The sequence below is a fragment of the Acinetobacter pragensis genome (assembly GCF_001605895.1).
In the GTDB taxonomy this organism is placed as follows: Bacteria; Pseudomonadota; Gammaproteobacteria; order Pseudomonadales; family Moraxellaceae; genus Acinetobacter; species Acinetobacter pragensis.
In genome coordinates this window covers 1-163,760 of sequence record NZ_LUAW01000023.1, presented here as the reverse complement: position 1 = coordinate 163,760, position 163,760 = coordinate 1, and the positions used below count along the sequence as shown (strand labels likewise).

At 45.8% G+C, this 163,760-nt stretch carries 144 protein-coding genes, 1 tRNA gene, 1 rRNA gene and 1 pseudogene; 48 read left to right on the top strand and 99 right to left on the bottom strand.

The window, feature by feature from the left end; translation table 11 throughout:
* A partial coding sequence (locus AZH43_RS11160; RefSeq protein WP_227509812.1) for a 4Fe-4S dicluster domain-containing protein occupies positions 1-557 on the top strand: 557 nt, incomplete at its 5' end.
* A gap of 139 nt (positions 558-696) precedes the next feature.
* On the opposite strand, the gene tusA is transcribed toward AZH43_RS11160, so the two are convergent.
* Positions 697-954: a sulfurtransferase TusA gene (gene tusA, locus AZH43_RS11155; RefSeq protein WP_067669680.1), complete on the bottom strand. Its 258-nt coding sequence runs from the start codon at positions 952-954 to the stop codon at positions 697-699.
* Positions 955-1,211: 257 nt separating this feature from the next.
* On the opposite strand from tusA, the gene AZH43_RS11150 reads away from it, so the two are divergent.
* Entirely contained in the window at positions 1,212-2,051 is an 840-nt protein-coding gene (locus tag AZH43_RS11150; protein WP_067669655.1) for an HlyC/CorC family transporter, read from the top strand.
* Positions 2,048-3,607, top strand: coding sequence for an apolipoprotein N-acyltransferase (gene lnt, locus AZH43_RS11145; RefSeq protein ID WP_067669654.1), 1,560 nt, complete (start codon positions 2,048-2,050; stop codon positions 3,605-3,607). Before AZH43_RS11150 ends, lnt begins: the two co-directional genes overlap by 4 nt.
* Before the next feature lie 85 nt (positions 3,608-3,692).
* Here lnt and AZH43_RS11140 read toward each other — a convergent pair whose 3' ends face one another.
* The 4 genes from AZH43_RS11140 to gspF all read right to left on the bottom strand — a co-directional run bounded on the left by AZH43_RS11140 (position 3,693) and on the right by gspF (position 6,679).
* Positions 3,693-4,031, bottom strand: coding sequence for a tRNA-binding protein (locus AZH43_RS11140; RefSeq protein ID WP_067669653.1), 339 nt, complete (start codon positions 4,029-4,031; stop codon positions 3,693-3,695).
* 238 nt (positions 4,032-4,269) lie between these two features.
* Positions 4,270-4,605 carry a hypothetical protein gene (locus AZH43_RS11135; protein WP_067669650.1) on the bottom strand — a complete coding sequence of 112 codons (336 nt, stop codon included), beginning with the start codon at positions 4,603-4,605 and terminating at the stop codon, positions 4,270-4,272.
* A gap of 283 nt (positions 4,606-4,888) precedes the next feature.
* A complete protein-coding gene (gene gspG / locus AZH43_RS11130; RefSeq protein ID WP_067669649.1) occupies positions 4,889-5,392 on the bottom strand; it encodes a type II secretion system major pseudopilin GspG in 504 nt (167 codons plus the stop codon).
* A gap of 81 nt (positions 5,393-5,473) precedes the next feature.
* A complete protein-coding gene (gene gspF / locus AZH43_RS11125; protein WP_067669648.1) occupies positions 5,474-6,679 on the bottom strand; it encodes a type II secretion system inner membrane protein GspF in 1,206 nt (401 codons plus the stop codon).
* 151 nt (positions 6,680-6,830) lie between these two features.
* On the opposite strand from gspF, the gene AZH43_RS11120 reads away from it, so the two are divergent.
* From AZH43_RS11120 to AZH43_RS11080, 8 genes are all read left to right on the top strand, one after another.
* Positions 6,831-9,053, top strand: a complete 2,223-nt coding sequence (locus AZH43_RS11120; RefSeq protein ID WP_067669647.1) for a primosomal protein N' — start codon at positions 6,831-6,833, stop codon at positions 9,051-9,053.
* Positions 9,054-9,117: 64 nt separating this feature from the next.
* Positions 9,118-10,962, top strand: a complete 1,845-nt coding sequence (locus AZH43_RS11115) for a monovalent cation:proton antiporter-2 (CPA2) family protein (RefSeq protein ID WP_067669646.1) — start codon at positions 9,118-9,120, stop codon at positions 10,960-10,962.
* A 50-nt stretch (positions 10,963-11,012) separates the two neighbouring features.
* The gene (hslO, locus tag AZH43_RS11110; protein WP_067669645.1) at positions 11,013-11,888 is read left to right on the top strand and encodes an Hsp33 family molecular chaperone HslO; all 876 of its coding nucleotides are present in this window, start codon (positions 11,013-11,015) and stop codon (positions 11,886-11,888) included.
* A gap of 571 nt (positions 11,889-12,459) precedes the next feature.
* Positions 12,460-12,909, top strand: coding sequence for a DUF2147 domain-containing protein (locus AZH43_RS11100; RefSeq protein WP_067669643.1), 450 nt, complete (start codon positions 12,460-12,462; stop codon positions 12,907-12,909).
* Between the two features lie 175 nt (positions 12,910-13,084).
* Positions 13,085-13,549, top strand: a complete 465-nt coding sequence (locus tag AZH43_RS11095; protein ID WP_067669642.1) for a DUF2147 domain-containing protein — start codon at positions 13,085-13,087, stop codon at positions 13,547-13,549.
* 153 nt (positions 13,550-13,702) lie between these two features.
* Positions 13,703-14,671, top strand: coding sequence for a DnaJ C-terminal domain-containing protein (locus AZH43_RS11090; protein ID WP_067669637.1), 969 nt, complete (start codon positions 13,703-13,705; stop codon positions 14,669-14,671).
* Positions 14,672-14,682: 11 nt separating this feature from the next.
* Positions 14,683-15,021 (top strand): chaperone modulator CbpM, encoded by a 339-nt coding sequence (locus AZH43_RS11085; RefSeq protein ID WP_067669635.1) that lies wholly within the window; start codon positions 14,683-14,685, stop codon positions 15,019-15,021.
* Positions 15,022-15,109: 88 nt separating this feature from the next.
* The gene (locus AZH43_RS11080) at positions 15,110-15,355 is read left to right on the top strand and encodes a YdcH family protein (protein ID WP_067669633.1); all 246 of its coding nucleotides are present in this window, start codon (positions 15,110-15,112) and stop codon (positions 15,353-15,355) included.
* A 438-nt stretch (positions 15,356-15,793) separates the two neighbouring features.
* Here AZH43_RS11080 and AZH43_RS11075 read toward each other — a convergent pair whose 3' ends face one another.
* The 6 genes from AZH43_RS11075 to AZH43_RS11045 all read right to left on the bottom strand — a co-directional run bounded on the left by AZH43_RS11075 (position 15,794) and on the right by AZH43_RS11045 (position 30,369).
* Positions 15,794-17,032, bottom strand: a complete 1,239-nt coding sequence (locus AZH43_RS11075) for a magnesium transporter CorA family protein (protein ID WP_067669631.1) — start codon at positions 17,030-17,032, stop codon at positions 15,794-15,796.
* Between the two features lie 98 nt (positions 17,033-17,130).
* The gene (gene pnp / locus AZH43_RS11070) at positions 17,131-19,218 is read right to left on the bottom strand and encodes a polyribonucleotide nucleotidyltransferase (RefSeq protein WP_171254461.1); all 2,088 of its coding nucleotides are present in this window, start codon (positions 19,216-19,218) and stop codon (positions 17,131-17,133) included.
* A 258-nt stretch (positions 19,219-19,476) separates the two neighbouring features.
* Positions 19,477-19,746, bottom strand: coding sequence for a 30S ribosomal protein S15 (gene rpsO / locus AZH43_RS11065; RefSeq protein ID WP_067669627.1), 270 nt, complete (start codon positions 19,744-19,746; stop codon positions 19,477-19,479).
* Positions 19,747-20,601: 855 nt separating this feature from the next.
* Positions 20,602-22,341, bottom strand: a complete 1,740-nt coding sequence (recD, locus tag AZH43_RS11055; protein WP_067669678.1) for an exodeoxyribonuclease V subunit alpha — start codon at positions 22,339-22,341, stop codon at positions 20,602-20,604.
* 89 nt (positions 22,342-22,430) lie between these two features.
* Positions 22,431-26,552, bottom strand: coding sequence for a UvrD-helicase domain-containing protein (locus AZH43_RS11050; protein ID WP_067669623.1), 4,122 nt, complete (start codon positions 26,550-26,552; stop codon positions 22,431-22,433).
* Entirely contained in the window at positions 26,542-30,369 is a 3,828-nt protein-coding gene (locus AZH43_RS11045) for an exodeoxyribonuclease V subunit gamma (RefSeq protein ID WP_067669621.1), read from the bottom strand. Before AZH43_RS11045 ends, AZH43_RS11050 begins: the two co-directional genes overlap by 11 nt.
* A 172-nt stretch (positions 30,370-30,541) precedes the next feature.
* Between AZH43_RS11045 and AZH43_RS11040 the strand changes: the two genes are divergently transcribed.
* On the top strand, positions 30,542-31,060 hold the full coding sequence (locus AZH43_RS11040; RefSeq protein ID WP_067669619.1) for a hypothetical protein: 519 nt from the start codon (positions 30,542-30,544) through the stop codon (positions 31,058-31,060).
* A gap of 111 nt (positions 31,061-31,171) precedes the next feature.
* Here AZH43_RS11040 and pap read toward each other — a convergent pair whose 3' ends face one another.
* Entirely contained in the window at positions 31,172-32,590 is a 1,419-nt protein-coding gene (gene pap / locus AZH43_RS11035) for a polyphosphate:AMP phosphotransferase (protein ID WP_067669614.1), read from the bottom strand.
* 210 nt (positions 32,591-32,800) lie between these two features.
* Here pap and AZH43_RS11030 point away from each other — a divergent pair, with 210 nt between their 5' ends.
* The 6 genes from AZH43_RS11030 to AZH43_RS11005 all read left to right on the top strand — a co-directional run bounded on the left by AZH43_RS11030 (position 32,801) and on the right by AZH43_RS11005 (position 38,683).
* On the top strand, positions 32,801-33,505 hold the full coding sequence (locus AZH43_RS11030; protein ID WP_067669612.1) for an FFLEELY motif protein: 705 nt from the start codon (positions 32,801-32,803) through the stop codon (positions 33,503-33,505).
* A gap of 168 nt (positions 33,506-33,673) precedes the next feature.
* On the top strand, positions 33,674-34,618 hold the full coding sequence (gene ubiE / locus AZH43_RS11025; protein WP_067669610.1) for a bifunctional demethylmenaquinone methyltransferase/2-methoxy-6-polyprenyl-1,4-benzoquinol methylase UbiE: 945 nt from the start codon (positions 33,674-33,676) through the stop codon (positions 34,616-34,618).
* A gap of 18 nt (positions 34,619-34,636) precedes the next feature.
* Entirely contained in the window at positions 34,637-35,314 is a 678-nt protein-coding gene (locus AZH43_RS11020) for a ubiquinone biosynthesis accessory factor UbiJ (protein WP_067669609.1), read from the top strand.
* 12 nt (positions 35,315-35,326) lie between these two features.
* A complete protein-coding gene (locus tag AZH43_RS11015) occupies positions 35,327-36,946 on the top strand; it encodes an ABC1 kinase family protein (protein WP_067669607.1) in 1,620 nt (539 codons plus the stop codon).
* A 272-nt stretch (positions 36,947-37,218) separates the two neighbouring features.
* Complete coding sequence (locus AZH43_RS11010) at positions 37,219-38,301, top strand: patatin-like phospholipase domain-containing protein (RefSeq protein WP_067669606.1); 1,083 nt, start codon at positions 37,219-37,221, stop codon at positions 38,299-38,301.
* A gap of 64 nt (positions 38,302-38,365) precedes the next feature.
* On the top strand, positions 38,366-38,683 hold the full coding sequence (locus AZH43_RS11005) for a hypothetical protein (protein ID WP_067669605.1): 318 nt from the start codon (positions 38,366-38,368) through the stop codon (positions 38,681-38,683).
* 67 nt (positions 38,684-38,750) lie between these two features.
* On the opposite strand, the gene AZH43_RS11000 is transcribed toward AZH43_RS11005, so the two are convergent.
* Positions 38,751-41,114, bottom strand: coding sequence for a Tex family protein (locus tag AZH43_RS11000; protein WP_067669598.1), 2,364 nt, complete (start codon positions 41,112-41,114; stop codon positions 38,751-38,753).
* Between the two features lie 332 nt (positions 41,115-41,446).
* Between AZH43_RS11000 and ompR the strand changes: the two genes are divergently transcribed.
* The 4 genes from ompR to AZH43_RS10980 all read left to right on the top strand — a co-directional run bounded on the left by ompR (position 41,447) and on the right by AZH43_RS10980 (position 46,892).
* Positions 41,447-42,211: an osmolarity response regulator transcription factor OmpR gene (ompR, locus tag AZH43_RS10995; RefSeq protein ID WP_067669597.1), complete on the top strand. Its 765-nt coding sequence runs from the start codon at positions 41,447-41,449 to the stop codon at positions 42,209-42,211.
* A 252-nt stretch (positions 42,212-42,463) separates the two neighbouring features.
* Positions 42,464-43,924: an ATP-binding protein gene (locus tag AZH43_RS10990; RefSeq protein WP_067669596.1), complete on the top strand. Its 1,461-nt coding sequence runs from the start codon at positions 42,464-42,466 to the stop codon at positions 43,922-43,924.
* A gap of 205 nt (positions 43,925-44,129) precedes the next feature.
* Positions 44,130-45,647, top strand: coding sequence for an acetyl-CoA hydrolase/transferase family protein (locus AZH43_RS10985; RefSeq protein WP_067669595.1), 1,518 nt, complete (start codon positions 44,130-44,132; stop codon positions 45,645-45,647).
* Between the two features lie 558 nt (positions 45,648-46,205).
* Positions 46,206-46,892: a DsbA family oxidoreductase gene (locus AZH43_RS10980; protein WP_067669594.1), complete on the top strand. Its 687-nt coding sequence runs from the start codon at positions 46,206-46,208 to the stop codon at positions 46,890-46,892.
* A 67-nt stretch (positions 46,893-46,959) separates the two neighbouring features.
* Here AZH43_RS10980 and AZH43_RS10975 read toward each other — a convergent pair whose 3' ends face one another.
* Positions 46,960-47,160, bottom strand: a complete 201-nt coding sequence (locus tag AZH43_RS10975) for a dodecin family protein (RefSeq protein WP_067669593.1) — start codon at positions 47,158-47,160, stop codon at positions 46,960-46,962.
* Positions 47,161-47,387: 227 nt separating this feature from the next.
* Here AZH43_RS10975 and AZH43_RS10970 point away from each other — a divergent pair, with 227 nt between their 5' ends.
* The 5 genes and pseudogenes from AZH43_RS10970 to AZH43_RS10950 form a co-directional block, all read left to right on the top strand.
* Positions 47,388-47,627 (top strand): hypothetical protein, encoded by a 240-nt coding sequence (locus AZH43_RS10970; RefSeq protein ID WP_067669591.1) that lies wholly within the window; start codon positions 47,388-47,390, stop codon positions 47,625-47,627.
* A gap of 230 nt (positions 47,628-47,857) precedes the next feature.
* Positions 47,858-48,049, top strand: coding sequence for a hypothetical protein (locus AZH43_RS10965; RefSeq protein WP_067669589.1), 192 nt, complete (start codon positions 47,858-47,860; stop codon positions 48,047-48,049).
* Between the two features lie 333 nt (positions 48,050-48,382).
* The gene (locus AZH43_RS10960) at positions 48,383-48,562 is read left to right on the top strand and encodes a hypothetical protein (protein WP_067669583.1); all 180 of its coding nucleotides are present in this window, start codon (positions 48,383-48,385) and stop codon (positions 48,560-48,562) included.
* A 13-nt stretch (positions 48,563-48,575) separates the two neighbouring features.
* Positions 48,576-50,174: a hypothetical protein gene (locus tag AZH43_RS10955; RefSeq protein ID WP_067669582.1), complete on the top strand. Its 1,599-nt coding sequence runs from the start codon at positions 48,576-48,578 to the stop codon at positions 50,172-50,174.
* A 288-nt stretch (positions 50,175-50,462) separates the two neighbouring features.
* Positions 50,463-51,440 (top strand): annotated as a pseudogene (locus tag AZH43_RS10950) (hypothetical protein); the annotation flags it as partial.
* A gap of 95 nt (positions 51,441-51,535) precedes the next feature.
* Here the strand turns inward: AZH43_RS10950 and htpG are convergent.
* The 5 genes from htpG to AZH43_RS10925 form a co-directional block, all read right to left on the bottom strand.
* Entirely contained in the window at positions 51,536-53,455 is a 1,920-nt protein-coding gene (htpG, locus tag AZH43_RS10945) for a molecular chaperone HtpG (RefSeq protein WP_067669580.1), read from the bottom strand.
* A 103-nt stretch (positions 53,456-53,558) separates the two neighbouring features.
* Positions 53,559-53,903 (bottom strand): lysozyme inhibitor LprI family protein, encoded by a 345-nt coding sequence (locus tag AZH43_RS10940; protein WP_067669579.1) that lies wholly within the window; start codon positions 53,901-53,903, stop codon positions 53,559-53,561.
* Between the two features lie 192 nt (positions 53,904-54,095).
* Positions 54,096-54,716: an OmpW/AlkL family protein gene (locus AZH43_RS10935; RefSeq protein ID WP_067669578.1), complete on the bottom strand. Its 621-nt coding sequence runs from the start codon at positions 54,714-54,716 to the stop codon at positions 54,096-54,098.
* Between the two features lie 309 nt (positions 54,717-55,025).
* Complete coding sequence (locus AZH43_RS10930; RefSeq protein WP_067669577.1) at positions 55,026-56,393, bottom strand: Na+/H+ antiporter family protein; 1,368 nt, start codon at positions 56,391-56,393, stop codon at positions 55,026-55,028.
* A 103-nt stretch (positions 56,394-56,496) separates the two neighbouring features.
* On the bottom strand, positions 56,497-57,366 hold the full coding sequence (locus tag AZH43_RS10925) for an alpha/beta fold hydrolase (protein ID WP_067669575.1): 870 nt from the start codon (positions 57,364-57,366) through the stop codon (positions 56,497-56,499).
* Positions 57,367-57,480: 114 nt separating this feature from the next.
* On the opposite strand from AZH43_RS10925, the gene AZH43_RS10920 reads away from it, so the two are divergent.
* A complete protein-coding gene (locus AZH43_RS10920; protein WP_067669571.1) occupies positions 57,481-57,963 on the top strand; it encodes a DUF4442 domain-containing protein in 483 nt (160 codons plus the stop codon).
* 55 nt (positions 57,964-58,018) lie between these two features.
* On the opposite strand, the gene AZH43_RS10915 is transcribed toward AZH43_RS10920, so the two are convergent.
* The 17 genes from AZH43_RS10915 to AZH43_RS10835 form a co-directional block, all read right to left on the bottom strand.
* Positions 58,019-58,375, bottom strand: coding sequence for a DNA transfer protein p32 (locus tag AZH43_RS10915; RefSeq protein WP_067669569.1), 357 nt, complete (start codon positions 58,373-58,375; stop codon positions 58,019-58,021).
* 144 nt (positions 58,376-58,519) lie between these two features.
* Positions 58,520-59,068, bottom strand: a complete 549-nt coding sequence (locus AZH43_RS10910) for a hypothetical protein (protein WP_067669567.1) — start codon at positions 59,066-59,068, stop codon at positions 58,520-58,522.
* 88 nt (positions 59,069-59,156) lie between these two features.
* Complete coding sequence (locus tag AZH43_RS10905) at positions 59,157-60,002, bottom strand: alpha/beta hydrolase (RefSeq protein WP_106386934.1); 846 nt, start codon at positions 60,000-60,002, stop codon at positions 59,157-59,159.
* A 174-nt stretch (positions 60,003-60,176) separates the two neighbouring features.
* Positions 60,177-64,376, bottom strand: a complete 4,200-nt coding sequence (gene rpoC, locus AZH43_RS10900; RefSeq protein WP_067669563.1) for a DNA-directed RNA polymerase subunit beta' — start codon at positions 64,374-64,376, stop codon at positions 60,177-60,179.
* 144 nt (positions 64,377-64,520) lie between these two features.
* Positions 64,521-68,609, bottom strand: a complete 4,089-nt coding sequence (rpoB, locus tag AZH43_RS10895; protein WP_067669561.1) for a DNA-directed RNA polymerase subunit beta — start codon at positions 68,607-68,609, stop codon at positions 64,521-64,523.
* A gap of 302 nt (positions 68,610-68,911) precedes the next feature.
* A complete protein-coding gene (rplL, locus tag AZH43_RS10890; protein WP_067669559.1) occupies positions 68,912-69,277 on the bottom strand; it encodes a 50S ribosomal protein L7/L12 in 366 nt (121 codons plus the stop codon).
* A 48-nt stretch (positions 69,278-69,325) separates the two neighbouring features.
* Positions 69,326-69,832, bottom strand: coding sequence for a 50S ribosomal protein L10 (gene rplJ / locus AZH43_RS10885; RefSeq protein WP_067669557.1), 507 nt, complete (start codon positions 69,830-69,832; stop codon positions 69,326-69,328).
* Between the two features lie 302 nt (positions 69,833-70,134).
* Positions 70,135-70,830, bottom strand: coding sequence for a 50S ribosomal protein L1 (gene rplA / locus AZH43_RS10880; RefSeq protein WP_067669555.1), 696 nt, complete (start codon positions 70,828-70,830; stop codon positions 70,135-70,137).
* A 3-nt stretch (positions 70,831-70,833) separates the two neighbouring features.
* Entirely contained in the window at positions 70,834-71,262 is a 429-nt protein-coding gene (gene rplK / locus AZH43_RS10875; protein WP_004868049.1) for a 50S ribosomal protein L11, read from the bottom strand.
* A gap of 119 nt (positions 71,263-71,381) precedes the next feature.
* Positions 71,382-71,915: a transcription termination/antitermination protein NusG gene (gene nusG / locus AZH43_RS10870; protein WP_067669552.1), complete on the bottom strand. Its 534-nt coding sequence runs from the start codon at positions 71,913-71,915 to the stop codon at positions 71,382-71,384.
* 7 nt (positions 71,916-71,922) lie between these two features.
* Positions 71,923-72,363 (bottom strand): preprotein translocase subunit SecE, encoded by a 441-nt coding sequence (gene secE / locus AZH43_RS10865; protein ID WP_067669550.1) that lies wholly within the window; start codon positions 72,361-72,363, stop codon positions 71,923-71,925.
* Between the two features lie 75 nt (positions 72,364-72,438).
* A tRNA-Trp gene (locus tag AZH43_RS10860) sits at positions 72,439-72,514 on the bottom strand.
* A gap of 49 nt (positions 72,515-72,563) precedes the next feature.
* Positions 72,564-73,754 carry an elongation factor Tu gene (tuf, locus tag AZH43_RS10855; RefSeq protein WP_005006977.1) on the bottom strand — a complete coding sequence of 397 codons (1,191 nt, stop codon included), beginning with the start codon at positions 73,752-73,754 and terminating at the stop codon, positions 72,564-72,566.
* 96 nt (positions 73,755-73,850) lie between these two features.
* Entirely contained in the window at positions 73,851-75,989 is a 2,139-nt protein-coding gene (gene fusA, locus AZH43_RS10850) for an elongation factor G (RefSeq protein ID WP_067669548.1), read from the bottom strand.
* Between the two features lie 129 nt (positions 75,990-76,118).
* Positions 76,119-76,589, bottom strand: a complete 471-nt coding sequence (rpsG, locus tag AZH43_RS10845) for a 30S ribosomal protein S7 (protein WP_054581181.1) — start codon at positions 76,587-76,589, stop codon at positions 76,119-76,121.
* Between the two features lie 179 nt (positions 76,590-76,768).
* Positions 76,769-77,143: a 30S ribosomal protein S12 gene (gene rpsL / locus AZH43_RS10840; protein WP_004648013.1), complete on the bottom strand. Its 375-nt coding sequence runs from the start codon at positions 77,141-77,143 to the stop codon at positions 76,769-76,771.
* A gap of 155 nt (positions 77,144-77,298) precedes the next feature.
* A complete protein-coding gene (locus tag AZH43_RS10835; protein WP_067669546.1) occupies positions 77,299-78,780 on the bottom strand; it encodes an EcsC family protein in 1,482 nt (493 codons plus the stop codon).
* 270 nt (positions 78,781-79,050) lie between these two features.
* Here AZH43_RS10835 and AZH43_RS10830 point away from each other — a divergent pair, with 270 nt between their 5' ends.
* A complete protein-coding gene (locus AZH43_RS10830; RefSeq protein WP_067669544.1) occupies positions 79,051-80,280 on the top strand; it encodes a beta-ketoacyl synthase N-terminal-like domain-containing protein in 1,230 nt (409 codons plus the stop codon).
* 67 nt (positions 80,281-80,347) lie between these two features.
* A complete protein-coding gene (gene hemJ, locus AZH43_RS10825; RefSeq protein WP_067669542.1) occupies positions 80,348-80,800 on the top strand; it encodes a protoporphyrinogen oxidase HemJ in 453 nt (150 codons plus the stop codon).
* Positions 80,801-80,865: 65 nt separating this feature from the next.
* Here the strand turns inward: hemJ and AZH43_RS10820 are convergent, their stop codons facing one another.
* From AZH43_RS10820 to AZH43_RS10800, 5 genes are all read right to left on the bottom strand, one after another.
* Entirely contained in the window at positions 80,866-81,972 is a 1,107-nt protein-coding gene (locus AZH43_RS10820; protein WP_067669676.1) for an acyltransferase family protein, read from the bottom strand.
* Between the two features lie 209 nt (positions 81,973-82,181).
* The gene (locus AZH43_RS10815) at positions 82,182-83,609 is read right to left on the bottom strand and encodes an amino acid permease (RefSeq protein ID WP_067669539.1); all 1,428 of its coding nucleotides are present in this window, start codon (positions 83,607-83,609) and stop codon (positions 82,182-82,184) included.
* 132 nt (positions 83,610-83,741) lie between these two features.
* A complete protein-coding gene (locus AZH43_RS10810; protein ID WP_067669537.1) occupies positions 83,742-84,098 on the bottom strand; it encodes a RidA family protein in 357 nt (118 codons plus the stop codon).
* Positions 84,099-84,161: 63 nt separating this feature from the next.
* Complete coding sequence (gene alr / locus AZH43_RS10805) at positions 84,162-85,328, bottom strand: alanine racemase (protein ID WP_067669535.1); 1,167 nt, start codon at positions 85,326-85,328, stop codon at positions 84,162-84,164.
* 65 nt (positions 85,329-85,393) lie between these two features.
* Positions 85,394-86,659 (bottom strand): D-amino acid dehydrogenase, encoded by a 1,266-nt coding sequence (locus tag AZH43_RS10800; RefSeq protein ID WP_067669533.1) that lies wholly within the window; start codon positions 86,657-86,659, stop codon positions 85,394-85,396.
* Between the two features lie 140 nt (positions 86,660-86,799).
* Here AZH43_RS10800 and AZH43_RS10795 point away from each other — a divergent pair, with 140 nt between their 5' ends.
* Complete coding sequence (locus AZH43_RS10795) at positions 86,800-87,267, top strand: Lrp/AsnC ligand binding domain-containing protein (RefSeq protein WP_067669531.1); 468 nt, start codon at positions 86,800-86,802, stop codon at positions 87,265-87,267.
* Positions 87,268-87,337: 70 nt separating this feature from the next.
* Here AZH43_RS10795 and lysM read toward each other — a convergent pair whose 3' ends face one another.
* The 6 genes from lysM to AZH43_RS10765 form a co-directional block, all read right to left on the bottom strand.
* Positions 87,338-87,811, bottom strand: a complete 474-nt coding sequence (gene lysM / locus AZH43_RS10790; protein WP_067669529.1) for a peptidoglycan-binding protein LysM — start codon at positions 87,809-87,811, stop codon at positions 87,338-87,340.
* A gap of 211 nt (positions 87,812-88,022) precedes the next feature.
* Positions 88,023-88,259 (bottom strand): acyl carrier protein, encoded by a 237-nt coding sequence (gene acpP, locus AZH43_RS10785; RefSeq protein ID WP_067669528.1) that lies wholly within the window; start codon positions 88,257-88,259, stop codon positions 88,023-88,025.
* 83 nt (positions 88,260-88,342) lie between these two features.
* Entirely contained in the window at positions 88,343-89,077 is a 735-nt protein-coding gene (fabG, locus tag AZH43_RS10780) for a 3-oxoacyl-ACP reductase FabG (protein WP_067669525.1), read from the bottom strand.
* The gene (gene fabD, locus AZH43_RS10775; protein ID WP_067669523.1) at positions 89,074-90,060 is read right to left on the bottom strand and encodes an ACP S-malonyltransferase; all 987 of its coding nucleotides are present in this window, start codon (positions 90,058-90,060) and stop codon (positions 89,074-89,076) included. The genes fabG and fabD overlap by 4 nt, the downstream gene beginning before the upstream one ends.
* Before the next feature lie 205 nt (positions 90,061-90,265).
* Positions 90,266-90,448, bottom strand: a complete 183-nt coding sequence (gene rpmF / locus AZH43_RS10770; RefSeq protein WP_005011848.1) for a 50S ribosomal protein L32 — start codon at positions 90,446-90,448, stop codon at positions 90,266-90,268.
* 77 nt (positions 90,449-90,525) lie between these two features.
* Complete coding sequence (locus AZH43_RS10765) at positions 90,526-91,083, bottom strand: YceD family protein (protein ID WP_067669521.1); 558 nt, start codon at positions 91,081-91,083, stop codon at positions 90,526-90,528.
* 97 nt (positions 91,084-91,180) lie between these two features.
* On the opposite strand from AZH43_RS10765, the gene AZH43_RS10760 reads away from it, so the two are divergent.
* From AZH43_RS10760 to AZH43_RS10750, 3 genes are all read left to right on the top strand, one after another.
* A complete protein-coding gene (locus AZH43_RS10760; RefSeq protein WP_067669519.1) occupies positions 91,181-91,843 on the top strand; it encodes an elongation factor P hydroxylase in 663 nt (220 codons plus the stop codon).
* A 120-nt stretch (positions 91,844-91,963) separates the two neighbouring features.
* Positions 91,964-92,581: an L-threonylcarbamoyladenylate synthase gene (locus AZH43_RS10755; protein ID WP_067669517.1), complete on the top strand. Its 618-nt coding sequence runs from the start codon at positions 91,964-91,966 to the stop codon at positions 92,579-92,581.
* A gap of 47 nt (positions 92,582-92,628) precedes the next feature.
* On the top strand, positions 92,629-92,898 hold the full coding sequence (locus tag AZH43_RS10750; protein ID WP_067669515.1) for a hypothetical protein: 270 nt from the start codon (positions 92,629-92,631) through the stop codon (positions 92,896-92,898).
* A 39-nt stretch (positions 92,899-92,937) separates the two neighbouring features.
* Here the strand turns inward: AZH43_RS10750 and AZH43_RS10745 are convergent, their stop codons facing one another.
* Positions 92,938-93,690, bottom strand: a complete 753-nt coding sequence (locus tag AZH43_RS10745; protein WP_406564619.1) for a GNAT family N-acetyltransferase — start codon at positions 93,688-93,690, stop codon at positions 92,938-92,940.
* A gap of 317 nt (positions 93,691-94,007) precedes the next feature.
* Between AZH43_RS10745 and AZH43_RS10740 the strand changes: the two genes are divergently transcribed.
* The 3 genes from AZH43_RS10740 to rluB are packed head-to-tail and all read left to right on the top strand — an operon-like array spanning position 94,008 to position 96,594.
* Positions 94,008-94,802, top strand: coding sequence for a segregation and condensation protein A (locus tag AZH43_RS10740; protein WP_067669513.1), 795 nt, complete (start codon positions 94,008-94,010; stop codon positions 94,800-94,802).
* Between the two features lie 8 nt (positions 94,803-94,810).
* Positions 94,811-95,404 carry an SMC-Scp complex subunit ScpB gene (scpB, locus tag AZH43_RS10735; RefSeq protein WP_171254459.1) on the top strand — a complete coding sequence of 198 codons (594 nt, stop codon included), beginning with the start codon at positions 94,811-94,813 and terminating at the stop codon, positions 95,402-95,404.
* Between the two features lie 41 nt (positions 95,405-95,445).
* Positions 95,446-96,594 carry a 23S rRNA pseudouridine(2605) synthase RluB gene (gene rluB / locus AZH43_RS10730; RefSeq protein WP_081406810.1) on the top strand — a complete coding sequence of 383 codons (1,149 nt, stop codon included), beginning with the start codon at positions 95,446-95,448 and terminating at the stop codon, positions 96,592-96,594.
* Positions 96,595-96,748: 154 nt separating this feature from the next.
* On the opposite strand, the gene AZH43_RS10725 is transcribed toward rluB, so the two are convergent.
* The 6 genes from AZH43_RS10725 to AZH43_RS10700 all read right to left on the bottom strand — a co-directional run bounded on the left by AZH43_RS10725 (position 96,749) and on the right by AZH43_RS10700 (position 101,913).
* Positions 96,749-97,156: a nucleoside deaminase gene (locus AZH43_RS10725; RefSeq protein WP_067669509.1), complete on the bottom strand. Its 408-nt coding sequence runs from the start codon at positions 97,154-97,156 to the stop codon at positions 96,749-96,751.
* A gap of 46 nt (positions 97,157-97,202) precedes the next feature.
* A complete protein-coding gene (gene bioD / locus AZH43_RS10720; RefSeq protein WP_067669507.1) occupies positions 97,203-97,847 on the bottom strand; it encodes a dethiobiotin synthase in 645 nt (214 codons plus the stop codon).
* On the bottom strand, positions 97,844-98,635 hold the full coding sequence (gene bioC, locus AZH43_RS10715; protein WP_067669505.1) for a malonyl-ACP O-methyltransferase BioC: 792 nt from the start codon (positions 98,633-98,635) through the stop codon (positions 97,844-97,846). The genes bioD and bioC overlap by 4 nt, the downstream gene beginning before the upstream one ends.
* Before the next feature lie 7 nt (positions 98,636-98,642).
* Positions 98,643-99,800 (bottom strand): 8-amino-7-oxononanoate synthase, encoded by a 1,158-nt coding sequence (locus AZH43_RS10710; RefSeq protein WP_067669672.1) that lies wholly within the window; start codon positions 99,798-99,800, stop codon positions 98,643-98,645.
* Between the two features lie 2 nt (positions 99,801-99,802).
* On the bottom strand, positions 99,803-101,095 hold the full coding sequence (gene bioA, locus AZH43_RS10705; RefSeq protein WP_162492938.1) for an adenosylmethionine--8-amino-7-oxononanoate transaminase: 1,293 nt from the start codon (positions 101,093-101,095) through the stop codon (positions 99,803-99,805).
* Positions 101,096-101,181: 86 nt separating this feature from the next.
* On the bottom strand, positions 101,182-101,913 hold the full coding sequence (locus tag AZH43_RS10700) for a lipase family protein (protein WP_067669500.1): 732 nt from the start codon (positions 101,911-101,913) through the stop codon (positions 101,182-101,184).
* Positions 101,914-102,275: 362 nt separating this feature from the next.
* Between AZH43_RS10700 and AZH43_RS10695 the strand changes: the two genes are divergently transcribed.
* Entirely contained in the window at positions 102,276-102,848 is a 573-nt protein-coding gene (locus AZH43_RS10695; protein WP_067669498.1) for a peroxiredoxin, read from the top strand.
* Between the two features lie 103 nt (positions 102,849-102,951).
* On the opposite strand, the gene ftn is transcribed toward AZH43_RS10695, so the two are convergent.
* Entirely contained in the window at positions 102,952-103,416 is a 465-nt protein-coding gene (gene ftn / locus AZH43_RS10690) for a heteropolymeric bacterioferritin subunit Ftn (protein ID WP_067669496.1), read from the bottom strand.
* A 375-nt stretch (positions 103,417-103,791) separates the two neighbouring features.
* Complete coding sequence (gene rlmF, locus AZH43_RS10685; protein WP_067669494.1) at positions 103,792-104,766, bottom strand: 23S rRNA (adenine(1618)-N(6))-methyltransferase RlmF; 975 nt, start codon at positions 104,764-104,766, stop codon at positions 103,792-103,794.
* A 440-nt stretch (positions 104,767-105,206) separates the two neighbouring features.
* On the opposite strand from rlmF, the gene AZH43_RS10680 reads away from it, so the two are divergent.
* Together AZH43_RS10680 and AZH43_RS10675 are read left to right on the top strand one after the other, a co-directional pair.
* Positions 105,207-106,532: an ISNCY family transposase gene (locus AZH43_RS10680; protein ID WP_081406811.1), complete on the top strand. Its 1,326-nt coding sequence runs from the start codon at positions 105,207-105,209 to the stop codon at positions 106,530-106,532.
* Positions 106,533-106,861: 329 nt separating this feature from the next.
* On the top strand, positions 106,862-107,947 hold the full coding sequence (locus AZH43_RS10675; RefSeq protein WP_081406809.1) for an SDR family oxidoreductase: 1,086 nt from the start codon (positions 106,862-106,864) through the stop codon (positions 107,945-107,947).
* 185 nt (positions 107,948-108,132) lie between these two features.
* Here AZH43_RS10675 and ligA read toward each other — a convergent pair whose 3' ends face one another.
* The 5 genes from ligA to AZH43_RS10650 all read right to left on the bottom strand — a co-directional run bounded on the left by ligA (position 108,133) and on the right by AZH43_RS10650 (position 116,371).
* Positions 108,133-110,157 (bottom strand): NAD-dependent DNA ligase LigA, encoded by a 2,025-nt coding sequence (ligA, locus tag AZH43_RS10670; RefSeq protein WP_067669490.1) that lies wholly within the window; start codon positions 110,155-110,157, stop codon positions 108,133-108,135.
* A 107-nt stretch (positions 110,158-110,264) separates the two neighbouring features.
* The gene (locus AZH43_RS10665) at positions 110,265-111,257 is read right to left on the bottom strand and encodes a cell division protein ZipA C-terminal FtsZ-binding domain-containing protein (protein WP_067669488.1); all 993 of its coding nucleotides are present in this window, start codon (positions 111,255-111,257) and stop codon (positions 110,265-110,267) included.
* Between the two features lies 1 nt (position 111,258).
* Positions 111,259-114,711, bottom strand: coding sequence for a chromosome segregation protein SMC (gene smc / locus AZH43_RS10660; RefSeq protein ID WP_067669486.1), 3,453 nt, complete (start codon positions 114,709-114,711; stop codon positions 111,259-111,261).
* Positions 114,712-114,721: 10 nt separating this feature from the next.
* Positions 114,722-115,417 carry a GntR family transcriptional regulator gene (locus AZH43_RS10655; RefSeq protein WP_067669484.1) on the bottom strand — a complete coding sequence of 232 codons (696 nt, stop codon included), beginning with the start codon at positions 115,415-115,417 and terminating at the stop codon, positions 114,722-114,724.
* 144 nt (positions 115,418-115,561) lie between these two features.
* Entirely contained in the window at positions 115,562-116,371 is an 810-nt protein-coding gene (locus AZH43_RS10650) for a sulfite exporter TauE/SafE family protein (RefSeq protein ID WP_067669482.1), read from the bottom strand.
* 27 nt (positions 116,372-116,398) lie between these two features.
* On the opposite strand from AZH43_RS10650, the gene AZH43_RS10645 reads away from it, so the two are divergent.
* Positions 116,399-117,160 (top strand): biotin--[acetyl-CoA-carboxylase] ligase, encoded by a 762-nt coding sequence (locus AZH43_RS10645; protein WP_067669480.1) that lies wholly within the window; start codon positions 116,399-116,401, stop codon positions 117,158-117,160.
* Between the two features lie 14 nt (positions 117,161-117,174).
* On the top strand, positions 117,175-117,918 hold the full coding sequence (locus tag AZH43_RS10640; RefSeq protein ID WP_067669478.1) for a type III pantothenate kinase: 744 nt from the start codon (positions 117,175-117,177) through the stop codon (positions 117,916-117,918).
* Positions 117,919-118,255: 337 nt separating this feature from the next.
* Here the strand turns inward: AZH43_RS10640 and ffh are convergent, their stop codons facing one another.
* Complete coding sequence (ffh, locus tag AZH43_RS10635; protein WP_067669476.1) at positions 118,256-119,662, bottom strand: signal recognition particle protein; 1,407 nt, start codon at positions 119,660-119,662, stop codon at positions 118,256-118,258.
* 137 nt (positions 119,663-119,799) lie between these two features.
* Between ffh and AZH43_RS10630 the strand changes: the two genes are divergently transcribed.
* Positions 119,800-120,609 (top strand): cytochrome C assembly family protein, encoded by an 810-nt coding sequence (locus AZH43_RS10630; protein ID WP_067669474.1) that lies wholly within the window; start codon positions 119,800-119,802, stop codon positions 120,607-120,609.
* A 16-nt stretch (positions 120,610-120,625) separates the two neighbouring features.
* Positions 120,626-121,042, top strand: coding sequence for an NUDIX domain-containing protein (locus AZH43_RS10625; protein ID WP_067669472.1), 417 nt, complete (start codon positions 120,626-120,628; stop codon positions 121,040-121,042).
* Between the two features lie 109 nt (positions 121,043-121,151).
* On the opposite strand, the gene AZH43_RS10620 is transcribed toward AZH43_RS10625, so the two are convergent.
* The 5 genes from AZH43_RS10620 to AZH43_RS10600 all read right to left on the bottom strand — a co-directional run bounded on the left by AZH43_RS10620 (position 121,152) and on the right by AZH43_RS10600 (position 126,681).
* On the bottom strand, positions 121,152-122,240 hold the full coding sequence (locus tag AZH43_RS10620; protein ID WP_067669470.1) for a fimbrial protein: 1,089 nt from the start codon (positions 122,238-122,240) through the stop codon (positions 121,152-121,154).
* Between the two features lies 1 nt (position 122,241).
* A complete protein-coding gene (locus AZH43_RS10615) occupies positions 122,242-124,791 on the bottom strand; it encodes a fimbria/pilus outer membrane usher protein (RefSeq protein ID WP_067669668.1) in 2,550 nt (849 codons plus the stop codon).
* A 24-nt stretch (positions 124,792-124,815) separates the two neighbouring features.
* Complete coding sequence (locus tag AZH43_RS10610) at positions 124,816-125,514, bottom strand: fimbrial biogenesis chaperone (protein ID WP_067669468.1); 699 nt, start codon at positions 125,512-125,514, stop codon at positions 124,816-124,818.
* Positions 125,515-125,537: 23 nt separating this feature from the next.
* The gene (locus AZH43_RS10605; RefSeq protein ID WP_067669466.1) at positions 125,538-126,077 is read right to left on the bottom strand and encodes a fimbrial protein; all 540 of its coding nucleotides are present in this window, start codon (positions 126,075-126,077) and stop codon (positions 125,538-125,540) included.
* Between the two features lie 349 nt (positions 126,078-126,426).
* Complete coding sequence (locus tag AZH43_RS10600; RefSeq protein WP_131796934.1) at positions 126,427-126,681, bottom strand: hypothetical protein; 255 nt, start codon at positions 126,679-126,681, stop codon at positions 126,427-126,429.
* 717 nt (positions 126,682-127,398) lie between these two features.
* Between AZH43_RS10600 and AZH43_RS10595 the strand changes: the two genes are divergently transcribed.
* On the top strand, positions 127,399-128,331 hold the full coding sequence (locus AZH43_RS10595) for a tRNA dihydrouridine synthase (protein WP_193786453.1): 933 nt from the start codon (positions 127,399-127,401) through the stop codon (positions 128,329-128,331).
* A 285-nt stretch (positions 128,332-128,616) separates the two neighbouring features.
* Here the strand turns inward: AZH43_RS10595 and AZH43_RS10590 are convergent, their stop codons facing one another.
* The 9 genes from AZH43_RS10590 to rpe all read right to left on the bottom strand — a co-directional run bounded on the left by AZH43_RS10590 (position 128,617) and on the right by rpe (position 135,696).
* On the bottom strand, positions 128,617-129,288 hold the full coding sequence (locus AZH43_RS10590) for a nuclease-related domain-containing protein (RefSeq protein WP_067669462.1): 672 nt from the start codon (positions 129,286-129,288) through the stop codon (positions 128,617-128,619).
* 66 nt (positions 129,289-129,354) lie between these two features.
* A complete protein-coding gene (locus AZH43_RS10585; protein WP_067669460.1) occupies positions 129,355-129,834 on the bottom strand; it encodes a methylated-DNA--[protein]-cysteine S-methyltransferase in 480 nt (159 codons plus the stop codon).
* A gap of 41 nt (positions 129,835-129,875) precedes the next feature.
* Positions 129,876-130,193 (bottom strand): quaternary ammonium compound efflux SMR transporter SugE, encoded by a 318-nt coding sequence (gene sugE / locus AZH43_RS10580; RefSeq protein WP_067669659.1) that lies wholly within the window; start codon positions 130,191-130,193, stop codon positions 129,876-129,878.
* 112 nt (positions 130,194-130,305) lie between these two features.
* Positions 130,306-130,623 carry a quaternary ammonium compound efflux SMR transporter SugE gene (gene sugE / locus AZH43_RS10575; protein WP_067669458.1) on the bottom strand — a complete coding sequence of 106 codons (318 nt, stop codon included), beginning with the start codon at positions 130,621-130,623 and terminating at the stop codon, positions 130,306-130,308.
* A 339-nt stretch (positions 130,624-130,962) separates the two neighbouring features.
* The gene (locus AZH43_RS10570; RefSeq protein WP_067669456.1) at positions 130,963-131,901 is read right to left on the bottom strand and encodes a copper resistance protein B; all 939 of its coding nucleotides are present in this window, start codon (positions 131,899-131,901) and stop codon (positions 130,963-130,965) included.
* On the bottom strand, positions 131,888-132,163 hold the full coding sequence (locus AZH43_RS10565; protein ID WP_081406807.1) for a hypothetical protein: 276 nt from the start codon (positions 132,161-132,163) through the stop codon (positions 131,888-131,890). The genes AZH43_RS10570 and AZH43_RS10565 overlap by 14 nt, the downstream gene beginning before the upstream one ends.
* Complete coding sequence (locus AZH43_RS10560; protein ID WP_067669453.1) at positions 132,150-133,961, bottom strand: copper resistance system multicopper oxidase; 1,812 nt, start codon at positions 133,959-133,961, stop codon at positions 132,150-132,152. Before AZH43_RS10560 ends, AZH43_RS10565 begins: the two co-directional genes overlap by 14 nt.
* A 55-nt stretch (positions 133,962-134,016) precedes the next feature.
* Positions 134,017-134,550, bottom strand: coding sequence for a hypothetical protein (locus tag AZH43_RS10555; protein WP_227509811.1), 534 nt, complete (start codon positions 134,548-134,550; stop codon positions 134,017-134,019).
* Positions 134,551-135,009: 459 nt separating this feature from the next.
* The gene (gene rpe, locus AZH43_RS10545; RefSeq protein ID WP_067669449.1) at positions 135,010-135,696 is read right to left on the bottom strand and encodes a ribulose-phosphate 3-epimerase; all 687 of its coding nucleotides are present in this window, start codon (positions 135,694-135,696) and stop codon (positions 135,010-135,012) included.
* Positions 135,697-135,900: 204 nt separating this feature from the next.
* Between rpe and AZH43_RS10540 the strand changes: the two genes are divergently transcribed.
* Entirely contained in the window at positions 135,901-136,191 is a 291-nt protein-coding gene (locus AZH43_RS10540; protein WP_067669446.1) for a DUF2218 domain-containing protein, read from the top strand.
* 89 nt (positions 136,192-136,280) lie between these two features.
* On the opposite strand, the gene AZH43_RS10535 is transcribed toward AZH43_RS10540, so the two are convergent.
* From AZH43_RS10535 to AZH43_RS10490, 9 genes are all read right to left on the bottom strand, one after another.
* Positions 136,281-137,303 carry a M48 family metallopeptidase gene (locus AZH43_RS10535; RefSeq protein WP_067669444.1) on the bottom strand — a complete coding sequence of 341 codons (1,023 nt, stop codon included), beginning with the start codon at positions 137,301-137,303 and terminating at the stop codon, positions 136,281-136,283.
* Between the two features lie 15 nt (positions 137,304-137,318).
* Positions 137,319-138,428 (bottom strand): YjgN family protein, encoded by a 1,110-nt coding sequence (locus AZH43_RS10530; RefSeq protein ID WP_067669442.1) that lies wholly within the window; start codon positions 138,426-138,428, stop codon positions 137,319-137,321.
* 545 nt (positions 138,429-138,973) lie between these two features.
* A complete protein-coding gene (gene fghA, locus AZH43_RS10520; RefSeq protein WP_067669438.1) occupies positions 138,974-139,801 on the bottom strand; it encodes an S-formylglutathione hydrolase in 828 nt (275 codons plus the stop codon).
* A gap of 293 nt (positions 139,802-140,094) precedes the next feature.
* Entirely contained in the window at positions 140,095-141,492 is a 1,398-nt protein-coding gene (locus AZH43_RS10515) for a C13 family peptidase (RefSeq protein ID WP_067669436.1), read from the bottom strand.
* A 124-nt stretch (positions 141,493-141,616) separates the two neighbouring features.
* A complete protein-coding gene (locus AZH43_RS10510; protein WP_067669434.1) occupies positions 141,617-142,435 on the bottom strand; it encodes a class I SAM-dependent methyltransferase in 819 nt (272 codons plus the stop codon).
* Entirely contained in the window at positions 142,429-143,253 is an 825-nt protein-coding gene (locus tag AZH43_RS10505) for an undecaprenyl-diphosphate phosphatase (protein WP_067669432.1), read from the bottom strand. Before AZH43_RS10505 ends, AZH43_RS10510 begins: the two co-directional genes overlap by 7 nt.
* 12 nt (positions 143,254-143,265) lie before the next feature.
* Entirely contained in the window at positions 143,266-143,931 is a 666-nt protein-coding gene (gene tsaB / locus AZH43_RS10500) for a tRNA (adenosine(37)-N6)-threonylcarbamoyltransferase complex dimerization subunit type 1 TsaB (protein ID WP_067669430.1), read from the bottom strand.
* A 132-nt stretch (positions 143,932-144,063) separates the two neighbouring features.
* The gene (locus AZH43_RS10495; RefSeq protein WP_067669428.1) at positions 144,064-144,597 is read right to left on the bottom strand and encodes a gamma carbonic anhydrase family protein; all 534 of its coding nucleotides are present in this window, start codon (positions 144,595-144,597) and stop codon (positions 144,064-144,066) included.
* A gap of 45 nt (positions 144,598-144,642) precedes the next feature.
* A complete protein-coding gene (locus AZH43_RS10490) occupies positions 144,643-145,242 on the bottom strand; it encodes an NUDIX hydrolase (protein ID WP_067669426.1) in 600 nt (199 codons plus the stop codon).
* A 126-nt stretch (positions 145,243-145,368) separates the two neighbouring features.
* Between AZH43_RS10490 and AZH43_RS10485 the strand changes: the two genes are divergently transcribed.
* On the top strand, positions 145,369-145,917 hold the full coding sequence (locus tag AZH43_RS10485) for an NUDIX hydrolase (RefSeq protein WP_067669424.1): 549 nt from the start codon (positions 145,369-145,371) through the stop codon (positions 145,915-145,917).
* Positions 145,918-146,013: 96 nt separating this feature from the next.
* On the opposite strand, the gene filF is transcribed toward AZH43_RS10485, so the two are convergent.
* The 6 genes from filF to filA form a co-directional block, all read right to left on the bottom strand.
* Positions 146,014-148,041 (bottom strand): putative pilus system protein FilF, encoded by a 2,028-nt coding sequence (gene filF / locus AZH43_RS10480; RefSeq protein ID WP_067669422.1) that lies wholly within the window; start codon positions 148,039-148,041, stop codon positions 146,014-146,016.
* A gap of 21 nt (positions 148,042-148,062) precedes the next feature.
* Positions 148,063-149,451 (bottom strand): putative pilus assembly protein FilE, encoded by a 1,389-nt coding sequence (gene filE, locus AZH43_RS10475; RefSeq protein WP_264753352.1) that lies wholly within the window; start codon positions 149,449-149,451, stop codon positions 148,063-148,065.
* Positions 149,452-149,482: 31 nt separating this feature from the next.
* On the bottom strand, positions 149,483-151,147 hold the full coding sequence (gene filD, locus AZH43_RS10470; protein ID WP_067669417.1) for a putative pilus system OmpP1/FadL family transporter FilD: 1,665 nt from the start codon (positions 151,145-151,147) through the stop codon (positions 149,483-149,485).
* 12 nt (positions 151,148-151,159) lie between these two features.
* Positions 151,160-152,362, bottom strand: coding sequence for a putative pilus system protein FilC (filC, locus tag AZH43_RS10465; protein ID WP_067669415.1), 1,203 nt, complete (start codon positions 152,360-152,362; stop codon positions 151,160-151,162).
* Positions 152,363-152,426: 64 nt separating this feature from the next.
* A complete protein-coding gene (gene filB / locus AZH43_RS10460; RefSeq protein ID WP_067669413.1) occupies positions 152,427-153,260 on the bottom strand; it encodes a putative pilus system C39 family peptidase FilB in 834 nt (277 codons plus the stop codon).
* A gap of 199 nt (positions 153,261-153,459) precedes the next feature.
* Positions 153,460-154,404 (bottom strand): putative pilus system protein FilA, encoded by a 945-nt coding sequence (gene filA / locus AZH43_RS10455; RefSeq protein WP_067669411.1) that lies wholly within the window; start codon positions 154,402-154,404, stop codon positions 153,460-153,462.
* 254 nt (positions 154,405-154,658) lie between these two features.
* On the opposite strand from filA, the gene AZH43_RS10450 reads away from it, so the two are divergent.
* Positions 154,659-155,999 carry an anthranilate synthase component I family protein gene (locus AZH43_RS10450; RefSeq protein ID WP_067669409.1) on the top strand — a complete coding sequence of 447 codons (1,341 nt, stop codon included), beginning with the start codon at positions 154,659-154,661 and terminating at the stop codon, positions 155,997-155,999.
* Between the two features lie 62 nt (positions 156,000-156,061).
* Here the strand turns inward: AZH43_RS10450 and hisC are convergent, their stop codons facing one another.
* The 8 genes from hisC to rrf all read right to left on the bottom strand — a co-directional run bounded on the left by hisC (position 156,062) and on the right by rrf (position 163,655).
* On the bottom strand, positions 156,062-157,159 hold the full coding sequence (gene hisC, locus AZH43_RS10445) for a histidinol-phosphate transaminase (protein WP_067669407.1): 1,098 nt from the start codon (positions 157,157-157,159) through the stop codon (positions 156,062-156,064).
* Between the two features lie 122 nt (positions 157,160-157,281).
* Positions 157,282-158,583 (bottom strand): histidinol dehydrogenase, encoded by a 1,302-nt coding sequence (hisD, locus tag AZH43_RS10440; protein WP_067669405.1) that lies wholly within the window; start codon positions 158,581-158,583, stop codon positions 157,282-157,284.
* A 329-nt stretch (positions 158,584-158,912) separates the two neighbouring features.
* Entirely contained in the window at positions 158,913-159,614 is a 702-nt protein-coding gene (hisG, locus tag AZH43_RS10435; protein WP_067669403.1) for an ATP phosphoribosyltransferase, read from the bottom strand.
* Positions 159,614-160,870: a UDP-N-acetylglucosamine 1-carboxyvinyltransferase gene (murA, locus tag AZH43_RS10430; RefSeq protein ID WP_067669400.1), complete on the bottom strand. Its 1,257-nt coding sequence runs from the start codon at positions 160,868-160,870 to the stop codon at positions 159,614-159,616. The genes hisG and murA overlap by 1 nt, the downstream gene beginning before the upstream one ends.
* 7 nt (positions 160,871-160,877) lie before the next feature.
* Positions 160,878-161,129 (bottom strand): BolA family iron metabolism protein IbaG, encoded by a 252-nt coding sequence (gene ibaG, locus AZH43_RS10425; protein ID WP_067669398.1) that lies wholly within the window; start codon positions 161,127-161,129, stop codon positions 160,878-160,880.
* A gap of 136 nt (positions 161,130-161,265) precedes the next feature.
* On the bottom strand, positions 161,266-161,598 hold the full coding sequence (hpf, locus tag AZH43_RS10420; protein ID WP_067669396.1) for a ribosome hibernation-promoting factor, HPF/YfiA family: 333 nt from the start codon (positions 161,596-161,598) through the stop codon (positions 161,266-161,268).
* Between the two features lie 173 nt (positions 161,599-161,771).
* Entirely contained in the window at positions 161,772-163,226 is a 1,455-nt protein-coding gene (locus tag AZH43_RS10415; RefSeq protein WP_067669394.1) for an RNA polymerase factor sigma-54, read from the bottom strand.
* 314 nt (positions 163,227-163,540) lie between these two features.
* Positions 163,541-163,655 (bottom strand): 5S ribosomal RNA (gene rrf / locus AZH43_RS10410).
* Positions 163,656-163,760: the final 105 nt, after the last annotated feature.

Genomic DNA, 163,760 nt, shown 5'->3' with positions numbered 1-163,760 from the left:
ACCGTATGCTGGATCATCTGGCGTTTTCTCTTTATCGGGGCCAAATCATTAAATTGAATCGCTTAAAATGGGGCGGCCCTGCAATGCACAAATTCGGGCAATGGATGGGCGGCGCGTTCAACTTCATCGACCAGAATGTCTTTAAAGTTCCATTCACGCTGCATGACTTGCAGCAGGATTTCAGCGCTCTGAAAACAGTTGATGCAGCGAACTTCAAGCCAAACTATCCAAAACCGGATGGCAAGCTGACTTTTGACCGTTTGTCTTCAGTTTTTGTTTCAAATACCGTGCATGAAGAAAACCAACCGGCGCATTTGAAACTGACCGATGCTTCTATTCCAGTCAATATCAACTTGCCGAAATGGGATGAGCCTGCTCAGCGCTACTGCCCGGCCGGTGTGTATGAAATTATGGAAGAGAACGACGGTTCAAAGCGCTTCCAAATTAACGCGGCCAACTGCGTGCACTGCAAAACTTGCGATATCAAAGATCCGTCTCAGAACATCACATGGGTAACACCGGAAGGCGGCGGCGGCCCTAATTACCCGAATATGTAATTGGTATCCAAATATGTGATTTGGATAGCCCTTGCAGAGCTGGCCGCAAACTGCATCGCCAGCCCTGCTGATAAATTATATTTCTCCAATAAAAAAATCCCTGCGTTAGTGCAGGGATTTTTTTATTGGAGAAATAGGTTTAACCCTTCTGTACCAAATAATGAAATTCCTTATTGCCTTTTTCATCCAAACGCTCTTCCTGCAGCAAAAGTTCATGCCCTAAATGCATGCAGAATTTTGGGATATCCCAAGATGTTGAATTATCGGTTGCAAAGACTTCGACCACATCCCCAGACTTTGACTTACGGATCGCCTGATGCAGCATCATCACTGGCTCGGGGCAGCGCAGGCCGCGAGTGTTTAACTGAATGCTCGGGGTAATTGCAGGTTCGGACATCATGCAGCTCGGAAGAAGAAAATCCGCCTAGTTTAACATAGCCTGCGCTAAATTCAGCAGCAGGGACGCGGCGTGGAGCGCGCAATAAACTGGCATCTTGATTGTTCATTTTTTTGATCTGCCGGCTGCCATCCGCCGCTTATGCCATTTTGATCTGAACATTCAGAATTCCCTTTGGAATAGGCATAGACAACTGTATTTTCTACGGTATGATAAAATCACATTTTTTTAGATATTAAGCGTCTTCAGGAAAGATCATGAACGAGGAATCAGGCCCATCGTGGGGCATGCGCGGCTTACGTAAATGGCTAGGCACTGCGCCGGAAACCCGCGATGAACTGTTAAAATTAGTACAAGATTCACGTCGTTTTTTAGAACCCGATACTGTTGCAATGCTTGAAGGCGTGCTTGACCTTCCTGCAACAAAAATCCGTGAGGTCATGACCCCGCGCACAGCCATGATCAGCCTTCAGGAAGATGATGAACTGCTGGATATTCTGCATGTGCTGATTGAATCGGCGCATTCACGCTTTCCGGTATTTTCATCAGATCAGCCCGATAATGTCGTGGGCATTCTACTGGCTAAAGACTTGCTGCCGTTCTTAACGGACCGCAGTTCTAAAGTCGATGTCCGCGCGCTGATGCGCCAGCCGCTGTTTGTCCCTGAAAGCGCCCGCTCAGATCAAGTCTTGCGTATGCTGAAAAATACCCAGACTCATATTGCCGTGGTCATCGATGAGTACGGTACAACTTCAGGCTTAGTCACGCTTGAAGACATTTTAGAAGAAATTGTCGGTGAAATTGAAGATGAGCACGACAACATCGATGAAGAAGCTGAATTCATTATTCCTGACGCAGACCCGAAAACAGCAGATACCTGGCTGGTTCAGGCGCTTACACCAATTGAACACTTCAACAATGTTTTAGATGCAGATTTTTCTGACGATGAAGTAGAAACTGTCGGCGGTCTTTTGCTTCAGGAAATTGGTCTAGTGAGCGATTTGCAAGGTCAGGTCATTGAACTTGAAAATTGGGAATTTACAATTCTGGAGGCAGATGCGCGCACTATTCATCTGATTCGAGCTGTCCGTAAATGAGAACCTATTTTAACAAACTGTTAAATCCTGCAGAACAACAAAAACAGCTCCCTTTAATTTACCCTTTGCTGATTGCGCTGTTTTCCGGCGCAGTTTTCAGTTTTGCGCTGGCGCCTTATTATTACTGGTGGCTGGCGATTCTATCCCCTGCGCTGCTGTACGCCTGCCTGCGTAAGCGCACAGCAAAGCAAGCTTTCGCCATTGGCTGGTCATATGGCATCGGTCTGTGGTTTGTCGGCGCATTCTGGCTGTATACTTCCATTCATGTCTACGGCGACACCAATTCATTTTTAAGTGTCTTGATGATTGCCGTCATGGCGCTAGTCATGGGGCTATTCACCGCCGTGCAAACTTGGCTTTACCGGCGTTTTTTCCCAGAAACGCCGCTCACCTTTGCCCCGCTGTGGGTATTGTTTGAATGGGCCAAAACTTGGGTTTTTACCGGTTTTCCTTGGCTATTTGCCGGTTATGCTTTTACAGAGCGCTATTTAGACAGCTATGCTCCATTATTTGGCGTATTCGGGGTTTCTTTCGCCGTCATTATTTTGGCCTGCGCACTGGTTGAAATTCTGAATAGAAAAGTGTTTTGGATTGTGCCTGCGGCTGTTTTGCTCCTCGGCGCCTGGGGAGCTTCCCAGCTGACCTTTGTTGAGCAGAAAGCCGAAAAGCCATTAACGGTTTCACTGATTCAAGGCAATATTCCGCAGGACTTAAAATGGCTGACCGAATATCAGACCAAAACGCTAATGATCTATGCGCAGCTGAGCCGGACTGAATGGGGCCGTGACCTCATCGTTTGGCCGGAATCGTCAATTCCGCTGTTCCAAACCGACATTGAACCATTTTTAGATGCCATGAATGCACAGGCAAAGAAAACCGGTACCGCTTGGGTCACCGGCATTCCTTACTGGGATTTGCCTGAGTCGGAACATGCGGGCCAGCCGATGTATTACAACAGTATTATGGCAACAGGCGACCAATCTCAAGGCTTATACAAGAAGCAGCGCTTAGTGCCGTTCGGTGAATATATTCCTTTGTCTGGCTTGCTCAGCTGGGTGCTTCCGGCTTTGCAGAACGACCCTTCAATGAGCGGTTTTTCCCGCGGTGCAAGTGACCAGAAGCCTTTGTCTGTGAAGCATCATGATTTAGGCGCGGCGATTTGTTACGAAGTGGCTTATCCGAATCTGACACGGCGCAATGCGCAGCAAAGCGACTTCTTAGTGACAGTATCGAACGATGCATGGTTTACCGGCACTGCCGGCCCTTGGCAGCATCTGCAAATGGTGCAAATGCGCGCCAAAGAGAATGGCCGCTGGTTTATCCGCGCCACCAATACAGGCGTCACTGCATTTATTGACCATCATGGACATATTGTCAAACAGGCGCCTATCGATCAAGAAGCTGTACTGCGGGGCAATCTGCCGGCAATGCAAGGGGAAACCCTGTATATGCGCCTCAGCGACTGGCCAATTTTAGCGTTCTCGCTCTTGCTGCTGATTATTGGCTGGATTTACCGCCCGCGCAAAGTCGACGTATCGTTTAAATCCCGCAGATAATTGGCTGCCAGCCTAAAACGGCATGAAATCCAAAGAATTAAAAAACCGAGCATCTGCTCGGTTTTTTATTTTACAGCGCTGGGCTTCAAAGCAGTTTAGTTCCCAACGGTACTTCTGCATCCGGCACGCACAGCGCTACGTGGCCATCTGCATTATGAAACCCCGTGACTAAGCATTCAGACTGAATTGGGCCAATTTGTTTTTTCGGAAAATTCACCACAGCAGCGACCAATTTCCCCACCAATTGTTCCGGCTGATACAGCTGCGTGATTTGCGCGCTGGATTTTTTAATCCCCAGCTCTTGGCCAAAATCCACATGTAAAATATAGGCGGGCTTGCGCGCCTGCTCAAAGACTTCCGCCTGAATAATTCTTCCAGCGCGGATTTCCACTTTCACAAAATCATTCCATTCAATTTGCTGCATTCTTTTCATTGCTCCTGCATGGGTTTTTATTCATGCTCAGTATAAGCAAAGACGGCGCTGTCTCTGTGCGCAAAAACAGACAAGGCATCCTGCAATCTGGACAATTTCAGCACAATTAAAAGCAACTGATTTAAAAATGGATTCCGGTAATTTTCTCCATAAAAAACTGGAGTCATTGCTCCAGTTTTTTAGATTCTCTTTCACATTTCTTGCAAAGTATAGCCAGCAGCCCCTTTGCTTAAAGCCGCGCCACAATATAAGAAATCATCGCAGCCAAGGACAGCATAGGAAGGTAACGATAGATCTGCACGGCTGTACGTTCAAGCGCAGATTCCTGCTCTTGCCTTAATTGCGCAACTGTCGCTTTTAACGCCGACCAAAAACTCAAAACCAGCCAGCTGCTCATTACGCTGATCGCAAAAAAACCCACCATGATTTGGCTGCTGCCTTCAGTGCTTTGCCATAAATGCAAGATGCCTTGACTGACAGGAAGAATGCTGAGAACTAAAAGAACAGATTTCAGCATTGCCCAATGAAATTGGTTGATTTCATCTTCTAAAATTAATGCTTTCATTCTATCCTCCCATGGCTGAAAAAGTGCCATAACTGATATTATGCAAGGTTTTATTCAAATTAAAAGCTTATATTTCTCCATATTTTACGATTATTGTAATCAATAATTTTGGGAATAATTCTTATTATAAATATCAAATAGAATTATTATTAAATAGTTTTATTTTTCAATATTTTATATTATAAATATTAATCAAGATTGATTATCACTTCACTCAACATTGAAACAACCTATTAAGTGAAGTGTTTTATTCCATTAAAACTGAATAAATAATTATTCTCAATTAATGCTTATAAAAAATATCTGCATCATTGCCCTCTCCGCCAGACTGCCCATCTGCACCGAATGAATAGAGGTCATACGGGCGGCCTTCCGCGCCTGGAATCACATACTGAACATCATTTTCCCAGCTGTCTTTCGGATATCCGCCCTTCACATATCCGCCCGGCAGCCAATTTTTGGCAGATTCTGGCTTATTCACCAACGCGCCTAAACCGCCATCCTGCATTGATGGAAACTTGCCGTTATCCATTTTGTACTGATCCAAAGCGCCAGCTACGCTTTTTAAGGTTATTTCAGTGGTATCCACTTTGGCTTTTTCACCGCGGCCCATGACGTTCGGCACAATCAACGCCGCCAAAACACCAAGAATCACAATCACGACCATCACTTCAATTAAGGTAAAGCCTGAAGCGCGATTCACTCGAGTGCTGCCCATACGTGCCGCAAGTCCGAAAGCTGTGCTTGTGGTGCGGATTTCATTCACGGCAAGTTCCGTCCTTTTCATTCCATGTCTCTCATTGGTATGTTGCATTTAGCAGAAAGCCGATCTGGCTTTCCATTATTGGAAATTTTACGCAAAGTTTATTTAAATCATATTATTCATGTTCACAATTGGCAGCATGACCGCAATCACAATAACCAAAACGATGCTTGCCATCAGCACCAGCATCAGCGGTTCCAATAGCGCCAGCAAGGTTGAAATCAGCGTCGTGACTTCCCGATCCTGCATGTCTGATGCGCGTTCCAGCATGCGGTCCAGCTCCCCAGAAGCCTCGCCGCTTCGGATCATTTGTACCATCATTGGCGGGAAATAACCACTGCGCTCCAGCTGTGTCGCCAAGTTGCCGCCTTCAGTGACTTTTTCAGCGGCTAAATTGACGGAATCGCGGATCACCCAGTTATTGCTGACTGCGGCGCCAATTTTCAATGCATCGACCAGCGGCACACCGGACTTGGTTAAAATTGACAGTGTACTGGCAAAACGCGCTGCATTAATGCCTTTAGACAGTTTGCTGAATAAAGGCAGCCTCAGCGTTAAACGGTCAAATGCATAATGTCCTGCAGCCGTCCGCAGAAAGCGCGCCAATAAGAAAAAACCGAGCGCTGCACCAGCCAGCAGGAATGGCCACGCCACGCGGATAAAATCACTGGCATTCATTAATGCGACAGTAATCCATGGCAATGCGCCTTTGTCCTGATCAAAAGTTTTGACAATATCCGGCACTACATATGTCATCAGCCCCATGACAATTGCGAATGACATCAGCATCAGAATGACCGGATAAATCATCGCGCCCTGCACTTTCTTCTGCATGGCAAAACGGTTTTCAGTGTAATCCGCCAGCTGATCCAGAATCAGATCAAGATGGCCTGAACGCTCGCCGGCGGCAATCGTCGCAATATATAATTCGGGAAACCGCCCGGCTTGGCTGAGCGCATTCGCTAAAGAATGCCCTTCCAGCACTTTTGAGCGGACCGACATTAATAAATTCTGCACATGGGCTTTTTCATTTTGCTTGCCCACCGCGCGGATCGCTTCTTCCAGCGGAATTGAAGCAGCCACCAGCACAGAAAGCTGGCGGGTCATTAAAGCTAAATCATAAGATGTAATGCTTTTTTGAAACCAGCGGTTTTGCGCATGCTTATCTTTTTGCTCTACAGGATCGACCGCTACGGGAATCAGCGCTTTATCGCGCAGCTGCTGACGGATTTGGCGTGCTGAATCACCTTCTAGCACACCCTTCTGCTGCTTCCCTGAAGCATCTATGGCGGTAAACTGATATGCTGGCATTGCAATGCTCTAATTTTCCAAAAATTTGGGCTGCACAGTTGCGCCCAACCCTCAAAATCATTCATATTCTTAGATATAAATTATTTGCTCACTCTAGCATAACTCACCTTCGATCACGACGAAATTTAAAACAGGATGACATCAGCTTTTTATGCAAGTTTCAGCCTCTGCCCCAAGCCCCGTTTACCGGGTTCGCGTTGCCGTTCCAGTCTACCTGTATGACTGCTTTGACTACAGCCTGAGCATTGAGCAGTATCAGCAGGCGCAAATTGGCGCACGGGTGGCTGTATCGTTTGGCCGGCAGAATTTAATCGGGGTGATCACAGATAAACTGGCGCCGGATGCGCCGCTGGATCCCTCAATAAAACTCAAAGCCATTACTGAATTACTCGATGATCAGGCCATTTTAGACAGCAAAGTTTTAAGTTTGCTGACATGGGCTTCTCAATATTATCAATTCCCCATTGGCGAAGTCATTCAAAGCGCTTTGCCTGCACTGCTGCGCCAAGGCAAGCCTTATAATTTATTGGCGCGTACATGGAAACTGCTGGATGCTGATGCCGAGAGCAAAATTAAGCGCTCTGAACGTCAGCAGGAAGCCTATAAAGTGTTAAAGCTGCACCCTTCAGGCACGGCAGAAAATTTGCTGAATTTAGCGGGGGTCGAGACAGCAACATTAAAAGCGCTGGAAAAAAAAGGCATTTGCGAATGTGTGCTGGACGCGCAGGATTTCAGCCCCATGCCGGTCAGCATGGCGCAAATGCCCCTGACCGCAAATCCAGACCAGAAAAAAGCCATTGAGGCCATACTGAAAGCGCGTAAAAAATATCAAGCCTTTCTGCTGGATGGCCTGACTGGCAGCGGAAAAACAGAAGTTTATCTGCAAGTCATGCAAGAAGTGCTGAAACAAGGCAAACAGGTGCTGGTCTTGGTGCCGGAAATTGGCCTAACGCCGCAAACCATCAGCCGTTTTCAGTCCCGCTTTCACTGCAATATCGCCCTGCTGCATTCCGGCCTGAATGATTCCAAGCGGCTGCAGGCCTGGCAAGCGGCGCAAACCGGCAAAGCCTCCATTATTTTAGGCACCCGCTCTGCCATTTTTACCCCGCTGCCGAATTTAGGCCTGATAGTGCTGGATGAGGAGCATGACCTGTCCTTTAAGCAGCAGGAAGGCTTCCGCTATCATGCACGGGATATTGCGCTGTACCGCGGCCATCTGGAACAGTGCCCCGTGGTGCTGGGTTCCGCTACCCCCAGCATCGACAGCTATGCGCTGGTGCAGAATGGCAAAATGAGCTGTTTGGAGCTGAATCAGCGCGCGGGCTCCGCACTGATGCCGAAAATTCATATTCTGGATTTGAAAATCGCGCAGAAGCAGCACGGTATCAGCCAAATGCTGCTGGATGAAATGAAAAAGCGTCTGGACAAAAAAGAGCAGGTTCTGGTGTTTTTAAACCGGCGCGGCTATGCGCCGGTGCTGATCTGCGAGAGCTGCGCCTGGCAGGCCAAATGCCCGCACTGCGATGCCAATTTTACCGTGCACCGCACCCCCTATCAGCATCTGCATTGCCATCATTGCGGTACAATTCACCGCATGCCTGACCATTGTCCGCAATGCAATCACAGCGAACTGAAACCGATTGGCATGGGAACCGCCAAAGTCGAAGACAGTCTGAATGAACTGTTTCCTGCCTATGACGTGATTCGGGTTGACCGAGATTCAACCAGCCGTGTCGGTAGCTGGCAGAAGATTTACGATAAAATCCAAAAGAGCGAGCCGGCTATTTTACTGGGCACGCAAATGCTGGCCAAAGGCCATCATTTTCCTTATGTAACTTTGGTGGCTATTTTAGACATTGATTCCGGACTGCTGAGCGTTGACTTCCGCGCCACCGAACGCACCGCGCAGCTGGTGGTGCAAGTCTCTGGACGCGCGGGGCGCGGTGAACGCAAAGGTGATGTATATTTACAGACCTTGCGTCCAGAACACCCGCTGCTGAACACTTTAGTGCAGGAGGACTACCGGCAGTTTGCCAAGCAGACACTGAAAGAGCGCCAAGCTGCATTGATGCCGCCTTTCCGCTATGCCGCGCTGATCCGCTGTGAATCGAAAGACCAAACGCTGAATAAAGATTTTTTACAGCAGCAGGCCCAGCTTTTAAGGCAGAATTCTGAAAATATGGTAGATATCTGGGGTCCTATTCCTGCGCCAATGGAGCGAAAGGCGGGCCGCTATCAGTCGCATATGGTGCTGCTGTCTGCAGACCGCGCCAGACTGCATTTTTATATCCGCCATTGGTGGCTGAACATGCTGCATCAAAAGCCATCCAGTATGAAATTAACCTTAGACATTGACCCGCAGGAGCTCAGCTGAAGCGGTTTACCCTTCAGCACTGCTGTTCACGCTGCATAGAAAGAAACAGAACTAGGACGGACGCATGTCACTACTGCTGCAAATCACCATTTTTTTAGGCGCCTCATTGCTGCTGGTGCCTTTGCTGAAGCGTTTTGGCATCGCGACAGTATTGGGTTATTTATTTACCGGCATGCTGCTCGGGCCGAATGTGCTGAATATTGCCAGCGATGCAGTGGCGATTCAGGAACTGGCCGATTTCGGCGTAATTCTGCTGATGTTTATTATCGGGCTGGAATTGCGTCCGCAGCGCCTGTGGGAAATGCGCCATTCCATCTTTGTAATGGGCAGCCTGCAAGTCGGCATTTCAGGCATTCTGCTGGCGGTCATCAGTTTCTTTGCCCTGCAGCAGGGCATAGCCGCGAGCACTGTCATCGGTTTTGCTTTGGCGCTGTCTTCCACCGCCTTTATTCTGCAGCTGCTGAGTGAAAAGCAGCAGCTGAACACCACCTTCGGCCAGCAGTCTTTTTCTATCCTGCTGTTTCAAGATATGGCGGCGATTCCGCTGATTGCCTTGATTCCCCTGCTCGCCGGCACAGAATCCACCCATCACGGCATTGCCTATTTTGCCGCCATTGTGGCCACATTTACAGGGCTGTTTTTATTCAGCCGTTACCTGATGCGCCCATTTTTCCGCTTTGTCGCCAAAAGCGGTGCGCATGAACTGATCACTGCCGTTGGATTATTTATTGTTTTAGGCGTTGTCGGGTTAATGGATATTCTCGGAATCAGCACCACTTTAGGCGCCTTCCTTACTGGTGTGTTGCTGGCTGATTCTGAGTTCCGCCATGAGCTGGAAGCCAGTATTGCGCCCTTCAAGGGATTGCTGCTGGGCCTGTTCTTTATGACCGTCGGCATGACCACCAAGCTGTCGCTGTTTATTGATATGCCGATGCTGATTATTGGCGGCGCGGTTGTGCTGATGCTGGTCAAAATGCTGTCCTTGGCCGCTATTGCGCGCTATTTCCAGCAATCATGGCGCAACAGCCTGATGCTGGCTGCCTGTCTGGCGCAAGGCGGTGAATTTGCATTTGTAGTGCTGAGCGTAGCCGTCAGTGAAAAAGTTTTAACGCAAGCCATGATGGAGCCGCTGACCTTAATTGTGACCTTATCCATGGTGCTGACGCCGGTGATCTATTGGCTGATGAATTCAGTGATTTCACCGCGCCTGCAAAAAAGCGATGCAGCGCCGCAGTATGACGATATCCCAGATCATCATCCGCCGATTATCATTGCCGGCTTTGGCCGCTTTGGCCAAATTATTGCCCGTGTCGCGCATATTCAGCACCAGCCCTTTACCGCCATTGACAGCAATTTAGATAAAGTCGATTTCGTGCGCACTTACGGCGGCAAGCTCTACTATGGCGATGCCGCTCAGCCGGATATCCTGCGTGCTGCCGGCATTGAGCATGCCAAAGTCTTTGTCTTGGCGATTGACGACATTGAAGATTCGATGAATGTTGCGCGCCATATCCGCTTGAATTATCCCGCTTTAAAATTGCTGGTCCGTGCCCGCGACCGCCATCATGTTCATCTTCTTCGCGATATCGGGGTCGAGCACATTTGGCGAGAAACTTACCTGTCTTCTTTGGGCATGGCCTATCATCTGCTGCGCGATGTCGGCGTCAGTGAAGATGATGCGTATAAAAGCATTGAACTGTTCCGCGACTTTGATGAAGCCCTGCTTTCCCAGCAGCAGCACATTTACACCGATGAACAGAAAGTTTACGAAACACATCGTAACGCTTTAGCTGAACTGGAACATTTATTCGAAAGCGATACGCAAATCCGCCAGCCCCATACCGGTGTGGATTTACAGCGAGAACTCAAGCGTGACCGCATCGATGTTACAAGAGATGATCTTGAATGACTTGTGTTTTACAATAGTGTCACCATTAAGGCAGGGTTATGGAGAATTTTATGTCTGATTTACGCCAACGCTTTTTTATTGAAGATAGCCCTGTACGCGGTGAAGTTGTTCACCTTGAGGAAGCCCTGCAAACCATTTTGGCGCAGCGCAGCTATGCCCCTGCCGTACAAATTTTATTGGGTGAAATGCTGAGCGCGACCGCGCTGCTGGCCAGCACATTAAAAATTAAAGGCCGAATCAGCTTGCAAATTCAGGCATCGGGCACATTCAAGTGGGGCATGGCGGAATGCAATCATTTGGGCGAAGTGCGCGCTTTGGCCGATTATGAAGAAGATCCGCATTTCCTTCAGGCAGAAAACAGCAGCACTGTGCTGAAAACACTGCAAAATCCAGTGCTTTTCATCAATATCGAACCTGAACACGGTGAACGCTATCAAGGTATAGTGCCGCTGGATCAGCCAAATCTGGCGGGCTGCTTAATGCAATACTATGATCTGTCTGCACAGATTCCGACCCGCATTGTGCTGGCAAGCACAGCTGAGCGCTCTGGCGGATTGCTGATTCAGCTGCTGCCGCGCAACAGTGAAGAAGAGCAGCGCCGGGTTGATGAAGACCTGTGGCCACGCTTAACCATGCTGACCGAAACATTAAAAGCCGAAGAGTTAACCGAACTGGACACCAGTGAAATTCTCTACCGCTTATACAATGAAGAAGAAGTCCGCCTGCCGGAAGCCGAAATTTTAAACTTTGGCTGCACCTGCTCTAAAGAGCGCTGTGCAAACGCTTTAGTGCAAATTGGCGCAGCGGCGGTTCGGGAAACGCTGGAACATCAAAATCCAATCAGCATGGACTGCCAATTCTGCAATGCGCACTACAGTTTTAGCGCTGAAGAAGCATTAGGCTTATTTGGCGAACATCTCAGCTGAAGCATTAATACTTCGTTTAAAAAAAGCATCCTAAACAGGGTGCTTTTTTATGCTTTATTCAATTAAATTTCCTGCATTCTACTCACAGCCAGCACATCTATCTGAAAGCGCTTTTAAATAGATCTATAACCGTACGTCCTACTGATGATCCCGTAAAATTTTCGCCAAAACAACGTCATCACAACGATATTTTTTATTTTTAAAGCATAAAAAACTTAAAACCATTCAACTCTAAATTGCATTAGCAGCTCATCTTGAGCTTCTCCGCCTTTTGGCCATCAGCCTGCGTCAAGCGCATGCCGGCAATATATTGACCCTGCATAGCAAGCGGGATAGGAACTGGCTGATTGCGCAGAAATGTTTCCAGCTCCGTATTGAATTGTGCAAATCTTCAAATAAAAATCAGGCTTACAGCTTTTTTTCAGCAAAGATACAGGCGATTACAATTATTTGAAATAATTCATATTTAAACTAAAAAGAACTAGAACTGATATGGCTTTTCACTATATATTAAACCCATATTTTTTTTATGCCTTTATTTTAACAGTTCATTATTTTTGAGTGCCTCTACATGCATTTTCGCTTAATTCCGTTGGTTTTTCTTGCTCTTAACTTACCGGCCTGGGCCGCCGCAGACCCCTTACTCGGAACATGGAAAACAATTGACGATAAAACCGGCTACTCTCTAGCCGATGTGATCATCAGCAAAGATAAAGACAATCAATATTCCGCTAAAATTGTCAGCACCCGGGCAATTCCTGGGACTGCCGCTCAAGACATTTGCATAAAATGCACAGGTGTTCAAAAAGATATGCCTATGGTTGGCATGACCATGCTGACGGGCTTAAGCGCCGACCCAGCGCATCAGCACGAATACATTGGCGGCAAAATGCTGGATCCTAATTCCGGCCTGCGCTATACCGCCCGCGCCCGCCTGATGAACAGCGGCAAACACTTACTGATACACAGCCGGGCGGATGGCGCTGCAGTAGGCCGAAATTTAACTTGGGTTAAATACTGAAGCATATGAAATTGCCCAGATTTTTAGATAAAAGTCTGGGCAATTGAGAAAAACATCACAAAAAAATCAAAACCGTGATGAAATTATCAATTTATCTATTTGATTTTAAAAAGCTTTAACTATAGATTAGTGCACCTACTCTAAAATCAATTATAAATTTGCTATGGGGAAAAGCATGAAGGGCATTTCTAAGGGTCTATTGGCCGGATTATTATTGTCTTCAATTTCTGTATTCAGCGCTGCTGCAGTGAATGATCCATTGGTCGGCAAATGGAAAACCATTGATGACCGCACTGGATATTCACGGGCTGATGTCGAAATCCGAAAAAAATCAGATGGCACCTATGAAGGAATTATTGTCGAAACCCGCAATATCCCGGGTTCAGAAAAGCAGATTATTTGCTCCCATTGCCCGGGCGCGTTAAAAGACAAGCCTTTTCTTGGCCTGCCTTTTATTTGGGGCTTTCAAGCCAGTGCCAGCAACCCAAATGAATTTGTGAATGGAAAAGTGCTGGATCCAATCGGCGGTAAAATTTATAAGGGCAAGGCAAAACTGAATGCAACAGGAAAACGCCTGACCTTGCGCGGCTATATTGGCGTTTCGGTTATCGGCCGCAGCGTAACATGGGTAAAATATTGATTTAAAGCGCTGCATTCAAAGGCCTCAATGTGAGGCCTTTTTTATTGTCATAATTTGAAACAATATGCATCAAATAAACACTGTTTCATTTCGGTGAAGGCCCATATATTGATTAAAACATAATCAATATTAAGCAGAGTTCCGATAACGAATATGGCAAAAAATTATTATGAAATACTTGGCGTATCGCGTGATGCGACACAAGATCAACTGAAAAAAGCCTATCGAAAATTGGCGCGGAAATACCATCCGGATGTCAGCAAAGAACCCGATGCCGAAGCCCGCATGCAAGATCTGAATGTTGCGTATGACACCCTCAGCAATCAAGAAAAGAAACAAGAATACGATTTTCAGCTCGATCATCCGGAAGGTTTCGGCCAGTTTGGCGGGCAATCTGGACACAGCGGCTTTGATGATGCCAAATTTTACCGCTATGGCTCTGACCGCGGCGCTCAGGAAGCGGATTTCAGCGGATTTGAAGACCTTTTTGGCCGCTTCGGTTCAGGTTTTGGCGGCGCGCACTATCAATATCAGCAAGACCGCCGCACCAAGCAGCCGTATAAAGGCGAAGACCAGCATGCCAGTATTGAGGTCGATTTAGAAATTGCCTACACGGGCGCATCTCAGAATATTACCTTGCAGATTCCGACTCTGAATGCTTATGGCGAACCCGAAGTGCAGCGCAAGACCCTGCAGGTCAAAATTCCAAAAGGATTGAAAGATGGCCAGCAAATCCGCTTAAGCGGTCAAGGTCAGGCAGGCATCAATGGAGGCGCGCATGGCGATCTGTATATTGAAGTTCACTACAGAAGCAATGAACGGCTGCGCTCTGATGGCGCAGATGTGTATATGACTGTCGATGTCGCGCCATGGGAAGCTGCGCTGGGCCAAAGCATTCAAGTCCGCACTTTAGATGGCGGCACGGTTCAGGTCAGTTTGCCGAAGAATGCAAAAACAGGCCAGCAGCTCCGCTTAAAAGACAAAGGGATACCAAATAAAACCCCCGGGCATTTGTATTTGGTATTAAATATAGTTAACCCTCCTGCTCACAATGCAGAAGAGCAGCAGGCATATCAAGCTTTTGCTGAAGCATTTCAGCAATTTAAGCCTAGACAGCCTTAAGGAGTCCCCTCATGACCACAATTTATTACCGTGAAATTGTATCTAGCGGCTGCGAACAGACTGAAATTGTCGATGAACAGCGCAGTTTTGACTTGCAGCATTTTGCCCAAGCCTGCGGACAAAGTCCTGAATGGGTGCTTCAGTTGCTGGAATATGACATTTTGCCGAATCGGCCTGACAGCAGGGTCCATCAATTTTTTGGCGATGATATTTCCCGCGCCCGGCGCGCATACCGTTTACAGCGGGACTTTGATGCCAGCTTTACGGCGGTGGCCATGATGCTGGATTTAATCGATGAAGTGCAAAACTTGCGGCGCCAAGTAAAACACCAGCAATTCCAAACTCACTGATTTCTGCTTATCTCTTCCCTGCAGTCCTGCTGCCGGGGAAGCTGGATATTTTTTTCATTTTATCTATCTGAGAGAACTGTTCACGCGTATGAAAACCAAAGAATGCAATAAAAAAGTGAAAAACATGTTTCCCGAATTCCGTGAGCTCATACATCGGCTGCGTGAGGAAAACCCGCGCTTTGCCCATCTTTTTGAGCGGCATGAAGAGTTAGATCGAGAAATCTGCCAGCTTGAATTAAACCCCGTGAATCAAATTAATACGGACATAGAAACCCTGAAGCGGCAAAAACTTAAACTCAAGGATGAGATCTACTATTTACTCAAGCAAAATTAATCGCATCTGCTTGCGTTCTACTTGATTTCTTTAAATACAATGCAGCTGAGCAACAGATTTCATGTGAATACAGCCCGTCTTCATTGCCTTTTATCCAAGATGGCATAGAGATTATATTCAAGCTGCCGCAGCATATACCGCGCTAAGTATTAGGCTTGTTACATATCCGAAATTCTCCTGATCATGGCAAATGCCGGATTGGAAAATACATACCCTTGATGACCGAAACGACTACTTTCGGCCCAATATCATCTTGCCCAAAATAATAACTGTGCTTATTTGAGAAAAATTTTAATAAGGCCTCTGCCCTATAAATTTCTTATTCAAACCTGCAGTACATGCAAAGGATCACCGGCTATACCGGCATTTCAGCCTTAGGCAGCAGGACAGCATGCATTCGCGCCGAATAGATATTGCATAAAACGTACGGCTCATGGCTTATTTAAATTTGGTCAGCTTTTCGACTTCTTTTAATGTGCCTTTAACCGTTTGCTTCAAGGGTTCATAATCTAAAAACCAGAATAGGCTCATCTGCTGGTCCTCATGCTGCTGCGCCAGCATATCAATAACGCTTTTTTCACCTCGGCCCACCATATGGCGGCGGTAAAAATAATAGATCAGCAGGATGGTTGTCATCAGCATAATGCCCAGCATGATCCAAAAACCTTGCTCAGATTTCAAGCCCGGAATGAACTCAAAATTCATGCCATAGACCCCAGTCAACAAAGTCAGCGGCGCAAATACGGCTGTAATAATCGCAAGAATCCGCATATTTTCATTGGTCTGATTCGCAATCGCTGAAAAATGCAAATCAATGGCTGACTGCACTGCACCCCGCAGGCGAATGGTATGTTTTTGAATCCGTTCGATATGGCTGCTTAAATCATCCATCCGCACCAGCATAATATCCTGCCGTTCTGTTTTCTTTTTACCTTTTAAATGCGGGTAATTATCGACAATTTCATCACGCAGCTCCTGCAGGCACTCAATTTGCTCTTCGCACAAATTTTCAACTTGCTGGAATGCCATGTTTTCCTGCAGCAGCTGCTGCCATTTGCTGAACCGGCGATGGCCCTGCAGCAGTTCCTGCTGCCAGTATTCTACACGGCGGGTTAATGGCATGCGCAAATCCAAATAGCCATCCACCATGCTGTTTAGCAGCCGCAGTGTAAGATCAAGGGTGGTCAGCGGCAGCTTTTTAGTTTTATTCTGCTCATCGGCATTGCGGGCTAAAATGGCATTTATTCGCTGCAGATAATTTTCTACCGCCTTGTTGCCTTTTTCCCGAACGGTAATCAGCGCTTGCGGTGTAATAATAAAGCTGATGGGCGTTGTGGCCAGCCCAAAAACACGCTCATGCTGCTCCAACGCTTTTTCGCCAATTTTAATTTCATCATCAGGGGTAATCAGTTTCCTGAAAACCAGCAGATCATAATCATCCATGGTGTCAAAAGCGCAAGGGTGCTCTAAATTTAAAATATCTTTAAGGTGATATTCATTCAGCCATACTGAAGTTTGTTCAGCAATTTCCCGCTGCCACGCTTCCGCACGGTTTACCACATCTTCACGGGTGCAGTCTATCCAGATAAATTCAGGTTCTGCGGATGCATCTAAACAGCCTTTCTGCACATAGATATGTTTGTCCGCCGGCTGCTGGAAAAATGAATAAATTTGCATGGGCCCATTATTATTTGTATTTCCTTCCCTGCATCATGCCATAAAAAAAGCCTGCATCAAGCAGGCTTTTTTTATTACAAATTCAAAACATCAGGCAATTAAGCTTGTTCAATGTCTTTCATTGTCAATTTAATACGGCCGCGGTTGTCTACATCCGCAACTTGTACTTTAACTTCTTGACCTTCTTTCAATACATCTGAAACGTTCGCAATGCGTTCGTTAGAGATTTGAGAAATGTGAAGCAGGCCGTCAGTACCCGGAAGGATGTTTACAAATGCGCCGAATTCAACGATACGGATCACTTTACCAACGTACAGTGTACCTGGTTCAATTTCAGCAGTCAGCGCTTGGATTTTCGCTACAGCAGCAGAAGCCGCCGCTTTAGTTTCACCAAATACGCGAACTGTACCGTTGTCTTCAATATCAATCGCCGCTTTAGTTTCTTCAGTAATCGCGCGGATTGTTGCACCGCCTTTACCGATCACGTCACGGATCTTGTCAGGGTTGATGTTGATGACTTGGAAAGTCGGCGCATGCATAGAAATTTCAGGGCGGGCGCGTGAAATCACTTGGTTCATTGCATTCAGGATATGCATACGGCCTGCATACGCTTGGTTCAATGCAACTTCCATGATCTCTTCAGTGATGCCTTCGATCTTGATGTCCATTTGAAGCGCAGTAATACCATTGGCAGAACCTGCTACTTTAAAGTCCATGTCGCCAAGGTGATCTTCATCACCCAAGATGTCAGAAAGAACTGCGAAACGCTCGCCTTCTTTTACTAGACCCATTGCGATACCGGCAACTGGCGCTTTAAGCGGAACACCTGCATCCATAAGCGATAGTGAAGCGCCGCATACAGAAGCCATTGAAGATGAACCGTTAGATTCAGTGATGTCAGATACGATACGGATCACGTACGGGAAGCGGTCAGCTGCAGGAAGAACTGCTTGAACACCGCGGCGCGCTAGACGGCCATGACCGATTTCACGGCGCTTAGGACCAGATTCACGGCCAGTTTCGCCTACAGAGTATGCAGGGAAGTTGTAATGCAGCATGAAGTTGTCAGTTTTAGTACCGGCAAGGGTATCCACCATCAACGCATCGCGTGTATTGCCAAGTGTAGTTGTAACCAACGCTTGAGTTTCACCGCGTGTGAACAATGCAGAACCGTGAGCACGGTTCAATACGCCCACTTGTACGTCTAGGCCACGGACAGTTTTTGTATCACGGCCGTCAATACGCGGTTTACCTGACAAAATGTTGTCACGAACTGTGCGGTATTTTAAGTCTTCGAATAATTCGTTTACTTCGTCAGCAATACCTGATTCGTCATTTTCTGGCACGAATTGAGCAACTGCTTCTGCATAAAGCGCATCAAGCGCTGCATAACGGTCTTGCTTAACCGCAATCGTATACGCTTCAGAAATTTTCGCTTCAAATGCATCTTTTAATTGACCAAGAAGCGCTTCGTTTTTAACCGGAGCAACCCAAGTTGACTCAACTGCGCCTGCAGCTGCAGCGAATTCTTTAATTGCTTGAATCGCAATCTGCATTTCGTCATGGCCGAAAAGCACAGCGCCCAGCATTTGGTCTTCAGAAAGTTCTTTCGCTTCAGACTCAACCATCAGAACTGCAGACTCTGTACCTGCAACCACAAGGTCAAGGTCAGATTCTTTTAATTGTTCATGATTCGGGTTCAGAATGTATTCGCCGTTGATCAAGCCAACGCGCGCGCCGCCGATCGGACCGCGGAACGGCGTGCCGGCAATTGACATAGCGGCAGATGTACCCAACATTGCAGCAATGTCAGCATCCATCGTTTTGTCAGAAGAAATAACTGTCGCAGTGACTTGAATTTCGTTGAAGTAGCCTTCTGGGAACAACGGGCGGATTGGACGGTCAATCAGACGCGAAATTAAAGTTTCAGCTTCAGACGCACGGCCTTCACGCTTACCGTAACCGCCAGGGATACGGCCAGCTGCATATTGTTTTTCTTGGTAGTTAACAGTCAATGGGAAGAAGTCTTGACCTGCTTTTGCTTTTGGCTGAGCGACAATTGCAACCAGTACAGTTACACCGCCCATCGTAATCACAACAGTGTTCGCTTGACGTGCAACACGGCCTGTTTCTAAAACAACTTGGTGCTGACCGTACTGAAATTCTTTACGAATAATATTAAACATCGACATGTTTTATTTTTTCCTAGTTCTTGTGAACAATTATTCTAGTGGAGACCCCTAAGGTTTGGCATTCACAACAAAGTTTTAAATGACAAAGCTTAGAAGCCGACCTCACCAGAGTATAAAAAAATGATTTTAAGACGCAAAGAAGGAGCGAATCATCGCCCCTTCTCAATTATCCAGCCAAGGCCGGATAGACTTTAGTTTTCAGCAATACAGCATTCAGCATGCAATAATCCGAAAATAAAAGTTTAAATCGAATTAACGACGTAAACCTAAAGCAGCGATCAATGCGCTGTAACGAGTAGCATCTTTACCTTTAAGGTAATCAAGAAGCTTACGACGCTGGTTAACCATACGGATTAGACCGCGACGGCTATGGTGGTCGTGTTTATGTTCTTTAAAGTGACCTTGCAAATCATTGATTTGACCAGTTAAAAGAGCTACTTGAACTTCTGGTGAACCAGTGTCGTTTTCAGCGCGGGCAAATTTAGCGATGATCTCTGCGCGATCTGCGTTTGTTAAAGCCATTCGATTTCTCCGAGATGCTTAATTAAGTTACATTTGATACAAATCAAATTGATTCTTCAAAACCAATTTGACTGCCGTGCATCACTACAGCAAGTGCATTATATTAAGGGAAAAACAGCCTGATTGCAAAAATAGATAGCCGTTTTTTGAATAAAGCCCGATGATCAACAACTGTACAATCCTGAATCATCAACGGGTTGCCTGCTAAACCCAGCCTTGCAAAATATTTATTTAAAACAATTTCAATCATCTGTGCATAAGGCGCGGCTAAAATAAAACGGTCGCAGAAATGCGGCTGGAATTTCTGAAAGACACTTGAACCAATGATATTTTTTGCCAATATTCAAGTGTCGTTATGATGCAAGATAGAAAAAGCCCGAGCAGAGCTCGGGCTTTTTTGCGCTGTAGTTTCTTCTTTTTTAATTATAGTTTTATTATTTATTGTGTTTTTTAGCGCTTTCCGCGTCTTTTAGCTAAACATTCCATGTTTTAACTAAGCATTTCCTTATGTGGTAGATTTTGCCACAAAGGCCATGTAAAAAAAGTCGCCTTTTTCGCATCTATTTGTAAGCTTTTTCTTACAAAAAAAAATGCCATTCATAATTTTCCATGCATCTGAACTATTTTACAGGCATAAAAAAGCCCTGCAGTCTCTCCCAAAACTGCAAGGCTTAGCGGCTGTAAGTTTCCTCTTTACTTACTTCACTGTAAGTTCGCTGTCTTTTGACGTTATTATTATATTTTTGCGATTGTACTCAACATTCCATATTGAGTGTTTTATTGTGTGAAGCCATCTTCTCAGAAACTGAAACAAAGCTCTATGCGCAAATTTCTCGAAATGATGTAAGAAATTACTTACATGAATGTTTCACGCTCTTGGCATAATGTGCCAATTTTATGCGTAATCTGTCGGGATAAGCCGCTTCTTCTGGCCGTTTTCACCGTCATGGCCGCAGCCAGTGAAGAAGGCGCCGCCAAAATGCTGACGGCTTTTTTTGCACGGGTGATCGCGGTATAAATCAATTCTTTACTCAGCAATTGCATCGCGCCGGTATCCAATACCACAGCCGTATGGCGAAATTCGGACCCTTGCGACTTATGAATGGTCATGGCAAAAGCGGTCTCGATATTTTTCGGCAAGCGCGCAGCGGCCACCCATTTCTGCAGGCTGGGAAAATATACAGAAAACTGCATTTTTCCATTCCGCCGTTGTCCAAAACATATGCCGATATCGCCATTGGACAAACCCAGCTGGTAATCGTTATATGTCATCATCACTGGACGGCCGGTATACCATTCGCCGGCTTTCACCTGCATGGTCTGCTTTAATATGCGCTCTTCAATCTGCTCATTCAGGGCTGCCAGGCCTAAATATCCATGACGTACAGCAGCCAGAATCCGGTAATCATCAAAGTGCTTAATCACGGCTTCAATCGGCGGTTCATCACGCTCAAAGGCTAAATATGTCACCAAAGCATTGACATAGGCTTCAAATCCCAGCATCAGCTGATCGTAATAGGCAGGCCAGCTTTGCTGCTGCGCCTGTATCGTTTCCGGCAAATACTGGAGCTGAACAACATCCTGCATATCTTGAATCAATTCAACGGCCTGCAGCAGGCCTGCCGGCGCAATCCGCTGTTCAAAGCGCGCCAGCACATCCTGCTCTTCGGCATTCTGCTGAATAAAATCCGCCATGCGGCCAATCAGCTTTTCCCCATCAAAACGGTGGCTGGTGACTAAGTTGACCCTGTTCTTTGCAAGTTCCTGCACCTGCTGTAAATCCGCCAGCACCGAACCGACATCAACAGATGCCAGCTGATTGGCGTCACCTAAAAGAATCAAGCGGGTCTGCGGCGCTGTGGCGGCGAACAGCATCTGCGCTAAATTCAGATCCAGCATCGAGGCTTCATCCACCACAATCACATCAAACGGCAGTGGGCGTTTGGCATGAAACCGCGGGCGCTGATCTTCTCCTAAACCCAGCAAGCGGTGAATCGTGATGGGGGTTAAGCGGGTTAAATGTTCAGTCACCAAACTCTGCAGCTTGGCATCATTAAAAGAATTCTGCAGCGCTTCCTTCATGCGCTGCGCAGCTTTGCCTGTCGGGGCCGCCATGGCAATGCGGATTTCAGGATTGTCCTGGTGCAGCACAGCAATAATCCGCGCCAAAGTATAGGTTTTTCCGGTTCCTGGGCCTCCGGTAATAATACTCAGCCCCTGCGTCGCGACCATCTGCAAAGCCCGCTGCTGCTGCACATCGGTTAACAGCGCCATATGCTGTTCAGTCAAACTGACAGCGGGAATTTTCTGCTGTTTAAATAGTGACACGGACTGCGCCAGCTGATGTTCCAAAGCCCAATAGCGGTACAAATACAAATGCGGCTCCTCAAAGACAAAAGGCGCGATTGCTTGCGCTGATGCATTGCCTGAATGAGCGCTCAAACCCTGCAGCTGCTGCGCCTGATGCACGGTACACTCAATACAGCTGTCGCCCTGCTCGATCGCCTGAAAAACCGCCTCAATCAGCTCAGCCGCAGGCGCTTGTGCATCCGCTGAAATATGCAGCTGAACCAAGCTTTTAGTCCAAGCCTGCATATTCAAGCGTTTAGGTGATTTTTCCACACGGTTATCCTCAAATATATCCACAGGGTAATTGCTTGTTTATTTGTCTTTTTTTGAATATTTCATGCGCTTTCACTGAATTTATCCGCATGCAGGCAGCCTAAAATTTCATCCAGCTGCAGTATAAAATCCGCACTCGGCTGCCAATGGCAAATACCATAATCCGGCTGGGCGCACATCCCCCTTAAATATAAATAGCTGGCGCCGCCAAGATGCTGACGGATATCATAGCCTTGCAAATTAACGCTGAGATAGCGGTGCAGCGCGGCCAAATACAATGAAGCCTGCAGCCAGTAACTCGACTGGTTCATGCTGCTGCGCACTTCATTCAAGGCATAGTGCTGTTCGGTCTTGCCCAAAAAGTTACTTTTATAATCAGCAATGTGATAGCGCTCGCCATCAAAATAAACCAAATCCACGGCGCCAACCAAATAGCGGGCAGAATTCGCTTCATTTAAAGCTTCAATTTGAATGCCCTGTTCTTTAAACAGGCGCTGAATTTTACGGATCTGCACGGGCTGGTCAGCCAGCGCCAAATGGAAGGGAAACTCCGGTAAATGACTGCTGGCCGGCAATTGGCTTAACGTAAAACCCGCATGCAGCGGTGTCTGCACCACTTCAAGCATCCATTCTGTCATCAGCACATACAGAATTTCATTCTGCATGCTTTCGACCAAAGCGCCAAAGCCCATATCAGTATAAGCCTCTATGGATTTTTCATCCTGCACAGACGCGGCGGACGGCTGCGCTTTTAAACCGGCAACTCCTTGCTGAAAATGCGCCAGCGCGTCCTGCATATCCGCCAAAGGAAAATCTGCCGCCAATTCGCGCAGCAGGGCCAGCAGCCGTTCCGGATGATAATGCTCGGAACTTTGAAATACCGCGGCCCACTGCGCGCTGACCGCATCATTCAAGACCATGCGCTGCATCAGCAGATGGTTGTATTCCATATACAAGCCGCGCACCAGCTTATGCTGTTCATGCGCAGTAATTTTGCGGCCAAACTGCTGCAGCGCCTGCTGATAAAGCGGCTGCGTGACACTGATGTAGCTCGACTTCCATGCCTGCGCAAAAGTTTTCCAGACTGCAAAGCTTTCCTGCATTTTCAGGCGCAGCTCAATCAGCAGCTGCGGGCCGTCATTTTTAAAGCGGCGCAGCACTTCCAATTTCCAGCCGGCAGAATCTTGAAAATCAATTTGCTCATAAATGCTGTGCAGAAAAGTTCCTGCGACGGTGCCTTTGGGAAAATGCTGCTTGATCCAAGCAATCTCTTTCGCGGGCAGTTCGGCATCAATACTTTGATCGGTTTCATCGTCGGCGCTGTCTTCCAAAACCATCTGAACCGCCAGCTGGTCCTGCGGCTGCTGACGGTAAGCCAAATGCTGCGACAGCCCGGTAAAGCTGGTATTGGTCCGCGGATAAAAACGCGCCTGCGGCAGCGGCAAAGCCTGCAGCGTACGGGATTCCTGTTTTGAACTGTCGAAAACTGCAGGACATTGCGCAATCAGCGCCTCGACGGCGCAGTGCGGATGCTGGAAACTGAATTCGCCCTGTCCTGCCCAAAATGGCAAGCTGTACAGCGATTTGTGATCCTGCGTACGCAACACGGCGTAAATACGGTGGCTGGCGCGGGTTAAAGCCACGTACCACAAGCGGTGCTGCTCGGCATAGCGGCGTTCATCATGCTGCTGTTTTTTAAGTTCATCAGATGTTCCGCCAATATCAATCACTCGGCGCTTTTCAGCAGACCCCGCCCCCGCTTGCGCAACACTTTCATAAGAAAAAATCAGCGAATTGTCCACTTTGGGGCTGCCGTCTGCGTTCAGTAAAAAGACGATTTTAAATTCCAGCCCTTTAGACTGGTGAATGGTCATCAGCTTGACGCCTTCGGCATTGGTCAAAGGCCTTTCCAGCTCCCACTCATAGCCTTTAGGTGACTGCAGCTGTTTTAAATACCAATGGAATAGATGCTGCGCCCCTTGCAGCTGCTCGCTTTGATCACTCAGTATCTCTGTCAGATGGCGCAAATTAACCACATCGCGCTCATTCTCACGGCTGTGCAGCGCGACAATGCGCTCCCAAATTTTGAAATAATTCAGGCAGTAGTGCCAGGCCGGCAGAAATCCCTGATTCAGCCACAGTTCACGGATATGATCAAATTGCGCAATATAATGGCTTAGGTCTAAACTTTGCGAATCTGTCTGCCATAAATCGCTCAGCTTCATGCCCAGCAGGCGCCCCAGCAAAGCGCGCTTGACTTTAGACTCCTGATACGGCGACAGCACCGCAGCCAGCACTGCGCCTACATCCTGCGCAATGGCGCTGCTGAACACACTGCGTTTGGCAGACCGGTTCACGCGGATGCCTAAAGACAGCAGCGCCTGCTGCACGGCATTTAAAGAACTGTGGCTGGTGGCCAGCACGGCAATATCATTATCGCTTAGCGGCTGTTTTTCGGCGCCGCTGGCGGCATTCGGTTCAGTCAAATACAGCTGTTCTTGCACAGACTGCTGCAGCAGATGCTGAATTTTCCATGCCACCTGCTCGGCTTCCTGATCGGGGCTCTCCAGCTGCAGCCAGCGCAGCGGTGCTGGGTTGATATTTTCCTGATCATGCAAATCATCATGCACGGCGCCTGCGGTGATCGGCACATACCGTACATCTTCGCCGAAATCCATCTGCTGCTGAAACAGGGCATCCACCGCGTCCACCAAAGGCGCAATCGAGCGGAAGTTTTTCTTGAGCTGATAAAAACTGCCTTGCTTGCGGTAAACATCGTCGCGCGCTTTTAAAAAAGTCAGCATGTCGCCGCCGCGGAAGCCGTAAATCGCCTGCTTGCGGTCACCGACCATAATCATGCAGCCCTGCTTGATCCGTGAAGGATGCCGCCAGATTTCCGCCAGCATGGTATCCTGATCAAGATTTGTATCCTGAAACTCATCAACCAAAATCAGCGGATAGCGCGCATGCACAAATGCGGCGAACTGATTGCCCTGCTCGCCTTGCAGCGCTTCTGACAACGTCCGGATCTGCTGGGAAAAAGTCGTTTCGCCTTTGCTTTGCAGCACTTGCGGCAGGCGGTTTTTCACTTCTGTGGCAATATGATATTTCAGGTAAATATCCAAGCCATCCAAATCTGCTAAGACCTGCTGCATAGCCTGCGATACCGCCTGTACAGCCATGAATACAGGATGCTGATGCAGCGCCTGCACTTCGGCATCGTCAATTTTCTTTTTGCCGTTGGCGCTGCGCGGTTCGGGCTTTTTTAAAAATTTCTGCAGCTGGGTAAACGCTTCGGGCGCGTGCCCATTTACAAGAACCAGCGCACCCTGCTGCTGTATTTTTTCCAGCGCTGCTGGCAATGCCCTCAGGGCCTCAACAATTGAAAATTTGGACCAAGGCTGATTCAGCAGCTTGGCGTACTGCCCCTCTGGCGTGAAATTTTCAAAGGCGGACAAATCGTCCAAAGATTGCTGGGCTAAATGATCCAGCGCCTGCTGCACAGCCGCCAAAGAAAATTCCGGCGCAGCGACAGGATTGAGTTTTGCAGAGCTGAAATTCAGGCTTTTTTCCATCAATTCAGCATAGCCCGCAACAGATTTCAGCTGCTTGCGCTGCAGCAGGCACGTCACTGCGGCCTGCGGCTGAGTCTGCACCCATTCACGCAAGATATCGTGCACCAGCTGCTGCACATACAGCGGGTCATCATTGGTAATGTCTGCACGCTCAATTTTGCCGCTTTCAAAGGCGAATTCACGCAGTAAAGTCTGGCTAAAGCTGTCCAGTGTGCCGACAAACAGCTCATCCAGCTGATCCAGCACCAGCTGCAGGCGCTCGCAGGCATAGCCAATTTGATTGGCATTGCGCTCCAGCACCACCTGCACCAATTCGTCTTTTTCCAGTTTGGCGCGGGCTTCAATATTGACAGGCAATTCACTGCGCAAGCTTTCCAACAACTGTAAAATGCCATACAGGCGCTGGCGAATGCGGCTCTTCAATTCAGCCGCCGCCTTGCGGGTAAAGGTTGTCGCAATCACTTGGCGCGGCAGATATTTTTCCAGCAGAATGCGCACCATCAGGCTGGACAAGGTAAAGGTTTTTCCGGTACCCGCAGAGGCTTCAATCCAATGCAGTCCATGAAAATTCATGCTGCCGATCGGATTTTCAATTTCCTTAATCTGCATGCGCTTTCTCCGCAGTTTGATGGCTGTAAATCGGCTGATACAGCGCATAGGCAAACTGTTCACAGCATTGCGTCAGCAGCTGCAGGCTATTCTGATCCCGCAAAATAAAGGCCCAGTCCGCATGCGCCTGATTGGCTTCATCCTGCCGGACATCAAACGCCGCATAGTCGCCGGGATCGGTCCATTTCGCAGCTAACTTATCGAACTGCTGCAGCACCTGCTGACCCTGTTCATTTTCCTGCCATTTCACGTCCAGCTCTTCACCTTTCTTGCCTTCCTGCACAATCAAAGCGCTGTTTTTATCCGTTGCCAGCATGAGCGCGGCTGGCAGCACCAGCGGCTGCTGCTGACCATAGCGCCACGCCTGCATCCAGCGCGCCAAATGCATGCGCGCATCTTCGGGCGAGATGCCTGCACAGCAGATGGTCACATCATTGCAGACTTCAACACGCTGATAGTTCAGCAGCGGAGCATCCGCCGGCAAAGAAGCCAGCCATAGCAGATATTCCAGCCAGATTTGCGCACGGCGCCGGCCGCGGGCGCTGGATGCCGTCATGCTCACCCACTGCTGTACAGGCGTTTCAGGTACGGTAATTTGCATCAAGGTCTGATCATCAATTTTCAGCTGGCGCTGGGTCACTGCAGTCAGTTCGGGCGGATCCGGATGCATCACCTCGCTTACCCGCTCCCACAGCTGTTCATGCTGCAGCTGGCTGACTGCCCACGCAGCATCTTTGAATTTGCCGACAGGCAGCTGATCCTGCAGCAGCTCCGGCTGAGCCGCTGCATTCGGCGCCTGCTGGAGAGACTGATCCTGCATAAAGTGCCGCACTGCATACTGTTCCAAGCCATCCAGCAGCAGCGGTTCATCCGTCGCCAAACCCTCTGCATATTTCAGATTGCTGATGCCCAAAGTTTTTAAATACAGTTCGGCAGGGAACGCCACTTGCTTGATCCACTGCGCGCTGTCCAGCAAGATTTCCTCAGCCGCCTGCGGCGCAAGCGCTTGAGCCGCCCATGGCTTCCGCGCGCCGTTAGCCTGCTGCAGCTGCTGCGCTACATAATACCAGTGGTCCTGATAGCGGATTTTCCGGCTGGAACGTTCTGCATCAAAGCCCTGCAATTCAAAGGGCTGCAATTCGTGCACACTGTATAAGGACTGCAGATTTGCTGGCACGTCCACATCACCGTCAATTTTCGCCAGCGCGGGCAAATTCGGATTGCCGCTGCTGCCTTCAACAATCAGCGCCAAATGCCGGATCAGCTCCTGCACCACACTGGAAGGTTCACGGATTTCACCGTCATTCAGATCAAAACCGTTATAGAACAGCCACAAATTCTCCTGCGCCAGCAATAAAGCATCTAAAAATGCGCCTTGATCATCTTCCAGACGTGAACGGTCACCCAAATGCGGCTTCAGAATATCCATTAAATCAAAAGGCAAATGCGACTGTCGGCTCGGAAATTGCCCGCTGTCTAAATTCAGCATCACCACCAGCCTGTACGGCACAGGGCGGATTTGCCCAATTTGGCTGAATGTAATCTGTCCTGAAGGCACAGCTTGATCCATCTGGCTGTCCAGAGCGCCTTGAATTTCCTGCAGCACATACGGCAATGGCAGCTGCATATCTTTGAGCAAATGCGCCTGCTCTTCAGACAGCGCATCTTCATCTTGATAATAAGACAGCGTCAGCATGGTAATCTGCTTGCGGATGACCTCCCGAATCGGCTTCAAGACGGTCACGCCCTGCTTTTGGTAGCGTTCCAAATCGCGCAAAAGCAAGTGCAGCCATTCCTCGACATTGCGCAGCTGGCCCATTTCATGCTCGACCATCCAATGCCGGCGCTCGGCAAAGTCCTGATAGATTTCAATCAGAATATTGATCAGTTCAAAGTCATCACGGCGCACAAAAGCAAAACTCAAAGTGTCTTGCCACAGCGCATGTTCAGGCACCGCCACCCCCAGCATCAGCCGGTCTAAGGCAAATTTAAAACTGTAGCGGCAGTCTGTATCATTCGGCGCCAATGTACGGCGTAAATGCGCCTCATCCAGCCCGCGCTTGAATTTGGCTTCACTCAGCAGCTCAATCATGCGCGCCGTCTGCTCTGCATTCATGCCATAGCGGGTCTGCACAGCGCTTAAATTCAGCCAGTCAGCAAAATCTTCTAAGGTAAAACGCCCTTGCGGCAGCTGAATCGGCCCCAGAACCGCCTGCCAGGCATTTTGCACATCCAGAGGGGTGACGCCTGCAATTTTGACCGGCAGATAGACACTGTCCTTGCGTACCGCCTCGGCCTGATCATCCAAAAACAAATCACGCGGCGGCGGTGCAAAAACACTGCGGATCAGCGGTTCCAAATTTTTCAGATCCGGGCTGAGCACTAAAATATCATTCGGTGAACGCGGCTGATCTGCACTGGCCTGTGACAGCCAATAGGTGAGCTGATCTTTCAAAACCTCCAGCTGGCGCAGGGAAGAATGACAGACATGCAGGCGGATTGAGTCATCCCGTTCATTTAAGGCAAAGCTGTCTGCTTCAGGTTCGGCCAAATTCAAAATGTCATATTGCACTTTGCCCAGCAAATTCGACTGATAATCCAAAGGAAACTGATCTTCCCACTCTTCACCGTTTTCTCCCGCCGCCAAATTCACCAGCAAGGAAAAATGATCCCGCGCCTGCTTGCCGAAGCGGGTCAACAGCGGATGGCGGGATTCTTTCAGCTGGCCATATTCCAGCGTATATTTCTCGAAAAAAGCCTCAATTTCCGGATCGCTGGCCTGCGGATGCTTATCCTTGAAACGCTGTTTCAGTTTGACATCGTACTGTTTCTTCCAATTGGCATCGACAGTATCCGCCCAATATTCCTGTGACGGGTTGAAGTGCAGAATCAGCACATCAATGTACTGGCCCAAGCGGCGCAAGAACGCCAGCTGGCTGGGCGGCAAATCCAGCACCGTAAACAGCGTCACCTGCTTCGGCAGATGAGTTAATGCGCTTTGGCGTGTTTCAGGATGATCCATGATCTCCCAGAAATCCTGATCAATGCTTTGCATGAGTGCAAAATCGGCATGGAATTCACCGTGCCACAGCCAGCGCTGCCACTGTTCCAGCTTTTCGGCCTGATCTTTGGCAAAGTCCGACACCTCACGCCGCTGCGCCAGCTGTTCTTTCGAATCCAGTCCAGGAAAAGCGGTTTGCGCGCTGAAAAACTGCTGATCTAAATCCAAAGGCTGGTTCTTGCCCCAGTCTTTCAGCCAATTGCTGCTGCAGTCGCAGGCTTGCCCCGTCCCATGCTGCTTAAAGCAGTGGCCGCGGTATTCCATATAGTTGCTGAATAAACGCGAGACCTGCTCAGAAACCCAATACAGCATGCCCTGCTTTTTCAGCTGCTGTTCCGTGCTGTTGCTTAATCTGGAAGCGCTGTCATAAATGCGCTGCACAATACTGTACAGCGGATGATCCAGCGCCAATGGATTGTGTGCAGTTTCAATATACGGCTTTAACACCTGATAAGTGCGCCATTTAATAATCATGCGCGGAATATTGGCTTTACGGACTTTTTCTTTATTGTTCAACACCGCCTGATAGGCAAACCATTGAAAGGCGCGGATGCGCTGATGAAATAGGCAGTTGGCGCTGATGCCCTGATGTTCCGACAGCTTGACCGTCAGCCAAGCCTGCACGGCTGGCGACGGCACAATAAAATGCTGTGTTTTCAGCGCCTCGAAAGGATTTGCAGATGGCTGATGTCCAGCGCGCAGCATTTCTTGCAGCAATACATCAATGCGCTGACTTTGAATCACATGAATGGCCATCTTTGGGTTATTTCCTTCCGCTCTAACTACAAAACCATAAAGATTATTGACTATACTTCTGCAGCTGTCTATGCGAATTTGACAGTCAAACTCTATTCAAAAAATACTTTGAAACAAGTATCTTAATGATCCTTTCTGAAAAAAATCAGCACAAAACTGAAGGTGTTTGCAGATGAAAATAGACAATATTCCAGATTCTATTGACCCGAACCTAAATCTAGAAGCCATCCGTGAAGAATGTCTGGAACTGGCCAAAAAGCGTGCCTATTTCTCTGCGGGCGCAGCTGTGGTGCCTGTGCCATTTTTTGATGTCGTCATCGATGTCGGTATTTTATCCCAGCTGATTCCAGAAATTAATGCCCGCTTTGGCTTATCGCCTGAACAGATCAGTGTTTACGACCCAGCAACCAAGCAGATTCACTGGAATGAACTGCGCAAACGCGGTGTCGAATTTTCCGGTCTGGTTGTGGCCCGCACCGCAATTAAAAAATCCATCAACAACGCGGCGGCCAAATACATTACCAAGCAAGTCACCAAGTTTATTCCTTTAGGCGGTCAAGCCATCGCAGCCAGCTTAGGCTACTTTGTGATGAAAAAAGTGGCTGATGCCCATATTGATGAAACCTACAAACTGGCCAAAAGCATTCAGCAAAAGCAGTCGGCGAAAACAGTAGCAGCGCAGCAGCCTTAGCTTAAAACAGTGCTCATGCATGAGGCTGAATCAGCAAGTCAGAATGGCTTAATTCCAAATTAAGCCATTCTTCACTCTCCGCAGCACTTGTCCACCGCAAAGCAAGGCCGTTTAATCCGCCTTGAGCTGTTTTAAAATGGCGCGCAGCACTTCCAGCCGTGCAGTATTTTTATCATTGGTGGAAATTACATGCCACGGCGCATAGGCGGTGTCTGTGCGTTCCAGCATATCCGCTGTCGAATCCAAGTAGTCCTCCCAGCGCTCGCGGTTGCGCCAGTCTTCCTGCGTAATTTTAAAACGCTTGTGCGGCGTTTCTTCCCGCGCCTTAAAGCGGGCTTCCTGTTCATCTTTGCTGATGGCCAGCCAAAACTTCACCACAATGGTCTGGCTGCCGTATAAGTCTTTTTCAAAACGGTTGATTTCTTCATATGCCCGCTGCCATTGCCTTTCGCTGGCAAAGCCTTCAATCCGCTCAACCAGCACCCGGCCATACCACGTGCGGTCAAAAATCGTGATTTTTTCTTCAGGCTGAATCTTATTCCAAAAGCGCCATAAATAAGGGCGGCTCAGCTCATAGTTTTCAGGTGCAGAAATTGTATAAATTTCATATTCACGAGGATCCAGTTTTTTCACAATCCGCTTAATGGCGCCGCCTTTACCGGCGGCATCCATGCCTTCAAAAGCCAGCACCACATTGCGTGAATCAAAGCGCAGCGCTTCCGCAACCTTTTTGCTCAGCTGCTTCAGCTCATCTTTATCCGCCTCTTTTTCTAATGGCGCTTCTGCAGGCGTCAGCAGGCTGTCCGGCACTTTGGCCTGCTTCCAGCGCCCTTTTGCTTTGCTCTGATGTTCCGGACAATGCTTTAAAGTCTGCAGAATATATTGCGCAAACTGCTGGTCACGCTCCGCTTCATTTTCACAGTCAATAATTTCCCAATCATCGGTAAAGCGCTGGCGCAGTTTCTGCAGGCTGTCGTACTGTTTTTTGCTGCGCCAATCCAAGCCATGCAGCTTATGCCAGCGCACTTCGCCGGGGTCCATATCATCCAAGCGTTTCTGCAGCGATTTCCACGACAGATCAAACCAGACTTTAATCACATCCACATTGTTGTTTTTCAGATCCTGCTCGTATGCGCGCATGCGCTCGACATAATCATCAAACATGGTTTCATCAATCGGCTTGGACACATGCATGGACGTGGTCAGCAAATCGCTGTACCAATTGCCGAACATCACCATGATTTGCCCTTCTGCAGGCATAAAGCGCGCATAGGGCTGCCAAAAAGTCTGCTTATGATTGAAGGTTTGCGGCGCATCCGCTTTCACCCGCAAATAACGCGGATCGACCCACTCGCGCAGCTGTTTCACCGCTTCGCCTTTACCCGCCAGCTCAATGCCGCTGACCAAAATCAGCACGCTCTTGGCGTTGCTTTTGCCTTTGGTATCTTTCAGCGCATACTGCGCCTCGATCAGCTCTACAGAAAGCTGTTCCGGATTCATCAGCTGAATTCCATTGTCCTGCGCCGCCATATTCTTCTCTATATTGTTCTGTTATTGACTTTCAGTATAACCAAGCCTGTACCTCCGCTGAATTGCCAATTCATATATTTATGCAGCATTTTCCGCGCAAAAAAACTGCAGACTGACCATGTGAATTGCAACTTTTTGTCATTTTGTCATAGCAGGCGGCATCAAGTGCAGCTAAGATTTGCAGAACCCTGAACATATTGAGACACCCCAATGTCCAAGCTTGCAGTTTTAGATGATCTTTTAGATCTGTATTACCAGCTGAATTACCATAAAAATCCAGAAATTTTTCAGCGCCTGCAAGATGTTCAAGCATGGCAAAAACAGCGCATGCAGCGCACGCATGCTCAGCCTTTTGCAGAAAAGCACAGTGTGCTGATGGCCGAATACTTTCTCAACCGGCTGTATGGCGGGCCGGATTTTGATGCTTTGGCGCAGCAGATTGCGCGTTTGGCCAAATATGCGCATAAGGCGGAAAAGCTGATTCCCGACAATGCCATAAAAACAGGAACATCCGGCGTCGCGCTGGCTATTTTAGCTGTGCAGCTGGATGAGCAAGTGGCGATGCAATTGCTGCAGGATTATCATCCACATGAAAAACTGACAGATGAGATGATGCGCCTCACATACATCAAGCTGGATCAAGGCCCAGACCGCATGAAGCAGCTGGATTTGCTGGATCAGCTGGGCAAAAGCCTAGACAAATACATGCGTTCGTTTATGGTCCATGCGGCCTTTAAAATGTGCAAGGGCGCCGCCGCCAAATATAATTTCAATGTCATGTATGAATTTATGCAGGATGGCTTTTTAGCCATGAAGCCGCTGAAGTCTGCCGAGAAGTTCGTCAAAGATTTTACTGCCGTCGAGCGTCAAATTATTGCCAAAGTGCATGCAGGCGATCCATTGCCATTCGCCTAAGCGCTGACTGTGGCCCAGAACGCAATCCGGCTTTAAATCCATGCAAATCTAAAAGATTTCTGTATATTATTCATAACAATTGCCTGCTGATTGCTGTATAACTTCAAAGAATCTGTCATCATGCATGCAATGCAGTATCCACCCTATTTTTCCGTTAGGAGCGACTCTATGTCTAATGAAAATCAAACGCCGGCCTCTGTTGCAGAGCCAGCTCAAAACAAAGACACAGCGAGTCCTTTCTTAACTGAACCGCTTCCGCAAGGCGCACCGCAAGGTCAGCAGCAGTCTTTAGAACAGCGCTTGACCGATACGCCTGTGACAGGTTCGGTACCCAAATACAATTTGCCGCGCGGCGCGAATACCGGCAATGTCGGCGCGACCACCCACTTCGGCTATCAAACGGTCAGCAGTGAAGATAAGGCGCAAAAAGTCGCTGAAGTTTTTCATTCAGTGGCCAGCAAATACGACATCATGAATGACCTGATGTCTTTCGGCATTCACCGCCTCTGGAAACGCTTTGCAATTAATATGTCAGGCGTGCGCCGCGGCCAGCATGTGCTGGATATTGCCGGCGGTACTGGCGACTTAGCCAAAGTGTTCAGCCGCGAAGTTGGCCCGACCGGCCATGTGGTGCTTTCCGACATTAATGAATCTATGCTGAATGTGGGCCGTGACCGCCTAATTGACGCCGGCTGCACCAATGTGGACTTTGTTTTAGCCAATGCAGAAACATTAGAACCTTTTGCAGACAACAGCTTTGACTTATTAACCATCAGTTTTGGCCTGCGCAATGTTACAGACAAAGATGCAGCGCTTGCAGCCATGTACCGCGTCCTGAAACCGGGCGGCCGCCTGCTCATTTTAGAGTTTTCAAAACCTGTGTTTGAACCGTTCTCCAAGCTCTACGACATGTATTCATTTACAGCGTTGCCGATTATGGGCAAAATTATTGCCAATGACTCGGAAAGCTATAAATACTTGGCCGAGTCGATCCGCATGCATCCGGACCAGCGCACCCTGAAAGGCATGATGGAAAATGCCGGCTTCCAAAATTGTGACTACCACAACTTAACTGGCGGGATCGTTGCCGTGCACCGCGGCTTTAAACTCTAAGCAATTAAGGTCAATTTTATGTGGTCGATTCTTGCACTGGGTGCAGCTGAACGATTAATTCATCATGTGATTGATTTGGATGCCATCACCCGTATTCAGCTCAATCAGCTTCAAGGCAAAATGCTGCGGGTTGTGATTGACTCGCCTCAAATGTCTGTCGATATGTTCTTTGATGACGCCAAAGTCCGCCTAGAACCCACCGTTACAGGCCAGAGTGAAAAAGCCTCAATCTTTGAACAGCGCCCTTTTGACCAAGCTGCCGCTTCCGCGGCGCAAGCCACAGCAACCCTGCACGTCAAAAATACGGTTGAACTGCTGAAACTGCTGCTGTCGGACGATATCGGCAATATTCCAGTACAAGGCGATTATCACCTGCTGCAGGATATACAGCGCATTATTGCGCAGGCTGAACCTGATTTAGCTGCGCATTTATCCCCGTGGATTGGCCCGGCATTGGCGCATGAAATTGGCAAAATCCAGCGGGCGCCGAAACATCTCAAACGCAGTCTGCAAAGCCACTTATTTTTTGCCGAAGATGCGCTGAAAGAAGATGCGGGACTGCTGGCGCCGCGCTGGAAAATGGATGATTTAAATCAGGACACCCGCCTGCTTAATCAAAATTTAGATCGTGCAGAAGCCAAAATCCGCCAGCTTCAAGCTAAAATAGACGCTTTACACGATACAACTCAAAACTAGGTATTTGCTCATATGATTCCGCACCTTACACGTTTACTCGACCTTTGGCGCATTGCCGCGCACTATAGACTCGACACGTTGTTCCCTGCGGAAGAGCTGCCTGAAAAAGCGCGCCACGTGCTGAGCTTTATCCGCATGCATCCGGCTGCATGGTCCAGCCGTGAACGTAAAAATCCGCTGAAATTAAAGCAGGCACTGGAAGACATGGGGCCGCTGGCGATTAAGCTGGGGCAGCTGCTGTCTACCCGCCGCGACCTTATTCCGCCAGAAATATTGCAGCAATTGGTGCTGCTGCAGGACCGTGTAAAACCGTTTGGCAATGACGTCGCCAAAATGCGCATTCAAGAGTCATTAAAAGCAGATATCAATACTTTATTTGCCCGCTTTGATGAGCAGCCGCTGGCCGCGGCCTCAATTGCCCAAGTGCATACAGCAGCCCTGCACGATGGCCGTGAAGTGGTGGTGAAAGTCACCCGTCCGGACATCCGCAATCAGATTTTGCAGGATTTTGAAATTTTAGAATGGCTGGGCAATTTCTTAGAAAAGCGTTTGGAAGCTGCCCGCGCGCTGCACCTGTCTGAAATTATTCAGGACTACCGTCAAATTATTCTGAAAGAATTGGATTTGACGCTGGAAGCCGACAACACCCGCCGCATGCGCCATTATTTTACCGGCTCCCGCATGATGTATGTGCCTGAAGTCTATATGGACAGCAAAGATGTGATGGTGGAAGAACGCATCACAGGTGTGCCGATTTCAGACATTGCGACTTTTGAAAAATTAGGCATGAACCGCAAGGACTTGGCTGAAAAAGGTTTAACCATTTTCTTTACCCAAGTTTTCCGCGACAACTTTTTCCATGCTGACATGCATCCCGGCAACGTCTTTGTTGAAACCATCAATCCGGCCAACCCGCGCTTTATTGCGCTGGACTGCGCGATTATGGGCGAGCTGTCCAAACATGATCAGATGACGGTCGCGCGCATGCTGCTGTCTGTCATGAACAGCGACTTTATGCAGCTGATTCAAATCGTGCATCAGGCCGGCTGGATTCCGCCCGGCACCGACCAAGATGCGCTGGCGCGTGAAATGCGCCGCACCGTTGGGCCTATGGTCTCTAAACCCATGCATGAGCTGGACTTTGCCGGCATCTTAATTGAAGTCATGGACATTGCCCGCCGTTTCCATTTGGAAATTCCGCCGCAGCTGATGCTGCTGCTGAAAACCTTGGTGCATGTCGAAGGCCTCGGCACAGACCTGTATCCTGAACTGGACATTTGGAGCCTTGCGAAACCAATCCTGACCGATTGGATTAAAGCGCAAATGAATCCGCAGAAAAACCTGAAAGAGTTAGGACAAAAAATCCCTGATTTACTGCTCGGCGCGCAGGACTTTCCAACCTTGCTGATTGACAGCCTGAATGGTTTGAAAAACCAGTCTGCGTGGCATGCAAAACAGCTGAATGAACTGCAAAGCATGCGCCTGCAGATGGAACACCAGCAGAAACGCAGCTGGATTTTCGGCAGCATTATGGCGATTTTACTGTCCGTTGCCATTATTGCGCCTTGGTATGTGTCTATTGTGCTGATTGTACTGTCCAGCCTGCTGGCGGTCTGGCGTGTCTTTAAATAAGGCCACCGTCTGATTTAAATATATTGAGCAGGTTTTTACTACAGAACCTGCCCGGCGCTTAAAATTAAAAACAATGCAAAAGCAATCTAAAACTTCATACCTGCAATACAGCCTTAGGCCGTAAAAGCAAGAATCAGAACCGCCATCTGCAGTTCAACACCATTCGGCCTGCACCGAAATGACTGCAAAGTCATGATTGGGCATTTCTCGCCATTGGGTCATAGCGCTATTTACCTAAAATAAATGCACATCTGTATATTTCAGGCAATGCTATGACCTACATTCTGCAAAATCGGCCTCCGGCCCTGACCATTCGCGCAGGCGCCGCCGCACAGCAGCTGATTGCGCAAGAAGGTTTGCAGGCCAGCCAAGTCGATATTATTCCAGGCGCTGCAGGCGGCCCTAAAGGCATTGGACTCACTGGTCTGGATTCAGCCATTTTTGGAGAGTTTCTCCCTCAATCCCGACAAAGACGCTTCCTAATCGGTTCATCTGTAGGCGCTTGGCGTTTTGCAGGTATTGTCGCGCAAGGTGAAAAAACAGGGCCTGAGCAATTAGCCAATTTATACATCAATTTGCCTTTTCATAAAAAAATGAAGATTGCGGAAATTGAAAAAATTTCCAGAGAGATGCTCTCAGGCATTTTGGGCAATCAAACACAGAAATTGGTTGAACATCCCGATTACCATCTCACCATTATTGCCGCAAAAGCCGAGCATCTGTTCCAAAGCGACCAGCGCTTAGCCCTTTACAGCTCGCTTTTAGGAATTATCGGCAGCAATGCATTGTCTCGAAATCATCTGAATAAATTTATGCAGCGGGTGATTTGTCAGCCTAAAGATTTTCCGCAATTTAAAATGCAGCAGGATGCATTTAAAACCCATTATTTAAATTTCAATCAGGCTAATGTTGCCGATTGGCTGATGGCTTCCGGATCAATTCCCGGCGTGACGCCTGCTGTTAAAAATATCGTGGATGCCCCGCAAGGCGCGTACCGTGACGGCGGCTTAATCGACTACCATATTGATCTGCCCTTTGAAAGCCAAGGAATTGTTTTATACCCGCATTTCACTGACAGCATCATTCCCGGCTGGTTTGATAAAATGTTTAAATCACGGACGGCCAATCCGGAAAACCAAGCACGGACGGTGCTGATCTCTCCCTCTCCAGATTATCTGCAATCATTGCCCTTAGGACGCTTGCCTGACCGTAAAGACTTTGTTCTCAAAGGTCTGAATCCGAAACAGCGGATTCAAATGTGGAAGCAATCTGTCGCGGAAAGCCAGCGTCTGGGCGATGAGTTTTTAGAGATGGTGGAAAAGCAGAATTTTCCGCAGTTTATACAGCCTTTGTAAGGATTAATGCAGCAGGCGCAATTGGCTTGTATAATCAGGCCACTTTTGAATTATTAAGATGCTTATGCGGATTTTTCTCCTTGTCTTGCAGTTTGCCTGTGTCGCTTTTGCGCTGTTCCTTTGCTATCAAATTGCTATTGCACTGACCTCTCCTTCTTATGATTTAATGGAAGTGGTTGCAGATGCCGGCACCATTTTAATCTGTATTGATTTAGCCGCTTTTTTATTCAGCAGCAAAAAACTGGACGGCATCAGTTTTGAAGATTACGCAAAACAGCTTGAACAGCCGCCGACTAAACTGGTGTATGTGACCCGTAAATTAGGCCATTTGGGCATCATGCTGATCTTGGTCAGCTGGATTGTGCCGATCATCCATTCTTAATGATTCCTGACCTAGATGTTGAAATAAAAAAACCTCCCAATCGGGAGGTTTTTTTAACAGTTAAAGATTACTTTGAACCTTTAATCCCTGCTTGAAGCAGCAATGCACCTAAACCGCCAATTTTATTTTCTTGCGGTTTAGCAGCCTGCGGCTTCTTATGGTTATTTTGCGGACGATCACCTTGAGGGCGCGCATTTTGAGGGCGTTTACCTTGAGGTTTACGTTCACCGCGCTGCTCATTGCTGTGCTCACGGCGCGGCTGACGCGGCGCTTTTGCAGACGCTTCAGAACCTTCAGGACGCATCGACAAGTTCACGCGGTTGCGCTCAGCATCCACAGTCAGTACACGCACTTGCACAATTTGACCCGGCTTCACCACTTTATGCGGATCAGAAACAAACTCATTGGCCAGTTCAGAAATATGCACTAAGCCATCCTGATGCACGCCTACATCCACAAATGCGCCGAAGTTGGTTACATTGGTAATCACGCCTTCCAGCTGCAAGCCTTCAGTCAGCTGTGACACTTGAGTAATATCCTCACGGAACTTCGCTGTGCGGAATTCTGGACGCGGGTCACGGCCCGGTTTTTCCAATTCAGACAAAACGTCTTGAATCGTCGGCAAACCAAATTGATCATCTGCAAATACAGCAGCATCCACTTGGCGGATAATTTCGCTGTTGCCGATAATATCTTTTACTGTGGTTGCTTTCGCTTCAACAATCTTATTCACTAAACCATAAGATTCAGGGTGAACTGCAGATGCATCCAATGGCTCTGAACCGTCCTGAATACGCAGGAAGCCCGCAGCCTGTTCAAACGTACGTTCGCCTAAGCGCGGTACATTTTTCAACGCTTGACGGTTGTCAAAGCGGCCGTTTTCTTTACGGAAATCGACAATCTGCTGCGCGATGGATTTATTCAAACCCGCAATGTAGCCCAGAATCGCAGCAGAAGCCGTGTTGACATCCACACCCACAGAGTTCACACAGTCTTCAACCACAGCTTCAAGGGTTTGCGTCAAGCCGGTTTGATTCACATCATGCTGATACTGGCCCACACCAATCGATTTCGGATCGATTTTCACCAATTCCGCCAATGGATCCTGCAAACGGCGCGCAATCGACACAGCGCCGCGGATTGAAACATCCAGATCAGGCAGTTCATTTGATGCCAATTCAGATGCTGAATACACCGATGCGCCTGCTTCAGAAACAGAAACGCGGGTCAATTTCAGGTCGGGATTGGTAGTCATCATTTCTGCAACAACAGCTTCCGTTTCACGGCTCGCGGTGCCATTGCCAATCGCAATTAAATCAATATTGAATTCACGGCATAGACGCGCAAGTTCTGCCATTGAGCCTGCTTTGTCTTCTTTCGGCGCAAACGGATAAATTGTGCTGTGCGCAACCACGTCGCCCGACTGGTTCACGACAGCCAGCTTCACGCCTGTACGAATGCCAGGGTCTACGCCCAATGTGCAGCGCGCGCCTGCAGGTGCAGACAGCAGCAAGTGGCGCAAGTTTTCAGCAAATACATTCATCGCTTCACTTTCTGCGGCCAAACGCTTTTCAGTCAATAATGAATGTTCGATTTGCGGGCGGACTTTGCCTAGCCAAAACAGTTTTGCAGTTTGCTTTAAATAGTCCTGACGGCTTTGCGGCTGCACTGCATCCAAGTCATATTCTGTTTCAATACGTGCCAATGGCGCAGTGTCTTCACCTTCAACCTTCAAGCCTAAAACATTCTCTTGACGGCCGCGCAGCATCGCCAGCAAACGGTGTGACGGCACTTTGTTCAGATTTTCTGAAAAATCAAAGTAGTCGCGGAACTTTTTGCCAACTTCTTTTTTCTCATCAGAAGCCACTGTGCTTTTCAGCGCAGCTGTTTTAGCAAATGTATCTTTCAGCTCTGCGGTTAAGGCAATATTCTGCGCCCAGTCATCAATCAAAATGTACTGAATGGCATCCAGCTGGCTTTCAGTATCCGGATAATCTTCATGGCTAAAACCTGCCAAAGCTTTTGCTGGATCGACCGCGTCTGCAAAGATTTTTTCAGCAATCGGGCCTAATCCAGCCTCTTTTGCCTTGAATGATTTGCTAGTGCGTTTTGGACGGTAAGGCGCGTAGATTTCTTCTAATGCATTCTTAGTTTCTGCGCCATTTACGCGCGCAAGTAAATCATCTGATAATTTATTCTGTTCTTTCAGTGATTCAATGACTTTTTCACGGCGTTCATATAAATCGCGCAGGTACGATAAGCGTGTGTCGAGCTGGCGTAACTGCGTATCGTCTAAGCCTTGCGTTACTTCTTTACGGTAACGCGCGATAAATGGAACGCTGGCACCTTCATCTATGAGCTTGATGGCAGCTTCAACTTGATTTGGACGTACGGCAATTTCTGTTGCCAACTGCTGAACTAAGTCAGTCATCGTATGTGATCCCACAAGGATAAGTACTAAATGGCATGATTATAAAGACCAAGCCCATAAAATCCACAATTGTTTTTATTAATTTATGCACGGTTTTTATTGCCAATTCACTGCAATTTCATATTTTTGGCTTAAATTTTTAACGAAACATGAATTTAGCAGAAAATATATAAGCAAATTATCCGCCAAACCCTGTATATATTTGGTATCTATGTCTTGATTTTAACTGCAATATTTGTTGCTTTAGAACATAGTCAACACATACAAATGAGTCGTATACTCAAGTTATGCCAACTTTTGTTACGAAGACAATAAAGAATAAGGAGCACATCATGAGTTTAGTGGTACCTGCCGAAAAGACTGATGCCGTACAAACTGAAACTGACCGCGTAGAACGCATTCTGGTGGTGGATGATGATGTGCGTTTACGCACCCTTTTACAGCGCTTTCTGGAAGATAAAGGCTTTGTCGTTAAAACTGCGCACGATGCCACTCAAATGGACCGTCTTTTGCAACGTGAGCTGTTCTCGCTGATCGTGCTTGATTTTATGCTGCCGGTCGAAGACGGTTTAAGCATTTGCCGCCGCTTGCGCCAATCCAATATTGATACGCCAATTATTATGCTGACCGCCCGCGGCAGTGACTCAGACCGCATTGCGGGACTGGAAGCCGGCGCTGATGATTATTTGCCTAAGCCTTTCAACCCGAATGAACTGTTAGCGCGCATCCGCGCAGTGCTGCGCCGCCAGGTCCGTGAAGTGCCGGGCGCGCCTAGCCAGCAGATGGAAGTGGTCAGCTTTGGCCCTTGGTCATTGGACTTGTCGACCCGCACTCTGACCCGCGAAGGCCAAGTGGTCACTTTAACTACTGGTGAATTTGCCGTATTGAAAGCCTTGGTACAGCATCCCCGCGAGCCATTAACCCGTGACAAGCTGATGAATTTAGCGCGCGGCCGTGAATGGGGCGCTATGGAACGCTCAATCGATGTTCAGGTGTCACGCCTGCGCCGCTTGGTCGAAGAAAACCCTGCCCGCGCACGCTACATTCAGACCGTTTGGGGCGTCGGTTATGTGTTTGTTCCAGATGGCGCTGAGTAATGACCATCTAAACGGATTTTGAGATGATTCACATCATCTCATGCCTGGACATGCCATTCGCTACTGTTTGAGCAAGGCGCAATTGAATTAATAAATACAATTGCGCGAGTTCAGCGAATGGCAAAAGTTTGGGTTACTTTTTAAAAAAGCAACATGACGAACTCTTTCCCATGAACGTTCAAGCAGTAAGATTCCATCACAAAGAATAAGAAACTGCATTTCAGAAAAATTTGGTTTTTAAAGGATTTCTGCGTGAAACTTGAACCGATCAACCCGCAAGAATTTACCGACTACGCCGCCTACCAAGAAAAGCACCGCACACCTTGGGAACGCTTCTTAGACAAAATCAAACCGCGCTCCGCGGCTATGCGCACCACGGTTCTTGTGCTTTTTATTGTGTTTTTCAGCTTGTTCATGTCGCTCTGGTTCTTTTGGCGCACACTGTATTTGCCTGAAATTCAGCAGCATTCTAAATATTTAGCGGTAGAACTGGAAATTATCAACAATCCGGATCTGCGCATTTTTCATAACAATGCCGAGGTCGATGTCGACACGTGGATGAAAAACAGGGTCGGCATTGAATATATTACCGATCCTAAAGAGTTCCCCAACGTCAAAGACAAAGTCATTGCCGAGTTCTTTACCAATCAAATTGAAAAGAAACTCGCCAAAGAAATGCGCATTGACAATGCAACGGTGTACTTTCAGTTTAAGCCCGACCCGCGCATTTGGATTCAAACGCCTGAAATGAATGGCAACTGGGTGCGGGAACCCTTAAAAACCTATGCCAATTACAGCCCTGAGCTGATTTTCGGCTGGTTGCTGGGTATTCCGCTGATTGCCGCCGTGATTATTTTAACACTGGTCCGTCAGCTGAACCGTCCTTTAGCCCGGCTCCAGCATGCCGCCAACAGCTACAGTAAAACCGGCACAGCGCCTTATTTAGAAACCAATCACGGGCCGCAGGAAATCCGCGAGGTCAACCAAGCATTTAATCATATGATTTACACGCTGGATCAAACTGAACGTGACCGGCGCATCATGCTGGCGGGCATCTCGCACGATTTGCGCACACCGCTCACCCGCATCCGCCTAAGCGCAGAAATGATGCCGGATGATGACTTCTTAAAAGAAGGCCTCATCTATGATGTTGAAGATATGGACGCTATTCTGAACCAGTTCATTTCATATATGCGCGACGGCTCGGATGAAGTGCCGCAAGATACCGATATCAATATGCTGCTGCAGGAACTGATCATTCAGTTCAAACCCTTGGATATCCGCTTTGAAGCGCAGGAGCTGCCCATCATTCAAGCGCGCAGCCTGTCCCTAAAGCGGCTGATTGGCAACCTGATCAATAATTCAAAACGCTATGGCGCAGAACCGATTGAACTGTCTGCGCATGCGGACGCTGATCAGCTGCTGATCAGCGTCGCCGACAACGGTGAAGGCATTCCCGACGATCAGATTGCAGACCTGATGCAGCCCTTTGTGCGCGGCGATGATGCCCGAACCGTGCAAGGCAGCGGCTTAGGCCTTGCCATTGTCAAACGCATTGTCGATATCCATGAAGGCCAGCTGTTAATTCATAACCGCCCGCAAGGCGGTTTAGAAGCGATCATTTCACTACCGCTAAAAAAACCGGAAGTTGCTGAAGTTTTAAACAGCAGCCCGTTGGAGAAAATCAAACAAACTTTCAGTGAACGCTTCTAGCAAGCGTTCAAATACTGAACAAACAGTTTTGTTTAATCCTTAATCACCCTTAGTTTTTGTTTTTTAAAACAATATCTTAAAAATCATAAAAAAATCTTATACCCGCATTTTTTCAAAAAATTAGACCTTAGCCTAACAGGTATGCAAAATAGCTTTTTGATCGGTACAATCCGTATCAGTTTTAAGATTTCCCAGAGAGTAAAACATGTCTTTAGATCGCATTCGTTTAGCATCACTTCACGATAAAGTTATCAGCGCTGAACAAGCTGCAACATTTATTAAAGATGGCATGACGGTAGGTATGAGCGGATTCACGCGCGCAGGTGAAGCGAAAGCTGTGCCGCTAGCGTTGGTGAAGCAAGCAAAAGTAAACCCGCTGAAAATCACATTGATTACCGGTGCGTCTTTAGGCAATGACCTCGACAAGCAATTAACTGAAGCTGGCGTTCTTGCGCGCCGCTTGCCTTTCCAAGTTGACAATACTTTACGTAAAGCCATCAACAAAGGCGAAGTGATGTTCATTGATCAGCATTTGTCTGAAACAGTTGAACAAATGCGCAACCTGCAATTGAAAAAGCCGGATGTTGCGATTATTGAAGCTGTGGCGATCACTGAAGATGGCGGCATTATCCCGACAACATCTGTAGGCAACTCTGCAAGTTTTGCAATTTTTGCCAAAGAAGTGATTGTAGAAATCAATACCAACTTAAGCCCTGCTTTTGAAGGCCTGCACGACATCTACATTCCGTCTTACCGCCCAACCCGTCAGCCAATTCCATTGACGCAAGTGGATGAGCGCATCGGCACACAGGCGATCAATATCGATCCTTCAAAAATTGTCGGTATTGTCATCAACAGCGAATACCATGACTCTCCATCTACAGTGACTGAACCTGATGATGAGACTCAAGGCATTGCAAACCACCTGATTTCATTCTTTGAAAAAGAAGTGGCTGAAGGCCGTCTGCCGAAAGACCTTGGCCCGCTTCAAGCCGGTATCGGCTCAATTGCCAATGCAGTATTGACTGGCTTAAAAGAATCTAATTTTGAAGACCTTGTGATGTATTCAGAAGTACTGCAAGACTGTACTTTCGAATTGATTGATGCAGGTAAAATGAAATTTGCTTCAGGTTCTTCAATTACACTTTCTGCGAAGTACGGCGAAAAAGTATTTAACAACCTTGAGCACTACAAAGACAAATTGGTTCTGCGTCCGCAAGAGATTTCGAACCACCCTGAAATCGTGCGCCGTCTTGGCATTATCGGCATCAACACTGCATTAGAGTTCGATATCTACGGCAACGTAAACTCAACTCATGTGTGCGGCACAAAAATGATGAACGGTATCGGCGGTTCAGGTGACTTCGCGCGTAATGCTCACTTGGCGATCTTCGTGACTAAATCAATTGCGAAAGGCGGCGACATCTCATCTGTTGTTCCATTTGCATCGCATATTGACCACGCAGAGCATGACGTTGACATTCTGGTTACTGAACAGGGCTTAGCTGACCTGCGCGGCCTGGCGCCACGTGAACGCGCTCGCGCTGTTATCGACAATTGCGCTCACCCAATGTACCGCGATGCATTGAATGACTACTTTGACCGCGCATGTGAAAAAGGCGGTCAAACTCCGCACCTTCTTCGTGAAGCACTGTCTTGGCATGTTAGCTTTGAAGAAACCGGCCATATGCTGACTGCTCAAAAAGAAGCAAAATCAGCATAAGCTTCCTTATAAAAAAGCGCCCTTCGGGGCGTTTTTTTATGGCTTAGATTCAGCTTTATTTTGATCTATCTGATATCCGCCTGAGCCTGCCTTTCAGCTACTTTATTCGTGGTTGAAATTGCCTGTACCACTGAATCTACTTTGCATACCATTGATGTTCATTCCACGAAAAACCGATTGAACGCGGCCAGATCAGATGCACAGCCGTCACTTCAAAAGCCTTGCGCGGCTAAACTGCAACATTACTCTTCAAATAAAATATCTGCGATACAGCCCAATCTGAGGATATCCAAAATATCAGATAGACTGTGCATTAAGCCTGGAAGTGTTTTCAGGCCTAAATCCTGTTTTCTGCTGCTGACTATGCCGGCATAGCGTGATTTTCACCTGCAATCCGCCAACGGCAAATCACTGCGCTGAGGTGCAGCAATTCCATAAAACTGAATGTTTGACCGATGTCTTTGAAGCCTTTTGAAATTTAAATTTTTTCAAGATTTGGCGCTTTAAATTTCCCATCCAATCCCCATCTATCCTAAAAGTAAGAAATAGAGACAGTACATGCGCGTAGATATTTGGTCTGATGTAGTTTGCCCATTTTGCTATATTGGAAAAAAACGCTTGGAATCCGCTGCGGAAGAGGCTGGCGTAGAATTGGAAATCCATTGGCATAGTTTTCAGCTCGACCCTGATGCGCCGGCGCGCCTAGAAATTTCAAATTCTGAGCGTTTAGCGCAAAAATACGGCCGCAGTATTGAAGACGTTGAAGAAATGCAGCGCAATATCGCGGAAATGGCCAAAGCTGAAGGGATTGAATTCAATTGGCAAATTGCCAACTCAGGCAATACGTTCAATGCGCACCGCATTATCCATTTGGCGCAAAGCAAAGGCTTAGGTTCTGAAGCGGAAGAAGCCTTTTTCTTCAGCTATATGACGCAAGGCCTGCCGATCGGCGAACGCGAAACCTTAGAAGATGTCGCGTCACGCATCGGCTTAAACCCAGTAGAAGTCGATGATTTGCTCGATTCAGACGAATATGCCGACTTCGTTAAATTTGATCAGGAAGTCGCGCGTGAGCAGCTGAAAGTCACGGGCGTACCCTTCTTCGTATTTGATCAGCGCGTCGCGCTCGCTGGAGCCCAGCCGAAAGAGGTCTTCCTGCAAGTGCTGGAAAAAGCGCAAGACACTCCTGCAGCTGAGCAAGCGCCTGCCTGCTCAGATGATTCTTGTGAATCACCTAAAAAATAAACCCTCCGGTTAAAATTAAAAAATCCCCTGCTAGGGGATTTTTTTTATGCAGCTATTCATCAATTGATTAGTCTACCAAGAAACTGATTTTTAAATTGACGCGATATTCCGCAATTTTATTGTCTTTAATAATGACTTTTTGCTCATTCACCCAAGCGCCTTGAACGTTTTTTACAGTTTCTGTCACCTTTGCAATACCCGTTTGAATTGCATCTTCAAAACTTTTTGTACTGCTGGAATTCACTTCGACTATTTTAGCTATTGCCATTGCCGTATATCCTCAATTTTTATTCTTGAACAGTCATAATAGATTAAAAAACAATCAAAAATAAAAGCATTCATACTTCAGCATCAAAACCTTACATAAAAATACAGTTAAGATTTTCTATAGAGCCAGCTTACAAATCATTTCCCCTTATTACATGCTCAAAACACAGCAAAAGAGAAAAGTCCGATATTGTAAAAGCTTAGTTTTATCAGCTCTCGAGGGAAAAAATGACCACAGATCATCTATCATCCGCTTTAGAAGATACAATTCAGCCTGACGCTGCAGACACCTCCGCTCAGCATGCGGCAAGGCCCAAAAAAGCATCTAAATTTTCACCTACGGTAAAAGGAGTCCTCATCGGTGCTGTCGCCGGCAGTGTTCTTCCTGTATTCGGCACGTTCAGCGGTGCGCTCATTGGCGGAATTGCTGGAAAAATTTATCAAAAAAAATGCATTAAAGCATTATAGTCCTTTCAATCAAATTTCCTAAAAAAGGTGGTCAGCCGTCAAGCAGGCCACCTAGAACAATTACTCTAAATACATGTTTTATAAAATAATAATTTAAATATTTTATCGATTGTTGCCGGATTAATCATTTTCTATTCTGTTCATTTTGATATCATTATTGATGAAATTTAAAGCATTAATTGCTTCTCCCATCCAGCCTTGCTGGACTTTCTTTTGGAAAGGATATGATCATGAACGCACTTAAATCTGTAATCGCTGTCGCTGTAATGGCTGTTTCTGCAACTGTATCTGCACAAATTGTATATGTGCCAGATTTTCCTGCTAAAAAGGCAGCACCAGCTCAAGTGGCCAAAGCTGCAACCCAAGCGCCTGCGTCTGAAGCAGCAGCGCAAGATCAGGTGAAATCAGAAAAAGCGGCTTAAATAAAAGCGTTTTTAGATCTTCAAAAAAGCAGGCCCGTCTTTGACGGGCCTGCTTTTTTTCGTCTATTTTTAAATTCTGCTTAACATCGGTGATTATCCCAAACCAAAAAATGATTGATGGTGCATGTCCATCATGCCGCCTTCAGCCCCCCATAAAGCCGCGGTGCGCAGATGCCGCTGGTAAAAATCGCTTATTTTTTCATTAAAATGCTCTTTTTTTGTCAATTTTGCAGACTATTCGTCAAAAGTTGACGTTTTTTCTCATGCATTTTTTATAAGAATCCATATAATCAATTCAACAGTATTATTTTTATTACATATATAGATCTGACTATGCAAAATCTTCAGGCGCTTATTCAGGGAAAAATTTCTCCTCAAGCCATCAATATTGATGAGTTGATTGAAATGGCAGAAAAATATCAGCAGCCGAATTCTGCAGAATACAAATTAATAGAATTGGCGGCAAATATTGTATTGGCTAAATATTTAGAAAAAGCTCAACAATTTCTCTAGGGGAATCCATTGAATGAATGCGTTAGAAAAAGCGCTTCTCATTAAAGAACTGCATCAATTAACAGGCCTGCTGCAGCGTCAGGCTTCATCTTTTTATGAAATTGCAAAAACAAAAAAACGCCTTAAAGAAATTTTCGAACTCTGCGATGAACCGATTTTTCAAAAGCAGATTCTTCCCTATAAAGCACTGGTACAGCCGGAAACTGCAGCGCGCGGTTTTGCTGACGCAACCCCATTTTCACAAAGCTTCCGCGGCTATTTTACAGATGAACTGGATCTGGAGGATGTGCTGTATTCAAGCCCTGAATCCGGCTGGGCCTATTTGCATGCACCGAATAAAAGCTGGCAAATCTGGCTTATTCCAGCCTCTGGGCGTACCGCGCTCATCAGTGACTGGGACAGTTTAGATCATACCTATGCATGGCTGCTCGAAATGCAGCAGCATTACGCTTGCCTGCTGACTGATGCAGAAATTGAAGCCGCAGGCAGCCTGCAAACCGCGCCAGCTGAAAGCGCCTTACAGCATCATCTCCACTTAAACGGCATTCACTCAGAAGAGCTTCCGCAAAATGCTGACCCTCTAGTTCAACCTATTGATATTGATATTGATATTGATATTGATATTGATATTGATATTGATATTGATATTGATATTGATATTGATATTGATATTGATATTGATATTGATGAGCGTACTTCAGCCTCCGAGCTGAAACATAACCTAAACACAAACTCCATGTTTGCCGAAGCCGAAGCCGAAGCCGAAGCCGAAGCCGAAGCCGAAGCCGAAGCCGAAGCCGAAGCCGAAGCCGAAGCCGAAGCCGAAGCCGAAGCCGAAGCCGAAGCCGAAGCCGAAGCCGAAGCCGAAGCTTCCGTACCGGCAGCGACCGCGTCAAGCCATAGTCCTGAATCCATGCAATTCAGCAATATGCAGGCGCTCTTGCATAAACTTCCTTTGCCAGACCTTCAGCACTCAGCGCTTTATGCAGTCCGGTTACCGGATGCCCCTGAGATTACCCAGCAAACCGATATTGTTCTGCACGGCGCGGGCTTCAGCACATGGCAAAACCATCCCGTCTATATTGCAGAGCAAATCAATGCTTCCGGCCAGTTTATTAAACATCTGATGCTGCTTGGCGCGTCCACTTCACTGCAGGCAGTAGAGCTGAGCCAGCTGCTATGCGCTCAGTACGGACATCAGCTTGCATCCGTGAAAGAAATCAGCTTGCACGCGTTAGGACAGGCTTGGCGGCAGCCAGACAGCCTGTTTAAATGCAGCAATGAACAGGCTAAAACCGTGTGGACAAATGAACATTACCATCCTTTTATTTCGTCACAGGCCATTCACACCCAGAAATTCATTCAGTTCGATGAACAGGAAGCTGATTTCACCACACCAATACTGCTGCTGGAAGAGCGGCAAAAAATCCGCGTGATTCACGGAGAAAAACGTTTAGCATTATCTAAAACAGAGCAGGCCTATCCTTATTTAATTCTGTACCGCAGGCATGGTTTAAATTGGCAAATGATTCAATCGGTTATTTCTGCGCTGCCGCAGCCGATTCATGCTGCCGCGCTGTATGCCGCTATCCAGCAGCATCTGCCGAGCTAAGCCCATCTGCACCTTGCCTAAATGGTATTATTATTGCAGCTTATCATTGCTTTTTAGTTAAATATCCAACAAAACTATCTCTAAGCAATAGATATATAAGAGCTTTAGAATATGACAAAAAACAATTTTTGCTTTGCCAAAAACATTTTTATTTCTGCCGCTCTTGGGGTCACATGCTGTACTGTTTCTGCCAATGAATCTCAGACTGTCAGTGAAACAAACTATACTGCTGCTGAACCGGCCGCACCGACTGCGCCAATAGATCCCGCAGATACAGATCATTCAGGGCTGTTATTTCAAATTCCGCGCATGATTGATGCTGTGCCCACCTTTCTGCCTGAACAGTCAGATTTAAGCAGCGTTCCGCCAACAGCAGAAACGGAAGACAGCACGTGGACCGACCGAAAACAAAAAAGCATCCGCAACTGGGCGGATAAAACCGCCAATAAAATTAACAACTGGTTTGGAGAACCCGATCCGAATCAGCCGGCCTCTGCAACGCTGCGGGTCATTATCGACAACAGCTGGAATAAACACGATGGCTATGAAGTCAAACCGCGTATCCGCGGCCGGATCAAACTGCCAACTTTAGAGCGCAAAGTCAGCCTGGTTTTCGGTGATGACTCGCTGGATAACGAATTGGAAAACAATCAGGCGATTACCAATGAAAATCCGCAAAGCACGACTGATAAAAGATTTGATAAAGAACGCGCGCGTGAAGACAACAGTTCTTTTGCGTTTCGCTGGTCTGACTTTTCCAAACGCCTGCCCTTTGACACCGATTTAGATTTAGGTATCCGCTCCGGCGATGATATTTATCTGCGTTTAAAAGCGAAAAAAGATTGGGACTTGGAAAATAATTTTAAATTTCATGCCGAACAGATCTACCGCTATGGCATCGACAGCGAAAATTATCTGCGTACCAATTTAGAGTTAGCCCAGTACAGTCCTAATCGGGCTATTTTAGCCAATCAGTTCAATCTAACCTATGCCGATGCGCAAGATGACGATTTAACCTGGAATAACTTTATATTCCGCCAGCATAAATTTTTCCATGAGCATACCTTCAGCTATGGCCTTTACAGCGGCGGTTTCTTAAACAACAAAGATCTGCGGCTAAACAGCTGGGGTCCGTATGTGTCATGGCGTCAGCCATTTTTAAGAGAGTGGTTCTATATTCAGGGGGATTTAAACTACCTGAATGACCACCGCGAAGACCGCAGTCATTTCATTGGCGCACTGGTGCGGCTGGAAGCCCTGTTTTAAATTCAACAGTCCATCAAAAAGCCTCCTGACGGAGGCTTTTTTATTTCACAGGACTTTTTTCATTACTTTCAGAATATGAAAGTGCCGGTTGAAAATTATTTCAGCAGCAGGCTGTTGATGCGTTTCAAGTAAGCGGCAGGGTCTTCCGGCAAACCGCCTTCTGCAATCAAAGCCTGATCAAAAATCACATTGGCCAAGTCATCAAACTGTTCAGAACCATCCAATTTTTTTACCAGCGGGTGCTCTGGGTTGATTTCCAAAATCGGCTTGCTTTCCGGCACAGGCTGGCCCGCCTGCTTCAGCATGCGGATCAGCTGCGGCGAAAGTTCCCCATCACTTGTGACCAAACACGCAGGAGAATCCACTAAGCGTGTGGTGACACGAACTTCTTTGGTTTTATTTTTCAACGAGTCCGACAGCTTTTCAACAACCGGCTTGAAATGCTCGGCAGCCTCTTCCAAGGCTTTTTTCTCTTGTGCATCCTGCAAATCGCCCAAATCAACTGCGCCTTTTGCTACATTCTGCATCGGCACGCCATCGAACTCATTGATGAATTCCATCGCCCATTCATCAACACGCTCCGACATCAGCAGCACTTCAATGCCTTTTTTCTTGAACAGTTCCAATTGGGGTGAGTTTTTAGCCGCGTTCAGGCTGTCTGCTGTCACATAATAAATGGCTTTCTGGCCTTCTTTCATGCGCGCTTTATAGTCCGCCAGTGACGTCACAACAGCATCATTGGCAGAGCTGGCAAAGCGCAGCAGCTTTAGAATACGCTCACGGTTGCCAAAATCTTCACCCAAGCCTTCTTTGAGCACCGAACCGAATTCAGCATAGAATGTTTTGAATTTTTCCTGATCCTGCACATCTTCAGATTTGGCTAAACCGTCCAGCACATTCAGAATACGGCGCGCATTGCCTTCCCGAATAGTTTTGACGTCACGGCTTTCCTGCAGCAATTCACGGCTGACATTCAGCGGTAAATCCGCACTGTCCACAACTCCTTGTACAAACCGCAGGTAATTCGGAATCAGATTGTCAGCATCATCCATAATAAATACGCGTTTTACATACAGCTTAATGCCGGCTTTGGCTTCGCGGGTAAAAATATTGCTTGGCGCTTTGCTTGGAATATACAGCAGCTGGGTGTATTCCGTGCTGCCTTCTACGCGGTTATGCGCCCACGCCAATGGCGCTTCAAAATCATGTGTGGAGTTTTTATAAAATTCGATGTACTGCTCATCACTGACTTCGCTTTTATTGCGCGTCCACAACGCGCTGGCCGAGTTAATCGCTTCCCATTCATCAGTTGTGACATAATGGCCGGGCTGCTTTTCTTCACCCTCAGCCGCCTCTTCTTCTTGCCAAACTTCTTTCTGCATTTCAATCGGCAGGCTGATGTGGTCAGAATATTTATTGATAATCTGCTTAACTTTATACGCGTCTAAATAATCCAATGCATCATCACGCAGGTGCAGGATAATATCCGTTCCACGTGAAGCCTTGCTGATCTGCTCCACTTCAAATTCACCAGTACCGCCGCTGATCCAGCGTACGCCTTCCGCTTCATCTAAACCTGCGCGGCGTGATTCAACGGTAATTTTATCGGCAACAATAAAGCCGGAATAAAACCCGACGCCGAACTGGCCAATCAGCTGTGCATCGGACTTTTGGTCACCGGTCAGCTTGGATACAAAGTCTTTAGTCCCTGATTTCGCAATAGTCCCTAAATTATCAATGGCTTCCTGCTGGCTAAGGCCAATTCCGTTATCCGAAATAGTTAAAGTGTTATGCGTTTTATCTAAAATTACACGTACATGCAGATTGGGATCATTTTCATAAAATTCAGGGTGATTAATGCCCTCAAAGCGCAATTTGTCGCAAGCATCCGATGCATTTGAAATCAGCTCACGCAGGAAAATTTCTGGATTGGAATACAGCGAATGGGTTACTAAATGCAGCAGCTGCGCCACTTCTGCCTGAAAGCTGTGTTTTTTCGCGTGTTGTTCGCTCATCAGTTGCTCCTTGAAAATTTATAGAACAGTCTTTGTTATTTACTGCTATATGAATGGAGCAACTTCTGAAATTTTCAATCCTAATCCGAATTAAATTTAACCATTAAAATGGCCCCTGCTGATAAACCCGATTCATATACAAATCGAGCTTTTGCTGGCGCATTTTGTAAACATCCGTCAAACAGCTCGCATTATCCTGACATTGATCACGCATTTTCAGCCACTTCACCTGCTGATCCTGAATCGCACCGCGCGTCCCCATGGGCACCAGACGTTTAATAATATTGTACGTGGTGGCCATTTTTACATCGGCATCATTTAAATCCCGATGATCGCAGACCGCATGTTCAGTCACCGTTTTAGCTTTATGGCAGTCAAAACTGGCCGCATTGGCCGATACGCCTGTACAGCCCAAACAAATTAAAATGAGGCAATGCTGGATTTTCATTAGAGCCGTCCGTTATCTCGTCAACATGTTTATAAAAATTATTCAGCTTTTCAATATGCGCTGCATTTACCATAGGCGCTATTGCCTAGGCGCTCAAGCAGCAAATCTTTAAATATATTCGTTTTTTGTATATTGCGGTATAAAAAAAGCCCCATCAACTGATGGGGCTCTGCGCTGATTTAATTATTTTTATTAGAACTTGTAGCTATAGCCGATTGTGTAAACAAGCGGGTCAATGTCCAAATCGAATTTTGCTACACGGGTACCGTCTGCAGCTTTAATATCAACTTCTGGACTGATTTGCGCATAGCGCGCATCAAAGAAAACACCCCAGTTTTTTGCATCAGCCGGCTGGTAGTTAAAACCGACCTGACCTGCAAAACCAAAATCTTCCTTAACGCTGACATCTGTGCCGGCCAACGGACCGCGTTCACTTTCATCCCAAGCGATAAATGCGGTACCGCCGACACCAATGTATGGCGTAAAACCAGTTGAGTTCTTAAAGTTATATTTAACTGTCAATGTTGGCGGCAAATGCTTAATTTTTACAGCATCAACACCAGCCGCCGTTACAGTGTGATTAATAGGTGCAGCCAGCAATAACTCAGTTGAAATATTGTCATTAAAGAAGTATTCGACAGATGGCGTAAACGCCAATTCATTTTTTGCTTCTACTTCGAGACCGCCTAGATCCGATACCGCTGTTGATTCAGTTGGAGCAACTGCTGAAGCGCCGACTTTCACCTGCCATTGACCCGCCATTGCAGAAGCAGAAAGACCCAACAATGAAATAAGAGCAACTTGCTTTAACATATTCAAACAACCTCTGGGAAAATTAATACAACAAATTTAAACATTAATTAATCATATCCTCTATTATAAAATTTAAGCAATAGCATTATTCAATAACAATTGATAATATTTTACAATATGCTGTTTATATTAATAATTTATTTTAAACATAGCTTTATGCTTGGTTTTAATATATTTAATTTTTATTATAAAAACCCCGTTATAAACCAACCTCAACCATCGGAATTAAATAAAAATACTTATTTTAATCAGAATTAAATATTAAAAAAAGGCGATTTTAAAATCGCCTTTTTAAATTCATTTAACCCGTTAAAGCACCATAGCTGCAATCCAGCCAAAGATCATTAATGGAATATTAAAATGGATAAATGTTGGAATCACACTGTCTTTCATATGGTCATGCTGACCGTCCATATTCAAGCCTGAAGTGGGTCCCAAAGTCGAATCAGAGGCGGGCGAACCGGCATCGCCTAATGCCGCTGCCGTGCCAATAATTGCAATTGTGGCAGCAGGGCTGAAACCGAACTGAAGGCACAGCGGGACATAAATAATCGCCAGAATAGGCACAGTAGAAAAAGAGGAACCAATGCCCAAAGTAATCAGCAAGCCAATCAGCAGCATCAAAAAGGCAGCCAACGCTTTGCTGTTGCCAATCCATTCCACCGATGCTTCAACCAGTGCAGGCACCTGATTGGTCGCTTCAATCACTGAAGCAAAGCCCTGCGCGGAAATCATGATAAAACCGACCAGCGCCATCATGCGCATGCCGGTAATAATCACATCATCGGCTTCTTTCCATTTGAAAATGCCTGCGCAGCTTAAAATCGCTACACCGACCAGACCTGCCAGAATCATTGAATCTGAATAAAGCTGCACACACAATGTCATAACCACAGCGGCTGCGGCCATGAAAAGCGTGAAGTTCGCAATCTCAGGTTTAGCCTGCCCATGACTGTCCATGTCCCCTGAAATAGTATGCTTCGGCGCTTCAAGCTGCACATCCCGGTATTCACGCGGCTTACGGTAACTGAAAAATACAGCAACCAGCAGGCCGACAAACATGCCGAAAACAGGAATCGCCATGGCAGCGGGAATTTGCTCGTAGCTGATTTGAAAACCGTAGGGCTTGCCGAAAGTATTAATATTCTGACCCAGAATATCATTCAGAAAGATCGCGCCAAAGCCCACAGGCAGCAGCATATAGGTACCGACCAAACCAAAAGTCAGCAGGCAGGTAATAAGCCGGCGGTCCAGCTTTAAGTGATTGAATACATTCAATAACGGCGGAATCAAAACCGGAATAAATGCAATATGTACAGGAATGACGTTTTGTGAAAAAACCGCGGCTAGCGACACTGTAAAAAAAATCAGATATTTAACACGGTTCTGCGCTTTTTGATTACTGCTGCCTTTAAGCACGGTAATCAACTTATAGGCCAATAAATCCGGCAATCCGGAACGCGCCAGCGCCAAAGCAAAAGCGCCTAGAATACCGTAGGCTAAAGCGATTTTTGCACCGCCGCCCAAACCGTTATTAAATGCGTCTAATGTGCCTTGAAGCCCTAAACCAGCCAATAAGCCGCCAGTCATTGCCCCTATTACCAAGGCAAAGACCACAGGAACACGAACCAAAGACAAGCCAAACATGACTGCAATGGCAGCAATAATTGCAAACATAGGGAAATAGGTAACTTTGGAAAAAATGCATTTTATCAGAGTTTCCGAATAAATTTACCCCAGTTGTCCGCTGCCTTGCGGTCATGACTTCCTTATTCTTAGATTAACCCTGACGCCGAATAAAATCCGTGATGTGCTCGGCTATTTTCTCCGGTGCGCTCAGTACCGCCCAATGATTGGCATCCAAATCCACGCGGGAAAAATCCTCAGCCCATTTCGGTACCTCATCTATTAGCGCTGGACTGACAAAATTATCCTGCTTTAACACAATTGCCTGAACTGCACAGACTGCAAAACGTTCCCGCGGTTTCAGTAAACGCGGGATAAAATTGGCGCGGTACAGCCCAACACCATATTTGCCATCTTTTACAATATTGGCATTCAGCGGCAGCTGTGGCTGTCCTTCCAATTTGGAGACTACAGCGCCCCAGCGTTCAGGACTGAAAAAATTCCAAGCCGCGGGCGCCAAAAAAGGCAGCTGAAAAGCGGCAATGTACCAGGACTTGCTCAGCTGTTTAAAAAATTTAGGTTTCTCATGCTGAAACTGCTGACGCATCCAATACGCGGCATGGTCAAGGCATGGCCCGGATATCGTGGTATAGGATAAAATCCGGCCGCGGAACTTCGGTTCAGTGACCGACTCCCAAGACTGTATAGAACCCCAATCATGTGCAGCCAGATGAAAAGGACGATCCCCCAATACAGCACGGACAACGCTGTCTAAATCCTGCGACAGCTGCTCTAGGCGGAAATCTTTAATGCGCTTTGGAATACTGGATTCACCCGCGCCGCGCACATCGTAAGTCACAATATAATATTCAGAAATCAGCTGCTCAATAACCGGTTTCCAGACGTCTTGATTATCCGGATAGCCATGCACCAGAACCAAAGCCGGATTCTGCGCATTCCCCCATGCTTTCGCGAAGAGCCGCTGCTGATCTGAGGTACTTACCCACTGAGTACGTGCATCCATGTTAGGGTCCTTTGTGATTGGCGTTTTATAATCATGTGCCGGCAATCTGATCAATGCCAGCGTTTATATTCTGTTCTAGTATGGTGATCTGACAATTAAAAGAAATTGACCGCTATGGGCCTAATGCAAAAAATAATGACAATTCCAATTGTCTCGAAATTCTTACTCAATCATTATGCCCCCTACAAAGGCGCAGGGATTGAAATCGATCAAATAGATCTGCCCAATTATCATATTCGGGTAAAAATGCCGCTGACGCACAAAAACCGCAATATTGTAGGCGTGCATTTTGGCGGCAGCTTATATTCTATGGTCGATCCTTTCTACATGCTGCTGCTCATGCATCATTTAGGCTCTAAGTATATTGTTTGGGATAAATCCTCCAATATCCAGTTTCTTTCGCCGGGCCGCGGCACTGTTTATGCAGATATCCGCTTAGACTTTCAGGAAGTGGAACATATCAAGGCCTTGGCTGATAATTACGCGCCTGTCATCCGCAATTATTCTCTCAATATTTTTGATGAAGCGGGGCTGCGTATTGCAGAAGTTCAAAAGACCCTGTATATCCGGCGGAAACAGTCTAAGCCGCGCAAATAAAAAAGCGCTTGAATCATCAAGCGCTTTTTTCAATATGTGAATTTCTGCTTTTATTTTAGCGCTGCTGCTCAATTGCGGCACCAGCGCCGCCGCCAATTGCACCGCCGATTGCTGCGCCAGCATTGCCGCCGAAGACGCTTTTACCGACCGCTGAGCCAATCGCGCCGCCAACACCGCTGTAAGTCGCATTACGGTTTGAACCATTCTGTGTCTTACTGCCGACTGCTGCGCCAGCGCCGCCACCGACAGCTGCCCCTGCAGTACCGCCAATATGGCTGCCTGCGCCGCCGCCAATCGCGCCGCCTAAGGCAGCCGCGCCAATCCGCTGTTCATTTGGAGACATGCTTTCACAGCCCGCTAAAAGCACAGTAGACATGGCGGTCATGGCCATCACACTGAGTAATTTTTTCATATCCTTCCCCTTACAGCTTTATTTGATTACAGCATAGATCTATATTATGGGATCAATTTCAACTGAATGTTAAGTCTCAGGCATAATTTGAAGTAATTTGTAAAACAGCAGCCGAACTCAGAAATCATCTCGTGTGTTAAAAAATTATTCTTCCGCCTCGCTCAATACCGTTACATCTTTACTCACAGCGCCATTTTCTGTCAGCACCGCATGTGAAACTTTGACATTGCGGTCCGGAATGCGCTTCTGATCCAGCTGCAATGTCCGCTTAACAGGTTCTTGCCCTTTTTTAAACTCCATGCCTTCTGCATCAACCTTCTTGGTCTGAGCGATCACTTGACCGTCCTGCTTCAGCGTCTTATTCAATTCAATTTTAGAGGTCGGTACAATCACGCTGCCTTTTTTAACAACAGGAATAGACAGCTGCTTGTCTGAAAATTGATCTTGGCTGTCCTGCAGTTCAATTTCACGCGCTACAATATCTTTGCCTTGATTGGTCATCTCTAAAACCGTCGCCGTTACCTGGCGCACTGGCTCCTGCCCCGCTGCCCGGCGGATAACTTCGGTTTTCAATACCGGCACAACCGCCTTATCCTCAACCACTATGGTGTTCGGCATAGGCGCCGCGAAAGCCAAGCTTGGCAATGCAATAACTAAATATACAGCTGATACGATACACGAACGTGAAAACATAGAATTGCCCCTTAGAATTATTAATTTTCATGTTATTTTTGCAATAACATCATTTTACTATAAGCAGATTTTCATGTTCAGCCAAGCGCTAATTCCATAACTTCTGCTCAAATGCTTCGCGCATCGCTGGGATAAAAACTTCACCATGCGTTAATTGCGGATAAATAATCAATTTGGTCTGAACCTTCTGCTGACTGAGCATCAAAGCAGCTTTTCGCAGTTGATCAATCCCGTTAGATGAGGCGTTCGGGCTTCGCAATGCCTGCCCCTGTTGCTCTGAATCACCTTCAATCAGCCAAAGTTTTTTGTGTTCAGCATTGCTGATTTTTGCATGCATGAGTTGATTAAACATCCGGTGATCAGCCCAGCCTAAAGACGGGCTCGCTGCAAAATAATGCGTAAAATAATTGCTGTTCAGCATGCTATCCAGCACAAACAAGCCGCCATATGAATGCCCCCAAAGGCCGATCCGCTGAGGATCAAGCTTGGTTTGACTGTGCACCCAAGCAGCCACCGGCCCGGTCAGCAAATCACGGAAGGCTTGACTGCCGCCGCTCATTCTATCGGGTGAGCGCGGATCCGGCTCAATCTTGCCATCTCCATTGCCCGGCGTGTAATCTACAGACCGCGCCTCTGATAAAAATGGCAGTTGAGTGTCATAACCGACAGCCACCAAAACCGGCGCATCATAAGCCGCTAATTCTTTCAGCATCGGCTCTTTCAGCCGATCCATCACAGCATTGCCATCCAGCATATAAATTACAGCTTGGGCTTTTTTTGCATGGCCTTTTGGTACAGCCAGCCAGACTTTATAGCTGCGCAAATGGTCTGCTGACTGGAACTGCTTTATTTTAAAATCATAATACGCCGATTTTTGATCGGCGATATTTTCCCCCAAAGGCTTCAGATTAGGCTTAGCGCTCGCACTATGCATGCATGCGCCTAAAATCAAAAAGCAAATTCCCCTGCAAATTTTCAGCATAATTTTTTCACAAATCAAACATTCACAATATAATAAATGATTCTTATTCTCTTTTTGTATTTTTGTATTTTTGACAAAAAAAAAAAGCGCCCGAAGGCGCTTTTCAATTCAGTCTTTATGGACTAATTAAAGGCCATTAAACTCATCGCTGAATGCCTGGCTTAAAGCCTGATCAACATCAGAGAAATCATTGTGAAGCTCAAGTTCAGCAGCTTCTGATTCTTGACGGCGGCGCTCTAAGTGATATGCCAAACCCGTACCTGCAGGAATCAAGCGGCCTACAACCACGTTCTCTTTCAGACCGCGCAAGTCATCTTCTTTACCTGTTACAGCCGCTTCAGTCAACACACGAGTGGTTTCCTGGAACGATGCAGCAGAAATGAACGAGTCAGTAGAAAGCGATGCTTTGGTGATACCCATCAATTGACGTTCAAATTTCGCAGGGAACTTGTTTTGCGCCAGAACAGCTTGGTTCTCGCCCATTACACGAATGTAATCCACTTGTTCGCCTTTGATGAAGCTTGTATCGCCGCCATCAGTGATGTCAACTTTACGCAGCATTTGACGTACGATCACTTCAATGTGCTTATCGTTGATTTTTACACCTTGCAGACGGTAAACGTCCTGAACTTCGTTCACGATGTAGTTCGTCAACGCCACTTCACCCTTCAGACGCAAGATGTCATGCGGGTTTTGCGGGCCATCAGAAATGGTTTCACCACGGTTCACATGTTCGCCTTCGAACACGTTAATGGTACGCCATTTCGGAATCAGCTCTTCATAAATTTCAGAGCCGTCATCCGGAGTGATCACTAAGCGGTTTTTGCCTTTAGTTTCTTTACCGAAGCTTACAACACCTGAAATTTCAGCAAGAATTGCGTGCTCTTTCGGTTTACGCGCTTCGAACAAGTCAGCTACACGCGGCAGACCACCGGTAATATCACGGGTACGTGAAGATTCTTGCGGTACACGGCCGATAACATCACCGACACCAATTGTTTCGCCATTACGGACAGAAAGAATCGTGTTTTGCGGCAAGAAGTAGAACTGTTCGCCGCCATCAACTGTGTCCAATACCACTGCAGGACGCAAATCTTTACCTGACGCAGGACGTGAAGTCACTGGCAGGATTTCAATTGTGGTCATACCAGTTGCATCATCAGTTTTCGATGTCACAGTCACGCCATCAGCGATTTGGCTGAAACGCACTTTACCGGCAACTTCTGTAACCAATGGATGTGTATGCGGATCCCAAGTTGCTACAATACCGCCAGCTGCGACTTCTTCACCATCTTTCAGGATGATTGAAGCACCGTATGGGATTTTGTAGCGTTCGCGTTCACGGCCTAAGTCATCCGCAATACCGATTTCACCCGAACGTGAAGTTGATACCAAGTGGCCTTTCGCATGCTGTACAGTTTTCACATTGTGGAAACGCACAGTACCTTTGTTACGCACTTGAATGCTGTTTGCAGCAGATGTTCGGCTTGCAGCACCGCCCACGTGGAACGTACGCATGGTTAACTGTGTACCCGGCTCACCAATAGATTGAGCAGCCATTACACCAACAGACTCACCAGGGTTCACCTGATGACCGCGTGCAAGGTCACGGCCGTAACATTTCGCACAAACACCAAAGGTAGACGCACAGTTAACCACTGAACGTACTTTAATTTCATCAATACCTGCATTTTCAATAAACGCAGCTAATTTTTCATCAATTAAAGTATTGCGTTCAAGCAGAACTTCTTCAGTGCCGACTTTCTTCACATCTTCAGCAACAACACGGCCAAGAACTCGTGCACCCAAGTTCTCGATGACATCACCGCCTTGAATGAATGGAGTCATAACCAGACCGTCCATCGTGCCGCAATCCGGTTCTGTAATAACCAAATCCTGCGCAACGTCGACCAAACGGCGAGTCAAGTAACCTGAGTTCGCTGTTTTCAGTGCTGTATCGGCCAAACCTTTACGCGCACCGTGTGTCGAGATGAAGTACTGAAGTACTGTCAAACCTTCACGGAAGTTCGCTTTAATCGGTGTTTCGATAATCGAGCCATCCGGTTTCGCCATCAGACCACGCATACCTGCAAGCTGACGGATCTGAGCTGCCGAACCACGGGCACCTGAGTCAGACATCATGTAGATTGAGTTGAATGATTTTTGCTTCTCGTCTTCACCCTGTTTGTTTTTAACAGTCGTGAATGACAAGTTGTCCATCATTGCTTTCGCTACTTGGTCGTTGGTACGCGCCCAAATATCGACAACTTTGTTATAACGTTCGCCGGCAGTTACGAAACCTTGCTCAAACTGCTGTTCGATTTCACGAACTTCAGTTTCCGCTTTATCGATAATCGCCTGCTTAGTTGGCGGAATCAGCATGTCTTCCATACCCACAGATACACCTGAACGCGTCGCTTGACGGAAGCCCAAATACATCAATTGGTCAGCAAAGATCACTGTATCTTTCAGACCCAATTTACGGTAGCAAGAGTTAATGATTTTAGAGATGTTCTTTTTAGTCATCTCAAGGTTGATTTGCTGGAAATCCATGCCTTCAGGAACAACTTCCCAAAGCAAGCAGCGGCCAGGCGTTGTATCAACAACAATGGTTTGATGCTCACGCTCACCATTTTCATTGATGACAGTTTGATGCACACGCGCTTTAACACGGGCATGCAAGTCAACTTGACCTGTTGCCAATGCACGGTTTACTTCATCAGTATCCGCAAACACCATGCCTTCGCCTTTGGCATTGATCGCATCACGCGTGATGTAATACAAGCCCAAGACAACGTCCTGAGAAGGTACGATAATCGGCTCACCGTTCGCAGGTGATAAGATGTTGTTGGTAGACATCATCAACGCACGAGCTTCTAATTGAGCTTCAAGTGTTAATGGGACATGTACCGCCATTTGGTCACCGTCGAAGTCGGCGTTAAATGCCGCACATACGAGTGGGTGAAGACGGATCGCTTTACCTTCAATCAAGGTCGGTTCAAATGCTTGAAGACCCAAACGGTGAAGTGTCGGCGCACGGTTCAGCATGATTGGATGCTGACGGATCACATGAGCAAGAACGTCCCAAACTTCTGGAGTTTCGCGCTCAACCATTTTCTTCGCAGCTTTAATGGTTGTTGCCTGGCCAGACGCTTGCAGTTTCGCAAAAATAAATGGTTTGAATAATTCAAGCGCCATTTTCTTTGGAAGACCGCATTGGTGCAAACGTAGTGACGGACCAACAGTAATTACTGAACGGCCTGAATAGTCAACACGTTTACCCAGCAAGTTTTGACGGAAACGGCCTTGCTTACCTTTGATCATATCAGCTAAAGATTTAAGCGGACGCTTGTTCGAACCGGTAATCGCACGGCCGCGGCGGCCGTTATCCAATAACGCATCCACAGATTCCTGCAGCATACGTTTTTCGTTACGTACGATGATGTCAGGCGCAGACAAGTCAAGAAGACGTTTTAAACGGTTATTACGGTTGATCACGCGGCGGTAAAGATCGTTCAAGTCAGACGTCGCGAAACGGCCGCCTTCAAGCGGAACCAACGGGCGAAGGTCTGGCGGAAGAACTGGAAGTACAGTCAGCACCATCCATTCCGGCTTATTGTTCGACTCTTTGAACGCTTCCATCAACTTCAGGCGTTTCGACGCTTTTTTCAGCTTCGTTTCTGAAGTTGTGTTTGGAATTTCTTCACGCAGGCGAGAAATTTCAGCTTCAAGATCAATATCTTTCAATAGGTCCTGAACAGCTTCCGCACCCATTTTCGCTGTGAATTCATCACCGTGCTCTTCTAATGCATTGAAGTATTCTTCATCATTCAGAAGCTGGTATTTCTCAAACGGAGTCATACCCGGGTCAGTAACAACATAAGATTCGAAATACAATACGCGTTCGATATCACGCAATGTCATATCTAATAAAAGGCCGATACGGCTCGGCAATGATTTCAAGAACCAAATGTGCGCAACCGGAGAAGCCAGTTCAATGTGACCCATGCGTTCGCGGCGAACTTTTGCAGTCGTTACTTCAACGCCACATTTTTCACAAATGACGCCTTTGTACTTCATGCGCTTGTATTTACCGCACAAGCATTCGTAATCTTTTACTGGACCAAAGATTTTGGCGCAGAATAAACCGTCGCGTTCTGGCTTGAACGTACGGTAGTTAATTGTCTCTGGCTTTTTAACTTCACCGTGAGACCATGACTTAATCATTTCTGGTGACGCAAGACCAATACGGATGCGGTCAAACTCAACTGGAGCATGACCGTCTGAATCCGTCTTTTTGCGCATGATATCGAGCAAGTCTTTCAATTTTTTTCTCCGTGTGTTGTGGAGATTTTCACTTCACAACTGGGTCACAAATATTGTTTTTTAACTGAGAAATAGCAATCTCCCCTTCCCCTCTTTAAAGAAAGAGGGGAACTCCCCCTTTTTCAAAGGGGTCAGGGGGATTTCTTAGTCACCATTTTTCAGTTCAATGTTGATACCTAAAGAACGGATCTCTTTGGTCAATACGTTGAACGATTCAGGCATGCCTGGATCCATATAATGGTTGCCATCTACGATGTTCTTGTAGATGCGGGTACGGCCTTCAACGTCATCCGATTTCACAGTTAGCATTTCTTGAAGCGTGTACGCTGCGCCATATGCTTCCAGAGCCCAGACCTCCATCTCACCGAAACGCTGACCACCGAACTGCGCTTTACCGCCCAAAGGCTGCTGTGTAACAAGTGAATAAGAACCCGTAGAACGCGCATGCATTTTGTCGTCTACCAAGTGGTTCAGTTTCAGCATGTACATGTAGCCTACAGTTACAGGACGGTCGAAACGTTCACCTGTACGTCCATCATACAATACTGTTTGACCAGTACGTGAGATGTCTGCAAGTTCAAGCAATTCTTTGATCTGGCCTTCTTCAGCGCCGTCAAATACAGGGGTCGCAATTGGAACGCCCTTACGCAAGTTGCCTGAAAGCACCAAGATTTCATCATCAGTCAGGGTATCAAGCTCTTCTTGCTCACCGCCGACTTTGTTGTAAATCTTGTCAAGGAATTCACGAAGCTCAAGCACAGTGCGCTGCTGCTTCATCATCTTGTCGATTTGATCGCCAAGGCCTTTCGCCGCCATACCCAAGTGAGTTTCAAGAATCTGACCGACGTTCATACGTGACGGTACGCCCAATGGGTTAAGCACCACGTCTACAGGAACACCGTTTGCATCATGCGGCATGTCTTCTACAGGCAGGATGTTTGATACAACACCTTTGTTACCGTGACGGCCCGCCATTTTATCACCCGGCTGGATGCGGCGTTTAACGGCTAGGTAAACTTTAACAACTTTCAATACGCCAGTTGTCAGTTCATCACCTGTAGAAAGTTTGCGTTTTTTCTCTGCAAATTTCTCATCAATCTCGAAGCCTTTCTCTTTCAAGAACACTTGAATTTGAGTTAAGCGTTCAGCAATCGCTTCATCGGCAGGCTGAATTTCAAGAAGGTCAGCAAGCTCTAGGCCTGACAGCAGCTCTTCAGTGATTTTATCACCGCGTTTAGTCGTGCCGCCGCCATTTGACTCTTGGCCTTTCAGCAAGCGGATAATACGTTCACGCGCCGCTTCTTCGAAGATTTTGTACTCTTCTTTTAAGTCTTTGCGGTATGAATCCAATTGCGCTTTTTCAATTGCTTGCGCGCGTTCGTCTTTTTCCAGACCGTCGCGTGTAAACACTTGAACATCAATAACTGTACCTTTCACGCCTGAAGACACGCGTAAAGAAGAGTCTTTCACATCCGCTGCTTTTTCACCGAAGATTGCGCGAAGCAATTTTTCTTCCGGTGTTAACTGCGTTTCACCTTTAGGCGTTACTTTACCTACAAGGATATCGCCGGCAGTCACTTCAGCACCGATATACACGATACCTGATTCATCCAGCTTAGACAGCGCAGCCTCACCGACGTTAGGAATATCGGCAGTAATTTCTTCTGCGCCCAACTTCGTATCACGCGCTACGCATGACAATTCCTGAATATGAATCGACGTTAAACGATCTTCCTGAAGAACGCGCTCTGATAACAAGATCGAGTCTTCATAGTTGTAGCCATTCCACGTCATGAACGCAACGCGCATGTTTTGACCAAGCGCCAGCTCACCGCCATCAGTTGATGGACCATCAGCCAATACGTCGCCGCGGCCAACTTTATCGCCCAGTTTCACCAGAACTTTCTGGTTAATACAGGTGTTTTGGTTCGAACGTGTATATTTAATCAGGTTGTAGATATCTACGCCTGCTTCACCGGCAACCATCTCATCTTCGTTGACGCGGATCACGACACGTGATGCATCAACAAATTCGATGCGGCCGCCACGGCCTGCAATCACACACACACCAGAGTCATGCGCTACGTTTGCTTCCATGCCTGTACCTACAAGCGGCTTATCAGCAATTAACGTTGGCACAGCCTGACGCTGCATGTTTGAACCCATTAATGCACGGTTGGCATCATCGTGTTCAAGGAACGGAATCAGCGACGCAGCAACAGAAACAACCTGCTGTGCCGATACGTCCATATGCGTTACTTTCTCAGGAGGCATGCGTACGAAGTCACCTTGGTGACGGACAGATACGAACTCTTCCAATAAGTTGCCGTCTTTATCGACGCTAGAATCGGCCTGTGCAATCACAGTGCCCACTTCTTCAATCGCAGATAAATATTCAACATCGTCAGTTACACGGCCATCAACAACTTTACGGTATGGAGTTTCCAAGAAACCGAAGTTGTTGCATTTCGCATAAACAGAAAGTGAGTTGATCAAACCAATGTTTGGACCTTCAGGAGTCTCAATCGGGCACACACGGCCATAGTGAGTTTGATGTACGTCACGTACTTCAAAGCCTGCGCGCTCACGCGTCAAGCCGCCGGGTCCAAGTGCTGAAACGCGGCGTTTATGCGTAATTTCAGACAATGGGTTGTTTTGGTCCATGAACTGTGACAATTGGCTTGAACCAAAGAATTCTTTGATTGCAGCAGCCACTGGCTTCGCATTGATTAAATCCTGCGGAGACAAGTTATCAGTTTCAGCTTGGCTTAAACGCTCTTTAACAGCACGCTCAACACGTACAAGACCCACACGGAATTGATTCTCTGTCATTTCACCGACAGAACGAACACGACGGTTACCCAAGTGATCGATATCGTCAACTTCGCCTTTACCGTTACGGATTTCGACAAGAGTCTTCAGAACGTCAGTGATGTCTTCGTTCGATAAAATGCCTTCAACTTCACGAGACTTCTGATCTGTACCGACTTCGTAAGGGCGGCCCAAACGGCGGTTGAACTTCATACGGCCGACCGGAGACAAGTCGTAACGCTCAGAAGAGAAGAATAAGTTGTTGAACAGGTTCTCTGCCGCTTCTTTTGTCGGCGGCTCGCCTGGGCGCATCACTTTGTAGATTTCTACCAGCGCCTGCTCACGGTTTTCAGTTGTGTCAGCACGTAAAGAATCTGCAATGAATGAACCGCGGTCAATATCGTTGGTGAACAGGATGTTGAATTGCTTCACACCACCTTCAGCCAATTTCACCATGATTTCATGGCTCAATACGGTATTGGCAGCAATCACATCGCCATCACGCAATGCAACATCTTCTGCAATAATCCGTTCGTACAGGTACTCATCCGGAACAGAAAGCTTCTCAAGCCCTGCTGCTTCCATTTGACGCACATGACGCGCGTTGATACGCTTGCCTTGCTCTACAATTGCTTTGCCGTCTTGATCAGCAATATCGAACTGAGCCATTTCACCGCGCAGGCGTTCAGGCACAAGGTCGATTTGGTAGCTGCCAGTATCCAGATATACAGGCACTTTTTCGTAGAACAAATCAAGGATTTGAGAATTGCCGTAACCTAATGCGCGCAGCACCACTGTTGCAAGCAATTTGCGGCGGCGGTCGATACGCACGAACACAAGATCTTTCGCATCAAACTCAAAGTCCAGCCATGAACCGCGGTAAGGAATAATACGCGCAGAATACAGCACTTTGCCGCTTGAATGTGTTTTACCCTTATCGTGGTCAAAGAACACACCCGGTGAACGGTGCAATTGAGAGACAATTACACGTTCAGTACCGTTAATAACGAAAGTACCGTTATCTGTCATGAGCGGCATTTCGCCCATGTAGACTTCTTGCTCACGAACGTCTTTGATAGATTTTGTTTCGCGATCTTTTAAGATCAGGCGAATTTTTACACGCATTGGCGCCGCATAAGTTGAGCCGCGAAGAATACACTCACGAACATCAAACTCAGGTTTACCAAGACTATACTCAACAAATTCTAAAGCAGCATTGCCAGAATAACTTTCTATAGGAAAAACTGAACGAAATGCGGCTTGGAGACCGATATCTTCGCGGTTTTTTGGAGTTTTGCCATCTTGCAAGAAAGTTCTGTACGAGTCGACTTGAATCGCGAGCAAGTACGGAACATCCATTACCTTGGGCAATTTACCAAAATTCTTACGGATCCGTTTCTTTTCGGTATATGAGTATGCCATCTGGAGTCCTCGGAAAGTAAACTAAATCCGCCTGCAGAACGGATTTAGAAGGAATTACGCAGGCCGATATGGCCACCACTTTGACAAATGCTGCAATTTATAGTGGTATTAAAACGCTTAACAATATTTTTTAAACGGAAAAATATTGGTAAGCATTTGATATTTTTCTTTATTTTCAATTTGTATGATTTTTATGTCATTCAAACAAAAATCGAGCCGATTATTGTAACGCAAAAAGGCTGATGACCCAAGAGCCATCAGCCAATTTTTGGGGTCAAATTAATATTTGCCCCCTGGCAAAATTACTTAACAGTAATAGTAGCACCAGTTTCTTCAAGTTTTTTCTTAAGTTCTTCAGCTTCTTCTTTAGAAACAGCTTCTTTAAGAACTGAAGGAGCGCCTTCAACTAGATCTTTAGCTTCTTTCAAGCCAAGGCCAGTAACTTCACGAACTGCTTTAATCACAGCTACTTTGTTCGCGCCGAAAGAAGTCAATTCAACATTGAATTCCGATTGTTCTTCAGCAGCAGCAGCAGCAGGACCTGCAGCTACAGCTACAGCAGCAGCAGATACGTTGAATTTTTCTTCGAAAGCAGAAATAAGTTCAACAAGTTCAAGAACAGTTTTTTCAGCAACTGCGTTTAAGATTTCTTCGTTTGTTAAAGCCATGAGAGTAACTCCAAATGGGTATTGAATGGTGTGTGAATAGATTTAAGCTTATGCAGCTTCTGACTCGTTTTTCTCTTGAAGCGCTGTAAGCAAGCGGCCCAATTTCGAAATAGGAGCTTGAAGTACGCTTGCAAGAAGAGTAAGCGCTTTCTCTTGGTTTGGAAGGTTCGCGATAACGCTAACTTCAGCACCTTGATAAACTTTACCGTCAAATGCAGCAGCTTTAAGTTCAAATGCTTTATTAGTTTTAGCAAATTCTTCGAACAAACGAGCAGCAGCGCCCATGTCGTCTTCAGAAGTTGAGAAAGCTAAGATTGTTGGGCCAACAAGGTTGTCGTTCAAGATATTGAATTGAGTATCTTGAAGAGCGCGTTTAGCCAAAGTATTACGTACAACGCGTGTAGCAACACCTAGTTTACGAGCTTCAACACGTAGAGCAGTTAATTGCTCAACTGTTAAACCTTGATAGTCAGCAACAACAGCAGCAAATGCAGTAGAAGCAACTTCAGTCACTTCAGCTACGATCTGTTTTTTGCCTTCGATAAGAAGAGCCATTGTAAAACCTCCTAACGGTGATTTATGCGCCTCAAAAGGCGCACTCCCAATTCGTAAATTCATCGCTGAATTTACACGCGGAGGATGAACAAATCACACCACCGCGTCTACTCGGGCTGGACGATTAAGAAGAGAGCATAAAACTCCCCTCGCCCGAGGTCTTTGACGCTGACAAATTTACATTTATCAATTCAAAGTTTGCCTAAGCTTGCAAGAAAGCCGGAACCGGTTTTCTTGCTCAATATTTGAAGCAGCGCTTCAAATACCACTCAGGGCTTTAAAATTCTGTAATAAGCCGGAACTTATTTAGAAACGTTAGCCACATCAACAACAAGACCAGGACCCATAGTTGAGCTCAAAGTGATCTTTTGGATGTAGATACCTTTAGAAGTAGCAGGTTTTGCTTTCTTAAGGTCAGCAACAAGTGCTTCAACGTTTTGACGAACAGCTTCAGCAGTGAAACCTACTTGACCGATCGCAGCGTGGATGATACCCGCTTTGTCTACACGGTAACGCGCTTGACCAGCTTTAGCGTTTTTAACAGCGCCAGCTACGTCAGGAGTTACAGTACCCACTTTAGGGTTCGGCATTAAGCCGCGTGGACCAAGGATCGTACCTAATTTACCCACAACACGCATTGCATCAGGAGCAGCAATCACTACGTCAAAGTCAAGGTTACCCGCTTGGATGCTTTCTGCAAGGTCATCAAAACCAACGATGTCTGCGCCTTCAGCTTTAGCAGCTTCAGCCGCCGCACCTTGAGCAAACACAGCAACACGTACAGTTTTACCAGTACCTGCAGGAAGTGTAGTCGCGCCACGAACAACTTGGTCAGATTTACGAGGGTCAACACCAAGGTTTACTGATACATCCAAAGATTCTTTGAATTTAACAGCAGGGATAGTGTTAAGAACTTGCACCGCTTCTTCCAAAGTGTAAACTTTGTTCGCTTCAACAGCAGCAGCAATGGCTTTTTGACGTTTAGTTAATTTAGCCATGTCTTATAGCTCCACTTCCAAGCCCATAGAACGCGCAGAACCAGCAATGGTACGTACACGTGCGTCTAAATCAGCACCAGTTAAATCCGGTTCTTTAGTAGTCGCAATTTCTTCTAATTGAGCGCGAGTCAACTTACCAACTTTAGTTTTGTTAGGTACAGCTGAACCCTTTTGGATACCGGCAGCTTTCTTAAGAAGAATCGCAGCAGGCGGAGTTTTCATGATGAATGTGAACGACTTGTCGTTGTACACAGTGATCACTACAGGAATTGGAAGACCAGCTTCAACTTTTTGTGTAGCAGCATTGAATTCTTTACAGAATGCCATGATGTTTACACCGCGTTGACCTAGTGCAGGACCAATCGGTGGAGATGGATTTGCTTTACCAGCTGGAACTTGCAGCTTGATATAGCCGTCAATCTTCTTAGCCATTTTCAATTACCTCTGGGTACAAACGCCGGTGAAGGCTCCCCAATGATTTCAAGTAACGATACCGTTACAACAACAATGCCCGACTCATAACAAATCGGGCGTTTGCCAGCCAGCGCAAATTAAACTGATTTTTCGACTTGGCGAAATTCCAATTCAACTTGCGTTGGGCGGTTAAATACGTTAATCGTCAGCGTTAAGCGCGATTTTTCGTAAAGGACTTCTTCCACCACACCTTTAAAGTCTGTGAATGGACCGTCAACCACGAGTAATTCTTCGCCTGGCTCAAACATCGTCTTAGGACGAGGCGCTTCACCAGTATTGCGTACACGAGCAAGAATCGCATCAGCTTCTTTTTGCGTAATCGGCGCAGGCTTTTCTGCCGTACCGCCAATAAAGCCTAATACTTTCGGACATTCTTTAACGATATGCCAAGTATCATCATTCATTTCCATTTCGACTAACACATAGCCAGGAAAGAATTTACGCTCTGATTTACGTTTCTTGCCATCCTTCATTTCCACGACTTCTTCAGTCGGAACAAGGACTTCACCAAAGCTATCGGCTACAGCGCTACGCTGGATTCGATCATTAAGTGAGCGTAACACCTGTTTTTCATAGCCTGAATAGGCATGAATAATGTACCAACGTTTCATAGCTCTCTTACCCGATAATAAACTTCATTAACCAGCCTAAAATGTAGTCAAAACACCACAATACAATGGATGCCACTAAAACTACCGCAAGAACTTGCCAAGATGTGGTCACAGTCTCTTGCTTTGTAGGCCAAGTCACACGACGCAGCTCAATCCGGGCGTCTTTCAACAAACGGATAAAGCCTTTGCCCTGATGGGTGGCGTATAATAAACCTAAAGCCACGATGATACAAGCCAAAATTACCCCAACGCGCACCCAAACATCGTTTGCAGGTGCCCAATACGCTGGAAGATGCTGATTCGCCAGCATTGCTCCGACCAATAGAATCAGAGCAACTACCCATAGAACTATATCTAGAGGAGAACCAGAATTTACCACTTCAGCTGAATTATTTCTTTGAGGAATTGGCGCGTCGCTTAATGCGTCACGCGATTTATCATTCGACATTTTTGTACTCGTCGTAGGATTCGCGACTTATTATATGACCAGTTTAGCCAGCATCAAGCTTCTTTTTAAAAAAATTGGCAGGCCAGGAGGGACTCGAACCCCCAACATTCGGTTTTGGAGACCGACGCTCTACCAATTGAACTACTGACCTGCAGAGCAAATCGAGAGCCTAAGCCCCCGATTTGTTTTTACAATTTGTATTATGCAGTAACTTTAGCAACTACACCAGCACCAACTGTACGGCCGCCTTCACGGATCGCAAAGCGTAAGCCAGCGTCCATAGCGATCGGGTGGATAAGCTCTACTGACATTTCTACGTTGTCACCAGGCATAACCATTTCAACGCCTTCTTTCAATTGAATAGCGCCAGTTACGTCAGTTGTACGGAAGTAGAACTGTGGACGGTAACCATTAAGGAATGGAGTATGACGGCCGCCTTCTTCTTTAGAAAGCACGTATACTTCTGCGTCAAATTTAGTATGCGGCTTGATCGCGCCTGGCTTAGCCAATACTTGACCACGCTGAACGTCTTCACGCTTAGTACCACGCAAAAGAACACCACAGTTCTCGCCCGCACGGCCTTCGTCAAGAAGTTTACGGAACATTTCTACGCCAGTTACAGTTGTTTTAACTGTATCTTTGATACCAACGATTTCAACTTCTTCGCCTACTTTCACGATACCAGCTTCAACACGGCCAGTTACTACTGTACCGCGGCCAGAAATTGAGAATACATCTTCAATCGGCATCAAGAATGGCTTGTCGATAGCACGTTCTGGTTCTGGGATGTAAGTATCAAGCGCTTCTACAAGAGCAACTACAGCTTCTTCGCCGTATTGACCAGCATCACCGTTCAACGCAAGAAGAGCTGAACCGCGGATTACTGGAGTGTCGTCGCCTGGGAAGTCATAAGTAGAAAGAAGTTCACGAACTTCCATTTCTACCAATTCAAGCAATTCTTCGTCATCTACAAGGTCGCATTTGTTYAAGAATACAACGATGTATGGAACGCCAACCTGACGAGAAAGCAGGATGTGTTCACGAGTTTGCGGCATAGGGCCGTCAGTCGCAGCACATACAAGGATCGCGCCGTCCATTTGAGCAGCACCAGTAATCATGTTTTTAACATAATCGGCGTGGCCCGGGCAGTCTACGTGAGCGTAGTGACGGATTGGAGAATCGTATTCTACGTGAGAAGTATTAATTGTAATACCGCGCGCTTTTTCTTCTGGTGCAGAGTCGATTGCAGCGTAATCTTTCGCTTCACCGCCGAATTTCTTCGCGCATACAGTTGCAATTGCAGCTGTTAAAGTTGTTTTACCATGGTCGACGTGACCAATTGTGCCCACGTTAACGTGTGGCTTATTACGTTCGAACTTAGCCTTAGCCATGAGATCTTCCTTTTTAAACTGCTTATGGAGGGAAAACTCCATAAGCGATTTGGTTTTTAACTATGAATTAGTTTGGCGCTTATAGTAATCGAAAGATTACTCGTCGTCACCTTTTTTACCGCCAGACTGGAACTTAGAAATGATGCCTTCAGCCACGTTACGTGGTGTTTCAGCATATTTAGCAAATTCCATAGAATAAGTCGCACGACCTTGAGACATAGAACGCATAGAAGTTGCGTAACCGAACATCTCTGCTAGTGGAACTTCAGCTTTAATAGCTTTAGTACCGCCAGGTAAATCGTCCATACCTTGAACCATACCGCGGCGACGGTTTAAGTCACCCATGATATCGCCCATGTAGTCTTCTGGAGTTTCTACTTCAACTTTCATGATTGGTTCAAGAAGGATAGGATCCGCTTTCATGAAACCATCACGGAAGGCATAAGAACCCGCCATTTTGAACGATAATTCGTCAGAATCGACATCATGGTAAGAACCGTCAAATAGTGTCGCTTTAATACCCACAACAGGGTAACCAGCCAATACACCATTCTTCATACGTTCTTGAATACCTTTGTCAACAGCACCAAAGAATTCTTTAGGTACAGTACCGCCAACAACTTCTTCAGCGAATAGGTATTCTTTACCAGCTTCTTCAACATCCATAGGTTCTAAACGAACGTATACATGACCGAATTTACCTTTACCACCAGTTTGACGTACGAATTTACCTTCTTGCTCAACAGTCTTTTTGATTGTTTCGCGGTAAGCAACCATTGGTTTACCAATGTTCGCTTCAACGTTAAATTCACGTTTCATACGGTCAACAAGGATGTCAAGGTGAAGCTCACCCATACCAGCGATGATTGTTTGACCAGATTCTTCGTCAGTGCGAACACGGAACGATGGATCTTCTTTAGCCAAACGGCCAAGCGCGATAGACATTTTTTCTTGGTCAGCTTTTGTCTTAGGCTCTACAGCTAAAGAAATTACTGGCTCAGGGAATTCCATACGCTCTAGAGTAATGATGTTTTTCTCATCACAAAGTGTATCACCAGTGGTTACGTCTTTAAGACCTACACATGCAGCGATATCACCAGCTCGGATTTCTTCAACGTCTTGACGTTCGTTCGCATGCATTTGCACGATACGGCCGATACGCTCACGTTTAGATTTCACTGGGTTATAAACTGGGTCACCTTGTTTAAGCACACCAGAGTAAACACGAACGAAAGTTAAGTTACCTACGAACTTATCGTTCATAATTTTGAACGCTAAAGCAGAGAATGGAGCTTCGTCAGATGCTTCACGAATAGCACGAGTCTCTTCTTTATCGTCAAGAATACCTTCGATTGCTTTAACTTCAGTCGGCGATGGTAAGAAATCAATCACAGCATCCAACATACGTTGAACACCTTTGTTTTTGAACGCTGTACCACAAAGCATTGGCTGGATTTCACAAGCCAAAGTTTGAGCACGGATACCTGCAATGATTTGTTCTTTCGTCAAATCACCATTGTTCAGGTATTCATCCATCAATTCTTCAGATGCTTCAGCCGCAGCTTCAACCATGTTGGTACGCCATTCGTCAGCACTTGCTTGAAGATCAGCTGGAATGTCGCCGTATTCAAACTTCATACCTTGAGACGCTTCATCCCAAATGATCTGTTTCATTTCGATCAAATCGATAACGCCTTGGAAATTATCTTCAGCGCCAACAGGGATTACAACAGGTACTGGGTGAGCACCAAGACGTGTCTTCATTTGTTCAACAACACGGAAGAAGTTTGCACCTGTACGGTCCATCTTGTTCACGAATGCTAAACGAGGCACTTGGTACTTGTTCGCTTGACGCCATACAGTTTCAGACTGAGGCTGAACACCGCCTACTGCACAGTAAACCATGCAAGCGCCGTCAAGAACACGCATAGAACGCTCAACTTCAATTGTGAAGTCAACGTGTCCCGGTGTATCAATTACGTTGATACGGTGTTCTGGGAATTGCTTAGACATACCTGACCAGAATGTAGTCGTCGCAGCTGAAGTGATTGTAATACCACGTTCCTGCTCTTGCTCCATCCAGTCCATTGTTGCTGCACCATCATGTACTTCACCAATTTTGTGAGATACACCTGTGTAGAACAAAATACGTTCTGTAGTTGTGGTTTTACCAGCATCAATGTGCGCAGAAATACCAATGTTACGATAACGAGAAATTGGGGTTTGACGAGCCATGATTTCTTGCATTCCTAAATTTTGTTATTAAAACAGGACGCTTTAAGCTGCTAGCAGCTTAAAGCGTTTTGATGACAATTCAGTGATAACAGAATCACCACCCTCCTGATTAGGGCCTGTTTTATCCGCTTAGAAACGGTAGTGAGAGAAGGCTTTGTTGGCTTCAGCCATACGGTGCACATCTTCACGTTTTTTGATCGCTGCGCCTTTACCTTCAGATGCATCAAGCAACTCGCCAGCAAGACGTAAAGCCATAGTTTTTTCAGAACGCTTAGCAGCAGCATCTACTAACCAACGCATAGCTAAGGCAGTACGACGGGATGGGCGTACTTCCATAGGTACCTGGTATGTAGCACCGCCGACACGGCGTGCTTTTACTTCGACCATAGGACGAACTTTTTCAAGAGTAGTCTCGAAAAATTCAACTGGATCTACTTTTGATTTTTCTTGAACGCGGTCTAAAGCACCGTAAACGATACTTTCAGCAATAGATTTTTTACCATCTTGCATTACGTGGTTCATGAATTTAGCGATTGTTTGGCTACTGAACTTCGGATCCGGAAGGATTTCACGAGCAGCAACTACGCGACGTCTTGGCATTTTAAACTACCTAATAAATATGACACTTCAGGTTTATCCAGCATCAGTGCAAAGTGTCATGCACCATTCGCTGGCCTTACTACACGTCGCTTGAATTTCACAAAATTAATGCAGAAATCAGACAAGCGAGACGATAAAGGATTGCGGTTCTACGGTCTCAAGAAGCTAATCTTAAAAGATTATTTCTTAGGACGTTTAGTACCGTATTTAGAACGAGACTGGTTACGATCTTTAACACCAGCGCAGTCTAAAGAACCACGAACGGTATGGTAACGTACACCCGGTAAATCTTTTACACGGCCGCCGCGGATAAGAACAACACTGTGCTCTTGCAGGTTATGGCCTTCACCGCCGATGTAGCTAGAAACTTCAAAGCCTGAAGTTAAGCGAACACGGCAAACTTTACGCATTGCTGAGTTAGGTTTTTTAGGTGTAGTTGTGTAAACACGTGTACAAACACCACGACGTTGCGGACAAGCCTTCAACGCAGGAACTTTTGATTTTTCAATCAAAGTAGTACGACCCTTACGGATCAACTGATTTGTTGTTGCCATTTGGCAATTCTCCCGTTAATAAAAAGCCCCAAAAACATACTGCTTTTTGAGGGCATGCAATTGTAATTCAGGAAGCATAAATGGTCAAGATTCAGCACACAGCAAATCTTGACCAGATCGAGTTTTAAACCATTATTCGGCTGTGAATAAGCAATTTATTTTGGCGGATTGCCTGCGGTTTTTTTTGTAACTCTTTTCTTTACTGCTTTTTTCACCGGTTCCTCTGTATTTTCAGCCTCAGGCTGCGCTGCTGTTTCTGCATCCTGTACAGCCTGTTTGTCTGTAAATTCATCAGCAAGACCGTCACTGTCAATTTCATCAGCATCGAACGTTTCTGACAACGCCGGCTTTTGCGGCGGTACAGCCTCACTTGGCGCAACTTCTTTTTTGGCTAAGGCATCCAGCCGGTCTGAAACTTGAGCGGCTTTTTCTTCAGGTTCCGCTTTTTTTGCCTGCCCCTTTTTCAACACCTTGACTTGACTGATATTTTTATTGCCTGCGAGCGCTATCTCTTGATCCAGTACCGGCTCTGCCAAATTATGTTCAGCCGATTTAAAGGATTCCAGCAGTTTTGGCGCGGCCTGCGCCAGTAAATCCAATGATTTTTCATAAGCGGCCAAAGGTGACAGCTGATGGTCTGCGTGCTGAATTAGATATTCTCGCGCATTAAAAAACACCACTTGCGCTTTTTGATTCACTTCATCAACCAAACGGCGGCTGTATATAGCGCTGACGCCTGCACTGGCCAATGGCGTTAATTTTGACAGCCGGTCCAATACTGAAATTTTCGGCATTTGATTCAGCCAAGCCCACTTATATTCGCCATTTTCATCAAACAAATATTTTTTAAGCGCATCAATATCATTGCCTGAGCCGAGCATTTGCTGCAGCTGACTGATATCACTATTTTGAATGGTGCTGGAAAGCGCCTTCAATGCCATCAGCAAAGCCTGTTTTTCAGCAATAATGCCTAAATCGATTTGCTTGAAGATGTGCTGCACAATGTCCTGATCGCTTTCTTTGCTTAAATCGAATCCGTATGAGCGTCCGACTTGGTAAATCACCCTTAGAGACATAATTAAAGACGCAGGGATATCAATTGTTGCGCCAATACCGCCCGCAGCGCCTGTTAGCGCTCCCTGCAATGAGGCGATCCACTTATTTTGCTCCGCCAAAGCCTGACTAATGCGTTTAGAACGGTCGACATCTTGCGTCAATTCTTCTAAATCACGAACTCCGGCCTGATCCAGCACATCATCAATTGAACTCAAGCTGTTGCTGAACTGATTCAGCTGATCGAATAAATAGTCTGAAATTTTGTCCGAGAATTGCGGAGAGACAAAGTTCGCCACATTATTTACTTTGCTGTAATGCCGCCCCAGCAGCTGCCGCGATACATTCGGCACATGCTCACGCAGCACCTGCTGCGGATTTTCGTAGCTTTTAACCTTAAATAAGCCTTGATTCTGTGCTGTTCCTTCCAGCACTTGCGTGCGGTTTTCCGAAGCCGAAAACTTTGAAACAGAGTCTGGCGCCACATGATTCAGCAGCGATGCGCCCGTCGCACTGAGCTTTTTAGCCACTCCAAAGGCATTTGATAAGAAACCAGCTGTCTGTTTATTATTAGAATCTGCCATTCTTTCCCCCTCGTCTTCAATTCTTTAAATTATCGATAAATACTAGGTGCTGTCTCAGTTTATCTCAATATCATTGTGTATCTTTTAGTTAATTTGTGCACAGGCAGCACGCAAAATCAAACCCCTTAAAATAGGCATAGGATTTGCCATAAGAATTCAAAAATCTTTCTGCTATCATAATTGCAATTGTAAACATGAAATGCAGCGGCAAGCGACTGACTTCAGCGCTCGCGCCAGGCATCTCTGCCTCAACATATAAGGGATCTGTAAATGAAACGTGTTGTAATCACTGGTATGGGCATCAACTCATGCATTGGTAATACATTGGAAGATGTTACTCACTCTTTGCAAAACGGGATTTCTGGAACACGTTTTAACCCCACTTATGCGGAAATGAATTTTAAGAGTCATGTCAGCGCGGCCGCTGAACAAGACTTTGACGGCATTGACCGCCGTTTAAAACGCTTCATGGGCGTATGCGCAATGTATGCTTACAACTCAGCTTTAGCAGCTGTAGAGCATGCAGGCTTAACAGCAGAACAAATGGGCGGCAATCCGCGTTACGGCATTGCTGGCGGTTCAGGCGGCGGTTCAACAGCATCCGTCATTGAAATGAAAGAATTGCTGGATACCAAAGGCGCACGTAAAGTTGGCCCATTCTTTGTACCGCGCAACATGACCAACACTATTACAGCCAACGTTGGCGTTGCATTCAAAATGCAAGGTGTCGCTCACACCATTACCAGCGCTTGCGCAACATCTGCCGATGCGATTGGCTATGCCTACAACCTTATTCAATTGGGCAAACAGGATCTTATGCTGGCGGGCGGCGGTGAAGAAGATCACTGGTCTCAAAGCTTGCTGTTTGATGCAATGGGCGCACTGTGCTCTAAATACAATGATACACCTGAAACAGCTTCACGCCCTTATTCTGCTGACCGTGACGGTTTTGTCATTGCAGGCGGCGGCGGTTTTGTGGTGCTTGAGTCTTTAGAACATGCACAAGCGCGTGGCGCAAAAATTTTGGCTGAAGTGGTTGGCTATGCAGCTAACTCTGATGGCGCAGACATGGTTGCCCCATCTGGCGAAGGAGCAACACGCTGTATCTTAATGGCTTTAGAAGAAGCCAAACAGCACGGCGTAGACAGCATTGACTATGTGAATACACACGGCACATCTACTCCTGCTGGCGATGTCACAGAATTAAAAGCAATGGAGCGCGCATTCGGCGAAGGTCAAGTTCCGCCAATCAGCTCGACTAAATCCATGACTGGCCATAGCTTAGGCGCAGCCGGCGTGCACGAAGCGATTTATTCAGTATTGATGATGCAAAATGACTTCATTGCGCCAAACATCAATGTGACTGAGCTGGACGAAGGTGCAAAACCATTTGATATCGTACTTGAAAAACGCGACGCAAAATTGAATACTGTGATGAGTAACAGTTTTGGTTTTGGCGGTGTAAACGCCTGTCTCGTTTTCAAAAAATGGGAAGGCTGATTTAAAGTCTGCTGATTTGGCGCTTCGGCGCCAAATGGCACACCCACCGCCCTTTTAAGGGTAAATTATGGATGCTCCTTCAGATGCTTTCCTCTGGGTTAAAGCATTACATATCATCGCCGTTGTATGCTGGTTTGCAGCGCTTTTCTATCTTCCTCGCCTTTATGTTTATCATGCCATGAGTGATGATGCTGTCAGCCATCAGCGCTTTGAAGTCATGGAGCGCAAGCTGTACCGCGGCATTATGTGGCCAGCTATGATCGGCACACTGATCACGGCGCACTTTTTAGTAGATTGGGGCGATGCAACGCGCCACTACCATGAAGCTTTATGGTTTTATCTTAAAGTCGGCTTGGTTAGCTTGCTGGTCATTTACCATTTCGTTTGCGGCCACTACCGAAAAAAACTGATTGGCAATGCACACTACAAATCACATAAATTCTGGCGTTACTTTAATGAAATGCCGACATTGATTTTATTTGCTGTGGTGATTTTGGTGGTGGTGAAACCTACTTTTTAAAACGATTGAATATGAAAAAGCCCCGATTGATTCGGGGCTTTTTCATATCTCATCGCCAATCCGCATTAAGACTTAATCCAGCTCTTGCGGATTTTCAAATTCAGCGGTGTGGAATAATATTTCTCAATTGCCCAGCTTAAAATAAATACCGCAATAAAATAAATTGGCAGCAGCATCAATTTTTCAATCGGCAAAGTTTCTTTGGGAAAATACACCGCTTTCATCAAACCCAAAATAATGAGATGAAAAAGATACATTTCATAGCTGTGCTGACCAATCCAGACCAAAGCTCGAGTACCGCAGGAATGCGCCTCAGTTTGCGGATTTTGCGCAAAGCAAAAAATCAGCACCGCTGTCAGCAGCGCAAATACGCTGATTCCCCACGTACTCACCTCTTTAATCGGCGCATAAAAATACAGCGTGCCCATCAGCAGCGCCGTTACAGCAATCGCAAGATTTTGATTTTTTATGGCACCTTTAAAGTTCTGTGAATACAATGCAGTTAAGCAGCCAATGGCAATGCCGTCAAAACTGGAAAAATAATGATAAAGGTAAGCGCCGCTTTCTTCACCAAAATGCGTCCAGCGGAAATAAGGCGCATAGGCAATAACGGCCAGCAGAAAGAATATAAAGCCTTTGCCCCGCGCTAAGCCATAACACAGCAGCGGAAAGGCCAGATAGAAAACTTCTTCGACCGACAGCGACCACAGCACGCCCAATGCATAATTGACCCAGCCATATTCAATAATCAGCAGATTCATCCAAAAGCTGAACGCCGATAGCACCGTCAGGCCATAAGATACCTCAACGCCATTCGGCGCCTGATTGATAAAAGGCTTTAAGCCCAAACAGCCTAAAACAGTGACCATTGCCACAAGCAGCACCAAACACGGCATAATCCGTGCAATACGGCGCACATAAAAATCTTTCAGCCTGATTTTTGCGAGTGCACCGCTGCGCTGCAAAGTATGCTGGGTAATTAAAAATCCGGAAATAACAAAGAACATGGTCACGCCATAATTGCCGTTACGGGCAACCAAAGTGCTTAGGCTTTCTCCAAAAACCTGAACGCCTAAAAATGTATCATGCAGCTTATAAGGAATATTAAAATGGTGAATCAGCACCAAAAGAATGGAGATACCGCGCAGGACATCTATTTTATAGTTACGCATAACATGCTGAATCATTGATCAATTTTTTAACTACCTATTAAATATGAAATTTTTAGCGATTTCAGATTTTTATTATTACAATTTATGTGCTCAGCGCAATTTCCCTGCTTTGGCTGCTGCTTCCGGCTGATTGCTTCATAAATAAAAAGCCCGCATGGCGCGGACTTTAAAGGACATCATTGAATAATAAATTCATTCACCAATATGCATTAAAGCTGTTTCAGCAGCTGCCGTTTTATACGCGGCAAATACAGCACACGGTAAGTCACAGCAAGAATAACCAGCCACAGCGGACTGATCATCAGCGCTTTCAAGGTATCCGGTTCCAAACTCAAAATCACTAACGTAAAAAACAGGAATGCCAGCACCACATAGCTCATCCAAATACCGCCCGGCATTTTGAAGCTGGATTTTGCATGATTTTCCGGCTGCTGCTTACGGTAGCGCAAATAGCACACCATAATCAGCCCCCAAATACTGATAAACAAAATCACGCAAAGGGAGCTGGCTAAGGTAAAGGCCTCAACCGTATTTGGCACAAAATACTGCAAACCGGCGCCTGCCATAATAAACATGCAGGAGAAAATCAGCCCCTGTGCAGGAACAGCCCGCTTAGACAGCCGCGCCAGCGCTTGAGGCGCCTGACCGCCGCGCGCAAGGCCAAACAGCATGCGGCTGGTTGAAAACACCCCGCTGTTCATTGATGACATGACTGACGACAGCACCACCAAATTCATAATAATGGCTGAAGTTGGAATGCCTGCATGCAGAAATAAGGATACGAATGGACTTTGATCCGCAGGAATTTTATCCCACGGTGAAACGGACATGACCACAAATAAAGACAGCACATAGAACAAAATAATTCGGGTTGGAATCGCATTGACAGCTTTCGGCAGATTTTTTTCTGGGTCTTTGGTTTCCGCCGCCATGGTCCCCAGCAGCTCCACCCCGACAAAAGCAAACAGTGCAATCTGAAAACCGGCCAAGAAGCCGTCGGCGCCTTTCGGAAACATGCCGCCATGCGACCAGACATTGGTAAAGCTGGAAGCTGTGCCGTCCGGTGAATGAAAATGACTCAGCACCATAAATCCGCCAATAAAAATCAGCCCTAAAATAGCCAGGATCTTGATCAGCGCGAACCAAAATTCAACTTCGCCAAAAAGCTTCACCGTCAGCAAATTCAAACCTAAAACCAACAGCACACAGCCGACACTGATGAGCGCTTGCCCCATAGGCGTAAAGCCAACATCGGGCGGCAGCCAAAACCCTAAATAGTTGATAATGGCTGCTAGGTCGGCAATACCGACCAAAATCCAGCCCAGCCAATACGACCAGCCAATATAGTAACCGGCACCTGGCCCAATCAAGTCATGCGCCATATCGATAAAGGATTTGTAATGCAAATTGGACAGCAGAATTTCACCCAATGCACGCATCAGAAAAAAAAACATCAGGCCAATAATCATGTAAATAAACAGAATAGAAGGCCCAGCCAATGAAATGGTTTTACCCGATCCCATAAACAGGCCTGTGCCGATGGCGCCGCCAATCGCAATCAACTGTAAATGACGGTTGGACAGCTTGCGCTGCAGTTCATGAGGCGACGATTGCACGTCATCTTGATGCGTAGTCATAACGTATGTCCTTATTAATGCTTACAGCGGCGCAGTCAATGCTTTACTGCCGGTTGGCTGCCCTGCTCAATGTCCTATTGAGCCAAAACTGCCGCTAAAAACATGGAAGATTCAATAATAAAATGGCCCAGCTTAAAGCTGAGCAGCAGTTACTGCAATTTCAATCAGCCAGTCTGGATTGACCAGTTCCGCCTGTATGGTTGCGCGTGCGGGCTTTGGGCTGTCCTTCAGCCAGTCGGCCCAGAGCGCATTCACGGTTTTAAAATCTGATAAGTTTTTCAAAAACAGCTGCGCCGACAGCATTTTTGATTTGTCACTGCCCGCTTGCGCCAGCAGCTGATCAATGGTCTGCAGTACATCCTGAGTCTGCGCTTCAATATCCGCTTCAGGGTTTTTCGGCACCTGACCAGAAAGATAAATGACTTGATTAAACACGGTGACCGCGCTCATAAAATCGTTGCTGCCAATACGCTGAATTGGGTCGGACATGGTGCTGTTTCCTTCTGTATCTGTTAATCAATTGAATACATGAATTTCTAATAGGCTGAATGGTTACGCGGACTGCTCCATCGGCCCCTCAGCTGCAGTATTTTTCATATGCGCGGAAGCGGGCTGAACCGCAAAAGGCACCCGCTGCGTGACTGCGCACATCAGCTCATAGCCGACTGTGCCTGAAGCCTGAGCCACCTCATCAATCGGCAGCACCGCACCGCAGGATGAATTGCCCCACAGCACAACTTCCGAACCAATATCCGCATGCGCAATCTCGGTTACATCGACAGCCAGCATATCCATGCTCACTCGGCCAATCAGGCGGGTTCGCACACCATTCACCAGAACAGGCGTTCCAGTTGGAGAAATGCGCTGATAGCCATCGGCATATCCGCAAGCGACAATGCCAATGCGCATGCGCCGATCTGCAATAAAGCGGGAGCCATATCCGACGCTTTGGCCTTGCACCAGCGACTGAATGCCAATAATTTCACTGCGCAGACTCATGGCAGGCAAAAGCTTCCAATCCTGAATAGTGTGAAGCGGGTAATCTGGGGAACTGCCGTAGAGCATAATGCCGCTTCGGACAATATCCGAACGCAATGCCTCTGAATGCCGTAAAATGGCAGCGCTGTTGCTGACAGTGAGCGGTGCGGGGAAATCCTGAATCACCTGCTGAAATAATTCATATTGATACTGAATGCCGGACGCATCGAAACGCTCACCATCTGCATCCGAAAAATGCATCATATGGGTTAGCTGCTGCACAATGTCGAGCTGTTCAAGCTCAAGCCACGCACGGCGGTAGGCTTCAGGCATGAAGCCTAATCGGTTCATGCCTGAATTCATTTTGACAAAGACATTCAATTTTGCCTGCGGATAGCTGTATTGAAACTGCCGCAGCCATTCAATTTGATGAATGCTGTGCACAGTAAAACTCAGCTTAAACTGATGACAGTCCAATAAGTCCTGCACGGAAAATAAGCCTTCCAGCAACAAAATATCCCCTTGCCAACCTAAAGCTCTTAATTGCTTAGCTTCTGCTATATCCAGCAATGCAAAACCGTCTGCGTGTTTAAATGCCTCATAAACACGCGCTATGCCATGACCATACGCATTGGCTTTGACCACCGCATACACTTGCGCATCAGGCGCACTGTCTTGTGCAATTCTTAAGTTGTGCGCCAAGGCATCGAGATGAATCAGCGCTTGAATAGGGCGTGACATAATGTTCTTCCTTGAACGGATTGCTTCATATTTTGAATTTATTAAATCACCGGAGCGTGCTGAACTCAGGCAGCATGAGCATGCGTATAACGCTGCAATGACAAGCCTTCGGTACTGATCTCAGCAGTTTTACCCAGCACCAAGTCGCTGATTAATTTCCCTGAACCGCATGCCATGGTCCACCCCAGCGTTCCATGCCCTGTATTCAAGAACAGGTTTTTATATTGCGTCGGGCCAATAATTGGTGTGCTGTCCGGCGTCATTGGCCGTAAACCTGTCCAAAACGATGCCTGTGCAAGATCACCACCGGGAAATAAATCACGGGTTACCATTTCCAGCGTGCCGCGGCGGTCTTGGTTCAGGCCTAAATTAAAGCCGCTCAGCTCCGCCATGCCGCCAACGCGGATACGGTTGTCAAAACGGGTAATCGCAATTTTATAGGTCTCATCCAGCACGGTAGATTGCGGCGCATGGCTTGGATCTACAATCGGCACAGTTAATGAATAGCCTTTAACCGGATAAACTGGCAGGTCTAAATGCAGTGGCTTTAAGAAATCACGTGAGTAGCTACCGAATGCCAAAACATAGCGGTCGGCGGTTAAAACCTTGCCATTGACCAGCACACCCTTAATTTCCCCGCCCTCAACAATCAGCTTTTCAACATTTTGGTTAAACTGAAAATCAACGCCCATTAATTTGGCATGCGCTGCCAACGCGTTGGTAAACAGGTAACAGTCCCCAGTTTCATCATTCGGCAAATGCAGGCCGCCAACCAGCTTATCTTTAACTTCAGCCAGCGCAGGTTCTACCTTAGCCAGACCATCACGGTCCAGCAGCTCAAACTCCACACCGGTTTCTTTTAAAACTTCAATATCCCGCTGAACTGCCTCCAGCTGCGAATCTTTACGGAACAGCTGCAGCGTACCTTTAGACCGGTTTTCATAACTGATGCCTGTTTCATAACGCAAAGCGCGCAGACAGTCCCGGCTGTATTCCGCCACACGCACCATGCGCTCTTTATTGACTGCATATTGATCTGCACCGCAGTTTTTCAGCATTTGCATCATCCATTGCAATTGCCACATGCTGCCATCCAGCTGTACCGCCAAAGGCGCATGATGCTGAAACATCCACTTCACGGCTTTAAACGGAATACCGGGTGCCGCCCAAGGCGTCGAATAGCCCGGTGAAATTTGGCCTGCGTTGCCAAAACTGGTTTCCTCTGCCGGGCCGGATTGGCGGTCAAGAACAGTCACATCTGCGCCTTGCTGCGCCAAATAATAAGCGCTGGTTACACCAATCACACCGCTGCCTAAAACAATTACACGCATAGCCTTGACCTCGACCCTATCCCTAGTTTATTTAACTAGTATATTTTCGGTTCAATAGTTGAATTTGCTGTTTTGAGGACTTTATTTCAGTGAATTCGCTTGTTTCATCGTGAAATTATAAAAAATACAGGGAAATTTAAATGCGCAAATTAGACCGTATTGACCGCATGATTTTAGACATTCTGCAAAAGAATGGACGCATCGCGATCAGTGAACTAGCCTCTCAAGTCAACCTTTCTACAACACCCTGTTCAGAGCGGGTTAAACGGCTGGAACGTGACGGCATTATTATGGGCTACTATGCGCGGCTGAATCCCGAATTGGTGGACAAGCGCCTGCTGGTCTTTCTGGAAATTAAGCTTTCCGCAAAGTCTGGCGATGTTTTTGAGCAAGTGGCGCGTGATTTAACCGACATTCCCGAAGTGCTGGAATGCCACCTAATTTCTGGTGATTTTGATTATTTGGTCAAAGCGCGCTTAAAAGAAATGAGCGCCTACCGCAAACTGCTGGGCAATATTCTTAAAAAATTGCCCGCGTCCGCATCATCGCACAGCTATGTGGTTATGGAGGAAGTTAAAGAAGGCCTATATTTGGATTTGGATGCTTAAAATACGATTCCTTTAACCGTAAAAAACCGCTGTCAGACAGCGGTTTTTTTTAATTCGCTTTTATGATCGGTTAAGCCGGAATGCGCAGCACCTGTCCAGGGAAAATATCATCTGCATTTTTCAGCAATGGACGGTTCGCTTCAAAAATTTTATTGTACTGATTGGCATCGCCATAAAATTCTTTTGAAATTTTAGACAGATTATCACCGGACTTCACTGTATAAAATTTACTTTCCGCTTCTGGCGCCGCGACCGTCAACTGATCATCCACCTGCGCTACATGATCAATATTGCCGACCGCCAAGACAATCTTTTCACGGTCGGCCTGCGTTTGCACCTGCCCTTTCACTGTCGCTAAATCTGATGTTGAATTGTAGCTGACGGAAAGGCCGGTAATAGGCAAGCCTAAACCTTTAATGTGCCCCAAAAGCTTATTGGCAATTTCCTGTGCGGAAGGTTCTGCTGGAGTTGCCGGCGCTGCCTGCGGTTCAGCCGGCGCTGTATTTTTCTTACCAATGCCTTTTACAAAATCAAAAAGACCCATGCGGTGTACTCCTTATTGTTTTAACTTATGTTTTAAATCGAGCATTCAAAAATAAATGAACCTCTAGTTTTATAGCTAAAAAACCAGCAGCATTAAACCGCCATTGGTGCTAGAAACGTAAATTATTGTAAAAGCGCCGAAAATACTGAAATAAAAAAAGCCGCCAAAACTGGCGGCTTTTTTTATTTCAGCAAAGCTGAAAAATCGGTAATTAACCTAGTTTCTTAGAAACGTAGTCAATTGCAGACTGAACAGTTGTGATTTCGTTAGAATCTTCATCTGGAATAGTGATGTCGAAGTCGTTTTCGAAAGACATAACAAGCTCAACCAGGTCAAGAGAGTCAGCACCTAAGTCATCCATGAAAGATGCTTCGTTTTTGATTTCTTCAACTTTAAGACCAAGTTGCTCAGCTACTGCTTGTTTAACGCGTAGTTCGATATCGCTCACAGGAATTCTCCTCATTGCTTGTGGCGTTTTTAATGCCGTTAGTTTAATTGAATATAAAAAATTTGGAAAGTTTATACTTAGCCTTAAGCCATGTATAAACCGCCATTTACATGTAACACTGTACCAGTAATGTAACTTGCTTTGTCTGAAGCCAAGAAACTTACAGCATCAGCGATGTCCTGAGGCGCACCTAAACGGCCTAAAGCCACTTGTTCGCTCATTTTTTTACGAATTTCTTCGCTCAACTGTTCTGTCATTTCTGTTGCAATAAAGCCGGGCGCCACACTGTTAACCGTAATTTGACGGCTGCCCATTTCTTTTGCAAGGCTGCGGCTGAACGCTTCAATACCGGCTTTCGCGGCTGAATAGTTCGCCTGTCCTGGGTTGGCAAAATGCGCAACCACAGAGCTGATATTAATAATGCGTCCAAATCGCGCTTTGGTCATGCCTTTCAGCACACGTTTAGACAAACGGTAAACCGCTTTCAGATGGATATTCAAAATATCATCCCAGTCGTCTTCCGACATGCGCAGCAGCAGATTGTCTTTGGTAATGCCAGCATTGTTCACCAATGCAAGGACTGGACCATAATTCTGTTCAATGTCTGATACCAAAGCATCAATAGCCGCGCCATCACGCACGTCCAGCACTTTGCCTGCGCCATTTTCACCAAATGCCGCAGCCAGCTTTTCTGCGCCAGATTCTGAAGTTGCTGTACCGACAACAAAATAGCCGTCTTGAATCAGCTGCTGAGCGATGGCTGCGCCAATTCCGCGGCTTGCGCCTGTGACCAGTGCAACTTTGCGTTCTTGTGTCATGCAATTTTCCCTTCAGCCATTAAAATGGCGTTTAGTGCATCTTCCAAGCGACCGGTTGAGTCAAGTGGAAATGCTTTTTCGATATTCGGCAGGCGTTTCGCCATATTCGCCAGCACATTGCCTGGACCGCACTCTGCAACATACTGAACCCCTTGGCCCTGAATGAATTGCATGGTTTTTGTCCATTGCACAGATTGATACAGCTGAGCAGTCAATGCTTGACGCAATTGCGCCACATCTGTGGCAATTTCCGCATTGACATTTTGTATTACAGGTATGCGGGGCAGCTCAATGGCAGTTTGTTCCAAAGCTTCTGCGAACTTCTCTGCCGCCGGCTTCATCAGCGAACAATGCGACGGCACGGACACTGGCAGCGCAATCGCCTTGCCTGAATTTTCTTTTGCCAATGCAATCACCGCATCTACAGCATCTTTACTGCCTGCAATAACAACCTGACCCTGCGCATTGAAATTGGCCGCTTCTACACTGCCCTGACCTAATGCGCTCGCTTGGGCGCAAAGCTCTATCACTTTCGCATCATCAAAGCCCAAAATAGCCGCCATAGCGCCTGCGCCTTGCGGCACAGCATCCTGCATGAGCTTGCCGCGCAAGTTCACCAGTTTGGCCGCATCGCCCAGACTCATTGAGCCAGCAGCGACCAACGCGCTGTATTCACCCAAAGAGTGCCCAGCTAAGCATTTCGGCACTACACCGCCAAGCTCCAGCCATACGCGCCACAAGGCAATACTGGCAGTCAACAGCACAGGCTGAGTGAATTCGGTTTGATTCAAACCTTCACCGCTTTGCGCGATATGCCACAAATCAAAACCAACCGCTTCCGATGCTTCAGCAAATGTCGCTTTCACACCGCTAAACTGTTCTGCAAGATCAGCCAGCATGCCGACTTTTTGTGACCCTTGGCCAGGAAACAAAAATGCAGTTTTAGTTGCCAGAGCCGATTGCTCGAGTTGTTTAGCAGACATAAAAAAATCCTTTAATTAAGATATGCCGAAACATGATAACCGATCAATATTTCAGCAAGCCCTCATATAAGCTCATATGTGGAGCGGAAATTTAACATTTAAATTCGCATTAGGTAATTGCCAAATACAACAAAAATCGGCACAAAAAAAGGGAGCTTAACGCTCCCATTTTTTCTACTAAGCTTGACGCTTAATACATCATCAATTATTCAGCAGATGCTTTAGCGAATAATTGACGACCACGGTAGACACCATCTTTAGTTACATGGTGACGACGGTGAGTCTCACCAGTAGTTTGGTCTACTGTTAATGCATTCTCGGTTAAAGCGTCATGTGAACGGCGCATGTCACGGCGAGAGCGACTTTTACGGTTTTGCTGAACGGCCATGATGGCTCCTTACAAAGATCGAAAAAATGGATCAGAACAAATTCGATTGTCTTATACTCAAGAGTATAACACAAAAATTAGTTAAGTTTACCTTTCAAACCTGCCAAAACATCAAACGGGTTATCCCGCTTTTCTTCGGCAGCTTCTTGAGCGGCAGGCTGGTGCTTATGCTCGCAAGCGTCATGCTTAGGAGACAAAGGCATCAGCAATAACAGTTCATCTTCTATCAGTGCAAGCAAATCAGCCGTCGCAGGTGCATCATAATCACCTTTTGTCGTTGCTTCGCTTTCACCTAAGACGATGAAATCAGCATCCTCATCCAAGCGCTCTATCAGTGACTCATCATCCACTAGAGCTAGATGAAAATCTGAAACGAGTTCAATATCAACCGCGTCTAAACAACGCTGGCATTCTACTGAAACTTTCGTTTCAACATGACCATCCAGCCATACAATACGATGATACGCATCCATTGATAGCTTACAGTCTATGTTAATCAATTGATCATCAATTGATCCAACAGCTTCACGGGAAATACGAACAAAGCGGGACAATGGCAGTATTCCTGACCATTTGAAGCCCTGTTCGGCCCATTTAAACGGCTCAATCTGTGCCGGAAAGGTATTTGCTGACATAATTAAGGCGGCAATTCTACAAATTCATCAGTACTCTGTCAAAGATTAAGATACAATTTTGTACTTATTTAGACAGACCATTTGGGTAAATTAAGTCATGCATCTGTTGCAGCCGCAAACAGAAGTGAATATTTCATCACTTGTGAGCACACTTCCAACCGCCAATTCTGACAGTTCAGCCAAGCCAGTGCAACTCTCGCAATGGGCTAAATTATCATCAGAACCGGAACAGGTCGACTGGCTTATCTTACACTTTAATCACTGGTTTTCCCACTTAAATGTCACTTTAGTCAAAGGCGACTTTGAACCTGAATATTTCCCAGCGCATGACAGCGCTCCTGCCCGCATTCAATTTGCCCATGGTTTTTTCAATAGCGCACTGCACGAAATCAGCCACTGGACGATTGCGGGTGAAAAACGCCGCCTCTTGCCCGATTTAGGCTACTGGTATGCGCCGGACGGCCGCACAGCAGAACAGCAAGCGCTGTTTGAGCAAGTAGAAATAAAACCGCAAGCCATTGAATGGATGTTCTCCCAAGCCTTTGGGCGGAAATTCCGTGTCTCTTTGGATAATTTGACGGGTGACAGCGGTGATGGCGCTGCATTCAAAGACAATGTGCATGCGCAATTGCAGCGCTATTTTTCGGGTGAAGCGAAATTACCGCGTGACGCGCAGGCATTGATTGACTGTATCTGCCGGTGCACCCGAAATGGCAAAACATTACAAATGAATGAATTCCTGCGCGAAATGCTTGATTAAATTACACAAATCTACGCAGGATGCATTGCGCCCAGACCCTGTGCACAGCCATAATCAATACTGCTGAAAAGAAGTATATTTTAAAAGCAGAAACTTAAAGCAAATAATGGAGGACCAGATATGCTGCATTTACGCGTACATCCCGATAATCCTCAACCGCGTTTAATCAGTCAGGCGGTCGAACGCATCCGTGCTGGCGACGTCGTGGTTTACCCGACTGATGCCGCTTACGCCATTGGCTGCCAGATCGGCAACAAAAATGCCATGGAGCGCATTGCGCAAATCCGCAGGCTGGATGCCAAGCATCAATACGCCATTATCTGCGCAGACCTTTCCGACATCGCCACTTATGCCAAAGTGGATAATGCCATGTACCGTCTGCTGAAGAGCAACACCCCTTCCGTAACGACCTTTATTTTACCCGCCACCAGCGAAGTGCCTCGGCGTTTGATGCATCCAAAAAAGAAAACCATTGGCCTGCGTATTCCGAGCAATCCGATTTGCCAAATGCTGCTGAAAGAATTAGGAGAGCCACTGCTGACCTCAACCCTCATCTTGCCGGATCACAATGATCCGATTGATGATCCGTATGATATTGAGCTGCAAATCGGCAAACAGATTGATGTATTGATAGACGGCGGCCTAGGTACATTAAATACCACCAGCATTGTGAACTTAGCCGGCGACCATCCAGAAATCATCCGCCGCGGCGCTGGAGATGTCAGCGCATTTGAATAAATTTTAACAAAGCGGCAGTTGCAGAAAAAAAGCAGGAGTCTTTAAGCATGGACTTATTTCAGATTTTGCTGAATATCAATGATTTTAAAGATAGTGAAACCATTTATGCAGTCGAGCCTTGGACTTTAGAGTCCAAGGCTGCAGTCATTCAAGAGCCTGCAAAAGTTATCATGCAGTTTGCAGACAGCAGTGCTGTTTTTGACTATTTTCTGGAAATCTATTTAGTGAAAGCGCTCTTCAAAAATACAGAAAATCAAAACCTCTGCATGCGGGAACAATGCCAGCGCATCATTGAATATGCGCTGCATAATGCTTAAACCATCAGATTTCTTTGTGCTGAAATCGCAACGCCAGATTTATTCCTGCCGGCACAGCTGAATAAAATCCTGCAAGCGTCTTTTCTGCAGGCCAGCCGGGTCAAAATTTTTCGGACTCAGCCAAGCGGCATATGCCTTTTCCAACTCAAGCCATTCATCGTCCAGCATCGAAAACCATGCGGTGTTGCGGTTGCGCCCTTTCACAATAAGGTGCTTGCGGAACAGCCCTTCATAGCTGAAGCCGAAACGCAGTGCCGCGCGCTTTGACAGCGTATTCAAATCATCACACTTCCATTCTATTCGGCGGGAACCACGGCTAAAACAGGCATTCAGCAGCAAATAAATGGTTTCTGTCGCCGCCGCGGACTGCTTTAGCTGATGTGAAAAATACACATTGCCGATTTCCACCACCCCGTGCGCTGGCCGAATATTCAATAGCCCAATCCAGCCGACGACTGCCCCTTCCACTTGAATGAAAAAATGCAGTGAGTGCTGAAAATCAAATGAGCGCTGCACCATGCCAGTCAATTGATCCAAGCTAGTAATAGCGGAATAAGGCAAATACGTCCAGCATTTGCCATTCGGCTCTGAACGAATGCAATCCCACAGCTGCTCCAGCACGGCTTGATTGTGCGCATGTGTCGAAAATGGCAGCAAGCGGACTGTATTTCCGTGCAGCACCGTATCCAGCATCGGTTCAAATGCATTCGCTTCGAGTATTCCAACTGTTTGACCGAACTCATTCTCCTGAGCCTGCTGCCAGCTTTCTATGCGTCCGCCTTCTTTTTTCATTCTGCCTCCGTTCTTTCAATAAATTTGGAAGCCCTGTCCAAATGGAAATCAGCCTGTCCAAATCGCCCATCTCATTTAAACTACAGAGCGCATTGGCATTTTTCTATCAAAATCGGCAGTCAGGCCGTATTCCCTATTCTTTTTGAGGTTTTTTTTATGATTTGAGCGCTCTGTGATTTATTTGAGTGCGCTTTTCGATTAAACTACCGCTATACTATATCTTTGCTTTTTCTGATCATCTGCTCGCGATTGCGCTTTTAATTTGATTTGAAATAGCTTTTTCATGCTTTTGAAAATTCGCGTGGCCTAAAACTGCAATGAATCAAACCGTCCATGAACCAATGGAAATCTCTGCACACATCCGTGTTTTGGATGAATGGCAAGATACAATTCCAGAGGATCTCTACATTCCTCCCGCCGCATTTGAAATTCTTTTAGAACATTTCGAAGGGCCGCTCGACTTTCTTATTTACCTGATTCAAAAAAATGGCTTTGATCTGCTGCAGCTGGATATTGCGCCGATTGCCGCACAGTACCTGTCTTATATGGACGCCATGAAGTCGCTGAATATTGAACTGACTGCAGACTATATGGTGATGGCGGCTTTACTGGCGGATTTAAAATCACGCCTGCTGCTGCCAAAACCTAAGCATTTGGCTTCTGCAGAAGACGATCCAAAACAAGAACTGATCGACCGTTTAGAAAACTATTTACGCATTAAGCAGGCCGCTGAACACTTAGGCCAAATGACTGTTTTAGAACGGGATACTTTTGATACCAATGTCGCCTTAGGGCATGTGTCCTTCAGCAATGACGGCTATGAGGCCAGCCTGCTGCGCGACGCCATTCTTTGTGTGTTCAACCGTCCTGAACCCGTTGTGCATCAAGTGCTGCAAGAGCCGGTCCTGCTGGAAGAGCGCATTGCCTACATTGAAAGCAAGCTGGAAAGCGGTGAAGTTCTAGAGTTTGAAGCGCTGCTGAAGCCCAGCCAAGGCCGCATGGGCATGGTCGTGACGTTTATGGCGATTCTGGAACTGACCCGGCAGCAGAAGGTCAGCATTATTTCATCCGGTGTGGAAGCGCCGCTTGCTATTCAAGGAGCCCATGCATGAGCAATGAGATGAATTATGAATTGAACTTGGATGCCGCGCCGCCGCAGGAAGATACGCATGAAGTGCTGATGCAGCTGGAAGCCATTATTTTTGCCAGCGATACAGCGGTGTCCATAGCCCGCTTAAAAGAAGCCTTTCAAAACCAGTACACCAAACAGGAAATCCGCCAGTTTTTGCAGCAGTTATCCTTGCTGCAGCATGGCAGATCTATTGAATTAATTGAAACCGCTCAAGGTTTCAGATTTCAAGTTCGTGCAAAATATCGTAATATTATTGTACAGACATGGCCTGAACGACCAACTCGTTTATCGCCATCTTTGCTCGAAACCCTCGCTGTAGTTGCTTACCATCAACCAGTGACACGGGCAGACATTGAGCAAATTCGCGGAGTCACCAATAACAGCCAAATTTTACGCGCGCTGTTTGACTGGAACTGGATTAAAGAATCCGGTTTCCGAGAACTCCCAGGAAGACCTGCGTTGTTAGTTACAACGCCACACTTTTTAAATGCTTTTGGCCTACATTCTTTAGGTCAACTGCCTCCCCTGCAGGATGCCAAGGAAGCTTTTATGGCCCTCGACGCGAATGCGCCGAAGTCATAAATAGGTGAACTGTTGATGATAATTTCTAAGGTTATGCTGTCATGAGTGAAAAATTGCAAAAAGTGCTTGCACGCGTTGGTTTGGGTTCTCGCCGTTATATGGAAGAAGTCATTGCCGCTGGACGTGTCAGTGTAAACGGGCAAGTTGCCCAAGTGGGTGAGCGCATTGAACCAGGCGATGAGCTTCGCATCGACGGCCGTAAAGTGCAATTTCAGATTGAAGATGAAATCCGCCGCCGTGTGCTGATTTACTACAAGCCAGAAGGTGAAATCTGCTCTCGCAACGACCCTGAAAACCGCCCGACAGTCTTTGAACAGCTGCCGCAAATTCAAGGCGACCGCTGGGTCATGGTGGGCCGTCTGGACATCAACTCGACTGGCTTGCTGCTGTTCACGAACGACGGTGAATTGGCGAACCGCTTAATGCACCCTTCTAATGAAATTGAACGCGAATATGCCGTTCGTGTCATGGGCGAAGTGACGCCGCAGCTGAAAAACAACATGCTGAAAGGCGTTACTTTAGATGACGGTCCAGCAAAATTCGAATCATTTACTGAAATTGGCGGCGACGGCATCAACCGCTGGTTCCAAGTTGTAGTAAAAGAAGGCCGCAACCGTGAAGTGCGCCGTATTTTTGAATCGCAAGGCCTGAAGGTCAGCCGCTTGCTGCGGACCCGTTACGGTACTGTCATTCTGCCGCGTGAACTGCGTACTGGCCGCTGGATGGAATTGGATAAACAGGACATCGACAACCTGACCAAATCCGTTGAGCTTAAACCGCGTCAAGGCACAGGCTTATTCGGCATGGCTAAACGCCGCAACGAACGCATGCAAGACAAACCGATGGCTGCGCGCCGCGGCGGGTTCTTGCGTCAGCAGCGCCGTGACAGCGAAGAAGAAACATCGCAAAAGCCAGTTTTTGGCCGTGAACGTGAACGCCGTGATGAAACCAATCAATACGGTCAGCAGCGCGAACGCCGCAGCAACAGCACGCCAAATACCTATGGCCAGCAGCGCGAACGCAGCGGCAACCAAGGTGTATATGGCCAGCGCGATCGTCAGGAAGGCGCTGCAAATCGCGAACGCCGTGACGACAACTTTGGTAACCGTGAATCCGGCAACCGCGAACGCCGTGATGAAAATGCGCCGCGCAAGCCTTATGGCACAAAAAAAATCTTTAAAAAGTTCTAACCTAAAAGCTTTTTAAATCCATAAAAAAAGACAGAGTTCATCTCTGTCTTTTTTTATTTCTATTTTCCGCCTTTTAACATGCTGGCTTTTACATATTTGCTTAACTGAATTTGTGCTGTTTCCATAATGCATACAATTCAAAGGGCAAATTCAGCTACAATTGCACAAACTCTAAACCGACCTGAACATGCGGTTCTTGACGCAGCAAGCCTGCAATGGCTGCAGTTGATAGGCCAAACGGCTCTGCATCATCATTTGAATAGGCATAGACAATTTTTTCGATGCCCGCCATCCGCAAGGCCGCTAAGCACATCGGGCATGGCTGGCCGCTTGCATACAACGAACAGCCTGTCAGCGATACACTTTTTAATTTCTGGCAGGCTTGGCGCAGCGCATTCAATTCAGCATGAGAAGTTGGATCGCCTGTAGCCAAAATCCGGTTCACGCCTTGCGCGATGACCTCACCTTGCTTAACGATGATTGCGCCAAAAGGACGCCCTCCCTGCTCAATATTCTCTTTCGCCAAACTCACTGCCTGAGTCAGAAAATCTGCATCGTTCATACTTATCCTTTATGCTTCACTGCCATCTGGCTAAACATCTCCAGCATTATTTCAGCACAGGAATATCCATCCACAGCGCGTTCGGAAAATGCTGCGCCAAATAGCGCTTTAAAAAATCCGCTGTATCTTTTGAAATAATTGTATCCTGCGATTCATCATTTAAATTATAGGCCAGCGCAAATAAATCAATGCTGCGGCTTTTTAATGCTTCCAAACTGAGAATTGTATGGTTGATGCTCCCCAACCGCCCTGAACTGACCAAAATCACCGGAAACCGCTGTTCCGCCACATAGTCAATCGTCAGCAGCTCTTCTGTAAGCGGCACCATTAAACCGCCGGCGCCTTCCAGCAGCACCGCATCATACTTCTCAGCCAAACATTGCGTCGCCTGTTCAATTTTTTGAAAATCAATTGCGCGGCCATCAATTTTTGACGCTAAATGCGGCGAAGCCGGATAAGTAAAAATTTCAGGCATGGTCAGCTTGCTTTCATCTTCAGCAAACCAGCCCATCTGCATAATATCCCGGTGCTGCTCAATATCTTCCGAAAGATCCGTATTGCCGGTCTGAATCAGCTTTTGCGTAATGGTTCTGATGCCTTGCGCATTCCACAGTTTCGCTAAATACCCCGTAGTGAAAGTTTTGCCAATGCCTGTATCAATGCCGCTGATAAAATAAACTGGCGCTGTCATAAACGTCTCCGTGCAATGCAGTAAATAGGATGATAGGTCAATGGATAAGGCGGATGATCCGGCTGAGCTGGCGATAGCAATTGCGGTTTGCAAAACTGCTGATATGCTTGATAAAAATTTGCCAGTGACTGCTTTGTCCAACGGAAATTAGAGGCCGTTGCCGTCACGCCCGTGGCTTTTAAATGCTGTAAAATCTGTTTAGGGTGCTGAAAATCGAGCTGATGAATCTGTTCAGAAATATGCAAAATTTCGAAATTATGGCTGTGTAATTTTTCCTGAATATTTTCAAGGGACAAATAATCCAGACCCTGTCCCGTCAAGCTTTTAATTTCCTGCAGATTTTGTGGCCCAAACGTGGAAAAGCAAAAATAAGCATGCGCCTTTAAACTCTCAAATACTTTCTGGAAAACAGCATCCAAATCATCAATCCACTGCAGTGCGGAACTGGATGTGATGAGGTCTAAGCCTTGCGGAAACTCAAGCTGCTCAATATCGCCCATCAGCCATTGAATGTTTTTATTTTCAGAAAAATGCTGCTGAACATTTGCGTATAAATCATTTAAAACCAAATGATTGATGTTTAAATTTTCAATCAGTAAATGACTCAAATTGCCTGAACCGCAGCCAATTTCCAGCACGCCGTCAAATGCTGGAGAAGCATATTTTACAATTAAATCAAAAAGCTGCTGCGCAATCTGCTTTTGTACAACCGCATGCTTGCTATAGCTCTGCCCTGCCTGAGCAAAACGCAAAGCGACCTGTGTTTTATCAATCTCTATTTTTTTCACAATCGGCTCACAGCAGCTGCATCAGCTGATGCAAATCAGACTGAGTAATTTGAGCCGTTAAAGAAATGCGCAAACGGGAACTGTGCTGCGGCACTGTGGGCGGGCGCACTGGCATAATATAGAAGCCGGCGGCCTGCAGCATTTGAGCTTTCTCAACAGTTTTCTGCGATTCGCCAATAATCACCGGAACAATATGCGAACTGGATGGGCAGTCATAACCTTTTGCTGTTACCGCCTGTTGCAATGATTGGCTCAGCTGCTGCAAATGCTGGCGCTGCGGATTTAAATCCAGCACTTTCTGAAAGATGAAATTCGTCCATGCCATGCAGATCGGCGGCTGCGCGGTACTGAAAATCAGCGGGCGCATGCTGTTGATTAAGTATTCGCGAATGACCGGATGGCAAATCAGATAACCGCCGACTGACGCCATGGCCTTGCCAAAAGTTCCAGCCAATAAATCAATATCGTCAATAACCCCATACTCCTCGGCACAGCCTAAGCCTTGCATGCCGCGCACACCTATTGCATGCGCTTCATCGACATACAGCATGACTTTAGAAAATTGCTTTTTAATTTGAGCCAACGCCGCTAAATCTGTTTCATCGCCATCCATGCTGAAGATGGATTCCGTCACCACAATAATCCGCTCAATTTCCGCATCAGCATGATATTTCTGCAGCAGCTGCGTTAAGTGATTCAAATCATTGTGACGGTAGCGCACATATTTGGCAGCAGACAGACGTATGCCGTCAATCATGCTGGCATGCACCAGCTTATCAGCGAGAATCAGAGTCTTGCTGTCACAAAGCGCAGGCAATATGCCAATATTCATGTGATAGCCGCTGTTGAAAAGCAGCGCTGCACGGCCATAAAAGGCTTGACTTAAGCTGGATTCCAGCTGTTCAAATTCGGGAAAATTACCAGTCAGCAAGCGGGAAGATGAAGAACTCATCCAGCGCTGGTCATTTGGTATTTCATCAAAAAACTGTTCGCGCAGCTGCAAATCGGAGGCCAAGCCCAAATAGTCATTAGAAGCCAAGTTCAGCATGTGATGATTTTGGATCTGAATGAATTTTCCGGTTTGCTGGCTGGCTGTAAACTGGCGCAGGTTGCCCTGCTGCTTCAGGCTGTCCAGCTGCTGCGCATAGTGATTGAGCAATTCCATATTCATGCGGCTTGTTCCATATCTTTGACCACTTCAGCCAGCTGTTCCAGCAGTATTTTAAGTTCTTGTTCTGAAATAATGTACGGCGGCATCACATAAACCAGCTTACCAAATGGGCGCACCCAAATGCCGCGCTGTACAAACTCCTGCTGTAATGCTTTCATATTCACATTGAATTTCAGCTCAACCACGCCAATAGCGCCCAAAACGCGTACATTTTGCACATGTTCCAGCGTTGCCAATGGCGATAAAGCGGCTTCCAGCTGACGCTCAATACGCTGAATGTTGCCTTGCCAGTCCTGCGACAGCAATAATTGCGTGCTTTTCAGCGCCACCGCACAAGCCAATGGATTCGCCATAAAAGTCGGCCCATGCATAAACACCCCAGCCTCGCCTTGGCTGATGGTTTCCGCCACCTGAGTCGTGGCCAGTGTTGCCGACAGCGTCATATAGCCGCCGGTCAACCCTTTGCCGATACACATAATATCAGGCTCCACAGCGGCATGCTCCCATGCAAACAGCTTGCCAGTGCGTCCAAAGCCTGTCGCGATTTCATCAAAAATCAGCAGTATCTGATATTTTTCGCACAGCAGCTTAGCTTGACGCAAATATTCAGGGTGATAAAAACGCATGCCGCCTGCGCCCTGCACAATCGGCTCTATGATAAGGCCCGCAATGCTCGAATGATGCTGCGCAAGGGTATTTTCAAGCGCTGCGATATCGCTTTGATTCCACGGTTCATGAAAGCCTGTTTGCGGTGCAGGGACAAAAATTCGATTCGGCAGGCTGGAACCGAAAATCTGATGCATGCCGGTAACGGGGTCACAAACTGACATGGCATTCCATGTATCGCCATGATAGCCGGAACGCGGCGTTACAAAATTGGTTTTCTGAGGCTGCCCTTGTGCATGCCAAAACTGCACCGCCATTTTCAAAGCCACTTCCACCGCCACGGAACCAGAATCCGCATAGAAAATTTTAGTCAGGCTGGGAGGGGTAATTTCCAACAGCAGCCTGCCCAGCTGAATGGCCGGATCATGGGTAAATCCGCCAAACATAATATGGGACATATTTTGCAGTTGATCGCTTACCGCCTGATTCAGTTCAGGATGATTATAGCCATGAATAGCGCACCACCACGATGACATGCCGTCAATCAGCTGACGGCCGTCTTCCAGTTCAATAATGGCGCCATAGGCCTTTTTGACTTTAAAAGCTGGCAGCGGCTGGGTCATGGAGGTATAGGGATGCCAAAGGTGCTGCTGATCAAACTGCAAATCGGTTAATTCGGTCATCCCCAACTCCATGCACAAGGCTTCAACGTCAATTTTTCACGATGTTAAACCCGCAGGAAGAAAAAATAAATTGCGAGATGAACCAGTTATCCGTTTGTTTGTGCAGTTTTCTTTAAATAATGGCAGATTTTGCAACTTATGCTTTCAGATTCAAACACCAGAAAGCCGTGCGAGCCGTCAATCAGCTCAGTCTCTAAAAACTTAACGCCGAAATTTCGAAGATTTTGCTCGACTTTGCAGCTAACTAAGAAATCCTGCTGTGCAAAGAGATGATACTGCTGCCCCGCATAATTCTTTAAGATCCCTGCAGTATTTAACTGTTCAAGACAATTCAGCCCTGATCGAAGCGTCTCTAAATTCTGCGGCTGAATCAAATTTTGCAATGCTGCAAAATCCTCTTTGATTGTTGCCACGCCTTGACACACCATAAAACCGAATTTTTTTAATGTCGCTGTTGCATCATGCTCAAAAGACTTCTTAAAATTCTGGAATACCGATTGATCCATGCCTTCAGTCCATTCATCATTCGCCACAAAACAGGGATTGGACGCTAAAGTAATCAGTATTTTCTGTTCGGCATATTGCTTATAAATTTGATCAGCCAATAATGCTGCCAGTTGACCGCCCAAAGACCAGCCCGTAATGACATCAAAATTTCTGGCTTTCTCTGCCTGCTGCTGTAAAACTTCTTGATCCAGTGCATTAAAAATATTGATCAGCTCAACCGCATGCCCCTGCCGGGTTAATGCTTCTTTTAAGGGATTCAGCAGTCTGGTGCCGCCGCCCCAGCCTGTAATCAGTAAAATTCGTTGATTCACTTATAACTCTAGAATATGCAAAAATTTCAATTAGTATAAAACTGAAAATCCAATGTTATGCAGCTGCATTGCAAAAGAAATAGAATCCTGCCCGATATTTGTGCTGCGCATCAATACTATCCGCAACTGTTCAAAGCCAAACCGCATGAGCCAGATAACATTCTATCCGCTGCGAAAGAACCTAAAATCATTGCTAGATTAGACCGATCACAAATGCTTGAGCACATTAAAATCCTTTATCAATATTCTTCGCATCTCTATGCACCATAAAACCATCTGTAGTTGATTTGATGCAAATCCTCCTTGCCCAGTCCTGAAATTTGCTAATATCAAAACACAACCTATTCAGGAAAGTCCGGGCAATGAAAATTTCAAAACCATTGAATGCCGTCTTACTCGCCGCCTCTATTTGCTCCGCATTTACAGCTTTGGCGCATGCAGAAGGCTCTGTGCTTTCCTCATTCAATAGCGAACAAAAGCAATGGATAGGCAAACCTGCACCGGCATTTAAACTGCAGGATCAGAACGGTAAGTGGCATGAATTAAAACAGTACAGGGGCAAATGGCTGGTGCTGTATTTTTATCCGAAAGACAATTCGCCCGGCTGTACGCAAGAAGCCAATCAATTCAAAGCGCTTTACCCTCAGTTCTTGAAAAGCAATGCTGCGGTTTTAGGGGTGAGTTTAGATGATGTGGCCTCTCATCAGCGTTTTTCTGAAAAGCTTGGCTTACCGTTTCCTATTTTAGCGGACAGCCATTATCAGCTGGCCAATCAATTGGGTATCGTGCGCAATTTAGGCATTGCTAAAATAGCCAAACGGGAAACCTTTCTGATTGATCCTCAAGGCGCAATTGTTTACCACTACAGCAGTGTCGATACCCAAACCCATGCAGGTCAAGTTTTAGCGGATATCCAAAAGTTAAGCCAAAAATAACAGCGCTGTAAAAAAAGCCTTTGGACAATTATCCAAAGGCTTTTTTTATGCCAATTCACTTCATCCTTATCTGTTCACTCAGAAAAGGAATATGAAGCAAATCTTACATCTGAGATTGAATATAATTCTGCAGGCCAATCAGCTCAATCAAACGGAGCTGTTTTTCCAGCCAATACGTATGATCTTCTTCAGTGTCATTCATTTGCTGGCGAAGCATGTCACGTGTAACGTAATCGCCTTTTTCTTCACACAGCTTTACGCCTTGCGCCAGCTTTTCACGGACATGATATTCGAGCGCCAAATCAGCTTTCAGGCAGGTCACGACATCTTCACCTGTGACAATATCATCACGGTTCATATTGGGTGTGCCTTCAAGGAACAATACTCGGCGTATTAAAGCATCGGCATGCGATGCTTCTTCCTGCATCTCATGATCAATGCGTTCAAAAATTTTATTCAGGCCCCAATCTTCATACATACGGGAATGAATCAGGTATTGATCACGAGCAGCCAGTTCGCCACCGATCAACATATTTAAGTAGTCTACGACTTCTGGATTGCCACGCATTTTGATTAACTCCATACCCTTTTTTAAATATTATGGACAAGTTTCGGTGTTATTGCAAAACTTAAATTTTGTAAGCTCATGATTTATATAAAATTTAAATGATAAACATACGCATTTGCAGTTCACTTCAGCGTAATTTTTACATAAAAAATAAGCCTTTGCGTGACACACTGGCATACCGGCAAGCCAATTGCTCAAATAATGAAGCCTGGTGTTTTTTGTAACAATTAACAATGCGTCTTGTTTAGCACAAATAACGCCTGATTGATTAAACACGTCACGCTTGAGCTGCTGCGCTTATATACAGGGAGCACTGTACTGATGCTTCATGCATTGCAGTCAAAGATAAGGGTATCATTTCCAGAGAAGACAGGCTTAAGCTGAAGTCCAACGCGCATTCTTCCACGCTTGCTGTTGCCTTGAATCTAGAAAAGTCCAAGCGACAAAACGGCTTTCTTTTTGTCCCTGCGTCATTTTAATGGTTTTAACATCCACTGCTCCGCTCTTAGCTAAGGCATTTAAGAGCACAGGCAATGTTGTTTTCTTGGAAACCAGTGTACTAAACCAAAGGCATTGCTCAGCAAACTGGATACTCTCTTGTACCATTTGGCAGACAAATCGTTCTTCGCCGCCATCACACCAGAGTTCGTTTTTTTGACCGCCAAAGTTTAACACCACCTTCGTCCGATCAACCGGCTTGCCAAGTTTTCTTAATTTTTGAGTTGCCGTAGCGTTTGCTTCATCTTGCGAGGCATGAAATGGCGGATTACACATCGTTAAATCAAAACGATCTGAGGATTTAATCACACCGTTGAAAATATTGCTCGCAGTCTTCTGCAATCGAATCTGAATCCCTTTATGCAGATTCGGATTTGCCTCCACAATAAATTGAGCACTTTTAACGGATGCAGAATGAATGTCTGAGCCGACAAATTTCCAACCATAGCTCCGATGACCAATGATCGGATAAATACAGTTCGCGCCAACCCCAATATCTAACACGTGAACGGCGTGTCCCGTTGGAATCTGAGCTTTATTGTTGGCACTCAGCAAGTCTGCTAAATAGTGGATATAGTCCGCTCGACCCGGAATAGGCGGGCAAAGAAAATTTTGAGGAATATCCCAATATTGAATGCCATAAAAATGCTTGAGCAATGCTTTATTGAGCATTTTCACAGCGTGTGGATCAGAAAAGTCCACCGATAGATCGTTATATTTATTTGGGCTGACAAAAGGCGCAAGTTCCGGACAGCTCTGGATTAGCTGAGGAAAATCGTAACGACTGCGATGCAGATTTCGTGCATGTAATTCCGATTTTTGCTGCGGAAAAGATTTCTTTGCTTGCGCCATGTGTATGCCAATATTCAACGGGAGAACAGAATCATCTGATAAGGCAGGATCTATACCTGCAAATTAACTAATATTGTACGTGAATTTAACGCTCAATGGCGCGCCAAAGCTTTTATTTGTCTATCCGCAAAATCAATAATTATTTAGACATCTATTCTTATTTTATCTGGACATTTTTGTTTGCTATAGCATTAAATCTCATTAAACAAAACCGTGAAACATTGATTGAATAATAGTCGTGGAACATGAAGAATCAACAAAAAAGCCCAATCGGTGATGATTGGACTTTTCACATCAGCATAAAACAATGATTTATATGAAATAAAAAATAGCTGTAAGCCCCAAATAGAAATGTCCGGTTTCTCCAAAGTAAAAATGTCCGCTTTTAGAATATGCGCTTTTGCGATTATCGAAGCGGACGGTTTGATATGTTGGTGTCTATGTCGGATAAAGAACTTAAACGATTGTCAGTCTTGCAGGAAATCTGTGATCAACGCATAACTCAATCCCGGGCTGCTCAGCTACTTCATATTTCAGAACGTCAGATCAGACGATTACTGCAGAAATACAAAGCTCAAGGTCCAGCTGCATTAGCCCATGCCGGTCGTGGCCAAATCAGCAATTCCAAACTTCCTGAAGAACTCAGACTCAAGTGCCTCAATATTGTTTCTGATCAATTGCATGGTTTCGGACCCACTTTAGCGCATGAAAAGCTCACCATCGTGCATGGATTAGATCTTTCAGTAGAAACGCTGCGTTCCTGGATGATTGCAGCCGATCTATGGATTCCTCGCTCCAAGCGCCTGAAACGCCCATATCAGCCTCGATATAACCGGGATTGTTATGGTGAACTGATCCAGATTGATGGCTCTCACCATGACTGGTTCGAAGGACGCGCTGCTAAATGCTGTCTGCTGGTGTTTATTGATGATGCCACAGGAAAATTGCAACACTTACGCTTCTGTGAATCAGAATCAGCCTTTGACTATATGATTTCGACACGCTTGTATGTTGAACAGCATGGTAAGCCTTTAGCGTTCTACAGCGACAAACATTCAGTCTTTAGGGTGAATCAAAGCAGCAAGAAAGCCACCAAGATTACCCAGTTTGGACGCGTACTCTGTACCCTCAATATCGATATCATCTTCGCTAACTCCCCTCAGGCCAAAGGACGTGTGGAACGGGCCAACAGGACACTTCAGGATCGTCTGATTAAGGAGATGCGCCTGGAAGGTATCAGTTCGATTGCAGATGCGAATAAGTGGTTGCCCTGCTTTATTGAGCAGTTCAATCTCAAGTTTGCAAAGATGGCCTTTAATCCTAAGAACTTACACCGCTCTGTCACTGAAACAGCCGAGCAACTAGATGATATTTTTACCTGGCGTGAACCCCGCAGAGTCACCAATAGCTTGACCATTACTTATGATAAATGCGTATATCTCCTGGAGAATGCAGAAGAAAATCAGAGGCTAATCGGCAGATATCTTGAATTTCTAGAATACCCGGATGGTACTGTGGCCATCATGCATGAAAGTCGGACGATCAATTACAGCATTTTCGATAAATTAAGTCAGCTCAACCAGCGAGAGATTGTTGAGAATAAACGGTTGGGGGCTGTTCTAAATCATATCCAGCAACAGCATCAGGAACTGGAACAACAAAACAAACGTAATCGTTCTCAAAAGATGCCAAGCAGACGTGCACAGAAAACAGTAATCAAAGAACGAAATCTGAATCCTGTGCTTGACTTGGAAATGTCCATATAGGACATTTCTATTTGGTTTTAAGGTAGGACATTTCTACTTCGGAATAACAGAAGAAGCCTAGACCGAAGATCTAGGCTTTAAATTACAGCGCACTAGTTAGATATGACTCTTTGTCCATTTATTTATGAGATTTTGCATCCATAATATTAAGAATATGCATCTCTCCAACATTCATCACATCTTAGCGTTTTTTGAAATCAATAAAAAATCGCTTTGGTAGCATTCACATGAGTTTTCTGCCGAATTTAGAGTACATTAAACGCAATAATAAAAATATTTTTTTTCAAATTAATCAAAGACAAAACTAAATATTCTCAATATGATAAAAAATGCGTCAATTAAAGTTGAAGAACATGAATACCAAGACAACACCAATACTCGTTACAGGCGCCACAGGCTATATCGCCAGCTGGGTCATTAAACAATTGCTTGAGCAAGGCTGCACGGTGCATGCGACCGTTCGAGATTTAAATAAGAAAAAGAGTTTTGCCCATTTAGAAAAAATCGCCAATGAAAGTTCTGGCTCACTGCAGCTGTTTCAAGCCAATTTGCTGGAGCCGGGTTCATTTGATCAGGCCATGCAAGGCTGTGAAATTGTCCTGCACATGGCTTCCCCTTTTGTGGTCACCAACTATAAAGATGCAGTCAAAGATATTATCGAGCCCGCAGTTTTAGGGACAGAAAACGTACTCAACAGCGTGAATAGCACGGAATCCGTAAAGCGGGTTGTCGTCACCTCAAGCATTGCCTCGACTTATGGCGATGCAATTGATATTCAGCACACTCAAAATAACCAGTTTGATGAATCACATTGGAATACCACCAGTTCTGAGGTGCATCAGCCTTATCCGTATTCAAAAGTGATGGCAGAACGCAAGGCATGGGAAATGCAGAAGGCGCAAAACCGCTGGGATTTAGTCTGCATTAATCCGGCATTGGTGCTGGGTCCATCCCTCACCGCCAATACACAATCCGGCAGCGTGGAAGTTCTGCAGCAGTTTGCCAATGGCATGACGCTGGCGGGCGTACCGCCTATGTGGAATGGAATTGTCGATGTGCGCGATGTTGCGGATGCACATCTGCAGGCGGCGTTTAATCCGAAAGCGGAAGGACGCTATATTGTCAGCGGCGGCACATTAAGCCTGCTGGAAATGGGTAAAATTCTGCGCCGGCATTTTGGCAATAAATTCCCTTTCCCGCGCAATCAGCTGCCTAAGGCCGCATTTAAGCTGTTTGGCCCATTGGCAGGGTTTTCCAAATCTTTTGTCGAATTGAATATGGGTTACCCTATTTATTTTAATGCGGACAAAAGCAAAAAGGATTTGGGCATGCATTACCGGGATATCGAAACCAGCTTAGTGGAACATTTCCAGCAACTGCTGGATGACGGTGTCGTAAAAAAATATATTTCTTAACCCACAATTTAAAGCCAATAAAAAAGCCACTTTATTAGTGGCTTTTTTATTTTCACATTTCAAAACGCTTAACTAAAAATAGAAAATTACATCCATTTTATCAATACGCGTTCTGTCTGCAGCGGTATAGCGGCGTGGCAATGCACCGACCCATTCCAGTGATTTCTGGCATTCACAAGACAGCCTTAATACTGCTGCAAAAATTCCAAAAACTGCTGTTCATTCATCACAGGAATACCCAGCTTTTCAGCTTTATCCAATTTAGAGCCGGCTTTCTCTCCGGCAACGACACATTTAGTTTTGCTCGAAACGCTGCCGCTGACACGCGCTCCTAAGGCTTGGAGCTGCTGCGTAGCCTCATCCCGCCCCATGGTGCTGAGCGTCCCCGTCACAACCCAGCTTTCGCCATTTAACGGCTGACGGGTCGGTGCGACTGGAGCGTCCCAATGAATGCCTGCCGCCAGCAAGCGGTCAACCACTTCAAGATTGTGCGGCGCCTGAAAGAAATCCACAATCCATTCAGCCGTGATATCGCCCACATCGGGTGTTTTTTTCAAAGCGTCTAAATCGGCATTGCGGATTGCGTCAAACGTTTGGAAGGTATTCGCCAGCATGCGTGCCGTAGTCTCGCCTACGCCGCGGATTCCCAACGCATAAATAAAAGCCGCCAGCGTCGTTTTCTTGCTGTTCTCAATGGAATCAATGAGGTTCTGAACCGATTTTTCGCCCATTTTTTCAATGGTTAATAATTGATCCCGATGCTCATGCAGGCTGTAAATATCCGCAACATCTTTCAGTAAATCCAAATGCAGCAACGATTCTGCCCAACGGTCACCTAAGCCTTCAATATCCATGGCTTTACGCGACACGAAATGACGGATCGCTTCAATCCGCTGCGCTGCGCAATACAAACCGCCGGAACAGCGCGCCAAAGCCTCACCTTCCGGCATAACCACCGGTGACGAGCAGACCGGGCAGCATTCCGGCAAATGCACTTCTGCTGCACCCTCTGGGCGGAATTCAGGCCAAACCTTTTCGACTTTCGGAATCACATCGCCGCTGCGGTATACACTGACCGTATCGCCAATACGCACATCCAAACGGTGAATTTCGCCAATATTATGCAATGTCACATTGGATACGGTCACACCGCCTACAGCCACAGGGTTCAGGCGCGCCACCGGCGTTAAAGTGCCGGTACGGCCCACCTGCCAGTCAATATTCTCTACCGTGGTCAAAGCCGCCACAGCCGGGAATTTATAAGCGGTCGCCCAGCGCGGTTCACGGCTTAGAAAGCCCAGCGTCTGCTGCTGTTTCAGGTCATTCACCTTTATGACCATACCGTCAATTTCAACACTCAGATTTGGACGTTCAGTATTAATCTGCTCATAAGCGGCTTGAACATCTTGAATATTGTCACAAATAAAATGGCGTTCACCGACGGCAAAACCGAACTGTGTCAGCCACTCCAAACTGGCGGACATGGTGTTTTGACCGTGAGGCGGCTCACATTGCGCAATGCCGTAAGCATAGAATGCCAAAGGCCGAGACGCCGCAATTGCAGGATCAAGCTGGCGAAGGCTGCCGGCTGCTGCATTACGCGGATTGGCAAAGGTCTTCTCACCTTTGGCTTCATTTTCTGCATTCAGTTTTTCAAAGCCCGCTTTGGGCATTAAGACTTCACCGCGCACTTCCAGCAGTTCAGGCACTGCTGTTTTTTCGGAACTGAGCACTTTAGGCAAATTGCGGATGGTCTTCACATTTTGGGTAATATCCTCACCCGTTTCACCGTCCCCCCGCGTTACGCCGCGCACCAGCACGCCATGCTCATACCAGAGTGAAATTGCGAGGCCGTCAAACTTCAGTTCGACATCATATTCAATTTTTTGGTTCGGCAGACGCTCTTCTGCACGGCGCGCAAATGCATATAAATCTTCTTCATTAAAAACATTGCCCAAAGACAGCATCGGCACAGCATGGGTCACATTGGCAAATTTAGACAGCGGCTTGCCGCCGACGGTCTTGGTTGGCGTATCCGGCTGCACAAATTCAGGATATTGCGCTTCCAGCGCTTTCAGCTGGTGAAATAATTGATCATATTCACTGTCCTCAATAGTGGGCTGATCCATGACATAGTAAGCATGATTGTGCTTGGCTAGAATCTGAATCAGTTGGCGCATTTGCGCAACAACAGTGTTTTGCTGTGTCATATATTTTCACCATAAAAAAGGGCGGTGAATCTGCCGCCCTTAACATCTTTTAATCTGCGCCGATTATAAAAATCAGCTGAAATAGTTGCAATCAAAGAATTTTAATTTCAAACTTCTGCTGCCGTCTGGCCCGGACGGTAATCAATCGCCTGATGGCGCCAATGTTCACGCAGCTGCAGGGTGAATTCCTGATTATTCTGATCGTAAACAGTCCCCTCAATTTCACGCGCAATCAGCCTTGATACACTGTCCATGGTATCAAAGGCAATTTGCACATCGCTGTGCGGCAAGGCCAAAAAGAATGCCAGGCCTTTGACCTGTTCAGTCGACAGTGTTTCCAGATCAAATCCTGCAGCGGCGCCATCATTGCTGATTTGCAACACAGAGAACAGCAGCTTGCCGTCTTCACTGTAACGATGGAAACAAGCCATCTCACCAAAGCGCAGCCCGTATTTCAGCAGAACTTTCAAGGCTTTTTCACCGGACAATGCACGGCTGTCAGGATAGACATTCAATGCAATATAAGTTTCTGCCGTCGCCAGCGCGCTTTCATCATCAACCAGCTTCTGCTCATACAGATGCGCATCCAGAATGTTGCTTTCATCTTCGAATTCACTGATTTCAGCTTTTTCAATGTGGTTCAGGCTAAGCTCCTGCGCCGCCTTTTCCTCAGCTGCTGCCGCTTCAGAGGCAGGCTCTTCAGCCTTTTCTGAATCTGAATTATTCTGCACCGGCGCGCCCGTATCATCTGCAGTGTGCTGTTCTTGCGCAACTGCCGCTGTTTCAGATGGAGCCTTTGCCGCATCAAGCTCTGCAATGGCCTCTGCTGAATCTGAATTTTCAGCTGGCGTTTCAGCAGCGGCAGCTGGCGCAGATTCCGCATCAGCAGACTCTGCCGCTAAGGTCGGTTCAACACGCTCTGCCGCACTTAATTGATTGCGGACGTGGCGCGGGATCACTGGCTGCTGGCTATCAGGATCAATGTGCAGTTCAGAATCCAGCGACGGCGCTGCATCGGACGGCTTTTTCAAGACCAGCCTTAAACCCACTAAGATCAAAATGACAGCAACAACAATCCCAACGATTGTGGTGATTTCCATGTTATGACTCCGCAGCTAAACCGTATTCTTTTGCCTGTTCTAAATTCACAGTCACTAATTTTGAAGTTCCCGGTTCCGGCATGGTCACACCGAGCAAGTCAGTTGCCATGGTCATCGCCAGTTTGTTATGTGTAATGTAAATGAATTGAACCTGTTCAGAAAGTTCTTTTACCAAATTACAAAACCTTCCTACATTTGCATCGTCTAAAGGCGCATCCACCTCATCCAGCACGCAGAATGGCGCAGGATTCAATCTGAAAATAGCAAATACCAATGCCAATGCCGTCAGGGCTTTTTCACCGCCGGACAGCAATGCCAACGAACTGTTGCGCTTGCCGGGCGGTCTAGCCATCAGTTTTACACCCGATTGCCAGCCGTCTTCAAGGCTTAAACTCGCTTCGCCGCCATTAAAGACCTTCGGAAACAGCTCCTGCAGTTCCACATTGATCTGATCAAATGTGGTCATGAACAGTTTACGGGTTTCCTGATCGATGCTTTTCATCGCGCCTTGCAGCTGTTCTACAGTTTTTTCCAAGTCTTCAATTTGATGGCTGAGCTCTTCATAGCGCTTTAATACATCGTCATATTCGGCAGAAGCGGCCAAGTTGACTGCGCCCAATTTATCAAACTGCTGCTGGGCTTTGGCCAAGATCTGCTGATGCGAGGCTATATCAATCTGCAGTCCGGTCAGCATTTCACTGTTCAGCTCCTTCAGCTGTTCGCTGTAATGCTGCAGGTCAGACTGGGCGGATTGCCAAGCCAAACGCTTTTGCTCCAGTTCAGCGCGCAGTTTTTCATCCTGCTGCTGATGACTGTGGCGCTGTTCCGTCAGTTCTTTTTGCTTGGACTGAATGCTGTTCAGCTCCTGCTGCCACTCCACCCATTTCTTTTGCAGCTTTTCAGTTTTTTCAGCCTGTTCGGCATGCTGTGACTGCAAACTCGGCAACTCTAATTGCGCAGGGTCAACAAATTTCTTCGCCTGTTCCATTTGCAGCGTAATCTGCTGACGCTGCGCTTTTAAGAATAGGGCATCTTTTTCCAGCAGTTCAATTTGCTGTTTGGCTTGCACGGCTTGACGGCGGATCAGCTCCAGCTCCTGCTGCGCCTGCTGCGTTAGCTGCTGGGAGTCTTCAAGCTGGCCTGTCAGTTCTTCCGCCTGATACTGCAAGGTTTTAAAGTTCGGCAGCGCCAGTTCCAGCTTCATGCCCAGCGCATGCAGATCAATTTCCAGATCATCTTTCTGCATTGCATCTTCTTCCAGCTGCGCATCCACTTGCATCAGCTGATCACCCAATTGCTGCTTCTGCACAGCAAAAGCCTGCGCGGCGCTTTGCACTTTAGCGATAGCGATGTCTGCCTGCTGCAGCGCTTTCTGCAGATTTTTCAGCAGATCCTGTTCAGCCTGCAGCGTCTTATGCACAAGCTGCACTTGTTCCTGCAGCTGAGGCAATGCGCGCTCTCTTTCCGTCAATAGCGGCCCTTTTCCCGCTAAAGCCTGCTCAATCTCATCTAAGCGGATCCGGTGGCTCAGCGCGCCCTGTCCCGCTTGGCTGTCTTCATCATAGTGCAGTCCAATGACCCAGTCTGCGCCAACCTGATAGCCGTCCAAAGTTAAAATAGACTGGCCGGCCTGCAGCTGCGCCTGATAAGGAAGAGCTTCCTGCAAGCTGCCAGCCACTGCAACCTGCAGCCACAAAGAAGAATGCGGCGCTTCAATCCAATCGGCTAAGCACGGCAGCGGCTGCAACGCGATTTTTTCTGCATTTGGATACGCCTTAATTTGACGCGCCGTATGCTCTTGGAATTGATCGGCATGACTCAGCACTTGAGCATGCAGCCATTTAGCCAAATATTTTTCAATTAATGCCGCATGCGCTTTCCCCAAGTGAGACAGCTGCAGCGCTTGCATCAGGCGCACTGTATCTGACTGTGTTTTGGGACTTACCTTAATTAAGAGCTGATTGAGGTTTTTCTGTTCAGACTGCAGCACCTGAATATCTGATTTCAGCTCCTGCATCGCGGCTTTTTGCTGCGACTGATGCGACTGAAGCTGTTCCTGCTGCTGTTTTAACTCAGTCAGGGCTTGCTCTTTTTCCGCTATGGCACTTTGCAGCTGGGCTTTCTGCTGTTCCAGCTGCTCCAGTTCATCCTGCTGCGCATGGTTTAAAATTTGAGCAGACTGCAGTTTCAGCGTATCTTTTTGCTGTTCCAAACGGCTGATATTCTTCGCCAGCTGCTCACTTTGCGCCAGCATCTGGAGTTTTTGCTGCTGCTGCTTTTCGACTTGCGCTTTCGCCAGTTCATATTGCTGCTGCACCGCAGACTGCTGGGTCTTTAAATCGATAAAACCCTGAGACTGCGCTTGGCTTTGACTTTCCTGCCGCTTTAACTGCCCATCAAACTCTTCCTGCTGCGCATGCAAAGTTTCCAACTGCAGTTCAATAAGCTGCAAACGCTCTTTGCTTTGAAATTTCTGCTGTTCCAGCTGTACCAAGCTTTCAGAGTTTTGAGAATACAGCGCCTGTTTCTGCTCCAGCGTCATTTTCAGTTCAGCCAGTTTTTTTTCTGCCTGCTGCCATTCATTTTGCAACGGCGTCGACTGCTGAATCAGGCGCTGAAACAATTCACTGGTTGACGTCAAATCATGCTCTAAAGTATTCAGTTCAGAACGCACCAGCTTGAAACTTTCTCCCAGCGTATCCATCTGCACCGTATATTCCTGCTGCAGCCGGCTGCTTTGTTCACATTGAAATGACAGCACTTCTATTTTGATGGTACGGATTTGGGTTTCCAGTTCCTTATACTGCACTGCAGTTTCAGACTGGCGCTTTAAGGTTTTCAGCTGAGATTTCAGTTCTGATGCAATATCTTCTAAGCGGGATAAGTTCTGCGTAGTGTGCTCTAAGTGGGTCGTCGTTTCACGGCGGCGCGCCTGATAGCGTGAAACGCCCGCGGCTTCTTCAATAAACACCCGCATTTCTTCAGGTTTGGCATCAACCAGCCGGTTGATCATGCCCTGCTCAATAATTGAATATGAACGCGGCCCAAGGCCTGTACCCAAAAAGATATCGGTAATATCACGGCGCCGGCATTTTGTGCCGTTCAAAAAATACTCAGACCGTCCATCGCGGTTGACCTGACGGCGTACCGCCAATTCACTGTAAGCATTATAAGCGCCGCCTAATTTGCCGTAGGTATTGTCAAAACGCAGCTCAACGCTGGCCATGCCAACGGGTTTACGCTTAGCCGTGCCGGTAAAAATGACATCCTGCATGCTGCCGCCGCGCAATTGCCGCGCGCTGGATTCACCCATCACCCAGCGGATTGCATCAATCACATTAGACTTGCCGCAGCCATTAGGGCCAACAACCGCGGTGCGGTTCTCTTTAAATTGTAATGTTGTACTGTCGGCAAAAGATTTGAAGCCAGAAAGTTTTAAACTGCTTAAACGCATAGTGTCCTGATTAACGTCGTGAGCGCCGAGCCCACGCGAGTTCAATTTGTTTCATCCGTGTCAGCGATTCCAACACAAGGTTACGCAAGTGTCGACAAAAATCTTCCATAAATAAAGCGGCTTGTTGTGACTTTCTGATTAAAACAGCATCGCTTACCAGCTTAAACAGCTCAAAAGATTCTTGAAGCTCCCTGCGCGAGATATTTAAGGTTAAAAAATAGCTGCGGCGCAATGACGGCAACAGTTCCTGATAATAACGCATCAGATACGGATTTCCGACCATTTCATGCTGGCGCGCCATGCTTTGAAAGATTAAATCATAAAATTTTTCGGTATGACCCTGACTGGTCTCGGAACTTAATTGTTCTAATAATAATTGAATCTTTTCGGCCTCATGGCTGCGCCATGTTTCCGCCATCCGGTGCACAATCTGCCCCAGCAGCAAAGAAGCCATATCAAACAGAGAGCGCACCTGCAGTGCAGACATCTCGGACACAATTGCGCCGCGGCGAGGGAAAATCTCAATCAGCTGGGTGCGTTCTAAAATAAGCAACGCTTCACGCACGGAACCGCGGCTGACATCCAGCTCAGAAGCAATGCGCAGCTCTTGAATCCGTTCTCCTTCTACCAGCTCACCGCGAATAATCTGCTCGCTGATGTGCTTGGCAATCTGTTCTGACAAACTGTCCGCGTCTTGTGGGTGCATGCTGTTCCCGTCTTGTTTTTATAAAATGCAAAGATGGATTTCACCAAATCTGCATTCATTTAAACGGTTTTCCAGTCAATTAAATATGACATTGTCAGACAATCTTATGTCTATAAAGCCAATCCGAAGCTCCGCCATGCTGTTTTAAAACAGCTGGCTCACGCCCTGATACATAAAATAGCAGCCGACTGTCGTCAGCAGACAGGCAAAGCATTTCTTCAGCACGGCAGGAGACAGCATATGCGCCACTTTCGCCCCCTGCTTGGCAGTGATAAAACTCATTACGCTGATGCCGATAAACGCATAAATATGCACATAACCGATGGTATTGGGCATGGCAACCTCTGACTGCTTGCCAAACCACATAAAGCCCAATGCGCCTGCAATAGCAATCGGCAAACCGCACGCCGCCGATGTTGCGACGGCTTTTTGCATCACCACACCGTGCCGGTTCAAATACGGCACAGTTAAACTGCCGCCGCCAATGCCGAATATCGCTGAAGCGATGCCAATACCGCCGCCAGCGGCCAGCTGCCTTGGAACAGAAGGCAATTGGCGTGTAGGATCAACTGCAGCGCTTGCGCCTCGGAACATTTTAAAAGCCACCCAAATGGCAAAGCAGCCAATCAGCAGCTGCAGCCCCTGTCCTGAAAGATAATCGGCAATACCCGCCCCAATAAACGAACCTGCAACTAAACCGGGCGCTAAATTGCGGAACACATGCCACAGCACGGCGCCTTTTTTATGATGCGCGCTGACAGAGCTGAAAGACGTCACAATAATGGTGGCCAAAGACGTGCCTAAAGCCATATGCATAATAATCGATGGGTCATAATGCATTTGGGTAAAAACAATATACAGAATCGGGACAATTATTAACCCGCCGCCTACCCCAAATAAGCCCGCAGCAAAACCAGCGATTGCGCCGATCAGCAAATATATGATTAACTCCATCAATTATTCCACAATTCTCAGATTCAAATGGATTTAGAGACTCGATTACTGCAGCAGATGCTGAGCGATGCGCATCAGCTTCCTGAAGTGCTGCTCTTGAAACCCGTGACCGCATCTACCAATGATGATGTGCGGGAAATTGCGCTCAAAGGCGTACAGCAAGTCCTTGTGACCAGTGTTCGGCAAACTCAGGGCCGCGGACAGCGTCAACGCCAATGGGTCTCACCGGAAGGCAACATCTATTTAAGCACATTGCTCAATACCCGAACAGCTATTGACGGCCGCTTGGCTTTGGAAATTGCGTTAAATATCCTGCAAATGCCAAGCTTGCAGCATTTAGACCTGCAAGTAAAATGGCCGAATGACCTCTACAGCTCAGCAGGAAAATGGGGCGGCATCCTAATTGAGCCTCTGAATGCCCATCAAGCGGTAGTCGGTGTCGGACTGAATGTTCTGCCCTTGCCTAAAGACGGAATTGACCAAGCGGTGACATCGCTGACAGAACTCGGGCTGGCGCGTTTTGACCGCATTAAATTGACTGCTGAACTGTATTTAGCCATTCAGCAAGCGGGCGAATGGTTCAATCATGACAGCTGCAATTTGGCGGCCCGATTCAATCACTATGCAGCTTTTAAAGACCAAGCGGTCGAAATTGAACACCTGCAAGGCATTAGTCAGGGCATTTTCCTCGGCATCCGCAATGACGGCGCGATTGAAATCAGCAATGAAAATGGCACTGAACATTTCTTTCAGGGACGCTTGCGCAGAATAGGCGCATCGGCGCAGTGATCCAGAGATTACACATGAAAAATTTATGGCTCGATATCGGCAATACCCGCCTCAAATACTGGATTACCGAAAATGGGCAAATCATCGAACAGGCAGCAGAATTGCATTTGCAGTCTCCTGCCGAACTCTTGCTCGGTTTAATACAGCATTTTAAAAGCCTTGATTTACAGCATGTTGGTGTATCCTCGGTACAAGACAAAAAGAACAACGACCGCATTCATAAAATTTTAAAATTTTTGCAGATTCCCGTCGTCTTTGCCAAAGTTCATGCAGAGTTTGCTGGCTTGCGCTGCGCCTATGAAGATACCAGCAAATTCGGCATTGACCGCTGGCTGCAAATGCTGGCAGTCGTGCAGGATCCTCAGCAAAAATACTGTGTGATCAGCTGCGGAACGGCATTGACCATTGACCTGAGCGATGGCTTTGAACATTTAGGCGGCTATATTCTGCCGAATCTTTATTTGCAGCGGGATTCCCTCATTCAAAATACCAAAGGCATTAAAATTCCTGATGCGTCATTTGATGAGCTCAGCCCAGGCCGCAATACCATTGATGCGGTGCATCACGGCATTTTACTCAGCCTGCTCAGCACCATTGAAAAAGTCATGGATAAATATCCAAGCAAGCTGATTTTAACTGGCGGCGATGCCCCCTTATTTGCTCAATACTTACAGCGCTATCAGCCTGAAATTGAAAATGATCTGCTGCTGAAAGGGCTGCAGGTTTATATTCAAACCTTGTCTCTAGCCAAAAACTGAAGCATCAGCGCTTATGCAGCATGTACGCGTAAAATGTCATGCTGCGTACCTAGTCCTATGGCGGAAAATTGGTATTTATCCTCCATGGTATGCAAACTGAATTCAACGATTCCGCGATTAGATAGGAGTCAGGCTTTAAGCTAAGAAATTTTCAAGCGCGGGAAAGCCAATAAAAGATTGACCTTGGTTTTGGTAATGAATGCAAATAGCATGAGTCTCTGAGCCAGAGTCAAACATGTTTTAAATGATGAATCAGGAACGGCCATTTTTTATCCGCAGCCTCAAAAACGGCAGGCATGAAAAAAGGCGCCTAAAGCGCCTTTTTAATTCAATCAAATTATTTCTGATCTTTACCGCCAAACAGCGGGCCCATGCCACCGCCGCCGCCAAACTGCTTCTGCATACCGCTTAATGATTTCATCATTTTTGCCATACCTGACGGATTGGCAAATTTTTTCATCATTTTCGCCATCTGCGCATGCTGCTTGATCAGCTTATTCACTTCAACCACTTCCATACCGCAGCCCGCAGCGATACGCTTTTTACGGCTTGGGTTCATCAAGTCTGGATTGCGGCGTTCTTTAATGGTCATCGACTGAATAATCGCTTCCATCTTTTTCACTTGTTTTTCAGGGTTCGCTTGGGCAATAGCATCCTGAATACCGGCATTGCTCATGCCAGGCAACTTATCCAAGAAGCCCATCATGCCGCCCATTTTATTCATTTGCTCAAACTGCATCAGCATATCTTCAAAATTGAAGCTGCCGCCTTTTTGCAATTTTTTTGCCATTTTTTCGGCTTTTTCTTTGTCGATTTTGCGTTCAACTTCTTCGACCAAAGACAGCACGTCACCCATGCCCAAGATACGCTGCGCAACACGTTCCGGATGGAATGGCTCTAGGGCATCAAGCTTTTCGCCCATCCCTAGGAATTTAATTGGCTTGCCGGTAATTGCGCGGACAGAAAGCGCCGCGCCGCCGCGTGCATCACCGTCAGTTTTAGTCAGGATCACACCTGTTAACGGCAAAGCATCGTTAAATGCTTTCGCTGTATTGGCAGCATCCTGACCGGTCATAGCATCGACAACGAATAAAGTTTCAGTTGGCTTAATCGCCGCATGAAGCTCTTTAATCTCATCCATCATGTCGTCATCAACATGCAGACGGCCTGCAGTATCGACAATCAGGACATCAGCAAATTGAATTTTTGCCTGCTCAATGGCACGGGTCGCAATCGTAATCGGCTTTTCATCTGCACTGGATTCAAAGAAAATCGCGCCGACTTCGCCTGCAACGGTTTGCAGCTGCTTAATGGCCGCCGGACGGTAAACGTCCGCAGAAACCATCGCGACTTTTTTCTTTTGGCGTTCTTGTAAAAAGCGTGCGAGTTTCGCCGCAGTGGTGGTTTTACCCGCACCCTGCAAGCCTGCCAGCAAAATGACCACCGGCGGTTTAGCGGCTAGGTCAAGGCTTTCATTGGCCTCACCCATCATTTTAGTCAGTTCGTCATGTACAATTTTGACGAATGCCTGGCCTGGCGATAACTGAGTCATCACTTCCTGACCCAATGCTTCTTCCTTAACTTTCGCGATGAACTCACGAGTTACAGGTAACGCCACATCGGCTTCAAGAAGCGCCATACGCACTTCACGTAACGTATCTTTAATATTGTCTTCTGTTAGCTGCCCAGAGCCAGTAACATTTCTTAAACTCTGCGTGAGTCGTTCTGTTAAGGTATCAAACATTGCAAAATCCGCTTAAAATGGTTGTTGCAAAAAAATCTTTCTTAAAATAGAAAATTTATGCATAGAATGCTATAGGATACTGTAGTTCTCATCGAATTTACATCTCTGAATTTTCATCATCCTGAAAAAGGTTTGACATGATTAGCCTGCCCTTGGTTTACACAATTTTAGCATTAATCGCATACACCACGTCTTTTTGGTATTTGTTTATGCATTTGATGTCTAAGCGTGTTCCCAATCACTGGTTTGTCGGCGTAATTTTAACGTTAGGCCTGTTTTTGCATGCAGGCGTACTGTACAGCGACATGCTGACCCCAATGGGCGTAAATTACAATGTGTTCAACATTATGTCTTTTACGTCTGCATTAATGCTGCTGCTCAGCATTTTATTCAGCACTTACCGCCCCGTTCTGCCTTTAAGCTTAATTGGCATTCCTGTTGCAGCTGCCGGCCTGATCATGGGCTTTGCCTTCAGCAAGCATGATCTGTTTATTACGCAAAACTCTGCCGGTTTAGACGTTCATATTGTTCTGTCTTTATCGGCCTATGCGGTGCTGCTCATGGCGACCATTCATGCCGTGCTGCTGTGGTTTCAAGACCGTGAATTAAAAAATAAGCAAAAACGCCGCGTCTGGGTCAATTTGCTGCCGCCCTTCCAAGCGATGGAATCCTTGCTGTTTGATATGCTGATTGCCGGATTTGCCTTGCTGACACTGGCGCTGGGCTTTGGCTTCATCACCATAGATGATTTTTTTGGACAGCATTTAGCGCATAAAACTGCATTCAGCATCATTTCATGGTTTATCTATGGGTCATTGCTGATTGGGCATTACAAATTTGGCTGGCGCGGCCAAAAAGCCATCCGCTTCACGATTATCGGATTCTTTCTATTGGCGGTTGGGTTTATTGGCTCCAAACTTGTTTTAGAAATGATTTTGCACCGTTAATTTTAAAGCTGCCGATATGGAAAAAGTCTGCCCGTTTATCCTTCGAAAAAATGCCGAACTGCAAACCGAGGTTTTGGTTTTTCAGCATCCTGTTGCTGGAATTCAACTGGTCAAAGGCACACTGGAAGCGAACGAATCTATTGTAGAAGCCGCCATACGGGAACTCTTTGAAGAGTCTGGCATTATTCGCACGGTCGAGCATTGCGCCTATATAGGACAATGCCAGATTGCCTCAACGCCTTGGCATTTTATTGCGATCGATATTCTGGACTTAAGCTTATCAGAACAATGGCAGTATCAGACTTTAGATGATTATGGGCATGTTTTCAGTTTTTTCTGGCTGCCTGTCCCGCATTTGCTGGCATTGGATGAAAGCCGAATTCATCCCAAATACCTTGATGCCGTTCTGTATATTTTACGGACTATAAAATAATTGCAAGAATAGAAATATCCTGATTAAAAACGCCTAGGCCAAAAATGAAATCAGCCATTTTCTTTATTAAAAATATTCCAAGGCAAGAGATAAAATATTTAGACCATGCCTATTTGAAATAAACTTCGTAATTAATCACTGACGTAAATTTTCCCGCATTGGCTGGCTTTTTCAAAAAAAGTACGCCTGCTTCGAAGTTTTTCGTCAATTGAGTATTGCTGCTATAGCCGAAATCAATCTTGTCATTCAACTTCAGCGGCGCGCTATTTCCGGACTCAAATAGACGGATGCCAATCACATCTTTCATGTCCGTTTCAATTGCGGTTATGGTCTGATCATCAACTTGATAGGCTGAACTAAAAATTCCTACAAAAGGATATGCTGCACAGTCTTTGCCATTGGTAATAACATTAATAGAAAATGGTGTTTTTCTTAAAATAGTATTGGTGTCTTGATAGGCATAATATTGACCTAAATCAACCGTCTGTGTGTTCAAAACCGGTACGCATTCGACATATTTGATTTGAATGCCGCTGACTTTTTCCTGAAAATTACCGCTGCCATTCCGGCCCCCTTTCCCATCCAGCTGAAAAACATCGTAAGTTTTAACTGTTGCAGGAAAGTTGCTGCCTGAACCGCGCGCCTTAATATATAAAGAATACGTTAAAGTAATGGTTTTGGGGTCAGCACAGCGGCGGCTCACGGCATACTTCCCAATAAAACGACAATTATCAGCAGCTGTAGAAAATGAAAAAAGATTATCTGATTGGTAGCTTAAAGCTTGCTTCCCTGTGGCGATTTTATCGGTAGTTTTTGTAATGGGATATTCTTGGCCATTGAAACGGATGCCCATAATTAAATTAGAGTTGCCAAAATCTGTCGCTAATTTTTTCGCAGCGTCATCGACATATAAATAAGCATCTTCACTTGAGTTGGTCGTTGCATCATCATAACAGGTAAATGTCGATGAATAGGTTTGAGATTCCCACAGCAAGGCATTCGCGGCACTGTTAAAATTGGTCACGGTGATCGTGCCGACATTTGTTGTATTTGTTTTATTTGTTGCATTATCAATATTAAAAGAACTCGACGCTTTGGGACCCGACAGGCAACGCATTGCCCATGTGCTTTGTACCGCAGTCAGGCCAATAGCCAGTAAAAATAAATTAAGAAGCAGCCGAAACCGGTTATTTTTCATTTTACTCTCCTGCTTCACATGCAAGCGTCAATTCATCATAGCCGATATTGCGGCTGTTTAATTCAGGCAGTATAAAGCTGCATTGCTGAGTATCTGCACTGCCCCACTTTGCAAACATTTTTTGACCGGATTCCACATTGGTTAAAAAAGCCTGACTATTTAAACCGACTAAACCATAGCGGTTCAAATTGGCTACATCGCTGATTTCTGTACCAGCCGCCAACTCATGGCCGTTATAGTTCAAATTCACCAAAACACTGTGGCCAGTTTTTACATTAAATTCAACTTTGACGACAGCAAATTTAGTCGGAACAATGTCATTGCGCACCAAATCTTCAATAAAAATATTCTGGCCTAAATCTTCGGCTTGCAATGCCACACGGTTTTTCGCATATGGGCTGCTGCCGCTCATAATCGCATAGCCATTCTTGTCCAGCTTTAAGCCAGTTTGATTCTCTATGCGGATATTGCTTGCGCCTTTCGCTTCAATCAGGATAGGCGAATTATTCATCTGCTGCCCAAAAATCACCCCTTTTTCGTGCATCAGAATGCCGCCATTCACCCCGGCATACACTTGCTGATACTGATCCGAATACGCATAGCCGATATTGCTGTTGCCTTTAGTTCCCTGATAGGCCGCATTTAAATTCAAGCTGTCACCGCTTTTCTCAGAATGGCTCACTTGCAGCTGTGTTTGCAGATTATTATCTTTTAGAAAATTGGCTGTCAAAGCGCTTTGCACCATTGCGCCATCATCACCTGAATACTGATAATTATTATTAGAAGTCACATCGTGCTTTTTAAACGGTTTCAGCTGATCCAGCGGAAAACTGAAATTCAGCCCAATGGAATAATCAGAGCCAGCGAACAAACTTTTGCTGTTCTGATAATACACACCATAGGATAAGCGTTGAATATTGTTGTTATAACCAATTTGCCAGTTACGCTGATTGTAATCTTTCTGCCAGAACTGCGTATCGGATAAGTTAGCATAGAGCTGCCCCCATTTACCCAACCGCTGATTCAAGGAAATTTGATATTGATTTTTTTTATTATAAAAAACAGTTGAATAGTATGAACGTGTCTGAGCCTCCGCTGAAACAGCCGGATCATTCACAGCAGACGGATCTTGATCATTATATTCATAGACGCCATTTCTCCACTGAGCCTTTTCCTGTACTGCATCAGAAAAGCCATAATAGCTGGCGGTATAATGATAGCCTGCTAAATGAATATCAGTACCCAACGATTGAATAGATTTGGCATACAGCAGCCGTACGCCCAAGCCATCCTCTTGACGGCCATTCGACAAAGTATTATTGGCAAAGCTTAAGTCCGCAGATAGGGCGCCGAACTGGCCAACCGACCAGGCAACGCCGCCTGCAGCTGAATAATAGTCTTCAGCCGCTAAAATTCCTGCATAAGGCGTGAGGTAATTATTTAAACCCAAAGTATAGGTCAATTGCCCAAAATAGGGCTGATAATCATCAGAACCGCTGCGGTACTGTCCAGCAGTCACTTGATATTTTTTCTGACCTGCGCGAATCATATTCGGGACAGAAGCGTATGGTTGAGTAAAGGTGCGGACCGATCCATCGCTTTCAATGACTTTAATTTCTAAATCACCGCTGTCATTGGCTGCGTATAAATCCTTAATTTCAAAATTACCGGGCGCAACATTCATGCTGTACACCAAATAATTGTTTTGACGGATTTCAACCAGCGCATTGCTGCGCGCCGTCCCGCGGATGACCGGCGCATAATTTTGCAGGCCGATAGGCAGCTGCGCATCATCACTGCTGAACTGCACGCCGCGGAAGTTAATGCTGTCAAAGACATCGCTTCGGGTATTTGCATCGCCTAATTCTATGCGCGCTTTCAGCGGAATAATGTCACGCTCAATTTTATTGACCGCGCTGTCCCATTCCGCTGAATATCCGCTGCTTTTTATAAAACTGCTTTGATTGCGGTAACGCCATGCGCCCCAATTGATTCCGCTGTTCAGCAGTAAGCTGCTGTTGCTGAATTCTTTGCCGGACTGGGCCTTATATAAGCTGGTATTGGCATTGTAATTTACAATCAAAGCATTAATGCCCTGATCATATAATTTAGGTGAAATATAGCCTCGAACATTTTGACGCAGAAAAACCTGAGGAATAGATAAATTCAAGGTTTGCATGCCTGCATCAAAATTCAGTTTAGCGCCGGGCAATGCCGTCAGGTCATAGCAGGCCGAGTCAGATGTTTCTTGAGCTGATTGATCAATTTCATACAGAATCTGATAATCGTCAATAAAGCTGGCGTCGATGCAAGGCACAACCTCTTGGCCTTTTTGATAAAACTTGATTTTTCTTTTATCTATGCGCTGATCATTCAGAAAAATACTGAAATCATAATTGCCTGGAATAAGGCTGTAGCCTTTCGTGACGGCTTCAAATACGACCTGATCGCTTACATCTTTTAAAAAAGCGGTATTAAATTCTGGATCTTCAGCGTAAGCATGCTGCGCTGCAATACTCAGGCTAAGTAATGAAAGTTTTAAATAGCGCACGTGATACTGCCGCAAATTTGACATTTATTTCAAAATAACTTCAGGCATTTCAGTATTGCCGCCATAGTCATTAATATACGTAAATTGAAGGCTTTTAATCGTGTTCGGAATATGATTCAAAACATCAATACTTTGAAATGGCGGAACCATATCGCGCTGCATTTGGCTGATTGGCTTGTCATTTTTTCCCAGTGTTAAATCACCGATGGTGATAAATAACGGGCTATTGTTTTTTAATTTCAGCGTTCCATTTTCTAGCGACCATTGCAGTTTTTTTACGGCTTCAGGCAAATCCATTTCAATTTGCTGCGGACGGTAAAACAGCTTGATTTTGGAACGTACAGCCAGCTGCAAGGTATTCTCTTCTTCCGGCTTAGGCGGAATTTCCTGCACATTGATCCATACTTGACTTTCACGGTCTGTCGGCAGACCTGTGCCTGAATAGATAAAACGCAAGACTGATTCTTTTTGCGGTTCAATTTTAATCAATGGCGGAGTAACAATAAACGGCACTTTTGATATAGCTGTTTTATCTTCACCCGGCTCAAGCCAAGTTTGAACAATATACGCTTTAGATGCATTATTTTTGAGCGTCAGTGTCGCAGCTTTATTTTCGCTGCTATAAATGACGCGGCTTGCCATAGCCTGAATTGCGGCATAACTTGGCGATGCAAAAGCAAGGCCAGATAAAATAACCGCGAGTACAGATAAATTCAGGCGCATGGCAAATCCTCAATAATTTTAAATTATTTTTGCTGCAACGTAATGCTTACTGTCGCATCCGCTTTACCCGCAGTAACCGGTGCGCCAGTCGCTTGATAAAAAGCTTGCAAAGGCAATTCGCCTACCGCTGTAACGCCTGTGCCCGCTGCAGTTAAAACCGCATTAGAATCTTGTCCAGTAATTGTATTTAAATTAACCGGCTTATTTGTACCGCTTCTGTTGATAATTGCAATACCAACGCCTGTCGCCGCAGACGCTTTTAACAGCTGCGTATTAGTTGCATCTGCAGTTCCTGAAAAGTTCACTTGATAAGTGCCCGCAGCACAGTTTTCTACGTTAATCGTGAAGTTTGCAGGAGTTGACTTGTCGCCTGCAACCTTGAACATAGACGTTGGCCATTTACCCAGAACAACTTCGTTGGACGTGCTGCTATTAATTTTAATGTCACAAGCAGCATTAATAATTTCACCTGTAAAGTTAATTTGGCCTGCAGCAAAAGCTGGCGCAGTGAAAGTCAAAGCAGAAAGTGATGCAGCAAGAGTCAAAGCGATTTGTGTTTTCATGTGTTTAACCTAAAGCAAATAAATAAGTTTTCCAATTAATCATGGAGTTATTAAAATATGGTCACAAACACAGATACAGCATAAAGTGTGACATATCTTACATTTTGTGTAAGATAGCAGAAAAAAATAATTTGAAAACCTTTTTTATATATTTTTTGTAAATTTCACGAGAAAAACTTATCTTTTACACATAAAAACCATGATTAATAGAAATTAAGATAATGATTTATATTAATATTAATAATTACAATGGCATTTTATCAGGTACAAAAAAACTTCCCTCTAAAAATGAAAAATAGCATGAATTTTATTCAAATTATGCTATTTTATTGATATATATAAAATTATTTTATTTATAGTGGATTTCGATATTGAAAGCTTGGTTTTCGTTAACTGATTTCAGGCTTGCGCCATAAAAAGTAGAATGAACTTCAGAGAAATTTCGCACATATGCTTGAATTTCTTCTGCAGATAATTTTGGATCGATGATTCTATTGTGCAGCTGAAACCACTGATTTTCTAATACGGCGCATTTTTCTTCAGCTGAAGCTTGGTATAAGTCACAGGTATTTTCATAAATTTCACCGCGGAAATTCAGCTTCATATCATCTTGCGCAAAAATCGAACACGCTGAGATTGCAGATATAAAAATTATCGCTAATTTTTTAAACATATCCCTGTCCCTTTTGTCTTCTTATAATATTTTTATAGCACAAGTGAATATTTGTTTACTTCGCCAAATTATCAAAAAAAATCAAGATTGATAACCAGTTCACAAGCTTGTTCTTTTTATTTAATTGCCCGCTTTAAAAGTAAGCTGATCATTCAATTTATTATAAAAAATAAAATATCTTAACAACTTATCAATCACTTAGTTTTAACCTGTATTCAAAAAATCATTTCAAGCATTTAACAAAACAGGATGTTTCTCTCTTAACTTAAATTTCAAGCATCATTTTTCTTAAACTATTGGCTTTAATGCCTTGCGCTCTGCCTTAACTCGATTTATTCAGTTAACTTAAACACTTTACTTCTATCCATCGCATTATCTTTTTATTGAAGTATGAATGGCCCATGTGTATTAATTTCATACAGCACGCCCAGCGCTATTTATTTCAAATGCTTTAATTAAAACATTAATTACGTGCATTATATGCATGGGGAAATCTCCATTCTCAGCTGAGTCAGCAATCTCCTAAATCCACCAGTTAAATCCTTTAAATTAAAGATCTAAAAAGAATCTGACCCTGTAATTTTCGTGAGCTGGACAAGCGCTGAAAAAAAACGTATAACACCGTTTTTCATCGTTCAGGCAGCTGCTGTGAAACTTGTTTTAGCGCCAATGGAAGGTTTAACCGACCCAATCATGCGGGATGTACTGACATCCATGGGAAGCTTTGACTGGTGTGTGACCGAGTTCATTCGCGTAACCAATTCAGTTCTGCCCGATCATGTCTATCACGCCTATTGTCCGGAATTGCTTAACGGCGGAAAAACCGCGGCAGGAACACCTGTGCATGTGCAGTTTTTAGGAAATGATCCTGAAATGCTGGCAGCCAATGCCTTGCGCGCAGTCGCATTAGGCGCGCCTGCGATTGATATGAACTTTGGCTGTCCGGCGAAAACTGTCAACCGCCACCGCGGCGGTTCGGTGCTGCTGGATGAGCCGGAAGTGGTTTACGGGCTGGTCAAAGCTGTACGGGATGCCGTACCTGAGCATATTCCAGTATCCGCTAAAATGCGCTTAGGCTATATGGATAGAAATTTCACGCTTGAAAATGCGCATGCCATTGAAGATGCTGGCGCGTCTTGGGTAACTGTGCATGCCCGCACCAAAGCGGAGGGCTATACACCGCCGGCATTCTGGGATCAGCTGCGGCCTATTCGTGAAGCGCTGAAGATTAATGTGATTGCCAATGGCGAGATCTGGAACAATGCCGATGCCAAGCAATGTCAGATGGAATCCGGCTGCGCGGATTTAATGATTGGACGCGGTGCCGTCACCACACCGGATATTACCCAATGCATCCGTCAAAATACCAATGACGCATTAATTACATGGAATGAACTGATTCAGCTGCAAATCCGCTTTTTAAGCGGCAGCTATAAAAAAGAAATGAACATGGTTGGCCGCTATAAGCAATGGCTGGGCATGATGTCAAAGCATTATCCTGAAGCGAAAGCGCTATGGGATGAAGTGAAAAAAGTGAAGCCTTTAGATGAGATTGTGCAGAAATTGCAAAGCCATCAATGACTTGATGCTTAAGCGCTAAAAACGTCATCGCTATTTAAACCGTCAATAATTGTTTCGTCTGAAAAAATGGAACAGCCTGCTCACATTGTGCTGTTCCGTACACACTGAATGCGCGCCATGCCTCTGTGACTTCACAGCAAATATTAGGGCAGTCATTGCTTTAAGCATTCAGAAGTATTCTTCAGGCCTTTGGCTGCAGATTAAAGCGATAAAAATAGAACAGCAAGCCTCCCCTCTGTATGTACAAGATACAAAAATGAAGGCTATAAAGCCCAATGCGTCTATTTAAAACTCCGCTTCAGCTGCATTATTTTTCTGTTTTAAATTTTTTACATGGGTGCTGTTGGTCTTCCAAGATTTTTCCAGCACTTCTTTTTCAATCCGCAATTGAACCCGTTTCAGTTTCATCATTGGAATAACTTCCTCTCGAAAGCCTTTGATATAATCTGTCCATGCCGCACCGCGGAAGATATTATCAGGCATTGCAGTTTTAAACTCACAGTCTGGCATAAACACTACAATCGAATGAATCAATTCAGGCTCAACAATATCAGTCAAAACCGTTTCCAAAACTTTTTGATGCTTATAGTTTTGATGCAATGGATTTTGAAACTTAAATGACTTTTTATAAATTTTCTGCGTCCATATCTTTTGATGGGCGCTGCCAAAAATCCAGCCCTTATAATTTTTGGTTTCGATGACAAAAATGCCATAAGGGCTTAACAGAATATGGTCTATTTGCGTGGTTTTATTTTGCGCATCAGGCAAAGTGCAATCATTTAACAGGATATATTTTTCTTTATCCAAGTAAAGTTTGGCCTGCACGCTGACCGTAAACTCCCCCATTTTCCCTTTAAGCAAAGGCTTGAATACTTTAAATAGCCCAAGGGCTGCAGCCAATAAAATCAGCCACCACAATTGCGAAAGCAGCGGTGCAAAAATTTGAGAAATACTCATTCAATCAAACTCATATTATATTTCTTGGATCAGCTTTTAAAGTGCAATAACATCAACGTATTCTGTTCATAAAGCTTCTAATTTCAAGAGAATATCTTTATTCCCCAATCCTCCGGCAAAGCCCACCAGTTTGCCCGTACTTCCCACCACACGATGACACGGCGCAATAATAGAAATTGGATTTTTGCCATTGGCCGCGCCAACCGCACGCACCGCTTTGACATTGCCAATTTGTTCTGCAATTTGCTTATAACTGCGGGTTTCACCGTAAGGAATGCTCAGCAGCGCCTGCCAAACTTTCTGCTGAAACGGTGTTCCGGCAAAATCCAAAGGCAAATCAAACTGCTTGCGCTGTCCAGCAAAATATTCATTCAACTGCTGCGCCGTTGCCTGCAAAATAGGATGTTCAATATCATGAACCAATGTGGCCAAACGTACTCTGTTCGGATTTTCATTCTCCCACAGCACAGCCACTAAAGCGCTTTCATGCGCAACCAGTTTCAGCTGACCTACAGGTGACTCTAAAAATATATAAGACAGCTGCATGCGCGCCCCCGCCAAGTCGTTGAAAAAAATTATCTCATTATTTAAGCGGATGACACCTTCATCAAGACCAAGCCTGAAATAATTAAGACAGCCGCCAACATTCTCATTGCATTGGCTGGCTCACCCAGCACAAAAATTCCGACCAGAAATGAACCGACCGCACCAATCCCTGTCCATACGGTATAGGCAGTGCCTAAAGGCAAAGACTTCATGGCATATGACAGCAAAGCAAAGCTGGCGGCCATAAAGACAATTGTTAAAATACTGGGTGTTAATTTACTGAATCCTTCCGATATTTTCATCGAATAGGCCCAGACCACTTCCAGTAAGCCCGCGACAATTAAGACCATCCACGCCATAACTAAATTACCTATTGCACAATGGCAAAGCCGGATGATTCCGGCCTTTGCCATAATGACCTGCTAAAAATCAATGAAAGAAATTAAGATGATTGAATATTCAAAGGCTTATTCAGCCGGAAGAAAGCTTCATTAAAACCAAGCCTGAGACAATTAAAACAGCAGCCAGCATGCGCATTGCCGTTGCCGGCTCACCTAAAATAAAGATCCCGACTAAAAATGAGCCAATCGCGCCGATTCCTGTCCAAATGGTATAAGCAGTGCCCAAGGGCAAGCTTTTCATAGCATAAGCCAGCAGGCCAAAACTGAGGATCATAAAAAAAAGGGTGATGAGGCTTGGGGTAAGTTTCGTAAAGCCTTCTGAAAGCTTCATCGAATATGCCCAGACAATTTCGAAAATACCCGCAAAAATAAGAATAATCCAGGCCATAATGCCGTGCTCCAATCAATAGAGTCAGGCCGTCCTGACGTTTTTTCTTGATCCAAGCGAAATACACCTGCATTAAAAAAAATACCAATGGAAAGTTAATTTTTTAATAGAAGGCCATCTTGCACCAAGGGAGGTCGTTCCCCCGCTATATTCTGCTGATTATACTAATTTTCGCATTATTTTTAATCTTATTTACAAAAAATGACCCATTGCACGCTCAAAAAGCGCACCATTTTTCATCAAAATAACAGTAAAGCCATGACAATAAAGAAAGCTGCTAGTGCACCCGCAGCTTTCTTTATTTTTAATGCAGATGCACTGCATCAAAGGCTAATGATTTTAAAATTTAAAGCGTATGCCGGCACCATAAATCCAGCCATGCTCTGAGCCTGTCGCTGCCTGCCAAGCAGTTTCATCCCGCCCTTTATCATATGCATACGCAATATCAATATAAGGCATGACTCTTTTACTGATCTCATAGCGGGTTTCTAAACCGGCTGTGACATGGCTCAAACCGGTTTTCTTGGCATATTTAGACTCATCGCTGAATACGGCATCCAAATTCAAATAAGGCTGCACAATCAGCTTTTGTGTCAGCAGCAAATCACGTTCAGTTTCCAAACTGAAACCTGAATAGCTGTCTGCCCCTGCAAATAGATAGGCATCGGTTTCAAAGAAATACGGCGCCATCCCATGCAGACCAAGGACTGCATCGACGTGTTCTTCAGTATCGCTCTGCCCATGATCCAGCTTCATTTTTTCAGAACGGTAGCGTGCGCCGATCTGAGCATCCCAAAAATCTGAAATCATCCTGCTGTAAAGCAGTTTTGCATCCCATTCAGCCGCATCAGACTCCTGCTGATCGGCATGAATTTTAATAAAAACCTTATTCTCATCGGTGCCAATACGCGTTTCCAGCTCCGATTTTAAAACGCCATCACCATCTTCATTCACCAGCCATTTATTGTCAAAGCTGGTCACGGCATACACCTGACCGCCATGTTCTTTACGGTGATCATGCCCTTGATGCTCAGCTGCAGGTTTCTGCTCCTCTGCTTGCGCCTGTGACTGATTTTGCACAGGGGCTTCAGCATGATGCTGTGAATGATCCATCATGGCATGCGCTGTATCCGGCATCATCTGTACCTGATCCGGCTGCGCCGCTGCAGCCGCCATTTCAGCATGATGATCAGCGCCATTCTGCGCCATTGCCCCTGCACTCATCATCAGCATAGAAACACTTAAAACAGTTTTAGAAAAAAGATTAATGGTGTGCATGATGATCCCCTTTCGCTGCTGTTTGATCCTTATCTGAATTGGCCTGCTCAGCTTTTTCTGCTGTCTTCGCTTGATTGGCCTGCTGCATCATCTGCCCATGTTCATGTGCAGCATGCTGAGAATGATCCATCGGCTGCATTTTTTCCGCAGGCGGCTGAACCGCATGACGCTGTTCAACGCTTGATTCAGCCGCAGCCAGTGTACTCAAACTGAGAACCGCAGCTGCCAAAACTGATGTCAAAAATAGATTAGTGATGCGCATGCTGATCTCCTTTTTGCTCCGCCGCAGGTACTGCTTTAGAGGTCTGGATTGGCGCTGAAGAGGCTTGAGCATCTGTCACATTCGCGACAATCAGCTTATTCATCATGCCTGCGCTCATGTGATACAGCAGATGGCAGTGAATCGCCCATTCGCCCAGCTCATCAGCAGTCAGCAAAGCCGTAACTGTTTTACCCGGCGGCACGATGACCGTATGTTTGTTTGGCATATCCGCCGCAGGCTGACCATTTTCCAGCTGCATAAACATGCCATGCAAATGCATTGGATGCGCCATCATGCTGTCATTGATAAATTTAATGCGGATGCGTTCACCATATTTCACTTTCAGCGGCTCAGCATCGCTGAATTTCTTTCCATTGATCGTCCAAATATAGCGCTCCATCGTCCCGCCCAAGCGGATCACCAATTCACTGGTCGCTTCACGAGTATCCACCTGCGGATTTAAGGATTTTAAATCACTGTATTGCAATGCTTTATCACCCGCTGGCGTAGAAGCATTGGCCCAGCCATACACCGTCTGATCATGTTTCTGCTGCGCCGATGCTGCAGAGCTCTGCTGTGAATGCTCCATGCCTTGCATGGCATCATGGTTCATTTTTGAATGATCCATGCCTTGCATCTCATCATGATTCATCTTTGAATGATCCATGCCCTGCATTGCATCATGGTTCATCTTTGAATGATCCATGCCCTGCATATTGCCATGCCCCATATCCTCCATGGTCAGCAAAGACCGCGGGCGCGGCGCCGGCATGTGAATCCCTTGAGTTTCCGGATTCAATTCATGCTGCAATGTGCCAATAGCAAAACCTGATCGGTCAATAGACTCCGCTTCAATCTGATAATGGCCTGTTTGCGGGGCAACAATCACATCATAGGTTTCAGCTGTCCCAATACGGAATTCATCGACAGGCACAGGCTTGACCGGCTGTCCGTCCGCGCTGACCACCGTCATTTTCAAATTGGGAATGCGCACATCAAAGAACGACATAGCTGAGGCATTAATAAAGCGCAGGCGGACTTTTTCATTCGGCTTAAACATGCCCGTCCAATTCTGTTCAGGCGTTTTCCCGTTAATCAGAAAGGTATAGCCGGTCACATCAGAAAGGTCCGTTTTCAGCATGCGCATCTGATTCCACATTTTGCGGTCTGACCACGCCGCTTTTAGGCCATCTCGCTGCACTTGCTTCCAGACATCACCTAATGTTTCACGCTGATCCTGATAGTATTCGGCTGAAATTTTTAGGTTTTTCTGAATTTGATCACTGCGCTGCTCATGAAAATCGGACAGCATGACCACATAATCACGCTCAGTTTTCTCATGCTGCGCCAAAGGCTGTTTCCCTTTAGGATAAATCACTAAAGCGCCATAGAGCCCGTCCTGTTCCTGCCCTTTGGAATGCGCGTGATACCAATATGTGCCGCTCTGGCGGACTTTAAATTTATAGACAAACTCTTCATTGGGGCTGATGCCGTTAAAGCCGTTAAACCCAGGTACACCGTCCATAATTCCCGGCAGCAGCAAGCCATGCCAGTGAATGGAAGAGTCTTTATTTTTGAGGCTGTTTTTAACCCGAATAACCGCATCATCGCCTTCTTCAAATTCGAGAAGCGGTGCCGGAAATTGGCCATTGACCATAATTCTGGTGAGCGGCTTGCCCGTCACTTGGACGGTGCCCTCGCCAATATTGAGCGAGTATTCCTTGACTGCAGCATACAGACAAGAAGACGAAATGAAGCAAACACCTGCAAGCAGGCTTTGACTGATTTTAATAGACATTGCTTAATCCTGATTTTATGAAGGAACTTTGAGTTAAAAGTGTTCTAAAAATGGATTAAGCTTTGGGAGGGCGCAACAGTTCCTGCCAGTGGCCTGGCAGATATTGCGCAGTAAACGCGATATTGGGCTGCTCGGAAAATATGTAAAACTCAGGCAAGTTCAACTCTACCGCATGCATTTCCAAAGAAACCGATGCCAGCTGGCAATGCCATAAGGCGCAGTCAGCGCATTGCGCTTTGCTATTGAATTGAATGCTTTTAGATTGGCAATGCTCAAAACTCTGCGCACTGTCAGACGGCTTATCGGCCTTAGCCTGAAGGCAGTCCTGCATGTTCATGCTGAACACTGCCGTGTCTGATGCATCCTGCGCCATCTCATGCAGTGAAGCGGAACTGTGCTTCGCACCCATATCATGAGATGCAGAAGACATACTCTGCGAAGCTTCACGCTCAGCAGCATTCATCTTGACAGACTGGCTCATCATCAGCTGGTGAATTGGTTTTTGCACAGCAAAGGCAACACTGCTCCATCCAATGACAAAAGCCATCAGAAAAACAAAGCCGGTATAGCGCTGCATAAATTTCAGCAAACCAATTCTGCCCTCAGCATTCAATGAATAAAATTACGAACCCTGCATCAGCTATTGCCATTATGAGCAATTTTGCCAATTTTGCCAATTTTTGTGCAGCGGTCCACAGCCGGTTAATGTATTTCTATCATAAAGAACTAAGCAGTTATGCACAATGTCTTAAATTTTTTCGTGTATGCCTTTTTTTCTTTAGCGCAAATCATTTAAAACAATATAGTTATATTTTAAACAGCATTATTTTTAAGCAATGCTGAATAAACCGCCAACAATTCAAGCACTTTAAAAGCGTAAAAAAGGACTCAAATGAGTCCTTTTTATACAAATTAAGTCTAATTAATAAACCTTTGACGCTCAATTGTTTATTCTTTATTCAAGTTATCCATATAGTTATCTACATAGATATCCATATGTTTATCCATAAAGTTATCCACAATTGGCGCTGGATTTATTTAAAAATCCTTAAACCTCTACAGTGCCAACTTTTGCCAATTCAGAACGCATATCATCAATAACAGCTTTATAATCGGACTTGCCAAAAATAGCCGAACCGGCAACAAACATATCCGCGCCGGCTTCCGCAATTTCACGGATATTGGCAGGCCCAACACCGCCATCCACTTCTAAACGGATGTCACGGCCAGAGGCATCAATAATTTTGCGCGCCTGACGCAGCTTGTCCAATGTCATTGGAATGAATTTCTGTCCGCCAAAGCCCGGGTTTACACTCATCAGTAAAACTTGGTCTACCTTGTCCAGCACATAATCTAAATAATGCAGCGGTGTTGCAGGATTAAATACCAAACCCGCTTTGGCGCCGCCGGCTTTAATCAGCTGTAAAGAGCGGTCAATATGATCGGTGGCTTCAGGATGAAATGTAATGATATCTGCGCCAGCTTCCAAAAAGTCATCAATCATGCGGTCTACTGGAGATACCATCAAATGCACATCAATCGGCGCTTGAATGCCGTATTTTTTTAAGGCCTTGCACACACCCGCGCCAAAAGTCAGATTCGGCACATAATGGTTGTCCATCACGTCAAAATGCACGACATCTGCGCCCGCCTGCAGGACATTTTCCACTTCCTCGCCTAAGCGGGCAAAATCAGCAGATAGAATAGAAGGCGCAATTAAAAATGGCTTGGACATGAATAACCTGGCTATGGAAGAATGATATTTTAGCTATTATAGCAAAACTGAATTGCCGGCGCTTGCCCGGCGGCCTGAAGCGTTGAAAATGCAGCGACAGAATCTGCGGTAAAAATAATCCGCTGCATTTTTTTGATAGTCAAAACCCTCTAAATCCGCTAGTGTCAAATACCTTTTCATACAAATACTTAAAGAAGATTCTGCATGCCTAAAACAACCCGTGCAACCATTGCGACCGTACAAGCAGGCCGAATTACCAAGCGCTTGCTTAATCACTGGAAACATAAATTTGAAGTGGCTGACTCAGAGCAGCTGCTGCAGATTGTTATGCCCAGCGCAACCGTGCAGTTAACGCCCTTGGCAGAATCTTTGGCTGTCGAAATTACGGCCACGCAAGAAGATACTGACCTGCCCAGATTAGAACAGGTTGTATTGGATCATTTAATCCGTATGGGACAAGAAGAATTGACCGCTGTATGGCAGCGTTCCGAATAATTGTGCTTTCAAATTTAAAATAAATTTTCAGCTACGCAACACTGCAAGCAAAATACCTGACCGCTATCAAGCAGGCAATGCCTGTTCAATCAAGGCTGAGCTTGGTAATTTTTTACCGCCTCAATCCGTTCAAAAGTCGCGGGATGCGAGCTTAAAAAGTCCTGCCAGCTGCGTTTCTCTGTCATCTTTTCACCGCTGTCATCTGCAAGGCGCTGCAAAAAATTGGCATAATGCATGGTCTGCAAATCATGCTGATCCATCATCTTCAGCGCATATAGATCGGCTTCCGTTTCAAAATCTCTGGAATAGCTTGCTCCAATCAGCGCAACTGGCAATGTCGTCACTAAGTCTGAACTGTCGCCGGTAATCATCAATAAAATCACACTGAACCCCAGACTGGATAATGCCTGCTGCAAACTGTGCCGCTGCGCCAAATGGCCTTGTTCATGCGCCATCACTCCCATCAGCTCATCATCATTTTTCGCCAATTGAACCAGTTCATCTGTCAATATGATGGTGTTATTCGGGATTGCCAGCGCATTTGCGCCAATGCTGCCGCCTGCGCGGAAAATCACTTTCGCAGGCTTGTCATCTGCAACCAGCACTTTATATTTCTGCAGCAATTCAGTTTGCCGGGCTTTCGGCAGCTGAGATTCTTGAGTAATTCCCAAAATATATTTTTCTGCCTCATCGCCCCAGCTTTTCATGGTCTGCACCGGCAAGTATTTGGATACCTGATGAGACGCTGCCGGCACTCCCCACTTCACCATGGCAAAGACTAAAACGGCGACAAAGGCAATACTGAATAGAATGAGGCTTGGCGTTCTTTCCAGTTTCCAAACCGTATCAAGATGATCCTTGCGGGATAAATTAAACCATTCCGGCAAAGCATCTTTAAATTCCAGCCGCGCATCATCTTTCAGCTCGACAATCGGCTGAATACTGCCTAAAGCGCCAATCAGGGTCATATCGTCATACATATATACCCGCTGCAGATCGAGCTGCAGGCCATATTTGACTAAAACCCGCTGTTCATCCAATTTCAGCACCTGCGCCAGCTGCGGCTTGGCGCTAATTCCATCATAAAATACCGCATCGGCAGACAGGTTCATTGCATTCTCCTGCTGTTATAGTGAGATATCTAAATCAAAAAAATCACTCAGCTCTTCTGCAATGGCATGATGGTCGTGCTGCAGCAGATTAATCAGATCATCCGGATTATCGACCAGCACCAGCTTTAAAGATTCAGCTTGAAATTTATAGAGGCGGATAGCGGCCCAAGGCGCCAGCAGGCCCAAAGAAATCATTTTTGCCAGCCAATTGCTGAGAATGATCCATGCATAGCGCCATTGACTGCAGCCTGCCGTAAATTGGCTGCGGTTAAGCGTTGTGCTGTTCCATGACGTGATAAAAATTCGCGCCATCATCAGCGGCCAAATAAATAAATATCCAATGAAATAAAAAATAACGAATAGCCCGACATACTCCTGAAAGCCCCTGCCGCCGCTCATGCTGAACAGCAAGCCGAGAAGTGCCGCCAGCACAGCCATTGCTGCAATAAAGATAAATACAGGCATATACATGGCCCGCATATAAGCTGGCCAGTCTGCATTTAATTTAAAGTTTAACTGCCCAACATACAGATGATTCAGGCATTCGCGCTTATAGAGCCATACGGCTGCAGGAAAAAATAAGCCCAGCGTGAATACAGTCACCAAAATGCATTTCAAAAAACACCAATATGCGCTTTTATTGCTTCCAGAGAAAAAGAACCGGCTATTGCCGAATTTGCTGTTGCGTGCACGGAAACGGATGGTTGAACGAACCAGCCAGGGCACAGCCAAGAAAATAAGCGCCATGCCTGCCAATAACAGCTCCAGTGAATATTTCATGGCTAAGGAAATAGCGCCATAAATCACCAAGGCAATGATCCGTCCCATTAAAATTTTAGACGGCAGGCCGGTAAAATCAAAACGGCGCTGAATAAACCAGGTATTGCCATAAAAATAGCGCAATCGGCGCACTTTGGCCCATGGCGCATACAATCCCAACGTAATCACAGTCAATAAAATATTGACGATCCAAATACCGAAATATTCTGACGCCGTTCCTTTAAAGCGGAATGAATACTGCAGCCCCAAATCAATCGAAGCGCCCAGCGCATTCTGCCGCGGTTCTTCCTGAAAGGGTGACGCCAGTTCTGAATCTTGATGGAGATAGCTGTCTGAATTTTGCATACCAAACCTAAGCATTATTTTAATAATTGAAGGGCTGACCGTAATTCCGCACAACGGATTGAACAGAAAGAAATGCTGGGGAAAAATGTTCCGGCACAAAATTTAAAGTCATAATTTTTTTTAAATGGACAATCAAAAACTTTGCTTTGACGCTAAATTGGAAAAAGCTCTCTATACAATGAATCAGAATCTATTTTTTTTCAATCGCATCAAAGAAAAAAACGCCAATGACGGCCCTTTAAGATCATGCAGCCGGCGCAGTAAACAGCAGCGGCTGAAAGCTGAATATCATGATTGTCAGTCCCTCCTCTATTCTTTGAATTTATAGTGGCGGCATGGGCTTTTAGACCCCAAAATTCTATTTGATTATTGAAGCGCTAAAATCTTTAGAACCGATGATTTGCCATCAGCATGATGTGCTTTAAAGCTGACCCAAGCACATTAGAGCGGTCACGCTTCTTTGGCTGAATTACTGAGCCAATACATGGGGAATCTGCTGACAGCATTTGACGCAGTACATACAAACTATTTCTGCAGCGGCCTGATCATTTCAAGTGCGCGCAATGAAATTGAATATGCGTTTCAATAAAGCTGGCAATAAAATAGTAGCTATGATCATATCCGGCTCTTAAATTCAGTGTCAGCGGATAATCGCTCTTTTTACACGCATTGACTAAGAGTTCAGGTTTTAGCTGCGCTTCAAGGAAAGAATCTTCCATGCCTTGATCAACTAAAATAGGCTGCTTCACCGTACCCGATTGAATTAGCTCAACCGCATCATAATTGTGCCAAAGCGACTGCTCTTCGCCAAGATAGGCTGTAAATGCTTTTTTCCCCCAAGGCACTTGAGAAGGCGCAACAATCGGAGAAAATGCTGAAATACTCTGGTAAAGATCAGGATTCCGTAGGCCGATCACTAAAGCGCCATGGCCGCCGGCACTATGCCCCATAATGCTTTGTACCCGACTGCTGGGAAAATGCGCATCAATCAGCGTTCTCAATTCATGCACAATATAGTCATACATTTGATAATTTTCAGACCATGGCGCTTGAGTCGCATTGACATAAAAGCCTGCACCCTGCCCTAAATCATAAGCCCCATCATCCGGAACTGCATCTCCCCGCGGGCTGGTATCCGGCGCGACAAGTATCACTTTATGCTGAGCGGCATATTTTTGAGCGCCGGCTTTGGTAATAAAATTCTGCTCATTGCAGGTCAGCCCTGAAAGCCAATACAGTACTGGCAGCTTTTCATTCAGATCATGTTCTGGAATATAAATCGAAAAATTCATGGCGCACTTTAAAACATCTGATTGATGCTTATAGACCTCTTGCCAGCCGCCGAATGAGGCATGTCTTTCTAATCTTTCCACGAACTTCTCCTTAAATCATAACCCATGCCATACTAACCTAACTGCTCAATATCCCTGTTGATTTTTGAATCATAAAAATTAAATATAGGCTTAGAAAAATAATAGGCAAATCAAAAATATCTGAATGATCACGTAAATAATGAATTTAATGCTGATTTTAATAAAAATAACTAAACTGCAAGTGCGCAATCTTCAGCGGCAGCCCTAATCCATCGCGCTGGGCTAGCGGTTCAGCCAATTCACACTTGCGATAAAGGCCGCACATCACGCGCGGCCTTCATTTGATGTATAAATTAATTCAAGGCAGCAGCTGCAGGTTTTTGCGGCGCTGCTGCCGGCGGGAATAAACGCTGCTCCAATTGCGGCAGCATTAACTGCATATTTTTGCCAATCGACCATTGCGGTTCAGAGGGTTCAAAGCCTTGGGCATTTTCCCATTGCGCCACAGTCTCTTTGGTCTGTTCAAAAGCAGTTTCTATCGACGGCTGTTCCCGCATCGCCTGATCAAAGAATGCGCGGCCAAAATAAGTATAGTCTGCTTCACTCGAACAGCCGAAGGACTGACGGTCAGCCGCCGATGCGGTAATGATCAGTGTATTTTCATTTTGCAGCGCAGGCACAAAACTGCCTGAATAGCACGATGAAATGACAATCACCCGCCAGCGGATACCCGCCGCATCCAAAGTTTCACGCAGCCATTTCGGATCGACCTGAGCCAAATCCAAAGGCGCATTTTCCATCTCAAATACGTTCGGCAGGCCATGCGATGTCATGTATAAAAACAGCACATCGCTTTCTTTATTCATTTGCTGGCCGATACGGCGCAAAGCCATTTCCATGCTGGTCTTCGATGCTATCGGCAGCTCTGTACGGGTTTCCGGATTATTCACCAGCGCCATAGAGCGCCCAAAAGTTCCAAACCGCGTATCAAATTGTTCTTTAATCCGCTCAATTTCCAGCTTAAAGACATCTTGATAGCTTGCCCCAGCCACCCCTAAAAAGTACCAGTGCGATTGAGCGAATTCACCATATTCAACGGCATCCAGAGACTTATTCAGCAGCCGGCTTTGGGCATAAAATGCATCTTCAGCAAACGTGGGCGGAGTTTCTTCCACTTTCCAGATCGGCTGGTCTTTCACAGACATTTGCCAAACTACCAAGGTGAATAACGTCGCCAGCATAATCAGCGCGCGTTCCCACCATGGCCACTTCAGTTCACGGGAAATAACCCACACAACGGCAAGGCTTTGCCAGACAAACAGAATGATGAACAGTGTCGGAATAAAGTCATAGAAGATATACGGCAGAAGATCCAAATCGCCCAAATACTGAATCAGGCACTGGAACAGCATGATATGGGTATCCAGCACCAGCCATAACAGCGCAGGGACCAGCATTAAACGCGGATTGTTCACCCGCTGTGACAAAAAGATGCCGACAATCAAGGCGATAAAAGGCCAAAGCGCGTAGCTGACCAAACCTTGCGGGTTAAAATCACCAATGCGCCCGCTGCTCAGCCAACTGAATAAACTGTTTGCACAGCCGCCTAAAATGCCCCAAAACACCAATTGAAAAATGGATGGACGGACAATCTGAAGCGAGCGCCTAGATCCCAAAAACAGCCATATCCCCGCAGTTTGGTTGCTTTTAAAATCATGCCAAAAATTGATGGAAGGTTTCAAGTCGATCATATAAATCTTATCGGGGTTATGGCTCACTTATCACATAAGCAAGTTTATGCTTGATGCAGTTTTTATCAATGCTATTTTTCAACTATATAGCAAATTTTGAACAGTTTTTGAAATAATTCTCACATTAGACTAAAAGATCATGCTGAAAATAGGCATCAAAACGGCAGGCATCTCCTTGCCACTGATGCTGCGGCGCTTGATCCGCTAAAAATACTGCTAATCTTGGACGTTTCACCACAACACGTTTGGCAACCTGCTGCGCCAACCCCAGCAAATTGTCGCCTAAATCCATCTCACCGTCTTCCGGCAGCAGCATATGCAGCAGCTGCATCTGTTTTTTCACTTGCGCCTGCTTTTTTACGGCCTGCTGATTTTGATCGCGCTGGGGAAACATCGGGTCTAAATACACCACATCTGTCATCTGGTGCTGTACAGCCTGCTCACGCAAATAATCGGCTGAATCTTGAAAGACCAAATGAATGCGCGCTGCCGCTGCATTTAAAAAAGGATCCTGCATTGCCTGCCGGTGCGAGTCTTCAAGCAGCGTAAATAAAATAGGATGGCGCTCCAGCAATGTTACATCCGCACCCAAATATGCCATCAGCAGGCTGTCATGGCCAAGACCGGCTGTCGCGTCAATCAAGCGGGGCTTTTCTGCCAAACTGCAGGCACGGGCAATCATTTCAGACTTAATGGAGGCCCGTTTCAAGCGTCCGGCTTCGGCTTTCCAGTCCGGCTGCATTTTCATGCCATTGGCGCATAGCCAAAGGCCATCCGCATCGACACTTAAAGCGATATCCGGATTTTGGCGGAAAAAACGCGCATTGAGTTTTTCTGCAACCTGAATATTTACGTCAACCCCACGAGAAGAAAGCACAGCAGAGAACTGCTGTGCTTTCGGTTCAAACTCGGCTTCTGTGTATAAGCGCATTTCGCTTACCATAATTTCCAGCCTGTAAATGCAAACAATAGGATCAATAGGCCAGATGCAATGCGGTACCAAGCAAAAATCATGAAATCACGTTTCGCGACATAAGCCACCAATGCACGGATCAGGATCAATGCGGAAACAAATGAAACGATTATGCCTGTTGCCAGCACAGTCCAGTCTTCATTGGTTTTGAACACATCATAGCTTTGGTATAAATCAAGCAAACCCGCGCCAATAATGACAGGAATACCCAAAAAGAAAGAAAATTCTGTAGCGGCTTTACGCGAAATGCCCAAAAACATTGCGCCGATAATCGTAGCGCCTGAACGCGAGGTGCCCGGAATTAAAGACAGTACTTGAATGAGGCCAATCCATATCGCTTCTTTATAACTGATGTTTTCAACTTCCTGCGCATTCACTTTCGGCGGATGCTTTTCAATCCAGATAATAATAAAACCGCCAACAATTAAGCCAATGGCGACAGCAATATCATTAAACAGCAGCTCTTTGACGGCTTGGCCAAAAGTCAAACCAATCAAGACAATGGGAATTGAAGCCATAATTAAGCTGAAACCTAAGCGGCGGCCTTTTTCCTCACCGGTAAACATGCCGGTTGCCGCCCCCCAAAGGCGTGACCAATATTCGTAAATTACCGCTGCGATGGCGCCCATTTGAATCGCGATCACAAAAACATCGCTCTTTTCTTTGGTCCAAAAGTTCATCAATTCAGAGGCTAAGATCAAGTGCCCAGTACTTGAAATTGGCAAAAATTCAGTGATGCCTTCAACAATGCCCATGATTGCCGCTTTAAGCAGCAGTAAAAGATCCATAGAAATTCCTAATTATGGTTTGCCCTGTTCTGGGATTTTTTTCCAAGCATTATCACGCAAATAAACAGGCAAAGCATATTCTGCGCTTACCCAATTCTGCTGCTGTGCATGTACGCGCGCTATTGTCGCGATGTCCTGTGCAGTTGCGCTAATATCTTTGTATTGTATTTGTTCTGGCTTAATTAAAACTGAACCCGAGCCGATCACGGTAAATTTGACAGCCTGTTCCGCATCGCTATAGCTTAATAATTGTTCTTCGCTCACCGGCTGCATAATGCCGTTTCCATCCAGCTGGTAACTGGCTGCATAGACTTCTTTCATACGCGCATCCAGCACTGCGGTGACTTCAGTCAATCCGGCGATACGGTACGCTGCTTGCGCCAATGCCTGCAAGGTAGACACAGGAATAACCGGCAAATCATTTGACCATGCCAAAGCCTGCGTCACTGCCGCATTGATGCGCACGCCGCTGAATGAGCCGGGTCCGCGGCTGAATGCAATCGCGGTTAAATCTGAAATTTGAATGCCAATTTCTGCAAGCCCCTGCTCGATTAACGGTAGAATAGTTTGCGTTTGTGCTTTCGCCCGCGCATCAAGCTGGAAATAAAGCTCTTGAGTTTCATCTGCAATACAAACGGAACACTGCTCATTGGCAGTTTCCAGTGCCAGCACTTTCATGCACAACCTTAATTAAATCAAACTGAAAAACGGTGATTATCATACTCCACTCACCGATGCTTCGCGAGATTTTCCATCTGTGGATACAAAAAAGCCCAGAATAATCCAGGCTTAAGATCAAAAAAATGCAACTCAATCCAGCTCTGCTGGCTCCAGCTGCATGAATTTTTTAAAATGTGAAGCATAATGCAAAGCGCTCATTTTCAATTTTTCTTCCGCAGCGGCATCCAAAGTTTTAACAATTTTTCCCGGTGAGCCCATGACGACAGAATTATCCGGAATCACTTTACCTTCAGGAATTAAGGCATTGGCGCCAATGATGCAGTTTTTTCCAATTACAGCATGATTTAGAATCACTGCATTTATGCCTATTAAGCTGTTATCGCCGACGGTGCAGCCGTGCAGCGTCGCTTGATGGCCAATGGTCACATAATTTCCAACGTTCATTTCAATGCCTGCGTCTGTATGCAGTACCGCATTTTCCTGCACATTGGTATAGTCACCCAGTTTAATCCTGCAATTGTCTGCACGGATTACGGCGCCAAACCAAACACTGACTTGCTTGCCCAGCTCAACTTGCCCAATGACTGCAGCATTGTCAGCCACCCAGCCATCCCAAGGCTGGTGAACAGCTTTCGGTGCATGACCTTCAAATTTATACAGCATTGCGTCTCCTTAACATTTGTCATATCCCGCAGAGTCAACGGTCATTTAACGCAGCTTAAATGTCGGTGAATTGACTAAAAATGGCCATTCTTTTTGATAGCCTAATCCATATTTAAACAAAGAAATTAGCATGCGCGCGGTCAAGCCCCAAACAATTTCATTTTCTACCCGCATGCTGGGAAAATACAGTGACTGATGCGCATAACGCACTTCATACGGAATGGGCGGCGCTTGCATTAAGTTTTCCACAGAAGCAAAAAAAATCCGGTCGATTTCAGAGGGTTGCGCAATCAATTCAACTTGCGGCGGTATTAACCCCACAACGGGTTTAACCAGCATGCCATTCCGGGCTTTCTGCATAGGCAAATCGCCCAGCAGCCGCACATCAAAAGGATTTAAAGCGGTTTCTTCCTGCGCTTCACGCAAAGCGACAACAATATTGCTGGTATCATTCGGGTCACGCTTTCCCCCAGGAAAGGAAACCTCTCCAGCATGATTGGACAGGTAGACCGATCGGCGGGTCAATAGGATTTTAGGGTCTGATTCATCAGTTATCGCAATTAACACAGCAGCTTGCGCGTATTGCACCCGCGAAGAAAACCGTAAACTTTGCTGCAGTTTCTGTGTTAATGAACGATCCGTCATCCATGTTTCTCTTTCTTATGGCGCTGATTTTATCATAGCTCAATTTTTCTGCCCTTGCCTGAGAAATGATGCCAAAGTTCATTTTTTAAGTTATGCTGACTGCAAGTTTAATCATTGACCTTGAATATGAACTTCTGTACGAACTGCGGCGGTGCAACAGCTGAAAAAATTCCTCTTGGTGATCACCAAGTCCGCCGTGTATGCACTCAGTGCAGTTATATTCATTATGTTAATCCCAAAGTAATCTGCGGCGCTTTAGCGCTTTGGGAAAATAAAGTCCTGCTCTGCCGGCGCGCAATTGAACCGCGTTATGGACTGTGGACTTTACCTGCAGGCTACATGGAGCTTTTTGAAACCATGGAGCAAGGCGCAGCCCGCGAAACCCGTGAGGAAGCCGAGGCTGAAGTTGAAATTCAGCAGCTCTACTGCATGTACAACATCCCGCGGATTGGTCAAATTTACGTCTTATTTAAAGCGGATCTTGCCGAAGGAAAGTTTGGCGCAGGCGAAGAAACCATTGAATCCCGCTTATTTACCGAGGAAGAAATTCCTTGGAATGATTTGGCCTTTCCGAGTGTTGAGCGCACGCTTCGGCATTATTTTGAAGACCGAAAAACCGGCCAGTTCGCCACTCATTTAGAAACATTGGGCACTCGTTTAGATCATACCGGCTAACGGTATTGAGTTTGCTGCTCTTTAAGGCAAATCAATAAAAAACCCATCAACCGATGGGTTTTTTATTGTCATATTCTTTATGATTGATTTCTGCTTTTACTGTTTCTGCTTTACGGTATAGCACGGCGCTAAATCAAAGGTAATTGTACCGCCTGCCAGCTTGGCCAATTCTTTTGACTCCAAATCAGTTGTATTATTCTGATTATACGTTGAATTAAAACTTGCAAAACTGTTTGCCCATTTCACGGTCTTGCCTTCGGAGTCAGCAAATACAATTGAAGCTGGCTTTGTTCCTGCAGCGGCATCCATCAAACTGCCGGCTTTTAAAAGCGCTCCACCCACAACAATACTTTCATTGGTATCAGTTGAGGTTTTAATGGTGGTGTTCATGCCAATCAATGCGCCGTTCAATGTACCAAAGGCATCACCCGCTAAAATCATCCGCAGCGATAAAGAATTCGGGCTCAGCATATAGCTGCTGGTAAATGTTCTGGATACGGTGCCAATACGGTATTGCTGCGTATTTGAACTGTCTTGCATCAACTCCGGATATTGCAGTACATCAGATTGACACCCATTGGCAGCGTCTGTAGATAAATCAACAACGCTTGAAGACGTATTGCTAAAAACATCTGCAGGCACATTTGGACGAATATTGGTGCGGATATCGCCATTGCGGTCAATCACAATGCCTAATTTAACTGGCTTCACATCCGTATTGCTGAATTTAAAGGTTAAATCGGCATAAAGCGGGAAAAAGTAATTCTGTGATGCCGCGGTATTCTCTGCATTTTTAAATACTGATCTATCTAAATAGCTGATTGGATATTGCTTATACAGATCGATTGTCCCCTGATAGTCAACCCCATTGACCCGCTGTGTCCATAGGCCCATCCGCGCTTTGTCTTGCGCTGTTAGCGTAGCTGTTGACGTTAATCCCGCCAGCGCGCGATAAATTGTGCCATCTGTTCCAGCCACCATTTTATCCGCCAGCAAAGTTCCTTGTTTAATTGTCAGCGGTTCGGCATTGTCTTCAGCAACATCAAATTTGAAACCGAATTGACGTTTACGGTCAATTTCATGCGTGATCGGATCAATCCAGTTATCCTGCTGCGTCGCAGTCATCTGCTTCGGCTTTGCTTTCAGCATCAGCTGTAAATTCACGCCGCCAATAGTGTCCAGCTTCGTATCAACTTTGCCGCGCCACTGCACACCGCTGCCGAAAGTCATGCCCTGACGGTCAGTCATCAGCATAAAGTGCCCAAATGAATTGGTTTTACTGGTATCTTGTGGATTACATACAGATTTATCACAGCCAATCATTCCATTTGAACCGCTTACCCCGGCCACAACAGCTTGTGACGTTGAAAACAGCGCAAATTCTGGCTGAAAAACAGCGGCGACAGAAATATTCGCCAGCTTGGATACAACAATAAAGGCATCATCATTGCTGACAGCACTTAAGTCCAGCCAAGGATTAAATAAAGCATTAAATGAGGCATCATCTAAGTTTATGATATTTGCTGTTGTTATCGACGCATCAATGCCTTCCAGCCCCGTCCTGTTCAGTGCATTCATATAAACGGGCTGAATATCAGTTGCCGAAGTAATTTTTCCATCTTTTAATGCAATCGCCTGAATAATCTTGGCTAAACGCATTGCAACCTTGACCGTTGAATCACTTTTACTGAGCTCAAGCGCAACCTGCCCATTAATGCCGCCTGCAATATCCAGCAAGGTCAAACGCGGAGGCGACGTGCCGCTCGCGACATTAGAAATGGCGCTAAGGTCCACTTTGCCCAGATCAATTTTTTTATCTTTGTCGCCCATCAAATAAAATGTGACGGTATCGCCAATTTTACAGGCGCCGGTAGATACACTTTCATTTGTGTCAAACAGCGTAATGAATTTATTGGTGGTATCGCTGGAACAGGTGAAATTCAAACCATCAAAAGGATAGTCTAAAACAAATTCCATACAGCCTTCCGTATTGCTGTAGCAGGCTCCATTTTCTGTGCTGGTGTCATATGTTTCTGGAATAATATTGGCGCTTTCGCCACCGCAGCCGCTTAATGCCATGACCAATGCGGTGAATGCAAAAGGCAGTATTTTTTTATTTTTCATCCTAATTCTCGTGTTCTATCCCTAACGGATTGCAATTAATTTAAGTTGTCCATGATTTGTTAATTCGCGCTGCTCAACATCAATTGCAGTCGCCAAAGGTGTCATCAAAATATACTGTGTTTTATCAGGCACCTGAATAACACCTTCAATCCGTTCTCGGCGTAAATGATCTTCATTGCCATCTTTATTTTTATAGCCGCCAGCTCCTTCCAGCACGCATCCCTGCGTATCTAAAAATACAACAAATGGCCAATAAAATGTCGGATTATTTTGCTTAGATGCATAAGAATTGATCTGAATATTCTGTATTGCATTTTCCAGTTTAATCACTTCAAAATCGAACTCATCTTTTAGCGGCGCGCGGGGCCATAGGTTCATTTCAGATAAAGGCTTTAAGCTTTTCGCATTTTTAAATTGCTTTTCTTTAAAGCATTGCTGGCCTAAGCCTGCTACCGCATCGGCTTCAGAAACCCGGTAATATGATGCAGACAGAGCAACAGGCCCTTTTTCAGCTGGCTGGCTGCGTTTAAACAGGGACTCAATGATCGATTTACTGACGCCTTTTTCACGCTCCACCATTTGCATGCGGGTCGCGCCAATTTTATTATCGATCACGCCCTCAGGCATCGCATAAAAGCGTTTTTTGCCTTCTAAATTAAACTCTTTATCTTCTAAATATTCACTATTTACATACTGTTCGCCATTCATTGCAGAAAAGCCTGTTTGCGGCTCTGCCGGCTGGACCGCAGTTGCGGCGGGTTTTTTTACCAGCTCCGGCGGTAAAGCTTTAAATGGCGACTTCGCCATATTCAGCGCCTCATTGTTTTGAATGGACCTCATGACAGCGGCTGGAACTTGCACAGGCGATGTTTTCGTTAAAGAGTCTGCCGTATTTTTGACTGCGGCCGACTTAGTTTCTGAAGTACTGAGCGCTTCATTTGATTTCGGCGCAATTTTTAACGCTTGCTTTGCCACAGGCTGTATGGCCGGTTTTACAACGTCGATTGTCTTTTCTTTTGCAGAAACTGCAGGCAGATCTTTTGAGGTTAAGGTATCAGGTTGATTTTCCTCAGCCAGTTTGTTCACTTGAATTGGAGGCTGCACCGCACTTTGAAGAGTGGATTTACTGGATGGTTTTGTCTCTAGACCGTGAATCACTTGCTGTAACTTTTGCTCTTGCGCTGGATTAATAGGCACAGATAGCTGAGCCGCTTTCGGAACACTAGCAGGTTCAGAAATTTCGGTATTCAACACCTGAGATTCAGTTTTCTTTTTAGCTTCTTTGATTGAAACATTCCGATCAGGCATCTGAACGACCATTGGCCTGCCATCTGGGCCAATGATCGTATGAAATGCACCTGCATGAGCAGCGGATGCCTGCATTATTCCAAATGCAAGCACCGACTTCATGAATAAATTCCCTTTCATTCTTAAGCCTTTCCTACCATCGCGTTCTATAGTTCAATCCCAAAATGGTCACTTTTGTGTCTGTTTTAACATTCAATCCTGCATAAGGATTCAACAATATATTATTAACCCCTGTTTGGTTAGCCAAGCTGCTGCTATTGGCAGGAATGCTGTCCTTGCTGCGTAAAAAACCAATCGACAGATCTAAATCGGTATCTGCATCAAAGCGGTAGCCCACACCCAAACCAAACAGCTGCGCGCCATTGATTGGAATCATGGTATTGCGCTTGCCGTCTGGAATTGCACTGGTACGGGGCTCATAGCCTGCACGCAGTTTTAGGCGGTCTGTAGCCGAATATTCCAATCCAATGCCATAATTCCAAGGTGATGTGAACCCTAAAGGCAAGGCTAAAGAAGTATCACTGATATTTTCAGACAGCAATTTGGCAATTTTCAAAGCAGAAATTTGACGGTCAAATTCAAAGCGGAATTTATCCCAGGCTTTATAATCCGTCCAGCCCACATCAAAATTAACCTGAAGATCAGGTAAAATTTTATATTTAATGCCCGCTTGAAAATGCTGAGGATACTCAAAATCCATAGACACCAAACCCGATTCACTGGCAGGTACAGTACTAGGAAAACCTAAAATTGCCGCTAAAATTTGGCCCGTCGGCGATGACATCAGGCCTTTGATCAGCTCTTGCGGCGCTTTCGCATTATCAATGTGGTACTTGCCTTTCAGGCGCATTTTAGCAGCGCTTTGATAGACCATACCAAAACTGAAATCTTCCCTCGGTTCCCACAGTACACCCAAGTTGTAACTTGGACTTAAGGATTGCTCAAGCGCCAGCTGAAGCTGCCCGAATTTGCCGAAAGGATTCATTCCCTCATCAGCATTACACATTCCCAAAAGCAGAATATCTGTAATAATATCTGAATTGTCTTTAAATGGCGTACAGACGACTTCATCGATCATGCGCAGCATGCCGATCAATTCATTGGGGAACCGCAAATCTGTTTTCAGGCCAATCGCCTGATACGACATGCCGATACCGCCGCCGATCGACAGCTCATCATTGATTTGATAAGCCATGGTAGGCGACAGATAGGTAATGCGTTCCAGCGCAACCTGCTGGCCCATATAATTGCCAACATTGCCATTTTCGGCCCCGAAACCTGCAATTAATGGGGCATACATGGCAGTTGCAAAGGTTAGTTTTGAACCTGGAGGATTATAGGCAATGCCTGCAGTGGGCGCAGCCAAAGGCATGCCCTCACCCAAATCGACCATCTTCTTCAATATAGGCACGTACAGGCTGGCATATTCAACATCACCGCTTACTGTACCCTTGAAGTCGGTACAAATATCAGAGGATATTTCCGGACCGTCATTACAGACCATCGGATCATCCGAATAACCAAAAACATTATAGCCCGCAGGAACTGAAAATTCCCGCTTGATGTCAAAGTTGGCAATAATGCCTTGAACATCTGTCTGCAAACCTTCAATTTTGGTTAACGCGGCAGGGTTAAAGTGCACGGCGCTGATTCCTGGCGGGTCAGCGGTCACAGCATTGCCTAAGGCCAAAGACCTGACATCTACAGATAAGTTTGTTCCCAGCTGCGCAAATGCGGTGCTGGAGCAGCCCGTTAAAATAATCGCGGTAACGAGTGGGCTGAGCCGAATATTATTCATGCAGCAACCCTCTTAACGGAATTTTTTGCCGAAACCTAAGATATCAAGCGGGAAAGACAGGCCCAAGGACACATCAGGCGCATCTTCCGTTAACCCTAAACCGACTGTTCCATTCACAATAGTGTCTGGTGAAACCCGAACACCTAATGAAATTGCCAAAGTAGAACTGGTCTGATCTGCAGGAGAATAGGTTTCGCCTGTGTTATAACTGAATTCGGCACCCGTGTTAAAGCTTTGCTGATATGACATTGTCATTGAAACATCATAATTGAATGAATAAGCGAAACCGAAAGCAAAACCGCCGCTGATTCCAGGATCAAATTCGTTAATTACGCGCGTGCCGCGGCGCTGATCTAAACCGCTTTCCTTCAGCCCGTAATTGGCTGAAACTGAAGCGAATAAAACCACTGGGTCAATATATTTGCGTGTGCTGGCGCCTACACCGACAGAATAGTAGCCTTTGCCCGTGGCTAAATCTGACGCAGCATTGACTTCATATGGGCTGTCGCCTGTTTTGGTGGAAAGATTGCCAAACAAAATCAGCGGTAAACGTCCCGCTTTTAAAGGGAATGGCTCCCAGCGCGCGCCAAGTGAAATATCCCCTAAACCTGCGGTTGAAGTATCTTTCAGCAAATCTGATTTTGCCACCAGCGGCAATGAAGCAGTAAAAGTTAAATTATCCAGAACACCATATTGCAGCGTGAACGTATTGGTCATTGAATGCGTTGCATTTTCCTGTACACGCAATTGATACAGCTGGCCATTGGCCATTTCCATATCCAGCTGTGTATCGCGGTAATAGGTGTAATCAATATCATAAAAAGAAGATATTTCGCCCTTTTTAATCAATGAAAACTGGCGCTCATTCGAAGTAAAAACTTCTTGCAGATTTGTTTCCTGACTAGCATCACCCGCCTGCTGCTGCAAAGCAGATGATGCATCTGTAGCAGCCAATGATTCCGACGCAGCAACCGCTGTACTTACGGTCTGATTTTCAGAAGTCTGCTCGGTCTTTTGCTCAACTGCCACTGCATCAGCATTCGGCTCATCTACAGAGTCATAGCCGCCAACAGAATTATCTGCGGCAACAGCTTCCTCTTGCTGATCAGTCTGCTCATACTCCCCTACACCTGGCTCTTCGGCAGCATAAGCAACGCCCATTACCAGCTGTATACTCATGGCTAATAAGGTTCTGTTCATCCATTTACTTTTCATGTTCCATCCTACCGCTTTTATTTTTTTAATTTCGCTTTTGTTTCAATTCACTTTTTTATAAAAATTATTTGCTCTTATAATAAAGGCGCAAATAGTTATATTCTTTTTTGCCATAATTTTCTGAATCTTCATTCATATTCGTATCCAGCCGGATCGTAGAGGCTTTATCTGCAATTTTATTCATATAAAACTGCGGATATTGAATATCAACAAAGGCATATCTATTAATTGTTGCATCATCGACATGGCGCATGTCGGCTTCCTGCAGCGCTAACATATTTTTTCGCTGTTCTGGCGCAACATTAATCAGGTATAAGGTATTATTTTCCCAAATTTCCTTAAAACGGGTTTCATCAAAACTGATATTTCCCAGCGCAGGGTCTGCCACATAAACTCTGCCGTTTTTATACCCCTTGAACACGACAAAATGCTTAAAGCCAGCGTAAGAAATAGGAACAATAGCGGGCTGCCCTTGACTGACTAAATCTGAAAATTCACCGCGGTATCCCCCGCTTTCCAAACCTAAAGCCGCGACAAAGCGCTTCATGTCTAATAAAGAAAAGCTTCGGCGCTCAATAATTTTTTCAGTTTCACCATATTTCAGCAAACCGTTCATAATTTGCTGTTCTGTCAGCTGTGTGCCGACATAGCCATTCAGCAAAGTGGTTAAGGCTGCTGAACCGCAGCTGTAGTCATAGGCCTGACGCACAATACCGCGGAATTGATCTTCTATAGCAGGTTTAATTTTAACGGCTTCACGATGCATGCGCGTAAAGGAATCATTGCGGGAATCCAGAGTTTCAGTGTATTGCACCGTCCCCGCTGGCTTTTGCTTTATATCGAAAGACTCTTTGGCAAAGTAATACATCAATGCCGAGCCTAGTGCTATCTCTAACATATCTTCTAACTTTTTTAGTTATCGGCAGTGATGTGCCTTTATTATCTTTATTTTAGAGCTAAAGCTCTACATCCATGTCATATGAAAGATACCGTTTTTTTCAAAAAAAAACAGTATTTTTTTTACTTTTTTGATGTGTTTTAGCTTTTTTATGTAAAAAAAAGCGCGTGAATTTCACGCGCTTTTTTCTCTATAAATATTAACGGCCGGAAATTGTAATTACAGAACCCTTCGCCATTGTTGTTGCTGAATCCATGTAATATGTTTGAAGGCCTTGGATTTCAACATCGCCAATTGAGCCAGCAGTAGCAGTACCGCGAGCGCCAAGAGTAGCTGTTGGCTTAGCGCCTAAAGCAATCGCTTGAACATAAATATCGGTCGCTGTTGTACCATCATTTAAAATGCTAAGCCCTGTTGGTTTTACTGAAATTTTATTCGAAATAGATAAATCAGTACCGCTAGCATCTGCTACTTGGATCTTGCCTAACCAGATTTGACCGCCGCCTGAGCTATCAACGATGCCAAGATCAGAAATCTCCAGACCGCCTTGCATTGTTGTATTCAATTTAATCATCGCACCTTGCGGTGTTGCACCCAACTGCACATTTGCATCCATTACGCCAGTCTTAATATTAAGACCTGTTAAAATTTTGTTATAGTTCTCTGTAGCACCGCGGCGAATACCTGTTGCCGTTGAGTCACCAGAAGCAGCGACACCAATTTCACCGATATGAATATCCAAACCAGAGACTTGCGCGGCAATGTTAATAAATGCGCCGCCTTTAGCAGAAGTACCTGCATCTGAATCGATTTGCAAATCAGCCAAGTTATGCGAAGCCAATAAGCTTGCTGTATTTGCACCAATTACAATACCATTTTTTTCATTTGCAGTACCTGCAACGCCTGTTCCTTTAATAACAATTGCGCCAGCTGTTGAAGTTCCGCCTAAAGCTGTGCTGGTTAAACCGTCATTATCATGAATCAATAATTTTTCAATTTCAATTTTTGAAATGCCGATACCGATATTGATGCCGTCTTGACCTGTTGAAGCACTGAGCGATGCATCATCCATTGCTTGCATTGCCATTGCATTTGCACTGATTGCTAGAGAAGAAACCAAAGCAAGTTGAGTGAATTTTTTCATCTTTTACTCTCCCAAGAGTATTATTTTTTTTGATTGTCAACCACTCGATATACACAGCTGATTATTCGTTTTGTGACAGCTGTTACATCTTTCCTTGAGCAGTGTTCTGCTTGACTAAATTATATCCGTGTCATTTTTTGTTCAACTGCTGTTGGTCGCAATCTATCTCTTGCCGATAAACGGTATTTACTCAACCCTTGCTTCCGCATTGATATAAACTATGCTTATCCACTCAGATTTTTTTCATTTGACGCATGCAAAACCCTCAATTCAGCCAAAAAATTATTCTTAATCACATCATTACCGCCGAGAAAATTTTAAAGGCGATGGCTGGCTTGAATCATGCCGTGTATTTGCAAAATAATGGTTTTCCTGTCATTGCTTTTTGTGCAGATGAATATTTTATTTTGCAGAATTCACAGCTGACTCATTGCACTCAGCAGGAATTGAATAGTTATCGCCAATCACCCGCAGATCAGCTGCCGAAAATTTTCAATAACATTTTGAAAGAAAATAACAACAAAGCCTTCAAAGGCGGATACATGGGCTTCATCAGCTATGACTATGGCGCATCTCAGCACGTCAATTTAGCGCAGAAGCACCAGCCCAGCCTATTTTTGGGACATTTCAGCACTTTTTTAACATGGTCTGAAACTGGCTGGGAACTGCACTGCCCATCAGAAAATTTTATAGAAATGCAGACATTGATTCTCAAGTTGATGAATGCCCCTGAAACTCCTTCAAACTTTAAACTGCGTACCGCTTGCAGCGCCCGCTGGACCAAAGCCCAATATGCCAAGGCTTTCCATCACGTTCAGGAATACATAAAGGCTGGAGATTGTTATCAAATTAACTTAACACAGGAATTCACCGCACTAGCGGAAGGCCAATTGTTAGATACCGCAGCGCGGCTTTGGGCACTGACCGATGCGCCTTATTCGGGCTACCTGCGCATAGATGATTTTGAGCTATTAAGCTGTTCACCTGAATTATTTATTGATTTTGAAGCGGAACGGAAAATCATTACCAAACCGATTAAAGGCACGATGCCCCGTTTTACAGACCCTATTTTAGATGCTCAGTCCAAACAGACTTTAGAAAACTCTGAAAAGGATCAAGCTGAAAATGTGATGATTGTGGATTTATTGCGCAATGACCTCAGCGTTTATGCAGAAACCGGTTCAGTAAAAACGCCAAAGCTGTTTAATATTGAATCATTTAATCAAGTGCATCACATGGTCAGTGAAGTAGAAGCCACATTAAAACCGGGCGTAAACCCTTTTAACATGCTGTTGTCTGCACTTCCTGGCGGTTCAATCACCGGCGCTCCAAAAATTCGCGCCATGCAGATTATTGATGAACTTGAAGGCGCTCCGCGCGGGGCTTACTGCGGCTCATTGGGTTATTTTAACGAAGATGGGACAGGTTCTTGGAATATTCTGATCCGTTCGATCCAAAAATATCAAAATAATGTATCCCTATGGGCCGGCGGCGGCATTACGGTTGCTTCCGATTGCGATGCCGAATATCAGGAATGTTTTGATAAAGTTTCGGCGATACTCGATTTACTCAATACATGGCATCAGCCGAATTAAACATTGGGTTTCGGCTACAAAAAAGCCTAACTGACGTTAGGCTTTTTTATTTAACAATTTGATTAAACTAAAATTATATTCTTCAAAGTATCAACCAAACGCTGATTCTGTTCATCTGTGCCAATAGTAATACGCAAAAATTGATTAATGCGCGGCTTATTGAAGTAACGCACAATAATGCCTTGCTCCCGCAATGCGGCAGCCAGCTCGCCAGCATCCTTAGACGGCAATGATGCAAAAATAAAATTTGCTTTTGACGGCAGTACTTTAAACCCTAGCCCAGTGAGCTGCGCCGTCAGTTTTTCACGGCTTGCAATAACTTTTTGGTTTTGGGCTTCAAAATAAGCCTGATCTTCAAAAGAGGCAACAGCCGCTGCAATCGCAAAGCGGTCAATAGGATAAGAGTTAAAGCTGTTTTTAACCGCTTCCAGCGCGGCAATCAAATGCGGCTGCGCAATAGCGAAACCGACACGCAAACCCGCAAGTGAACGTGACTTAGACGTCGTTTGGCACACGACTAAGTTTTCGTATTTTTCAACCAAACTGACTGCCGATTCTGCACCAAAATCCACATAGGCTTCATCAATCACCACGACAGAATCCGGATTGGCCTGCAATACCTCTTCAATCTCAGGCAAACCTAAAGCAATGCTGGTAGGCGCATTCGGATTGGTAATAATAATGCCGCCATTCGGCTGCTTATAATCATCAACAGCAATTTCAAAATCGTCGTTCAAAGGCAGAATTTTAGTATTGGCGGCAATGCCAAAAAATTGACTGTAAACAGGATAGAAGCTGTAGGTGATATCAGGATAAAGGATAGGTAAATCTTGCACAAAAAAGGCTTTAAAAATATGCGCTAAAACTTCGTCTGAACCATTGCCCACAAACACATTTTCTACAGCAGTATTTTGCTGTTTTGCAATTGCCTGCTTTAATGCCATTGCATCTGGGTCAGGATATAACCGTAAGGCATCTGCTGAATTTTCCAATACTGCCTGTACCGCAGCCACGACTTTTGGCGAAGGCGGATATGGGTTTTCGTTGGTATTCAACTTCAATAAATTCTGTATTTTGGGCTGTTCGCCTGGGACATACGGCTCTAATTCGCGTACATCAGGACTCCAAAACCGCATTTGTTCCATGCTGATATTCGACATTTGATATTCTCTAAATTCTCTCTCCTTTTAGGAGAGGGTTAGGGTGAGGTCTTTACGTTTACCTCTCCCAGCCTCTCCCTAAGGGAGAGGAACGATCATTACTGAATTATTTAAATGATAGCTTACTGATAACGATAGCGTGCAGAGCGTGCATGCGCGTCTAAGTTTTCTTGCTGCGCCAAAATATCTGCAGTTTTCGCTAAGGTTTTCACACCTTGTTCAGAGCACATAATCAAACTTGAACGTTTTTGGAAATCATAAACACCCAAAGGAGACGAAAAGCGCGCTGTGCCGGATGTTGGCAAGACGTGATTTGGCCCAGCACAGTAGTCGCCAATAGCTTCTGGCGTATAGCGTCCCATAAAGATCGCGCCTGCATGGCGGATGTCTTGAGACATTGCTTCAGCTTCATCTAAACAAAGCATTAAATGTTCAGGGGCAACTTGATTAATCAGTTCAGCACCTTCTGCACGGTCTTTTACCAGCACCAATGCACCGCGATTGGCAATGGATGTCCGCGCAATATCGGCCTTAGGCAAAGCTTCTAAATGCTTTTCAATCCAGTATTCAACGTCATTCAGCAGCTGCTCATCTGGCGTGATGAACACCGCTTGTGCAACAGTATCATGCTCTGCTTGAGACAGCAGATCCATCGCCAGCCATTCAGCATTATTCGCGCCTTCAGCATAGACAAGGATTTCAGATGGGCCGGCAATCATATCAATGCCGACTTGACCGAATACCGCACGTTTAGCTGCCGCAACAAAACGGTTGCCCGGGCCTGTGATTTTATCAACCGATGGAATGGTTTCTGTACCGTATGCCAAAGCAGCGACCGCTTGCGCACCGCCAATGGTGAATACCCGGTGCACACCAGCCAAATAAGCTGCTGCCAGCACCAATGGATTCAGCTCGCCATTTGGGGCAGGTACCACCATGATAATTTCGGGCACACCAGCAACATGCGCAGGAACCGCATTCATCAGCACAGAAGATGGATATGAGGCTAAACCGCCCGGCACATAAATGCCTACGCGGTCTAAGGGAGTGACTTTTTGCCCCAAGGTATTGCCTAGAGCATCCACATAAGTCCAGCCATCCTGCTTTTGCGCCTGATGGAATTCACGCACACGACGAGCCGCAAGCTCTAAAGCTTCACGCACTTCTGCTGTCAGCCCTTCAAACGCAGTTTTTAACTGTTCTTGGGTCAGTTCCAGATCTGAAAATTGATGCGCTGGATGTCGATCGAACTGTTGAGTGAGCTTAAGAACATGAGCATCGCCATGCTGACGGACATCAGCAATGATTTGGTCTACGGTTTTTAAAAGTTCAGGATCACTAACTGTCTCAAAAGCCAACAAGTCAGCAAAAGCCTGCTTGAAGTTTTGATCTTGAGTCGATAAACGTCGCATCAATTTACCCACAAGGTTTGAATTGGAAAACTTTAGTTTACCTTGTTTCCAATATGTTGTGGGCAACAATCCTTCACCTAACCGCCGAGTTTAATGAAAAATTACTTTTGATTTAATTGGCAAACCAGTTTGAGTCTCCATTTGAATCTGAACTCAATCAAATCAGATGAAAAATAGAAATACTGATATGAAAATTACAGGCATTGCCCATCAATACTATATGCTGCTCATGCGTCTCAAATATAAAAAACTGAGCCTGCACATTCAGCGCTTTAATTTAAATTCAAAAATCATCGGCATAAAAAAACCGCCCCAAAGGACGGTTTTCTGCAAAATATGAATTAAGCCTGCTGCGCTTTTTGACGCTCTTCCACTGCCGTTTCCAGCTGTGCAAGTATCGGATTCAATAATTGCTGCTTACGCTTAAAGCTGGCTTTGTTCACAATCAAACGGGAAGATACCGTGCAAATTTCTTCCAAAGGCTCTAAGCCATTGGCGCGAAGCGTATTGCCCGTATCCACCACGTCGACGATATAATCGCCTAAACCCACCAAGGGCGCTAATTCCATCGAACCGTATAATTTAATCACATCCACCTGCTCGCCTAAGCTCGCATAGTATTGACGGGTTAAATTCACATACTTGGTCGCAATTTTCAGGCGGCCTTTCGGTCGAACCATGCCGACTTTACCCGCTGTCATCAATTTACAGTTGGCAATTTTCAAATCCAGCGGTTCATAGACATTTTGCGCGCCATGTTCCATTAAAACATCTTTACCCGCAACACCAAGATCCGCTGCGCCATTTTCAACATAAGTCGGCACATCAGAAGCGCGCAGAATTAAAATGCGCACCTGTTTATGGGTTGTCGGAAAAATCAATTTACGGGATTTATCCGGATCTTCCAATAAATTGATCCCCGCTGTTTCCAACAGCGGCAAAGTTTCTTTTAAGATACGTCCCTTACTTAATGCTAAAGTTAAACCATGATCAAAATTGCCCATTACGTCAAAGTTTGGATCATCGTTTCTCATATCGCTCATTAACTTACTCGCTTAATCTGGGCACCTAAACCTTGTAATTTTGCTTCAATGTCTTCATAGCCGCGGTCAATATGATAAATGCGGTCAATCAGCGTCTCCCCTTCAGCCGCCAATGCAGCCAACACCAAGGAGAATGAAGCGCGCAAATCAGTTGCCATAACAGGCGCTGCAGACAGTTTATCTACACCTGTTACCACAGCATCATTACCTTCGACCTGAATATTGGCTCCCATACGGGCCAATTCAGGAACGTGCATGAAACGGTTTTCAAAAATCGTTTCAGAAATTGTCGCAAAGCCGCGGCCAATCGCATTGACTGCCATTAACTGCGCCTGCATATCCGTCGGGAATTCTGGATGAGGCAATGTCTGGAAGCTGACCGCTTTAGGGCGCTTGCCCATCATGTCCAATTCAATCCAGTCATCGCCGCGGGTCACTTCCGCACCCATTTCTTCAAATTTATCTAAAACTGACTCAAGCAGATTCGGATCTGTATGCGTTGTTTTTACTTTACCGCCGGTAATCGCCGCCGCCGCCAAATATGATCCTGTCTCAATCCGGTCTGCAACCACCGCATACTCGCAGCCATGCAGGCTTTCAACCCCAGTAACGACCAGCGTATCTGTATCCAGACCTTCAATTTTGGCGCCCATTTTGATAAGCATTTGCGCCAGATCGGTAATTTCAGGCTCACGGGCAGCATTGCGGATGGTTGTAACGCCATCAGCCAGTACAGCCGCCGTCAGGATATTTTCAGTGCCGCCGACAGTCACCATGTCAAAAACAACTTCACCGCCTTTTAAGCGGCCATCCACTTTGGCGTGCACATAGCCATTTTCAACTTCAATCTGCGCGCCTAAAGCCTCTAAGGCTTTCAAATGCTGATCGACTGGACGTGAACCGATTGCACAGCCGCCAGGTAAAGACACCTGCGCACTGCCATAGCGCGCCAGCAATGGGCCAAGCACCAAAATAGATGCACGCATAGTTTTTACGAGCTCATACGGTGCAAACTGATTGTCTAAAGTAGACGTATCCGCTTTTACAGTATCGCCTTCATAGGACATTTGAACGCCTAAGCCGCCAATCAATTTAACTAACGTATTGACATCTTTCAGATTAGGCACGTTAGTCAGCGTAATTGGAGAGTCCGCTAAAATCATTGCCGCCAGTAATGGAAGCGCCGCATTTTTCGCACCAGAAATACGCACTTCACCTTCGAGCTTAGCGCCGCCCTGAATTAAAAATTTATCCATTAAATTATTAAGCTCCGAATAGGCTTGCTTTACGCCATTCTTCTTTTGTCATTGCGCGAATTGTGACTGCATGAACTTCACCGCTGGCAATATAGGAATTCAACGGCGCGTAAACGGTTTGCTGACGTGCAACAGGACGTTTGCCATCAAACTGATCATCGACAATGCGAAGATCAAATTTGCCGCCTTGCCCACTCACTGCAACTTCAGCATCTGGAAACGCAGCTTTTAAAATATCAGTGAGCTGTTCACTATTCATCACAAGACCTCTTTATAGGACTAACGGTGTAAAACCTGCCATTTTACTATAAATAAAAAAAATAATTCATTAGACATGTACAATATATCAATAAAAAAAGAGGTTATTTAAAACCTCTTTTTGCGCAAATTATCGACTAGGCCTCCAGCGGCATATAAATTAATTGCATTTTTCGATGTTTATGCAGCTGTCTTTTTAATTTATCAGTCATTTTTTTTATCGACGCATACATATCATCGGCTGTCGCTTGCGCAAACAGCTCAGCTCCGGGCAAACGGATAATGGCTTCAGCAATGTGATTGGAGCTTCCTTTACGTGAACGCTTATCAATTTGATGATCTTTGGTCAGTTTGACTTGCATGCTGTTCACTTGATCCAAATGCTTGGTCATCTGCGCGAACTTTAAACGGATATCTTCTTCAATAGCAGGTGTAACAGTTAAATGATGGCCACGAATTGTAATCTGCATAACACTATCCCTCACCTTCCTTAGGATTAGAAAGAAACTGGCCACAACGTCCGAATCTGTGCAAATAACTGGAGTTCTGCATCTAGCATCAAATCATTCTGGCCATTCCTTAAATAAAAAAGAGATTCATTATTTCGTCATAATGAACCTCTAGAATAGTCAGATTTTAAAAATCAGATCAAGACTTTTCGTTCTGAAGATGAAGGAATATGTAACGATTCTCGATATTTTGCGACTGTGCGCCGCGCGACATCTACCCCGTCTTCTTTCAGCATGATGGCTATTGCATTGTCAGACAAAGGCTTACGGGAATTTTCATCCGCAATCATTTTTTTGATTTTGGCACGGATTGCTGTCGAAGAAGCTTCACCGCCAGACGTAGTCCCCACATGGCTGGAAAAGAAATACTTTAGCTCAAATAAGCCCCGCGGTGTCAGCATAAACTTATTGGTTGTCACGCGGGATACAGTAGATTCATGCAGCTCTACTTCCTCCGCAATATCCCGCAATACCAGCGGCCGCATTCCTTCTGCGCCAATTTCAAAAAAAGAACGCTGATGCTCTACAATGCAGGTCGCGACTTTTAATAAGGTTTTATGCCGCTCATCAATGCTTTTAATAAAGTTCTTCGCTTCCAGCATCTGATTGCGCAGATATTGATTATCACTGCTCTGATCTGCCCGCTTAATCATATTGGCATAAAATGAGTTCACACGCAGCTTTGGCATGACATCTTGATTCAGCTGGACATGCCAGTGCTCATCACGTTTAGATACAACCACATCCGGAATTTGATAGTCAGAATCCCGGTCTTCAAATTCCATGCCGGGATGCGCTTTTAAAGTCTTCAGCAAGTCAACTGCATCTTTCAACTGATCAGGGTTTAAGCCCGTTTGTTTCACCAGTTTTGGCAGTTCGTTTGAAATCAGCAACTCATAATGCTGCATCAAAGTGATCGCCTCTTTGCGGTTAGCCGTATTTTCAGGCAAGCTTTGCAACTGGATGATCAGGCATTCTGCTAAATTACGAGCGCCAACACCTATTGGCTCCAAACGCTGGATATATTTTAAAACAACCAGAACCTCATCATCTTCAACAACTTCATCATAATCCATGCTTTCAAGCAAATGCTGAACTGATTGGGTAATTTCCGCTAATTCACAGTCTAAAAAACCTCTATCATCCAGCGAATCGATGATGCAGTGTGCAATCAATTTATCAACCGGTGAAAAATGCAGCAGATTAACCTGCTCCAGCATATGCTGCCCTAGACTTGTATGGCTTTGGCGGTTATCTTCCCGTTCCTCAAAATCCGGTGTTCCTAAGCTGGTCGGCTGATGTGTATAAATATCATCCCAATCGGTATCTACAGGCAAATCATCCGGCAAATGGTTTGCATTCAATTCATTGGTTAAATCTTTTCCATCCTGTTCTAATTCACTCAGCTCAGATAAACTTTCTGCTGTAGACTGTTCTTCAATTTTTTCAAGCAGCGGATTGCTGTCTAACTGAATCTGAATTTCTTGTTCCAACTCTAGGCTTGAAAGCTGAAGCAAACGAATGGCTTGTTGCAGCTGTGGTGTTAATGACAGCGAATTTGCAACTTTCAATCCAATCGATAACTTCATATTATATTTTTCCTCGTACGCTAGCGCATTCTTTAAGTTATAAGCAATTATTGTGCCGTTTTATTTTTTATACCATGGTTTTATTAAAAAACATACAAAATAAATAATATTACGTAATTTTTATACTGCTCTTATAGAGAAAAACCTAAAAATTCCAAGCTATTCAACTCATAAGATTGATTTAATTTCATTACATTACATTTGGTTGAGCATTTGATGTTTTGCAGTCCGCACTTATCTAAATCCCCTTTCCCTCCCTTTTCCTGCACATAAAAAAACACCCCCTGGGTTATCAGGGGGTGTTTCGAATAATGAGCTGGCGATGACTTACTCTCACATGGGTAACCCCACACTACCATCAGCGCTAAGAGGTTTCACTTCTGAGTTCGGGAAGGGATCAGGTGGTTCACTCTTGCTATTGTCGCCAGCACAACTGTTATGGACTTGTTCGGGTCTTATTTGGGCTGTATTTCACAGCGCATGCCTTACTTCGTACCAAATGAGTTATTAACAGGTATATTTGAGTTGAACATT

What these genes read in the sequence shown, in the direction of transcription:
- lysM (WP_067669529.1), bottom strand. Translation starts at nt 87,811, where the DNA reads ATGGGTCTTTTTGATTTTGTAAAAGGCATTGGTAAGAAAAATACAGCG.
- AZH43_RS11045 (WP_067669621.1), bottom strand. Translation starts at nt 30,369, where the DNA reads ATGGCCATTCATGTGATTCAAAGTCAGCGCATTGATGTATTGCTGCAA.
- AZH43_RS11140 (WP_067669653.1), bottom strand. Translation starts at nt 4,031, where the DNA reads ATGCAGCAAATTGAATGGAATGATTTTGTGAAAGTGGAAATCCGCGCT.
- tusA (WP_067669680.1), bottom strand. Translation starts at nt 954, where the DNA reads ATGTCCGAACCTGCAATTACCCCGAGCATTCAGTTAAACACTCGCGGC.
- smc (WP_067669486.1), bottom strand. Translation starts at nt 114,711, where the DNA reads ATGCGTTTAAGCAGTTTAAAACTTTCTGGCTTCAAATCTTTTGCCGAC.
- AZH43_RS11095 (WP_067669642.1), top strand. Translation starts at nt 13,085, where the DNA reads ATGAAGGGCATTTCTAAGGGTCTATTGGCCGGATTATTATTGTCTTCA.
- fabG (WP_067669525.1), bottom strand. Translation starts at nt 89,077, where the DNA reads ATGACACAAGAACGCAAAGTTGCACTGGTCACAGGCGCAAGCCGCGGA.
- AZH43_RS11000 (WP_067669598.1), bottom strand. Translation starts at nt 41,114, where the DNA reads ATGACTGACTTAGTTCAGCAGTTGGCAACAGAAATTGCCGTACGTCCA.
- AZH43_RS10835 (WP_067669546.1), bottom strand. Translation starts at nt 78,780, where the DNA reads ATGGCAGATTCTAATAATAAACAGACAGCTGGTTTCTTATCAAATGCC.
- AZH43_RS10625 (WP_067669472.1), top strand. Translation starts at nt 120,626, where the DNA reads ATGGAAAAAGTCTGCCCGTTTATCCTTCGAAAAAATGCCGAACTGCAA.
- AZH43_RS11015 (WP_067669607.1), top strand. Translation starts at nt 35,327, where the DNA reads ATGATTCCGCACCTTACACGTTTACTCGACCTTTGGCGCATTGCCGCG.
- bioD (WP_067669507.1), bottom strand. Translation starts at nt 97,847, where the DNA reads ATGACAGCGCCAGTTTATTTTATCAGCGGCATTGATACAGGCATTGGC.
- gspF (WP_067669648.1), bottom strand. Translation starts at nt 6,679, where the DNA reads ATGCCAGCATATCAGTTTACCGCCATAGATGCTTCAGGGAAGCAGCAG.
- AZH43_RS10675 (WP_081406809.1), top strand. Translation starts at nt 106,862, where the DNA reads ATGCGTCAATTAAAGTTGAAGAACATGAATACCAAGACAACACCAATA.
- sugE (WP_067669659.1), bottom strand. Translation starts at nt 130,193, where the DNA reads ATGGCGTGGATGGTCTTAATTGTCGCGGGCTTACTGGAAGTGGTCTGG.
- AZH43_RS10940 (WP_067669579.1), bottom strand. Translation starts at nt 53,903, where the DNA reads ATGAAAATCCAGCATTGCCTCATTTTAATTTGTTTGGGCTGTACAGGC.
- AZH43_RS10710 (WP_067669672.1), bottom strand. Translation starts at nt 99,800, where the DNA reads ATGGAATTGCTCAATCACTATGCGCAGCAGCTGGACAGCCTGAAGCAG.
- tsaB (WP_067669430.1), bottom strand. Translation starts at nt 143,931, where the DNA reads ATGAAAGTGCTGGCACTGGAAACTGCCAATGAGCAGTGTTCCGTTTGT.
- AZH43_RS10740 (WP_067669513.1), top strand. Translation starts at nt 94,008, where the DNA reads ATGAATCAAACCGTCCATGAACCAATGGAAATCTCTGCACACATCCGT.
- AZH43_RS11100 (WP_067669643.1), top strand. Translation starts at nt 12,460, where the DNA reads ATGCATTTTCGCTTAATTCCGTTGGTTTTTCTTGCTCTTAACTTACCG.
- AZH43_RS10810 (WP_067669537.1), bottom strand. Translation starts at nt 84,098, where the DNA reads ATGTCCGACCCAATTCAGCGTATTGGCAGCAACGATTTTATGAGCGCG.
- AZH43_RS10655 (WP_067669484.1), bottom strand. Translation starts at nt 115,417, where the DNA reads ATGCACCCACAAGACGCGGACAGTTTGTCAGAACAGATTGCCAAGCAC.
- AZH43_RS11080 (WP_067669633.1), top strand. Translation starts at nt 15,110, where the DNA reads ATGAAAACCAAAGAATGCAATAAAAAAGTGAAAAACATGTTTCCCGAA.
- recD (WP_067669678.1), bottom strand. Translation starts at nt 22,341, where the DNA reads ATGCAGGCTTGGACTAAAAGCTTGGTTCAGCTGCATATTTCAGCGGAT.
- hemJ (WP_067669542.1), top strand. Translation starts at nt 80,348, where the DNA reads ATGGATGCTCCTTCAGATGCTTTCCTCTGGGTTAAAGCATTACATATC.
- AZH43_RS10560 (WP_067669453.1), bottom strand. Translation starts at nt 133,961, where the DNA reads ATGTCTATTAAAATCAGTCAAAGCCTGCTTGCAGGTGTTTGCTTCATT.
- AZH43_RS10830 (WP_067669544.1), top strand. Translation starts at nt 79,051, where the DNA reads ATGAAACGTGTTGTAATCACTGGTATGGGCATCAACTCATGCATTGGT.
- AZH43_RS10515 (WP_067669436.1), bottom strand. Translation starts at nt 141,492, where the DNA reads ATGATCGACTTGAAACCTTCCATCAATTTTTGGCATGATTTTAAAAGC.
- AZH43_RS10910 (WP_067669567.1), bottom strand. Translation starts at nt 59,068, where the DNA reads ATGTTTTCACGTTCGTGTATCGTATCAGCTGTATATTTAGTTATTGCA.
- AZH43_RS10815 (WP_067669539.1), bottom strand. Translation starts at nt 83,609, where the DNA reads ATGACTACGCATCAAGATGACGTGCAATCGTCGCCTCATGAACTGCAG.
- fusA (WP_067669548.1), bottom strand. Translation starts at nt 75,989, where the DNA reads ATGGCTCGTCAAACCCCAATTTCTCGTTATCGTAACATTGGTATTTCT.
- rpoB (WP_067669561.1), bottom strand. Translation starts at nt 68,609, where the DNA reads ATGGCATACTCATATACCGAAAAGAAACGGATCCGTAAGAATTTTGGT.
- AZH43_RS11005 (WP_067669605.1), top strand. Translation starts at nt 38,366, where the DNA reads ATGCGGATTTTTCTCCTTGTCTTGCAGTTTGCCTGTGTCGCTTTTGCG.
- ubiE (WP_067669610.1), top strand. Translation starts at nt 33,674, where the DNA reads ATGTCTAATGAAAATCAAACGCCGGCCTCTGTTGCAGAGCCAGCTCAA.
- AZH43_RS10630 (WP_067669474.1), top strand. Translation starts at nt 119,800, where the DNA reads ATGATTAGCCTGCCCTTGGTTTACACAATTTTAGCATTAATCGCATAC.
- AZH43_RS11120 (WP_067669647.1), top strand. Translation starts at nt 6,831, where the DNA reads ATGCAAGTTTCAGCCTCTGCCCCAAGCCCCGTTTACCGGGTTCGCGTT.
- AZH43_RS10590 (WP_067669462.1), bottom strand. Translation starts at nt 129,288, where the DNA reads ATGAGTATTTCTCAAATTTTTGCACCGCTGCTTTCGCAATTGTGGTGG.
- AZH43_RS10605 (WP_067669466.1), bottom strand. Translation starts at nt 126,077, where the DNA reads ATGAAAACACAAATCGCTTTGACTCTTGCTGCATCACTTTCTGCTTTG.
- AZH43_RS10925 (WP_067669575.1), bottom strand. Translation starts at nt 57,366, where the DNA reads ATGGATGCACGTACTCAGTGGGTAAGTACCTCAGATCAGCAGCGGCTC.
- AZH43_RS10650 (WP_067669482.1), bottom strand. Translation starts at nt 116,371, where the DNA reads ATGGAGTTAATCATATATTTGCTGATCGGCGCAATCGCTGGTTTTGCT.
- AZH43_RS10645 (WP_067669480.1), top strand. Translation starts at nt 116,399, where the DNA reads ATGGATTTAGAGACTCGATTACTGCAGCAGATGCTGAGCGATGCGCAT.
- AZH43_RS10760 (WP_067669519.1), top strand. Translation starts at nt 91,181, where the DNA reads ATGCATCTGTTGCAGCCGCAAACAGAAGTGAATATTTCATCACTTGTG.
- AZH43_RS10765 (WP_067669521.1), bottom strand. Translation starts at nt 91,083, where the DNA reads ATGTCAGCAAATACCTTTCCGGCACAGATTGAGCCGTTTAAATGGGCC.
- rpsG (WP_054581181.1), bottom strand. Translation starts at nt 76,589, where the DNA reads ATGCCAAGACGTCGCGTAGTTGCTGCTCGTGAAATCCTTCCGGATCCG.
- sugE (WP_067669458.1), bottom strand. Translation starts at nt 130,623, where the DNA reads ATGGCCTGGATTATTCTTATTTTTGCGGGTATTTTCGAAATTGTCTGG.
- AZH43_RS10725 (WP_067669509.1), bottom strand. Translation starts at nt 97,156, where the DNA reads ATGAACGATGCAGATTTTCTGACTCAGGCAGTGAGTTTGGCGAAAGAG.
- AZH43_RS10745 (WP_406564619.1), bottom strand. Translation starts at nt 93,690, where the DNA reads ATGAAAAAAGAAGGCGGACGCATAGAAAGCTGGCAGCAGGCTCAGGAG.
- AZH43_RS10570 (WP_067669456.1), bottom strand. Translation starts at nt 131,901, where the DNA reads ATGCACACCATTAATCTTTTTTCTAAAACTGTTTTAAGTGTTTCTATG.
- AZH43_RS10980 (WP_067669594.1), top strand. Translation starts at nt 46,206, where the DNA reads ATGCGCGTAGATATTTGGTCTGATGTAGTTTGCCCATTTTGCTATATT.
- AZH43_RS10970 (WP_067669591.1), top strand. Translation starts at nt 47,388, where the DNA reads ATGACCACAGATCATCTATCATCCGCTTTAGAAGATACAATTCAGCCT.
- filF (WP_067669422.1), bottom strand. Translation starts at nt 148,041, where the DNA reads ATGAAAAATAAAAAAATACTGCCTTTTGCATTCACCGCATTGGTCATG.
- scpB (WP_171254459.1), top strand. Translation starts at nt 94,811, where the DNA reads ATGAATTATGAATTGAACTTGGATGCCGCGCCGCCGCAGGAAGATACG.
- hpf (WP_067669396.1), bottom strand. Translation starts at nt 161,598, where the DNA reads ATGCAGATTACAATTCGTGGCCATCATTTAACTGTTACACCTGCTATT.
- AZH43_RS10965 (WP_067669589.1), top strand. Translation starts at nt 47,858, where the DNA reads ATGAACGCACTTAAATCTGTAATCGCTGTCGCTGTAATGGCTGTTTCT.
- AZH43_RS10640 (WP_067669478.1), top strand. Translation starts at nt 117,175, where the DNA reads ATGAAAAATTTATGGCTCGATATCGGCAATACCCGCCTCAAATACTGG.
- rplL (WP_067669559.1), bottom strand. Translation starts at nt 69,277, where the DNA reads ATGGCTTTAACAAACGAAGAAATCTTAAACGCAGTTGCTGAAAAAACT.
- filE (WP_264753352.1), bottom strand. Translation starts at nt 149,451, where the DNA reads ATGAAGTCGGTGCTTGCATTTGGAATAATGCAGGCATCCGCTGCTCAT.
- AZH43_RS11075 (WP_067669631.1), bottom strand. Translation starts at nt 17,032, where the DNA reads ATGCAAATTTATTCATTTTTCCAGCAGCCGGCGGACAAACATATCTAT.
- AZH43_RS11020 (WP_067669609.1), top strand. Translation starts at nt 34,637, where the DNA reads ATGTGGTCGATTCTTGCACTGGGTGCAGCTGAACGATTAATTCATCAT.
- AZH43_RS10610 (WP_067669468.1), bottom strand. Translation starts at nt 125,514, where the DNA reads ATGCGCCTGAATTTATCTGTACTCGCGGTTATTTTATCTGGCCTTGCT.
- ibaG (WP_067669398.1), bottom strand. Translation starts at nt 161,129, where the DNA reads ATGAATAGTGAACAGCTCACTGATATTTTAAAAGCTGCGTTTCCAGAT.
- AZH43_RS10795 (WP_067669531.1), top strand. Translation starts at nt 86,800, where the DNA reads ATGCGCAAATTAGACCGTATTGACCGCATGATTTTAGACATTCTGCAA.
- filB (WP_067669413.1), bottom strand. Translation starts at nt 153,260, where the DNA reads ATGTTAGAGATAGCACTAGGCTCGGCATTGATGTATTACTTTGCCAAA.
- alr (WP_067669535.1), bottom strand. Translation starts at nt 85,328, where the DNA reads ATGTCACGCCCTATTCAAGCGCTGATTCATCTCGATGCCTTGGCGCAC.
- AZH43_RS11085 (WP_067669635.1), top strand. Translation starts at nt 14,683, where the DNA reads ATGACCACAATTTATTACCGTGAAATTGTATCTAGCGGCTGCGAACAG.
- AZH43_RS10540 (WP_067669446.1), top strand. Translation starts at nt 135,901, where the DNA reads ATGCCTAAAACAACCCGTGCAACCATTGCGACCGTACAAGCAGGCCGA.
- htpG (WP_067669580.1), bottom strand. Translation starts at nt 53,455, where the DNA reads ATGAGCGAACAACACGCGAAAAAACACAGCTTTCAGGCAGAAGTGGCG.
- AZH43_RS10505 (WP_067669432.1), bottom strand. Translation starts at nt 143,253, where the DNA reads ATGGATCTTTTACTGCTGCTTAAAGCGGCAATCATGGGCATTGTTGAA.
- filD (WP_067669417.1), bottom strand. Translation starts at nt 151,147, where the DNA reads ATGAATAATATTCGGCTCAGCCCACTCGTTACCGCGATTATTTTAACG.
- AZH43_RS10820 (WP_067669676.1), bottom strand. Translation starts at nt 81,972, where the DNA reads ATGCGTAACTATAAAATAGATGTCCTGCGCGGTATCTCCATTCTTTTG.
- hisG (WP_067669403.1), bottom strand. Translation starts at nt 159,614, where the DNA reads ATGAGCGATATGAGAAACGATGATCCAAACTTTGACGTAATGGGCAAT.
- hisC (WP_067669407.1), bottom strand. Translation starts at nt 157,159, where the DNA reads ATGTCGAATATCAGCATGGAACAAATGCGGTTTTGGAGTCCTGATGTA.
- filA (WP_067669411.1), bottom strand. Translation starts at nt 154,404, where the DNA reads ATGAAAAAATTCACTCAACTTGCTTTGGTTTCTTCTCTAGCAATCAGT.
- AZH43_RS10530 (WP_067669442.1), bottom strand. Translation starts at nt 138,428, where the DNA reads ATGCAAAATTCAGACAGCTATCTCCATCAAGATTCAGAACTGGCGTCA.
- pnp (WP_171254461.1), bottom strand. Translation starts at nt 19,218, where the DNA reads ATGTTTAATATTATTCGTAAAGAATTTCAGTACGGTCAGCACCAAGTT.
- AZH43_RS10695 (WP_067669498.1), top strand. Translation starts at nt 102,276, where the DNA reads ATGAAAATTTCAAAACCATTGAATGCCGTCTTACTCGCCGCCTCTATT.
- AZH43_RS10535 (WP_067669444.1), bottom strand. Translation starts at nt 137,303, where the DNA reads ATGAACCTGTCTGCCGATGCGGTATTTTATGATGGAATTAGCGCCAAG.
- rluB (WP_081406810.1), top strand. Translation starts at nt 95,446, where the DNA reads ATGAGTGAAAAATTGCAAAAAGTGCTTGCACGCGTTGGTTTGGGTTCT.
- rpsO (WP_067669627.1), bottom strand. Translation starts at nt 19,746, where the DNA reads ATGGCTTTAACAAACGCAGATCGCGCAGAGATCATCGCTAAATTTGCC.
- AZH43_RS11030 (WP_067669612.1), top strand. Translation starts at nt 32,801, where the DNA reads ATGTCCAAGCTTGCAGTTTTAGATGATCTTTTAGATCTGTATTACCAG.
- murA (WP_067669400.1), bottom strand. Translation starts at nt 160,870, where the DNA reads ATGGATAAATTTTTAATTCAGGGCGGCGCTAAGCTCGAAGGTGAAGTG.
- lnt (WP_067669654.1), top strand. Translation starts at nt 2,048, where the DNA reads ATGAGAACCTATTTTAACAAACTGTTAAATCCTGCAGAACAACAAAAA.
- AZH43_RS10490 (WP_067669426.1), bottom strand. Translation starts at nt 145,242, where the DNA reads ATGACGGATCGTTCATTAACACAGAAACTGCAGCAAAGTTTACGGTTT.
- nusG (WP_067669552.1), bottom strand. Translation starts at nt 71,915, where the DNA reads ATGAAACGTTGGTACATTATTCATGCCTATTCAGGCTATGAAAAACAG.
- filC (WP_067669415.1), bottom strand. Translation starts at nt 152,362, where the DNA reads ATGAAAAGTAAATGGATGAACAGAACCTTATTAGCCATGAGTATACAG.
- rpe (WP_067669449.1), bottom strand. Translation starts at nt 135,696, where the DNA reads ATGTCCAAGCCATTTTTAATTGCGCCTTCTATTCTATCTGCTGATTTT.
- hslO (WP_067669645.1), top strand. Translation starts at nt 11,013, where the DNA reads ATGTCTGATTTACGCCAACGCTTTTTTATTGAAGATAGCCCTGTACGC.
- ffh (WP_067669476.1), bottom strand. Translation starts at nt 119,662, where the DNA reads ATGTTTGATACCTTAACAGAACGACTCACGCAGAGTTTAAGAAATGTT.
- AZH43_RS10485 (WP_067669424.1), top strand. Translation starts at nt 145,369, where the DNA reads ATGAACTTCTGTACGAACTGCGGCGGTGCAACAGCTGAAAAAATTCCT.
- AZH43_RS10750 (WP_067669515.1), top strand. Translation starts at nt 92,629, where the DNA reads ATGGACTTATTTCAGATTTTGCTGAATATCAATGATTTTAAAGATAGT.
- AZH43_RS11090 (WP_067669637.1), top strand. Translation starts at nt 13,703, where the DNA reads ATGGCAAAAAATTATTATGAAATACTTGGCGTATCGCGTGATGCGACA.
- AZH43_RS11050 (WP_067669623.1), bottom strand. Translation starts at nt 26,552, where the DNA reads ATGCAGATTAAGGAAATTGAAAATCCGATCGGCAGCATGAATTTTCAT.
- AZH43_RS10495 (WP_067669428.1), bottom strand. Translation starts at nt 144,597, where the DNA reads ATGCTGTATAAATTTGAAGGTCATGCACCGAAAGCTGTTCACCAGCCT.
- AZH43_RS10935 (WP_067669578.1), bottom strand. Translation starts at nt 54,716, where the DNA reads ATGTTAAAGCAAGTTGCTCTTATTTCATTGTTGGGTCTTTCTGCTTCT.
- ligA (WP_067669490.1), bottom strand. Translation starts at nt 110,157, where the DNA reads ATGACACAGCAAAACACTGTTGTTGCGCAAATGCGCCAACTGATTCAG.
- AZH43_RS10800 (WP_067669533.1), bottom strand. Translation starts at nt 86,659, where the DNA reads ATGCGTGTAATTGTTTTAGGCAGCGGTGTGATTGGTGTAACCAGCGCT.
- AZH43_RS10920 (WP_067669571.1), top strand. Translation starts at nt 57,481, where the DNA reads ATGGGCCTAATGCAAAAAATAATGACAATTCCAATTGTCTCGAAATTC.
- AZH43_RS10985 (WP_067669595.1), top strand. Translation starts at nt 44,130, where the DNA reads ATGTCTTTAGATCGCATTCGTTTAGCATCACTTCACGATAAAGTTATC.
- rplK (WP_004868049.1), bottom strand. Translation starts at nt 71,262, where the DNA reads ATGGCTAAGAAGATTGACGGCTATATCAAGCTGCAAGTTCCAGCTGGT.
- ftn (WP_067669496.1), bottom strand. Translation starts at nt 103,416, where the DNA reads ATGCGTGGCAATCCAGAAGTCGTAGACTACTTAAATATGTTGATCGGT.
- fabD (WP_067669523.1), bottom strand. Translation starts at nt 90,060, where the DNA reads ATGTCTGCTAAACAACTCGAGCAATCGGCTCTGGCAACTAAAACTGCA.
- rlmF (WP_067669494.1), bottom strand. Translation starts at nt 104,766, where the DNA reads ATGGCGCAAGCAAAGAAATCTTTTCCGCAGCAAAAATCGGAATTACAT.
- pap (WP_067669614.1), bottom strand. Translation starts at nt 32,590, where the DNA reads ATGGCGGCGCAGGACAATGGAATTCAGCTGATGAATCCGGAACAGCTT.
- AZH43_RS10915 (WP_067669569.1), bottom strand. Translation starts at nt 58,375, where the DNA reads ATGAAAAAATTACTCAGTGTGATGGCCATGACCGCCATGTCTACTGTG.
- AZH43_RS10755 (WP_067669517.1), top strand. Translation starts at nt 91,964, where the DNA reads ATGCTGCATTTACGCGTACATCCCGATAATCCTCAACCGCGTTTAATC.
- rplJ (WP_067669557.1), bottom strand. Translation starts at nt 69,832, where the DNA reads ATGGCTCTTCTTATCGAAGGCAAAAAACAGATCGTAGCTGAAGTGACT.
- AZH43_RS10960 (WP_067669583.1), top strand. Translation starts at nt 48,383, where the DNA reads ATGCAAAATCTTCAGGCGCTTATTCAGGGAAAAATTTCTCCTCAAGCC.
- secE (WP_067669550.1), bottom strand. Translation starts at nt 72,363, where the DNA reads ATGTCGAATGATAAATCGCGTGACGCATTAAGCGACGCGCCAATTCCT.
- AZH43_RS10565 (WP_081406807.1), bottom strand. Translation starts at nt 132,163, where the DNA reads ATGCGCATCACTAATCTATTTTTGACATCAGTTTTGGCAGCTGCGGTT.
- AZH43_RS11010 (WP_067669606.1), top strand. Translation starts at nt 37,219, where the DNA reads ATGACCTACATTCTGCAAAATCGGCCTCCGGCCCTGACCATTCGCGCA.
- AZH43_RS11115 (WP_067669646.1), top strand. Translation starts at nt 9,118, where the DNA reads ATGTCACTACTGCTGCAAATCACCATTTTTTTAGGCGCCTCATTGCTG.
- AZH43_RS10955 (WP_067669582.1), top strand. Translation starts at nt 48,576, where the DNA reads ATGAATGCGTTAGAAAAAGCGCTTCTCATTAAAGAACTGCATCAATTA.
- AZH43_RS11040 (WP_067669619.1), top strand. Translation starts at nt 30,542, where the DNA reads ATGAAAATAGACAATATTCCAGATTCTATTGACCCGAACCTAAATCTA.
- AZH43_RS10905 (WP_106386934.1), bottom strand. Translation starts at nt 60,002, where the DNA reads ATGCATAGTGCGAGCGCTAAGCCTAATCTGAAGCCTTTGGGGGAAAAT.
- ompR (WP_067669597.1), top strand. Translation starts at nt 41,447, where the DNA reads ATGAGTTTAGTGGTACCTGCCGAAAAGACTGATGCCGTACAAACTGAA.
- AZH43_RS11135 (WP_067669650.1), bottom strand. Translation starts at nt 4,605, where the DNA reads ATGAAAGCATTAATTTTAGAAGATGAAATCAACCAATTTCATTGGGCA.
- gspG (WP_067669649.1), bottom strand. Translation starts at nt 5,392, where the DNA reads ATGAAAAGGACGGAACTTGCCGTGAATGAAATCCGCACCACAAGCACA.
- AZH43_RS10975 (WP_067669593.1), bottom strand. Translation starts at nt 47,160, where the DNA reads ATGGCAATAGCTAAAATAGTCGAAGTGAATTCCAGCAGTACAAAAAGT.
- AZH43_RS10930 (WP_067669577.1), bottom strand. Translation starts at nt 56,393, where the DNA reads ATGTTTGCAATTATTGCTGCCATTGCAGTCATGTTTGGCTTGTCTTTG.
- AZH43_RS10680 (WP_081406811.1), top strand. Translation starts at nt 105,207, where the DNA reads ATGTCGGATAAAGAACTTAAACGATTGTCAGTCTTGCAGGAAATCTGT.
- AZH43_RS10585 (WP_067669460.1), bottom strand. Translation starts at nt 129,834, where the DNA reads ATGCAGCTGTCTTATATATTTTTAGAGTCACCTGTAGGTCAGCTGAAA.
- AZH43_RS11150 (WP_067669655.1), top strand. Translation starts at nt 1,212, where the DNA reads ATGAACGAGGAATCAGGCCCATCGTGGGGCATGCGCGGCTTACGTAAA.
- bioA (WP_162492938.1), bottom strand. Translation starts at nt 101,095, where the DNA reads ATGACCGAATTAACCGATTTGCAGTTTGATCAGCAGCACCTTTGGCAT.
- AZH43_RS10450 (WP_067669409.1), top strand. Translation starts at nt 154,659, where the DNA reads ATGCAAAACCCTCAATTCAGCCAAAAAATTATTCTTAATCACATCATT.
- rpmF (WP_005011848.1), bottom strand. Translation starts at nt 90,448, where the DNA reads ATGGCCGTTCAGCAAAACCGTAAAAGTCGCTCTCGCCGTGACATGCGC.
- AZH43_RS10510 (WP_067669434.1), bottom strand. Translation starts at nt 142,435, where the DNA reads ATGGTAAGCGAAATGCGCTTATACACAGAAGCCGAGTTTGAACCGAAA.
- AZH43_RS10665 (WP_067669488.1), bottom strand. Translation starts at nt 111,257, where the DNA reads ATGGAAATCACCACAATCGTTGGGATTGTTGTTGCTGTCATTTTGATC.
- AZH43_RS10600 (WP_131796934.1), bottom strand. Translation starts at nt 126,681, where the DNA reads ATGAAGCTGAATTTCCGCGGTGAAATTTATGAAAATACCTGTGACTTA.
- rpsL (WP_004648013.1), bottom strand. Translation starts at nt 77,143, where the DNA reads ATGGCAACAACAAATCAGTTGATCCGTAAGGGTCGTACTACTTTGATT.
- AZH43_RS10620 (WP_067669470.1), bottom strand. Translation starts at nt 122,240, where the DNA reads ATGAAAAATAACCGGTTTCGGCTGCTTCTTAATTTATTTTTACTGGCT.
- rplA (WP_067669555.1), bottom strand. Translation starts at nt 70,830, where the DNA reads ATGGCTAAATTAACTAAACGTCAAAAAGCCATTGCTGCTGCTGTTGAA.
- AZH43_RS10415 (WP_067669394.1), bottom strand. Translation starts at nt 163,226, where the DNA reads ATGAAGTTATCGATTGGATTGAAAGTTGCAAATTCGCTGTCATTAACA.